Source organism: Psychrobacter sp. M17(2026), from assembly GCF_055699815.1.
In genome coordinates, this window is sequence record NZ_CM146741.1 from 692058 (window position 1) to 922743 (window position 230686).

The following is a 230686-nucleotide window of genomic DNA, read 5'->3' on the forward strand; positions in this document are numbered from 1 at the left end:
TCCGCTTGATATAATGCTCGGTTAAATCTGCGCTACTGAATTTTTTTTCTGCTAAGCCCGCTACAAGCTGCTCAGTGGTTAATAGATGCATCTCAGACATAAGAGGTCGTCCGTTAGTAAAGGGAACTAAAAAAGGGGTGAGATAAATATCAGGTGGTGTTCTAAAAAGTATGCTAGCGATAAAAGTCAATAAGAAGTCTATTCTAAGTTCTTTTATTCTATAGGGCTTTCAAGGCTTCACAAATTGTTCAAATTTTAATCAGCATACTTTTTGACACACCACCAAATATCACTATTTAAAGACTTATTGGTTTTATTCGATAACTTGAGGCACTAAATATAAACCATCCTCGACTGCAGGCGCCATAGACTGATTGAGCTTGCGATCGATATCGTGATTGGCAATATCTTTACGCAGATCTTGACAGACCTCGTGAATGTTAGATAAAGCCGTAACGCCTGTAGTATCCACGCTACCCAAGGTTTTCATCAGGCCCAAGACTTTACTAATATCTTCGGCATAACTACTAGCGGTGTCTTTATCCACACCTAAACGGGCCAAAGTGGCGATATCTAAAATCTCTTCACGACTCACATGGTCATGATCAATAGAGGTTTTATCAGGGGTTTGAGAGGACATGATTTCTCCAATTCTTATCTAAGGCGTGTTATCAATTAAAATATTAATATTTTTATGAGTTAAAAATGGCTATATTTGCGCCACTCTTCGTATATTTATAGACAATATGTTCATAGTCTCTGCAAAATTTATCTTGATTAGCAAAAATCTATCTCACTTTTACCCTCATAACCTAATTGATGACACGCCCTAGTAAAATATATTAAAAACGTCAGTAAGTTTAGACGCTAAAACCAAATAGGTGTTTCTAGACTAAGTAATAAAGCTTATCACTCATAACGGTTATTATTTGCTTATAAATTCCAAGCGTGAGCTGTTAGATATACTACAGTAGTTATAAGGCTAGTCTTGTCTATTGTTTTTGCGCTGACTTATTATAAAGCATCTTAGCGAAGTTTACAGAATATAAGATGTCAACTATTGCTGGTTTATATAATAAAACAATGAAAATTTGAGGGTTTTTGATTGCTTATCAAGCGCTTAGCTGTTATTTACAAGTCAAATAAGATAAAGTAAGCCACGATATGTTTTGGAAGACTCATTTATACGTCGCTATTTATGCTAGCTTATGAATATTATGTATAATGATGTTAATATATACATCTAGTAGTCTGTAACAAATTCTAGCATTTTAAACAGCATTCATTGCAGTAGTCGTGCAAATAGCTGTGTTTTTTCCAAGCTAAATCGGTATAATTTGTCCCACCTTAATAGTGTTGTTTCGGCTTTACTTGTTGTGTTGGTAAGCTTTCGTTACCATAGGCGGCTAATGCTAGCCTATTTATTGCCAATAAGTACGTCTTAGCTCTCTCATTCGCCTCATTTGCCTTATTTTGTAAAGCGCTGGATATACTAGTCATGAACCCTTTTGGATTTTTATCAAATAACATTGCCATCGATCTTGGTACTGCAAATACTTTAATTTTTATTCCTGGTAAAGGGGTGGTGCTCGATGAGCCTACCGTTGTTGCTCTGCGTAGTAACCGTACCCAAAACCCAACCGTAGCCGCAGTCGGCATTGATGCCAAGCAGATGCTAGGTCGTACGCCCTCCAATATCACCGCTATTCGTCCTTTAAAGGATGGCGTTATTGCTGACTTTGAAGTCACCCAAAAAATGCTTAAGCATTTTATTGCTAAAGTAAAAGCCAAGCGTTTTATGGCACAACCAAACGTCGTGGTTTGCGTGCCTTGCAAATCAACCTTGGTTGAGCGCAAAGCCATTCGTGAGGCGGTATCGTCAGCAGGTGCGAGCAAAGTCATGTTGCTAGAAGAGCCTATGGCAGCGGCAATAGGGGCTGGCATGCCAGTACATGAAGCGAGCGGCTCTATGGTCGTCGATATCGGTGGCGGCACCACTGAAATTGCAGTTATCGCCTTGTCAGGCTGTGTTTATGCTGAGTCGATTCGCATCGGTGGTGATATGTTTGATGAAGCCATCATCACTCACGTACGCCGTACTCATGGTTGTGTCATTGGCGAGACTACCGCTGAGCGGATCAAAACAGAGGTTGGCACAGCGCTTAACGAAAGTGAACAACTAGAAGTAGAGGTTCGTGGTCGTAGTATGGCAGAGGGCGTCCCTAAGACTTTTACTGTCAATTCAGAAGAAGTGCAAAAAGCGCTGAGCGATCCATTGAGCGGTATTGTCAGCGCAGTAAAAGCGGCACTTGAGCAGACGCCACCAGAGCTATCATCAGATATCGCTGAGCGTGGTATCGTGCTAACAGGTGGCGGAGCCTTGCTACGTGATTTAGATAAGTTGATTTCAAGAGAAACAGGCCTGCCTGTCTCTGTGGCAGAAGACCCATTAACGTGTGTCAGTCGTGGTGGTGGTATGGCGCTCGATTTTATTAATAATAAAAGTCTAAATATGATTTTTGTATAAGTTTTAGATATTTAAATCAAGATGATAAAATTTAAGGCAGTCGTCAAGACTGCTTTTTTTATATTAGAGTCTGTTTGATCATTCGATAATGGTGCTTACTTGTAAGTGTTCAACAGACTCTAGCATCGTCAAGCATAGGTAAAGTTAGATAATTTATGATCCCAAGTATTTTTGTACGCCAGCCTTTATCATTACGTATCACTGCTATTGTATTAATAGCAGCGCTCATACTTATGTGGTTTGATAGCAAAAATCCTGAATGGTTTAAGCCTATGCGCAATCTTAGTCATTCGGCAATGCAGCCTATCTACGAGTTGTCACTATTACCAAGTTATGCAGGGCACTGGGTAAGTGGTAGCGCTCAGTCAAAAGAGTCACTACGCCGCGAAAACGTCCAGCTCAAATCCCAATTAATTCATGCTCAAGCCAAACTGCAACAGCAGGACTATATCTTAGCGCAAAATGCGCGGCTGCAAGGCGTATTGTCAACGACTAGGCCTGAACAGTTCGATCTAAATTTAGCGCAAGTGATCGGCACCGATACCAATCCACTCAAACAAATCGTCGTGCTCAATAAGGGTAAGCAAGATGGAGTACAAGTCGGGCAGACCGTCATTGATGAAGATGGTGTATTGGGTCAGATTATCAATGTTTATCCGAATACCAGCCGGTTACTGTTAATCACCGATGAGCAGCAGTCAGTCGCCGTGACCGTTAAGCGTACTGGTCAGCGCGGTATTGTAACGGGTGAGGGTATTCCGTCCTCATTGCGACTAAACTATGTTTTTAAAACCTCAGATGTGCGCGTTGGTGATGAGCTAGTATCATCAGGCCTAGGTGGTCGGATTCCTGCAGGCTTTAGAGTAGGGCGCGTTGCACTCATTAAGGATACCCAAGCGGATAATTTTAGAAGTATTAACGTTACCCCAGCGGCTAATTTTGTTGACAATGCTTATGTACTTATTTTGCAAGATAAAGCGACTGTTGCTGCTGATGTCGACCAGCCAAAATTTGCTACTGCACCAAATGCGCCTACAGCAAATACTGCTATAGATAGTAGTACTTTAAATTCGATGACAACACAGCCAAATCATCAGTCAACATCTCAGCTAAGCGCTCAAAACCTTGTAGCAGCCACTCATGATTCACTGTTGAGGTAGGCTGTCATGATATACCCAGAATCTGAGCACCCCACAGGTTTTTTACTATTAGCCATTATACTAAGTTTCGTGGTTGCCTCATCGCTTAATGTTTATCCTTTGAGTCCAACTATGGCGACTTTGCGACCGATGGTTATGATCATGGTGTTGATTTTTTGGTTGATGTTTCAGCCGCGCTATGTCGGGTTTTTCATTGCTTTTACTATTGGCCTTATCGCTGATTTATTGCTGGATACACGTTTAGGACAGCAAGCCTTTGCGGCGGTAGTTGTAGCACTAGTAGTCAAGACCAGTAGTATTTATATCAAGCAGCTTAACACTGCCAGCGCTTGGTTTATAGCGACATTAGCGCTAATCGCTTTTCAGCTGAGTCTTTGGGTGTTGCAGCTCATTACGCAGAATGTCTTTGTTGTCCAGTCAGGTTTATCTATAGTGATGAGTATCTTAAGCTGGCCATTAATTTTATTAACGCTACGCAAATTTACTCGCTAAATCAACAGAGCCCAATAGACTTACGAGAGCCATCATGGATATTATCTTAGCTTCAGGCTCACCGCGTCGCCGTGAGCTACTGACGAGTGCACAGCTTGACTTTCAAGTAATTATTGTGGATATCGACGAGAGGGTCTTAACGAATGAGTCGCCGCAAGACTATATCCAACGTATGGTTGCAACCAAAGCTGATGCCGCGATTAAGCAGTTAGAGCTTAACGATCCACAGCATCAGTCTGAATTATATATGTCATCCGATAGCTTTGTTATGTTGACCGCTGATACTATAGGCGTCTTACCAGATGGTATAACCGTATTGGTCAAGCCTGAAGATCGGGCGCATGCGTATGATATGTGGCAGCAAATGTCTGATGATACCCATCAGGTATGGACAGCGGTACAAGCGACGTTAGTCATGAGGAATAATGAGTCGTTAGTAGCGACATGGCAACAACAAATTATAGAGCGTACGGCGGTTAGTTTTATTCCACTAACGCCTGCAATGATGAGTGATTACTGGGACAGTGGCGAGCCTGCGGATAAGGCAGGTGCTTACGCTATTCAGGGCTTAGCCGCCGCTTGGGTCACTCATATCAATGGCAGCTATACCAATGTCGTCGGCCTGCCATTAGCACAAACTTTGGCGCTTATAGATAAAGCATCTACAGAGTATAATCATTTAGGTGTCAGTCATTTAAATGCTATTGACATGAGTGTCAGTCACTAGCTTCCGCTGTTTCCTTTTTATTTTATAACCTTCGCCGCTCTTAAAACCGTATTGAGACACATAATGATACGGCTATACGGTGGGCGAGCCTGAGCGCGTTTGTTACACTATCAGCTACAAAATCATCTATGAGCATAATAAAAGAAGAGGCCCTATGTCTGAAGAGCTACTAATTAATGTCAGTCCTATGGAATCCCGAGTAGCTGTGCTGGATAACGGAGTCTTAGGTGAGATCTATATCGAGCGCCATCATAAGCTTGGCTTAGTAGGCAATATTTATCTAGGGACAGTGGTACGAGTGCTACCAGGTATGCAAGCTGCGTTTGTCGATATTGGACAATCACGCACGGCTTTTTTACATGTGAATGATATGCAGCGAGAGCCACGCCCGCAAGCTAGTATCGGGCCCTCAGTAGTTCAGATGGATGATAAGACTGCTGATAAAAACGACACTATCGATAACCTTAATAGTATCGGCAAAATAAACAATAATACTAATGGTGCGCCAAGCACTAGTGAGAAAAGTGCCGCTGTCATATCCGCTGATAATATCAATGCAACACCACCTGTTGTACTGCCAAAAAGTACAGTTACCATAGCTAGCAAAAGCCTTATTCAAAATCGCTTGCATGAGTCTCAGCGCGTGTTAGTACAAGTCACCAAAGATCAGCTAGGGAGTAAAGGCGCGCGTTTAACCACTAACATCTCTTTGCCCTCGCGGTATCTTGTTTACTTGCCATCGAGTGATCATATTGGTATCTCACAGCGTATCGATAGTATTGATGAGCGCACTCGTCTCAAGACTGAGCTGACTAGTTTGATGCAAACCGTCAACCTAAAAGGCGGATTGATTGCGCGTACGGCAGCTGAGCGCGTCCCTGTTGATAAGCTTGAAGAAGATATCTACTATCTTTTGCAACTATGGCGCACTATCTGTGCGCGTCGCCAAGAGATTACTCATCATCAAAGCTCTGAGCTTATTTATCAAGAGCTATCGCTACCACTGCGCTCTATTCGTGATTTAGTGCATAGTGACACCGAAAAAGTTATTATCGACAATGCACAAATCTATGAGCAAGTACTCCGTTTTGCCAAAGAGTTTGTGCCTTTTATCGAAGAGCGTATTGTCCATTATACCGCTGAACCTGCACTCTTTGATGTGCACCGCGTTGAGGAAGATCTGCGTGATGCTCTCAAACGCCGTGTTGATCTAAAGTCTGGCGGTTATCTGATTATTGATCAAACTGAGGCAATGACCACTATTGATGTCAATACAGGCTCTTATGTTGGTGGTCGCTCGTTAGAAGACACCGTATATAAGACCAATCTTGAGGCCACCCATGCGATAGCCAGTCAGCTGCGCCTGCGCAATTTAGGTGGTATTATCATTCTTGATTTTATTGATATGCTTGAGCAAGAGCATAAAGATGATGTACTTACTAGCTTGCGAGAGCAACTGGTTCGTGATTATGCTAAGACCAATATCACCCAAGTCAGTGAGCTAGGTCTAGTTGAAATGACTCGTAAGCGTACGCGTGAGTCACTAGGCCAACAGTTATGTGAGCCATGCGTGACTTGTCAAGGTCGCGGTTTTATAAAAACCGCTGAAACGGTCTGCTTTGAAATATTTCGTGAGATGATGCGCTGCGCTCGTACTTATAACTCACCGAAGAAGTTTACCGTTGTCGCTCACGCTGCAGTTATTGATTTATTACTGACCTCAGAGGCGGACACGGTTGCTGACTTAGAGTATCTACTTGGGCGAGTGATCACTTTTGAAGTGGAGAATCTATATACTCAGGAACAATATGATATTGTTTTGGATTAGAGATTGTCCTTGCAATGAGCTACAAGGTGTGTATAATATACACCACTGAATTATATAAGCGCCGCCAAGTAAACCGCTGGCGCTATAACAGCTAGAGCATCGTTTCTAGCACTATTTCATTATGCCTTTGCTGATTTCCATATTAATAGGAGATTCGGCGGGGCTTTAAACTATTTTACTTTTGATGGCAGCGGGTTTTGATAAAAGACAAGCGATCATTGCAAGTGAATATTTAATTAAACGGCTTTTTATCATTACCTTGTATTGCGTCGCATTGCAAGAATGACAAAAACACATATTAGGAGCTTGCTGGCATGGCTAACCAGAGAATCCGTATCCGTCTTAAGTCTTTTGATCATCGTTTGATTGATCAATCAGCACAAGAGATTGTTGATACTGCAAAACGTACCGGTGCGCAAGTTTGTGGTCCTGTACCGTTGCCGACTCGTATTGAGCGCTTCGACGTTCTAACCTCGCCACACGTCAACAAAGATGCTCGTGATCAGTACGAAATCCGTACTCACAAGCGTATGGTTGATATCGTTCAGCCTACTGACAAAACTGTGGACGCGCTAATGAAGTTAGATTTAGCAGCAGGCGTTGACGTTCAAATTGCTTTGGGTTAATGCAACATATCCAAACCATTAATAGAAGATATAAAGAGGTTTAAAATGGCGATTGGTTTAGTCGGTAAAAAATGCGGCATGACCCGTGTCTTCACTGAGGCAGGCGCATCTATCCCTGTTACAGTAGTAGAAGTTGACGCAAACCGCATTACTCAAGTAAAAAACACGGATACAGATGGTTATCAAGCCATCCAGATCACTACTGGTACTCGTCGTGATAGCCGCGTAACTGCTGCTCAAAAAGGTCACTTTGCCAAAGCTGGCGTAAAAGCTGGTCGTGGTGTTTGGGAGTTTCGTGCTAATGAGAGTGATCTTGAAGGCCGCGAGATTGGTGGCGAGATACTAGCTGACTTGTTCGAACAAGGTCAGATGGTTGATGTCACAGGAACGAGTAAAGGTAAAGGTTTTCAAGGTCCTGTAAAACGTCACAACTTTAGTATGCAAGATGCGACTCATGGTAACTCAGTATCTCATCGTGCACATGGTTCAACTGGTCAAAACCAGTCACCAGGTAAAGTATTCAAAGGCAAAAAGATGGCGGGTCAGATGGGTAACAAGCGTGTTACTGTTCAAGGCCTAGAAGTGATTTCAGTTGATGCTGAAAAAGGGTTACTTGTCATCAAAGGTGCTATCCCAGGTGCCACCGGTGGCGATGTTATCGTACGTCCGTCAGTCAAAGCCTAAGCAAGGGGATTAACGTGGATTTAAAAACAGTTACAGGTGCGGCGGTTGAGCTTTCTGATACGGCTTTTGGTCGTGAATTCAACGAAGCATTAGTGCATCAAGTCGTCACCGCTTATTTAGCTGGTGCTCGTCAAGGTACACGCGCACAAAAAACCCGTGCCGAAGTTTCTGGCGGTGGCATTAAGCCATGGCGTCAAAAAGGTACTGGTCGTGCTCGTGCAGGCTCTATTCGTAGTCCAATCTGGCGTGGCGGTGGTCGTACATTCGCGGCAAAACCACAAGATTGGTCACAAAAAGTTAACCGTAAAATGTACCGTGGTGCTATGCAGTGCATCTTAGCCGAATTGATTCGCCAAGAGCGTTTGATTCTGGTTGAAGATATGACTATGTCTGCACCTAAGACCAAAGATCTTATCGCTAAATTGAATGATTTAAATGCACCACGTGCTTTGATCATTACTAAAGAAGTCGATGAGAACTTGTACTTAGCGGCTCGCAACATTCCAAATGTCAATGTACTCGGTACAAGTGAAGTGGATCCAGTGAGTTTGATTGCTTTTGACAAAGTAATCATGTCAGTTGAAGCGGCGAAACAATTTGAGGAAGCACTAGCATGAATAACGCAAGACTTTATCAGATCCTAAGAGGACCTGTCTTCTCAGAGAAATCTCAAATGCTTGGCGATTCACTTGGTGTACAAGTATTCAAAATTGATTCTAAAGCGACTAAGCTTGAAGTCAAAAAAGCAGTTGAGTTGATGTTTGAAGGTGTTGAAGTTACTAAAGTAAACACTTTGAATGTTAAAGGTAAGACAAAGCGTTTTGGTAAAACTATCGGCCGTCGTAATGACTATAAAAAAGCCTATGTTACCTTAAAAGCTGGTCAAGATGTACAAATGGCTGATGCTGGTGAGGAAGTAGCTAATACTGCTCCTGCTAGTGAAACAGCGAACAACGAATAAGGATTACACTCATGCCTATCGTAAAAGCAAAGCCAACATCACCAGGCCGTCGTTTTGTTGAAAAAGTTGTGCATCCACACCTTTACAAAGGTCGTCCGTTTGCAGCACTTCTAGAATCAAAAAGTAAGTCAGGTGGTCGTAACAATAATGGCCGCATCACGTCGCGTCATATTGGTGGCGGTCATAAACAGCATTATCGTATTATTGACTTTAAACGTACTAAAGATAATATTCCAGCGATTGTAGAACGTATCGAATATGATCCTAACCGTACCGCTCATATTGCATTACTTAAATATGCTGATGGCGAACGTCGTTATATCATTGCTGCTAAAAAGCAAGCCGTTGGTGATACTGTACTATCAGGTGAAATGTCACCTATTCGTCCAGGTAACTGTTTACCGCTCAAAAACATCCCTTTGGGTACTGTGATCCATAATATCGAACTTAAAATCGGTAAAGGCGCACAGATGGCTCGAGCAGCGGGTGCAAGCGTACAGTTACTAGGTCGTGATGGTATCTATGCAATCCTACGTATGCGTTCAGGCGAAACTCGCCGTGTGCATATCAATTGCCGCGCCGTTATTGGTGAAGTCTCTAATACTGAAAACAACTTGAAATCACTTGGTAAAGCTGGTGCGTCACGTTGGAGAGGTATTCGTCCTTCCGTTCGTGGTGTCGCAATGAACCCAGTTGATCACCCACATGGTGGTGGTGAAGGTCGTAACAAAGGTCGCCATCCTACTAGCCCTTGGGGTCAGAAGTCTAAAGGACTGAAAACGCGTCACAATAAGCGTACTGACAATATGATCATCCGTCGCGCCAAGAAGAAGAAATAAGGAAGAATTTCATGCCTCGTTCATTGAAAAAAGGTCCATTCATTGATGCGCATTTGTTTGCTAAAGTTGAGACTGCTATTGAAGCCAACTCACGCAAACCGATCAAAACTTGGTCGCGCCGCTCGATGATTCTGCCACAAATGGTTGGCCTAACTTTATCTGTTCATAATGGCCGTACTCACGTACCGGTTATCATTAGTGAGCAGATGGTTGGTCATAAACTAGGTGAATTTGCTCCGACCCGTACCTATCGCGGTCACGGCATTGACAAGAAAGCTAAGAGATAAGGTGCTTACCATGGAAGTAACTGCAAAATTACGCGGTGCCGCCATCTCGGCACAAAAAGTTAGACTCGTTGCTGATGAAGTTCGTGGCAAATCTATTGAGCGTGCTTTGGATATCTTAACGTATAGCAATAAAAAAGGCGCTGTGTTTGTTAAGAAATGCCTTAACTCAGCTATCGCCAATGCCGAACATAACAACGGTTTAGATATTGATACGTTAAAAGTATCGACTATCTACGTTGATGAAGGCATTACGCTAAAACGTATCCTACCACGTGCTAAAGGTCGCGCTGATCGTATCAGCAAACGTACCTGTCACATCACTATAAAGGTAGGAGAATAAGTTATGGGTCAAAAAGTACATCCAATCGGAATTCGTCTTGGTGTTGTAAAAAAGCATAACGCAAACTGGTATGCTAGCCCTAAACAATACTCAGAATACCTCATTAACGACATCCAAGTTCGTGAGTATCTCCGCAAAAAACTAGACAACGCTATGGTCAGCGGTATTATGATCGAGCGTCCTACTGGTGCTGCTAAGATTACCATTTCCACTGCGCGTCCTGGTATTGTTATCGGTAAAAAAGGCGAAGATATTGAAAGACTTCAAAAAGAATTGACCAAAATTATGGGCGTACCTGCTCAGGTCAACATTGAAGAAATCACCTCACCTGATCTTGATGCTCGTTTAGTAGCAGAAGGTATCGCAAGCCAGCTTGAGCGTCGTGTTATGTTTCGCCGTGCTATGAAGCGCGCCGTGCAGAACAGTATGCGTTCTGGTGCTAAAGGTATTAAAGTTGAGCTGTCTGGCCGTCTTGGCGGTGCTGAAATTGCTCGTACTGAATGGTATCGTGAAGGTCGTGTACCTTTACATACGCTCCGCGCTGATATTGACTATGCGTCAATTCGTGCAGAGACTACTTACGGCACTATCGGTGTAAAAGTTTGGATCTTCCGTGGCGAAATCCTTGACGGTATGAACAGTGTTTATAATCCCGTTAAAGAAGAGCCTCGCGCGCCAAAACGCCGTGGTCGTGGTGGAAACGGAAATCGTCGAAACTCAGACAGAGGGTAAACTATGTTACAGCCAAAACGTACCAAGTTTCGTAAAATGCATAAAGGTCGTAACACTGGGCTTGCTCATCGTGGAAGCACCGTTGCATTCGGACAAATTGGTCTAAAATCTTTGACTCGTGGTCGTATGACTGCCCGTCAAATTGAAGCAGCACGTCGTACCATTACTCGTAAGATCAAACGTGGTGGTAAAATTTGGATTCGTGTATTCCCAGACAAACCTATTACCAATAAACCATTAGAAGTACGTATGGGTAAAGGTAAAGGTCCTGTAGAATATTGGGTATGCGAAGTCAAACCTGGTAAAGTGCTATATGAAATCGAAGGGGTTTCAGAAGAACTTGCTCGCGAAGCGTTAACGCTTGCTGCAGCAAAACTGCCCTTTAAAACTACCATTGTTAAGCGGACGATAATGTAATGAAGATCAGTGAATTACGTGATAAATCATTAGAAGAACTGACTCAGTTACTTGATGAAAAGCAACTTGATGCTTTCCGTATTCGTATGGCTAAAGCAACGGGTCAGTTGGGGAATACCCATGAAGTTCGTGGTAATCGTCGTACGATCGCCCAGCTTCAGACTTTGATTAACGAGAAACAACGAGGCGACTCATGAGCGATAACAATCAAGCAACTAACGCAAGCTTATTGACCGGTCGAGTTGTGAGCGACAAGATGGATAAGTCCATCACAGTTTTGATTGAGCGTCTGGTTCGTCATCCTTTGTATGGCAAGCAGCTTCGTCGTTCAACCAAAATCAAAGCTCATGATGAGAACAACGTTTGCCAACAAGGCGACCTTGTCCGTATCAAAGAGACGCGTCCAATTTCGAAAACTAAAGCTTGGACTTTAGTGGAAGTGATTGAGAAAGTAGAAAAAATCTAAGTAAATTGCAATAAAGACTAGAAGCTGTTAAAATAGCCGCCTTTTTAGGGATGCCGTATGTGCTTTGTGCACATCATTAGCACTAGAGAAGTTGGTTATTGATATTAAAATGCCGACGACTCATACTGAGCTTGCGGCAGCAACTGGTTTTTATTGCTCATACCTGTGGAGTAACGCTATGATTCAGGTTGAATCTATGCTGGAAGTTGCAGATAATAGCGGTGCAAGACGAGTTCAGTGCATTAAAGTACTGGGTGGTTCTCATCGTCGTTATGCATCAGTCGGCGATATCATCAAAGTAACGGTAAAAGAAGCCATTCCTCGCGGTCGTGTCAAAAAAGGCGATGTGATGAATGCGGTAGTTGTACGTACCAAAAAAGGCGTTCGTCGCCCTGATGGTTCGGTTATTCGTTTTGACGACAATGCTGCGGTATTGTTGAACCAAAACAAAGCACCGATTGCAACTCGTATTTTTGGACCGGTAACTCGTGAACTACGTGGTGATCAGTTTATGAAAATTGTATCCCTAGCACCAGAAGTATTGTGAGGTAACCCATGGCTAAATTACGTAAAGGCGATACAGTTATCGTGATTGCTGGTAAAGACAAAGGCAAGCAAGGTACTGTTCAAGCTGTTAAAAATGACCGTATTAAAGTTGAAGGCATTAACATTGTCACTAAACATCAGAAGCCAAATCAGGCGACTGGCGTTGAAGGCGGCATCTTAAAGCAAGAAGCTTTTTTACATATCTCAAATGTCGCAATTTTAAATGCGCAAACCCAAAAAGCAGACCGTATTACTTACCAAAAGAATGATGATGGCGTTAAACAACGCGTTTATCGTTCGAATGGTGAAGTTGTGGCGACTGCGTAAGACACTAAGGGTGTAATGGTAATGGCAAGATTAAAAGCTTTATATAACGATGAACTAAAGCAAAAGATTAAAGAAGAACTTGCTTTAGATAATGTGATGCAAGTGCCGAAAATCACTAAAATCACTTTAAACATGGGTGTAGGCGGCGCGTCTCAAGACAAGAAATTGCTTGAAGGTGCAGTAGCTGATATGACCGCGATTGCTGGTCAAAAACCTGTAGTCACCAAAGCGCGTAAATCAATTGCAGGCTTTAAGATTCGTGAAGAATGGCCAATCGGTTGTAAAGTAACGCTACGCGGTGAGCAAATGTACGAATTTTTAGATCGTCTCATTGCCGTTGCTATTCCTCGTGTTCGTGACTTTCGTGGTTTTTCACCTAAAGCCTTTGATGGACGTGGTAACTATTCACTGGGTATCAAAGAGCAAATCGTATTCCCGGAAGTAGACTTTGACAAGATTGATCGTATCCGTGGTATGGATGTGACTATCACAACGTCAGCTACTACTGATGACGAAGGTCGTGCGCTACTTAAAGCATTCGGCTTCCCATTTAAATAAGGTAAAGACGTTATGGCAAAGAAGAGCATGATTAACCGCGAATTAAAGCGCGAAAAAATGGTTGCTAAGTACGCTGATAAGCGCCTTAAGCTAAAAGCGACTATCAACGATATCAATGCAACTGACGAAGAGCGTATGGATGCGATGCTAGAGCTACAAGCCCTACCACGTAACTCATCGCCTGTACGTCTGCGCAATCGTTGTGCTATCACAGGTCGTCCTCATGGTTATTTCCGCAAGTTTGGCTTATCACGCAATATGTTGCGTGAGCGTGTCATGCAAGGTGATGTACCTGGTGTTCGTAAAGCAAGCTGGTAAGGAGTAATTACATGAGTATGCAAGATACTGTTGGGGATATGCTAACCCGTATTCGTAACGCCCAAATGGCTAATAAAGTTTCAGTAGCTATGCCAAGCTCTAAGCTACGTAAATCTATCGCTGACCTATTGGTTAGTGAAGGTTATGTTGCTAGTGCTGAAGTTAAAGCTGAAGATAACAACAAAGCAACGCTAACTATCGAATTAAAATACTTCGAAGGCAAAGCCGTTATCGAAACTATCCAACGTTACAGCCGTCCTGGTTTACGCCAGCATCGCGGTAAAGACGCTATCCCTACTGTAAAACAAGGTATGGGTGTTGCTATCGTATCAACTAGCCAAGGTATCATGAGCGATCGTGCTGCACGCGCTGCTGGTATCGGTGGTGAAATCGTCGCATTTGTAGCGTAAGCTGCAATTCATTATTAATAATTAGTAATGGCACGATGAAGTCTATTTGATTTCTATAGATCAGGCTTATAAGCTTTAAGTTAATTTTTTTAAATTAAACGTTATGAGCCTGATACCTATCAATATTATAAAAATTTCATCTAATGGATAGTTTTATAATATTGACAGGTGCTTAATAGAGTCGTTTATGATAAACTAGCACGCTTTTTAGCCTGTTAGTTTTTTCGCTATTATCATAGTTTTAGTTTTGATGATGGTTTGCTAACAGAAGATTTTAATTTTTTAAGGAATACTCCTATGTCTCGTGTGGCTAAAGCCCCGGTAACACTGCCTAGCGGCGTAAGTGTTACTTTGAACGATCGGCAGGTCGAAGTGAAAGGCAAGAACGGTACTTTGTCTTTACGCCTGCACGAATTGGTCGAGCTGAAACAGGAAGATGATGCTATCATTCTCTCACCTACAGTCGATTCAAAAGAAGCTATGATGCATACTGGCACCGTCCGCGCTTTGCTTAACAACCATGTTAAGGGCGTAACTGAAGGCTTTGAGAAACGTCTTCAATTGATTGGTGTTGGTTATCGTGCACAAGCTACTGGCGATAAAGTAACCTTGAACGTCGGTTACTCACATCCAGTAGAATACACGTTACCTGAAAGTGTGTCAGCTGAAACCCCAACGCAAACTGAAATCGTTTTGAAATCAAACGATAAACAGCAGCTTGGACAAGCTGCGGCTAATATCCGTGGTTTCCGCCCACCAGAGCCTTATAAAGGCAAAGGTATTCGTTATAGTGACGAGCATGTGATTCGCAAAGAAGCCAAGAAAAAATAAGGTGAGTTGAAATGTTTGATAAAAAAGCAGCTCGTCTACGTCGAGCAAAGAAAACCCGCGCGCATATCCGTGTTTTAGGTGCACATCGCCTTACGGTTAATCGTACGCCAAAGCATATCTATGCCCAGATTATCTCTCCGAACGGTGGTGAAGTGATTGCACAGGCATCTACCTTAGACGGCAGTCTGCGTTCAGGCGCAACTGGTAACACTGATGCAGCGACGTCTGTAGGCCAATTAATCGCAGAGCGCGCAAAGGCAGCTGGCATTACTAAAGTTGCTTTTGACCGTAGTGGTTTTAAATATCATGGTCGAGTAAAAGCTTTAGCTGAAGCTGCTCGCGAAAACGGATTGGAGTTTTAATCATGGCTAGAAATGACAATAGAAATGATAAAAATGAACAAAGTGATGGTCTGGTAGAGCGTTTGGTTACTGTTGATCGCGTTGCTAAAGTCGTTAAAGGTGGTCGTATTTTCTCGTTCACTGCATTGACTGTCGTTGGCGATGGTAATGGCCGTGTTGGTTTCGGTCGCGGTAAAGCCCGTGAAGTGCCAGCTGCTATTCAAAAAGCACTAGAAGCTGCTAAGCGCAATATGATTACTGTTGAGCTAAATGATGCAACTTTATATCATCCGATCAAATCACGTCACGGCGCAAGTAAAGTCTATATGCAGCCTGCATCTGAAGGTACTGGCGTAATTGCCGGTGGCGCAATGCGTGCCGTATTAGAAGTTGCTGGTGTTAAAGACGTTTTGACTAAATGTTATGGTTCTACCAACACTGCTAACGTGGTTCGCGCTACGTTCAATGGTTTACGTGATATGTCAACTCCAGAAAAGATGGCAGCAAAACGTGGTAAATCTGTAGACGAAATTTTGGGCTAACCTTTTATAGATAGGAATAGGTGAGTTACTATGAAAACAATGAAAGTTACTCAGTTTAAATCGGGTGCCCATCGCCTCAAGAGCCACAAAGCTAGCTTGAAAGGATTGGGTTTACGTCGTATTAATCACACTGTAGAAGTTGAAGATACTCCTTCAACTCGTGGTATGGTCAATCGCGTTAACTACATGGTAAGAGTGGAGGAAGCGTAATGGGACTTAGATTAAATGAATTATCACCAGGTGTTGGCGCCAAGAAAACTGCCCAACGTCGTGGTCGTGGTATCGGTTCAGGCCTTGGTAAAACAGGCGGCCGTGGTGTAAAAGGTCAGAAGTCACGTTCAGGTTCTAGCATACGCTCAGGATTTGAAGGTGGTCAAATGCCATTATACCGTCGTCTACCAAAATTTGGTTTTACCAGTAAGATGGCAATGACGACTGCTGAAGTACGTCTGTCTGAACTTAATAAAGTTGAAGGCGATGTAATCAGTGTTGCTACCCTAAAAACAGCTAACATTATCCGTCATGATATGAAGCGTGCGCGCATCATCTTGTCAGGTGAAGTCACTAAAGCTTATACCTTCCAAGGCGTAAAAGTGACTAAAGGCGCCAAGCAGGCAATCGAAGCTGCTGGTGGTAGCATCGAGGAGTAGTAACGTGTCGAAGCAATCAGTGACTTCAAGTGGCATTCCGCTCAACCCATTCGCTTTTATACGTAAGTATGATGAGCTATGGTCGCGTCTGCTATTTTTGATCGGCGCATTGATTGTTTATCGTTTAGGGTCACATATTCCTGTACCTGGCATTAATCCTGTCAATTTAGCCGATCTGTTCTCACGTAATGAGAATACCATCTTGAGCATGTTTAACATGTTCTCAGGTGGGGCATTAGAGCGGATGTCTATTATGGCACTCGGTATTATGCCGTATATTTCGGCGTCTATTATTGTACAGATGATGTCAGCAGTACTACCTTCGCTTGAAGCGCTTAAAAAAGAAGGCGAGGCGGGACGACGTAAGCTAAATAAGTATACTCGTCAGGGGACACTTGGATTGGCTTTGGTACAATCTTTGGGGATGTGTGCAGGTCTTATCAGTCAGAATTTGACGTTATCAAGTGGTCTTACCTTCTATATACCTGCAGTGACCTCACTGGTCGCAGGTGCTATGTTCTTAATGTGGCTTGGTGAGCAGATTACAGAGCGTGGGGTAGGTAACGGCATTTCAATGCTTATTTTTGCCAGCATTGTGGCGGGTACGCCAGGTATGATTTCGCAATCTATCGAACAGGTCAATCAAGGTCAAATGAACTTGATTGTACTCTTTATCTTTGTGGTATTAGGTGTCGCGGTAACTGCGGGTATCGTTTATATAGAACGTGCTCAGCGCCAAGTGCCTGTTAACTACGCACAAAAGCAGCAGCAAGGTCGCAAAATTTATGCTCAGCAGCAGTCACATTTGCCGCTGAAAATTAACATGGCTGGGGTTATTCCTGCTATTTTTGCTAGCTCTTTGTTATTGTTTCCAGCGAGTTTAGGACAGTGGGTTGGTCATTCAACAGATCCTACCTTTGTACAAAAGATATTGCAGAATATGGCGTTAGTATTGTCACCAGGACAGCCGCTATATTTAGTCTTGTTTGGTGCGATGATTATTTTCTTTTGCTATTTTTATACGGCATTGGTCTTTAGTCCGCGTGAAGTTGCTGAGAACCTTAAACGTAGCGGGGCTTATATCCCTGGTATTCGCCCTGGACAACAAACTCAACGTTATCTCGATCATGTATTGAACCGCTTGACCTTTATTGGCGCGATGTACATGACGGTGATATGTTTAATGCCTATGCTCATCCAGTCAGGTTTTGGTGTGCCGTTTAACCTCGGTGGTACGTCGTTACTGATTATGGTGGTTGTGGTAATGGACTTCATCTCGCAAATCCAAGCGCATTTGATGACCCATCAATATCATGATCAGACGTTAATTCAGTCGCCCAATCAGCCTTAATGGTTCTTAATATTTAAGAGTAAATGAACAAGGCGATACTTCAAGGAAAATACGATGAAAGTTCAAGCATCAGTAAAAAAGATTTGTGGTAGCTGTAAGATTGTCCGCCGCAAAGGTCGTGTACATGTTATCTGTACAGCAGAGCCACGCCATAAGCAACGTCAAGGTTAATAGATCAATCAGCTTTGCGACTCGCTGAGCTGATTAATTCAATTAATGCTTGAAAAATACTGGCGGATGAGATATCATCCGCCACTTGCCGTAGTTGCTACCTATAACTTTTATACTTTATCTCCTTTAGCTTAAATGTTTTGGAGCGATTTATAAAGTTTAAGGTATTAACCGCAATAACTCTGAAAAACAATACTTATCATTTTTATAATAGATAATTTTGTTTTTCTTTAATGGAGAGAAATCAATGGCTCGTATTGCCGGTGTTAACATTCCGGATAATAAGCATGCTGTTATTTCACTAACTTACATCTTTGGTGTAGGCCGTACCACTGCTCAGAAAATCTTAGAAGCTGTTGGCATTGCCCCTACTACTAAAGTTAGTCAGTTAGATGATACGCAGTTAGATGCTATCCGTGCACAAGTTGCAAACTATATGACTGAAGGTGATCTTCGTCGTGAAGTTTCAATGAACATTAAGCGTTTAGTTGATCTTGGTTGTTACCGTGGCATCCGTCATCGCCGTAACCTGCCAGTTCGTGGTCAGAATACTAAGAACAACGCTCGTACGCGTAAGGGTCCTACACGCCCTCTCAAAAGATAATTAACTTAGGAAGCTAAAAGATGGCAAAAGACACTCGCAGTCGCAAAAAGGTGGCTCGTCGTTCAGTATCGGAGGGCATTGCCCATATCCATGCGTCTTTTAATAACACCATTGTTACGATTACCGATCGTCAAGGTAATGCATTGGCTTGGGCCACTTCAGGTGGACAAGGCTTCCGTGGTTCACGTAAATCTACACCATTTGCAGCGCAGGTTGCAGCTGAGGTCGCTGGTAAAGCGGCTCAAGAGTATGGTGTTAAGAATGTCGATGTTTTGGTCAAAGGACCAGGACCGGGTCGTGAGTCTGCGGTAAGAGCACTAGGTGCATTGGGTTATAAAATTAACAGCATCTCTGATGTAACCCCAATCCCACACAATGGTTGCCGTGCGCCGAAAAAGCGCCGCGTCTAATATTAAAGACGAAGCTTTTTATTATAAAAGCTTATAGGAGACATAACAATGGCCCGTTATATTGGACCAAAACTGAAATTATCACGTCGCGAAGGTACGGACTTAGGTCTAAAATCTGGCGTGAAGCCGTATGATGTAAAAACCAAAAAAGCTGGTCGTCCACCAGGTCAACACGGTGTAAGCCGTAATAAGACTTCGGAATATGCACTACAGTTACGTGAAAAACAGAAAGTTAAGCGTATCTACGGTGTACTTGAGCGTCAGTTTGCTAACTACTATAAAGAAGCTGCTCGTAAGCGCGGCGCTACTGGTGAGAACTTGCTAGCTATGCTAGAGAGTCGCTTAGATAATGTGGTCTATCGCATGGGCTTTGGCTCAACTCGCGCAGAAGCCCGTCAGCTCGTTAGCCATCGTTCTATTATGGTAAAAAAAGCTGGCCGTGATGAGTTTGTTCGTGTGAACATTCCATCAATCCAGTTGCAAGATGGTGATGTCATCGCCGTTCAAGAGAAGTCTCGCGAACAACTACGTATTCAAAACGCATTAGAGCTTGCGTCACAACGTGGTATTCCAGAATGGCTAGATGTTGATAACAGCAAATTACAAGGCACATTTAAGCATGCGCCTGATCGTATCGATCTACCTGCTGAAATCAACGAAAGCTTGATCGTTGAGCTATACTCTAAGTAAGTAACGTCTGCTCAATGTTATGAGAATAGCATTGAGCGATCAACGTTAATTAAACCAGTTAAATAAATCGAGGTGACATCATGATGCTAAATGCAACTGAGTTTCTAACGCCGAATGCCATTAATGTGGATACGGTCAATGAAACGATTGCCAAAGTCACACTCGAACCGTTAGAGCGCGGCTTTGGGCATACCTTAGGGAATGCTTTACGTCGTATCTTGTTATCTTCATTACCTGGTGCTGCAGTCATCGAAGCTGAGATTGATGGTGTTGACCATGAATACTCTACTTTAGAAGGTCTGCAAGAAGACGTGCTTGATCTGCTTTTAAACCTTAAAGGCTTAGCAATCACCCTTCATGATCAAAATGAAGTATTTTTGACCTTAGACAAACAAGGTCCAGGCATTATCACTGCTGCAGACATCACTTTGCCGCATAACGTCGATATTATCAATCCAGAATTGGTACTAGGAACGCTAAGCGAGCGCGGTCATCTTAAGATGCGTCTGCGTGTAGTTATGGGTCGTGGATATGAGCCAGCAAACCAGCGCCGTGAAGATGGTGATACCAAAGCGATTGGCCGCTTAAAGCTTGATGCAAGCTTTAGCCCAGTGCTACGTGTTGCTTATCAAGTTGAGAACGCTCGTGTTGAACAGCGTACTGATCTTGATCGTCTTATCATTGAGCTTGAAACCAATGGCACTATCGATCCAGAAGAAGCAATTCGTAAAGCTGCTACTATTTTACAACAACAGATTTCTATCTTTGTTGACCTAGAAGCTGAAGAAGCGCCTGAGCCTGTGAAAGAAAAAGAAGAGGTTGACCCAGTGCTACTACGCCCTGTGGATGATCTTGAACTAACGGTTCGCTCAGCCAACTGCTTAAAAGCTGAAAACATTTACTATATCGGTGATTTGGTACAGCGTTCAGAGACTGAACTACTAAAAACCCCAAATCTTGGTAAGAAATCATTAACCGAAATCAAGGACGTACTAGCGTCTAAAGATTTAGAGCTCGGTATGCGCCTAGATAACTGGCCACCCGCTGACTTACGTGTTGATGATCGCTTCTCTTATCGTAGCCGTTAAACTTTAAGGATTTTTGACTATGCGCCATCGTAAGAGTGGAGTGAAGCTGGGTCGTACCGGCAGTCATCGTAAAGCTATGTTCCAGAACATGACCAACTCATTATTTGAGCATGAACTGATCAAAACGACTTTACCAAAAGCTAAAGAATTGCGCCGTGTTGCTGAGCCATTGATCACTATGGCTAAAGAAGACAGCGTTGCTAATCGTCGTTTGGCATTTAGCCGTATGCGCGATAAAGCTATGGTAGGTAAACTATTTGGTACTTTGGGTCCACGTTATCAAACGCGTCCAGGTGGCTATTTACGTATTATCAAATGTGGCAATCGCGATGGCGATAACGCACCTATGGCCTATGTAGAATTAGTTGATCGCGACTAATTTTATAGACTTTATTGTCTAGTACGTTCTACTGTATAAATAGCAAAAAGCGCCAATCAATTGGCGCTTTTTTTTGTCTAAAATAATTTGTAGAAGGCTTAAGTCAAGGTAACTCTAAATCAAGCTACTAACGTCAGCAGCCCCTTGTCTAATGATTTCTACCTGAGAGCTTGTCATATCGACAATGGTGGTCAGCTTAGTAGTCTGAACACCTGCATTAATAAGACCATCTATCTGGTTACCTAACGCTTCTTCGATATCGAAAGGATCATCCATCACTTCATCACTATTTGGTAATATCAATGAGCTGGTCAAAATAGGCTCATCCATCGCTGCTAATAATGCCTGTGCAATAGGGTTGCTTGGCACTCGAATACCAATGGTTTTTTTCTTGGCATGGGCAAGCTTTTTCGGCACATCTTTAGTGGCGTTTAGAATAAAAGTTATGGGTGCAGGAGTGTGCGCTTTTAGTTGTTTGAACTGAATATTATCTACTGCTGCATAGTTGGCAATTTCACTTAAGTCGCGGCACAGTAGAGTAAACTGGTGCTTATCGCTAAGCTCACGAATTTGCTTCAGCTTCTCCAGCGCATCTTTTGATCCTAGACGGCAGCCAAAGGCGTAGCTGGTATCTGTTGGGTATACTATTAACTTATCTTGGCGTAAAAGTTCGACGGCCTGTTCAATAAGGCGAGGTTGTGGGTTCTCAGGATGTATGTACAAGGTTTCCATAATAGCTCCAAATTATTTTTTCTTACTGCAATAAGTATATCTTCAAACTAAAGTCAGATAATAGTGCTTAGCCGTTATTATTAGTAGGAAAACGTTAAAGAGATAAGCGAAGGCTAAGTTTCTCTATTGAATATATTTGATATGCAAAAATAGTAGTGCCCACAACAAAGTTTTAGCATCGCTAGGTAAGCTTTGTGGATAATCAATGTAATATTGTGCTTGGTTGTAAACATCAGTAGCAAAGGTGCTATCGGTAGTATCAAAAGAGGCAAATAGATTGTCTTGTGATACTCGAAAGTTTCTCTGACAGGCGAAGGTAAATAAACACTCTAACGCTTGCGGTTTAATTTCTACGCGCTCAAAGGCTTGTTGTTGTGCTTTATTGCGACCATCAGCAGCATACCAGTAGCCGAAGTCGCTAAGCTTGCGCCGCTGCTGACCTGCGACACACCAATGGCTGATCTCATGCAAGGCGCTAGAAAAGAAACCATGAGCAAACTCGATACGAGCGGGACTAGAGCTTGTAGCAGGGAAATACTCAGGCTCGCCCGCACCACGTACCAGTACTACCTTTTGCTCAGCAAATAGAGTGTCAAATAGTTTAATAAGCCAGTCGGTTGCAAGCTGCTCAATATCCTTTATAGAAGATAGTTTTGTATTCAAAGAATCTGCGTTGTTAGCTATCGCTTGCTTGATTATAGTCTGCTGCCAGTTTTTATTTTCATCACTAATGTGCCTATCAAGCCGGCTTAATAGATCTATAGCCGTTTTATAGGGCAATAAAGTAGTAAAATCTAGGGCGGTAGAGTCAGATATCATAAAGGATTATAACGATTTTATAGAGCTGATAAAGATCAAAGGGATATCAGAAATAGGTCAGTATTGGTAACATACTAGCGCTAGCGTCATAACGGACTTTGGGTTAGTATGGCAGGCAATATTATACACCTTTTTGATCGTTGAGAGCGCTTATGTCAAACTCTAATAGTAACCAAGCTGATGCTCAATCTAGCAGTAATTTAGCAGCCAACCCAGCAACCATGCCTCAAACTATCTCCTTAGACAAATGGGCAGATACAGGTTTTGAGTGGGCAGGAGGCGTTGCTCCAGCATCATTTGAGCGTTTGGCTAGTACCTTGACGGATGAGCATGAGCAAACCAACTTACAGCTCAGTACGACTTTATACCGCCGTAGCAATGTGCTGCATTTGGCCTTTACCTTAACGGGTGATGTTTGGTTGACTTGTCAGCGTTGTCTACAACCGATAGCTATAGACTTAAGCGATGACTATGATATTGCCCTGCTAGAGGATGAGAGTCAGGTCAACTTGATTAATGAAGAGCAAGATTATCTGATACTAGATGAAATCATTACCGAGCCTGCTCCTGAGCGCCTGCTGCCTGTCAAAAAGTTAGTAGAAGATGAGATACTGCTAAAAACCCCGCTTGCGCCAAAGCATGAAGACTGTGAAATGACTGTCGACCAAGTTGGTGATATTCCTGAGGAAGAAGTTGAAAATCCTTTCGCAGCACTGTCTTCTTTGAAAGGTAAACTATAAGCGTTTTAGCTAAATAACGACTTTTATAAAAGTCTCAGCTATAGGGCTTTATTAATTGGCTAAATATGCGTATAATGTCCCGTTTATTGCATTCTGACAATACACTGTTTACTAGGCACTACTGATCAAACCGATTTATCCATAGAATTTTGGTTCGATCAACTGCTTGAGCAAATAGTCACCTTTTAATTCGATGATAAGTCAACTTATGGCAGTGGTTAACTCAACTATCTTGTAAGCCTAAGTCCTTATTCATCCAAGCTGAATTTAAGCTTATCCATTTTAAGTATAGGAGCTATATCATGGCTGTTCAAAAAAGTCGTAAAAGCCGTTCGCGTCGTGACATGCGCCGCTCGCACCATCGTATGGAAGTGGCTGAGCTAAGTGTAGATGCCACAACTGGTGAAAAACATCGTCGTCATCACATGACTAAAGATGGTTTTTATCGTGGTCGTCAGTTATTTAAAGTCAGTCAAGACGCTTAAATTATTAGCTAGTGATGGTTGATCGATAGTGGGCTAGTTACGATTATAGTTATGAGTATTTAGCTTAATATCTGTCAGCTATCATTTAGGTATGATAATTAAGTCAAAAAAGCCAAGTTACTTTGTTGTCCTAAATTAGGTCAATGGATAGCTTGGTTTTTTGTTGTCTAGAGTATTGCTAATTGTTATTTCACAATAATCTTATACAACGCTACGTTTTCTACTTTTAATATATCTGCTTTTAAGATAATAATGCTCTAACGGCTTATTTTGATGTTGTATCCTTTCATCCTTGACTAGGATAATAGTGCCTAGCAGTGTATAGTTTGCTATCAAGCCTAGTATTATCTAAACCTAGCATCAATTAAACGTAGTATTCATTAGATATAGTATTAACCACTTATAATAAAGAATTCTTATCCATTAAAGAGATCTCTGCAATTTACTTAAGGAATATTGGCTATGGCATCAGCATCTGATACCGCATCACCTACCGCACGCATTGCAATAATTTTCCCAGGACAGGGCTCACAAGTATTAGGCATGACAACTGAGCTTGCCGAGCTATATCCGCAAATAAAAGAAACTTTTGCTGAGGCAAGTACAGCGCTTGGCGAAGATCTATGGGAGATCTGCCAAGATGAAGAGCGACTCAATCAAACTCAGTATACTCAGCCCGCCCTGCTAGCAGCCAGTATCGCTATTTGGCGAGTACTACAAGGTAAAATCACTACAAAGCCTTGTTATTTAGCAGGTCACTCATTAGGTGAGTATAGCGCTCTTTGTGCTGCTGGCGTATTGTCTTTGGCAGATGCTATTCAATTGGTACATAAGCGTGGCCAATTGATGCAACAGGCAGTAGAAGGCATTGATACCGCGATGGCTGCGGTATTAGGTCTAGAGGATCAGAGAGTTGAGACTTTATGTGAGCAAGCGACTGAACATGTCGACGGCGCTATCGTTGGTGCAGCGAACTTTAATAGCCCAGGGCAAGTAGTAGTCTCTGGTAATGCTGTGGGAGTAAATGCGGTCATCGACAAAGTACAAAATACGGGTAAGAAGGCTATCTTACTTAAGGTGAGCGTGCCCTCACATTGTGCTTTGATGCAACCTGCCAGCCAAGCACTTGCTGAGGCACTGACCGAGATTCAATTTGATCAAGCCACTATTCCAGTGATTCAAAACCGTCATGCTCGTGTCGAAACTAACTCTCTAGGTATCAAGCAAGCCTTGATCGAACAATTAAGCGAGCCAGTATTGTGGTCGAAAACCATGCAAGAATTGGTAGATAAACAAATTAATGTTTTAATTGAATGCGGTAGCGGTAATGTGCTGAGCAATCTTGCCAAGCGTCAGGCTCATCCTATAGCCAGCTATCCTACTGACAAGCCAGCTCGCTTAGATAAATTAATGGAGGTATTATCATGAGCCGTACGATTACATTAGTCACGGGTGCCAGCCGCGGCATCGGTAAAGCCGTCGCCAAACGCTTTGCAAAAGAGGGTCACTTTGTTATTGGTACTGCTACCACTGAAAAAGGTGCAGCACTGATAAATGACTATTTGCATGATTCTGGTGGTATTGGTCGAGTATTAGATGTACGCGATGGTGCTCAAATTGATAAGCTATTTGAAGAAATTGAAAGCGTTTATGGCGCAGTACAAGTACTCGTGAATAATGCTGGTATTACCCAAGATGGGCTACTGATGCGTATGAAAGATGAAGATTGGAGTAACGTTATTGATACCAATTTGTCATCTGTATATCGCATGAGTAAACGGGCTATACGTGGCATGATGAAAGCGCGTCGCGGCCGTATTATTAATGTCAGCTCTGTTGTGGCGCAGATGGGTAATGCTGGACAGTCTAACTATGCTGCGACTAAAGCGGGCGTCGAAGGTTTTAGCCGTACGTTAGCTCGTGAGATTGGCTCGCGTCAAATTACAGTTAATAGCGTAGCACCAGGTCTTATCGAGACTGACATGACCGATGAGATGGACGAGCGTCTGCTTAACTCTATGCTGGATGCTGTGCCTATTGGGCGTTTGGGTCAGCCAGAAGATATCGCTGCAGCAGTGTTATTCTTAGCCAGTGATGAAGCCAGTTATATTACAGGCGCTGTCATTCCCGTCAATGGTGGCATGTATATGTAACCTTAATAAATGACCTTTGATAAATAAATAACATTTGCCACATAAAATTCTTTGTGAACGAGTGTAAACTATTATTAATGATGATATAATAACGGCTACTTTTATGGCAAAGCCTTTTATTACAATCTAGTCTCAGCTAATATTGAATTATAATGATATTAGCTGTAGGATGTTTAGAGTATAGGTTTTGACATAACGTACCTTATTTTATATAAGTTCTATATAAGCCATTAGCTGTATAATAAAGCTAAATGGTCATTTTTTTAAATTCTAATCTATAATGGAGTATATTTTATGAGTAACGATACTGAGCTAAGAGTAAAATCAGCAGTAGCAGAGCAGCTAGGTATGAATGTTGAAGATATCAGCAACGAAGCTTCTTTTATGGAAGATCTTGGTGCTGATTCTTTAGATTTAGTTGAATTAGTAATGTCATTTGAAAGTGATTTTGGTATTACTATTCCTGATGAAGATTCAGCTGAGCTTACTACTGTGCAAAAAGCAATTGATTATGTAAACGCTCAATTGTAATACGCTGTTTTATAGTAGATTTTGCTAGACCGTTTATCTTCGCAGATAAGCGGTTTTTTTTGTGGCTAAATATTTTATGGATTATTAGTCACTATTGAACATTGCTGATTACCCTTAACATAAGCTGATTTTTCTTAACATTATTCAACATACTCAACCTATGCAAAGTAACAAGGTTTGTTATACTAATTTTCAGTGATAATAATTGAAAGTGATACTCTGAGCTTATTTAATAGTTCTAAGACCGTTTTAATAATTTTGTTAGGTCACATTTTTTATTATCATTAGAACAATTTATACCCCTCAATAACAACAATTTAAGGAATAATTAAATGGGAATGTTCAGTTTTGCAAAAGATATTGGTGATAAAATTTTTAATCGTGACGATGCTAAGCATGATGCGAAGGCAGAGACCAAAGCTGCTGCTAATACGCAAGTAAAAGCTGATGAGCCATCTGCGCAGTCTGTAGCTAGCTTATTATTACGTCGTATTCAGCAGCAGAATCTAAATATCAGCGACCTAAAAGTAAAATATAATGGCGCAACTGACACCGCCGAGATCAGTGGTACCGCAAAGACACAAGCAGACCGCGAAAAAGCCATTATCGCTATTGGTAACGTACAGAATGTCGCAAAAGTTATTGACAATATCGACATCGAAGAAGATGCTCCTGAATCGACTATGTACACAGTAAAATCTGGTGATAGCTTATCTAAAATCGCCAAAGAGGTTTATGGTTCAGCAGGTGATTATATGAAAATATTTGAAGCCAACAAGCCAATGTTATCTGATCCTGATAAAATTTATCCAGGTCAAGTACTACGTATTCCTAAGCCATAAGCTAATAGCTCTTAGCTAAGCACTTAAAGTTTTAATATATATTTAAAAACGCCTGTTAATAATTAATAGGCGTTTTTTATGTCTGTCTAGTTATGTGCTTGTCTATTTTAATCGCTATTTAACATGATTAAGTTTGCGTTTTTGCTCTTCAATTGCCCAATCAATATGCTCATCTAATATCTCGTTATGCAGATTCAATTTAGATTGTAAGTGTTCGATGTTCATCAAGCTAGCATTAGCATTGCCTAAACCAATTGAGATATTGCGCAAAAAATTAACATAGCCCGTACGCCTTAACGGACTGCCTTCAGTAAATCTTAAAAATTCGGTCTCAGTCCAACGCCATAGCTCAATCAAACTACTTTCATCGAGCTTATGCCTAGGGGCAAAGTCATCGACTGCGGTCAGCTGCGCGTAGCGATTCCACGGGCATATTAGTTGACAATCATCACAGCCAAACACGCGATTACCAATAGCACGTCGATACTTAAGATCAATGACGCCTTCATGCTCTATAGTTAAATAAGAGATGCAAGCGGCTGCATTAAGCTCGTGTGGCGCAACAATAGCCTGAGTTGGGCAAATATCAATACAAGCGCTACAGCTACCACAGTGCGCCTCGACAGGCTTATCATCAGGCAACTCAAGGCTGATAAATAGCTCACCTAATACAAAGAACGAGCCTGCTTGTTTATTAAGCAGCAAGGTATGTTTGCCCGTCCAGCCGAGTCCTGCTGCGTCCGCTATGGGCCGCTCAAAAATCGGCGCGGAGTCACTGAAGGGTCGAAAGACAAAATCAGTTTCAGCACCAATATTCAAGTTTTGCCACTCAGGTAGCTTAGATTCTATCAATAAAGCCAATTGTTTGAGCCGACCACGCATGGTTTTGTGATAGTCGCGACCACGGGCATAACGGGCGATAATGCCATGGTTGGGTCTACTGTCATCTTCAACCGTGCGCGGCTTTGGTGCTTGGGTTAAGTAATCCATGCGTACGCTAATGATAGTTTTGGCACCAGCTACTAATTTGTCAGGATTGGCCCGTAGCTCATGATTGTTATGCATAAACTGCAATTGACCTTCATAGCCTTTAGCAAGCCACTTTTGCAATTGGACTATTTGCTGCTGAAATAAAGGATGATGTACCGATAAAAATCCGCAGTCAGCGAAACCCAAAGCTTGTGCTTGCGCTTTGATCCACAGCTTGACGTCTTGAGCGCTTGCAAAAGAGCTTGGATTTAGTACGGTTATGTTGCCGGCCGTAGTCGCTGTTGATAATATTTTAGTCATAAAGGTCGGTTAGCTAATAACGTGATTGTTAGAATAGTTGTATAAATAGGACGATACCAGTCATTATAACAGCTAATAAATAGCTATTGACCCTCTATGGTAATCCGTCTATCTATAGCAAGCCGTCTAAGCTTTTGTTAGGATGATGACAAGAATGATAAAAATATAAAGGACGAGTTATGCGCAGTAAAAAATATTTATCGGCGGCTATGTCGAGCATGCTACCTGTTGAGTTATACACCAGTGAGCAAGTCTACTCGATAGAACAAGCATGGTTTGCACAGGGCTATCATAGTTTTGCTCTTATGCAACAAGCCGCTTGGCAGATGACTCAGCACATTGTGCAATTAGCAGCACAAAACCATAATCATCTAAAAGCGACGTTAGCGCAAAGTAGTACTTTATTGAAGCGCAACGATAAGCAACCGACTGCTAGTATTTGGGTCGGTTGCGGTAATAATGGCGGTGATGGCTGGTTGATTGCTTATTACCTACAGCAGGCAGGCTGGCGAGTGGAAGTTATAACTGTCGGTATTAATAATAATATTGGGTTTGATAAAGATAAAGACTTAACCGATGCAGCAAAAGCTAAACAAATAGCCATAGATGCTAACGTACCTCATCAAAGCTTCGAAGACCAATACGATGAGAGCTCTAAGAGTATGGATCACTTGCAAGCGGATATTTATATCGACGCGCTATTCGGTATTGGTCTTGATCGCGCGCCCACGGGTATTTATCAACAAGCTATTGAGACTTTTAATAAAGCTGCTAGTACTAATGAGAGTTATAGCCAAAAGTTAATAGTTGCAGTCGATATTCCCAGCGGCCTAGTAGCTTCAACGGGACAAGTATTCAAGCAATCAGCCGTCCAAGCGGACATAACACTGTGTTTGATCGCTCGCAAATTTGGCTTACATACCAAAGATGGTAGCGACTATGCAGGTATGGTCATTGATATCCCTTTGATACCTTTTGAACCAGTTGAGCCCGCTGCTACATTACTTAGCACTGCCCAAAGTTTGGCAGCGCGGCATAATAACAGCTATAAAGGCAGCTATGGTCATGTGTTAATTATTGGTGGTAATCAAATAAATGGCTCACAAGGGATGGGCGGTGCGGCAATACTCGCCTCTGCTAGTGCGATGGCGACTGGTGCGGGCAAAATAACAGTAGCTTGTCACAAGGCTTTTCACGGGGCAGTGCTAAGCTCGCAACCAGACGCTATGACTATTGATTTGCATGATCAAGATGGGGTCAACCGTTTAATTAAAGAGGCTAGCGTTGTCGCCATTGGCATGGGGCTGGGTCGTGATGATCAAGCCAAAGCACTGTTTGTTAGCTATGTACAAGCTGTGATACAACAAGGTTGCGCCCTAATTATCGATGCCGATGGTCTGTATCATCTAGCGTCCCTGCAAGCTGATGGTCATCAACTAGTCAGAGATCTAAAAACATATAGCTCAACTCAGCGAGTCTGTTTGACCCCACACAGTGGTGAGGCAGCTAGATTATTAGATAAACAGATTTCAGCGATAGAGAATGATCGACTGACTGCTATCAAGCAATGCGCCACAACTTATGGCGGTGATTGGGTGTTGAAAGGAGCAGGGTCGCTGGTACTGGAGCAGTTGCCAAATAAACCAACTCAAATCTACGTTTGCGCTGTTGGTAATGCAGGTATGGCAACGGCTGGGATGGGTGATGTACTATCTGGGGTAACCGCTGGACTATTAGCACAGCAAGATCTGACAGAGGCAATGCGTAGCTTGTCGCAAGCAGTGCTTATTCATGGGCTGGCAGGCGACTTATTAACAAACCAATTGACTTATCCTATTAGCACCTTTTTATATTGTGATGCGAATACTATTACAAGTAACAAGCCAAAAACGCTGATAGGACAGCGCGGCTTGCAGGCACAAGATATGCCTGCGGCTATCCGTCAGGTGATAGATTTGGTTACAGAATGATTAGCACTGAGCATAACAGGAGCTAAATATAGCTATAAGATTATCTGAGCTGTCAATTAGCTACAATATTGGCTGATTGCTTTTTGCACGCGCTCACTTTTTAGCTCAATTTCACGACTATCAAGATATTGGCGTTTGCCACTAGCATCCATCTCATAGATACGACCACCGACATTGAGGTTGGTCAAGTTATTACGTAGAGATTGACAGCGCTGAGCATTAGCCTGTGCTTCTTGATCTTTAATACGAGCCTCTAGCTGGGCTACCCGCTGATCTTCAGCGCTTTGGGTTGGCTCGTTTTGATTGGCTTGCGTTCTACCTGCCATTTGACCTGCATTATTTTGGCGACCATCACTACGAAACTCAATGAGATCAAAGTTATTATTATCTCTTGGCTGATGCTGGCTGTATTTTACTTCGCCGTGAGCCCCAATAGATTTATAGACTTGCACCGCATAACTATCGCTGATTGATAGCGCCCATAGACTCACTGCTACTAGACATAGCGCTATTAAGCCTACTGGTTTTGCCGTGTTATTCGTCATAGATACTTGTGCCATAATAGCTATCCTGTCAATTAAAAGTAAAAGTGCTATAGGTTAATATCATAGCCATTTATTGGTCAAAAAAATATAGGGTCTGTTGAACATTCATAAGAAGGCACTGCTGATAGCAATACTATAGCGCTTAATTTTAGCAAATAACAGTTAGCAATGCTTATTAAATAACTTTTAGTTGGCAGACCCTATTATAAGTTTTTCTTGACAATAGTGGCTAAAACCTTGAAAATATTGGCAGTTGGTTGGTCAGTGAGCGGCATTTATATTTTGCCGTAACACTTGAAGACAATAATTATTAGATGACTTATCGGTGATTTAATAGATTTCGTTTTCTTTGTGACAGTACTCTAATACAACAGCAGTCATCACGATGGCTGACTATTAGTGCTATTTGTCAGCGGACTTATCGGTCTACAATGACTAAGATAAACTTATTATTGACATGTTTTATACCTTATTTTGAGATGTTTGCTGATGTCTATATAGCGCAAGCACAAAAACATAATAGGGCTAACGATATATAATTTTGCATATACTTGTTTTAAGACTATAACCTTTTGGTTAAAGTTTTAAATTGGATCGCAAATTTTATACTATTATTAGGTCATTAGTTTTTAGGGTATTAAAAGATATTAAGCTGATAATAAGACTCTATTATAGGTGCACTCGCATCTAGTCGCTGTATCCGAAATCTTCCATTACAAAGCTGACCGTAAATTCGCTGTGGTTTATTAGCAGATAATGAGCTATTCATTTTTAATAGCCTTCTACTGGTGCCTAGCGAGAACCTATTCTTATATGGACAACGACGAGTAAGCTTTCTAGGTATTCATCTAGCAATTAATAATGACGGACTAGTGAAAGTACTGAAAAACCATGCCTGTCTATCTATGTCAACTATGCCGAAAAAAAAGGTGATGATAATGACACAAGCGACGCAAACGACCCAAAGTCCAAACATGACTGGACATAGACAAGCAGCTCATGCCGCCAAGCACTTTCCTGAAAAGCAAGAGCAACTTGCCGAGGAAGGTCATGCTCCTGTAATGATGTCTGGTGCTGAGATGCTAGTACAGTCGCTAACCGATGAAGGTGTCAAATACATCTTTGGTTATCCCGGCGGCGCGGTCCTTCATATCTATGATGCGCTATTTCAGCAAGACAACATCGAGCATATCTTAGTGCGCCATGAGCAAGCTGCAGGCCATATGGCTGATGCTTACTCGCGTGTCACTGGTAATACGGGTGTGGTACTTGCAACTTCTGGTCCTGGGGCAACTAATACGGTTACGGCTATCGCAACTGCCTTTATGGACTCGGTGCCTATGGTTGTCCTAGCTGGGCAGGTACCTAGTAGTTTAATTGGCGAAGATGCGTTTCAAGAGACTGACATGATCGGTGTCTCACGTCCTATCGTCAAGCATAGCTTTCAGGTGCGTCATGCCAGCGAAATTCCAATGATCGTCAAAAAAGCTTTTCATATTGCCAAGTCTGGTCGTCCAGGTCCTGTTGTTATCGATATCCCTAAAGACATGACCGCGCCTAGCGAAAAGTACGTTTATGAGTATCCAAGCGAAGTGTTTGTCCGCTCGTATCAGCCTTCTATAAAAGGTCATAGTGGCCAGATCAAAAAGGCCGTCGAGACCTTATTAGCTGCTAAGCGGCCAGTAGTCTACTCAGGTGGCGGTGTTATCTGGAGTAATGCTCATGAGGAGCTGCGAGATATCGCCCATCGTTTAAACTTGCCAGTGACTAATACTTTGATGGGTCTAGGCGCTTTTGATGGTTTTGATGAGCAGTTCTTGGGTATGCTAGGTATGCATGGCACTTATGAGGCCAACATGAGTATGCATCACGCAGATGTTATTTTGGCTGTAGGGGCGCGTTTTGATGATCGCGTCACTAACAATGTCAAAAAATTCTGTCCCAATGCAACTATTATTCATATCGATATCGACCCCACTTCAATCTCAAAAACGATCTTTGCTCACGTGCCTATCGTTGGCGATGTCAAATCAGTATTGACTGATATGTTAGAGATCATTGGCACTGATAAAGAGCTTGATCAGCCCGCATTAACGGATTGGTGGTCGCAGATTAATGAATGGCGCAAACGTCATGGCTTGCGTTATGACACTAGCACTGAGAACGGGATTAAACCGCAAAGCGTTGTAGAAGCGCTTTGTAGAGTGACCAATGGTAACGCTATTATTACTAGTGATGTCGGTCAGCATCAGATGTTTGCTGCACTTTATTATACCTACAGAGAGCCACGCCAGTGGCTAAACTCAGGTGGTCTTGGTACGATGGGCGTCGGTTTGCCCTATGCTATGGCGGCCAAACTAGCTTGTCCTGATCGTGATGTGGTCTGTATCACAGGCGAGGGCTCTATTCAGATGAATATTCAAGAGCTATCGACTTGTCTGCAATATAATCTGCCTGTTAAGATATTGAATATCAATAACGCGCAGCTCGGCATGGTAAAGCAGTGGCAGGATATGCTCTATGAGGCGCGTCATGCGCAGTCTTATATGAATTCACTACCAGATTTTGTCAAATTAGCTGAAAGCTACGGTCATGTCGGTATCAAAATTACTGATCCTCAGACTATGGAAGCTCAGATCGCCGAAGCTATGGCAATAAAGGACAAACTAGTATTTATTGATGTTTATGTCGATCGTAATGAGCATGTTTATCCGATGCAAATTGCGGGACAAACTATGCGTGATATGTGGTTAACCAAAGGAGAGCGCACCTAATGCAACAACATCTGATTTCGGTATTGATGGAAAACGAAGCAGGCTCGTTGTCGCGAGTGGTAGGACTGTTCTCTCAACGCGGCTACAATATTGAGACTCTAAACGTCGCACCGACAGACGATCCCAGTATTTCTCGTTTGACTTTGACGACTATTACTTCGCCTGAAAAGATTGAGCAAATTACCAAACAGCTGCATAAGTTGATAGAAGTGGTCAAAGTGCTTAATCTATCAGATACCGTACATGTTGAGCGCGAGCTGATGCTCATAAAAGTACGCGCCACTGGTAATGTTCGTGAAGAGATCAAGCGTAATGCCGATATTTTCCGGGCGCAAATCGTCGATGTTAATGCTAATATCTATACGATTCAAATCGCTGGTGATGCTGCTAAGCTTGACGGCTTTATTGATGTTCTAGGTCGTGAGCGTATTCTAGAAGTGGTACGCTCAGGCGTCATTGGTATCGCTCGCGGTGAAAAAACACTCAGCATTTGATACTGAGCGTCTAACATATGCTAGACATTCATATTTATAAACTAACTTAACGCTTATAACGCACCTTTTTTATAGAAACTGTCTATAAAAAAGGTGCGTTATAAATATTTTACTATCCATGGCTCTCCATGATTGAGGAAAAGGACTCTACCTATGAACGTTTTTTATGACAAAGATTGTGATTTATCTATTATCCAAGGTAAAAAAGTAGCTATCATTGGTTACGGCTCACAGGGTCATGCCCATGCGCTAAACCTGCAAGAGTCTGGTGTCGACGTAACTGTTGGTCTACGCGCTAATTCAGGCTCATGGAAAAAAGCTGAAAACGCAGGCCTAAAAGTTGCTGAAGTTGCTGATGCGGTAAAAGCGGCTGACGTCGTAATGATCTTGACGCCTGATGAGTTCCAAAAAGAGCTATACCAAAACGAGATCGAGCCGAATATTAAAGATGGCGCGACTCTTGCTTTTGCTCATGGTTTTGCGATTCACTATAATCAAGTTGTACCACGCAGTGACTTAGACGTGATTATGGTTGCACCAAAAGCGCCAGGTCATACCGTACGTAACGAGTTCACTAAAGGTGGCGGTATTCCTGATCTTATCGCGATTTATCAAGATGCGTCGGGTCAAGCCAAGCAGTTAGCATTATCTTACGCAGCAGGCGTAGGTGGTGGTCGTTCAGGTATTATTGAGACTACTTTTAAAGATGAGACTGAAACTGATCTATTTGGTGAGCAAGCAGTCCTTTGTGGTGGCGCTGTAGAGCTTGTCAAAATGGGTTTTGAGACGTTAACTGAAGCAGGCTATGCACCAGAGATGGCTTACTTTGAGTGCTTGCATGAGCTAAAACTCATTGTTGATTTGATGTATGAAGGCGGTATCGCTGACATGAACTATTCAATCAGTAACAATGCTGAATATGGCGAATACGTGACGGGTTGTGAGGTTATCAATGAGCAATCACGCGAAGCTATGCGTAATGCCTTGAAGCGTATCCAGTCTGGTGAATACGCTAAAATGTTCATCTCTGAAGGAGCTACTAACTATCCTTCAATGACCGCTCGTCGCCGTAACAACGCTGAGCATCCAATCGAAATCACTGGTGCTAAATTACGCGCCATGATGCCTTGGATCGGTGGCAATAAAATCATCGATAAAGACAAAAACTAAGACAAAAACGCTTTAGTTTAGCAGTAGATTTTTTGATTTAGTAAAGATTAAACCCATGTTGTCAACTTGATAGCATGGGTTTTTTAGTGGGCTCTATTATTAGAGCTAAGAGCATTATACAAGCTGTCATTACGATAACGCTTGAAATTTGCTAAGAGCTACCTAATATAAACAGCCTTGCTGCGTTTATTAGTAAGTAGCTGAATAATGGCTATTTACAAGTTCACCATTCTTGTTACTCTTTATTTCTCATTTTAGACTATAGGTTGTACTGTGCAAATATCTTTTCCAGACTGGCTGACCCCGCAATTTGCTTATATTACTTTTAGTGCGCTAGTTGCCGTGCTGATTTGGATAGAAGGGGAGATGCTCAGGCGTAATGATGGCAAGCTACCCAAGTCTAAGCTATTTCAAATCGCATCATTATTAGATACCTCTTGGTTTTTTGTATCAGTGGTGATGTTATATATTATTGACTTAACCCCACTTGCCGCTGCCGTTCCTGCCGCTTATGGTATTTATACTGTGTTTGGTTGGATTTATGGCACACGCTTGCTCAAACTCAAAGGCATACCTGATTCAGCAGCAGATTTAGTCGTACCTTCTAAGTACATCGCTTATAGCCAATCGTTTGCTTTAATATTTTTTGCCTTGTGCTCATTGGTGCTGGCATCGCCTTGGTTGCCTTTGCCAAACTAAGGCTAGATTGCTATATAGAAGCGATCTATTGAGAAAATTATAGGCCTAAAAACAGGCAGAATTATCTAAGAATATGATGCTAATACTGGTCTTAAATTTTTTACAAAACGGTTTAATTTAGCCTATCTTTGATTATAAAAACTGCTATACTACAAGGGTACTTAAGCGATTTAAGGCTGGAATAGTACTGTATCATTGGGATAGAGTGTTATTTAGTTTTAGCATTCTGCTAATAGATCGAATAAGTATTTGTCAATTAATCGGTAATGACACACGTCTTGCCAACCGTTAAAGAGTTAGGAAAATTTATGTCAGATAAAGTTGAAGGTACTGTAAAGTGGTTTAACGAAGCTAAAGGTTTTGGTTTTATCGCACAAGATAATGGCGGCCAAGATGTATTCGCTCATTATAGCGCTATCCAAGGTGGTGGTTTCAAAACTCTAGCCGAAGGCCAAAAAGTATCTTTCGTTTTAGGTGAAGGCAAAAAAGGCCCACAAGCTGAGCAAATCGAAGCCCTTTAACTCTTATAGCTATTGAATATGATCCGCTCTATTTATTAGCATTAATTTTAAAACGTTAGATTACTTTGTTTGTTAAAACAAAAATATTGTCTAGACTGTATCGCGAAAGCAACCTAATAAGAGGTTGCTTTTTTTGTGCTAAATTTTTGTACAACACGCCCTATTTGTAAGTCTTGTTAAATTATTACCAAAAGAAAGCAACACGCCCGACTAACAAACTCCTCTATAATTAATAATTAATAAAAATGTTTAAACGCACTAAATCAAGGGTAGGGTATAGGAAGGTTTTATGGAGTGGCAAGCTTGGTTCTTGATTGATTGGCAGCAAGTCATTGGCATAGCGCTGTCAGTGATAGGGTTTTATTTCTGTTTAATATTGTTCACACGCATCGTTGGGTTGCGAAGTTTCTCAAAACTGTCCAGCTATGATTTGGCCATGACCGTCGGTATTGGTAGTATTCTGGCGTCTACTGTATTGTCAAAATCTACATCGCTATTACAAGGCGTATTTGCGATCGGCATGCTATTTATGCTGCAAGCGCTACTCTCTATTATGAGACGCAAGTTTAAGCCTTTTAAAGCCTTGATAGACAATCAGCCTATCATTTTGATGTCTAATGGCGAGTACCTCTGGGATAACCTAAAAGAAGCTAAGCTCAGCACCAATGATATCAAACAAATATTGCGTCAAAATGGGATTAAATCTAAATCAGAGGTATTTGCAGTCATTATGGAAACGACAGCGAATATAAGCGTGATAAAAACTAGCGATATTAGCCCTGATTGGTCGTTGTTTGATGATATTCGTGACAACGAGATCTTAGTGACGGCTTATAACAATGGCGTCAAACAAAAAAGCAATGTTGAAGTGTTTTCTAAAACATAACAAAACGTTAAGCAAATTAAAGCACAGTGATGCTATAAAGGGTTACCATTGTTATTAACAAGGTTATAACTTATAAAACAAGGCTATAACTTCTAAGATATAATCGAAATTTTCAAGAATATTTGTAGCTCACAAAGCTTGTGTTTGAAAACAGTGATAAATTTATGACCGATTATTCACCGCCTCGTCTTGACCTTGTAGATGCTCTCACGCAAGATAGTCAGGTCTAGTAAACACAGTCAGAAAAATCATTAGCCACTAGTTATTACAAAATGAGCTAAATAGCTTAATTATAAATTTACGTCTATAACATAAGACTTTTTATTTATTTTTTAATTCAAAATTTACATTTATATATAACAAAAGAGGAACGTATGAAAGCATTAGTAGCGGTCAAGCGCGTTATCGATTATAACGTAAAGGTAAGAGTAAAAGCCGATCATTCAGCGGTCGATTTATCCAACACTAAGATGTCTATCAACCCGTTTGATGAGATTGCCGTAGAAGAAGCGGTTCGTCTAAAAGAAGCCGGTGTCATTGATGAAATTATCGTCGCATCTATTGGTCCAAAAGAGTCGCAAGAGCAGATTCGTGCAGCATTAGCGCTTGGTGCAGATCGTGGCGTATTGGTTCAAACAGATGATAAGCCTTATCCATTACAAGTGGCTAAAATCTTAAAGAGCATCGCTGAGTCTGAAGCGACTGATATCATTCTTTTAGGTAAGCAAGCTATCGATGATGATAATAACCAAACGGGTCAAATGCTGGCGGCGTTGATGGGTATTGGTCAAGGTACTTTTGCCTCAGAGGTCAAAGTTGACGGCGATAAAGTAAACGTTACCCGTGAAGTCGATGGCGGCTTGCAAACCGTAGCTTTATCGCTACCTGCGCTAATCACTACCGACTTACGCTTGAATGAGCCACGTTATGCCAAATTGCCTAACATTATGAAAGCTAAGAAAAAGCCGCTTGATGAGAAAACTCCTGCTGACTTTGGCGTAGATATGAGCTCTAAGCAACAAATCATCAAAGTTGAGCCACCTGCTGAGCGTAAAGCTGGTATTACAGTAAAATCAGTAGATGAGCTAGTAGATAAGCTTAAAAATGAAGCAAAAGTCATTTAATTGAGCCGCTAGTTGAATAGGCTAATCTTATAAGATAATACGAATAAATAAAGGATAATAATCATGGCAGTTTTAGTATATGCAGAACATGACAATGCCAGTCTAAAAAAGGCAACGCTTAATACGATCGCTGCTGCCAAAGAAATTGGTGGCGATATTCATGTATTAGTTGCAGGTAGTGGTAACCAAGCTGTGGCTGATGAAGCGGCAAAAGTTGAAGGCGTAACCAAAGTGCTAGTCGCAGATAATGCCGTGTATGAGCATCAGTTGGCTGAGAATATCGCGCTATTGGTTGCTGATATCGCAGGCGACTATAGCCATATTCTTGCGCCTGCTACTACTACTGGTAAAGGCTTTATGCCACGTGCAGCTGCCTTGCTGGATGTAAGTATGTTGTCAGAGATTACCAAAGTAGTCGATGCACAAACCTTTGAGCGTCCTATCTATGCAGGTAATGCTACAGCTACGGTCAAGACTTCAGAAGATAAAGTAGTGCTCACGGTGCGTGCGACTGCTTTTGATCCTGCTGCAAGCGAGGGTGGCTCAGCGACTGTTGAGGCTATCGATAATGTACAACAGTCTGATAAAGCTACTTTTGTGTCTGAAGAGATGGCCAAATCTGATCGTCCTGAGCTGACTTCAGCATCTATTGTGGTATCTGGTGGTCGAGCGCTGGCGAATGGTGAGAACTTTACCAAATACATTGAGCCACTCGCTGACAAATTAGGTGCCGCTATCGGTGCTTCACGCGCAGCAGTCGATGCCGGTTACGTCGCTAACGATATGCAGGTCGGTCAAACAGGCAAAATCATCGCCCCAGATCTTTACATTGCCGCTGGTATCTCAGGTGCTATTCAGCATCTAGCTGGTATGAAAGATTCTAAGGTTATCGTTGCTATCAATAATGATCCAGATTCACCTATTGCAAGCGTTGCGGATTACTTCTTAGAAGCCGATCTATTTGAAGCGCTACCTGAGCTGACTAGTAAAGTTTAATTATTCATTATGATCGCTCAATTTAATTACTGAGCTTTATACCGTCTTATAAATAAAAATCCCGCTATTACTAATAGCGGGATTTTTTTAGAATTAGTTTTTTGGCCAATACTTTATGAATATTGCCGTTGTCGTAGCGTCTCATAAAGACAAAGCGCGCCAGCAATCGCCACATTAAGACTCTCTTGTCCATTAGGCTGGGGTAGGGCAATAGGAGTGGCGCATTGCATTAGCTCGTCACAAACGCCTTGACCTTCATGTCCCATGATCCACGCTACAGGCGCATGTAAATCATGCTGATAAATGAGCGTATCCGTATGTGAGCTAGTGGCTAGTAGCGGCACTCGTACTTTATCTAAGATATCTTGGCTGCTTAAGCCCTCATAAATAGTCAAAGCAAACTGCGCACCCATGCCCGCCCGTAAGGTCTTTGGTGACCATGCCTGTGCAGTGGCATTAGTACAGAGCACCGTACTGATACCTACCGCTGCAGCAGTGCGCAATAACGTACCAACATTACCACTGTCCTGTACATCATTTAGCACTAAGCAGTCGGTCGTAATAACAGGCAAGACGGGCGCTGGTATATCAATGATCGCCATAATATCAATACCTGAGCCTAAGCTACGAATGCTCTTGTATAACGAGTCTGATAGAGTCAATATACTGATATCTGTGGTTAGGCGATTAAGTACTTGCTGCACTTCAGGATGCGATTTTGCTGATTCTGAAACCAATATTTGTGCAAAGCGACAGCCATGACCCAGCGCCGCATCCAATAAGTGCACCCCTTCAAGCACCGTTTGCGCCAGCTTATTACGCTGGCGAGATTGTGATAGTAAAGCCTTGACTAGCTTTACGGTTTGATTTTTATCAGAGGTGATCAAATCGTCAGGTCGATGTAGGTCTGCTGTCATAGTGAACCATATAATGATAAAAACAAGTTTAAGGGATTAGGGTCTGTTGAACATTCGATCATGGCACTGACAGAGACTATTTTTTAGGCGATTCTAGATTAAAAATATCTAGTTTAGCATCCTAAGCGGATCTTTTTAATGACGAATCGGCAAAAAAGAGTCCTGTCCTTGCAGGCTGATGCTAAAATTGTTCTATTCGTTATAAAAATCTAGCCAATACAATAAGCATTACCTGCGATCTTTACTTAGACTAGAACCATTTTAGCTATCAGCAGTGCTCATTTATGAATGTTCAACAGACCCCGAGACTAATAGCAAAAAGGCTATTTAGCCGCATGTTGCAAATGTAAGTCTTTGACATAAGCCACTTCGTTTTTGCTGCCAAGTACAACAGGCACACGCTGATGGATATCGTTAGGCTCGATATCTAAGATACGATTAACAGCATCCGTTGCACCGCCACCTGCGCGTTCAATCAGTAAGCTCATCGGATTGGCTTCATACATCAGACGCAGCTTGCCTGCCTTGTGCGCGTATTTAGTATCAAAGGGATAAGTAAATAATCCACCGCGACAAAGGATACGATGCACGTCACCGACCATAGCCGCGACCCAGCGAGTATTAAAGTCGCGTCCGCGAACCCCTGCCTCGCCATCGATTAACTCATCGATATATTGCTGCATAGGGGCACGCCAATAGCGATAGTTTGAGCTGTTGATAGAATACTCACTGGTATCAGCATCGATTTGTATTTTTTCTTCAATAAGGACATAGTCGCCACTATCAGGATCTAAGCTAAACATAGCCACATCGTCTGCTATGGTCAGCGCAAGCATAGTGGAGGTGCCATACAGCAAATAACCTGCTGCCAGTTGTTGATTACCCGCTTGCAAAAAGTCTTTGTCTACGCTGATTTGACCTTGGCGCTGGTAGGGTAAGATTGAGAAGATAGTGCCAACTGCCATGTTAATATCGATATTTGATGAGCCATCTAAAGGATCAAATAACACGAGCAAGCTACCATCAGTATGAGCAGGCGTTGAGTTGTCCAACTCCTCCGAGGCTACCCCAGCACAATGCGCGTTACTCGCTAAAGCGTCTAATAGTAAGTCATTGGCTAGGACATCGAGCTTTTTTTGCTCCTCGCCTTGCACGTTCTGATTACCAGCCTCGCCTAAGATGTCAGCTAATGCACCGCGTCGCAGGAGTTGGGCAATCGTTTTACCGACCTCAGTAATAGTAGCAATCGTCTCGTTCACAGCAGTATTAGTCGAGTGATTATTTAGATATTGAGTCAAAGTGGTCATAAACTTTCCTAGTCAGTAGGATTATAATAAAATTTTGATGAGCGCTATGGTTTTGGTAGGTGCTGTCAGCTGAATAAGGTTATTGAGTGATCATTAATGACTGATCGCTGGCAATATATCTAATACACCTAACGGGTGCAAATGAGATGCTACGCTACGGTCAAGGAGTTTTAAAATTGCTACAAGACGACCGATCGCAGATAGTACAATAAGTACATCTAGGGTGGGCAACACCGTAGCGGTTTAAAAGTACTCCGACTATATCTTTGTCAGTACGGTAAAATCAGCTACACTATAGCTAATATTGATAAGCTTATAAAGTCCATTAGCAATTATTAGCAAAACAGGTTCGATACAATTCGAGCGTAGTTTTGCTGTTTATTGCCGATAGTATGAGCCATCAATTGCCCTAAACTAAACCAACAATAAAGACTTGCCATTATGCCAAATTCTAACAGTAGTCGTGTAAATAATACGGTATTACCTTCTGAACATGCCAAGTTTGATCCAGAAACTATTCATCAGCGGCTCAATACTTCGCTGAGCCTACCACAGCTCAATAGCGATGGTAGTATAAGGCATTTTTTGGGAGTAGAAGGCTTAAATAAGGCGCAATTGCAAGCGATCATTGCTAAGGCTGAAACCTTTATTGATGAAAATGGTCAATTGATCAACCGTCCTGAGCTAGAGGGCTGTACGGTGATGAATCTGTTTTTTGAGCCTTCAACGCGTACACGTACTACGTTTGAGGTGGCAGAAAAGCGGCTCGGCGCGAATGTGCTAAATCTCGATATTGCCAGCTCTAGTGCCAAAAAAGGTGAGAGCTTGCGTGATACGCTATGGAACTTGCAGGCGATGACTGCTGATATCTTTGTCGTGCGTCATTCGGCCTCTGGTGCGGCGCACTTTATGGCGACTGAGGTGACGCCAAATATTGCTATTATCAATGGCGGTGATGGCTGGCATGCGCATCCTACCCAAGGCATGCTCGATATGCTAACTATTCACCGTGAAGCCCCGCGCCCATTCGAAGAGCTATCAGTAGCTATCATTGGTGATGTGAAGCATTCGCGTGTTGCTCGCTCCGATATCAGTGCGCTGCAAACGCTTGGGGTCAAAGATATTCGGGTGATTGCACCGCGTACCTTGTTACCTAAAGGTATTGAACGTTTTGGTGTCACTGTTTATGAGGATATGAATGATTGTGTGCGAGACTGTGATGTCATTATGGGGCTTAGAATACAAAATGAGCGTATTGGCTCGCCGCTACTGGCTTCATCAAACGAGTATTATAAGCAATATGGTATTACTCCTGAGCGCGTAGCACTGGCTAAGCCTGATGCCTTGATTATGCATCCAGGACCGATGAATCGCGGGGTTGAGATCGCCTCTAGTGTGGCAGACGGGCCGCAGTCAGTGATTCTTAGACAAGTCAGTAATGGCGTTGCCATTCGTATGGCGGTATTGTCCATGGCTATGGAGGGACAGCGTTTTCATCAGGCGCTTTCATCAAGTGCTAAATAGCTAATATTTGGATAGCTAGTATGTAGATACGCTGTTTTATTCTTATTTACACCCTTTATTGATACGGTAATAACGCTCATGACTAACGTTACAAATTCAGATACTAAGATGCACGATTTACTTCCAGAAGCCTTTAAAAAAGCATTGTCAAAAACGACTAGCGCTCAATTAGCAAAACTGACCGACGAGCGTGAGACTTGGCTATTACCACCACTAGTCGATCTGTGCGCGCGTTTGCGTGAGCCTGGGTTACAGCAGCATGGTACGCTGGCGTCTGAAGGTCGTGCGGCGCGTGCTAATGGGTTTTTGCATGTGGTAACGCCACCTGATACCAATCCTATATTAGAAAATGGCTCATTATTAAAAGGTCTGCGTGAGCGTGCACTAGACGATGGCGGGATTTATCTGCATATTTTAGGCGCATTGACCGAAGGTTTAAAAGGGGAAAACCCTTCCAATATTGCTGGACTCAAAAAAGGCGGCTGTATTGCTGTCTCTAATGCCCGTCGACCTTTTGCTAATGATTTGGTATTACTACGTACCCTAGAGTACGCAGCAACTTTTGGCATGAAAGTATTTTTCTATCCTAATGAGCCAAGCTTGTCGGGTGATGGCGTCGCTCATGAAGGTTATATTGCCTCTTATCATGGTTTGCAGGGCATCCCGTGGATTGCAGAAACGGTCGCCTTATCTACTCAGTTGTTGATGGTCGAAGAAACGGGCATCGCTGCGCACTTTAGCCAACTGTCCTGTAAGTCTTCAGTAGAGCTGATGCGCTGGGCAAAAAATAAAGGATTGCCAGTCACTTGTGATGTGGCGATGCACCAGCTGTATTTAACAGATGATAACCTAGAAGGCTTCAACTCTATGGCGTACGTATTGCCGCCGCTTCGTAGTAACACCGATCAAAAAGCACTACGTCGAGGCCTCAAAGACGGTACGATTGATGCTATCTGTAGCCATCACGAGCCGCTAAATGCCACAGCCAAAAAAGCGCCATTCGCTGAGAGTACCCCAGGCATTTCCAACTTTGACACCTTTATGGCGTTAGCCTGTCAATTAGTACGTGATGAGGTGCTAAGTAGAGAGCAGCTGGTGGACAAGATTTGTCTAAACCCAGCACGTATCGCTGGTATTGATGAGCAGTATGCTACTACAGGCGGTGCGGTGGTGGTAAATCCTAACCTGGAGTGGCAAGTCACCTCCGATACTATGCATTCTAATGGTAAAAACACGCCATTCTATAATCAGTGTCTGCAAGGGCGCGTTGTGGAGACTTTCTTTGGCTAAAGCGCCACAGTACCAATCCAAGTCACCGCCTGTTACCGCTAAAGCGTCTTCTGAGTCTATAAAAGCTGTCGCTATTTATGAGATCGTCAAAGGTGCTGGTGCGTTGATAGCCGCTGGTGCATTAGGTCTATGGCATAAGGATTTAGATCAATGGCTGGCAACGGCTACTGAGACTTGGCAGCAGTATTTTGGTCAGCTGCTCGCGCCGCAAGTAGAGAGCACAGTAACGCTTGCGCAAAAAGCGAGTGAAAACTGGACGCTGTTCTTGATATTCATCTGTGTTTATATCAGTTTGCGTTTTATTGAAGCTTATGGCTTGTGGCAAGATAAGACATGGGCTTATTGGTTCAGCGTCATCGGTTATGGGATATTTATTCCTATTGAGCTTTATTATTTAATAGTAAGTCCATTTGACTGGTTCAAGTTGGGTATCTTACTATTAAATATTACCATTGTCATTGTGGTTTATCTCAATATGAAACGTAAAGGTTTGATTTAAAGTATCCTATTGTCAATGCTATAACTGCTCATCCTTAATAGGGCTGATGGTTTTGGCCACTCGGCCCACACTGAGTCCTTGCACCAGTATAGAGAATACAACGACCCCATAAGTCAATGCCAATAGGATGTCACGCTCGCGACCTGCTGGCAGCTGTAATACTAGCGCTACTGAAATACCACCACGCAATCCGCCCCAAGTCAAAACTTTCCAAGCGCCAACAGGTAGCTCAAGCTGATGTCTAAAGGTACGTGTGGTAGTACCGACGACGATAAATCGCGCCAACAGTGCGATAATAATCGTCAAGCCTGCTGCTATAAATAGATTGCCAGAGTAGGCAATCATCACCACCTCTAAACCGATTAATACAAATAAAATCGCATTTAATATCTCATCAATCAATTCCCAAAACAGATCGATATAATGGCGAGTTTTGTCACTCATCGCTAAGGCGCGACCGCGATTACCTACCATTAGTCCCATCATCACCATAGCCAATGGCCCTGATAGATGCCAATGGCTGGCAAGCGCGTAACCGCCGATTACGCCAGCTAAGGTCAACAGCACCTCTTCTTGATAACTATCAATACTCTGGAGCATATAATACAAAATAGCGCCGAGCACTAGACCAAAAACGATACCGCCGCCAGCTTCAACGGCTAGCGTATGCGCCACATAGTTGACTGTGGGAATATCGCCACTCGATAAAATACTTAGTAATAATACAAAGATAACAACGCCAATACCGTCGTTAAATAAAGACTCGCCAGCGATAACGGTCTCGATGCTCTTAGGAGCACCTGCTGAGGCCAAAATACCCATAACCGCGATTGGGTCAGTCGGTGAGATTAAAGCGCCAAATAGTAAACACCAAATAAAGGATAGCTCAAAGCCAAACAGGGGCAGCATATAATAGATAGCCGCTGCAATAAGTACCGCTGACACTATAGTGCCGATGCAAGCTAAAATACCAATAGGCAGCTTATAGCGTCTCAAATCGCTAACATTGACGTGTAATGCGGCTGCAAATAATAGCATAGAGAGCATACCATCGAGCAAAACCTCAGTAAAATCAAGCTGATCTAGTAAGCTCATCTCATAATCAATCAACTGATCAAATCCTAAAAACCCCAAAAATATCGCTACAATAGATAATAAGATAGAGATTACCATCACACCAATGGTGGTTGGCAGTCCAATAAAGCGATGATTAACATAAGTCAAAAGCGCTGTGATTGACAAAAATATAGCGCTGATTTCAAGTACAGTTAGGCTGGTTGCGGATGTCATAAAAAGCTCTTTGATAGGTCTTGATTGATTCAAAAGTAATAAAGCGAAAGCTAGCTTGATTGAGTCTCTAATGCTTTACGAATATGCTCATTAAAGGCGCTAGTGTATTCAAAATATTGATGCTTGGCGTTATCATCATGGATAAACTGCCGAGCCTGAGCACACATGGCTTTCAAGTCTAACATCAACTCATTATAGGCAAGGTTTTCTCGTCCTGCACGCTCAATGAGAGTCAGCTCATGCAGTAAAGCTTGACGCTGTGCGCTATTGACCCGCGCATAGTTCAAGTCTGTAATAGCTTGGCATAGCGCTTTTAACACCATTAAGTCTGCCGTAGCGTAGCGACGTATTTCACCGAGAGAGCTATCGATAAAGTCCGAAATCTTAGGATTTTTGGTAACCACTGCTAAGGTTGCTATTCGCAACTTATCAGCAGCAACATCGACTACATCCTTGTCATGAGGCAATACATAAAAATGATAAGGACTGGGCGGTTGGCGCCGCATCATTACACTGATACAAGTCGTTAGTGACTGTACACAGTTCACTGCCGTTTTTGGATCGTTAATACCAGGGGATAGGGCACGGACGGCAATCTCAGTCATTTGCCCTAAACTGTAGGCAATATCATCAGAATGAGAGAGTCTAGGCTCGATCTCGATACCCGCCGCAAAGCGTTGCCAGAATAAGCCATCGGGTGCTCTTGGCATGACAGCCAGATGTGAGGTTTTGGTTTTTTGTAAGAAGCTTATGTGATCGGCAGGACGCTGATAAAAGTATCCTATAATATTATGATCAGTGACAAAGTCGCCAAGATTAGTATGCAGCTTTATGACGCCGCCATAGTCAGTGGCTAGGGCGGTTAGTGTCTCTATATATATCTGATGTAAATATCCTGCGGTAGGGGCATAGATCGACGTTGCCGACCAATCAAGATATTGCACGACATCTTTATCTTTTGTATCGCGCTGATGCTGAATATCACAATGATCACTATACCAATAATGAATATTCTTAATAGCTTCATTGCTCGCACCCTCAATGACGTGAGATGCCTGAATAGCATGCACCATATGCTGTACGAAATATACCAATAGTAAGGCACACATGATGGCTAAGATAATAGCAAAAGTAACGGCTAATTGTGGCACGCCAAAATCAACGTCAAACTTATGGATGGACTTGAGTACCAATAGGCTATAGCTAAAAGTGCCTAAGAATATACCTAAGACAAACTGATTGGGTGTATCTGTCAAAAAGTTACGCAGTAGCCTGGGGCCAAATTGCGAAGATGCCATAGATAGTACAGCAATAGTAATCGAAAAAGTAGTACCTGCTACTCCTAATACCGCCCCTGCAATCGAGGTCATAATCGCGCGTGCCGCATCAGCATCACCAGTAAAGGCAAAGCCAATATCTCGTACCATTTCCCTATCAAAGCGCTCATCAATAGAGAGTATTAGAGGTGCTAAGAGGATACCTAACACAATCAAAGCAGTAGGGATAAACCAGTAAGAGCCGAGCAGCTTTTGCCAGATGTTTCTTAAACGATCGGGCAAATTGGTCAAAGTCTCGAGCGATAGCAGATGAAGAAAATCTTTTGGCCATGTCGTAAGACTATCCAAGATGCGTTTAGAAAGCTTGTTTTTAGAGTTCTCTTGCACTGTCGTAAGCTCCTAGTTAGAGGTAGCAGTAATATAAACGAGCATCAAGCTTAAGATTCAACCAAACGCTTATAATGGATCTATTTAAACCCTGTAAATATCAATAAAAGCTACTTAAACATTTCGGGGTTATCAGCTTCGGTGATGATATTGTCTTTGGATAAAATAGGCTGTGCCTCGCTGCGAGTAGCCTTTTTGTTATTGGTTCTATTAGATTTGCTAGGTTCAAGGTCATCTGGAATGATGGCTTCGTGATGGTTGTTGTCATGTACAACAATACTGTCTTTGTCATAAGCTTCAGGGACAAAATGCGGGGTTGAGTTATCGCTATGCACTTTATCACGACCTTTTTGCTCATAGTCATGATCTTTATTGTCCGCTGGCGTTTTTTCGCGCGGCGCGCTATGGACGAAGATAGTCGCTAATGGCAAATTAAGTTGCTCTTTGGCATAGCTCTCGGTGTTCTCAAGGCGATCCACTAACAGGCTAAGCCATGGCTTTTGCTGATTATGCTTCATCTCATCCAGCTCATCTTTGATGGGCAACGGATAGGGTAGTGTCCGATAAAAGTCCCATAGCGTCATATTACTCAGATCTTTTTTGAGTACATACTCATCATCTGCGGTCATCGTAATTAGATTGCTATCTTGTAAGTAGTTAATATAGGTATACCATTTTGGCAGCTCTTTACGGCCTAATACTTTACGCAACTCCTGCTCACTGACCGCATCGCCTTCTAGATGACGACTATAAACCAAATTGAGCATATCCAATAAGCTAAGCAAAGGGTGACGCGGGTAGACCTCTTCGGTATCAAAAATCGTCAGGGTATAACTGATCTCCACACCTAATAGAATCAAATTCCAAGACAGGTATATCCATAATAAGAATATTGGTAGCGCGGCAAACGCACCATAAATGGCCTCATAACTGGTAAAGTTAGTCATCACAGTGCCAAAAACGTGCTTGAGCATCTCGAACACAATAGCGACAATAACTCCAGCAAGCGCCGCACTTTTAAAAGGCACCTTTGCCTTAGGTATAAACCAATACATAGCGATAAAGCCAGTCACCGTTATACCGATAGTGACCAGTTGAATCCAAAATGCCCAGTCGATACCATAGCCACCAATTTGACGATTAAGAAAACTCAAACTTTGCACTGCGCTTGAGGCTATAAACGCTGTACCCAACACTAAAGGTCCCAAAGTCACTATGGTCCAATAGCGCAATATACTCTTAAGACCACCTGAGCGATCTTCCACCCGCCAGATTTGGTTAAAGGCGCGCTCAATAGTGGTCAAAGTCACAATAGTGGTGACAAATAAAATCATCGCGCCAATAATAGTTAAGTTAGAGGATTTTTCAGCAAAGCTATTGATGTATTTACTCACCTGCATGCTCGACTGTGGCAGCAAATTGCTATAAATGACTTCATAGATCTGTGCTCGAACTGAAGCGAGTGCAGGTACAGAAGACAAAATCATCAACAGCACTGTCAACATAGGTACGATTGACAGCATCGTTGTATATGTCAATGAAGCGGCCTTCTGCTGACAGTTATCTTCAAAAAAATGCCGTATCAAAAACTTGGTAAACTGAAACCAGCGCTGCTGCAAAAAGGGTAGTTTTTTTAAGGTATTATTCATAGCGGTCATTTAGCAGCAGTAGAGGTACGATAGTGTAACAAAATTATAGCGTTAAATTCTGCTCATAATTTGTGTCAAAATGCATAGTTATCGCTTGCTGTCACTATGATACTTAGATGCTCGTTAGATGACTATTAAGCAGTTAGGAATAAACAGTTAGGAAGTCAATCAGTCACAGCTTTATGTATTAGCTGACAACCCACGCATGGTATAATTAGTGTCTAAGCCTGATAGCTATTTTAAGCTTAACAGCTCCCTCAAAAAGGATTTTATTAATGAGTCAGAATACCCCTTATGTCTTAGTGCTTTATTATTCTAATCATGGTACGACCAAAACGTTAGCTTATGCCATAGCACAAGGTATAGAAGATGCTGGCATGACGGCGCGGATTCGCACAGTGCCGCCCGTAGCTCCTGAAACGACTGCCAGCTCGCCTGCTATTCCAGATGACGGTGATCTGTATTGTACGATGGACGATCTAAAAGACTGTATGGGTCTAGCGCTGGGTAGTCCGACTCATTTTGGCAATATGGCCGCGCCACTGAAGTACTTTTGGGATAATACGGTTACTATTTGGCTGGCGGGTAACCTGCAAAATAAGCCTGCTTCAGTATTTACTGCTACAGGCTCCATGCATGGAGGGCAAGAGACCACGTTACTTACGATGATGCTGCCACTGATCCATCATGGGATGATGATTGTCGGTTTGCCTTATGGTGAGCCTGCGCTCAATCGCACTCAGCGCGGTGGTACGCCTTATGGCGCAAGCCATGTCAGTGGTGCAGGTCATGACCAAAAAGTGACCAATGATGAGCGCGAGTTAGCAGTTGCTCAAGGGTATCGTCTGGCTACTGCAGCGGTCGCTTTGGCCAAAGCTGATTGGCAGCGTTAAGCTACAATAATAAGCTATGTTCGTTGCTGTGAGTAGCAGCGCTTAATTAGGAAGTAGATATCTTTAATGACTAATAAACTCTCTGATAATAAAGCTGACTTAGACATATCAGCGCTGCCCGATACTGATCAAGCTGCCGCAGCCAAGCGGTCTGCTACGATTGGTAAACCACCAGCACGCTCTACTAAGACCAGCAAGCCTATCGCGCCTATGCATAAGCGTTTAGTGATAACTTGGCTGCTATGGTTGGCTTATCGATTGTTAGCTATGCCCTTATTTATTAGCATGGTTAATCCTAATAGCCCTGATATTCTCGGTGGTATTGTTTGGTATGGCTTATGGCTATTACCTGCCTTTATCTTTACGCCTGCGATCTTTAAGGGTAGATCTCCTTATGTACTGCTAGTGGGTAGCATGTTGACTTTGGTTTACCTAGGCGCTAGTGGGGTTACGCTATTTGTTAGACTATATGGTAGCGGTTGGCTTGAGATTTTACTTTATAGTATCGATTTTGCTCTACTGATGCTGATTAATACGTGGTTGTTTTTATTATTAAAGCGTCTACCTTCTATGAATAATGTGATCAAAAAACCTCGCTCTCATTAATTTAAATTTTGTTGTAGTAAAATAAAAAGCGGCGCTCTATATTTAGAGCGCCGCTTTTTTTGTAAAATCCATATTATCTAAGCAAAACTTAATTTACTTTGGTTAATTCTAAATCCATTTTCTTACCATCATTGAATTGGCTTACCTTTACCGGTAGATAATCTAAGCTAGGCGCTAACCAAAAGCTGGTTGAGCGGCTATTATCATCATGGATACGATCAACGCGTACGGTGTCAAAAGTACCAGCAGGAACCGTGATTTTGGCTTTGCCTGAGTTTTTAAACGGGGTTTTTTCAATTTTATCTTTTTTGGCCATATAGTAGTTGCCAGAGAATTTACCATTTAACAAGTCTTGGCGAATTTGTACTTCTAAGCTTAAATCATCAAAGGCTTGCTGCGCCATATTTAGATTAACCGTTTTGCCTTTATAAGTACTAGCCACTTTTTTATTGCCTGAATTAAAGCTGAGGCTGTGAGTACGACCAATTCCAAACAATTTGTAAGTTGTGCTGGCCTGAGTTGGGGCTACATTGTTGCCATTAATGACAAAAGTACTTTTTTGCGAAGCGCTGGCAACTTTAGCGACTAGAGCATTGACATCGTATTTCCAAACGTTGCCTGACTTGCTTAGTGTGCGAGTAGCCACTCCTTTATATTTGTCTTCAACGGTAAAGCTATAATCAGCACTTGAGGGTGCGATAGTTTTTGCGTTAGCGAGAGTCGGGGTAGTCATGCTTAAGGCTCCAATAGCAGCGACACTTGCACCCATTGTTAATGTGGATAAGAGCTTGCTGCGTGTTGTTTGAATAGTAGCGTTCATAAAGCTTCCTTAATGTATTTTTTAATTTATTAGCTATTGTTATAAAGGTATAGGTATAGCTCTTTGCTCAACTCCTATAATGGTCATATCCTGTTACATTTTCAAGAGTGAGCCGCGCTATAGATGTTTAGATGCTGTATGCAATCTTGCCAAAAAGTCTTGAGTCTTGACTATGGGTAACGCCGTGTAAGTAAAGCTACGGGCTAAACTCTAATTATGATAAACAGACACTGTTATTTTGGGGCTGCAGCTTCCTGCTATTGTTCTAGAAATATCACACTTTTAGAGAGTGTTAGACGACGATGGCCAATAATATTGTTGTAATGTTTTTAGCTTTACACTTGAAGATATCTATTATTGCCCCCACTTTTGGGGACAAGCTTAATAGTTATCTTCGCTACGGTGAGTGTCTAAAAACAGTACTAAAAGATAATGATATTAAGACCGCTACATTAAATAATTTTAACCTCAAATAACTAACCTTTTGGAGTCATATTAATGAATATCCGTCCTTTACATGATCGTATCGTAGTCCGCCGCATAGAAGAAGAAACAAAAACAGCGGGTGGCATTTTACTACCTGGTTCAGCCCAAGAAAAGCCGTCACAAGGCGAAGTGTTAGCAACTGGTAATGGTCAAATTCGTGACAATGGCGAGACTCGTGCTTTAGATGTCAAAGCTGGCGATAAAGTATTATTCGGTCAGTATGCTGGTCAAACGGTAAAAGTTGACGGCGAAGAGTTACTTATCATGAAAGAATCTGATGTATTAGGCGTGCTAGAAGCTTAATAGCAGTAATCTTTATCATATTTTAAAAACTATAAATAATTGGAGCAAATCAAAATGGCAAAAGACGTAAAATTCGGTATAGATGCCCGTAAACAAATGATGGACGGCGTAAACGTCCTTGCAAATGCAGTACGAGTAACGCTAGGCCCTAAAGGTCGCAACGTGGTCATCGATAAGTCATTTGGCGCCCCAACCATCACTAAAGATGGTGTTTCAGTTGCCAAAGAAATCGAGCTTGAAAACAAATTTGAAAACATGGGCGCTCAATTGGTTCGTGAAGTCGCTAGCCGTACTAATGATGTTGCTGGTGATGGTACAACCACAGCTACTGTATTGGCTCAGTCAATCTTGCAAGAAGGCATGAAGTCTGTTGCTGCTGGCATGAACCCAATGGATCTGAAACGCGGTATCGATAAAGCGGTTCGCGCGGCTGTTGAGCAAATTCATTTGCTATCAACCCCAGCTGACGATTCAAAAGCGATTGCCCAAGTTGGTTCTATCTCTGCCAACTCAGACACCAAAATTGGTGAACTAATTGCTGAAGCGATGGAAAAAGTCGGTAAGCAAGGTGTTATCACTGTTGAAGAAGGTTCAAGCTTTGAAGATACCTTAGAAGTTGTCGAAGGTATGCAGTTTGACCGTGGTTATATCAGCCCGTATTTTGCTAATAAGCAAGATAGCTTGACCGCTGAATTTGAAAACCCATATATCTTACTAGTTGATAAAAAAATCAGCAATATCCGCGAAATCGTGCCATTACTTGAGCAAGTCATGCAGCAGAGCAAGCCATTGCTGATCATCGCTGAAGACGTAGAAAACGAAGCATTGGCGACATTGGTTGTCAACAACATGCGTGGCGGCTTGAAAACTTGTGCCGTTAAAGCACCAGGTTTTGGCGATCGTCGTAAAGCCATGCTAGAAGATATCGCAACGTTAACTGGCGGTACGGTTATCTCTGAAGAGATTGGTTTGAGCCTTGAGACTGCGACTCTTGAGCAATTGGGTACGGCTAAAAAAGTTACTATCGGTAAAGAAAACACCGTAATCGTTGACGGTGCTGGTAACTCTGCTGATATCGAAAACCGTGTTGAATCTATCAAACGTCAAGTTGAAGAATCAACGTCTGATTACGACAAAGAAAAGCTTCAAGAGCGTATGGCAAAACTAGCTGGCGGCGTTGCCGTTATCAAAGTTGGCGCTGCGACTGAAACTGAAATGAAAGAGAAAAAAGATCGTGTTGACGATGCGCTACATGCGACTCGCGCTGCGGTTGAAGAAGGCGTAGTTCCTGGCGGCGGCGTTGCCTTAGTTCGTGCAATGAATGCATTGTCTGAGCTACGTGGCGACAACGATGACCAAAACGCGGGTATCAATATCCTACGTCGCGCCATGGAAGCACCATTACGTCAAATCGTGACCAACTCAGGCGAAGAAGCCTCAGTAGTGGTTAACGAAGTCAAAAGCGGTAGCGGTAACTACGGTTACAATGCTGCGTCTGGTGAATACGGCGATATGCTTGAGATGGGTATCCTAGATCCAGCTAAAGTTGCTCGTTCAGCACTAGAAAACGCAGCTTCTGTCGCAGGTCTCATGTTGACTACTGAAGTTATGATCACTGATTTACCAGAAAGCGCTGATCCTATGGCTGGCATGGGCGGTGGTGGAATGGGCGGTATGGGCGGTATGGGCGGCATGATGTAATTTATGCTTCATTAATCTGTAAAGCTTAGTAAAGTAAAACCCTGATAGGCGAGAGCTTATTGGGGTTTTTACTTGGAATGTACTACTTATTATTTACTGTAAGGTCAGGAAAAATATCCTGAGTGTTTAGCTCGCTTTTATATTGCTTATTGATCCGAGTCGGTATGAAAGCGTTTATTTACTGAAGCTGATTTACACACTAAATTATTACAGTATTGTGTGCTATTGTAATTTTTTTGAAAAAATGGCATTATACTTTTGTTTATTGAATACTTAGAAATTCAACTAAAAATAAAAGGGATATTCATTGAGAAATAAATTATCTATTACTGTTTTTGCTTTAACTATTAGTTTTGTCATGAGCGGATGTGCAACAAAATCTACTAATATTTCTGCAACTTACGTGTCTCCAAATGAATACGCTAGTTATAGCTGTTCTGCTTTGGAAAATGAAATGAGAGATATATCTCAAAGAGTAGGTACAATTACTGGCCAAGTAGATAAAAAAGCATCAGCTGACGCATGGCAAATGGGTGTTGGTTTAGTACTATTCTGGCCAGTACTTTTCTTTTTAGAAGGAGGTGACGGTACACTTCAATCTGACTACGCCCTTTTAAAAGGTAAGTATGAAGCGGTTTCAACACAGTACAATAGAAAAGGATGTCCTGATATAAATAAAGAAGCCTCTAAAATATAACAAAACCCCGATAGGCTGAGCTTATCGGGGTTTTATTGTGCAAGTTAGATATCTTTTTCAAAAACTACTGACTTGCAGCGTCCCGTCTAAATACCCAAGTCTGATCATCAGACACATCTGCACAATAATAATACCCAGCTAAATCAAATCCCTTAAGCTGCTCAGCATCAGTCAATTTATTATCAGCTGCATATTTCACCATAAGGCCACGGGCTTTTTTAGCATAAAAGCTAATGACTTTATACGTGCCATTTTTCTCATCCTCAAATCTAGGCGTGATAACTTGCGCATCTAATGCCTTTTTCTTGACTGCTTTAAAGTATTCATTTGATGCAAGATTGATCAGCACTTTGTCTTCACTATTTGCCATTTGGGTATTGATAGCATCAGTGATTTTCTCACCCCAAAACTCATAGAGGTTATCACCTTGCTCATTTTTAAGCTTAGTGCCCATCTCTAATCGATACGGTAGCATCAAATCCAAAGGTTTTAGTAGACCATATAGCCCTGACAGAATACCTAAGTGCTCGTTTAGATATAATATGGTCTCTTTATCCATCTCATAGCTGGCAAGCCCGGTATAGACATCGCCATCGAATAGATAAGTCGCAGGCTTAGCATTATCAGAGGTAAAGGGTAGCTGCCACGCTTGATTGCGCTGTGCATTCAATTGTGCTAGATCGTCAGAAATACTCATCAATTCTTGCAAGTCTATCGGATCTTTAGCTTTGAGGTTTTTTATGAGCGCAGCTGAGTCTTCAATAAGGGCGGGCTGACTATAATAATTGCCAAGATTTAATGGCACAGCATCGGTCTCATTTAAGGATTTTGCAGGAGAGAGTACAAAATACATATTTATTCCTTGTTCTGATTATTGTCTTGGTGATTTATTAATATGATATCGCTACCATAGCATAAAGGAGTGAGTCGCTACATTTTCCCCTGCCAAAACCTAAGTTGACTTAAGTATACCTAAGTTTATATGGGTTCTGATTCGGTGATATTGATAGCAATAAAAGGTTTGGATGCAGCAATAAAAGTTATAGTAAAAAGTTTTAACTTAACTTTTTATTTACTTGTGAGTCATCAATAGTCAATGAATAGTACGTCAAGGTATCTCTATAATAAATAAAAATGATGAAACAGCCAAAAGTATTTATTAAATATATGAGATTATGCAGATAGCGGCTATTCTTAGGCGTGAACAAGCTCTGTACTACTAATAATGCCTTTAGTAGGATGTTTCAACAATAAACGGCTATCAATAAGCGACTAATAATAGACGCTAATCAAAATTATTTGTTATAAGGAGACGGTATGAAAATCGGTGTAATCAGTGCAGATCAGACAGACAGTGCTCATGAGAATCGAGTCGCTATCACCCCAGACGCCGTAAAAAAGCTAAGCAAGCTTGGCTTTGAGGTCATTGTACAGGCTGGTGCTGGTCGCGGCGCTTATTATGATGATGCCAGCTATCAAGCCGCTGGCGCTAGCATCGCTGCTACTGCTGCCCAGACGATTGCCGATGTTCGTATCATTACTACTGTTCATGACTTGCCAGCCTCTTTGGTCGAGCAGCTAAGCTTGGGTCAGATTGTTATCGGTATGCTTGATCCTTATCGTAATACCAACCTTGATAGCTATGCGACTAAAGGCGTGACGGCCTATGCTATGGAGCTGCTGCCACGCACTTTGTCACGGGCGCAGAATATGGATGTGCTGTCTTCACAGGCCAATTTGGCAGGTTATAAGGCGGTATTGTTAGCGGCCAACGAATATACCCGACCGTTTCCGATGTTTATGACCTCAGCAGGAACAGTCAAGCCTGCTAAAGTGGTGATATTAGGTGTAGGCGTTGCAGGCCTGCAAGCGATTGCAACCGCTAAACGTTTGGGCGCGGTAGTCGAAGCTAGTGATTTACGCCCGACGGCTCGTGAGCAAGTCGAGTCGCTTGGTGGTAAATGGCTAGATGTACCGATGAGTGAAGCCGAAGCGCAAACCGCTAAGTCTACAGGCGGCTATGCTTGGACACCTTCAGAGCAATATATCAAAGACCAAGCAGCGGTCGTAGACAAAGCCGTGAGTGCAGCCGATATCGTTATTACTACGGCGCAGATACCTGGTCGCCAAGCACCACGACTGATACATCAAGCCACCCTTGCCAAAATGAAAGCAGGCTCAGTCTTGATCGATATGGCTGCAGGTACTGGCGGTAATGTTGAAGGCAGCGTCGCCGATGAAACCATCACTACTGATAATGGGGTGCGTATCGTAGGCGCTGATAATATTCCATCATTGCTAGCCGCCCAGTCATCCGATCTATACGCCAATAATTTGGTGAACTTTATTACTACGCTGATCGCTGAAGTAGAAGGTGAAAGCGCAGCCAATGATTTAACCTTGAATCTAGATATGGATGATGAAATTCAGGGCGCATTAGCCGTGACTTATGACGGTCAAGTACGACTTACTAAACGCTAATTTTTGCTCAAGTTAATGGCTATGATTATTGAATCAAGAGTTATTGAATCAAAAGCATCAAATTAATAGTATTGAATAAATTAAGGAGGATAAAATGATTGCGACCGTTCTAGCAGCATCAACAGCTGGTGACGCCATGGGTAGCACGCCCTTTGTAGCGATTTTTACCATATTTGTACTGGCTATTTTTGTCGGGTACTACGTGGTTTGGGGGGTGACGCCAGCACTGCATACCCCACTGATGGCAGTGACCAATGCGCTCTCTAGTATTGTCATAGTAGGGGCTATGCTACAGACCGTCACCATTGACGGCAGTGCCTTTACCGCAACTAGCTTACTCGGCGCTTTCGCGGTGTTTTTGGCGAGCGTTAATATTTTTGGTGGTTTTGCGGTGACAGAACGGATGCTCTCGATGTTTAGACCCAAACCCAAAAAAGTAATTGTCGCTTCTGATGTTAGTGAGAACGGGAGCGAAGTATGAGTGATTTAACAACATTGATTGCTACTAATGCAGACTGGTTTTACTTAGTAGGCGCTATTTTATTCGTCTTAACCCTGCGTGGTCTATCTAGTCCAAAGACGGCTATCAGAGGTAATCGCTTCGGAATGGCGGCGATGGCTATTGCCATTGTTACGACCTTTTTCTTAGCCGAAGGACCTATACTTTGGATGATTGTCGGCGCTATGGTGCTAGGTGCTATTGTTGGTTTGTGGAAAGCGCGTACGGTGGCGATGACGCAAATGCCAGAGACAGTCGCTTTAATGCATTCCTTCGTAGGTCTAGCTGCAGTCGCTATTGCCTTAGCTACGGTACTGCATACCGAAGTAGCCTATAGCACTGTCACCCGCTTAGAGCTATTTATCGGTTGCTTTATTGGAGCGATTACCTTTTCAGCCTCCTTTTTTGCCTTTGGCAAGCTTGCCGCTAAGAGCTGGGCAAAGACTTTAGTCGGTGCTTGGGTCAAGCCCGTACAGGCGTTGTTATTTATCGCTATGATTGGCTTTGGTGCGGTCTACTTCATGACCGATTCCCTACCTGCCTTTTATGCGATGACAGTACTAGCGATTGTCTTTGGGTGGATGTGGATTGCACCAATCGGTGGCGGTGATATGCCTGTAGTGGTTTCATTACTCAACTCCTTCTCTGGTTGGGCAGCGGCTGGTATTGGCTTTACCCTTGGCAATTCAATGCTCATTATCGCAGGTTCGCTCGTTGGCTCATCAGGTGCGATTCTATCTTATATCATGTGTAAAGCGATGAACCGTTCGTTACTGAACGTCTTGTTTGGCGGTATGGGTACATCAGCGGTAGCGGGCGGCGCGGATGATGGCGCACCAAAGAATTACAAATCAGGCTCAGCTGAAGACGCTGGTTTCTTAATGGCGAATTCGAGTGATGTCATTATCGTACCGGGTTATGGCATGGCGCAAGGTCGCGCACAAAACGCGGTCAAAGAATTATATGAGCTACTAAAAGATGAAGGCGTCAGAGTACGCTTTGCGATCCATCCTGTCGCAGGTCGTATGCCTGGGCATATGAATGTCTTGCTCGCTGAGGCGGATGTGCCTTATGACGATATCATCGAGATGGATGAGATCAACTCTGACTTTGCGGGCACGGATGTGGTGTTAGTGATTGGCGCTAACGATGTCGTCAACCCATCTGCGAAAGAAGATCCAGCGTCACCTATCTTTGGGATGCCAATATTAGAAGTTACCAAAGCGCAAACGGTAATGGTCATCAAACGCTCAATGAATACAGGCTATGCAGGTCTTGATAACAGTCTGTTCTATATGGATAAAACCATGATGATATTTGGTGATGCCAAGAAGATGGTTGAAGAGATGGTACGCAGTATTAACGGCGCTCATTGATTATATTGTCAGTAAGCTTGAGCTAGACCCTAGCGTCTAAGCTCTATACTACTGATAATCGATAGTAATGTTAAGATAGTCGAATAGGCGTTTAGAGTAACGTACAGTAAAAAAGTCACTACGGTGGCTTTTTTGCGTTGAAGGGTTTTGATTTATTTTTTATAACTTTTATCCATACCTAAAAATAATTAGAGAATTATCTATGAATATGTTACTGCGTTTTTTTATTATGACTCATTTACTTAAGCAAGTGCTAAAACAACAGTCGTCAACTAAGAAGTTAACAATAGAAACTCTAAGTGCTCCGATTATAAGTAGCTATCGGGTGTTACCGCATGACATGGGTTTTCGTGATCATCTGCCTAATTATCGCTATTTATCTTTTATAGAGCTGAATATTACTCGTTGGGCTATAACTTGCTGCCATAAAAAGGGTATCAGAAATTTACAGTGGGTCATCGCTATGCAAGAGATGATTTATCTCAAAGAAATCAAATTTTTGAATAAGATGACAGTGAGTAGTGTGCTGGCTGGTTGGGATAAAAAGTACGTTTATTTTGAAACTCGCTTCTTTGTCAAAAACCAATTAATGGGCGTGGGTATGACTAAGTTTGTACTCAAAGACAAGCGCGGCAAAATACATACGCCAACGATTCTAGAGATGGCAGGCGAGCAGTTAACTGAGGTTATTACTACATGGAATGCTCATCAAGTGGCGGTAAAATCTGTAGAGCCGAAACGATAAGCCGATATTGAATGAATTAAAAATGCTAATGAAATAAATGTAGGGTACTTTTTAAGCACCATTATTAAGATCTTATATAGTAAAAGGTGCTTGTAAAGCACCCTACAAAAGCTACAATCGACGCATGAATTTTGTTAGGATAGACATATTATTTTTATCGAACTAAATAGCTTTATTAAGGAGCGATTATGATCCCGCAAAAATTAAAATGGACGGACAGTTTAGATATTGCTATCGAGCTGTATGAGAAATTCCCCGAGACCGATCCGCAATATATACGCTTTACGGACTTGCATCGTTGGGTCACTGAGCTTGAAGGCTTTGATGATGATCCGCAGCGCTCAAATGAAGGTATTTTAGAAGCCATTCAAATGAATTGGATTGATGAGGCGGATTAAATTTATTTAATCATGTTATAGAACCTAAACATCTATTTTAATAATTATAAGTTTAAAATCATAAATTAAAAAACAGGCGCTATTATGAGTTCAGACGTTCAACAGCTAGCAGAAGCAATAAACTGCAAAGGTATTAGCATTCGCACTACCAATAATGCTGAAATCAGCCATGACACAGCAAAGTTAGGTCGGCTCTGGCAAAAGTTTCATCAGAATCATGTTAGCCATTTGGCGCAAGGTGCTGATATTTATGGTATCTATCATAACTATGAGAGCGATGATTTAGTCAGTGCATTCGATGTAGTTGCTAGTTGGAAAGCAGAAGATGAGCAGACGGAGGGCGAGAATGTTCTAAGTGCTGAGAGTGTGCTTAGCGCTGCTCATTCTAGCGATGTTGTATCAGTGACTATCCCTGCTGGTAAGTATTTGGTATTTAGCGAGGAAGGGTATATGCCCAATACGGTAATGAACGCATGGGAGAAGGCGTGGGAATATTTCCATGATCGTGATTGCGAACACACTAGAACTTTCGGTGTCGATTTTGAGCGTTATGTTGAAGGTAATCTAGAGTATGGTCAGGTTGAGCTGTATATTGGGATTGAGTGAGACTGTTAATAAAAGGTAGTTGCTGTAGGGTGGGTTAGCTTAAACGTAACCCACCGATTCGATTGATTTTCCAAAGTCATTGAAATAATATATAAAAGTTTTAGTCAAGAATGATCCCCGCTTGTTTATGATGCTCAACCAATTCTTCCCAGTCAAATGGTGATGAATAGTTTTTAATTTTTTGTTCTAAAGTTTGTTTGCGCCTTTCATGATCCTGTCTTAAATTATCGAAGTCATAGTTATCAGGATAAAGTTTTTGAAGCTCTGTAGAATTTAGAATAGTATTAATCCTAATTCCCATTTCAGTTACCATTCGATGATTAAAGTTATTAAACTCTCGCATGAATTCATCAAATGGTAAGTGATATGTTCCTTTTGTAGCCGTCCACACGTTAACTCGTTGTTGAGTATCTTTATCTATTTCAAAATGACCAGTGAAGTCCCAAGTAAACCACATATCGTCTTTGTAGCGCCAAAAGTGTAAGCTGGGCGAATCTGCAATGTACCAAGTATTCAACATATGATTATCAAAAAAGAAAGGTTTGTTAAAAGGCAAACCGTGTTTTTTATATTTAATTTTTTGCTCTTGCAGTTGACTATATTCTTCCCATTTTTCTGGATAACTAGCAATCACATCTAAAGGCAGCATAAAGAGCTTATGAAATTCAATCGGAACAGGCTCCATTATAGTAGGCAAAATTTTTATCATGTCTTCCCATAACCTAACTAAAGGATAACTCATACATTTTTCATAAGAGTAATCGGGTGTAGGACGACCATTCTTCGCCCAAGTTTCAATAACCTCATCAGTGAATTCAAAGAGTGTATCATCACCGACATTGAGCCAAAAAAAGCTATCAGTTAAGAAATACCAAATCAATCCACTTCCAGTAATACTAGTTTCAAGGTCTTTAAATTCAAAATCTAAAAGTGGCTTAGTCATCTAAAAGTAACCCCTCCAAAATTCCCTCATAAATCTGCGCTAACTTACCCAAATCATCAACCTCAACTTTTTCATCGACTTGATGAATCGTCGCGTTACGCACACCCAGCTCAACCACTTGCGCGCCAGTCGGGGCGATAAAGCGTCCGTCGGATGTGCCACCAGAAGTGGATAGGGTGGTATCTGTACCTGTTACTGATTTAATAGCTTGCTGGCAAGCTGAGACTAACTTACCTTCAGGCGTTAAAAAAGGCTGACCTGATAATTTCCAATTGATTTTATAATCAGCTTTGCTATAGGTAAAATGCTTATCAAATATCGCATGAGTTTTCGTCTTTAGCTCATCCTCTGTAGTTTCAGTGGAGAAACGAAAGTTGAAGACTGCATTCAGCGTTTCAGGAATGACATTGGTGGCGCCCGTGCCACTATTGATATTGGAGATTTGCAGTGAGGTGGCCGGGAAATAGTCATTACCATTATCCCAAGTCGCAGCCGTTAGCTCGCTAAGCGCTGCCATCGCCGCATGAATAGGATTGGATGCCAAATGCGGATAGGCGACATGACCTTGCTTGCCAGTTACCGTTAACCATGCACCCAGTGAGCCACGACGACCGTTTTTTATAACATCACCGAGAGTATCGGTACTTGATGGCTCACCGACTAAGCAGTAAGTTATTTTTTCTTGACGAGCTTCTAAGGTTTCTATGACTTTTACTGTGCCATTGATGGATGGCCCTTCTTCATCAGAAGTAATCAAAAAGGCAATTGAGCCTTTGTGCTCAGGATAGTTAGCGACAAAGCGCTCGGCAGCGACAGTAAAAGCAGCAATACCTGTTTTCATATCAGCAGCGCCACGCGCCCATAGATAACCGTCTTCAATAGTCGGGGTAAATGGCGGATAAGTCCAATTATTGACATCGCCTGTTGGCACGACATCAGTATGACCGGCAAAGCAAATCACAGGGTCACTTGTCCCGCGCCTTGCCCATAAGTTTTTGACTTCAGCATGTTCACCTGTTTGGTCTCTATCACCGAAATACATAAACTCGCAATCAAATCCTGCCTGTGTCAAACGCTCAGATAAAATATCTTGGCAGCCATCATCATCAGGGGTGACTGAGGGACGTTCCAGTAAAGCGATGCTAAGATCTAAAGTGGCTTGTTGATGAGTTTGAGCTAAGGTATTTTTATTACTAGGAGACATGATGAGCCTTTTTATCAAAATAGTTTTTATTAATGCAGATATTAATATAAATAACTGTGACTTAGTGTTTTAACTTTCTTCAACGAACGGTACTAAACCATCGCGGCGCATCCATGTCGCGATAGAGTAGCGCTGGCGATGGGCGATTTGTACTTGATGTTGTAAATCACTATCGAAGATAATCAAGCGATTGGCAACGGGCATTACCTCATGATGCACGCCATAATTGTCCACGACTTCTAATGCGCCGCCATCCATACTCTCCCAATTATCATTGAGATAGAACACTGCTGAGATAACGCGCTCATCGCGCCCAGCAGGATTATCACTATGCCACTGATAGCCAAAGCCGATAGGGTAGCAAGCATAATGCGCTTCACTATGGCGAATACCTGTGTATAGGTGACGATTAAGAGTTTTCGCCAGCTCATTAATACTTTGTAGATAAAAATAACCAGCAAAGAAGTTCTCAGTGATCCAGCGAATTCTATCACCGCGAATATCGCTGATGCGGATGCCAGCGGTCAGCTGCGCCTCTCGATAGTTGATAAAGCCACTTTCCGCTTGCAAAGCTAATAACGCTTTATGAGTAAATACCTGATCAATAATGAGCCAGCCGTCATTGACTAAGGTATCAAGCTGAGCGTCAGTCAGCTTAGCTTGCCAATTCACCTCAAAGTCAGCACTCTCTAGCACTTGTTGCGTGGGGATACTGGTATTATCGGTAGCATCGATGACAGAGGTAAGCTTATTACTAGGTATAAGCAGGGGTGGATTGTCTGCGCCTATAGGATTACTGACCGCTATAGGGGTTAGATTCAAGTCTGTCAGCTCAAGGTTACTGATAATTGCTGTCATTTTGTCCTGCCCTTTGTTTAGTAACGGCTGTATTAACGGCTAAGAGAGCGCTGAATGTCAAAACCATTACCAAAAGCATCGTTATCTTTTAGCTATCCTATGCTACCATAGATGCAATTTTTCTCACTTAAACTTTTCACATTGTGACCAACTATGAACTATAAACATGCCTATCACGCTGGTAATTTTGCCGATGTGGTCAAACACATTTTACTCATACAACTACTCAATCAATTGGGCCAAAAAAACAAGCCCTTTTATGTGCTCGACGCTTATGGCGGACGCGGATTGTATTCGCTCAGTAGTGAAGAGGCACGCAAAACAGGTGAAGCAAAAGGCGGCATTCAAGCCGTTATGAATGCTGATACGGACAAAGCTCCTGCGGCTGTTAAACAGTATGTAGAAGGTGTCAAGCACGCCCGTTTTGTCTATGATAGTAAAGTCTGCCCAGGTTCGCCGTGGTGGATTGCTCATCATATCGAAACCAATGCAGATGCTGGCGTGCGTGGTGAGGCATTTGAAGCCAAAGCTTCTGAGTATGATGCGCTAAATTATCAACTACATAAGTTGCCAATTGGTATTCAGCACCGTGATGCTTTTGAAGGTATCACTGCGGTCATTCCTCCAAAAGAAAAACGTGGTTTAATTGTGTTAGATCCACCGTATGAGCAAGAGCATAAAGACTTCACTCGTCTCATTGATTTGCTGGTCGCCGCTTATACAAAATGGCCACAGGGCACTTATGCGCTATGGTTTCCGATTAAGAATATTGATGCCGTTGAGCTGTTTTATAAAAAGCTAAAGCGCACTGAGATGCGACGCCAGCTTATTTGTGAGCTTAATATTTATCCCAATGATGTCGCTGTTGGGCTTAATGGTACTGGCATGCTTATTATCAATCCGCCTTGGCAGTTTGATAATCATGCCCGTGAGATTTTACGCTTTTTACAGCCTATCTTAAAAGTAGCTGATGCACCTAATCTATCTCCTGATAGCGCGACCAATGTACGCTGGTTAGTTGGCGAATAAATGAGTAAGGATGCATTATGAGCACTGACACGAGCACTGATAAACAAGTCACTGATAAAAAATTGATTGATAAACAAGGTGCTGAGCTATCACCCAACGATAAGCTAAATAATATTAGTGATAACGCGGCAACTCAGCCACCCTTTATAGATGAGCACGATTTCAATATACGCTTAGCGGATAATGATAACTATGATGGGCTAACTTTTGAAGTTATTGAAGCAGAAGTTGCTGAGGGTGAGCAAGTCGTCAGCCGTGGGGTCTATTTAGCGCCTAATTTGATTACCACTTTATCGTTACTATCAGGGTTTTATTCGATCTTAGCTAGCACCAGTGGCGAGTTTTATAAGGCGGCATTGGCTATATTTTTATCGGCTATCTTGGATGGTGCAGATGGACGTGTCGCACGCATGCTAAATGCGCAGAGCCCATTTGGCGAGCAGTATGACTCATTAGCTGATATGCTCGCTTTTGGGATTGCACCTGCGATTTTGATTTATAGCTTTGCGTTACAACCTTTAGGTCGTATTGGCCTCGGCTGTGCTTTTGTATTTACCGCTTGTGGCGCTTTTCGTTTAGCTCGCTTTAATGTGCAGGTTGGTATCGTTGATAAGAAGTACTTTGTCGGTTTAGCCAGTCCATTAGCAGCTATTTTGGTTACTTCTGCGGTAATGGTCGCAATCGATCACCGTCAATGGGTTGGTCAATATGATGGTTTGATAATGGGTTTGTTTGCTGCTTGGGTGGTAATATGTGGTTTGCTCATGGTCAGCAATGTCAAATACTATAGCTTTAAAGAGTTTGATAAAAAGAAAGTACCTTTTGTAGCGTTAATTATTGCGGTATTGGTGTTGAGTATTGCTATTTACGACATACCTGTTGGTATTCTCGCTATTGGTATTATCTATGCGTTATCAGGTATCGTAACTACTATGAAAGCAAAAGCAGGTAGCTAATAAAAGCATAGTAAAACAGTCGCTTTTAGCGATAACTTCAATGAACTTCCAAAATTTGATTTCAAAAGAACTATTAAGCCTACTATTACAGTAGGCTTAATAGCTTTAATTATAGCTTTCATGCTAATTAATTATAGCTTCTATGCTAAATTGAATGAGTGGCAAAGCAGCCACAGCTAAAAGCACATGTAATAGGAAATAAAACTTAAAGCTAAGCCCTTGATAAGAGTAGAAGTATCTCATTAACTGAAAATAACTTAAACAATCTCACCAAAACCGCTTGACCCTCATTCAGAACTGCGTATAATGCCACCCAGTCGAGAGGGAAGGCGGATTGGGAAAGTGGTTTACCACTTACTATTAATAGCGAAGCTATTAACCAATCAGCCGATAGATTGAATGTTAAAACCAACTACCTAGGTAGCATGATAAAAACATTCAAACTAAATAAAATAAACCCTTGACAACATAATTAAAGCGTCTATAATACGCACCTCATCAAGACGAGCTAGAAGTTAAACACTAAGAGATATTAGTGATAATGACAGCAAATCGGATGAAACAAATTTTAAAGAATTAAAATAAAAGCTTGACAGACTAGCGCATTGTGTTATGATAGTCAGCTCGCTAAACAGCATAAGCCATATGGTTTAGAGCCGAATAGCTAGATAAGAATACTGATACAAACTACTTACTGGACGACAGAAGTGGTTACTATTTAAAAGCTTAACTAAAGAACAACTTGTGTGGATTTTTGCTGAGTCAGGATGCATAAATAAAGTTGGTTGAGACTTCTTTTCGAAGTTGATTCTAACTATAAAAATTTATCATCTAAGACAGCAGAAAAACTCAAAGTTAATTCATTACGAACATAATTTTTAGCGATTTTGCCAGAATAGATGAGCCAAGTTTAGTGACCTCTTTAAAGGGTTACATAGCAAGATTAAACTGAAGAGTTTGATCATGGCTCAGATTGAACGCTGGCGGCAGGCTTAACACATGCAAGTCGAGCGGAAACGATACTAGCTTGCTAGTAGGCGTCGAGCGGCGGACGGGTGAGTAATACTTAGGAATCTACCTAGTAGTGGGGGATAGCACGGGGAAACTCGTATTAATACCGCATACGACCTACGGGAGAAAGGGGGCAGTTTACTGCTCTCGCTATTAGATGAGCCTAAGTCGGATTAGCTAGATGGTGGGGTAAAGGCCTACCATGGCGACGATCTGTAGCTGGTCTGAGAGGATGATCAGCCACACCGGGACTGAGACACGGCCCGGACTCCTACGGGAGGCAGCAGTGGGGAATATTGGACAATGGGGGCAACCCTGATCCAGCCATGCCGCGTGTGTGAAGAAGGCCTTTTGGTTGTAAAGCACTTTAAGCAGTGAAGAAGACCATATGGTTAATACCCATATGCGATGACATTAGCTGCAGAATAAGCACCGGCTAACTCTGTGCCAGCAGCCGCGGTAATACAGAGGGTGCAAGCGTTAATCGGAATTACTGGGCGTAAAGGGAGCGTAGGTGGCTCGATAAGTCAGATGTGAAATCCCCGGGCTCAACCTGGGAACTGCATCTGAAACTGTCGTGCTAGAGTATGTGAGAGGAAGGTAGAATTCCAGGTGTAGCGGTGAAATGCGTAGAGATCTGGAGGAATACCGATGGCGAAGGCAGCCTTCTGGCATAATACTGACACTGAGGCTCGAAAGCGTGGGTAGCAAACAGGATTAGATACCCTGGTAGTCCACGCCGTAAACGATGTCTACTAGTCGTTGGGTCCCTTGAGGACTTAGTGACGCAGCTAACGCAATAAGTAGACCGCCTGGGGAGTACGGCCGCAAGGTTAAAACTCAAATGAATTGACGGGGGCCCGCACAAGCGGTGGAGCATGTGGTTTAATTCGATGCAACGCGAAGAACCTTACCTGGTCTTGACATATCTAGAATCCTGCAGAGATGCGGGAGTGCCTTCGGGAATTAGAATACAGGTGCTGCATGGCTGTCGTCAGCTCGTGTCGTGAGATGTTGGGTTAAGTCCCGCAACGAGCGCAACCCTTGTCCTTAGTTACCAGCGGGTTAAGCCGGGAACTCTAAGGATACTGCCAGTGACAAACTGGAGGAAGGCGGGGACGACGTCAAGTCATCATGGCCCTTACGACCAGGGCTACACACGTGCTACAATGGTAGGTACAGAGGGCAGCTACACAGCGATGTGATGCGAATCTCAAAAAGCCTATCGTAGTCCAGATTGGAGTCTGCAACTCGACTCCATGAAGTAGGAATCGCTAGTAATCGCGGATCAGAATGCCGCGGTGAATACGTTCCCGGGCCTTGTACACACCGCCCGTCACACCATGGGAGTTGATTGCACCAGAAGTGGGTAGCCTAACCTTAGGGGAGGCGCTCACCACGGTGTGGTTGATGACTGGGGTGAAGTCGTAACAAGGTAGCCGTAGGGGAACCTGCGGCTGGATCACCTCCTTATAGACGCATCCACTTGGCAAGAATTCACAACAAGTTGTTCTTTAGTTAGCTTAAATATTAGCATGAGGTATATGCCTCTTACAGGCCTGTAGCTCAGCTGGTTAGAGCACCGTGTTGATAACGCGGGGGTCGGCAGTTCAAGTCTGCCCAGGCCTACCATTTTATTACGGGGCCATAGCTCAGTTGGTAGAGCGCCTGCCTTGCACGCAGGAGGTCAACGGTTCGACTCCGTTTGGCTCCACCATACATTAATAAATGCTAATATAGACAATGAGTATAAATAGAAACAAATGATTCACTTTACCTGAGGGTAAGATTGATTATTTCTTTCTGTTTTATACAGAGCTTACGACTCGACGAGAGCGTAGGAACTATTTAAAAACATAGATATGAGTCTGGGTTAGAAAGAGCGTGTTCACACGTTTCTTTCTAACCTTAATAACTCACCTCTTAACGACATCAGTTGTTATCCCAGGGGTGGGTTATTAAAAAAGTAAAGAGAACTGAATCAAGCGTATAAATTAGGTGATATCGTTATAATTGCTGACAAAGACCCTTTGGGGTTGTATGGTCAAGTAATTAAGCGCACATGGTGGATGCCTTGGCAGTCAGAGGCGATGAAAGACGTGACAGCCTGCGATAAGCTTCGGGGAGGCGGCAATATCCTGTGATCCGGAGATTTCTGAATGGGGAAACCCACCTATCATAAGATAGGTATTCCATACTTGTATGGGAAGCGAACGAGGGGAAGTGAAACATCTCAGTACCCTTAGGAAAAGACATCAAATGAGATTCCCCAAGTAGCGGCGAGCGAACGGGGAGAAGCCGATTGTTTCTAGAATAGAAGAACAGCGTGGGAAAGCTGACCGTAGTAGGTGATAGTCCTGTATTTTAAATTCTAGAGATGACATATTAAGTAGAGCGGGACACGAGAAATCCTGTTTGAAGATGGGGGGACCATCCTCCAAGGCTAAATACTCCTGACTGACCGATAGTGAACCAGTACCGTGAGGGAAAGGCGAAAAGAACCCCTGTGAGGGGAGTGAAATAGAACCTGAAACCGTGTGCGTACAAGCAGTAGGAGCTTCAATTTATTGGAGTGACTGCGTACCTTTTGTATAATGGGTCAGCGACTTATGTTCTGTAGCGAGGTTAACCATTTAGGGGAGCCGTAGGGAAACCGAGTCTTAATAGGGCGAATTAGTTGCAGGGCATAGACCCGAAACCGAGTGATCTATCCATGAGCAGGTTGAAAGTGTCGTAACAGACACCGGAGGACCGAACCCACTGTCGTTGAAAAGCCAGGGGATGACTTGTGGATAGGGGTGAAAGGCTAATCAAACTCGGTGATAGCTGGTTCTCCCCGAAAGCTATTTAGGTAGCGCCTCGGACGAACACCATTGGGGGTAGAGCACTGTTTCGGCTAGGGGGTCATACCGACTTACCAAACCGATGCAAACTCCGAATACCGATGAGTGATATCCGGGAGACACACAGTGGGTGCTAACGTCCATTGTGGAGAGGGAAACAACCCAGACCGCCAGCTAAGGCCCCAAATTCCTAGTTAAGTGGGAAACGAGGTGGGAAGGCATAGACAGCTAGGAGGTTGGCTTAGAAGCAGCCATCCTTTAAAGAAAGCGTAATAGCTCACTAGTCGAGTCGGCCCGCGCGGAAGATGTAACGGGGCTCAAACTAGGAGCCGAAGCTGCGGATTTGAATTTGTTTTCAAGTGGTAGGGGAGCGTTGTGTAAGCCTGTGAAGGTGTGTCGTAAGGCATGCTGGAGGTATCACAAGAGCGAATGCTGACGTGAGTAACGATAATGCGAGTGAAAAGCTCGCACGCCGGAAGATCAAGGGTTCCAGTCCAACGTTAATCGGGGCTGGGTGAGTCGACCCCTAAGGCGAGGCCGAAAGGCGTAGTCGATGGGAAATCGGTTAATATTCCGATACTTGTTTATAATGCGATGGAGGGACGGAGAAGGTTATGTCAGCCTGGCGTTGGTTGTCCAGGTGAAAGGATGTAGGCTTGTGGCTTAGGTAAATCCGGGCTACAACAAGGCTGAGATCTGATAGCAAGCTGTACTTGTACAGTGAAGTGGCAAATACCATGCTTCCAGGAAAAGCTTCTAAGCAATAGTTATAAACGAATCGTACCCTAAACCGACACAGGTGATCAGGTAGAGAATACCAAGGCGCTTGAGAGAACTCTGCTGAAGGAACTAGGCAAAATGGTACCGTAACTTCGGGAGAAGGTACGCTGCTGATGGTGATAGGACACGCTCCTTGAGCTGTTGGCAGTCGCAGATACCAGGCTGCTGCAACTGTTTATTAAAAACACAGCACTCTGCAAACACGAAAGTGGACGTATAGGGTGTGATGCCTGCCCGGTGCTGGAAGGTTAATTGATGGGGTTAGCGTAAGCGAAGCTCTTGATCGAAGCCCCAGTAAACGGCGGCCGTAACTATAACGGTCCTAAGGTAGCGAAATTCCTTGTCGGGTAAGTTCCGACCTGCACGAATGGCATAATGATGGCAGCGCTGTCTCCAGCAGAGACTCAGTGAAATCGAAATCGCAGTGAAGATGCTGTGTACCCGCGGCTAGACGGAAAGACCCCGTGAACCTTTACTACAGCTTTACATTGAACTTTGACCTGACTTGTGCAGGATAGGTGGGAGGCTTTGAAGCCAGCACGCTAGTGTTGGTGGAGCCAATCTTGAAATACCACCCTGGTCATGTTGGGGTTCTAACTCAGGTATAACAGTACCGAGGACAATGTATGGTGGGTAGTTTGACTGGGGCGGTCTCCTCCTAAAGAGTAACGGAGGAGTACGAAGGTGCGCTCAGACCGGTCGGAAATCGGTCGTAGAGTATAAAGGCAAAAGCGCGCTTAACTGCGAGACCCACAAGTCGAGCAGGTACGAAAGTAGGTCTTAGTGATCCGGTGGTTCTGTATGGAAGGGCCATCGCTCAACGGATAAAAGGTACTCTGGGGATAACAGGCTGATACCGCCCAAGAGTTCATATCGACGGCGGTGTTTGGCACCTCGATGTCGGCTCATCTCATCCTAGGGCTGAAGCAGGTCCTAAGGGTATGGCTGTTCGCCATTTAAAGAGGTACGCGAGCTGGGTTTAGAACGTCGTGAGACAGTTCGGTCCCTATCTACCGTGGGCGTTGGAAATTTGAGAGGAGCTGCTCCTAGTACGAGAGGACCAGAGTGGACGAACCACTGGTGTTCGGGTTGTCATGCCAATGGCATTGCCCGGTAGCTACGTTCGGATGGGATAACCGCTGAAAGCATCTAAGCGGGAAGCCCACCTCAAGATAAGATTTCCCTAAAGAGCCGTTGAAGACTACGACGTTGATAGGCAGGGTGTGGAAGCACAGCGATGTGTGTAGCTAACCTGTACTAATTGCTCGTTTGGCTTGACCATACAACACCCAAGTGGTTTTGTATATAAAGCATTATATCGATATCACCTTATCCTTGATTCAGTTAGGATAGTGATACTTAGTCAATAAGTAAAACAAACAGACTCATATCTAACCCCCTTTGCTGACGACAATAGCAAGACGGAACCACCTGATCCCTTCTCGAACTCAGAAGTGAAACGTCTTAGCGCCAATGGTAGTGTGGCTCCGGCCATGTGAGAGTAGGTCATCGTCAGCTCTCTATTCCTAGACTTGCCCCCAACGTTAATTCGTTGGGGGCTTTTCTTTGGCTGTAGTTTTGTTAGCTCGAATTTTTATGCTACCTATCTTTATTTATTAAATCTATCTAAGTTCTATAGTTATTGATCAGATTAATATTGGCTGCAGTTAACTTTTAGTTATAAGTATATTAAAATTAATTTATATTCTTTAATCCATATATATTTACTAACAGGTCTCTATTTGTTATATTATAAAAACAACATTACTAATTAGTTTAATTAATAGTCATGTTTAGTAATTTATTATATTCATATATTATAAAGAGGAACTAAAGATGAAGACTAATACTAAATTAAAGCTGTTATGCAGCTGCATTATGGCAGTTGCTTTATTAGGTTGTGATGATGATAATGATAATGACTCGTCACCTGTCGATGATGGTATAACGATTCCCACTGAAACAAAAGCTGCATATGTGGGTGGGAATATAGCTGTCTACGGTGATATTGCTAAAGATAAATTTGGTAAGACCTCTCTTACTGATAATACTGGTGTAGTGTTGTTAGATGATGGCACTATAGCAGCTAGTTATGCAGCTTTAGGCTTAAAGCTACCTTTTCTTGCACCTAAAGTATCTACAGCTATTTATGCGACCGAAGTTAGTAGCAAGGTTGCCTCCTCCACACTGCGCTCTCAAGCGGATGCTTATCTTGCACTCATCGAGCAGATACTTAAGGATGAAGGTGCAGATGTTAATATATTAGTGAATCAATCGTCACTAAATGCGCAGTCTTCGGTAGTTCAAGCTACTTTAAGTGTCAATTTTACCAATACTACTCAGAGTGCTAGTAATATCAGAAATCTGGTGCTAAAAGCGATTAATGATGGTGTATTACCAGCCAATATGATGTCAAGTGGCACAGACTTTGGCGATAAAATCCGCTTGAATTTAGCTTTTTGGGAAGATCAGGGTAATGTTTTCTTATGGGCTGGTGCAAACTTAGCTGAAGATGCAAAAGCGGTAGCAGCTAAGTATAACGATCTTAGTAACGCTGCTGCATTAACTTCAAGCCGTGTGTTAACTACTGTTGCCTCTAAAGAGACGTTTAAGCAGACTGAGGCTAGTGCAGGTGGAGTAGATATCCTTTGGTCGATCGACGCATCTGGCTCTATGAGTCAAGAGCAGCAGAATCTTGCAAATGGGGCAGAGCAGTTTTTTACTACGTTGAATACTGCAGGATTGGATTATCGCTTAGCAGTGAATACTCAAGGTAATGATAACACCCGCTATAGCTGTACGTCTTTGCGTCAGACAACGGCAGGTGAAAGCTTCATCGATAGTAATACGCCTGATGCGCTTGCAAAGTGGCGTGTTCTAGCATCACCAGGCACTAGTGATTCTGGTAATGAAACTGGATTCTATTGTACTAGAGAAGTTAGTCTAACAGGCTTTGATCGACCCAATGCGAAAAACTTGGTTGTGTTTGTCTCTGATGAGCCTGAAAATGAAACGGTTAATTCTTCTCGTCCGAGTGCTAGTGGTAGCTCTAGTTATGTTTCCCGTGACTTTGAAGATTATAAACAGTACTTTACCAATACAGGTGCTACTTATTTTGCCATTGCAGGTACTGGCTCGATTTTAAAGCCAACGTTTAGTAGTAACGTTAACTTGAATGCAAATGGGGATTATAGCTGTAATGGTCAAGGTGGCAGTGCTGCAGGTGGTGCACACTTTAGCGAAATTGCTAAATTGACAGGCGGTAGCTCAGCATCTATCTGTGCAGATTCTACAGATTGGACCGTTATGTTTGATAAGATTTTGGAAACTGCAACAGGACTGGCCAGTAACTTTAAATTGCAGTATGCTCCGATACCTTCTTCAGTGAAGGTAATGGTAGCAGGTAAGGCACTCACCCGAGATATTAGCCATCAAAATGGGTTTGATATTATATATGGCAAAAACGATATTTCACTTGTATTTTATGGTAATAGCTTACCTAAACAAGGTGATGCAATTGAAATAGAGTATGACTACTTAGCTGGTAAAGTTGTTAAGTAGATATGTACTTTAACTATAATTTTTATCACTTCTGAAATGAGCTTAAAGCTCATTTCAGAAGTTAATAATCGATAGTCAGTGATTGATTATTGTACTGATTAATACCTATTTCAGGTTTTATTTTTGCTCAAGTTTTGGCACGCCGTTTTCCCAAACGTTCCAGTTATTAACGATATGATCGACAGTTTCTGATCCTACCAATACTATATTCTCCACTGTTTCTGAAAAGCCACCAGCTGTTTCTCCTGGAGCTGGGTCTAGATGTTGAAGAGTAGTCTCGTTTGGATGACCTTGGTCAAAGTTCACCGCACCACGTAAGCTCATTATGCGTTCAGTTCCTACAGTTCTATCTAGTACTTGCGCTATTGCAGCGGCTTCCATTTCAGTGATCACGTAATCATCTGTTTCATACAGCTCAGTGATGTATTGAGCTTGTTTTGACAAGCCGGGACCATGAAAAAACGTATCTCCTGTCATATGAGTTCCTACCGTTACGGCTGGACTACGTCTTGCTTCAGCATTTGGATATCTCATTCGATAAGCATTAGCTTCTTTTGAGTCTTTCAAAGAAACGGACTCACTCAAATGTAGATTCCACTTAAGTAATTCAGGGTTGAGTTGATAGCGACGAATGTCTTCATAACCTTTACGAGGCGTAAAAGTAGGCGCACCTTTTTCACCTTCTTCTGCTTTCCAGCGATGACCTAAATCATAATCCACCAGCCAAGATGCCCAGCTTACATCTCCTATAGTGCCTTTATTAGGTGGGGTGCCTGCGACGCCGCTTAGAATGAAATAACTCTTTGCAAAGTCAAATTTAGGAGAGAGTGTTATTGCTTGCACAGATGCTGAAGATCCTACTTTACCCATGCCTAATACTGATCCACAAACGCCTTCAGAGTTGCAGTAGACTGGGCTGTGAGCACCTTCTACTTTTATGGGTTTACTGTCTGCAAAATATCGATTATACCAATGCTGAAATTCGCCGGCTTTATCTCCACTGTTTTCACCAATTTCAAACATCGCGGCGATAAATACTTTCACTTCGATCTTATCTTCATAAGTTTCAGCTTGCGCATTACTACAGAACATAAGCATTACAGTAAAAAAGGATAAATAGAAAAAACGTTCTTTTATAAACATGTTTGATGTCTATTTGAAATATATGGTTCTGGGTTAACTGCTTAATTAGAAGTAGCTAAAATTTTTGCTAAAACTAGGATAGTTTACTTCGTGTAGAATAACATAATCTGTAAATAGGCTGTACAGCTTAGCTAGCTCAAAGTGTCGTTCAATAAAATGTAATATAAATAACCCCACTCTCAACTTGAAATAAGCAAATCAAACTGAAGTGGCGGATTACCCAGTTTTTGATTGAGTACAAAGCACAGATTGTGCGACAGAATCTTACGAATCAATCGATGAGACAAATGCCATAAATCTCTTGCTCGTACCCTTTGTATATTAAATCGTTCTGATAGCTGACCAATGACTGTTTCAACGATACGGCGTGCTTTCATTAGCCGTCTTACCACAGGTTTGGGTCTATTCTCTTTCATGTTAGCTCTGAGTGGCGTTTGTAAATCTACTCCTTGAGCGTCGTAGTACGATCTCAGACTAGGACTGATATACCCTTTATCAGCGCCAAGCAGCCCATGAATATGAGTGGTGATTTCTGGGGCAACCGCTCTTTCATCAACATTAGCAGGGGCAAAAGTAAAACCTTTAATCATGCCCGATAAATTAACAAGCAAATGTCCTTCAAAGCCATAGTACCTCTCTTGCTTAGCTGCACAGTAGCTAAAAGCCGCTAAGTCTTGATAGTTTTTATGCCGATAAGCGCGTCCATAATGACAGACAGGTATCGGAAAGCCGTCCATAAAATGGATGTTGTCACAGCCCTCAAGCTGACTGACTTTATCTTGTATCCGCTGTTTGACTTGCCACAGATTCGCGCAATGCTTTGCGAAGTTAGGATATGATCCTATGGCTGGAAACCAAGATTGCCAATGCTGGGTAAAGTATTGCCAAATCTGTTTGTCTTGGTCTAGGTTTAAAAATTCACCGACCAGTTCCATGCAAATAATCTCAGGATCACTCAGCTTTGGCGCGTAACCTGCACTTCGCAAGGGTTTGGTGACGACTATTTTGTAATATTGCTCTACCATTAAATAGATATTGATGATAAATTCGTCTATGGGCATCTCATGACTCCGTTGTATTCTTGGTCGAAAACAATAGATTAGTGAGATGCTCTTCTTTTTTCAATCACTTTTAAAGTTGAGAGTGGGGTATAAATAGCTTCAACCTTATTGACAATCAGCAATGCTATCTCACTATAGAAGTATTGTTTTAAGCAAACTATAATCAAACATTCTGAAACTATTACTAGCTAGTATTATGTTAACCTGAAGTTTATTAAAGATAAATTTTAGACAACTGTAATCATTAAAGAGAGTCCTATGACCACTTCAAAAGTAACTTATCAAGGCGAACTGCGTACCACAGCGGTACACTTGCAATCAGCTAACGAGATTATAACGGATGCACCTGTCGATAATCATGGTAAAGGTGAGGTGTTTTCGCCAACTGATCTATTAGCGACTAGCTTAGCCAGTTGTATGCTGACTATCATCGGTATCAAAGCGGCTGACATGGAGATTGATGTCACAGGCACTACCGCTGAAGTGACTAAAGTAATGTCAGCTGATCCTAGACGCGTGAGTGAAGTGCATGTCGCTATCACCTTTAATCAAGCGCTTGATGATAAGACGCAAAAAATATTCTATAACACGGCGCTCACTTGCCCAGTAGCTAAGAGCATCCATCCTGATATCATTCAAAATATCACTATAAAATGTGCTGATGAGTCTTAGTATGACGATTAAAAGTATGACCACCAAAACCTTGCTTATCGTTGCTCATGCACCATCGCCAAATACTAAAAAGCTAGCACAGACCGCTTTTAATGGTGCTAATCATCCTGACCTCGATATTAATGTGATAATGAAGTCGCCACAGGATACGTATCCAGAAGATGTGCTAACAGCGGATGCTTTATTACTGGGGACGACTGAAAATTTGTCCTATATGGCAGGATTGACCAAGGACTTTTTTGATCGCTGTTATTATCCAGTGTTAGAGCACAAACAAGGCATGCCGTTTGCGCTTTATATACGAGCAGGATTCGATGGTACAGGTACCAAACTGGCTATGAAAACGATTATCACAGGATTGCGTTGGAACCAAGTTCAAGAAACTTTAATCTTAAAAGGGGATTGGCAAGAAGTATTCACTGAGCAAGTCGAAGAGTTAGCCATGACTCTTGCTGCTGGTGTAGAAGCGGGAATTTATTAATAATTTTACTTCAAAGCCAAATATTTTATGTTTGCATAAGTGACAAAGGTCTATTCTATGAGAAGCCATGATAATAACTTTAAGAGCTTGAACACTCATCTACCTTGTTCGCAAGCCTGTGAAAATAATAAGCAAGCTATTCTTGAAGTGTTAGAAAAAGAGCTCGCAGGACGTTCGCATGTGTTAGAAGTAGGCTCGGGAACGGGTCAGCATAGCGTATATTTTGCGCCAAGATTATCGCATTTGCAGTGGCAAACGAGTGATGTTATTAATAACCATCAGGTCATTCAAGCTTGGCATAATAGCTATCCTGCACCGAATTTACACGCGCCATTAGCGTTTGATTTGATAACAGATACTATGCCTGCCTATAAAAGCAGTAAACCATTCGACGCAGTCTTTAGCGCTAATACCTTGCACATTATTGCTTGGTCTTTGGTTGAACGCTTGTTTAAATTGGTTGGGGAGGCGCTACCCATAGACGGTAAGTTGATTATATACGGGCCTTTTAATGAAAACGGTTTATATACTAGCGCCAGTAATCAAAGTTTTGATTTTTCATTAAGACAGCGCGAACCTAGCAGTGGCATTCGTAATAAAGAAGACATTACTGCCTTAGCAAAGCAGCATCATTTAACCTTAGAAAATGAATATCAGATGCCAGCAAACAATCAAATATTGGTCTTTAAAAAATAACCGCTACCTTTTATAGTAAGCGGTTATTTGAATTTAGAACCCTAGCCCGTATTACGTAAGCCCGCTGCTAAAGCATTAATACTGCGAATTAAGGGGTCTTCTACCGCGAGTCTATCATTATTATCAGTGTCAGAAGTATCTTGCTCACGCATCCGCTTCAGTAGCTCGATTTGAATATAGTTTATCGGATCCAAATAAGCATTACGCCATTTTAATGAGGCGGCTAGCTCTTGTTGATTAGAAAGTAGCGTTTGTTGATTGAGTAGTGAATTCAAACCAGTAGAAGTTAGCTCGTGCTCGTCGATGACTTTTTGCATCACTTGCCCACGCAGCTGCTCATCCTCACATAACAGACTATAAGCCTGCGCAATATCTATCTCACATTTAGTAAAAGCCATCTCGATATTACTCATAAAGACAGTAAAGAATGGCCAGTTCTCATTCATCTCCTGCATTAGAGCTTCATCCTGTTTGACGCTATCCAAAGCACTGCCGACGCCATACCAAGCGGGTAGCGTAAAACGTGCCAATGACCACCCAAAGACCCAAGGTATCGCACGAATAGTGGATTTGCTTGGCAGGCCTTTTTTGCGATGGGCAGGACGGGAGCCAATATTTAATAAAGAAATCTCTTGAACGGGTGTTGCTTGAGAATAAAATTTATAAAACCCTTCGGTATTATCGGTAAGCTCTCGATACTGAGCTTCGCCTGCGTCAGCTAAACGCGTAAAAAGCGCCTCGTAATCTTCTAATTGGCTAGGCTGATCAATAAACCTTGAAGAGCTGGCTTTGAGAGCGCCAGTAATTCCCATCGTTAGCTCAAATACTGCTGTATCTGGATTGGCATATTTGGCATAAAGTACTTCACCTTGTTCAGTGAATTTGATTTGTCCCATTAAAGTGCCAGCAGGCTGCGCAGCGATAGCTTTATGGGTGGAGCCACCACCACGACTGACGGAACCACCTCGACCATGGAAAAGGCGAGTCGTGATGCCATATTGATGGGCAATGCTAGTGATGGTCTGCTGAGCGCTATAGAGCTGCCAAGCTGAGGTGATAATACCACCATCTTTAGAAGAGTCTGAGTAGCCAAGCATAATTTCTTGCAAGTTTCCTGAGTGCTCAAGCAACTGACGATAGAGCGGATTATCTAAAATCGTCGGCATGATCTTATCGATATTTTTTAGATCATCAATAGTCTCAAATAGCGGCGCAACAGGTAAAGCGGCAAACATATGACCTTCGTCTGTGATGCCAGATAATCCTGCAAACCGCATGAGTAATAGCACTTCTAACAGCTGACTAGCATTATTAGTCATGGAGATCACGTAGCTGCCAAAGGTATCCTCACCCACTAATTTTCGTAATTTTGCTACCGACTGCATCAAGGCTAGCTGCTCGCGAGTCTGATCCGTTAAATTATCGCTATAAATAAGTGGCGTGCCAGGGTTACTAAGTAAGCGCGTTAGCCATTCCTGACGTTCTGTTTCGCTCAGCTGATTATAATCAGGTAGGTTTGAGGCATTGGCAAAAATATCAGCAATGACCTCACCGTGATAGCCTGAATCTTGACGAATATCAAGCGCCGCTAGATGGAAGCCGCAAGTTTTAACTAGACGTATCAAATCTAATAAGGCACCATCGGCATGAGCTTTGTCATGATTAGCAACGCTTTCGCGAATAAGACGTAAATCTTCTAAAAAGTCTTGCGGCGTTGAATAGGCGCGCTTTTGGGCTTCAGGATCAGCACCTTGACTCTGAATATGTAGAGTAGTGGCTTTGATTTTGGCAATAATTATTGAGAGTAAACGGCGATAAGGTTCATTATCATAATCATCAATATTGTAAGAGAATACTTCTTTATCAAGCTCGCTATAGTCTGCTATGCGAGCATAAACATCTGCTGCAATATCGACAATGGTGTCACTATGCACAAGTTTACGGCGTAGTTTTTTTAGCAAAACTTGATAGTGACGTAAGACCGCATTAGCATGCATTAATACGGCCATTTCTGTCGTCTCGTGAGTGACAAAAGGGTTGCCATCCCGATCACCACCTATCCAAGAGCCGAAACTCACAAAAGCGGGTAGAGGATAATCGCTCAATTCAGGATAGATATCGACAATGGCATTTTTAATATTACGATAAACTTTGGGAATCGCGGTAAATAAACTGACATCAAAGTAATGTAAACCATTATTGATCTCGTCATAAACTAAAGGCTTGCGGGTACGAACTTCATCTGATGACCATAGTAGATCAATAGTCTCTGCCGTTTTTTGCTTGGCTTGCTCGAACGCCTGGCTTCCTTCAGGCAGATCATTTAGCGCATCGCTGTGTTGATAAAGCGTCTGTAAGATATTCATAGTGGTGCGTCTACGCGCTTCGGTAGGATGCGCGGTAAACACTGGCATGAACTTCAATCGATCGATAAGCTCTTTGATCTGATTGGGCTCAATATTACGCTCACGGCACTCCAGCAAGGTATGGCGAAATGAGCCCTCCCAACTTTGATTAGACTCAGCACGTTGTGTACGACGTTGCTCGCGTAAGTAGTTTTCTTCCGTTAAGTTTGCTAAAAAGAAATAAATAGAAAAGGCACGAATAACATTTTTTAAAGTTTGATTATCTAAAGAGGCAATAAGTTCGATAAGCTGTTGTTTATTTTTGGGATTATGTTCACGGCGCTCCTGAATAAATCCGCTGCGTAAAGTTTCAATCGTGTTAACAGTATCTTCTCCAGACTGACGAGAAATCGCCTCTCCTAAAAATGATCCTAACAACCTGACACGGGTACGCAATACCTCATTATTCAACAGCATATCTGAACTCCTCATCTTTTATTGAAGTGTTTAACCTATAGTGAATTTACTTTATAGGTGTTATAGCATAACTGAAATAAAAATTGCGCCGCCTCTGGAGCACGAAGCAACCAGCAAGCGAGACAACATTTATTCCAGTCAAAGGTATTACGGGCTTTACTACTTTTATGATATATAGACGACATAAAGGATAAAATTTCTGCTTAGTCTAGGCTATATTTATTTATATTCGCTAGATAAAAAGTCCATATAGCGCTTCCATGAGCGCGTATCTGCACGCTCGTCATATCTATCACTGCCGAATACTGTATAGGCATGTCTTGCGCCACTATAAGTGACCATTTCATGAGGGACTTTTGCCGCCTCGAGCGTCTTACCTAGGGTCATAAAGCTTTCCATAGAGACGGCCTCGTCAGCAGTACCATGGAATACTAAGATCTCGCCTTTAGTATTCTCATAGTTCTGACCCTTGGGGATATCGAATGCGCCATGAAAAGGCACAAAGGCTTTTTGAGGAAAGCCTGCACGCGCCAGCTCTAACGCGACCGTACCACCGAAGCAGTAGCCCATTGTCACACCTTCTTGAACGTTATTGCCTTGATCCTGTCCGACATTCAATGCGGCTTCAAGCAATCGACGCATTTTGGCACGATCATCATATAAAGCACCCGTTAAGCGTTTTTTATCTTCCATTGCAGTCGGACGGACACCTGTGCCAAACATATCAGCCGCTAGTACATTGTATCCCTCTTCAGCTAGCATATCAGCACGCTTACGTTCATAGTCAGTGACGCCATCCCAATCATGAATGAGTAATATAAAAGGCGCATTAGGCACATCAGCTCGCGCGTAGTAACCTTCATAAGCTTGATTGTCTACAGTATAAGTAAGGTTCTGTGTGGTAATGGCGCTCGCAGTTTGACTAACAAGTAACACCATTGCACTAATAGAGGCGCTGGCTAGCATCGATTGAGAAGGGGTTTTGGATAAACGTTGAATGAATGAAAACATAACTGACCTCACTATTTATATTAAGATAATTGGATCAAGCCGTTCTATTTAATAATGCTTCTAATATCTAAATCTACTCTAAATAATATCATAAGATAAAATACTATTGAGAATCTTTTTTATTTGTGCAAACTTTAACCAAATATCAACACGGATAGTCATGAATTTATTGAGTTTCTTGAGTAATATTATTTATCTCTTCTCTTATAGTAAACTTAAAGAATTAGAGTTAATTTAAAGTATTTCTAAAACTGACCTCATAAAATCTAGCAAGGATGGATAATGAAAAATAATATTGATCATACCGACCCAGCTCTAACCATGAATCCTGAGCGTGGCAACGGTGGTGAGACTCATCAACGTGCAGATGCTGATGGCAAAGTTCTCACTACTCAACAAGGGGTAGCTATCGCAGACAATCAAAACTCTTTGAAAGCGGGCCCGCGTGGTCCTACGCTATTAGAGGACTTTGTGTTGCGTGAAAAGATTAATCATTTCGATCATGAGCGTATTCCTGAGCGAGTGGTTCATGCTCGCGGTAGTGCAGCGCATGGCTATTTTGAGCTGACTGAATCATTGGAAGAATATACCACAGCCAAAATCTTAACTGAGACAGGCAAGCAGACGCCTCTATTTACTCGCTTTTCTACGGTCGCTGGTAATAAGGGTTCAAAAGATACCCCACGTGATGTGCGCGGTTTTGCGGTAAAAATTTATACTGAAGAGGGCAACTGGGATATCGTAGGCAATAACATGCCGATTTTCTTTATTCAAGATGCGATGAAGTTTCCAGATCTAATTCATGCGGTAAAGCCTGAGCCGGATCGCGGTTTCCCGCAAGCGGCCTCCGCTCATGATACTTTTTGGGACTTTGTCTCATTGAGTCCTGAGACTATGCATAATTTGATTTGGCTGATGAGTGATCGCGGTCTACCGCGTAGCCTGCGCATGATGGAAGGCTTTGGTATTCATAGTTATCGTCTGCTTAATAGCGATGGTAAAAGTACCTTTGTACGTTTTCATTGGAAGCCTGTATTAGGCGTACAATCTACGACTTGGGATGAAGCGGTCAAAATATCAGGCGCAGATCCTGATTATCATCGCCGTGACTTGTATGAAGCAATCGATAACCAAGATTATCCAGAGTGGGAATTTGGGGTTCAGCTCTTCACTGAAGAAGAGGCAAATGAATTTCCCTTTGATCATTTAGATGCAACTAAGCTCATTCCAGAAGAATTAGTGCCTGTAAAGACAGTTGGTAAAATGGTATTGAACCGCAATGTAGATAATTTCTTTGCAGAAACAGAACAAGTTGCGTACTGTCTATCGCATGTGCCGCCTGGTATCGATTTCAGTAATGATCCGCTCCTACAAGGTCGTCTGTTTAGCTACTTAGACACGCAACTAAAGCGCTTGGGTTCGCCAAACTTTGCCCAGATTCCAATTAACGCGCCAAAATGTCCGTTTGCTAATAATCAACAAGACGGTCATATGCAGATGCAAGTGCCAAAGACTCGCGTGTTGTATGAGCCACAAAGCTTAGATCTAGATCGTCCACGTGAAAGTGTCAAAAAGGGCTTTGAGTCGTTTGCCGAATCTATGGATGATGGCGTCAAAGGTCGTATTCGTGCTGAGAGCTTCGCCGATCACTACAGTCAGCCACGTATGTTCTATCGTAGCCAGACGTCAGTAGGACAGGCTCACATTGCTTCAGCTTACGCGTTTGAGCTGGGTAAGGTAGATACCGCACATGTCCGTACTCGTACGCTTAGTCATCTACTTAATATAGATGAAGATTTGGCCAATCGTGTAGCCACAGCATTGGGTATGGAGTTACCTGAAGCTGCTGAATCTGCCGCACCTATTGTAGACATGGCAACTTCTAAAGCGGTGCAAACGATTGGTATTAGTCCTAAATCTTTAAAAGGTAGATTAATAGGCATTTTGGTAGCTGAAGGATCTAACCATGGTGAAGTTGAGAAGTTCGAAAAGGCAGCTATTGCTGCTGGTGCCAGCGTCAAGATTGTCGCCCCTAATAAAGAAGTGACATTGGATGATGGTACACGAATTCAAGCTGATGAACGCCTAGCAGGTGGTCCTTCGGTACTGTTTGACGCTATTGTAAGCATCATTATGCATCCACCAGCTAAAAAACTCGCCAAAGACAGTGCTGCATTAGACTGGTTTACCGATGCTTATGCTCATTGCAAAGCTATCGCTTATTGTCCTGCAACTGAAGAGCATATCTTGAGCAAATTACCCATTGAAAAAGATGCGTTTGTTACCCCGCTTGATAATGTTGATGGCTTTATTGAAAATGCCAAAACTCGTCTATGGGAGCGTGAACCAAAGGTGCGTGATTTGGCTTAAGTTTGGCCTAAATGAGCTTAATGCATAGCTAACTAAATGTTTTAATTCAAAACCAGTCATATTAATATGGCTGGTTTTTTTATGTATTGATGCTGAAATTAATTAAGTTAAAAGTTGCTGTCACGTGCTAGCGCAAAAATACCACATAACCTTTAAAGTGAGGATTGTCTTCCAAAAACGCTGTGCCTTGCCACTGACCACCCTCAATAATACCTACCTTAAAATCAAACGGCAAACTCTCTAACTTTTTTAAATATCGAGCGTAATTGGGTAAAGTTGTTGTGCCTTGATAGGTTTGTATAACTAGCTCATCGATGGCGTCACTTAGTTGAATAAATTGAGCATCGTCTGCTTGGTTTGACCAATCTAGCAATCCCGTTACACTCAATTGATACTGCGCTGGTAGCTGCTGACGAATACTCTTGAGCAGTTGTGCGTATTTATCGAGTCGATAGGTCGGAGCGTCATAGTCTATTTGAATGCCCATGACTTGATTGCCGGCCCGCTGCCATTTCTCTAAGCGCTCAACAACCTGCACCATAACTTCGTCTGACCACTCTTGACTGGTCGCCCGATAAACGAGCCAAATCTTTTTATCACTCAAAGAGCGAACGCCTAAACCTTGAGGTATCAGTGTTGCAAGTGTAGCCTGGACTCTACTTTCATTTCGATTTTCAGTCACACCTTCATTCTCAGTGTCATCAGTATCAGTATTGAAACGATAATAAGGCACGTTATGCGAACTAATTTCACCTTGTAAGAGGTATAAGGTATGAGCTTGGCTGAGTTTTAAGTCATCTTTGGGCGGTGTCCATAGCCAAAATTGCTCATAATCCTTAGGATTTATAACTTCATCGTTATTGATAGCACTGTTATTAATAGTACCATCGTTAACAAGAGTGATATCAGGAGACTGAGCGCTACTAAGACTGTTGAGACTATTAAGATGACTATCCACTACTGTTGCTTGTGCAGAGTTTTTAGACTGATGAGCTGGTAGAGAGTCCATGATTTGATGATAAATAAAAGCCGCAGCTATCAGTATAACTAAGCCAGTAAAAGATAATCTCAACCCTCTATGTTTCTGCTGATTTTTGCTCAAATCAATAATCCTTTATATCTACCAGTAATATTTTTGATTTTGCGCCCAGCTGGTATTTTTAAAGTCTGACTTTAAACGTTTGAACCAGGCTTTACGCACTGACATATCTACGTCTTCATTGCTGCACTGATTATTGCCAGAACTGGCAAAACAGCCAATGGCACGATGCAGTGCATAAGCGGATAGATCGTCATCTCGATTGCTTGCAAATATAGACTTATAGATGTCCAATCGATTCAATGTTTGACCTTTAAAACGACTAGGTATATCACCCAAATAAGGATAGCGATAGTTTGAGCCGCTTTGAGCAACAGTATGGTAGTCTTGGTCGTAATCCTCAAAATAGTAGGAGATACTTGTATCGTACATAAATTCAGTTAAGCATATTTGTTGTAGTCTGTCTTTTGGATTTTTGCTTAGGCGAGTAACGGTCGTAGTTAAGTCTTGGCAGATTAGATTAGGACTTATCTTTTTACCTTGCCAATTAAACTCACTGAATGAAGGTAAATGCTGCAATGTCTCATCGACGCTATCATAACCTAAATATTCTTTAGAATTTTTTGGTAGATAGTCTTTTTTATAATTTAAGAAGTCGCTATAGCGTCCATGCAGTAGCGATTTGGTCAGTAGGGCGTAGCGAGCTTCTGCACCAACAGTATCAGTGTTTGAGGAGCTATCAGCGATTTGTTTTAATAGCGCTGGATCAGCTGAATACTTTATGATACGCATTTTTAGAGTTTGAGACTTTATAGTAGCGTTATTGCCAAACAGTTTACTATAATTATTGCTTTGATCCGCTTGCAGCGCTAAAGCAAGCTCAGTTATGGTGTTTTGAAACGGTTGTTTGGGCAATTGATGCAAGCGATGCCATAGGGCGTTCGCTTCGTTTATATCTCCCATCTCCTGCAAAGCTCTTGCCTTTAATACATACTGACTAAACCTTGAATACGACATTTTTCCCGTTGGCACATCGGTTGATACATCTTTTGGTAAATGGTCCAAAGCTTGTTTTGGATTGTTTTCCTGCACAAGGTAATAGGTCGCCAGTAGATACTGATACAGATCCATACGATCTTTAAACTTGGGCTTTAACTGCTTGAGGTCGGTGAGTGTCAAAGGTTTTATAGCATTAAAAGAGCCGGCAAGTCTTAGGCGATACAGGGCAAAACTGGTGAGTAAAATAGGATCGTTAAATTTATTTATATCTACGAGTTTATCGTAGTCAGCAAAGAAAACTCTTCGTTCGATCTCTTCTGGCAATAAGCGACTGTCAAGATTAAAAAGGGGGGAGTCTGGATGGTTAATTTGCCATTCGATCTCAGTAATTAACTTACTATCTTGTCCTGACAACCAATATAATCTGCGCTGTAAGCCGCGAGCTGAGGCAATATAGCGGCCATCTTTGAAGCGACTAAGGTAGGTGTCAATAGCCTCTTGAGTACTTAAAAACAGTCTTGGATTAACAGTCTCGCTTTTATAGCGGTAGTCTCCCATACCATCCTGATAACTACGGTTAATACCCGTACGAATTAGCATGTAGTTAGTAGTATCGACTAGCCAAGCTAGCCCTGCGTTGTTATCTGCTTCGAGATCAATTAAGGCACGGTATAAATTATCGGCACTATCAAAGTCTGATTTTTTACCTAAATAAAACAGTTGAGTTGCTAGGATATAGTCGGCGTATGGCTGAGCGTTGATAGACCATTTCAATGGAAAGGTAGGGGTGCTCTTTGTTGATGTTGTGTCTACTGATGGAGTGTCATAACCGAATGAGTCAATACATTCACTACGAATAGCCCCGCGAAATTGTATCAGTTGCAAGCGCTCTTTAGGTGTCAGTTTAGGATCAAGTTTTAGAGCTTCTTCTAGTGCCTTTTCACCCGTATAAAAGCTATTACAATACTCGGCATAGTTACTTTTTTCGGATTGCTCCAAAAAATCTTGATTCGGGTTTTTGACTTTATTCACCGCTATCTGCTTTAAACTCTGCAAACTTAATGGAAAGTCATGACCATAATAGAGCTCTGGACCAATCGATTCAGAGATGTCAAAGTCAACCAAGCCTTTGTCAGCGAGTAATAAATACAAATTGGTTTGTGTATCATTGCCTGTGTCCAGGGTCGGAAAATTGATTTGGCACTCAGCATAGCTACGATTATCCAATGAAAAATTAGAGCTACAGTAGTCACCACCACCCGCTTTTGCTTGTATAGAGATCCCCGTTAAAACAGTTGTACACACTGTTAAAAATAATCCCTTAGCAAAAATATCTAAGAAGGGTTCTTTGGGTAATCTGACAATCTCTGCAACGGTATTCATAGACAACTCGTTCATGATGATTTCATTAGATTCTATAAGCATAACAGGGTTCTTTATAAAAACTAAATTCTAGGGTCGTTTAATAGACCTTATAGTTTTGTAAGATAAAATAGACACAACCGTTCACTGAAAGTGAGGTACCAATTATTTTGGGGCGCTATAATGATTACCACTATCGGCTTGTAAGCCTGTAGTTCTTTTAAGATTAGAGTTTAAGTAGCAGTCAAAGGTCATTCTTGCGCCAGTATATAAATCATTATAAATCTTTAAAGGTGTCGTAGCAGACAAAGGAATGTCATGGATTTAATAGATATCGTTGCTATAGAAGGATATATTCAGACCACTTATATGGCTGTTTATGCTGATAAATTACTACTGCTAGATTCTGGATGCAGATGCGATGTCGATAAAATATTGACTTACATCACCGATGTTTTGCAGCGTCCCATCAGCCAGCTAAAAGTGGTTATGGTCACTCATATGCATCCTGACCATGCAGGCGGTGCAGAGCTATTAAAACAAAGAACAGGTTGCCAGATCGTCACTGCAAAATCTGTACAACCTTGGTATAAAGGTATTTTGGGTCGAGTTGAACATTTGAATGATTTGGGATTGACTTATTACGTTGCTAATAGGCAAGGTAAATCGGTCACTAACGTTTGGTATAACCCTATCTTAAAAGCTGATAGTGAGGTTCAAGATGGTGACTATGTACCCTATTTTGAAGATTGGATAATCCTAGAGACACCAGGACATACTGATCGTGATTTATCCTTATGGCACCCACAGACTAAGCAAGCCTATACAGCGGATTTGATATTGGTTATCAAAGATAGATTTGTGTCCCCTTATCTTATTACTTTACCTGATGCTTATCTGGCTTCTTTAAACAAGATTAGAGCATTGCAGCCAGAGAGCTTATTACTGGCACATGACAAGAGAGCTAAAATTTATGATGAGGATTTTGATCGATTGATAGAGAAAACGCCGAACGAGCCTCGTAAAACTTCGTTAAAGAATATTCTAGGCACTGCTATTCTAAAAATTAGATTCGCACGTAAGAGAGTTGATACGCCTTAATTAGAACAATAGATAGCGAATGTTTAGACAATAAGCGAGTAAAACAATAAAAACCCCGATAACCTATAAAGGCTATCGGGGTTTTGCTAAGCTTATTACTAAATATGGTGGGCCGACCGCGACTCGAACGCGGGACCAATTGATTAAAAGTCAACTGCTCTACCAACTGAGCTATCGGCCCTGAGCGGCGTATAAAAATTGTATACAATTTTAGCCGCGCAAGAGAATTTTTCTTAAAGGAAAAATTCTAAAAGCTTTTTTTACACCTAAATTTTGATATTTAATTTAGCAAGAGAATTCAGTCATAAATTCTAAAAGCTATCTATCCAAACTAGGTTTACAACTAAACTCATTAAGCTAATACCGAGTAGGGCAAAATACTTAACAAGCATACTACTAAAATGGTGGGCCGACCGCGACTCGAACGCGGGACCAATTGATTAAAAGTCAACTGCTCTACCAACTGAGCTATCGGCCCTGAGCGGCGTATAAAAATTGTATACAATTTTAGCCGCGCAAGAGAAAATCCTTTAAATAGGATTATCTAATCCACATCGAGATAATTTCTATCCCTAAACGTGAGAGCACATTATATATAGTCTTGTGATAAATACAACCCTATAGACCCAAAAAAACGTAAATTCTATGTAAAAATTACTAAATGCTTAGTATATGCTTTTTTATATTCTGAGTTGTTTGGTTTAATCTCTTGATAAAGCCTCAACAGGATCAAGTTTGGCAGCATTACGTGCTGGCAAGAATCCAAAGATAATACCAATTAACGTCGAACAGACAAAAGCGGCAACGATAGAAGTTGTTGAATAAATAACTTGAAAGCTATCACCGCCGACTCGGTTAATCAGCTCGCCAATCGCGAAAGCTAAACCAATACCTAACAATCCTCCTAAAATACAAACTAGCACCGCTTCTATCAAGAACTGTTGCATTATATCGTTTTGACGAGCGCCAACTGCCATACGGACGCCAATTTCATTGGTACGCTCAGTTACCGATACCAGCATAATGTTCATGACGCCAATACCGCCAACGATCAGGGCAATAATAGCGATCGAGGATATGAGTAGAGTTAACGCAGTCGTTGTTGACTCTATGGTCTCGCGAATAGAGTCTGAGTTACGAATACGAAAGTCATCGGTACCATGTCGGCTGATCATTAGGGTTGAGATGGCGGATTCAGCGGCAGCAGACGATATATTATTATCAATGAGCGCGACGAAGTTCTCAATATAAGTACCGCCTATCAGCCTTGACAGCATAGTAGTGTAGGGCATATAAAAGGTTGGTGTATCGGTATTTCTAAAGCCGCTATTGTTTTCTTCAAGCACACCAATAATACGTCCAGGCACACTACCGATAAGCACGACTTCACCAATAGGGTTAGGGTTGTCGGGAAAAAAAGTCTGTAGGGCATTACTATCGATAATAACGTCTTGAGTACGGCGCAAAATACTCTGCTCATCAAAGCCCTGACCTTGGGCTAGGCTCTCGCCACTGACATTAAGATAGTCTTTGCCGACACCGCTGACACTAGCCGCTTCTTGTACATTACGGTAGCGTACATTCATATTGCTATCGAGCTGCGGGCTGACACTAATGACATAAGGCTGATCAGCGACCGCTTGCGCATCATCGGGTGTCAAATTATCATCACCGAAGTTTCGCCTAGGATCACCGTATGGATAACCATCGGTAACGGTAATAGTATTGGTGCCAAGTGAGCTAATATTAGATAGGATTTGCTCTTGAGAGCCTTTACCAAGCCCGACCACGGAGACCACCGAAGCAATACCAATGATAATACCTAGCATGGTCAAAAGCGTACGCATCTTATGTGCGCGCATGGCGAGTAGTGACATCTTAAAAGCTTCAAATAGGCGATCAATAAAGCTGCCAAACGCACTTTTTCGATGCTGATCAAGAATCGGCTCGGGCTGAGCATTTATCGGATTGTAGTGCTCGGTCTTATAATCCGCAATCTTGTACCCATCTTTGAGCTCAATGACCCGTTCGGCTTGTTCAGCTAGGTTTGGATCATGAGTAACCATGATGATCGTATGACCTTGAGCCTTTAGGTCATGCAAAATTTGCATTACATCATCACCAGATTTACTATCCAAAGCACCCGTTGGCTCATCCGCTAAAATAATGTCGCCACCATTCATAAGGGCGCGAGCAATAGAGACCCGTTGCTGCTGACCACCTGAGAGCTGATTAGGGCGATTACGAATTTTGTCTGCTAGTCCCAAATCTGAAAGCAGTTTCTCGGCGCGATCATTGCGAGCTTGCCCATCCATTCCTGCATAAACGGCAGGCACAGAGACATTGTCTTGCGCGCTGATATCGCCTAGTAGATGATAGCGCTGAAAAATAAAGCCAAAGTGCTCGCGACGTAGTTTTGCAAGCTCATCGGCATCAAGCTTGCTCACTGATTTACCAAAAATTTTATACTCGCCTGCGCTTGCCTGATCCAAGCAGCCCAAAATATTCATTAAAGTAGACTTGCCAGAGCCTGATTGACCGATGATAGCGACCATTTCACCTTGATTAATGGTCAAATCGATGTCGTGTAGCACGCGAATAGTCTGTTCGCCCGCTTTAAACTCTTTGATCAGTCCCTTTACTTGCATCAAAGGAGTACCTGCTGCGGTATTTACAATAGAGGGTTTGGTATCCATCTGCGCGTTTGCCTATATCAGTCTATCGGTCAAAATTATAAAAATTTTGAATCTATGCATCTCTACGTCTACAAATTATCATTAAAGCCTTTGATTAAAAGGGACGCCCACCACCACCACCTCTACTACTACCTTCTGCGCTCGCTTCGCTTAGAATGACTTCATCACCCTCGCTTAAGCCACTTAAAATTTGTACATTGACGCGATTATTGATACCTGTTGTAACAGGTTGATTGACGATTTCACCATCAGCCTTTAATACTCTTACCGTAGCAGTGGCTGCATTGTTTTTGACATTTTTTGGAGTGCTTTTTGTATCAGTTTTTGAGTTGTCAGGGGTATCCGCTTTATCAATACTAGTATTAGTATTACGAGTTGAACCATTAGGTTTGCTGGCTTGCAGGGCGGCTGATGGAATCAATAAAGCATTTTTTGCCTCATTGATAATAATATAAACTTGCGCGGTCATATCGATACGGAAACGACGATCCGTATTAGGTACTTCGATATAGCCGACATAGTAGATAGCAGAATCAGTAGAGCTAGTATCGCTGATGGTTTCAGGGGCGGGCTCAATAGCTTTTAGGACTGAGTCGAACTTCTGATCAGGATTACCGATGATATTGAAATACACAGGCATATTGGCTTGCACATTAATGACATCCGCTTCAGAGATTTGTGCGTTGATGCGGACAGTCGATAAGTCCGCTAAGGTAACGATAGTTGGCGCAGTTTGATTAGCGTTGACTGTGGTGCCTTGTTCGGTCGTCACTGATACGACAGTACCTGACATTGGCGCGCGAATAGTGGTGTAGCTTAGGTCTTCTTTTGCTGTGCTGACGTTGGTCTCAGACTTTCGTAGTGCCGCTTGTTGACTATTGACGTTAGCATTCGCAGTGGCAATAGCGGCCCTAGCTGTATCAATAGCAGCGCGAGCACTAGCGACGGCTGCCTGTGCCGTTTCAACTTTTGTCGCTTGGGTGTCATACTCTTGCTTTGAGATAGCGTCGATTGCGACCAATCCTTGCAGACGATCGAAGTCTGTTCGAGCTTGTCTTAGCTCTGATTGACGGCTAATAAGATCAGCTTGTGCGCTCTTTAGACTAGCTTGACGGCTAAGCACTTCTGCTTGTGCGCTTTGAATAGCGGCAACACTTTGCTCTAAAGTGGCCTGCTCATTACTTAGAGTGTTATTTTGGGTGACTTGATCGATTTGCGCAATTAAGTCTCCTTGCTGCACCTCATCACCCACCTCAACATAAAGCCGAGTCACTTCACCTGAGACTTGAGCACCAACATCAACGGTGTTTAACGCTTTGACTTTACCTGATGCCATAACGTTGTTTTCGATATCACCGATTTCGACCATTGCGGTAATATAGTTGGGAGTAATCTCTTTGGGTTTAAAGGTTCTGTAGGCTAATATTGCTAAAGCTATTACCACTAAGGCGATAACGCCCCATTTGATAGCGGATTTTTTATTCATTTTGCGCATCACAACAATCCAGTCACAGTTAAATCAAGTCTAACTATGATAGAGCGTTCAAGTCAAAAAGGGAATGGCAATTAGTTTGCGAAAGGTTAAGAGGGAAAAAATAAATCTTTTGAGGTTTACTAAGAGGTCGCTCTGAATTAATATCTCAAAAAGCTATCAAACTGGAAATAAGCGCTTTCCCGACAGCTCAAGAGCAGCTTGCAATAACAACTCCCATGCAGGCTGGCGAATTAATCCTTTAATAGCTTGGTCGCAGCGGTAAAGCAGATTAGGCCATTGGGCCGTTTGAGCGGTAGATTGACGACGGCAAGCTTGGCTGTACTGGCCTTGCTTACTGCGCCAAATACCTAAGCCTTGCGCATCTTGCCCATCCATTAACGCCATAACTAGCCGCATATCTTTGGCTATTGCCCATAGCACTAAAGTGGTTGGTTCATCGGTGGCTTTTAATTGAAATATAATCTTGGCAACTTGCTGACTGTTACCTGCGAGCATCGCATCGGATAAATCAAAAACACTAAACTGCGCATCACTGACTAAAGCCGCTTGCAGGTCAGCAATATCTAAAGCGACTTCTTTGACAGTAGCGTTTTCATTTTTATCATTTGGCTGCTCACAGTTAGAGGCCGCGAGCTGCGGCGCAAATAGATAGGAGAGCCGCCATAGAGTTTGATAAGCGCTAAGCAGGTGGTGCTCAGTATGTGACATTAGTAGCTGCCAAGCATCCAGCGATAGACGCAGACCAAATTGCTGCGCCTGTACTTGTAGCAATTGCTGGCGCTGACGCTCATCGTATAAGTTACAATCAATGATATGCCCATACTGAGTAAAGAGCGCAAACCATTTGCTGGATTGGCTACGTTTATCTTGCTTTGGCGTGAGCCACAATAGACTGTGACTATGTGCCCCTGTTTGTGCGTCTACAGCAAAACGTTCAAGCTCAGCAATGATGGCTTTGTCAGGCTTATGATTGCCCGTCACAATCAAAGCGCTGGCATCATCGAACAAGGACTGACTACTAAGCTCAGATAGGACCTCTTGCCAAGTTTTTACTGATATTAGCTCAATACGTTTGATGGCGTAGTTCTGCGCGCGCCAATGCGGTCGTAAGCTATCAATCAGCCACTGCTGTAGTAGCGGCTCATCCCCATGCGCCAGCCACAAGCCCGCAACTGCGATGGAGGGTTGCAATAATTTTGGATAAGCTTGATTAAAGGACTCTTGCATATTAAATAGTATTAACTTTAAAGGATATTAATTTTCTAATAAAGGCGATGAGGTACTATTAGGGTTAACTTTTGGCAAGCCTATCGCGACATATTGATCAGTAATACGACGGGCTAAGCTGTCGTATAGCCAATCACGAACCTGATCACCTTGTTGATCATCAGTGTTCACTGAGGCTTCGTTATACTGATAGCTACGCTCAACTTGAATAGGATTGGTCAAAGTGACAGGCTGACCATTTTGCACCGTTGTATAGGTCACATCAGCGGACAACACCAGACGAATCTCTGTCAATACCCCAACCAGCTCATAATTTCTAAAACGCACGTTGCTAATATTAATAGTAGCAATCGGCTCAGCGGTAGTATTATTAACACTGCTGTTGGCCGCGCTTTCAATCATGCTAATACCGTCAACTACATCGACGCCTAGAGCTTGCAAGCGCCGAGTCAAAGGCAATTTGAGCGGGAATGAGATACGATTGTCCTCAATAAGAATAGCAGTCTTAGCCACATCAAACTGCATCGGAGCATCATATCCGCGTAGATGGAATCCGCAACCTGTGAGCAAAAAACCAGCTGAGCCTAACACGGTGAGCAATGGCAAACTTGCAACTATTGCCGTAGCTAACTTATTGACCACTGGTGAGCGTTGATGCTTTGGGTAAGATGTCATAACCGCTATCCTTATTTTATAAAAGCGTTAATACTAAAAGGGCTTAGCCCACTACTACGATATTAACGAGCTTATTGGGTACGACGATCTCTTTTTTAATCTCGCCTGTAAGAAACTTAGCCACGCTATCTAAGCTGCGTGCTTGTGCTTTGAGCTGCTCAGGATCACTGTTAGGCGCGACCTCCATTTTGCCGCGCATCTTACCGTTCACTTGTACGATCATAGTGATGCTATCTTGAACTAAAGCGCTGGTATCAACACTTGGATAACTGAGTGCTTGAGTATCAAGCCCTAATGCTTCAAGCAAATGCTCGCCGACGTGTGGCGCGTATACTGACAGCATAATTAATAGATCAACGAGCGCTTCGTGCTGTACTTGTAGGTCTTGATTGCTAGCAGCACTAAAGCTGGCCAGCTCATTAGCTAATTCCATTAAGCTTGAGACAGGCGTGTTTAACGCCAAACGCTCGCCTAAGTCATTATCAATCTTGGCGATAGTCTCATGAGTCTTACGACGCAAATCTTTACCCGCTTTGCTCAAGTCAGTAGTATCAAGTGGCGTACTGTTAATAGCAGTAAGAGAAAAACTAGCATCGCTCAAAGCCTGCATATGCTCAGTTGCAATTCGCCAAACTTTTTTGACAAAGTTATAAGGCCCTTTTAGTGCATCATCTGACCATTCAAGCGTTTGATCAGCAGGAGCTGTAAATAAAGTATAAAGACGAACGGTATCGGCACCATATTGATCGATCGTGGTTTGTGGATCGACACCGTTGTTCTTCGACTTTGACATTTTCTCAATTTTGCCGATAGTGACAGGTTGCCCATCCGCTTTTAGCAAGGCTTTAATTGGCTGCCCACGCTCGTTATAGTCGATATCAACATCATCTGCAAAGTAATAAGTGGTACTACCATCGCTATTGACACGATAAAAAGTGCCCGCTAAGACCATGCCCTGAGTCATCAAGTTCTTAAACGGTTCATCGCCTGATACTAAGTCTTCATCGCGCATCAGCTTATGGAAGAAACGCGCATAGAGCAGATGCATAACCGCGTGCTCAACACCACCAACATACTGATCGACAGGTAGCCATTTATTGGCAGCCGCTTTATTGACCATATTTTGGCTGTCTTGCGGGCTGGCAAAGCGGGCGTAATACCAGCTCGATTCTACAAAAGTATCAAAGGTATCAGTCTCGCGCTCAGCCGCGTTACCACACTTAGGACAGCTGGTATTGACAAATGCTGGCATGTTTTTGAGAGGATTACCACGACCATCAGGAACGACATCAGTCGGTAGCACTACAGGCAGATCTTGCTCTTCAACGGGTACTGTGCCGCAATGCTCACAGTTAACCATAGGAATAGGGCAGCCCCAATAGCGCTGGCGCGAGACGCCCCAATCACGCAGGCGATATTGAATCTTTTTATTACCCAGTTCTAATGGCTCAAGCTTTGCGAGCATTGCTGCAAACGATTGCTCAAAGTCCATCCCATCAAATTCACCTGAATTGATTAAGGTGTTGCGCTCGGTATAGGCGAGGTTTGGCTCAGATCCATCAGCGGCGGCTTGTGCAGTTACGGTTTCAACGTAATCTGCTGGCATATCGATGACTTGTTTAATAGGCAGATTATATTTAACCGCAAACTCATAATCACGCTCATCATGCGCAGGCACTGCCATTACCGCACCTGAACCATAGCTCATCAGCACGTAGTTGGCGACCCAAACGGCGACCTTTTCGCCCGTTAAAGGATGCGTCACTTTAAGACCTGTATCCATGCCAATTTTTTCAGCTTTAGCCAAGTCGGCTTCTGCAACTGAGCCTTTTTTGCACAAGGCACAAAATTGTGCGATGACGTCATCATGCTCAGCAGCATACTGCGCTAATGGATGCTCAGCAGCGACCGCCACATAAGTCACGCCCATCAAAGTATCAGGACGAGTCGTAAACACATCTAAGGTATTGTCTTGACCTTCGAGATCATAAGGGAAATGTACTTCCATCCCCGCGCTACGACCGATCCAATTGCGCTGCATGGTCAACACTTCTGAGGGCCAGTGACCCTCTAGCTGATCCAAATCGTCCAATAGCTCATCAGCATAGTCGGTAATGTTGAAGTAGTACATCGGAATATCGCGCTTCTCGACGGGCGCGCCACTACGCCAGCCTTTACCATCGATGACTTGTTCGTTAGCCAATACCGTATTGTCAACAGGATCCCAGTTGACAGTAGCGAGCTTTTTATAGACTAAGCCTTTTTTGTACAATTGTAGAAACAGCCACTGCTCCCACTGATAGTAATCAGGATTACAAGTCGTCAGCTCGCGTGACCAATCAACCGATAAGCCTAATAGCTTTAATTGTGCGCGCATGTTATCAATATTGGCATAAGTCCAAGCTGCAGGGGACATCTGATGGGCAATGGCTGCGTTTTCAGCAGGCAGGCCAAAGCCATCCCAACCCATGGGTTGCATGACTTCAAAGCCCTTAAGGCGGTAATAACGGCTCAGAACGTCAGAGATAGTATAGTTACGCACATGACCCATATGCAGCTTGCCACTTGGATAGGGGAACATCGATAGCATATAGCGGCTTGGCTTATCGCTTGGCTCATTGCCGACTTCGTAACGCTTATCGCTTGCCCATTTGGCTTGTTGCGCGGCTTCGATGAGTTGTGGCTGATATAGGCTGTTGTCCATAACATGATCAATAGCATGGTCATTATCAATAGCGTTGATAGGATTATTAGTAGAATGGTCAGATGTTACAGTGCGGTTCATAGTTGGCTCAAGAGTAAAGGTTTTAATAAGAAAAATGGAATAATTTAGATAGGGTAGAATAGCTTAAATTGGACAAAATTGCGATGGGGCAGCGTAATATTAGAGTAGTATTGAGCGAGTTAATTTTTGACTAACTTATCAGATTATTATTTAACTATCACTAAGGATAATAATGACAATCACTATCTACGGCATAAAATCATGCGATACCATGAAAAAGGCTTTTACTAAACTTGATGAGCTAAGCGTTAGCTACGAGTTTCACGACTATAAAAAACAAGGCATCGATAAAGACAGCGTTCAGCGCTGGGTCGATGAATTAGGGGTAGATAAAGTCTTAAACAAGCGTGGAACCACTTGGCGTAAATTAGACGATGAGCAAAAGCAAGCGGCTGATGCTGATGTCAATAAAGCTATTGATCTACTTATTACTAATACTAGTATGATCAAGCGACCTATTATTGAGGGCATCTATAAAGATAAGCCAATATTGCTTTGTGGCTTTGACGAAACTGTTTTTAATAAAATATTTGATTAATCACACAATTTTTTCATCAATCTATATTTTATTCGGTGTATTCTAAGTTATATCATCTAATAAAATTTATTCAACTACAAACTTATCATTATTCAAAAGGATCTAGCTATGAAAAAAATACTGTTAATCGCGGCGTTAACTATGGCACCCTTACTGACTATGACTGCCCAAGCAGCAGACACCGCTACTAAAATTACCTTCGCCAAGGATAGCTACTGTGGTAGCTTTTCAGGTAATATCAAAAATGGTAAAGAATTTCGCTTATGGCTATTACCAGAGCAAAACTTAGTCATCCGTAACGTTGGTGATGATCAGATTAACGTCGCTTATGTGGCAGGGCCAAACGGTCGCTTGACAGGGGATCGCTACGACAATGAGACCTCGTATTTTACTGAGCGCAAAGGCAATCATAAGATGAAAGTCTATGGTAATAGTAGTCATAGCTCTGTCGAGTTCTGTGCGTATTAATAAGCCTGTATGTACTAGGATTATCTATAAAAAACAGAGTAGGCGTAGAGTGCATTTTATGCATCATTTAAGTGTGATAAATCACAATCGGTGCGTAAAACGTACCCTACAAAAGCTCAATCTATCAACTCATCGCTGAATCTATATCACGACTGATAAGTGTACCAACGCCTTCATTGGTAAAGATTTCAAGCAAAGTTGCATGCGGCACGCGACCATCAACGATAACTGCGCTTCTGACACCGCTACGTACGGCATCTAGCGCGCATTGTATCTTAGGTATCATTCCGCCTGATATCGTACCATCCTCGATAAGCGCGTCCACTTTTTGTGGGGTTAGACCTGTAACTACTTCGCCATCATGGCCTAGAACACCCTTGATATTGGTCAATAACATCAGCTTTTCAGCTTGCAAAAATTCGGCAACTTTACCCGCGACTAAATCTGCATTAATATTATAAGTATTACCCTCGCCATCGACACCAAGCGGTGCAATAACAGGGATAAAGTTTGAGGAAATTAGCATGTTAATGACATCTTTATTGACACTGACCACATCACCAACGTAGCCTAAATCGACAGATACCGCGATACCATCGTCACCGATCTTTTGCATAGCCATTTTTTTGGCTTGGATTAAGTTGGCATCTTTACCTGTTAGGCCGATAGCCTGTCCACCGTGCTTATTAATTAAGCTGACAATGGATTTATTGACGCCACCGCCAAGTACCATTTCGACGATATCCATCGTACTTTTATCAGTGACCCGCATGCCATCGATACGTTTGGAGGTACGCCCCAGCTCTTTTAATAAATTATCAACTTGTGGGCCACCGCCATGAACAACGACAGGATGTAGACCGACGGTTTTGAGTAGCACAATATCACGGGCAAACGAGCTTTCAAGCTCTGGATCAGTCATCGCATTACCGCCGTACTTGACGACGATTAATTTACCCACAAAGCGCTGAATGTAAGGTAAGGCGGTAGTGAGTACTTCAGCGGTGATCTTGGCATCGTCTAGATTAAGCGACATTATCTACTCCTAACATAGGGTTATCAGTTCAAAAGTTATTTTAAAAGGGTGAGGTTTAGCTATTTTGAAATAGTACAGAGATTTTAATAATATAAATTTTTTATGGTATAGGAGCTATCAGCTAAATTGTTCGGGTTGAATATTCGCCATTTGCTCAGCCACATTCCTATCGAATAGTCGGCATATTGCGACAAAACGCGCTTGTATCGCTCGCATCTCGTTGAGATTATCTCCAGCAAAACGTACGGTAAGACAGTTACTGGTATTAGAGCGTCGTACTACTCCAAAACCATGGGCAAAGTCTAAACGAACACCATCTATTGAAGACAAGTTTGTCTCTGGTAGAAATAATTGCTGTGCGACTTTTTTGGTCTTGAGCATAGGCGGCTTGGCGTCAAAACAACTACAGGATACTGACTCTATAAATACCGCCTTTTGTGTCGAGATATCATTGGCCGTACTATCGTTAACCAAGCGTTGTAAGTAGCGACAGTACTCAACCAAATGCTCAATAAAGGTACAGCTAGTGGCATCATTCTGAGCCAAAAAAGTTTCATTTAAAGGTAAGTAATAATCGGCACTGCTGACGGCGATAGGTAACTTTTGCGTAATATCAGTCAGCTGGTAGGGTGGTATAGCCTCTCTAGGTTCGCCCCATACATCTGTTTTGCGAGAACTTTTAAGAGTATTACTACTGGTGCTGTCGTCAATGCGTAATACAGATGCTTCAAGATTAGGGGCAGTATTAGCCAGCCAATATAATAGCCGCAATCCTGCATAGATCGCATCATCATAAGCTATAAAGTAACCGTCATTAAATATAAAATGACCCGATAACTCGCCTGCAAATATAGGTGGCTCAGAGGTGTGCAGCTGTTGGCGTAATAAACTACTACCTGTTCTGGTCATGATAGGCGTAGCACCAAGGGTGCTCAAAAGCTTCGGTAGATGGTGTGAGCACTTTATATCGAATAGCACGGTAGGCGCCGACGCTAGTTCAGCTTTACTAGCAGATCGTTCAGTAATCGCAACTTGTGCTAATAAATAGAGTAGATGATCTGCGACAATCACTTTACCGCTATTGTCAACGACCATGAGCCTGTCACCATCACCGTCAAAAGCCAGACCTATATCAGCGTTGCTAACGATGACCGCTTGTTGTAGTTCAGCTAAGCGATTAGGCTCAGTAGGATCAGGATTGCCCGTAGGGAAGCTACCATCAGGGACACTATTGAGCATAATAACCCGCTGACAAAACTGCTCAAATAATGACTGAGCGATAATACTAGTTGCGCCATTCATACAGTCTATAACTACCGTAAAATCAAGCTTAGAGTCATGAGCATATCTATTTTTACTGGCAAAATTGATATCGATAAAGCTTTGCGCGATAGCATCGCTATAGCTGCTAGCAATAAGCTTGGCTGGCAAGTTAATAACGTCTGTTTGCTCAATGCTATGTTGCTCAATACTATTTTGTGTAGAACTGCTGTGTTTAGTACAGCTTTGCTTAGTGCCGTGCAGCTCAGTGCTGTGACATACTTTATTTGTTTTAAAATAGTCGTTTAGGTCAGAGTTATAATTAAAGTTTTGCAATTGGCGGTTTAAGTCGTTACTTGGGCAAGTTTTATGCTTGGAGTTATAGTGACTTAGCTGATAATTATTTAGATGATAATGACTGAGCTGCTGATACAAGGTTTGAATCTCTAAACCACTCGGTGAGGTATTATCCAGTAACCACTTGATACCTAAAATATTTTTTTCTGAATGGCTGGCTGTGACCATGATGCCATGACCGTCGTACTGCTGCGCCCAAAATGCCATCATCGGCGTGGTCACCAATCCCAGACTGACAACGACAAGACCTCTTTTATGCAGAATATCGATCAGCGTTTTTGCAATAACATCGCTACCAAAGCGCACATCATAGCCAATGACGACGGTCTTAGCTGGTTGAATGATAGAGCGCTCTAATAGCTGGCGGCTTTGATTGTAATAGCTTTGAGAGTGATATAGATTTGCAAAGACCTCACCTAATACGGCTATAAAATCAATGGTAAAGTACTCACGCGCGCCGCGAATGTCGTAAGCACGAAACAAGGACTGCTGTGCAATAAAAGCAGGGGTTATTATCATTTTCTTACTCCCATATTCTTATTGCAATCTATAACATTTTTAAGTGCTTAACCTTATATACCAGACAAAAGTGATTATTGACGGCCTGAGTGACCAAAACCGCCAGCACCGCGCGAGCTGGTATCGCTAAACTCATCAACTACCTCAAAATCAGGACGGGCAACAGGTACGACAATATATTGTGCCATGCGATCGGCAGGGTTTAGCACAAAATCATCTGGACTACGATTCCATATACTGACCATCAGCTCGCCTTGATAATCAGCGTCAATCAGTCCAACGAGATTGCCTAATACGATACCATGTTTATGACCGAGTCCTGAGCGTGGCAAAATCATACCTGCATAACTAGGATCAGCAATATAAACCGCTAGGCCAGTACTGATGAGATGGGTCGTACCTGCTTTAATGGTCAAAGGCTCATCGATACAAGCCCGCAGATCAATACCCGCTGAGCCATCAGTAGCTCGAGTAGGCAAAGAGAACGCTGAATCTTTTAATAGTTTAGGATTTAATACTTTAACTTGTACTGCTTGCATAACATACTCACTTTATTAATTTAATTATATATTCTTTTATATAAATATAGCATAGCGATGCTGTATTTAAGAACCTATTAGTTGAATAACTATCTCTATTTATTGATCATCAAAGAATCAAAATACTGGCCAAGCCTAAGAACGACATAAAGCCGACGATATCCGTCACTGTGGTTAGAATAACCGAGGCCGATAGCGCAGGATCGATATTCATATTTTTGAGCATTAATGGAATGGCAATACCGGAGGCATTAGCTGCCGTCATGTTAATAGCGATAGCGCAGCCAATCACCGCGCTAATCTTGATATCTTGAAACCAAAGCTGGGCAATAACCGCCATAATAAATGCCCAAATGATACCGTTTATTGCGCCAACCCACAGCTCTTTATTGAATAGCCACCAGCGGTTGGAACCGCCAATCTGACCCATAGCCATACCTCGTATGACGATAGTTAAAGTCTGTGAGCCTGCGATACCACCCATACTGGCGACTACTGGCATCAATATTGCCAGTGCGACTACTTTAGCCAGTACTTCCTCAAACTGTCCAATAACCGCAGCGGCTAATAGCGCAGTACCAAGATTGATGCCTAGCCAAATACTACGAGATTTGGCACTGGTCAAGATAGGTGCAAATAGCTCTTCATCTTGGCTAACACCAGCCAAGTTACGCATTGTACTATCGACATCATCTTGGATAATCTCCATGATGTCCTCGCCATTAAGCTGACCGACCAGCTCACCATGACTGTTAATCACAGGCGCAAAACGGATATCCTCTGAGCGAAAGATCGCAGCGGCATCAGTAATATCCAAACGATCATTGATAGTTACTGCATTGTCGATAAGGCTGGATACCAAACTGCTCTGATCGTGTTTGATCAAATCTCCTAAGCTAAGTAGACCCAATAGTTGCTGACTTTTATCGACGACCAGTAATTCTTGGCTTTGATCATCCAGTAAGCTGTCATCGCTACGCAACCACTCTTGTACTTGCGCAAGGCTAATATCATCATGTACCTGAACGATATCCGGATCCATATAGCTACCAACTTCCCAGTCTTCATAAGTATCCAGCTTATTGACCTGAATTCGAACGTCTTCATCTAAGGTTGCCATGACTGAGGTACGAACGGTTTCCGTCACCGTCTCTAGAATCTCGGAGATATCTTGAGCATCTAAGTCTTGAGTAAAGACCGATATCTCTTGCGAGGAGACGTTCTCTAACAAGGGCTGGCGAGTATCGAGCTCTAATTCCGCTAGGACCTCACCCTTAATTTCCTCCGGAACTTGTGCCCAAATCTTTAGTCGAGCTTGGGCTGGAAACGATTCTAACAGGTTGGCAATTTCATACTCAGACTGCTTGGCCAAAAACTCTGTAATGGCTGTATAGGCGTCATTCGCTACTAAGTCTTGCAAATATAATAGCTTATATTCAGCACTATATTCTAATGGATTATAGTCTGCCGGTAGTGTGGAGGGACGATCAGGACTAGGCGTAGGGGCAGACATAAAATTTCCAAAATAATAAAAATAAAAGGAGTATAAAACTATTGCTAAGAGTATTCATGGCTAAAAATACAAATGCTAAAACTACTAACAACTAAGGTAATAGCAAAGCAAAAACTAAGGTCAAATTACTAATCAAACTCTAAGTTATTCAAAGAGTCAAAACTTAACGATTACCTAATAACGCGCGTATATTGGCTAAGTATTCATCAGCGACTTTTTCAGGATCTTTAGTCGCTTTTTTCTTTTTAGCTTTGGCAGGCCAATCGATATGATCTTCTGGTAATTCATCCAAAAATCGCGATTCAGAAGTCACGCGCATTTGACCACCAGCACGGCGCTGAGCGGCAAGGGTCAAGGTTAGCTCACGACGTGCGCGAGTGATACCGACATACATCAGACGGCGCTCTTCTTCTACTGTTTCACTCATAATAGAGTTACGATGCGGCAGCATCTCCTCTTCAAGCCCCATGATATAGACGTAGTTAAACTCAAGTCCTTTTGCCGCATGCAAAGTCATAAGATTAACTTTATTGGTGTTTTCTTCTTCTTGCTGCTGCTCAAGCATATCGAGTAGCACTAATTTACGAATAATGGTATCAATCGTGCGCTCATCATCACTCTCAGCGCGATTGATCAAGGATTGAATACTGGTATACAGAATGTCGATATTATCAATACGGTTTTTTTCTTGTTGCGGGGTTTTTGAGTCGCTACGGACAAAATCAATATAGCCGGTCTCATCGATCATTTGACGGACGATAGGTACAGGATCGGGATGCTGATCTAACTCACGCGTATAGTGCTCAATAAAGTCGCCAAACTCTTTAAGCGTGCTATAAGCCTTGCTTGGCAATACATGGCTCAGACCAGAGTGAGTACAAGAAGCGAGTAGGGAAATGCTATGCTCTTGCGCAAATAGGCCAAGCTTTTCTAAAGTCGCTGGCCCCATACCGCGTTTTGGGGTATTAATAATACGCAAAAATGCACTATCATCTTCAGGGTTCAAGATCATACGCAGATAGCCCATGACGTCTTTAATCTCGCTACGCGCAAAGAACGACTGACCACCAGATAACTTATAAGGTATCTGCAACTGACGCAGGTTCGCCTCAAGCATGCGTGCCTGAAAGTTACTGCGATACAACACTGCATAATCTTCCCATTCATTGCCATAGCGCAATTTATGCGTGGCAATTTCTTTGGCAACGCGTTCCGCTTCATCATCGTCATTACGACAGTTAATGATACGGATTTTCTCGCCTTGACCTTTATCAGACCAGAGCTTTTTTTCAAATAAATGCTCGTTGTTGGTAATGACCGCATTAGCCGAGGTCAAGATACGACTGGTTGAGCGATAGTTTTGCTCTAGCATGACAATCTTGAGTTTAGGGAAATCTTCTTTTAGCAGCGCCATATTTTCAGGTTTTGCTCCGCGCCATGCATAAATAGATTGGTCATCATCACCAACCACGGTAAATCGCCCTTGTGGTCCGACGAGATATTTAATCATTTCATACTGGGCGGTATTGGTATCTTGGTACTCATCGACTAATAAATAACGAATACGATTCTGCCATTTATCACGCAGCTCGCGGTTTTCACGTAGTATCTTGGTTGGTAATACGATTAAATCATCAAAATCAACCGCATTATAAGCACGCAAGTTACGCTCATACAGCGCATATAAAGTCGCGAATATCATGTCTTCTGGATCATCAAGCGTTTCCATTGCTTGGTCAGGCTCAACCAGATCATTTTTCCAATCCGATATCATCTTGATAGCTTTGCCGACCAGCTCTCGACTCTCAGCGCCTGATAAATTATCACGCATCATCAGCTCCATCAACAGACGCTTACTATCATCGCTATCCATGATCGAGAAGTTGCCTTTAAGCGGCGTGTGAATCAACTCGTAACGCAAAAACTGTAAGCCAAACTGGTGAAAGGTCGAGACAGTAAGCCCGCGAGTCTTTTCGCTTGGTAGCAATTTGCTTACTCGTGCTTTCATCTCACGCGCGGCTTTATTGGTAAAAGTCACCGCTGTGATACGCTCAGCTGGCATGTTGCATTCTTCGATAAGATAAGCAATCTTACGAGTGATCACTGACGTTTTGCCTGAGCCTGCGCCTGCTAATACTAGCAAAGGCCCAGATACGTAGAGCATAGCTTCTTGTTGTCTGGGATTGAGTTGACTCATAGCATGACCTTTGAAATTTGGGGCAAATAGTGCGAATATGAAAAGAGCTCATTCAGGCTATGCTAAGATAAAATTGATCTAGCATATAGCAAAATAGATGCAGCAAAACTGAACGGATAGCGTAAATATAGGTTTGAAATTAGGTGGGTTATTATAAAGCAAAATCGTTACTTTTTGGGAGGAGATGGATAATGATGCGTTTATATCGTAGTAGCATGCCATTACTATTATTATCAATGATAGCGTGTACTAGCTTGCCAGAGCATACCATTCTGCAAACCGTTGAGTTAATGCAAACCAAGCATTTTGTAGAAGGGGCGAGTTTTGATTTAATCAAACAACGAGAGGGTTGTTTATTGCAGGGCACAGGTTATGGCGAATCTGGCAAACGCGATTATACTTTTTATTTTGATGATAAGGGGATTACGGCTGCTCATTATGAGGAGTCCCGCTATGCACAACCTATTTATGTCGATAGCAATGTCAAAATAGTCAAAACTACTAAGAGCGTATATAAAGAGAATTCAGAGGAAAACGAGGCTTTCGAAGCACTGTTTAATGATTTACAGGCACTAATTACGCAGAGCAATTTGGCACATTGTTTTTAGTAGAGCGCTCAAAGATATAGGTTATGCTGAGGGTAAAAAAACAGTATTCCTAATAAAGACGCACCAACTAAGATAGATTAGCTAGTGCGTATATCAAACTTTTAAAACTAGTTTTTAATGAACTATTTCAGTCTTATGCATTATTCAACTGACGCGCTGCCTCTAAGGCAAAGTAAGTTAAGATGCCATCAGCGCCTGCGCGGCGAAAGCCAATCAGCGACTCTAAAATCACCGCATCAGTTAGCCAACCGTTTTGAATAGCTGCCATGTGCATCGCGTATTCACCTGAGACTTGATAAGCAAAGGTCGGTACACCAAAAGTGTTTTTGACTTCACGAATCAGATCAAGATACGGCTGACCAGGTTTAATCATCACCATATCAGCACCTTCATTGATATCCATCGCTACCTCATGCAAGGCCTCAGCGCGATTACCAAAGTCCATCTGGTATTGTTTTTTATGACCGCCTTTGAGATTGCCCGCACTACCAACTGCATCGCGGAATGGGCCATAATAGGCTGAAGCATATTTGGCGGAGTAGGCCATAATAGCGGTATTGGCAAAACCCTCTGCTTCAAAGGCATCGCGCATGGCTTTGATGCGACCATCCATCATATCGCTCGGAGATATAATATCAGCGCCTGCACGCGCATGAACGAGTGCTTGCTGCACTAGGACTTCTACCGTCTCGTCATTGATCACATAGCCCGTCTCGTCAAGTAAACCATCTTGACCGTGTGAGGTATAAGGGTCTAAGGCGACATCAGTCATAACCACCATTTCAGGAACCGCATCTTTTACCGCTTTTACTGCTCGTGCGCTAAGGCCGTTTTCATCGTAGGCCGCGCGGCCGTCAGGGGTTTTTAAGCTATTATCAATGACAGGGAATATATCAATAGTGGTCACGCCTTCCGCTAATAAGTCTTTAGCGTGTTCGATGAGTAGATCAATCGATAGACGCTCAACGCCTGGCATACTAGCAATAGATTGGCGTTCATTTTTGCCTTCTAATACAAATACAGGCGCAATGAAATGCTTGGGATGCAGCTCAACTTCACGAATCATGGCGCGGACATTGTCGTTATAACGCAGACGGCGCAAGCGTGTAGCGGGGTATTGACGGTTGAAAGTATAAGTCATAATAAAACCTTATTATATTTTTAATTCAAAGCAGTTTATAAAACCACTACTATAACCAAAAGCTAACTGTAAAAGCAAAAACCCCGCCAAAGTGGCAGGGCTGTTTGGACAGTAATAAAAATCTATTCAACAATTTGAGTGACTGGTACGCTCTCAACAGGGGTCTCTTGAATAATAGTACCGACCGCAGCATCTGCATCGCCATCGTTATCGATATCGACGATAGCTTTTGGATCAAAAGTAGCTGCCGCAGGTGTTTTGGACTGTTTGATGTCGATGGCCTCAGCTACAGAGGTTACGCGCGCTGAGCTTGCCGCATCAATAGCATAAGCCGCTTGAGCTTCAGCATTGTTACTAGCCAAACCACCAATACGCGCTAAATTAGTGTATTGCGGTACTGGTATAGCGACGGGTACATCAAGGTTAGCACCGCCACCTAGTGCTTGATAAAGCTCTATTTGGCTAATGATTTTTTGTAGTTCTAAATCTAAGATACCTTGTTGAGTGGAGAACAAGGAGCGCTGCGCATCAAGAACATCCAAATAGTTGGCAATACCTGCTTTAAAGCGGGCATCAGCAATCTCAAAGGTTTGATCAAAGTTATCTTGCAGGCGATACTGCGCGGCTAGCTGCTCACCAAGGGTCGCTCGCGTCGCTAAGACGTCTGAAACTTCACGGAAAGCCGTTTGAATAGAGCGCTCATAGCTGGCTAGAGTCTGCTCGCGTTCTATTTTTGCAACATCATAATTGGCATCTAAAAGCCCAGCATCAAAAATAGGCACACTAATATTTGGGCCAAACGACCAGCCTACTGAGCCGCTTTTGAATAGATCATCTAAGCTACTACTACCAACGCCGACACTAGTTGCAAGACTAATAGAGGGATAGTAAGAAGCGCGTGCGACTTCGATATTAGCGCCAGCCGCTTTTAGATTGTATTCTGCTTGTAGCACATCAGGGCGGTAGCGTAGCAGCTCGCTCGGGAGACCAGTACTAAAGACATCTTGAGTCGTTATATTGCTGATAGCGGGTGCTGGAATGAGCTCGGTTGGAATTGGTGCACCCAATAAGAATTGCAAAGCATTACGTGACTGCAAAATGCTACTTTGAGCGCGTAGAACGGCCAAATTAGCATTCTCAAGCGCTGCTGATGATTGCAGTGAGGGTAGTTTAGGGTCAATACCGGCCTTGAAGCGAGCATCAGCAATAAACAAGGATCTCTTACGACTCTCAACGGTTGCTTCGGCTAGCCTTAACTGCGCTAAGCTAAAGCTCAAGTTGGCATAGCTTTGGGCAATATTACTAATCAAACTGATTTGAGTTGAATCTTTAGCAGCTGTGGTCGCCAAAAAGCTCTGTAGCGCTTGATCTTTCAGACTAGCGATCTTGCCCCAAAAATCAAGCTCATAATTAGCTAGACCTAAATTAACATTATAGTTATTGCCAGTGGTGCTGCCACCCAATATGCTTCCTTGACGCCGCCGCGTGACGCCTGCGGTGCCCTCAATCGTCGGTAGGTCACGAATATCCGTGATCTGATACTGGGCGCGCGCTTTTTCAATCGCTAAGCGTGCACTCTCAAAGTCTTTATTGTTCTGTAGGCCTAAAGCAATAAGGCTTTTTAGGCGCTCATCGCTATAGTAGTTCTGCCAACGTTGAGCGGCAATGCTGGGCTGCTCAGCGTTACTGACGGTCTCTCGATCAAACGCGCCATAAGCCTGTTGAATCGGTAGATTAGGCTCAGCAAGAACTGGCGTTAAATCTTTCTTTGGAATAGTATTGCAAGCGGTCATACTCAATATTAATGCGCTTAGACCTAAGAGCCGAGCAGCATTTGTACGCGTAGATAATGCTGCAAACCGCACACCTACTGCTGAACGGTGAGTAGTAGTATTGACTACTGGCGCAGCTGCTGCGTTGAGTGTAAAAATAGTTCTAGAACTCATTTGGTATTATCTCCAAAGCTTTCAGGTTTATAACTCTCATCAGAAGCTGGGTCTGGTGTATCGTCAGCTCGCGGCGTCGGTGGTTCAGGATCGTCATCATTATCAGTATTGCTATCGTAGCTACCATGACCGACAACTTCATGAGCTTCGTTATTCATATAAGGGAACGCACTACGTACCCAGACGTAAAACATCGGGATGAAGAAGATACCCAGTAGCGTCGCTGTGACTACGCCACCAACCACACTGGTACCAATAGCATTTTGACTGCCTGAACCTGGACCAGTCGCCAAGAATAATGGCACAACACCTAACCCAAAGGCAAGTGAGGTCATAATAATGGGACGTAAGCGCTGACGAGCCGCCGTCATTACCGCCTCTCTTAGACTGTACCCTTCTTCTTGATGCTCTTTTGCAAACTCAATAATTAAGATAGCGTTTTTGGCGGATAGACCTACGACCGTCAGTAGACCGACCTGTAAGTAAATATCATTGGCAAAACCACGTAGCCATGTAAATATCACCGCACCCAATACCCCAAGTGGAATTACCAGTAGAACCGATACAGGTATAGACCAGCTTTCATATAAGGCCGCTAAACACAAGAATACCACTAGTATTGAAAGGGCATAAAGCATGGGTGCTTGTGCCCCTGACTTTTGCTCCTCTAGTGACATACCCGTCCACTCATAACTGATGCCTTCAGGCAGATTTTCTATCATCGCTTCCATCGAGCTCATAGCTTCACCCGTACTTAATCCTGGTGCTGCGCTACCTTGAATATTCATAGACGGTAAGCTGTTGTAGCGAGTGAGACGAGGTGAGCCTGATTGCCATTCGCTACTAGAAAATGCATCAAATGGAATCATACTGTTCATGTCATTTCTTACATACCATTTTCCGATATCGTCAGGATTGGTACGGCTACTGGCGTCACCTTGTACGAAGACACGCTTGATACGGCCACGATCAATGAAATCATTGACATAGCTTGAGCCCCACGCAGTAGAGATGACACTGTTGATGCTACTTAGCGACAAGCCATAAGCCGCGGCTTGTTCTTGATTGATATTGATTTTTAATTGTGGCGAGTCTTCTTGACCATTAGGACGCACGCCTGCGACTTGGTCGTTTTGTCCAGCCATACCCAGCAGCATATTACGGGCTTCAAGCAGCCCATCGTGTCCGAGGTTGCCACTGTCTTGAAGCATCAAATCGAAACCACTGGCATTACCAAGCTCGGTAATAGCTGGTGGTACAATGGCAAATACTTGTGCTTCATTTAACTGAGTAAAGAAATAACCCATCGCTCGCCCAGCGACGGCTTGGGCGGTGTTTTCATCACCGGAGCGTTCCTCCCAATCTGACAGACGAACAAACGCCAGACCCATGTTTTGCCCTTGTCCTGCAAAACTAAAGCCTGCAATGGTAAAGACAGAAGCGATGTTATCGGTCTCTTGAGTATCGTAATAGTTTCTGACTTTATCCAGTACGTCTTGGGTTTCGTCTAACGTAGAACCAGAAGGTAGTTGCACCAAGGTAAACATAATACCTTGATCTTCCTCTGGTAAGAACGAGCCAGGAATACGTAAGAATACAACTGCCATGATGCCGATAATGACCGCATAGCCAATCATATATAGCCATTTGAAACGAATGCTTTTACCAACGAAGTTCTCGTAAGAGCGACTAACTTTAAAGAAAGAACGGTTGAACCAACCAAAGAAACCTTTTTGCTTTTCAGTACTGCCTTTTTCATGGCTTTTGCCACGTTTGAGCAATGTCACACATAGAGCAGGGGTGAACACTAGTGCGACCATGGCTGATAGCACCATAGCAGTAATCAGAGTAATGGAAAATTGACGATAAATAACACCCGTTGAGCCACCAAAGAACGCCATCGGTACGAATACCGCAGATAAAATAAGCGCAATACCAATAACGATTTTACTAATTTCACCCATCGATTGGGTAGTCGCGTCTTTGATAGAAATATGTGGATCTTCTTCTAATATTCGCTCGACGTTTTCTACGACGACGATCGCATCATCGACCAGTAGACCGATGGAGAGTACCATGGCAAACATAGTCAACACGTTGATACTAAAACCTGCAATGTACAGCACGGCAAACGTACCTAGCAGAACAACAGGTACGGCAAGTGTTGGGATAATAGTCGCGCGCCAGTTCTGTAAGAAAATAAACATGACGATAAATACTAATACGATCGCTTCAATGAGCGTCATAACCACTTGTTCGATAGACAGACGTACAAACGGAGTAGTGTCATAGGGAACAACTGACTTCAATCCAATTGGAAAGTTCTTTTCAAGCTCCGCCATACGTGCGCCAACGGCTTCACGAGTCTCAAGCGCATTAGCACCGCCAGCGAGTGATATACCCAAAGCCGCCGCTTCTTGTCCATTATATAAAGACAAAATACCGTAGTTTTCACTACCAATCTCGACATCTGCAACATCGCCTAAGCGCACTTGCGCACCAGCCGTGTCTGTTTTGAGTAGAATGTTTTTAAATTCTTCAGGAGTTTGTAGATAGCTTTGAACCGTGACAGTCGCGTTGATCACCTGTTGATCTAAATCAGCAGGGGCTTGGCCTAGCTGACCGGCAGATACCTGAGCGTTCTGTGCTCGTATTGCATTGACGACATCAGATGGCACCATGCTGTAGCTGCGCAAGCGCGAAGGGTCAAGCCAAACTCGCATGGCATAGGTAGAACCAAATACTTGTACTTCACCTACTCCTTCAACACGACTGATCGAATCAAGGACGTTGGAGTTGATGTAATCGGCAATGTCTGAGCGATCCATACTGCCATCTTCAGAAATAAATGCCTGTACCATCATAAAGCTGCTAGAGGATTTATTGACGTTGACACCCTGACGCTGAACAGACTCAGGTAAGGAGCTCATCGCTGCTTGCAGCTTGTTCTGTACTTGTACTTGTGCGGTATCCGAATCCGTACCATTTTCAAAAGTAAGCGTCACTGACGCACTACCGTTTGAAGAGCTTGATGATGACATATACATCAGGCCATCGAGGCCTTTCATACGTTGCTCAATGACCTGAATTACCGAATTTTCAACGGTTTGCGCATTAGCGCCTGGATAGCTTGCACTGACCGAAATCGTCGGTGGTGCGATACGTGGATACTGTTCAATCGGTAGACTGACAACCGATATTATCCCAATCAGCATGACCAAAATAGCCAGTACCCATGCAAAAATAGGGCGATTGATAAAAAAACGTGACATAGTATATCCCTAGGTCTTCCTAGCTTTAAATGGAATTAGTTAGTGGCGGCAGCTTTAGTATTGTTAGGGCTGTCACCCGTTGACTCATCCATCGATTTTGCAGCTTGCTGTGGTGTTTTGACAGCAGCTTGAGCATTACTTGATGCAGATGGGGCAGAATTCGGGTCTTCTAATGGTTTAGCGACGACTTCTTGTTCAGGTTTGACTTTGGCACCACCGATAATGACTACCTTATCGCCATTTTTTAGACCATCAGTGACCACCCAGTTGCCATTGTAAGTGCCATTAATAGTAACGGGACGCACTTGGATTTTATTGTCTTTATCGACAATATATACTTGGGTTTCGCTTTTGGTAGAGCGCATCACCGCACTTTGTGGTACTAAAGCGGCGTTATTGATAACACTCTGAGTCAGACGGGCGGAGACATACATACCTGGCAATAGCACATTATTGCTATTAGGGAATACGGCACGTAGCGTCACGGCACCTGTTGACTCATCAACTCTGGCCTCTGATAATGCTAGTTTGCCGGTTATCGGGTAAACGCTACCGTCTTCTAATACTAGCTCAACACTATTCATACCCGCTTGCGCTTTGCCTTCTGAGATTTGCTGACGCAACTTTAGTAGCTCAGAGGAGGATTGACTAATATCAACGTAGATAGGATCTAAGCGCGAAATAGTCACCATAGGATTTGCTTGACTGGCACTAACTAGTGAGCCTGCGGTCGCTGTTGAGCGGTCACTACGACCTGTGATAGGAGCACGTACTATAGTACGGTTTAACTCTAATGTGCTGGCATCCAAACCTGACTTAGCGCTTTGAATACCTGCTTTTGAGCTCTCTATACCAGCTTGAGTTTGACCAACAGCCGCTTTTGCACTCTCAACAGCCGCTTGTGCTGTGTAGACCGCTGTCTGTGCTTGGTCATATTGTTGCTTAGAGATAGCATCGATCTCAACTAACCCTCGCAGACGTTGAAAGTCATTGATCGCTTGCGCTAGTGAGGCTTGACGACTAATCAGTTCAGCCTTGGCATTAGCGTTATTGGCAAGTGCTGTTTGCAAGTTAGCTTGTGCCTGTTGAACGGCGGCTTCACCGCTCGCTATAGAGGTTGCATAATTGTCGGTATTGATACGATACAAAGGCTGACCTTTTTTGACATTGCTGCCTTCACGGAACAATATCTCGTCAATAATGCCGTTCACCTGTGGACGGACATCAGCAGTTTGAAAAGCTGTCGTACGACCAGAGAACGTCTGTACTTGCGGTACGACGCCTAAAGTTACCGTTTGGACGTTGACAACAGCAGGTGGCATTTGTTGCTGCGCGGCAGCAGGGTCAGCGTCCTCTTTTTTGTCACAGCCGACTAGAACCGCTGTCGATAATACAGATGCTATTACCAGCGCAAGATATGAGTGCTTCATCAATGTCCTCGGGAGTATTCAGTTTTAATAAAGGTTTAAATAGACTAATTTTGCTAATGAGCTTCTATGAACTAACTTTGCTAATTAGTTCTGAAAGTATTCGTTCTAAAAGTGACAATTTCTAAAAGTGATAATAAAACTTAGCTTTAACTATCTAAGCTATAAATTTAATCAGCTATTATAAACTATTGGGTCTACCCTACAGTCAAGCTATCAAAATCTTAATTTTATCTGTAAATGAAAGAGGACAGAGAGGTAGTTTTAACAGAGCGTTGCAAATAGTAGGTTTATAACAATTTTGACGCGATATTTTAGTAGCTAATGAACCGTGTAAAAGAATGTTAAGTTTTGTTATAAATATTCATTTTTAAATATCTGACACAAAGTACTTAGTAAATACTAATAAAAGCATAGGCTGCCACTAAAATAATTTATTTAGCAAATGATTACTGCGAACACCATGTTATAGACAGCTGGACTATTAGTAACGTCTGTTTATATAACAGTATCTATTTATAAGTCTCTAACAGATTATAGGTCTCTAACAGATAGTAGATATCCAATAAACAACTTAAGCAAAATGCAAGCTTACACTAAACGCGCACTAGCCATTTCAGTTAACTGATACAGCCCTTGGCGATAACGATTGTCAGGCAACTGATTCAATGCCTGCTGAGCCAAGCGTGTTTCTTCAAGCGCGCGCTGGGTACAATAAGCCAATGAGCCAGAATCCCGCACTAAAGCAATCAATTGCTCAGCGTTAGGGGTTTTGCCTGTTTGTACTGCTATGCGCAGCTGCTCGTAACCATCTTTATCACTATCCTTTAATAGCTCAAGGGCTTTGATAGTCGGTAAAGTCGGTTTGCCCTCACTCAAATCATCACCTAAGTTCTTACCCATTAATTCGCTGTCGCCACTATAATCAAGCACATCATCAATAATTTGAAAAGCGTTACCAAAATGCTGACCAAAGTCAGCTAATGCTGGCATGTACTGAGTCTGATCTTGCAAAATAGCTGCGCCTTGGGTGGCCATCATAAATAATCGTGAGGTTTTGCCATCGATGATGCGCAAGTAATCGGCCTCAAGCGCGCTAGGGTTGTGTTGGTGCTGTAGTTGTAATACTTCACCTTCAGCAATATCACAAGTGCCGTCAGAGAATAGCTTGAGCAATGGCAAGCTCTCAAAATCTACTAATAAATTGAACGAGCGGGCAATGAGATAATCGCCGACCAACACCGCAGTCGCATTATCCCAAGTTGCATTAGCGGTCGGCTTGCCACGGCGCTGACCCGACTCATCAATCACATCATCATGCACTAGAGTGGCCGTATGCAGCATCTCAGTAATGGCAGCTAAATGCATCGCCTGCTGCGAGGGCGCATCATTGAGCATGCGTGCACATAACAAAGTAATTAGCGGACGCATGCGTTTGCCGCCAGCATTGATCACATGCTGAGAGACACTCATTACCAGCTGAACTTTGGAGTTGAGACTGCCAAAAACTTGTTTGTCCATGATCTCAAAGTCGCTTGCTACGATGCTTTGAATATCGGCATAACTCGGTGCAGTGTTTGGTGCAGATAGCGAAACAGAAGATGTTGAATCGGTTAAAGAGGTGCTAGTCATAATAGGTAGTCATATTAATTAAGTAAAAAGTTATAGTATAAATTAAACAAAAAGCAAATCGGAATTACCAAATGCTTCCATAATAGCATAATCTGTCATTCTAGTTGTTGGCTAAAATGGGTTATTGATAACTTGAGCATTAAGGAATCAAGTAAAATAAATAGACGTTTTGCTGTTTAGGTTTGTACCAAAGAGTACTAGAAAACCTCTCATAAAATAGCACTGTAAGTTATTGATTGGATAAGCTATAATAACCATCGCTAAACGCTATCATCGTATTTTTTCCATACGATTTATGACTATATTCATTCGTTATTAAATGAATGATGAATTGACTGTAGTGTTAGCTAACAAAAGCGTGATAAGCCACTTGCTTTTCTGGTCAAAAAACCGTAAAATTGCGCCTTTAATTTTTCCCTGTCGTGTTCGTTGTCGAAGCGTTGGTATAATATCAGCCACGGCACACGGGTTAAACGGAGTTATACAATGTACGCAGTAATCAAAACTGGTGGTAAACAGCACCGTGTAGTCGTTGACGAGTTGCTTAGAGTTGAATTGCTTAAAGCTGAAACTGGCGAAACAATCAAATTTGAAGACGTATTGATGGTTGTTGATGGTGATACCGTCAAAATCGGTCAACCAGTCGTTGAAGGCGCTAGTGTAGAAGTGGAAGTGGTTGAACATGGTCGTGGGGATAAAATCCGCATCATCAAGCACAACCGTCGTAAGCATTATCACAAAGAGCAAGGTCACCGCCAATGGTACACCTTGTTAAAAATCAAAGCGATTAATGCTTAATTAGCTATCATTGCGCAGTGATTGATGCACAGTTAGTGATGATTAATAGTGCACTAAAAGCTTAAGAGTTATCGTATTAGCGATAACTTACATTAACAAGGAGAATTATCCATGGCACATAAGAAAGCTGCCGGTTCAAGCCGTAACGGTCGTGACTCAAACCCAAAAATGCTTGGCGTAAAAATCTTTGGTGGTCAGACCATCGTTGCTGGTAACATCATCGTTCGTCAACGTGGTACAGAATTCCACGCAGGCGAAGGCGTTGGTATGGGTCGTGACCATACTTTATTTGCACTAAATGACGGTGTGGTAAAGTTTGCGACCAAAGGTAAATTTAACCGTCGTTATGTGATGGTTGAAAGCGCTTAATTATCGCTTAGCTAATAAGTTATTGATTTGCTACAAAGCTATATCGATAATTTAACAGCAGAAAAATCCCTATTACCGAGTGGTGATGGGGATTTTTTGTATTTGTTTTTTATTTATAGATATTGCCAGTTTTAGCTAACACTAGCCGTTACAAGCGTGTATGGCAGGCGTAGTATTGATTGCAATTGCCCACTAGGCGCGTAATAAAAAAGCTGGCACACTGGCATCATCAATTGGTGACAAGGCCATAATCAGCAAGATATCCATTTAAGTAGGATATTTACTTAAAACAATAAGCAAGCCTTGTTATACCGATTGATCATTTTGATTGATGTTTTACTTTTACTGATTTTATGAGAGGAAGAATAATGAGTTTATCAACTAAGCAAACTACGACGATAAAGCAAAAACTAATGGGCGGCGCGTTAGCAGGCGTACTGCTAACCAGTTTTGGTGTGGCTGCCCCTATGATGGCATTAACTCAAACTGCCAATGCTGCCCCCGCTGATAATTTAACCGCTGCCAAGCGCTTAAATAAACTATTAACGAATACTAAAAGTATGACAGCGAGCTTTAGCCAGACAACTAAAGGCGCTAGTAGTGGCTCCTTTACAGGTACAATGAGCGTCCAGCGCCCTAACAATTTCCGCTGGGAGACTAAATCACCTTCACAGCAGCTGATCGTCGCTAATGGCAGCTCAATGTGGATTTATGATAAAGATTTAGAGCAGGCGACCAAACAGGCGGTAGATAGTCAAGTAGGCAATACGCCAGCACTACTCTTATCAGGTGATCCTAGCAAGATAGATAAAAACTTCAAAATCACTCAGCCTTATGATAACAAAAACTACTATGTGCTTTATCCAAAGTCAGATAATGCCAGCTTCAAAAACTTATCGATAAGCTTTAGTGGCGGCAAGCCTGTAATGATGGTATTGAATGACACCTTAGGTCAGACAACTTCTATCAAGTTCAGTGGTATTAAATTGAATCCTAGCATAAGTAGTAGTCAGTTCAAATTTACGCCACCAAAAGGTGTTGATGTCATCAATCAGTAGATATCAGATTAACAGTAGTAATAAATAAGTATTATAAAAAAACAGGTCGTTATTCGGCCTGTTTTTTGTTGTACTGCCAATGATAAAATCAGGTTGGCACATAAGAGCCAATCGAGTTAAATATTATTCATTATAATTTTTAAATGTTCAACAGACCCTAGCCAAAGCTCATTTTATTATACTAATCGATATCTTTAGAGCTTGTAAAAATTAAAATAAAGCGTAACCTATAGCAGGATTTAAAGTATTAAATACATGTTTTGTAGCATATAAAATGACTGCTCGATGCAGTGAAAAACTGGCTTTTAAGCACTAATATGCGTATAGTGTATGAACAATTTATACCAGTTATCACGCCAATATTGACTATTTGTAATGAGTTATTAAATCAATTAAATTGTTCGGCATTTCGCGATTATGATATTGATTTAATAAGTTTATTTAAAGTGGTTGCCAGCCGATGACCAGCCTTTATCCGCGAGTGGGCGTGATAATATCAATGCTAGTTGCCGCTGACACAATTCTCAATAAGCATGGTAGTTGGCTATTACCACCATAGATGACATGCCTATTTGTAAAATGTTATCTATGTTTTCGTCTGAGTTATAAATGCCGATTAGGGCAGGTGTAACACTCGATTGGGTGAGGAGCACGCAATATCATGACTGCCTTTAACTGGTCAGCCGTAGCTTTTATTTTGGCCGCCATCGGTCTCGTTATATTTATGTTAGTCGTACCGCGTCTACTTGGTGGACGCTCTCATGGTATGCAAAAAGAACAAGTATTTGAAGCGGGCGTTGTCGGATCTGGCAACGCCCGTATTCGCTTGTCTGCAAAATTCTATTTGGTTGCGATTTTCTTTGTCATTTTCGACTTAGAAGCGTTATATCTATACGCTTATGCTGTCTCTGTGCGTGAGACAAGCTGGCTTGGATTCGCTGGAGCCTCAGTATTTATTGGTGTATTAATTGTGGGCTTGATATATGAGCTCAGATTAGGGGCAATAAACTGGTCACCTGCTGATAAGCTACGCAAAAAGCCGCGTCTATATGCTGCGCCTGCAGGCTTCAATTTGGCCAGCATTACTAAGTTCGATGGCGTAGAGGAGCTGACGCGGGACCCTACAGGGAAGATTCCAGCGCAGTCATCAGGGCAAATTAATGTCTCAAACAATATAGAGGCTAATCGTCGTCACTTACAAACTATAGATCATATCAACACTACGGGTAATATTACTTCAGTAGACTTTGCTAGCTCGAATCAGCCCAGCTAAGTTGAGCGATAATCAGTAATCGCTTATTACTAAATAGCTAGCTGATAGCTTTCATTTGATTTGAATGTAGACAAAAAGTTGTCATTGTTATACTGACAGCCTTGCTCTATTAAAAGGTTAATGGTTATGAAATATACTCTCACTAAAGCGAATCCAGATGCCCAGACGTATCCCGCTGAGACTCGTGAAACGGTCAATGACCCTATCGAAGATGAGGTCAATAAAAACGTCTTTATGGGTCGCTTAGAGGATTTAATTCATTCGACAGCCAACTGGGGTCGCAAAAATTCCTTATGGCCGTTTAACTTTGGTACCTCTTGCTGCTACGTCGAATATGCGACTACTTTAACTGCTGTCCATGATTTATCACGCTTCGGTGCTGAGGTTATCCGCGCATCACCTCGTCAGGCTGATGTCATGATAGTAGCTGGTACTTGTTTTATTAAGATGGCACCTGTCATTCAACGGCTGTACGAACAAATGCTAGAGCCAAAATGGGTGATCTCAATGGGTGCTTGTGCCAACTCTGGTGGCATGTATGACATCTACTCAGTGGTGCAAGGGGTGGATAAAATTATTCCTGTGGATGTCTATGTGCCAGGCTGCCCACCGCGTCCAGAAGCTTTGATTCAGGGGCTCATGCTATTACAAGAGTCGATTACCAAAGAGCGTCGTCCATTAGGTATTCATATGGATGACCAAGGTATTTATCAGCCGCAAATGACTCCTGAGCGAGATCGTAAACAGGCGGATCGTATTGCGGTCAAAAACCTACGTAGCCCAGATAGTATATAAATCAGCGGTATAGCGTTAGGGTTTTGTGGGCGCTATTTTTAGCCAGCTATTTATGCAACTATTCGCAGCAAATTTATAGAGTAATGAAGGAAGACAGCATTCATGGTCACGGTAGTCGAAAACAAAGATCCTAAGATTAAGCCTGTACCAGCCGTTATTCAAGAGCTGGGGCATAAATATGCGGGTAAGTTTGTAGTACAGCAGACCATTGATGAGATCCCTACGGTTTGGGTGGCTCGCGCGGATTTACTAGATGTACTGCTATTTTTGCGTAAGCTGCCCAAGCCTTACGTGATGCTATTTGACTTATCGGCAATGGATGAGCGTCTGCGTCAGCATCGTCAAGGCCTTCCTGATAGCGACTTTACCGTGTTCTATCATTTGATGTCACTTGAGCGCAATAGTGATGTGCGTATCAAAGTCGCTCTTAGTGAAGATGATTTAAACGTTCCGAGTGCTACGAATATCTGGCCAAATGCCAACTGGTATGAGCGCGAAGTTTGGGATATGTTCGGTATTGTATTCAGTGGCCATCCGCATCTGACGCGTATTTTATTACCCAAATATTGGGAAGGTCATCCACTACGTAAAGAGTACCATGCACGTGCTACTGAATTTACACCTTATTTTTTGAATGCTGCCAAGCAGCAATACGAGCAGGAAAACCTGCGCTTTGTCCCTGAAGAGTGGGGCATGAAACGCTCAGGTCGTGATGAAGACTTTATGTTTTTGAACATCGGTCCCAATCATCCTTCTGCTCATGGTGCATTTCGTTTGGTGCTACAGCTCGATGGCGAAGAGGTCATTGACTGTATTCCAGATATTGGTTATCACCATCGCGGCGCTGAGAAAATGGCTGAGCGTCAGACTTGGCACTCCTACATTCCTTATACCGATCGGATTGATTATCTCGGCGGCGTCATGAATGAGCTGCCTTATATCATGTCGGTTGAAAAGCTGGCTGGTATTACTATTCCAGCGCGCGCTGAAACTATTCGCGTGATGATGAGCGAGTTTTTCCGCATTACCAATAACTTGCTATTCGTCGGTACCTTTATTCAAGATGCGGGTGGTATGACCCCTGTGTTTTATATGTTTACCGATCGTCAAAAAGCTTACGATGTGATCGAAGCGGTGACAGGCTACCGTATGCATCCTGCTTGGTTCCGTATCGGTGGCACAGCCGCTGATCTACCGCGTGGATGGCAGCGCCTTGTCCGTGAGTTCTTGGACTGGATGCCTAAGCGCTTGGATGAATATGTCAAGGCTGCGCTTAAAAACAGTGTATTGAAAGGTCGTACTCAAGGTGTGGCGCAATATAATGCCAAGCAAGCCTTAGCTTGGGGAGTCACTGGCGCAGGTCTGCGCGCGACAGGTGTGGATTTTGATTTGCGTAAAGCCCGTCCTTATATGGGTTATGAAAACTATGATTTTGAGGTGCCAGTAGGTTATAACGGTGATGCTTATGATCGCTGTATGATCAAAGTCGAAGAGATGCGCCAGTCACTACGTATTATTCGTCAATGTATGGATAATATGCCGCAAGGACCTTATAAAGCAGATCATCCATTAGCCGTGCCACCGCCTAAAGATCGGACTTTGAACGACATTGAGACTTTGATTAACCACTTTATATCCGTATCGTGGGGGCCTGTGATGCCAGCTGGGGAATGTGCCACTATTGTTGAGGCGACCAAGGGGCTAAATAGCTACTATATAACCTCTGATAAAGCCACGATGAGCTATCGTACGCGTATCCGTACGCCTACTTTTGCCCATATTCAGCAGATGCCGTCGGTAATAAATGGCTCGCTGGTGTCCGATGCTATTATGTATTTGGCTTCCATTGATATCGTGATGGCAGATTGCGATCGTTAAAGTTTTACTAAATCTATTCATTTGGTTATGACTATTTTTGTCGTTATTAATATTATTATACTGGTTGTGAATACTGCGAGTCGCATGAGGCGTCAAGGATATAAATAAGTTATGAAAATTGTTACTGATAAAGCGCCAAAGGTCGATGTAGCTAGTATTTTGACAGCGACTGAGATTACTGCTATTCATGAGTTTATGCATCATTATCCTCATGCTCGTGCCGCCTCCTTAGATGCGTTAAAGATCGTCCAAAAGCGTAATGGCTGGATCGATGATGCTCAAGTTAATGCTATCGCGAACCTGCTAGATATCCCCGTGACTGATATCGATGGTGTGGCAACATTTTTTAATCGTATTTATCGTCAACCTGTCGGTCGTCATGTGATCCTTATTTGTGATTCTGTAGCCTGTTATTTGACAGGTTATGAAGCGTTGTCGACTGCTTTTAGAACAGAATTAGGCATTGAATACGGTCAGACTACCACTGATGGTCGCTTTACTATTTTGCCGATTTGCTGCCTAGGTAACTGTGACAAAGGTCCAGCTGTTTTGATCGATGAAGATACTTATGGCCCTGTGCAGCCTGAAGAGGTCGCGCAACTATTGGAGCTATACGCATGAGTTTAACTGTTGCAGAGCAAATCGCTCAACGCCAACGAGGCTTGGCACCTAGCCAACTAAACGAGCAGCGCATCCCTGTCTATGGTGATAAAGCGACGGCTACTAGCGAGACTAAACCATTAACGTGGCGTTTAGCGCATCATGATGCCGTGCTTGATCTTGCGACCTATGAGTCATTACGCGGTTTTGAGGCGTTAAAAATAGCGCTTAATCAATCCGCTGATACTACTATGAAAACCATCAAAGATGCGGTGGTCAAAGGTCGTGGCGGGGCAGGTTTCCCTGCAGGTATCAAGTGGTCGTTGATGGCACCACCTGATGGTGGGCCGCGCTATCTAGTTTGTAATGCTGATGAGATGGAGCCTGGAACCTTTAAAGATCGCCTGCTTATGGAGCGCCTGCCATTTCAATTGATTGAAGGCATGTTGATATCCGCTTATGCCATTGAAGCAAACGTAGGATATATCTTTATTCGCGGTGAATATATACTGGCAGCCGAGCGCTTAAACGCGGCCCTCGATGAGATGCGTGCTAATAATTTAATCGGTGATAATATTTTAGGCTCAGACTTTAGCTTTGATTTGCATGTGCACACAGGGGCAGGTCGCTATATCTGCGGTGAAGAAACGGCATTACTCAATGCTTTAGAAGGTCGCCGCGCTAATCCACGTACTAAGCCGCCATTCCCGCAAGTCGCTGGGGCATGGGGTCGTCCAACGATCGTCAATAACGTTGAAACCTTACATAACGTCTCTGCGATTATCTTACATGGTAGCGAGTGGTATCAGGATTTGCCAAAAGCCAAAGGCGTAGTTGAAACGCCAGGCACTAAGCTATTTGGCTGTTCAGGACTGGTGAATGACCCAGGTCTATGGGAATTACCTTTTGGCTATACCGCGCGCGAGATTATAGAAGATTTCGCTGGTGGTATGCAGGAAGGTCGTACGCTTAAGGCTTGGTTACCAGGCGGTGCATCTACTGACTTTTTGACCGCTGATCATCTAGATACTGTTGTTGATTTTGATACGATTCAAGCCGCTGGTAGCCGTATGGGCACAGGGCTGATTATGGTAGTCGATGAACAGCAAGATATGGTGCCACTACTACGCAATTTAGAGATATTCTTTCAGCGTGAGTCTTGCGGATTTTGTACGCCATGCCGTGATGGACTGCCTTGGGGAGTCAAGTTGCTAACAGCTATCAATGATGGCGAAGGGCAGTTGGGTGATGTCGAAAAGCTAGAGGGCTTAACACGCGACTTATGGCTTGGTAAGACTTTTTGTGCTCACGCTCCGGGTGCTATGGAGCCACTAATGAGTGCGCTTAAATACTTCCGTCCTGAGTTTGATCGTAAGATTACGCAGTCGGTTGGTAGTGATGTCATCGAAGCTGCAGACCATCAACAGCTAGTCGCAAAATAAGGAGAGCGCCATGGCAGTCATACATATTGATGGAACGACCGTTGAGGTAGATGGTGGCGATAACTTGCTACAAGCCTGTCTATCGCTCGGCATTGACGTACCTTATTTTTGTTATCATCCAGCGCTTGGCTCAGTAGGCTCTTGCCGTCAATGCGCGGTGAAGCAATACCAATCTAAAGAAGATATGGAAGCAGGTCGCGGTCGCCTTGTAATGTCGTGTATGGTCGCGCCAAGCAATGATATGTACATCTCAGTCACTGATGACGAGGCAAAAGCGTTTCGTGCTTCAATGATTGAGCTACTGATGACCAACCATCCGCATGATTGTCCAACATGTGAAGAGGGTGGACACTGTCACTTGCAAGATATGACTTATATGTCCGGTCACAATCATCGTCGTTATCGCTTCACCAAGCGCACTCATCATAACCAAGAGCTTGGTCCTTTTATTGCCCATGAGATGAATCGCTGTATCGCTTGCTATCGTTGTGTACGCTTTTATAAAGACTATGCAGGCGGTGAGGATTTAGGCGTTTATGGCTCTAATAATCGAGTCTACTTCGGACGTGATGAAGACGGCCAATTTGAGAGCGAATTCTCAGGTAATTTAACCGAAGTGTGCCCAACGGGCGTATTTACGGATAAGACTCACTCAGAGCGTTACAACCGTAAATGGGATATGCAGTACGCGCCAAGTATCTGTCATGGCTGTTCAGCCGGTTGCAATATCTCACCAGGTGAGCGCTATGGCGAGTTGCGTCGTATTGAAAACCGCTATAATGGCGAGGTAAATCGCTACTTCTTATGTGATCGTGGTCGCTTTGGCTACGGTTATGTCAATCGTAGTGATCGTCCTACCCAAGCGCTTGAGCGTATTAATGACAAGCATGTCAAAATCAGTCTCAATTATGCGCTTGATGAAACTATCGATCGTTTGCAAGGTAAAAAGGTCATCGGTATTGGCTCACCACGCGCCAGTCTTGAGACTAACTTTGCCCTCAAAAGCCTAGTAGGTTTTGATAACTTCTCAACCGGTCTCAATCATCAGCAGCAGGCGCTAGTCAATAAATGCATTGAGGTATTGAGCACTGAGGGTATCTACAACCCTGGCATGACCGATATTGAGAGTCATGATGCGGTGCTGATTTTAGGCGAAGATATCACTCAGACATCCTCTAGAGTGGCATTATCTATTCGTCAAGCCGCCAAAAACGAAGCGATCAAAATGGCCGCTGCTGCCAAAACTCAAGCTTGGTTAGCTGAACCTGTCCAGCGTATCGGTCAAGGTGCATTAAGTCCAATTTATATCCTTGATGTGAGTCAGACTAAACTCGATGATGTCAGTAAAGTCAGTATCGTGGCAACCCCTGAAGACATTACAGCGCTAGGATTTAAGGTCGCTGATGAAATTGCTAATTTAGCAGATGATCTAACTCAAATTAAAGCTCCTCAAAAGCTGTCGAATGAGCAAAACGCGCAGCAAGCAGATCCTATGCAAGCTCTGGCGCAGCAAATTGCTTATGATTTAATTCAAGCAGATAAGCCGCTTATCGTCTCAGGTACTAGCCTGTCCTCTATCGCTATGATTGAAGCGGCAGCGCAAATTACTCAGGTACTCACCCAAAAACGTGCGGCGATCAAAGCGACTGAGCATGGTCAAGTAGAAGCGCATAATGCCCATATTCGTGGTGATAATGTTCGCGCGGCTGAAGATCAAGCAAAGACGGCTCAGCCTACTGAGGATAAAGAACTAGCAGCCAAACCTGCTAAGCCTGAAACTGGTACTAATAAAGATGCGCAAGATGATATTGAGCGTGCGCCTGCTGATAGCTTAGAGATTAAAGAAGAAAATGCTGACTACAGTGCGCAAGCGAGTATTTATTTAACGGTTACTGATGCTAATAGTATGGGTGTTTGTATGCTCGGCGGTCATTCGGTTGAAGAGCTATTGGCAACCGACTTTGAAGTAGTCGTAGTCGCTGAGAACCAACTTACTGACGCTATCGATGCGCAAAAATTAAGTCAGCTATTAAGTGATAAAACGGTAATCGCGCTTGATCATCAGCTATTAGACTGGCACAAAGATGTCGATATTGTACTGCCGGCGGCTAGCTTTGCTGAGGCTGATGGAACTTTGGTCTCAAGCGAGGGCCGTGCCCAGCGATTCTTTCAGGTCTATGATAATAACTACTATCATCCGACCAGTAATATAAAAGAAGGCTGGCGCTGGCTGCATGCAGTGCATAGCAGCCTGATGGATAGATCTATCGATTGGCTGCAACTCGATGATGTGATTAGCGCATTGATCGCGACTCATCCAAAACTTGCGGGTATAAAAGACGCCGCTCCTGATGCTGATTATCGGATTACAGGGCTTAAAATTGCCCGTGAACCGCGCCGCTATTCAGGCCGTACCGCTATGCGCTCACCGATATCAGTGCATGAGCCTATGCAGCCCAAAGATTGGGATACCGCTTTGACTTTCTCTATGGAAGGTTATAGTGGCACACAAACGCCAAGCTCGATGATTCCGTTCGCCAGTGCTGCTGGCTGGAACTCACCACAAGCTTGGAATAAGTATCAAGACAAAGTCGGTGGTAGCCTGAAGAACGGTGACCCAGGTATCCGTCTGTTTGATCAGTCAGAGCGTCTGGCGACTCGTCAATATGTAGCGCCAGAAGTGAGCACTATATCTACGACGGATATAGACCAAGGCCAAGCCAAGCTTGTACCTATCTATAATATTTATGCCAGCTCTATGATGGCATCAAGAAGTCCTATCGTCGCTGAGCAATTACCTGTGGCGACTTGGCGCATCGGTACTGATGATGCTAGCAACTGGAATATGGCTACAGGTGATTATCTAGAGATTACTGTTGATAATCATCAGATAGTACTCCCTATACAAGTAGTGCCTTATTTGGCAGAAGGCTGTATAGGTTATCCTGTCGGTCAAGTTGCTATTATTCATCCCTCAATGCCAGCTTCAGTGCGCCGAGTAGCTGCGCCTGTACCAGTGGCAGATATAATAGATGAAATGACGACAGATGCGATAGATTCTGCCGCTTCAACTAGCATACAGGAAGTGTAATATGTCGTTTACTCGTATTATCCCTGATGTGCCAAGCTTTTTGGCCGGCACAATGAGCTTTGATAGCTGGTCGATACTATTCCTAGTTGTGCAATCACTGGTTATCTTTCTAGTAGTCGTTATTGTCGCTGCAATGATGATTGTTTATGAGCGCCGTATGCTAGCGCTTTGGCAGGATCGTTATGGCCCCAATCGAGTAGGGCCTTTTGGCTCACTACAATTGGTTGCAGATATGCTCAAAATCTTCTTCAAAGAGGATTGGACGCCAAACTTTACTGATAAGTTTATGTTTACATTGGCACCTGCGGTCGCGATGTTTACCGCGCTGGCCTCATTTGCCATTATTCCGATTTCACCTACGCTTGGTGTTGCAGATTGGGATATTGGGATTCTGTTCTTCTTTGCTATGGCGGGACTGGCAGTCTATGCGGTGATGTTTGGCGGTTGGGCTTCTGCGAATAAGTTTTCTTTATTGGGTGGACTACGTTCAGCGGCGCAAACGATTAGCTATGAAGTATTTTTGGGCTTATCTTTGATGGGTGTGGTTGCTTTATCAGGCTCATTCAACTTGCGAGTCATTGTCGAATCGCAAATTGACGGCTGGTACATTATTCCGCAATTCTTTGGTTTTTTAACCTTTGTCGTTGCTGGGGTGGCAGTCACTCACAGACATCCCTTTGATCAGCCAGAAGCGGAGCAAGAGCTTGCCGAGGGCTATCATGTTGAATACTCTGGCATGAAGTTTGGCATGTTCTTTATCGGTGAATATGTCAACGTAGTACTGATATCAGCGTTGATGACTTGTCTGTTCTTTGGCGGCTGGCTGCCACCGTTCAATTTAGATATTCCGTTTGTGCCTCCTGTATTTTGGTTTATGATTAAAACGCTATTTTTTATGACGTTGTTTATTTTGGCGCGTGGCTCCTTGATGCGTCCGCGTTATGATCAAGTGATGAATTTTGGTTGGAAAGTTTGCTTGCCGATAACGTTAATTAATTTATTAATTACGGCCGCGGTTATATTAATCTTCTTTCCAACACCGATAGTGTAATAATTAGCAGGATTGCGCTAATAAGGATAATAAACTCATGTTCACTAGTATAAAAAAGATCGTTGTTGGGTTCTATACTATTATTCGTAGTATGTGGATGGTCAATAGCCATGCCATCAGACCGCGCGATACTATTCTTTATCCAGAAGTTCCTGTGCCTGTACCACCAAGATTTCGCGGGCGAATTATTTTGTCTCGTGATCCTGATGGTGATGAGCGCTGTGTGGCTTGTAATCTATGTGCCGTTGCCTGTCCTGTAGGCTGTATCTCCCTACAAAAAGCGGAGCGTGAAGATGGACGCTGGTATCCTGAGTTTTTTCGGATTAACTTCTCACGCTGTATATTTTGTGGCTTGTGCGAAGAGGCGTGTCCAACGACTGCTATTCAGATGACCCCAGACTTTGAGATGGGTGAGTACGTGCGTCAAGATCTGGTCTATGAAAAAGAGCATCTACTAATATCAGGCCCAGGTAAATATCCTGATTATAACTACTATCGAGTATCTGGTATGGCATTGGCAGACAAACCAAAAGGTGCCGCACAAAATGAGGCCGCACCTATTGATCTAAGGAGCTTGCTGCCATGATGAGTTTTATGAACAACCCTGAGCTAGTCGGGTTTTATGCTTTGAGTGCAGTGGCTATATTTGCCAGTTTACGCGTCATTATCCTTGCCAATCCCGTCCATGCTATTTTATCAATGATAGTTACTTTACTGGCTATCGCGGGTATCTTTTTCATCATCGGTGCCTCATTTGCAGGAGCGCTTGAGATTGTCGTTTATGCTGGGGCAATTCTAATTCTTTTTGTCTTTGTCATTATGATGCTCAATTTAGGTATGGCGAATGATGCTCGCGAAGAGCGTTGGCTAGATGCTAAAACTTGGGCAATACCGACAGGCTTGACGGTTATTATTGCGGTCATCATGTTTGCTATGGTCGGGTTTGACAGTGCAGATACCGTAAATACTCCGATGATTGGTGGGGTAAGTGTTCCTGCCAAGGTAGTCGGTACTGTACTGTTTAGCAAGTACGTTTTGCTAGTGGAGATTGCCGCATTATTACTACTAGCAGCTCTAGTTGCCGCTTATCATCTGGGCAAAGAGTCTATCGATGATGAGATCGTCGGTAATGATAGTTTGAGTTTTCAGCCAAGCGTTGGCAGTATTGAGATATATGATCACAATACTGCTGGTGATACGATTGACGGCGTTGAGATGGCTAAGCCTTATGAGTATAAAGACGTTGACCCATATGATTATGTAGGTAAGTCGGTGGACAAGTCAGTCGGCAGAGCGACAGATAATTTAGCAGATAGGTCACAAAACAAGCCTATCTCGCGTAAGGAGTCAGACTAATGCTGCAAGCAGCAAGCGTAGCCGCAGAGGTGGCAACTGTACCGTTTGCCCATGAGGTAGTAGGCTTAATAGAGCCTGCCGCTCAGGTACAAAACGTATTAGGCGTGATTCCTATGAGTCACGGACTAATATTAGCAGGTATCTTATTTGCTATTGGTCTTTGTGGGGTAATGGTCAGACGTAACTTCTTATTTATGCTAATGAGCCTTGAGATTATGATGAACGCGGCCGCTCTAGCTTTTGTGATAGCGGGTAGTCGCTGGGTTGATCCAGATGGACAAATTATGTTTATCTTCATCTTGACTTTAGCAGCGGCTGAGGTCTCTATTGGTCTGGCATTATTACTGCAATTTTACCATAGACGCGGGCATCTCGATGTCGATAGCGCCAATGAGATGAGGGGATAATCATGAGTTTATTACCCTTAACCTTTATCTTTCCGCTGATAGGCTTTTTAATTTTGGCCTTTATGCGTGACAAGTTAACAGAACAAGTGGCCGGCTTAGTAGGGGTTGGTAGCATGGCGCTATCCGCTCTTTGTACGCTAGTTGCCAGCTTTACTTTTTTGAGCACTTATCCTGCGGGTACCGTAGTAACTGTCCCTTTATGGACTTGGATGCAAGTCGGTGACTTTGCGCCGACGTTTGGACTTAGCTTCGATGGCTTAGCCTTAACTATGCTTGGCGTTATCACAGGTGTCGGCTTTTTGATTCATCTGTTTGCTGCTTGGTACATGAAAGGTGATACAGGCTTTGCACGCTTTTTTAGCTATATGAATCTATTTGTCGCCAGTATGTTGCTATTAGTATTGGCAGATGATTTGCTGCTGTTATATTTAGGCTGGGAAGGCGTTGGTATTTGCTCCTATTTGCTGATTGGCTTTTATTTTGAAGATCGCGCCAATGGTCGCGCAGCGATGAAAGCCTTTACGGTAACTCGTGTTGGTGATGTGTTTTTAGCTTTTGGTTTGTTCTTGTTGTACCGCGAATTTGGTACGCTTAATATTCAAGAGATTATCACGCGTGCGCCTGAGATGTTCAGCGTCAATGATCCAATTATGATTTTGACGACGATGATGCTGGTTGGTGGTGCTATGGGTAAATCAGCCCAGTTGCCACTACACACTTGGCTCGCTGATGCGATGGCAGGTCCGACGCCAGTATCGGCACTGATTCATGCTGCGACTATGGTCACTGCGGGCGTTTATTTGATCGCTCGTATGCATCCTCTATTTGAGCTGACGCCAGGTATCTTATTGTATTGGGTTGGTGGCGTTGGTGCGCTAACGCTAGTGGTTGCAGGATTTTGTGCGCTGGCACAAACCGATATCAAGCGTATCCTTGCTTACTCGACGATGAGTCAGATCGGTTATATGTTCTTAGCGCTTGGCGTTGGTGCTTGGCAAGGGGCTATCTTCCATCTGATGACCCACGCCTTTTTTAAAGCATTGTTATTCTTGTCATCAGGCGCAGTGATACTCGCAGTCCATCATGAGCAAAACATATTTAAAATGGGCGGTTTGCGTAAGAAAATACCTTTAGTGTTTTGGTGTTATATTATCGGTGGCGGTGCACTAGCCGCGATACCTTGGGTGACCGTTGGTTTTTATTCAAAAGAAGCAATCCTATGGGAAGCTTACGCCACGGGTCATCAAGTCCTATTCTATATGGGCGTATTCGGTGCTTTCTTAACGGCGATTTATACTTTCCGTATGATTTGGATTGTGTTCTTTGGCGAAGAGAAAACTCCAGCACATAAGCTATCTGGTGTCTCTTATTGGTTGCCGTTAAGTGTGTTATTAGTGCTATCCACTGCTGTAGGTGCGTTGATTGTACCACCGTTACAAGGTGTCTTACCCGAGAGCGTTGGGCACTTATTAGAAGTTGCAGGCAATGCGCATGGCAAACACACTGCTGAGTACATTGCGATGGGTGCACTAGCAGCAGGTTTGGTAGTAGCTGCCTTGCTATATGTGGTTAACAAAGGTCGCCTATTGGCTAGCTTCAAGCGCTCCAGTATTGGTGGAGCCTTATACTATTGGTGCTACCACGGTATGGGTTTTGATGCGTTGTATGATTTGGTGTTTGTAAAACCCTTTTTATTGATTGGTCGCTTGTTCAAAACTGATCCCGTTGATAAGACTTGGTTGATATTACCAGCGCTGGCATCAGCAGGTAATAAAATATTATCACAAACGCAAACAGGGTCACTTCGAGGCTATGCTACAAGCTTTGGCTTGGGAATGGCAGTACTCTTGGTACTGGTAATGATGACGGTGGTATAAGATGATAGAGTTACAACAAACGTGGATGCTACCTGCACTGATTGCCATTCCATTTATAGCAGGGTTATTATGCTGGTTGGTTGAGCGTCATAATAAGCGCTTGCCGCGCTGGATCGCTCTGATTGGTATGATACTGACCTTTGGGTTGTCTTTAGTGCTATGGCAGTATGGCAACTTCAATGGTATGAGTGATCGCGTTCTTGATCCACAAGCGAGTGCCCCTTGGTTTGCAGAATTTAGTGTGCCGTGGATACCGAGACTAGGTATCAGCTTTCATCTAGCGATGGACGGTATGTCGTTGCTAATGGTCGCATTGACTGGTCTTTTGGGTGTGGCAGCGGTTGCTTGTTCTTGGAATGAGATCCAACGCCGAGTCGGCTTTTTTCACTTAAACTTGTTATGGAGTTTAGGTGGGGTCATTGGCGTTTTCATGGCCATTGATATGTTCTTGTTCTTCTTCTTTTGGGAGATGATGCTGGTTCCTATCTACTTCTTGATTGCTATTTGGGGTCATGATGTGGTCGGTGGCAAAACCAAAGAGTACGCCGCGACTAAGTTCTTTATTTATACTCAGCTCTCAGGGCTGATCATGCTTATCGGTATTTTATTACTGGTGCTGTTCAGTCAAGCGCAAACAGGCCGCTATAGCTTTAATTATAATGATTTACTCGGCACCTCTATGGGTGGCTGGGAATATCCGATTATGCTGTGCTTCTTTATTGGCTTTGCGGTTAAGCTACCGATTATCCCGTTTCATGGATGGTTACCTGATGCGCATGCGCAAGCGCCAACAGCAGGTTCAGTTGACTTGGCAGGGGTACTGATTAAGACGGCGGCTTATGGTTTGATTCGTTTTGTACTGCCGTTATTCCCAGCAGCCTCGCAAGAGTTTGCCCCAATCGCTATGACTTTAGGTACTATCGGCATCTTTTATGGCGCGTGGCTGGCCTTTATGCAGACCGATATGAAGCGCCTGCTCGCTTATACTAGTATCTCGCACATGGGCTTTATCGTCTTAGCTATCTATGCAGGAACGCTGCTTAGCTTACAAGGCTTGATGGTACAGATGCTCGCACATGGTCTTAGCTCAGCGGCGCTATTTATTATGGCAGGTCAGCTCTACGAGCGCTTGCATACGCGCGATATCACTGTGATGGGTGGTATGTGGGGGCAGTTTCGCTACTATGCGCCGCTATTGATGTTCTTTTGTGCTGCGCTATTAGGTATCCCTGGTACAGGTAACTTTATTGGTGAGTTTATGATCTTATTTGGCTCATTTGCTCAGTATCCTGTGTTTGTAGTATTTGCGACATTCAGCTTAGTATTAGCAGGCTTGTATTCATTACTACTAGTGTATCGAGCGCTATTTGGGGCTAATACTACCAAAGAAGTTGCAAGACGTGAAACCAAAGATCATGGTCTACCTGAACGGCGCCTAAAAGATTTAGGACGGCGCGAGATATCATTATTGCTGGTGTTGGCAGTAGGTTTAGTATGGCTTGGGCTTTACCCACAGCCAATATTAGATACTTCAAGCCATGCGATGCAGTGGATCAATAATGCTTATATTTATAGTGAAATCACTCAAGTCGATGCGTCACAACTGCTTGATGCAATGGAGGCACGTTAAGTCATGAATGAGTCTATGATGAATGATTTGATGGGGCTGATGCCTTATGCACCAGTAATTGCCGTATCGATTACCGTGCTGATAGTAATGATTGCCATTGCTATTAAGCGCTCGCACTTTATCACGGGCACGATCACAGTAGTTGGTCTCAATATCGGTCTGTTTATCTTGATCGGTCAGATGACAGGCTATATAGAAAGTGCACCTGTATTGTTAGAGGCCGGTCAGCTATTTGCAGTCGATGGTTTTGCGCAGTTCAATATGCTCATTATCTTTATCTGTGCGCTGGCCTGTTGTACGCTCTCTTATGCTTATATGGTCAGTTATAGCGACAATAAAGATGAGCTATATTTGCTCATGCTATTATCAACAGTTGGTGCGCTCTTAATGGTTTGCGCGCAACACATGGCCTCCTTCTTCGTGAGCTTAGAGCTATTATCTGTACCCTTATACGGTATGTTGTCCTATACCTTTTTACGTAGCAAATCGCTTGAGTCAGGTCTGAAATATTTGGTGCTATCAGCTGCCGCCTCAGCGACTCTGCTTATGGGTATGGCCTTTATCTACGCGCAAGTGGGCTCACTGAGCTTTAAATCTATTAGCTTGCAGCTGGCGACTATGTATCAGTCACCGCTACTGGTATTGGGCACAGCCTTGATGATGTTCGGTATTGCCTTTAAGCTTTCAGCTGCGCCGTTTCATATTTGGACGCCTGATGTCTATGAGGGTGCACCTGCACCTGTTGCGACTTACTTAGCTTCGGTGACCAAAGTGGCCATGATGGCTTTGGCCATTCGATTTTTACTTGATACGCAGCTATTGGCGCTGCCCTCAGTACAAATACTAATCACAGTGATGGCAACCTTATCTATTTTAGTAGGTAACTTATTAGCCGTACGCCAGACCAATCTTAAGCGCTTACTAGGCTATTCATCTATCGCTCACATGGGTTATGTATTGATTATTATCGTCAGTATTGGCCCTGGTGCTGATAGCGTCTCGACAATGTATATGGCGATTTATGCCTTTACCTCTATTGGTGCTTTTGGTGTAGTAACCTTGATGTCTAGTCCGTTTAGGCTTTCGGGTGAGGCGGATGAGTTAGTTCATTATCAAGGTCTTTTTTGGCGTCGTCCTGTATTGACAGCCTCGATGACTATTATGATGTTATCTCTAGCAGGTATTCCACTGACCGCAGGCTTTATTACCAAATTATTTGCAATATTTGCAGCGGTACAAGGCGTACAGTGGTTCTTAGCCGCGATGATTATTATCGGTAGTGCTATCGGACTGTTCTATTACTTGCGAGTGATGCTAACACTCTTTAAGCGACCTAAACAGTTTATCGAGTTTGACGTAGTAGGGCATTGGGGTGTGCGCACTGGTGGTATTATGGTGATTGCGGTTACCTTGGTCATTGTGTACTTTGGCATCTTACCAAGTACGATGATCGAATGGTCTACATTGGCTCGTATTTGGTAAGTTAAAGTTTTTAAAGTTCAATCGATTTTAGGCTGTTATCAATAACAGTCGATCAATAACAAAGGTTAGCGCAGGCTGGCCTTTTTGATTTTTACTGTTTCATTTCAAAGTGAGTTGATTTAAGTTTTTATGACCACATGACTAATGATTAGCAATCAAGTACCCGAATATAATTATCAAAACTGACTACCGATTATGAGTGATAACTATTATGAGTGACAATATTCAAAGCGTGACTGTGCTTAGTAAGACCACTTGGACACCTAATTTATTTAGCTTCACCGTCACCCGTCCCGATAGCTTCAAATTTACCGCAGGGCAGTTTGTACGCTTAGGGGTCAACCCGAGCCAGCTGCAATATTACAAAAATAATGAACAGTCAGCCGTTGATGAAGCAATTAATGAGGACATCTTTCGCGCTTACTCTATTGTGTCATCACCTTTCGATGAGGTGCTAGAGTTTTTCTCTATTGTGATTCCTGATGGCGCGTTTACCTCGCAGTTGCAGCATTTGCAAGTTGGTGATGAGCTGTTACTAAATACAATGCCGTTTGGGTTTTTAACTTTAGCGCGTTATCAGAAGCCTGAACCCAAAGATTTATGGTTATTAGCCACAGGTACAGGGCTTGCGCCATTCTTATCTATGCTGCAAGACTTGCAAACGTGGCAAGATTACGAGCATATCGTGTTGGCTTATAGTGCACGTACCATAGAAGAGCTAGCTTATTTAGATAAAATTCAGCAACTGGAGGCAGATTTTGGTGCTTTAGTTGATGATCCTGCTAAGCTGATATTCGTACCGATAGTGACTCGCGAGCCGATGGAGGGCGCTTTGACCGAGCGCTTGCCTAAGCTTTTATTGGATAATAGCTTGCAGGAGCGGGCAGGTATAGCTTTGGACACGGACAGTGCTCATGTCATGCTCTGTGGCAATCCTGATATGGTAGAGGATACTAAGGAGACCCTGAAAACTTTAGGCTTTGTGATGAATCGTCGCGGAGAGGGAAATATTGCGGTTGAGAATTATTGGTAAGCTTGCTTGATGAGTTAATAGTCCAATATAGACCCAAAAAGCCGCAAGCTGTCTTTAATCTTAGAAAAATTGCGGCTTTTTATTGTTTACATACTGGTGGATTTTTTACCTAGTAATTAAGCTTAAGCTTCTTTACTAGGTTCAGTCGCATCACCAATTGGGTTGATCGGACCTTTCATCATCTCAGGCTCTGCCTCGCCGCCATAATAGTCCGCTTGTACTTGCTCCGCCTGTTTTTTATTATCAGCATCAATGACGTCAACTGTACTGTCACTATTGCTGTTATTGTCCTTTTCGCTAATGATGTTATCGCCATTACTGCCGCCTAATAAATCACGATAGTTGACTTGAGTTTTTAATACCAACTGCTCTTCTTCAACCTCACCGTAGTTCACTTGCACTTTATGCAAGGTGCTCATGATTTTTTCATTATTCTTCAGCCAGCGATGAATATCTAAATATATAATGTCTTCTTTAGCACGGGCGATATTGATATAAGTTAAGATCACGCCTAAGGGGTCTTTTTTGAGCACTTTGTGATAAAACCAAACTGCAAGCTTGATGCCTTGACGCTTTACAAAGGACTCACAGCGCAAGTTAAGCACATCGGTAAAGGTGAGCTGACCAAATACAAAGCGCTGTACGTTACGATCTATTTGCACATGCACTAGCCTAAAGTTACTAGCAACCTCGACATAAATACCCGCAACATTGATCGTACAAAACAGGCGAAACCACTTTTCATGTAGCTCAACTCGTATCTCCAAAATAGCATTAACATTATCGGTGACGAACTTTTGCAGCGCATCATTAACATACTTTTGCGGGACTGGCAGGGCAATTTCATCTTCGATTTTGTCAGTGGTTTTGCCATATAGGTTTTTGAGAGATTGGGTAAGGCTATCCCAGCCCTTGGTAAAAGATTCACTAAGGCGATAGCCTAGCGTTTCGATAAAATCATCAAATTCGTTTAGAGTATCAGTGCTACGTTTGCTACCACGCTTGCCACGGCTATAGCTTGCATTATCGGTGCTATTTAGGTTGTCACGGTTATCAGAGATCAAGCTGTTAATCCTTGTAGTCGATTGTTGGCAGATTTGCTGACAGTTGCAAAGCAGTAAGAAAAATTATTATATAACAAAACAGCTAGACACAAAACTGATGCAAGTTCATTGTAGCAAATCAGCTAAATATTCTAACAATAAAGACGACAAATCTTTAGGGCGTGTTGGATCCTTCACAAATGAGTGCTGCTGATAGCTAAAGAGTTAGCAACACTGAGTACAAAGTGAGTAGCAGCTGTAGCCGTCTAATTAGCCTGCATGTTATGATAGCACCGTTTAAAGATTTAGCTATTGAATTGCAGCGCGTCAATACGCCCAAACACGCCCCAACACATTTTAAACTAAGAGTAATAGTTATTATGGAATTTTTAGGATTTACGATAGATGTCGCTACTTTGACAGGCAGCGCTTTGAGCTTATTATTTAAGGTGCTAATTGCGCTTGCGATATTTATCGTCGGGCGCTGGCTGGCACAAAAAGCTACTACTTTCATTAACAAAATCATGGTGCGTGGTCATTTGGATGTGACCGCCGCTAACTTTTTAAGTCGCCTAATTTATGGCGTGATGATGGTCGTAGTGGCGTTGGCCGCACTCAATCAAGTGGGCGTGCATACTACCTCAGTAGTCGCAATCTTGGGTGGCGCAGCAGTGGCTATCGGTCTTGCGCTAAAAGATCAACTATCAAACTTTGCCGCGGGCATCATGATCGTCACTTTCAAGCCTTTCGTAAAAGGCGATTATGTGCAAATCAGTAATTATACAGGCACGGTTGGTGAGATTACCTTGGTCAATACTCATCTAACCACTATCAATAACCACGACGTTATCATTCCAAACAGCGATATCACCACTTCTGCTGTTGTCAACTATACAGCGCTCCCAAATCGACGTGTCGATATCACTATCGGTGTCGGCTATGATGCTAATATTAAAACAGCCAAAGATCTGATATTAAAATTAGCTATCGAGAATCCTGTTTCTTTTAACGACCCAGAGCCTATCGTACGAGTGACCAACTTGGGTGATAACTCGGTTGATTTGACTCTGAATGTTTGGACGACTAACGCTGATTGGTGGTCAATGCAATGTGATTTGCTCGAACAGTTCAAAGAAGTATTTGACAGTGAAAAAATTGATATTCCTTTCCCGCAGCGTAGCGTACATATCAAAGGTTTGGATCAGATGATAACGAATATGGACCAATCACAAAAAATACCTATGGATAAAGATTAGCTATTATTCTGCATTATAAATAGGGGTTAGCTATTTCTAATCCCTCTAAAATCCCAATCTCAAAGCGTTCCATCTCATCCTGTTCAGCTTGTCCAAGCTCATGATCAAAGCCTAGCAAATGCAATATGCCATGTACGAGTAGATGAGTAATGTGCTGCGCTAGGGTCTTGTTTTGTTCGGTGGCTTCGCGTACAAGCACTTCATGACAGATAATCAATTCCCCCAAAGGGATAGTCGACATCAGCTCAATAACACTTGCTGGCATCTCGCTTGGGTAAGACAAAATATTGGTCGCATAATCTTTGCCACGTGCTTCCATATTTATTTCACGACCTTCAATAGCATCGGTTATATAAACGTCTAATGCTTTAGGCTTAGATTGCCACAGCTCATTACTGACCTCTGCAAAGTAGGGTAGCTCAAGACCTAATTCAAATTTTCTATCAATATAGTTTAACGTAGCTATTAAAGCGGTTTGTATTACCTCTTCGCTATAAAATTCACTGAGTAATTTATTGTCTATATTTTCATTAGCGCTGATGGTTATTTGGTTACCGCTTACATTGTTATTCATAATCGTATTATTCGCTTTAAAATATAGATAGGTGTCTCATGATATTGTAACTTTGTTTTATGACCATACAATTTATGACCGTAAAATAAAAACCAGACTAGCAAAGGTCTGGTTTTTATTTTTAAAAAGCTATACTCGAACGTAAAACTACAATCTAGCCGCCGCATTAGCCATAATAGCACGGCGATCTTGCTCAGCGATACGCTCACGCTTTTGCTTCTCTTGTAGTATCAATTGCTCTTCATCGAACACATCGTAAGCTTCAACGATTTGCTGTACCAATTGATGGCGTACCACATCTTTTGAGTCAAACTTAGTAATGCGAATCTCTTCGATATCCTTTAGAATCTCCATCGCTTGCGCCAGACCTGACTTGGTACCGCGTGGCAAGTCAACTTGTGAGATATCGCCTGTAATGACGGCGCGCGAGCCAAAGCCCAACCGAGTCAAAAACATCTTCATCTGTTCAGGCGTCGTGTTCTGCGCTTCATCCAAAATCACGAACGAGTTATTTAAAGTACGCCCGCGCATATAAGCGAGTGGCGCGATCTCAATCTCTTGGCGCTCAATCATCTTGGCAACCTTTTCAAAGCCGATCATCTCGTAGAGTGCGTCATATAGTGGACGCAAATACGGATCGATCTTTTGGGTTAAATCACCTGGCAAAAAGCCTAATTTCTCGCCCGCTTCTACCGCAGGACGTACCAGTAAAATACGCTCAATCTCATTACGCTCAATCATATCGACCGCACAAGCGACCGCCAGATAAGTCTTACCTGTACCTGCAGGTCCGATACCGAAAGATACATCCGAGGTTAAGATATCTTTAACATAGCGTTGCTGATTACCACCGCGTGGGATGATTCTACCTTTACGAGTGCGCAAACTAATTGGTGTAAAGTCATCGACGCTCTCTCCGTCAGTACCATCTGAGTCCTCTTCATTGAAAGCCGCGCCTTTTTTCTTATTCTTATCCGCATTTTTAGCAGCACTGTTGGCGATTTTGTCATCGGCTATGTCTTGATCGCGTGAGATACTAGACTGAATAATAAGATGCAGCTCTTCAGCGCTAATGTCTTTAGAGTTTTGCGCCTCATCAGCCAGCTTGTATAAGATACGCTCTGCGCGCTCAATGTTCGTAATATCACCACTGACACAAAAGTCACTTTGACGTTGGCTTATTTTTACATCGAGGCGATCTTGGATATATTTCAGATGGTTATTATATTCGCCAAGCATGGTTTTAAGATGAGCTTGGGTGAGGTGTTCAAAGATTACATGGCGGCTCATAGAGTCAGTCAAGCGATTATCCTTATGGTGTTTGCCTAATAAAGCAGGCTAAATAGATAAAATGATTATTAAGTTATAAGGTTAAGGTGAATGAATATCTTACTTTCATTATGGTTGATAATATTTAAATTTCAAGCTATGAGCTGTGTTGAACAACGCCATTTTGTATATAGATTGCAACCACTCAGCTTGATGATAATATTACTTAAGAGCAGAGCACCTCACAAGCTATGCTAAAGGCTGTTCAGTAGCGTTAAGCGCACAGAAAAAAAGCCAATCTATGCTACTCTATTAACCAGTTTATAGTGGTTCAACAACCCTATTCAAAATCGTAATATAACGATGATAAGTGACATTTATTCATTTTATAATAGGACTTATGATGCAAAATTCTGATTTTATAACGGCTGACACCTCACCTAACCATCATGCTAATGAAGACAGTGCTAAATTAACGGATCAGCAGGTACTGATCGTCGGTGGCGGTCATGTCGGCTTATCGTTTGCCTTGCTATTGGCGCATCACGGTATCGCCAGTACGTTGCTGGAAAAAAACAGCTATCCTGAGATCGGTCCTGAGAATGATCGCAGCCGTAGCCATTATTTGGACAGTCGCAATACCGCTTTGTCACGGCGTACGGTACAGATTTATCAAGAGATAGGCTTATGGAGTGAGCTACAAAGTCATGCTTGTCGTATTGATGCGGTGCAGATTAGTGAGCAAGGTAGCTTTGGAAAGGCGCAATTAAATAAAAAAGATGAGCGTGTTGAATCCTTTGGGCAAGTTATGGAGAACGCTTGGTTAGGACGTAAGCTATTATTAGCCGCGCAAAACGAGCCTTTGATTACGATTATAGATAATGCTGAAGTGGTCACTATTGGTCAGCAGAGCGACAGCGTCACCCTGACGTTTAGTTACTATAATGGTAGTGAAGATGAGCAGCAGTTGCAGGGCAGTGTACTGGTTGCTTGTGATGGGCGCGACTCCAATATACGTCAGCTATTAGACATCGGCATTAGCACTTATGACTATCAGCAAACGGCTATCGTTGGGGTAGTCGAGACTTCTATGCCACATGAGCATATTGCGATTGAGCGCTTTAGCCCAGCAGGTCCACTAGCTGTATTACCATTGACGGATCCTGATGGTGATGGCAATGACGACTATCAAAAAGGTCATCGACGTTCAGTGGTCTGGGTCTGTCCTACTGGGGAGGAGCAGCAGTATTTAGAAGATGACGTGCACTTTTTGGCGACGTTGCAACAAGCTTTTGGCGAGCGTGCTGGCAAATTCACTGCGGCAGGTCGTCGCGGTGCTTATCCGTTGACTCGTGTGCTAGCCAAATCACAAGTCGATGGTCGCTGTGTGATTATGGGTAATGCGGCGCACACGCTACATCCAGTGGCAGGACAAGGCTTTAATTTATGTATGCGTGACGCGCACGTACTGGCGCAAATGATGAGTACGCAAGTAATGAAAGGCGCTGATATCGGTGATATTAGCTTATTAAAACGCTATGCAAAAAGTCGCCAAACCGATCAAAAACGCGTCATTCGCTTTTGTGATGCAGTAGTACACGGCTTTACTCATCCGAATCCTGCGATTAAGCTGGCGCGTAATGTAGCGCTAGTGGCCTTTGATAAATTACCTAATATCAAGCCATTAGTTGCCACTTATGCGATGGGGCTGAAATCGTAATGAAGTCTTAATACGTTAATAAAAACAGAAAAGCTTAAAGGATAACTTATGAAAACCCCACATACTCTTATTATCGGTGGCGGCATTGTCGGCGCGACACTCGCTCTAAAACTAGCACAAGCCAAAAGTCCAGTAACCCTAGTCGATGCTGCACCTAGTCGTGATGAAGCGACTTGGAATAAAGCATTAAGTCAGCGTGATGCTCGGGTTTATGCCTTGAGCCTAGCGAGTATTGGGCTACTAAAAGACGTGGGCGCATGGCAAAAGATAACCGCGTCAAAACGCAAAGCAGACTACTCGCAAATGCAGGTCTGGCAGTTGAATGGTATTGGCGAATTGCTATTTGGTGAGCCTAATGATGATAATAATCATGCGCCAATGCTCGGTAGTATGGTCGAGCCACTCGTCATTGAACATGCGCTAAGCCAACGCTTATGCGGTAGTGATGTCAGCGATTATCTAACAGTAATTGCAGGTCATAAGGTCGTGGCAATGGACTGGCTTGGCGCACAGCAAGGATATAGCGTCAGCTTAGATAATGACCAAGTTATCAAGACCGCGTTAGTCGTCGGTGCTGATGGTCGTGGCTCGTTTGTACGTAAGCAAGCAAGCATTGGTCTAGATACTCTGGACTATAAGCAAACGGCGATTTGCTGTGCGATTCAAACGACTAAGCCACATCAAGCCACTGCGCGTCAAGCGATGTTGCCTACAGGAACGCTTGCATTATTACCATTAGCAGATATAACCGATGAAGATAAAGCTAATCCGCAACATTGGCAGTCGGTGGTGTGGACCCTGCCACGTAATCAAGCCTTAGCACTCTTAGACGAATCGCCACGCTTTATCGCGGACAAACTCGCTGCCGCTAGCAATTATGAGCTAGGAGATATTAATCAAATTGAATCTATCGCTAGCTTTCCGTTAGCCGCTCAGCAAGCCAAGTCTTATGTCGCTGATAATTTAGTATTAATAGGTGACGCTGCGCATGGCGTACATCCGCTGGCAGGACAAGGGCTGAATCTAGGTATGTTAGACGTACAAGCTTTATATGAGCAGCTAGAGCATGACTTTGCTCGTAGTGGTAGCACGATGTGGGGCGCAAGTCAAACCTTACGCACTTATGAACGTGCGCGTCGTCCGCATAATAGTCTGATGATGCATAGCTTCTCAGCATTGAACTGGCTGTTCGCAGGCGAGCTGGCACAAACCCGTCCTATTCAGCAAATCCGCAATGAAGGCATGTCAGCGGTTAGCAAAATCAAGCCGTTAATGCGGTTGTTTGCCAAGCAGGCGAGTGGGGTTTGAGCGACTGTAACTAATAGCAAATAATAAGAATATTTTGATGAAGCATATTTTAGTTGACTATGAAAGCATTCAACCAAAAAACTTCGATACTATGAACACAAATGAGTGTCATGTATGGTTGTTTTTAGGCGTTAATCAGCAGAAAAGTCTACCGCTTGAGTTGGTGGAAACCTTGCTTGGATTCGATAATAAAAATGTGCATATCATTAAGATGCAGCATGTAGGTAAAAATGCATTAGATTTTTATTTATCGTTTTATTTGGGCAAAATATCTGAGATTGACCCTCAAGCCAGTATTTGTATTGTAGCCAGAGATAGTGGTTATGATATTTTAGTTGAGCATCTAAACACTGTTTATAATGGCTTGGATATTGTGCGTTTAGCAGATACCAATCAGCTTTATCCTAATGATGAGTTGGATAAAGTGGCTACTATCACTACTGCTACGCCAAAAGCAGAAAAGAACAAAAGTTCTGCTACGATATATCAACGCGCAATAGCATCAATAAGAGAAAAACCTATAAGCACTCGACCCTCAAAAAAATCAAGCTTGATAAATTATCTTAAAAGCTATTTACGCGATGAAGACCCCAAAGCAATTGATAATGTCGTTAAACAGATGGTTAATAATAAAGTGATAATAGTATCCAATACTAATAAGCTTAGCTACAAAATATAAAAATCTAACTAAAACGATTAGGCAAACCCCATGCTCATCCCTAAATACTGGGCGCAACATAAGCAGCGCTTTGATAAAAAAGATGCAACTGATAGCTCATCTAAACAAGCCACTATCAAGCGCTATGGCTGGTCAGATGTTAGTCAAGCCGATGCTTTTATTCATGCTAAGGAGCGCGTCACCGAGGCGCATAATCGCTGGCTGGCTGGCGAAGATATCGTCCGTCGTGAACGCGCGGAGCAGTATAACCAAAGCAATGCCATCCCGATACGTGAAGCGATCATTTCCAAGTCCGTTTTTTCTAACAACAAATCAACCACTCTAGTCATTGTCACGCGTAATAGCTATGGCGCACAAGTGGCGAACGTCAATAACGTTGCTATCATTGATATCGATAGTATTGATTTGCTTCTTTATCTATATCCTAACGACTATACCAACTACGATAGATTCATCAACGCAACGCCTACACTATCTACAAACATAAAACTTTCTGACAATAAATCACCAATTAATACATCGAAAAAATCAGCTTCCATGAAACTGCAAGTTTGGGGTTTTGTTATTATGGCAATTATTATTGCAAGCTTTATAGCTTGGCAGTCGCTATCGTGGGCTTGGTTGATTATACCGATGTTCATTGGTACGGCATTGTTATGGCGACAAGCCAGCAAGAATGAGCAAGCCCATTATCAGGCAAACCAGCAAAAGTATGAGACGCACTTAGCTGAGCTACAGCCGTTTCTAACGAGTCTAATTGAGAAGCGAGTTATCCGTCATCCAGACGAGCAGTTTCGACTGTATCAAACGCCTGCTGGATTTCGATTGATTGCAGTTCACGATTTAGTCGTGCCAAGCAATAAAATAGTGACAGAGTGGTTTGCATACTTCCATGCCGACGCTAATTATGTGCGTCTATGTCAAGTACAGCAATGCTTTCGCGCGCGTTTAACCGCAAAACCTTGGCGTATGACTGAGGTCAATAACAATAAATTAGATAAACAAATTCCTGCTAACAACTTTTGGTTTATTGATACCAGTTTTGATGATAAGAGGCTTGAAACAATGGACGAAGAGCAATATGACGACTTTGAAAAGCAGCAGTCCGAGCTAGTCGCACGTCAACAGTGGATAGAGAGCTATGATACCTTTGCTAAAAATTATAAAGCTTGTCGCTATGTTAAAAGCTTTGGTGATCAACAAGGCAACAATCGATCAGCTACAAAAGCTATTAATGAGTTTTTAGACTGGCATGATAGCGCTTGTCAGGTGGATAAAGATTTGCCGATGGGCTGATGAATTATTAATTAGTCACAAACTTAAGCAGCTCCAATTGTAGCTCTGGCAGCCACTCTTCATGGAACTCACTATACAAATCTAAACGATTATCGATAGGCTCGTAGTCAGCAAAGTCAAACTGCGCAAATATCGTTTTGATTTTGCTAAAGTAGTCGTCTTTCAATTTTGATACTGTTTTATCTGCGGGTAGAGCCGTTAGTAAATAAAAAACAATAAAGGCAGTCCAATCATAAACGATATCTTTATTTTTCTGCTTGCCAGCTTCTTCAATAATTTTTAAGCTAAAACCTAACGGCTCATACGTTATAAAGGTTTCTTTTGGATTTAGCGTGTAGTAAGGCGTGGCAAAATTGACATATATTTGCCGTGACTCTTTATCCCAATAACCGATCTCTAGATTATCCTCTGACCATGGTTGCTCAGGATGCTGATGAATCCAAACAAAATCGTGATTGGTTAACCCATCAAACCATTCAGTGTAGTCGTTATACAAAGGAAATTCTTTGATAGCATAGGGTTGAATGTATTCATTTTTTAGTAAAAAATCTTTCACCCTAAAATGGGTAAAGCTACAATCGAACTGCTCTTGAATATGATACGCATTGCCAATCAGATTTCTTCTTTCACTTGGCGTAGCATCGCTGCTACCAATTAACTTGACAACTTCTTCTACTAAATACTCGACTTCCCACATGGACATAGTGATATCTCCTTTTTATTTAACTTAACATAGCATCAACCCAAAGACGAAAACACCACCATCAACACGGGCGAGACAATATTAATAATAAAGCCAAAGCTAATCGCTAATGGCACAACCTTTAATCCGCCTGATTGTTGAATAATAGGCAAAGTAAAATCAAGGCTAGTTGCGCCGCCAAGCCCGACTGACGCAGAAGGATATTTACGCATAAATACAGGGATAAATATCAGCGCAAAGAACTCACGGATTAAGTCATTAAATAGTGCCACACTGCCCCAAATTGCGCCATAAGCATCAGTCATGACGATAGCCGATAGCGAGTACCAACCAAAGCCAGAGGCGAGTGCTAAGCCTTTTGTCCATGACACATCGGTAAATATCAGCGCAAATAAAAGCCCGCCAACCAATACCGCTACTGTGAAAATAATGCTCATCTCTACGCCACGCTTGTTAAGCAGCACTTCTTTTAGCGTAATCCCTGAGCCTTTGAGGCCAATCCCGACCAGTAGGATTAATATCATTAGCATAATCGTCATCGTGTTTTCAGGCGGCATATAACCTGCTGGCAAGAAATAACCGATCACCATACCAATCACCACACAAACCACTTGTACTAAGCTGCCGCGAATACTGACGCGATGTTCTTTTGACTTTGCGCTTGGTTTTTTGGCGTCCCAAGGGTTCAGATGGTCAAATAGCATTAGCCCAAATAGACCAGTGCCGATAGTGAGTATCGATAATACGGTGACATAGAGCGCTATTTCACCTATTTGACTGCCCAAGCCTTCAACTTGTGATAGCTCAATCCCAATTAATGTTAAGATAATAAATACTAAATAAGTCAGCCCTTTATCAGCAAAGGCGGTCATCTTATGATTGGAGGGAATGGCAAAGCCAATAAATAATGGCGTTAATACTAAAACTAGGGTGAGTAGACTTTCCATACGGGCGGCTCGAAATAGCGGGCTTATTGAAATAAGGACATAGTGTTTTTATAGGTTGAGAATTGTATCATAAGCTATCTCATACACTGCTATGCGTCAGTAAAATTGTTCAGGTTTCTATAGTAATCGATATCACTTTTGACAAAGTCAGTTAAGCATTTACCTCACCGATGTTTGCTGCTACATTAATAGCATTCTGCTTGTGAAGTGTTAGCCAAATCTATGTCTTTATACCAGCTTAAGTCTCAATTTCAAGACCAATTACGACCGCTCAGCGATGCGCTAGTCGAGCATGATTGCACAGCTAATCAAGTGACGGTATCAGCAGTGATTTTGAGCGTGGGTACAGCTTATGTGATCGCTCGTCCTGCGCAAAACCAGCCGCGACTATGGTTGCTACTGCCGATCTCATTGTTTGTGCGGATGGGTCTTAACGCCATTGATGGCATGATGGCGCGCGAGCATGGGCAGGCCTCGACGCTTGGTGCGTGGCTTAATGAGGCAGGTGATATAATTGCTGATACGGCTTTGATAGCCAGTCTGTCGCCGCATCTAAAAAATTATAAAGCGGATGCTCATAAATTAGGATTTGTTGAATCTAATTCGTATATTAATAAGCATTATATTGTCATTATTAATATGCTCAGTACTAGCACTGAACTGCTGGCTGTTATCAGTAATATAAGCTTTAAAGAGCGAGCCAATCAAGGGCCTCTAGGCAAAAGTGATCGGGCTTTAGTGCTAGGAGTTATGGGTACTTGGATAGGTACAAAGCTACCATTTGCGACGTTAACACTTAAACCGTTAATGTTATTGACTCAAGCGTTACTGCTCAAGACTTGTTCAAATCGTATGCGTTTTATAGCGGAGCTTTATCTACTGCGTAACCCGCCAATCGCTAGGCTTGAAAATAACGCGCTTTCTATCGCTAGTCACCCCTCGGAGTTTAACCTTATGCCAACCCCTTCTTTAGACGCAGATATGCACCAAGTCATCACAGGCGAGAGCTGTTATAACGCTTACGATGGCACAGCGATTTTTTATCGCTATTGGCTAACCTATCCTTTAAGTGAAATGCCAATTAATGAGATTAAAAATACAGACCAGCCATTACGACAAGTCATTCTTTTGCATAGAGGGCATGAGCACTCAGGACGCCTAAATGAGATTGGCGAGCAGTATGCACAAGCAGGCTATCAAGTTTTTGCTTGGGATGCGCGTGGTAATGGGCGCTCAGGCGGTATCAAAGATCATGCCGAGAGCGTGACTGAACTTGAGCGTGATTTAGAAGATTTTGTGCAGCTCGTTATCAGTCAGACGGGTATTGCTATCGAAGATACGCTAGTAGTCGCGAGCAGTATTGGTGCGGTATTAGCCGCCGCTTGGGTGCACGATTATGCGCCTAACATTCGCGGGATGATCTTAGGTACACCCGCGCTTAGTATTCGTTTGTATATACCGTTTGCGATTCCTTCACTAAAGGTTGCTCGTGCGCTGGGTCTAATGTCACGGGTGAGTAGCTACGTAAAAGCGCAAGTATTAACCCATGACAAGGAAGCTCAGCAGGCTTATAACGCGGATCCGCTGATATCGAATAGTATTTCAACCGACTTATTGATCGATACTCATGCGACAGGACAGCGCTTACTTGATGATGCGGCAGCGATTACTGTACCGACTTTTGTACTATGTGCGGGTAAAGACTACGTGGTCGATAAGCAAGCTGAGCGCCAGTTTTATGAAGCGATAAATACCGATAATAAGCGCTGGCAGCTCTATCCCGATAGCTATCATGCGATCTTTCATGAGACTAATAAAGCCGATGTTATTGCTGATTGTATTGAGTTTGCCGAGCACCTATTTAGTCGTGATATAGCAAACGCGGATTTACGTAGTGCGCATCTTAATAGCGCCAGCAAAGATAAAGTCGATCAGCTAGCGATTAAGCCGTTTAACCCAAGCTTTGCTATTACGCGCTTTGCTATGCAAAAATTCGGTCATATCAGCGATGCTATTGCTACAGGACTTGAGCATGGCTTTGACTCGGGCAACTCGCTCGATCATGTCTATTATAATCAACCCAGCGGTAAAGGCGCGATTGGACAAGCCGTCGATAAGTTCTATCTGAGTAATATTGGCTGGCAAGGCATTCGTATTCGCCGTGAGCATATATTAGAGTTAGCAGCTCAGGCGCTTGATAAAATTCAAGCAAACAATGACATAGCAAATCAGCCTCAGCAATTTAAGCTATTAGACATTGCCAGTGGTCATGGCTACTATGTTTTTGATCTATTGACCCAGTTCGATAATCTACAAGCTGAACTGCGTGATTATGATTCACATAACATCCAAGCGCTACAAGCTAAAGCCGAGAGCTTAGCGATGGCTGATCGAGTGCTAGCTTATAAAAAGGATGCTTTTGATTCTGCCAGCTATCAGTCTGAGCAGGGTGATAAAAAATTCGATATCGCTATTGCCTCTGGTGTATTTGAATTGTTCTCAGACAATACTTTACCTGCGACAGCTTTAGCAGGAATATATGCTAGCCTAAAAGCTGACGGCTATTTGTTATACACCAATCAGCCTTGGCATCCTGAGCAAGAGTTTATTAGTAAAACCTTAAATAATCATCGTGGTAGCGATTGGGTCATGCGTTGTCGCTCACAGTTAGAGATGGATCAGCTGGTTAATGATGCAGGCTTCGAAAAGGTAGCCATGCGCATTGATCGCTTTGGTATCTTTACGGTGTCATTAGCTAAAAAGCGTCAAGTAGTAGACAACAACGTTTCTAAGTTAGCTGAGCCAAATAAAAAAAGCCAGGCTGATAATCAATGAGTGACGCGGTAAATAAACTTTATAAGCGCGTGCAACTGTTCTCAGGCGGTGGCTCGCGCTTTGGTTATTATCTAGGTAGTTATGCGGCACTGGTCGAGCATGATCTGAGGCCAGATATTATTCTTGGTACTTGCGGTGGTAGTCTATCGGCATTGCTGGTGCAGATAGCGCCTGACCCGTATGACTTACAGCAACTAGCAGTCAGCCGTGAACTGTACAGCGTCATAAAAGCCATCAGGCATGTTGATGCTACTGAGGCTAATGTTAAATTAAAGCTACGCTATAGTTTCAATGCTATTAAGCGTTGGCGCTTATCTCGTAATAGTACTCGCCATAAGCACTATCAAAGTAAAGACAATCATGAGCGGCTAATAGACGAGCTACAACGACTAGCGATGTTTCGGATTGATAGCGAGGCACAATGGTTGGATGAGTTATTGAGATTTTTACCAAATAATGAATGTAGTGGTGGCTCTACCAGTACCGCGCCAGATATAGCGATTATCGCTAGTCGTCTAACAGCAGCTACGGCTAATGTTAATAAGGCGCCTCAACTACAAGAGCTATTATTTGCGTCAAAACGTTTATCACTAGCAGATAGCCATTTTTTTAAAAACCCTTTGTCATCGCCTGCCCATGCTTTTGCTAACGGACGTATCAATCAGTCAGTAAAGATAATTACTGAGTGGGATATGGCAACTGCGGTACGCGCATCGATGGCGGATATGTATTACCTGCCACCGATACATGATCAAGATTTAGGCTGGTGCTTAGGTGGGGTGATTAATCTGACGCCTATTGAGCTAGCTTGTACGCTTGCCGATACGGTATTTGCGGAAACTAAAGCAGGTTATGACTCGTGGCTGGCGGCTCCTGCGATTCAACGTATTTTTGGCTTTGATCCCAATCAGCGCTTAGCGCAAGTGCATGGTTTTTCACCAAAGCTTGCTAATCAGGACAGCAGACAGCTCCATTGGCTACCGTTCGCGGATAATGGTCAGCAATTGATCGGCTCAGTGCGCAAACGCTTTAGTATGAAGCAGATGACCGTGGCGCTGATTCATCATGATTACGATGGCTTTGTCCAGACGATGCAAGCGCAGTGGCAGTATGGCTATCAGCGCACCACTGACTATATCCAGCAGCAGCAATTATAAGCGATCACTATGACTAAGTTAATGCAATCTAGCGCCAGTCAACCACCGCATATCATTATAGTGGGTGGCACTAGCGGTATAGGATTAGCGCTGGCTTTGCAGCATCAAAAGCTTGGCTGGCAGGTTACCATAGTTGGAAGTAATGAAAATAAGATTACCAAGCTTAATCTTGAGCATCCTGATATTAGGACTTATCGCTGTGATTTAACGGACTTGATACAGCGTCAGAGATTAATGACAGAGTTATCTAAGGTACGTTTTGAGCGACTTATTTATAGTGCAGGTAGCTATACTAATGAGCGAGTGCATACCCTAAATCAAGTCGATAGCGAGCAGATTTTAGCGATTAATCTGCAAGCTTTTCAAGATATATTTAGCTGGGCCAGTCAGCAGTTAAAAAGCCAAGCTTTAGAGGGAGATAATCAGTTAGCTTATGTAGATAAGTTAAGTTTAATATGTATTGCATCAATCGCAGGTACTCTCGATTATCCTTACACCAGTCTTTATGCCAAGAGCAAGCGGGCAATGATAGCTACGAGTAGCGCTTATCGGACAGCACTCACGCCTTTTCAGATTCAAGTGACTTGCATTGCATCAGGTTATATCGATACTCAAGCGCTACGCGATTTGAATAACGGTGATGCCAGCCATAAACCGTTTATTATTAGTATTGATAAGGCAGTCAGTCATATCATGCAAGCTATCGATAACAATGTAGAGCTTGGCGTATTTCCACGGCCTATGCGCTATATTGTTCGCGCTTTAAACCATCTTCCTAAACCGCTGTTAAATCGATTATTACGCGCCAAAGTAGATAAAGATAATTAATAAGCTGTCGTCTAACCAAAAACCCAATAAGCTACTGTAAATAACGGCACCCCAATCAATAAACTATCGACGCGATCCAGCACGCCGCCATGTCCTGCCAGCATTGTTCCCGTATCTTTTACCCCGTGTTGACGCTTAAAGGCGGACTCTAATAAATCCCCTGCAATCCCACTGACCGCAAGACCGTAAGCGGCTATAAAGCATAACCACCAAGTAAAAGGCGTGAGCCAAATCCCTAAAAGAGTCGCAAGTAATGCTGATAATAGGCTGCCAAACACAGCGCCTTCGATACTTTTATTAGGACTGATTCTAGGAGCAAGTCCGCGTTTAAACCATTTACCTTTGAATAATTTGCCACATAAAAATTGCGCAATATCATTAAATTGACTGGCGAATAACACAAACAATAATACGCCGTATTCACCGCGCTGCCAGGTCAATATCTGCAAACAAACTAAGCTGATAATAAGCAACATAAACACCAAGCTAAAAGTAATATCTAAAGTATTTAGATAAGCGTAGGGCTGCACAGCAGTTGGTTGCTGAGGGCTTAAATAATTCTTATTAGCTGCACCCTGTGAGTCGTTGACAGTGAACTTACTAGGATAAGGGATAGCGATAGCCCGAGCTTGTAGGCCGCGAGCTTGCAATTTAACAATCAGCCGCTGTTTACTCTCTTGCCGCCATAGTCGACTGATCTCGTAGCTGCCGCGCAAGCCGATGAGCACAAAAAACCCCACCAGCAGGAACTGATAGGGCTGCTCGCTATGACGAGTGATTTTGGCAATGAGATAACAGCTACAAAGCGCCGCTAACATCCACCACCACGAGCGCGCAATCAGATAAATAGTTGGCAGACGCTTACGCAGTTTTGGCAAGGCAAGTGCGCCCCAAACGACACTAACCACTGTCATCAATCCAATAATAAATAGGGTATCAGTCGTCATGGTAGTAACGCTCTAATTAGATATTCAAGGACACATAAAAGCTTGCGAAGATAGCGACCGTTATAAACCAAAAGTGACTGTCTATCTAAACTATTTAAACAAAGCTCGCAGCTTGTAGATCGTCATTATTTGTACTTTTAGTCTTATAGTACCAGTTTTCACTATCTACTATATCCGCTGAGCTTGGCATAATGATACTAATTTTGGGCCGGCTTGCCATATTAGGATAGTCTTGACGATAATGACCGCCACGACTCTCACAGCGCTGATAAGCGGATTGCACAATCAAAGTTGCTAATTGTAGCTGGCGTGCCAGTTGAAAGCGGTCTAAGTCATTAAGTGTAGCAGAACTAGGGTTGGCCGTTAAGGTTTCCTTTGACAGCTCTAGATTCCATGGATCATATTTATCATGGTTCATAGCGGTGATATCTTGCTGCCACTGTTGTATTTGTCGTAATGCTCGCTCTAATTGCTTGGCATGACGAGTAATACCTAGATGACTGCTCATTAAGGCTTTTAGCTCAGCGCTGATAGTTGCTGTATCAGCAATATCAGTAGTAACGCTTTTAGTGTGAGAAAACGTGTTAAAAGGTGTGATTGCTGATTTCTTGATTGATAAAGTTATTCGCTCATAGTCCTCAACTATAGGGGATGACCATTGATAATCTGTTAAGTAAGCTGGCAAATGAGCGGCAATATTGCGTCCAACGGCTACGCATTCTAATAGCGAGTTACTGGCTAAGCGGTTGGCCCCGTGTAGACCAGTATACGCCACTTCACCAGCGGCATATAATCCTCGTACATCCGTTAGACCACTACTACAAGTCACGATACCGCCGCAGCTATAGTGGGCGGTTGGCGCAACGGGAATCGGGTCAGTGGTGATATCTAATCCTAACGCTAATAGCGTCTGATAAATCTGCGGAAAATGCTGCTTTATAAATGTCGCTGGCAAGTGACTGACATCCAAATGCACAAAGCCCAAATCATTACTTGCAATCTGTGTCGCTATCGCACGCGCGACAATGTCTCGTGGTGCTAATTCTGCACGCTCATCAATATCTAGCATAAAACGCTTGCCAGTCTTCGGGCAATATAGATGTCCGCCTTCGCCGCGCAGAGCTTCTGATATTAGAAAGCTACTATCAGCTAGCGCCAAACCTGTCGGATGAAACTGAACAAACTCTAAATTAGCAAGCCGACAGCCTGCCTGCCATGCCATCATGACGCCATCACCGACACAGACATTAGGCGCGCTGGCACGAGCGAACAATTGACCTAATCCGCCACTGGCCATAACCACGGCGCGACTATGAATAGCCAGCTGCTGCTGAGTACTATGATCAAAAACGATCGCCCCAAAACAGTGCTGCTGATGGCTCTGGTTAGCGGACTTGTTATTAGTGGATTTGTTATTAGCAAGTTTATTGTCAGCGTCTGTAGACTTGGTTAATAAAGTTAAAGCCTCATAAAAAGGTAAAATAGTGATATTAGTGGCCAATTGTGCTTTTGCGATGAGCGCCTGCATGATATGGCGACCCGTAGCATCCTCAGCATGTGCCACGCGCCGACAGCCGTGACCACCTTCTTTAGTCAAATGCAGATCACTAGTATTTGTAGTCGTATTAGTATTAGATAGACGATTAGTGTCATTCAGCGGAATCTGAGTAAAAGGCACACCTTGAGCACATAACCACTGCACTGCTTGCCGACCTTGACTTAGAATACTAGCAGTGTTGTCAGGCGCACATAACCCTGCACCAGCGATTAAGGTATCAGCAACATGGTCACTGACGCTATCGTCTTTGGCTAAGCTTGCCGCGATACCACCTTGGGCATAATGACTTGAGCACGCTTGCAAGTCAGCTTTGCTTAATACGATGATCTTAAGTGATTTGGGTAAAGCCAGCGCGGTACTGAGACCTGCCAGTCCTGCACCAATAATAAGAACGTCAGTATAAATCACCTTAGTATTAGCTAAAGAAATCATTTTAGGCTGCCCCAACATCAGCAAACAGCTCACGGTCTTTGACTATATCGCCACTAGCTGCTACGCGTTGATTGTTATTAGCAGCAAAATCGAGCATACGCTGTAGTGGCTTGCGTGCAGCTGTTGCCATCTCTTGCGTTAGTAAGACTTCACCGCTGTTATTAATTAAGCACTGCTCAACGCCTTGCAACGCATTCATCGCCATCCAAGGACAAAAAGCACAGCTTTTACAACTGGCGCTCTTGCCAGCCGTTGGCGCTGCTAAGAATGTTTTATCTGGCGAGCGTTTTTGCATCTCATGTAAGATACCCAAGTCAGTCGCTACAATAAAAGTATCGGCATCCAGCTCATAAGTCGATTGCAGCAATTTGCTAGTCGAGCCAACCACATCAGCGAGCGCAACGACGCTATCAGGCGATTCAGGATGAACGAGTACTTTGGCCTCTGGATGTTCAGATTTTAATTGCTCAAGCTCTATCGCCTTAAACTCATTATGCACCAGACAAGAGCCTTGCCATAGCAGCATATCCGCGCCTGTCTCTTGCGCGATATAGTGACCCAAATGGCGATCAGGACCCCAAATGATAGTCTCACCTTGCGCATGCAGATGACGGACAATATCGATGCCAACCGATGAGGTCACTACCCAATCGGCCTGTGCTTTGACTGCGGCACTAGTATTAGCATAGACCACTACCGTACGCTCTGGGTGAGCATCACAAAACGCTGAGAATTCATCAACTGGGCAGCCCAAGTCCAGCGAGCACTCCGCCTCTAGGTCTGGCATGAGGATAGTCTTATCCATACTCAAAATCTTTGCCGACTCGCCCATAAAACGTACGCCTGCGACGACTAAAGTCTGAGCGCTGTGCGCTTGCCCAAAGCGCGCCATCTCTAGCGAGTCTCCGACACAGCCACCTGTCGCCAGTGCCAAGTCTTGGATAAAAGGATCAACATAATAGTGAGCGACCAGCACGGCATTATTATCGATTAATAGTTGCTTGATGTTAGCTTCAACTTCTAAACGTTTGGCGCGTGGCAGATCTGCAGGCATCTTAGCCTTGGCATATTCGATATTAAGCTGAATGGCGTTGCGTTTATCAGTGCTAAGTAGTGGCGCGTCATAAGGATAAGTCGTCATAGTGAACCCTTTTTGAGATTAATATTTTAGATGAAGAAATAACAAGCGAAATAAGTAAGTTGATTTAATTATGCTCATTTTGAGCATTAATACAAGTTATTTTTATATTATTTTGCTTTAAAATAGCTTTGACGATGATAACTTTGTCTTTTAAAAGTATAAACAGCGCCTTAAAAAGGTTATTCAGGCTATACTGATTAGCATGTTTTTTTATGGCGATAGCGTTAATAATTAATAATTAATGAGAGTAATTGTAAAATATGACTATGTCTTATTCACATGCGCACCAACAGGGCAGTGGCACCACCGAAGTCGTTGCCGTGCTGGTTGCTATTACTGATCATACCGCGCGAGTATTGACAGTGGATCAAGGTAAATTGCTACCTAACGGACCGCTTATGCCGTTGCATCGCTCATTACAAGCGGGTGTGCGCCAATGGGTAGAAGAGCAAACTCAGCAACCGATGGGTTATCTTGAGCAGCTGTATACCTTTGTCGATACTAATAGACGCAACATCGACGGTCATGCCTTGGTCTATGTCAGCTATTTAGGACTGGTGCAAGAGACCCAAAATCAACAGCTACAGACCGCAGCGATTTGGCGCGATTGGTATGATTATTTCCCTTGGGAGAATCATTTGCTAGGTCGACCTATCGTGATTACCGAGCTGATTGTACCGGCTCTTGAGGCATGGGCTAAGAGTGCTGAGAGTGATCTTATTAAGAAGCGCCGCCAGCAACGTATTGGACTATGTTGGGGTATCGGCGCTCATGAGTGGGTGACTGAGCACGCTTTGCTACGTTACGAGATGCTCTATGAAGCGGAATTAATTCCAGAAGCGCCTAACTATCAGCCAGATAAGCTAGCGGCTGGTCAGGCGAAGCTACTAGGTATGCCGATGTACTACGATCATAGAAGAGTCATCGTGACCGCTATCTCCAGATTGCGTGCCAAGATAGAATACCGACCGTTAATCTTTGGGCTGATGAGCGAGGTGTTTACTTTGTCTCAATTGCAACAAAGTATTGAATCACTATCAGGAGTGAGCTTACATAAGCAAAATTTCCGCCGTCTACTTGACTCGCAAAATTTAGTGGTGCCTACAGGGGAGAGTAGTAGCGCCCAGCGCGGTCGCCCTGCCAAGCTGTATCGCTTCGCTCATGACATTGAGCTGCAAAGCTTACTTATGGACAGCAAACTGCCTAAACGCAAGTAGTTCTAGTGAGGTGAATGTAAGCTTTTCGTATTTTGATAAAACAAACAACAGGTATGGTTAGTCCGATATAAAAACCTTACAGCGTGACGGGTATCTATTTTTAGCAGCCTCTGTCAGCGTAGACACAGCAAGCAATAAAAATTGATACCAGTTGCGCGGCATAATAATACGTAAATGTATTATTTAGTATCGATTACATGCAAAGTTAAAATATAAAGTGATAGATAACAAAGCTTAAATTTAGATAAGAATGACATACTTTTTTATATAAATAATCAACAACTCTTGCAGGCATGCTTACTTTACGTTATATTTATGCTCATTTTGAGTTTAATTAACTTTGAATAGGTTAAAAGATAATTATGAGCAGACAAGTAGAGTCAGCTAAGCATTCAGAATCAGCCAAGTATGCAGAGCCAGCATTGAATCGAGTATTATTAGAGCCTTTAGTGACAGCTGCATTATCAGAGGACTTGGGTCGGCGTGGCGACGTGACCTCGCAAGCTACCATACCAGCTAACAGACAAGCGCAACTGCAAATTCGTGCACGACAAGCTGGCATCATTTGCGGTATGGACTTGGCATGCTTGGCCTTTGCGTTGGTTGATAGCCAAATTGAATTTACAGCATGCGTTAGCGATGGTGAGCGAGTAGCGGCTGATACCGTATTAGCGACTGTGCGTGGTAATGCTAGACACCTTTTAACTGCTGAGCGTACGGCGCTGAATTTTCTAACCCACCTAAGTGGTATTGCGACAGCGACTCAGCAAATCGTCGATAGTGTAGCCGATTATCCTGCGCAGATTACTTGTACGCGTAAGACCATTCCAGGTCTGCGTATTGTGCAAAAGTACGCCGTACGTTGCGGCGGTGGTCGTAATCATCGCTTAGGGTTAGATGATGCGATACTAATCAAAGACAATCATATAGCCATTGCAGGTGACATTACAACTGCTATCAAGCAAGCGCAAGAGTTTGCAGGGCATCTGATACCGATAGAGGTTGAGGTAGATACTTTGGAGCAGCTAAAGCTTGCATTAAATACAGGCGTCAGCTTAGTACTACTAGATAATATGCCTCCCGATATTTTGCAGCAGGCAGTAGCGCTATGTAAAGGACATGCGAAGACCGAAGCTTCAGGTGGCATTACGCCTGAGAGCGTACAAGCCGTCGCTGCAACAGGCGTTGATTTTATCGCTATGGGCTATTTGACCCATAGCACTACTGCGTTAGATATTGGGCTTGATTTCAGTGCTTAGGCTCACTATCCAAGTAGGGTTTTGAGATTCTTTATATTGAATGTCTAGTCATGAATTAGCTGAAGTTAATGATTTAATTAGCTTATCCGCCTATGATACAATGCGCGCCATAGTAATACGATAGCCTATCGTAACTAGTACCATACAGAAAATTGAATAAGGTCATCGTTGCCAGCGCACGATGGCCTTCTCTTTTGCCAAAACTTACTATTAATAACTGAGTGCTAATAATTGAGTATTAGCCACTAAGTATTAGTAACAAGTTATCAATAGACGAGTGAGCGTTCAGTGAATACTGAAATTATCAAAATTATCTTAGCTTTTATGGTCTTGATTAATCCGTTTGCAGCATTGACGCTGTTTTTGGACTTAACACGCGGCTACTCGATGATGGATCGACGCAAGGTTGCTCGCATTGCCTGTATGACCATCTTTATCACTATTAGCTTTTTCACCGTGGCAGGTGAGATTTTACTTAAAGCTTTGGGTATCTCTATCGGCTCATTTCAGTTAGCTGGGGGTATTCTAATATTTTTAATTGCCCTCAAAATGATGAATGGTGAGGGCAACCCTGCCAAGCCTGATCAAGATAGCTTCAACGTTGATCATGTACAAAATTCACCACCAACGACGGCCTCTGCCGTTGTTCCTTTAGCAATACCGATGATGATCGGCCCTGGTGGTATCTCAACGGTTATTATCTATTCATCACAGGTCTCAGGTATTTTACAGGTCTCCGCTATAATCATAGCAGGATTACTGATCAGTCTATTTTGTTATCTAGGGTTAATGGCAGCAGGTAGAATCGGCCGAGTATTAGGCGATACAGGGCTTAATATTATGAGTCGAATTATGGGCATGCTGCTAGCCGCTGTATCGATTGAAATTATAGTCAGCGGCTTACGTACGTTGTTTCCTGATCTCATGTAAGTTATTAACGCAGATGTTCACTGTCACCGTTATGAACCATAAAACGGGTGAGCAAGAAGTAGAAAAGTTCGATTATGTCGTTGTCGCGACAGATCATTTCTCAACGCCAAATATTCCTTACTTACTTTGAAGGCTTGGAAGAGTTCCCAGGTCGCGTCTTACATGCTCATGACTTCCGTGATGCGCTAGAGTTCAAAGGCGAAGACATCTTATTGGTATGCAGGATCAGTGCTTTACCTTTAATATGTTCGATGCGCAGGCTTGGTATGCGCGTGATGTGATGATGGGTGAGATTGAATTGCCAGATCTAGCGACTCGTACAGAAGATGAAAATCATTGGTTAGCGACTTACGATGATACGGTAACGGTTAATGATTCTATTGACTTTCAAGCCAGCTATATCCGTGATTTGACCAACTCTAAAGACTATCCAGAGTTTGCCGTAGAAAAACAGGCGGATATTTTAAAGCAGTGGCAGATTGATAAAGTCAGTAATATTATGGGCTTTGGAGAAAAAGCCTATCGATCAACTCTAACGGGTACACTTGCGCCTGAATTACCAGAGCGGTGGTTAGATATTACTGATGATTCGCTTGAGCACTTTTTAAACTTAACCCTTGTTAAGCCGACCAAGCGCAAAAAAGCTTCTTAAAAACTCAGTTATTAATAATTGAGTTTGTTATAAAAACCAAACATCCTTGTATAAGGTGTTTGGTTTTTTTATGGCGACTACTTGTTACTGGCAATGTTTAACTACTATAAAGATGCCATGCCAAATACAGCATCAATAGACCAACCAAGCCATCTAATATATTCCATGCTTTTGGTTTGACAAATAAAGGCTTGAGCAAGCGCGCCCCATAACCAAGCGCGAAGAAAAAACAGAATGAAGCACTAACAGCGCCCAACCCAAACAGTAATTTATTATCTGCGCCTGTTGAAACCATGCCAACTAGCACCAAAGTATCTAGATAGACATGCGGATTGAGCCAAGTAAAACCGATACAAAGCAATATCGCCTTTTTTAGACTAGTTACTGCCGCTCCCTCAGTATCGAGTGCATGTGATATGCGCACACTAGCATAGAGACTTTGCAGACCATAGCCCAACAAAAAGATAACTCCTGCAACTTTGGCTATAGTCACCACTTGCGGGAAGCGCGCAGTAACCGCGCCAAACCCTGCAACCCCAGCGGATATCAGCAAGGCATCACTGACCGCGCAAAACAAGCAGACTATAAAGACATGCTCGCGCTTGAGACCTTGTTTGAGGACAAAAGCGTTCTGTGAGCCGATAGCAATAATCAGTGATAAGCCGAGTAAAAATCCAGAAATATAGTCTATAAAATTCATAAGATAGAGTCATCTTTAAAGATAGCGTAGAGAAGGTTTTAAGAGGCAGTTTAGGTGATAGCGTTGACGTTTACTTACTGGCAGAGTCACAAAAAACTGGTAAGATACGCTGTTAGTTTAGCTTTTACAACCGTTATAAATGCTAGGCTAGTTTAGCTGGTTTTAGATATTAGCTTAGAGATGGAACCAAGATAAGAGCCTTGGCAAAGGTGTTGATATTAACAGTGTTAGCTCTCACAGTGAGGAGCAGGGTAGGCTATGGTGGTAAGTTTAGCAAGAATGCTACAGTCATTTGCACAAGGATATGATGATCTACCAACGCAAGCGGCTAAGAATGCGCAGCAGACGGTTGAGATAATTACTGACGGCAGAGATGAACAAGTTACGGATATTGCTCTGAGGGCGCCCAAACGCGTTGAGCGAATTTGTGACGCTCTAGCACAAGTCAATGATATTCGCTCGCCGACGCCTTTAACCGATCGATATTTGGCCAATCGCGCAGTATGGCGCTCGCCCAATCGCCCTCCGTTTGACCCTGATACCCTATGGACACTGAAACATGGACGCTGCCCGATTATGACTGAACTTATTGATGTGGTTGATGAGCCCACCCTGAACGCTATGCCTATCGAAGCGGTTGCGATATTAGATCGTATTAACGGCAAGCTCAAGCGCTATCGTGATTGGAGCGAAGAGCTAAATGATGAGCAACAGCAGCACAATGAGCGTCAGTTTGTGATAGATAAGCTAGTTAAAGAAAGCATTCCTGAAGCCTTGCGTCACTATGAGCAACTGCAACGCTTTAGTCCGCATCGTACTAGGAATAATTTTGCACAAGGCAGTATGACCGCAGGCGATATGCTGACGGATTTATTTTTAGAGATCGACTATGAGCTTGATGAGCTATTAGATGAGCTCCATCAGACCGTACTCAATCGGTTAGCCTCAACCCATCGTTATGTCAAAAGCCGTACGCAAAATTAAAAGGAAGCCTTAATGACCCAAGTTACTGCTATGTTAATCATGTTTGTCTTATACGGGGTACTCCCAGCAGCGGGTTTGTTTTTGGGCTATCGCGGTGTCAAAAAGCTTACCGCCCCTAAAATGCTAGAATATCAAGCTATGCCGCAATTGGGTTATATTCCCGAAAAAAGCCTGCCCGCTGATGTAAGAACCGCTCTTGCTCAGATTAATGAAAAAGGCGAAAAGCTAAGTCTTATCTATGGCGATACTAATAATGACGGGCAGATCGATGATAAAGATACGGTTAATGAAACTTATATCATGATCCAAAACTTAATGGATCGCCATATCCCACAAGCGGTCGCTGATTATCGCCGTTTGCATGATTTGGATGGCGGGCGCGCTGATACTACCAAAATTAAGCACTCTAATGTCACAGGTAAAGAGGCGCTCTTAGATGTACTAGGCACGATCAATGTGCAATTCGATGACTTGCTCAACGCCTCTTATCATCAAGATGGACAAAAACTACTAGCGACCAATCGCTACTTGCAACAGCGCTTTGATACGCCAGTCACTCCAAATCAAGCACGTCAATCGATTGATATGATTACTAACCCTGCCAATATAGACGCTACAGATAATAATCGCACTATCGTTATAGATAGCGTTAAGGATTAAATTTAAAAGATGCTAATGTTGCTAGGTATGGGCGTGCTCAGTACCGTAACTGTTTTTTATTTAACTAAAAAAGGCTGGCATGCGCTGCATAAGGCGGTTGGTATTACGCCAGGGGTACTAATTTATCAAAACCCGCAAGCGCCATTGTCTATCAAGACCTTAATTTGGCAAAATCTGAACTTAAATAATCATCATTTAACGCATCTTTCAGAGTTACAATTGCGTCAGCTGCAATACATCGATAAAAAGATAGACCTCTATCAAAGCTATCAGCAGTCTGTAAAGCAGCAGAGTATCACCCCTGCGCTAACAGAGCAGCAGTTTGTATTACATAAGCTGCTGCATACACGCTTGGCAGAAACGCTGGCGAGTTATCATCATTTAGTTAGCGTGAGCAGTGACACTGACAAACAGGCTGAGGCCAATCAGCTTTTGCAAAATCTGCTTAATAACATAGAGCAGCGCTTAGAAGATTTATTGACGCAAGTAGAGGACAGTAATTTGCAGGACTTACGAGTGATGAAGCAGTATATGGATAGCCAAGATTAGAATATACATAGTTGTGAATTCATAAATTATTATCTTTTGTAGGGTGCGCCCAGCCCACCGATTACTAGTCAAAATCTCGTCGCCTTTACCTATATTACATCTGATGTTTTACTCAGTTCGTAGGCTAACATTCATACTATCTCTTTTCATTATGAATAAAATTAAATCAATTATTAAAAAAAAGCGCTCAATGATAAATTATCACTGAGCGCCTTTTTATTATTGAAACAATCTAGCGTTTATTATTACGATCGCGAGTATTGCGCGAACCGCGACTAGCTGGGCTACCGCTAGTTTTGGGCTTACTATCAGCACCAGTATTACGATTGTTCTCACTGCGACGCGCTTTGAGCGGTTTGTTTTTGATACGCTCTTGCTTTTCTTTGGCCGCGCCATGTAGCCCTGTGCCATAACGAGGACGCATATTGACTAAGTCAGTCAAAGTGTTGATGTCTTTTTTGTCCAGCTCTAAGAAGCGACCGGTACGTAGCTCTTTTGGTAAAGCAATGCTGCCGTAGCTAGTACGTAATAGACGACTCACCTTGAGACCTTGTGACTCAAACAAACGGCGTACTTCGCGATTACGACCTTCTTTTAGTTTGACGTGATACCATTTATTGACGCCTTCACCGCCGCCGTCTTTGATATCTTCAAACTGCGCCATACCATCTTCTAACATTACCCCAGAAGTCAGGTTGCGAGCGATCTCAGAAGTGACTTCGCCTAATACGCGTACTGCATATTCGCGAGTAATCTCATTAGACGGATGCATCAAGCGATGCGCCATCTCGCCATCATTAGTAAACAATAGCAGCCCTGATGAGTTAATATCCAAACGACCGACCATGACCCAGCGATCGTGAGTCAGTTTTGGCAAACGCTCGAATACTGTGGGACGACCTTCTGGATCATTGGCTGAGCAAATCTCGCCTTCGGGCTTGTAGTAGGCAATAACGCGGCGGCGTTTTTCGCTCTCAGCGGTATACTTGATCTGACGACCATCGACGCGAATCTCATCACCAGGGCTGACCCGATCGCCAATAGTAGCAGGGCCATTATTGACACTGACACGACCCGCTTTTATCACCTCTTCCATCTGACGGCGTGAGCCAAGACCCATGCGAGCGAGGGCTTTTTGTAGTTTTTCATCTTGCATAACGATATCCTTGAATCGGTATAGTTTACATTTCTCAATGTAGTGAATAGGGTAGATAATACGCATTATGCGCAGGTCGCTATTCTACGCTATTTATAGCTATAATACAGCTTTTGATAGTTATAATTTTAGAGCACTATTGAAGTACTAAAGGATATTTGTTTATAAGAACTCATATATCTTTGGATCAAAAATGCGAATATTAAAGATAATAGATGTGTTTTTTAATTAATAAGAGTTTATTAATTCGTAACCAATTATGCTATTATGGCTTTTTTTGTAATACAGATAAGATATTGATATAAAGACAGCTTTGGTTGGTTGTTGGTAACTACTATCTATTCCTAGGGTTTATAAAGGTTTTTATTATGGGTCAATCCTCTAAGCTATTAGGTGCAACCAGCTTACTACTAATCAGTTTGTTATCTGGCTGTGCGACTGTCAACTCTGGTCTACAATCAGGTGATTTACCGCCAGTAGGGAGCTTTACTGCTGAGAATGGTTTACAGTTTACGGTTCAGCCTTTAAGCTTAGCCACCTTGCCAGCACCACAAGTCACCATACCTACTAATGATATCTATCAGCTTATTAATAGCTCTACTAAGAAAGAATATCGTATTGCCCAAGGTGATGTTTTGAGTATCAATTTGGTTGGTTACCCTGATATTAGATCACTACCTGTAACTGGTAATGATAGCAACCCTTCGGCATCTGGATATCCTGTTGATCAACAAGGCTATATTCAGTTTCCACTTATTGGGCGGATCAAGGCTAGTGGTATGAGTGTGCCTACCTTTACTGCTACTCTACAAAATAGATTACAACGTTATCTTAAATACTCAGACCCTCAAGTCAAGATTATCAATTACCGTGGTAATAAGTTCTTTATTGACGGTGAAGTTAAGCAGCCTGGCGAGTTTTCTATAGAAGATGCGCCCGTGTCGTTATACAGCGCGATCTCTATGGCAGGCGGTGCTACGGTCGATGGTGACTCTAATAATATTACATTAACTAGAAATGGTAGAAACTATGATTTGAGCTTGCAAGCCTTGCGACAAATAGGCTCATCAGGTAATCAGATCTATTTGCAAGATGGCGATTCTATCCATGTGAATAGTCAAAGTCGCAATAGAGTCTATGTGCTAGGGGAGTTTGGACAAGTTAAGCCCGTGCCGATATTAGAACAAGGGATCAGCTTAGCCCAAGTGCTAGGAGAATCGCAAGGTCTAAACTCCTTTACCGCCAATGCGGCTAAGGTGTATGTGGTACGTGATAATCCCGGGCTTAGAATGACGAATATCTATTACATCGACATGCAAACTATCACCAACTTCTCTTTAGCCAATCGCTTTGAGATGCAGGCTAATGATATTCTTTATGTCGATCCTACTGGCTTGACGCGTTGGAGCCGTGTGATCAACTCATTATTACCTTCTACCTCAGCGATCAGAAGCTTCGCCACATTATAGAAGGTAAACATTATGGCATTTGATAATATTTTAGTCGTGTGTGTAGGTAATATTTGTCGTAGCCCTATAGCTGAGGCATTACTCAAAGACAAGTATCCAGACAAACATATTGACTCTGCAGGGCTTGGTGCCTTAGTAGGTAATCCTGTTGACCCTAACTCGCAAGAGGTTATGAATCCCTACAACATAGATATGTCCAGTCATGTTGCCAAGCAAATCAATGAGCAACTGGTTATGACAGCAGACTTGATATTTACTATGTCAGATAGTCAAACCAAGTGGATTGAAGAGCGCTGGCCACATTGCCGTGGTAAGACCTTTCGAATTGGTCATTGGATCGACAAAGACATTGCAGATCCTCATCGGCACGAAAAAGCAGCATTTGAGACAGCTAGAGAAGATATTATGCACAGTTTAGTGCCTTGGACTGATAGAATCAGCTAAGCTATCATTTCTCGACTTTATTAGTACCAGGCTCTATCAGTATTGAGCTTTAGTAGTACCAAGCGATAGATATTGAGCGGTTAATAACCAATAATGACTTTTAAGTGGCGACAATATAGATATGACTACCGACTTGCAGCAAGCCCCTAGTAGTAAACCTAGCGATGATAACGATGAGATAGATCTATTAGCACTGCTGTGGACAATACTAAAGGGTTGGAAAACTATCCTATTATTAGCATTATTAGGCCTAGCGATAGGGGTGCTCTATAGCCGTTATGTCAATCCAACTTTTAAGTCAGATGCGCTTATTCAAATCGATGAAAAGTCATCAGGGATATCTGCTCTTGGGAGTGATATATCAGACTTGATTGGGTCAGAGGCCAGTCCTGCACAGACAGAGGCGGAGCTGATCAAATCACGCATGGTTTTAGAGCCTGTCGTCGACCTACTACATCTACGTACACGTCTTAGTAATCCTGAGATCGGTTTTGTTGATCGCATAGCAGCCAGTCGTATTCCTTCGCAAATAAATACGCCTGAGGGCGTTGCGCTCAAAACTGGAGATGGCCAAGCAAAGATTAGTCATTTTGATGTATCACAAGGCTACCTAAATAAGTCATTTACCTTAACGAGAGCTGAGTCGGGATATACTTTGAGCAATGATCTAGATGAATTTCAAGGTCAGTTCAATCAGCCGCAGCGATTTAAGGGAGTAGATGGTTATATTCATATTACTATCAATGATCTACCCGCTATTGGCGATACTGTCAACATTACTAAGCAGTCTTTAAAAGTCACCACCGATGCCATTAATAGTAAACTATCGGTAGTAGAGAAGGGTAAGCAAACGGGAATCATCCAGTTATCCATGACTGGACCAGATCAGCAGCAAGTGAGCTTGATACTTAAAGAAATTATCTTATCTTATACTGCGCAAAACCAATCTCGTGGTACCGAAGAGACAACAAAAACCCTTGCCTTTATGGAAACCCAAATTCCACTATTAAGGCAAAGACTAGAAGAATCAGAAGCAGTCTTCAATGACTTTCGGGAAAAGAACGGCACTATTGATGTCGCGCAAGAAGCACAGCTACTGTTGACAGAAAACGCAAATATTGACGCTCAACTCAATGAGCTGCGACTCAAAAAAGCAGATCTAACTACTTATTATACCGAAGAGCATCCTTTGGTTATTCAGATCAACGAGCAGATTGCAGTACTTAACGCTAGACGCCAACAGATAGATAATACTATCGGTGGTTTGCCTGAGATTCAAAGAGAGTTTTTGAAGTTATCGCAAGATACCGAAATCAATAGAGAGATCTATCTGACCTTACTCAAAAACTATCAACAGCTGCAAGTCGCTAAAGCAGGTCAAACAGGTTTTGCACGTATTGTTGATTTGCCGATTAGCACCTTTGAGGCAATAGCGCCTAAAAAGCTACAGATCTGGATATTAGCTTTGCTATTAGGGGGTATGCTTGGGACAATAATAGTATTAATTAAAAACCTATTAAGAAACGTCGTACAAGATCCTGATCGTCTTGAAGCTAAGACAGGCATACCTGTGATCGCTACTATTCCACGCTCGCCCTTATTATCTCGTTTGGGCAAAGGTAAACAGTCATCCAGTCGTTTATTGGCTTATACCGATAGTCATGGCATCACTTATGAAGCTATAAAAAGCCTAAGAACGAACCTTATGTTTGCGATGCCATCACAGGGTAAGATCGGTGATCGGGCAAAAGTTATTTTAATTACAGGGGAGAGCCCAGGAGTGGGTAAATCCTTTATCTCCTCGAACTTATCTGAGGTTTTTGCACAGCTTAATAAAAAGGTATTAATTATCGATGCCGATATGCGCTTAGGTAAGTTGCATGAGATGTTTAATACTACCCAAGACAATGGCTTAGGCGATTATTTGGCAAAAGGTGCCAGCTTAGTAGATGTTATTCACCCTACTGAAATGGCGAATATTGATTTTATGCCTAGAGGGCAACACCCCTCTAACCCAGCATCATTATTATCAGGCAATAAATTTGCAGATATGATGGCTGAGCTCAATCAGCATTACGACTTTATTGTTATCGATACCCCGCCTATCTTGGCAGCGTCAGATCCTATTATCCTCTCACAGTATGCTGACAAAGTCCTAATGGTCATCCGTAATAATAAGTCGATTGAAGGGCAAGTGACTTATGCTGTCAAGCAACTGAACAAAGCAAATGTTCATGTCGATGGCATTATTCTCAACGATGTACAGCAAGGACTCATGAGTAAATATAGTTATCACTATACTTATAGCTACGGAAACAATAATTGATAGTCAAAACATTGATAACTTGTCATGTAACGGCTATATAGCTATTATGTAATAAATATTATATTTCATTAGTTAAGTAGTGATTTGTTGTATCAGGGGAATATGCTCTATGCCAGAAGCACATGAATCGGCTAATTCTAATATAGAAACTAGAGATAGTTGGTCACAGCGTGGTGCTAAATATCTATTAGCATTACCGCGTAGCAGTAAGCGGGCTATTTTGATATCAGCTGATTTTGTTATGGCTGTAGTGTCTCTGTACTTTGCTATTGCCGTTCGCTACGGCTATATGGGTAATCATATTAGCTTGTTTACCTTATCTATGTATGCCTTTATCCCAGTAGTAGGGTTATATTTCATTGGTTTTTATAAAGGTGTTGCTCGTAGCTTCTTTGATGCAATGATGGGTAGTGTTTTACAATTATTTTTTGTATTGATTGTTGCAGCACAGGTCGTTTTTTATTTTCAACTAGTACCTGTAGTTCCACGCGCTGTACCAATTTTATTCTTATTTCTATTTTTCATTTGGTTATGGAATAGCCGTCTAACTATACGAGAGTTATTAGCACGCCTGCAAGGTCAGCGCCAGGACTCTCAGGATAAAGACAAATGTGATAGTGTGCTGATTTATGGCGCTGGCGAAGCAGGTAAAGAATTATTAGAGGGATTAAAAAACTCGCATAAGTATAGCGTAGCCGCCTTTATCGATGATGATATTCAGCTTAAAGGCGCTTATATACTGGGTAAACGTATTTATGATGCTGATGAACTGGTAGAGTTGGTTGCTAAGCTTGATATCTCTCAAATATTCTTAGCTATGCCCTCTATTAGCCGCGCTCGTAAGAGACAAATTATCGACAAATTAGCTGGCATCTCTATTAAGATAAAAGAGCTGCCAAGCCTAGAAGAGATCGCAGATGGCAAAGTCACGGTCAGCAGTATGCGCAAGGTCGATATATTAGATGTATTAGACCGTCAAACGGTTCAACCAGTCGCCAGTCTGTTACAGCTTAATATCACTGATAAATGTGTGCTAGTGACAGGTGCGGGCGGCTCTATTGGCAGTGAGCTATGCCGACAGATTGTAAAAAATCAGCCTAAGCTTGTGGTACTCTATGAGCTATCTGAATTTGCGCTCTATAGTATCCATCAAGAGCTGATTGCGAAAGTTGCTAGCAAAGAGATTTACAAGGGCATTGAAGTTATCGCTGTCATCGGTAATGTAACCAACCAAGACCATTTAACACGAATACTTAAACGCTATCAGATTCAAACCGTATATCATGCTGCCGCCTATAAGCATGTACCTATCGTTGAAGCCAATCCATTTGAAGGGGTTATCAATAATAGCAAAGGCACTTATCATTGTGCGCGTGCTGCTATCGAAGCTAAGGTTGCGACCTTTGTGCTAATCTCAACCGATAAGGCAGTCAGACCGACTAATGTGATGGGAGCCTCCAAACGTCTAGCGGAGCTGGTCTGTCAAGCGCTTAGTCAAAAAAATAATCCAAATAACAATCATACGCTTATCAGTATGGTACGCTTCGGCAATGTGCTCGGCTCTTCAGGCTCAGTAGTGCCTGTATTTACTAAGCAGATCGAAAAAGGTCAGCCTATCACGGTGACGCATCCTGAGGTTACGCGCTACTTCATGACTATTCCAGAGGCCGCGAATCTTGTTATTCAAGCTGGGGCGATGGCCAAAGGTGGTGAGGTATTTGTATTAGATATGGGTGATCCTGTCAAAATAGTAGATCTTGCACGGCGTATGATCCAGCTTAGCGGTCATGAGGTAAAAAATTATAAGCATCCTGACGGTGATATTGAGATCATATTTACAGGTCTCAGACCTGGTGAAAAGCTCTATGAAGAGCTGATCATCGGTGAAGACAATGTAGAAGACACCGATCATCCACTGATTATGCAAGCGATGGAGTCAAGCTTTCCATTAGCTGATCTTGAAGAGGTTTTATTTGATCTAAATGATAAAGCAAAATTATATGATGTAGAATGGCTAAAAAATCAATTTAGGCATTTCGTGGTAGGATATAAATCGGACACATAATAAATCATCTTTCTTATAAATATTCTTAGTTTTAAGTTATAGATGTAGTTCAAATGATGTTAGTCTTTTAAAAATTTCTCCCAATCCTAAATTACAAGGTGATTCTTATGATTCTATTGACAGGTGGGGCGGGATATATTGGTTCACATATGCTAATGAAACTATTGGAATCGAATCATAAAGTAGTTGTTTTAGATAATCTATCAAATAGTAGTAATGAGTCTATTAAGAGAGTCGAAGCCCTGAGCAACCATAAGTGTAATTTTATTGAAGGTGATATTAGAGATAGTAAGTGTTTAAATGATATTTTTGATAACTATAATATCGACTCTGTTTTGCACTTTGCAGGTCTAAAAGCCGTAGGTGAAAGTGTCAATAATCCAGTGTTGTATTTTGATAATAACATTAATGGGACTTTACAGTTATTGCAGTCTATGCAGCAATTTAATGTAAAGAAAATAGTGTTTAGTTCTTCGGCCACTGTATATGGTGATCCAAATAACTTGCCTATTTCCGAAGACTGCCCTATGTCTATGCCTACAAACCCTTATGGCTATACAAAAATGGCAGTAGAGCAGATGCTCATGCAGGTGGTCAAGTCTGACCCTATTTGGTCAGTAGCTGCATTAAGGTATTTCAATCCAGTAGGTGCTCACGAAAGTGGTATGATTGGTGAAGATCCAAACGGCATTCCTAATAATCTTTTGCCCTATATAGCTCAAGTTGCTATAGGTAAGAGAGATAAACTTTCTGTCTATGGCAATGATTATGATACGCATGATGGGACAGGCGTACGTGATTATATACACGTTATGGATTTGGTTGAAGGCCACTTAAGTGCGTTAGATTATGTAGGCAAAAATCAAGGATATAATGTGTGGAATTTGGGAACAGGTAGCGGTTATTCTGTTTTAGATATGGTAAAAGCATTTGAGAAAGTAAGCAATACTAAAGTCCCCTATCAAATTGTAGATAAAAGAGATGGCGATATTGCCAGCTGTTATGCTGATGCAACTAAGGCTCATCAACAATTAAATTGGTCTACTCAAAGGTCTATTAAAGATATGATGCAAGACACTTGGCGATGGCAAACCCAAAATCCAAATGGGTATAACTGCTAATATTATTTCATAATAACGATTCTTGAGGAAGATCATGGTGACAAAATTAAAATTGCGATTTTAGATATTGGCTGTGTGGATATATAATTGTCAGTCGAGTTTGATAAACATTGCATGTTAATAGGGTTGAATATTAATACGAGTTGTCTCTCTTTGACTAAATTATGCACGATATAAGAGGGTGGCGAGATATTTGTACTGGATAAGGGTGACCTCGTCAAAATCGTGGATTTAGCTCATCGAATGATCCAGCTTAGTGGATGTAAAGTAAAAGACGACAAAAACCCTCAAAGTGATATCGCAGTCATATTTATGGGCCTACGTCTTAGTGAAAAGCTGTATGAAGAGTTGATTATCGATGAAGATAGCGTTCAAGACATCGATCATGCAAGTGATGGAGCATAGATATCCATTAAGCAATCTTGAAGACATTTTATTTAAGCTGTCTGATAAAGCCAACCAGCAGGATCTAATGTAGCTTAAAGAGCTGTTCAAAAGCTATGCGGTAGGTTATCAGGAAGGAACACCCGCAGCAGAAAAGATCACAGCTACCACAAATAGGATACTAATCAGTATCTAATAACAACAGTAAATTAAATTAAATGACAAAATTAGGCTGATAATAAATTATGATAAATATTAGTGACATTAAGATAGCAGTAATAGGTCTAGGCTATGTAGGGTTGCCTTTAGCCGTGGAATTTGGTAAACATCGCCCTGTTGTCGGTTTTGATATCAATACCAAACGAGTTGCACAGCTACTCGAAGGTCATGATATCACTCTTGAAGTAGATGATAATGAATTGAAATCAGCTAGAAATTTGACATTCACTACTCAATTAGATGATATTATTGATTATAATTTTTATATTATTACGGTGCCCACCCCTATAGATGATAATAATGCCCCTGATCTGACGCCTTTAGAGAGCGCGTCTACTGCTGTTGGCAAAGTAATTAAAAAGGGTGACATCGTTGTATATGAATCTACTGTTTATCCTGGTGCTACAGAAGAAGTCTGTATTCCTATTATAGAGCGCGTATCAGGCTTAAAGTTTAACGAGGACTTCTATGTTGGTTATAGCCCTGAGCGTATCAATCCAGGCGATAAAGTCAATACCTTAACTAAGATTACCAAAATAACCTCAGGATCAACGCCACAGGCGGCTGATCTGATCGATAGCCTTTATGCCTCAATTATTACAGCTGGAACGTATCGTGCTAAATCAATAAAAGTGGCTGAGGCGGCAAAGGTGATTGAGAACACTCAGCGCGATTTAAATATTGCTATCGTTAATGAGTTTGCAAAAATATTTAATATTATTGGTGTTGATACTCAGGCTGTACTTGATGCAGCGGGTAGTAAATGGAACTTTTTAAAATTTAAGCCAGGTCTGGTCGGTGGTCATTGCATTAGTGTTGACCCTTATTACTTGACTCACAAAGCACAAGAAGTGGGTTATCGACCCGAAGTGATATTAGCGGGTAGACGTATCAATGACGGTATGGGCCAGTATGTCGCTACGCAAATGGTCAAAAAACTAGCCCGTAATAAGATACATATTGATGAAGCAAAGGTATTAGTGCTTGGTTTTACTTTTAAAGGCGACTGTCCTGATACTCGAAATACCAAAGTTATCGATATCATAAAAGAATTAAAAAGCTTTAATATTAACGTCGATGTCTATGATAATTGGGCGGATAAGCAAGAGGTTGTAGATCATTATGGTCTCGAATTAATCGATACTCTACATAAAGGGTACTACGATGGGATAGTTGTAGCTGTTGATCATAGCGATTATAAAAAGATGGGTATAGAGGCAATAAGAGCATTAGCTAAGCCAAATCATGTTGTCTATGACGTCAAGCATGTCTTTGAAGAAGAAGAAACAGATATTCGTCTCTAACAAAACCAAGGATAAAATAATGAAAAATTTTGCATTAATCGGTGCTGCTGGCTATATTGCTCCTCGTCATATGAAAGCCATTAAAGAAACCAATAATAAACTTGCTGTTGCTTATGACATTAATGATTCGGTAGGAATAATCGATAGTATTTCACCTAGCAGTGAGTTTTTTACAGAGTTTGAGCAATTTAGTAATTATTGCTATAGCCTTAAGCGGCAACCAGATCAAAAAATAGACATTGTTTCGATTTGCTCACCCAATTATCTGCATTATTCGCATATTGCGGCAGGTCTGAGAATGGGTGCAAATGTCATTTGTGAAAAGCCTTTAGTGCCTACTGAGGCCATTCTCGATGAATTGATTGAAGTAGAAAAAGAAACGGGTCAAAAAGCTTATAATATATTACAGCTGCGCCATCATGACGCTATACTCAAACTAAAAGAGCAGATCGCTACTGCTAATCGAGAAGAAAAATACGATGTAGAGCTTACGTATATTACCTCTCGTGGTAAGTGGTACCTTGAGAGCTGGAAAGGTGATTTAAACAAATCTTTTGGTATCGCAACTAACATTGGTGTGCACTTCTTCGATATGTTGCACTTCATATTTGGCGATTTGGTAGCCAATGAAGTTTATTATACAGGCGATACTAAAGCAGGTGGCTATCTGGAATATGATAAAGCACGTGTGCGTTGGTTCCTATCTATCGATGCTGATGACTTACCTGAGAGTGTACAAGGTAAACAACCTACTTACCGTTCAATCAACATCGAAGGTGATGAGATTGAGTTTTCTGGTGGATTTACAGATTTGCATACGATCTCTTATCAAGAGATACTTGCAGGACGTGGTTATGGTCTAGAAGACGCAAGATTTGGGGTCAAAACCGTGGAGCACATTCGTCATGCGAAAGACTTGGTCACAGATGAGTCTAAGCTGCATCCTTATTTGAATAAGCTTTTATTAGGATAGTAAGATGAATAATAATGTGCAAATACATCCTTCAGCAGTCATTCATGAAGGTGTTGTCATTGAAGATGATGTTTATATAGGCCCTAACTGTATTATCGGCTATCCACCCGAAGATAAATCTGTGTTTCCTGAAACGCCTCATACCGTCCATATAGGTTCAGGTACAAAGATTACTGGAGGTGTGACTATTGATGCTGGGACTGTTAGAAATACCTACATTGGCAATGACTGTTTTTTGATGAAAGGTGCTTATATAGCACATGATGTCGTCATCGGGAATAAAGTCACTCTATCTAGCCACGTTATGCTTGGCGGTCATGTAGAAGTTATGGAGGGTTCTAACTTAGGTATGGGCTGTATTGTTCACCAGCGTCAAAAGATTTGGCCTTATTGTATGATCGGAATGGGGGCAATTGTCACTAAAAGACTAGTTATTGAGCCTTTCTCTATATATGCTGGCAACCCAGCAAAGAAAATAGGGACGAATGATAGAGGTATGGAGAAAAGTGAACTTGATGAAAAAGCAATAGCTTCCATACAAGAAGAGTTTAACGCAAGCAGGTGATTATTATGCAATTTATAGATTTAGTGGCTCAACAAGCACGTATTAAAGACAAAATAGATGCTGGTATTCAAGTGGTATTGAGCCATGGTAAGTACATCCTTGGCCCTGAGGTAAGCGAGCTTGAAAATCAGCTAGCTACCTTTACAGGCGCTAAGCATTGCATCACTTGCGCCAATGGTACGGACGCATTACAAATTGCCCAAATGGCTTTTGGTATTGGTTCTGGTGATGAGGTTATCACCCCAGGCTTTACTTATATTGCTACAGCAGAGACGGTCGCGTTACTGGGTGCTAAGCCAGTGTATGTCGATATCTGCCCTAAGACTTATAACCTTGACCCTTCGAAACTGGAAGCAGCTATTACATCGAAGACTAAGGCCATCATTCCTGTATCACTCTATGGGCAATGTGCAGACTTTGATGCGATTAATGCTATCGCAGCTAAATATAATCTACCTGTGATTGAAGATGCAGCACAAAGCTTTGGTGCGACGTACAAGGGTAAGAAGTCTTGCAATTTGAGTACAGTCGCGACCACGAGCTTTTTCCCTAGTAAGCCATTAGGCTGCTATGGCGACGGTGGTGCGATGTTTACCAATGATGATGAGCTCGCCGTAGTACTGCGTCAGATCGCACGCCATGGTCAAGACCGTCGCTATCATCACATCAGAGTTGGGGTCAATAGTCGCCTAGATACCCTACAAGCCGCTATATTATTGCCTAAGCTTGAGATATTCGCAGAAGAAATCGCTTTGCGTCAGCAGGTAGCAGAGGTGTATAACACAATGCTAAGCGAAGCGGGTATAACGACAACGCCGTTTATTGAGGCGCATAATACGAGCGCTTATGCGCAATATACCATCCAAGTCGATAAGCGTGATGAGGTGCAAGCGAAGCTCAATGAGGCAGGTATTCCGACAGCAGTGCATTATCCTATTCCACTGAATAAACAGCCTGCGGTTGCGGATACTAATGCAGTATTGCCAGTGGGAGATGCGGTTGCTGAGCGAGTAATGAGTTTGCCGATGCACCCTTATATGAATATTCAAAATCAATCGAAAATTATTGAAGTATTAAAAGGATACCTATTTGAAGTTAATGAAAACTGTTAAACAAAAAGTCAAAACTCTATTTCAAGGAAACTTCGTTAAAAATGTTAGTGTTTTGGCTGGAGCAACAGCTTTTGCTCAATTAATAACGATAATTACTATTCCTGTTTTGACTAGACTTTACTCACCAGAAGATTTTAATGTACTGGCTGTATATAGCTCTGTGATAGCTTTGATCTCAGTAGTTTCGTGTTTGCGTTTAGAAATTGCAATACCTATTCCTAAAGAGGATGAAGATGCTGTAGCGTTGCTTTTTTTATCTTTATTCAGTGTAATATGTATAACAATTTTGACGGTTGCTATAGTGGCTTTATTATCAAATCAGATAAATAAGGCAACTGATGGACAGCTTATAGGGTTTATGTGGTTAATACCTTTGAGCGTATTCTTTGCTGGCATCTATAAAGCTTTGCAATATTGGGCTACAAGAAATAAAGCTTTTTCTTTAGTGGCGAAAACTCGCTTGAGTCAAGCCGTGAGTGGAAGTGGTACTCAATTAGGTTTTGGATACGCTGGAATAGCTCCTCTTGGTTTGTTAATAGGCCAATTAATAAATATTGGTGGTGGGATTGTAGGCTTAAGCCGTTACTTTTTAAATAATCATTTGCATTTAGTTCGAGTAATAAACGTTAAAAAGTTAAAATCTACATTTAAGCAATATGATCGATTTCCTAAGTATTCAGTTTTAGAATCATTTGCAAATACAGGAGCTACCCAAATCCCTGTTATCTTGATTGCATATTATGCAATTGGTTCAGAAGCAGGATTTCTTATGCTAGCTACGCGATTACTATCAATGCCTATCAGTCTCATTGGTGGTGCAGTTGCTCAAGTATATATATCTGAAGCAGCACAGAAATATGAGCAAGGACTTTTAAAAGAATTTACTCATAATATTATTATAACCTTATTGAAGATAGGTACTATTCCCATAGTCTTTGCTGGAGTTAGCGCTCCTTTCATTATCCCATTAATACTAGGAGAAAATTGGGAACGCACTGGAATAATAATATCTTGGATGGTTCCTTGGTTCCTAGTACAATTCATAACATCCCCTGTGTCAATGACATTACACATAACTAATCATCAAAAGTTAGCAATGGTATTGCAGTTCACAGGTTTCTTATTAAGAATTGGCAGTGTTATGATTGGAGGGTTATACTTCCAAGGATATATAACTGAAATATACTCCATTTCTGGGTTTGTCTTCTATTCTTTATATCTATTAATAGTCTTGATAGTTTTAAAAAAGTGTTAAATTTTTAATTTATATATGAAATGATACTATTCGAAAATATTTTATTATTAATATCATTTGTGCATTTTACAATTTTCTGATGCTAATCAGTTGCTTTCTAAGATAAAAAATTATGAAATTTAGTAAAATATTAGAATCGTATAAAAAATACTTATTTTATATGTATATACCCGTAAATATTATATTGTGGATTTACTTAGTAACTGGAAAGTCATTTATAGTAGGGGCTCAAAGCTTAATTCTAATCTCTATAGTTACTTATATAGTTTTGTTTAGTAAAAAAATAAAAATTGATACAAATTACTCATTAGTATTATTATTTATTATTTATTGTTTTGCTCTAACGACATTGCATTTTATTACTGGAGATCTAATAGATAGCTATGGCCGTAGTTTAGCCGAATATCATTATTACCTTTATCCATTATATTTTATTGCATACATGTATGGTAGAAATTCAAAGTTTGAAATAAATTGGTTTTCCTATATTACCTTGGGTTTTACTTTTTTGGCAATCACCACTATTGCGAATTTAAAAACATTTACAATTAATTATGACGTAATAGATAGTAATAAATCCGGAGTTTACCTAGCTTTATCCGATTTATTTATTATATACCTTATTTTCTTTATATCGTATACGAAAAATAATTATTATAAATTTTTACTGTTCTTAGCTGGTACTCTAGGTCTAATTATATTAAATTCTAGATCATCATTATATGCATTTATTGTTATCTTTGTCGTTTATCAAGCATTCTATAACAGCTTTAAAGTTCGCATCTTTAGTTTTTTTATCTTGATATTGATTTTCTTTGGATTACTAGGTAGTAGCTACTTTGAATTCATATTAGAATCCAACTCAAGAATGTTTGCTATTTTTACAGGCATAAATGATGATAGTTCTAAAGTAGCTAGAGATTCCCTTTTTGAGACTGGACTAAAAAGAACTTTGGAGTCACCTATTCTTGGTGACTATGGAGGGGTCATTAAAGAGAATAATAATATTGGAACTTATATACATAATATATTTTCTTACTGGCAAACCTTTGGATTATTACCTTTTATAGTCTCACTAATTTTCTTTATTATCGTTCCTTTAGTCACAGCTTATAAGTCTTATAAAAATAGACATATATTCAACTCGGCTATATATTTCAATTTATCATTATATATAGTAATAGCCATGCTATTAACCAAACCTTACGGGTGGTACAACGCATGGTTTTTACTTGGTTTTTTACATACTTACAATGAACAACTAACTAAAAACCACTTGTTAGTTTTATAGTGTAAATAAAAAAATTCTTTATTCCAGTATTTGTAGCCGAGTAGTAAAAAAATCAGGTAAAAGTAAAATATTACGCTTCATTTTTATATCAACTATATGAAAATATTAGATGCATATGCTTACAAAATTTGCATATTAATTAGGAATAAACAGAATGAAAAATATTCACATCTGTATGAATGATTTTAGAAATGCAAGTCGTGTAATAAAACAGACTAGCTCATTAATGAATCATAATGTATTTGATGAAATTATAGTTTTAGCTTTAACTTCAGATGAACCATACAGAAAGAGCAACACTGCGAATGACATTGTCATCCATAGAATACCCTTAGTAGCTAGCTCATTACCTACTAACTTAACATCTTATAGTCTCAAGTTGTTTTTCCATGGCATAAAGTACATGGAATTTTTTATTAAAGCATCTTTTTTTATTTATAGGACTAAACCTGAGGTTGTTAACGCTCACTCAATTGAAGTTCTTCCGATTGCATTACTTGCTAAGAAGCTCACTAAATGTAAGGTTGTTTACGATACACATGAGCTTGAAACTGAGAAAAACGGAGTATTTGGTAAGGTTAAAGTATTGCTAAAAGTTTTTGAAAAAAGAGCTATAAAACAAGTGGATCTAGTGTTTGTAGTAAGTGAGAGTATTTCTGATTGGTATCAGAGTGCTTATAAAATAGAACGTCCTCCCGTCATAATGAATGTACCAAAAGCTTACTCTGTTGATAGCAAGGATAAATTTAGAGAGCAACTTGATATAAGAAAAGATCAAATCATTCTATTATATCAAGGTGGCCTTATGAAAGGTCGTGGTATCGGTTTAGTTCTTGAAGCATTTAAGAGTCGTACTGATGATAAAGTTGTTGTCGTGTTTATGGGCAGTGGTTTATATGAGCAAGAAATAAAATTGGCTTCTAAGAATTATAATAACATTCATTTTTTACCTGCTGTTGCTCCTGAAGTTGTTTTAGAATACACATCATCTGCTGATGTGGGAATCTCACTAATTGAAAATATTTGTTTATCATACTATTATTGCATGCCAAACAAGATTTTTGAATATGCGATGGCAGGTCTTCCTGTTTTAGTATCTAATATGAAGGATATGTCGAAATTAGTGAAAAGTAATCAAATGGGATTGGTGATTAGCGAATACTCAATCCAAAGCATTAATGACACGATAGATCTTTTAATTAAAGGTGATTTAATCCAAATGAAAAAGAATTCACATAAAGCTGCAATGACCTTATCTTGGGAATTACAGGAGAAAAAAATGCTATCTGCATACAATAAATTACTGGATTAATTTTGCTATAAAATTATATGAAATGTATGGGTTATTGACTATTTAACTAATCATAATTTAACATACTTCAAATATATAAATTCCTCACTATTTTTCGATATTTTATTGTTGTTAGATAAGTTGAAAATTATGCTTGATCTATACTTGTAGTATTCAAAAAAGAGATGTACTTTTTATTTATACTAGATATAGTTGCAATTAACTTCATTACATATCTTTAGACTATCTTACTTATTGGATGCATAAATATGAAAATGTTACATGCTGCTGTTATGCAATCATATTCTCCAGGTATTCTTAATCAAATGATGGCTGAGCACAAGACTGCGAGAGATGCGAGCATAAATATTGATGTTAAGATATTTTGTCCGAAACATATTTATTCTTCAAATGAAGTAGTAAAATATGCCAGCTTTGGAATAAACAAACATCCATTCAGGAAACTTGAAAATTGGTTGAAATTACGTAAAGAATATTATAGTTGGTTGAAAAAGAATGAGAGTCAATATGACATCATAATATTAAGGAATAGCGTACATGATCCTTTTTTACTTAATTTTATAAAAAATTCTAACACCAAAGTTCTTTTAATGCATCATACTCTGGAGTTACCAGAGTTAAAAAGTTTAGGCTGTTTGGGGTATATAAGATATATTGGTGATAAGTACTTAGGTTCTGCTTGCATTAATAGATCTGATGGCATAATAGGTGTTACTAATGAAATTATCAAATTTGAAAAATCTAGAGTAGAAAATAAAGAGATTAGTAGTTTTTTGTATCCTAATGGTATTGAAATTAATTATAGTGAGTCGTTACCAGATTATAAAAATAAAGAAATAGAATTGATATTTGTTGCTAGTTATTTTTTTGATTGGCACGGCTTAGATCTATTGATTAAAGATATAAAAAAATCGAATGAGAAATTTATTTTACATATAGTTGGTGAAGTGAGTGAGAATGACAAGAATGCTGGAATTAACGATAAAAGAATAATTTATCACGGTAGGCTTAATAGAGATGAAATTATTAATATTGCTCAGCATTGCAACGTTGGGCTTTCATCATTTGCATTATATAGAAAAGGTATGAGTCAGGCGTGTACACTTAAAGTACGAGAGTATTTATCTTTAGGTCTTCCTGTCTATTCAGGACATTATGATATTTTCCCAAATGATTTCCCATATTATAAGTATGGCTCCCCTTTAATTAATGATATTATAAAATTTAGTAAAGAAACAAGTTTAATTAGCTGTAATGAAATTAGGCAAGAATCAGACAGATATATAAATAAAAAATTACTACTATCTAAATTATTTGAAGAAATTAAAGAATTTTATGAAAAATAATTTATCTATTGTATCAGGAAAATTATTTTTAATATATTCATTGATTAAATATTGATGATACTGTAATTTTTTAATTAACTATTTTTAGTTTAGTAGTGTTGAGAATGAATTAATTTTATATCTGAGCCTTCTGATATTTAGAAAATAATAAGCTGGTATAACTTATATATATGTATATCCTATAGTCAATCCACAATAAAAGAGATACAACCCATATTATGAAATAGTTTAGGCAGATTATTCTCCATCCACCCTTGGCGTAGAAACTTAGCTTGTGCCCACTTCTTTTCAATAGGGTTTAGATCAGGACTGTAGGGTGGTAGCCATAAAATACGGTGGCCATGTCTGTTTAGTAGTTTTTGAATACGCTTATTTTTATGGAAGCGAGCATTATCCATCACAATCACGCATTTGGTTTTGAGACTTGGGATTAATGTCTGTTTGCACCAGTTATAGAATATATTGCTGTTAATGTTCTGCTCGAAGTAGTCTAGTGCAAATAGCACCTTTTCATAAAGAGCACCAATAACGTTAGTTCGCTTCTTAGCTTGCCAGTTGTAGCTGTCAACACAAGGGCTACCGATTGGCGCATAGCCGTGAGGTCTCATTGTTTGAGCCTCAAAGCCGCTCTCGTCCATATAGACGATAGGATAGTCTTGTTGTATAAAGCTATCAAGCTTACTTAGATACGCCGCTCTTTTGATCGGACACGCTTTTGGATGCTCCAAGGTCTTTTTTTTGACTGATACCTAAACGTTTTAAGGCAATCTCAATGCCTGACTTACTACAATTTAAACGCTGTGCGCGCTCGTACATGTAATCGTCTGGATGCTGTGCAACATCATTAAGAAGTGCGTCGTTCGGTATTTTGCTAGGTGGCTTATTCCGATTTTGTTTGATAGTTGGGTTCTTCAACCAGCGTTGTAATGCCGTTTTGCTAACACTATAGAAAGTACAAGCTTCACGAATAGTCATGTCTTTGTTCTTGACGCTTTTGATCACCTGCGCTCGAAAGTCTGCGGAATAAGTCATCGTTATTAATATCTTTATCTGTGTTTTAAAAGTATTGTATCTTATTTATAAAAGATTGACTATATATTGAAAATTAAAATTTTAAAAAACTATAGGTAAATTAATGAAAATTATAATAATAGGTACAGTCGCATCAAGCTTCTTAGGCTTTCGTGCTGATTTTATTAAAGCCCTACTAGAGCAACAATATAAGGTTTACGCATTTACTTCTGAATATTCTCAAGAAGAATTGAATAAAATAGAAGCATTAGGCGCTATACCTGTTACCTATCAGCTAAATCGTGGGGGTCTGAACCCTTTAGCAGATATAACAGCGACCTATGCCTTATCCAAAAAAATTAAAAGCATAGCACCGGATTTGGTGTTCTCCTATTTTGCTAAGCCAGTGATCTTTGGTACATTAGCAGCAAAAATTGCCAAAGTTCCAAGGATTATTGGCATGTTAGAAGGGCTAGGGTACACCTTTACTGATCAGCCTGAAGGTCTCAATAAAAAGACGAAACTCATAAAGAGTGCTCAAGTACTATTATATAAACTAGCTTTACCTCAATTGGATAAACTCATTTTTTTGAATCCTGACGACCCAAAAGATCTGTTAGAGCGTTACTCAATCAAAGTAAAGCAAGTTAAGGTTTTAGGAGGCATCGGCCTTAATCTAAACGAGTACCCTTATCAGCCTATGGATAATATTAAACGACCGATTGAATTTCTGTTCATAGGCCGCTTGTTGAAAGAAAAAGGTATTCATGAATTTATAGCCGCAGTAAGACAAGTCAAACAACAATACTCTGACGCACAGTTTACGGTCTTAGGAGAGGTAGACTCTGCTAACTTAGGTGCATTACAGCAATCAGAATTAGACGAACTAACCTCCTCAAACATTATCAACTATCCCGGTCAAGTCAATAATGTGCAAGAGTGGATCGCCGATAGTCATGTATTTGTCCTACCTTCATACCGTGAAGGCGTACCACGTAGTACGCAAGAAGCGATGGCTATAGGGCGTGCTGTTATTACCACTGATGTCCCCGGTTGTCGTGAGACAGTGATTGATGGTGTGAATGGGTTCTTAGTAGAGAAATGGAATCCAAAAGCGCTAGCTGACAAGATGATTTACTTTATAGAGCATCCTGAGCAAACAAAAATCATGGGTGATGAAAGCTACAGGATAGCGCAAGAGAAGTTCGATGCTGATAAAGTAAATACACGACTACTAGAGATACTAGGACTATAAGGAATAGCAATGATAAAACGCCTCTTCGACATAACCGCTGCTACCACAGCTTTAGTTGTGCTATCACCTGTCTATGCTATTACTGCTTACAAGGTTAGTAAAAACCTAGGCACGCCCGTATTGTTCCGTCAGACGCGCCCTGGTCTCAACGGCAAACCTTTTGAGATGGTAAAGTTCCGTAGTATGCGTGATGCTATAGATAGCGATGGCAATACCTTGCCCGATGGTGAACGTCTAACTGACTTTGGTAAAGCACTACGCAATACAAGCTTAGATGAATTACCTGGGCTATGGAATGTGATAAAAGGCGATATGAGCTTAGTTGGGCCACGACCATTATTAATGGAATATTTACCTTTGTATAGCGATGAACAGAAACGTCGTCATCTAGTGCGCCCAGGTATCACAGGTTATGCGCAAGTCAATGGTCGTAATGCTATCGGTTGGGATAAAAAGTTCGAGCTAGATACGTGGTATGTGGATAATCAATCACTTTGGCTTGATTTCAAAATACTAGTCAAAACTGTCAGAAAAGTGCTAGTTAAAGATGACATTAGCGCTGATGGTGAAGCGACTATGAGTAAGTTTACGGGTTCACCAGTCACAGAAAATAACTAAGAAACTAAGCTAAAAAGTAATTATTAATTGGGAGATAGCCATGAGTGATATGTTTGCAGTTTATGGCGCTGCTGGCTGTGGTCGTAGCTTGATGCCAGTAGCTATCGAACAATTTCAGCAATTGTATGGTAAAAGCAGGCAGATTGATCATAACCAAATCGTATTTATCGACGATGCTTTGGATCAAGACTCTATAGTGAATGGTTATATCGCTATGAATTATAATAAATTCAAAAGCTTAGAAGGTGACAAGCATATACTAATTGCTATTGCAAATAGTGCTATTCGCCAACAGCTTGCTACTAAGCTTATCAATGATGGTATTGCACTTTGGAATGTGCAATCAACTTCTACTTTAATTATGGATAGTGCTATTATTGATGAAGGTGCTGCACTTAGCCCATTCGTGACGATAGCTGCCAACGTCACTATCGGTAAATGCTTTCATGCTAATCTCTATAGCTACGTCGAGCATGACTGTATCATCGGTGACTATGTTACTTTCGCTCCTAGAGTCAGCTGCAATGGTAACATTCATATCCATGACCATGCTTATATTGGAGCAGGTGCAGTGATTAAACAAGGCACTCCTGATAAGCCGTTGATTATCGGTAAAGGTGCTATTGTAGGCATGGGTGCAGTAGTCACTAAGGATGTGCCAGCAGGAGCAATCGTGGTTGGCAATCCAGCACGTCCATTGATTAAGTAATTATTTATTTATATACGTTATAAACAAACCCCATTGAGAAACCTATGCTAAACACTCCCTTTTCACCATGGCCGAGCTTTACTCAAGCTGAGGCTGATGCCGTTAGCCAAGTCATATTATCTAATAAAGTCAATTATTGGACAGGTACTGAATGCCGCGAATTTGAAAAAGAGTTCGCTACTTGGGCAGACAGCGACTACGCTATCGCTATGGGCAACGGTACACTCGCTTTAGACGTAGCTTTGCAGGCTTTAGACATAGGCGCAGATGATGAAGTCATCGTTACCCCACGTACCTTTATTGCTAGTATCTCTTCAGTCGTGAACGCTGGTGCCATACCTATCTTTGCTGATGTTGAAGAAGCGACAGGCAATATTACTGCTGAGACTATCGCTGCGGTCATTACAGATAACACCAAGGCTATCGTCTGTGTTCATCTAGCCGGTTGGCCTTGTGATATGGATGCGATCATGGCGCTGGCAGAGCAGCATAATCTGTATGTGATAGAAGACTGTGCACAGGCTCATGGTACGCGTTATAAAGGCCGTAGCGTTGGTAGTATCGGTCATGTCGGTGCTTGGAGCTTTTGTCAGGATAAGATAATGACGACGGGCGGTGAGGGCGGTATGGTCACCACCAATGACGAGACACTATGGCGTAAGATGTGGGCGTATAAAGATCATGGCAAGAGCTACGCTGCGGTGTATGAGACTGAGCATCCACCAGGCTATCGCTGGCTGCATGAGAGCTTTGGTACTAACTGGCGTATGACTGAGATGCAAGCGGTCATCGGCCGTATTCAGCTGGCGCGTATGCAGGACTGGACCGCTAAGCGTACAGTCAATGCACAGGCTATATTGGACGAGTGTGATAACTGGCAAGCGCAAGGCTATCTATCTGTTCCTAGGCTTGAGAACACGCCAGCGTTTGCAGACTCTATCCATGGTTATTATAAGTTATATGTCTATGTGCAGCCAGATAATCTGCCCGAAGGCTGGTCGCGTGATCGCATTATCGCTGAGATTAATGAGTTGTCAGTACCTTGCTTTTCTGGTTCGGCATCTGAGGTGTATCTAGAAAAAGCCTTTGATAATACAGGTCTGCGTCCTGAAACGCGTTTGCCAGTCGCTAAGCAATTGGGTGATACTAGCTTGATGTTTTTGGTGCATCCGACACTGACACAAAATGAAATCGAACAAACGGTATCCGCTATCCATACTGTGTTTACCAAAATGGCTGACTCTAACTAAAGATAAATAATATATACTGGTTTACTCTATCAGATTATTACCACACACAGTTACGGATGCAGATTCTCATGAACAACAAGTTACTCCCTTTACTGAGCGCCAGTACGATACTGTTAGCCTTAATCATGCCGACTACTGCATCCGCACAAAATCTATACATGAATGATTTGCGCTTAAAGGCTGATATTGACTGGCTTAATAGTCAAGGCGTGACCCAGATCAGTACTAGCACTTGGCCATTGACGGCTAATGAGATCAAGCGCGGTCTTAGCACCGCTAATGCCGTAACGCCCGCGCAGCAGCAGATGCTCCAGTCGGTCTATACGACCCTCAAGCAAAACCCTAACTCTCTAGTCCATGCTGATATTGAGGCTAATCTGCAAACCAATCGACAGCAATTGCCACAGACTTTTGGTGAAGATAAGCTGGCAGGACAGCAGATCAGCGGCTCTATAGGCCTGAGCGAAGAGAACTTAGAATTTAATCTACAAGTCAATCTGAAGAACGACAAGCTGATTGAAGACGGCTCTGATGTGAGCTTTGAGGGCTCTTATGTCGCAGGTGGCTTTGCCAATCAGTGGTTAATTGCAGGTCAGATACCAGCATGGTGGGGGCCTGGGCATGATGGTAGTCTGATACGCGGTGATGCTAGTATTCCTGTGGCTGGATTTACTATGCAGCGTGATCAGCAAGCAGCGCCTACTTCACAGTATTTATCATGGGTCGGCCCTTGGCAGTATCAGCTATTTGCAGGGCAACTTGATGATTATGAAGCTGTACCAGAAGCTAAGCTATTTGGCGCACGTTTGACTGCCCAGCCTTTGCCTTGGCTTGAGGTAGGAGCATCACGCAGCTTTATGTGGGGCGGTGAAGGGCGACCTGAGAGCTTAAGCTCTTTTGCTGATGCGGTTCTAGGAACTAAAGATAACGCTGATAATGGTGCGGTTATTGGTGAAGATCCTGCCAATCAGTTAGGTGGCTTTGATGCTCGTGTGAGTCTAGCGCCCTTGATCAATGTGCCAGCTGGCGTCTATGCACAGTATATAGGCGAAGATGAAGCAGGTGGTCTGCCCTCTAAAAACATGTATCTAGCGGGTGCAGACTATGCCTCTGCCGCTTATGGTAAGCCTTATCAGCTCTATGCAGAATATACTGATACCCGTACCAGTGGCGAGGTGCGCGGCATCTCTTATGATCATAGTACTTATACCGACGGCTACTATCAGAATGGTTATCCATTAGGATATGCGCTGGGCGGTGATGCCGAGAGTATCGCTATTGGTGGTAGACTGTGGCTTGATGAGCGTAACTTTATCAATGCAAAATTGCAGCATGCCAAGGTTAACCAGTCGGATGAAAATGATAATCAAGCTTTTGCAACGACGGATAAGCTGACCGCTATCGATGTTGCATGGGAGCATCAGCTACAGCCATTGGTAACAGTCAATTCTAGAATTTGGGCGGTCGATTCTGATACTCAGTCAACCGATATCGGTGTCGGCGTCGGGCTTGAGCTGAAAGCTTATTAAACTATCTAGAAATGTAAATTTGTATAAATATAGGCTGGGTTTTTAACCCAGCTTTTTGCTTTTTAAAATAAGTTTTTAGTTTTTGTAGGGTGCATTTCATGCACCGATAATGACGCTACTATCAACCATTGGTGCGTGGAACGCACCCTACGCCTACTTTGTTTTTTGTGAATGAGCTTAAGACATTGACCCTATCGCCGCCAAATCTGGCATTGGTGGTAACTCATCTAAATGAGTCAGTCCAAACGCATCTAAGAACTGCGGTGTCGTGTGCAGTAGAGCAGGGCGACCTAGAGTGTCTTTAAACCCGTCCTCGACTATCCAACCTTTATCAAATAGCTGGCGTAGCATATTGCTCGACAAGCTAACGCCGCGCACATATTCGATATCACTACGAGTCACGGGTTGCTTATAGGCTATGACGCTTAAGGTTTCTAGTAACGCTTGGCTTAAGCGCTGCTGGCGCTGCGGGAATGCTTGTTGAATGAGTCTACTGTAGCTATCGGCGATTTGCAGGCGATAGCCGCTAGCGGTTTGATTCAGTCGTAATACGCCCATCGCCAAGCGTTGTTGCAGAATCGTTAAGGCTTGCTCTAGTTGTTTGTTGGATAAGCTAAGATGCTTTTGTAGATCAGCAGCAGTAAGTGGTGTTTCAGAGGCGTGTAGTAGTACCTCGATGTGTAGGCTGATGGTTTCAATATCTTTCATAATGGAGCTACTTTGTAGGGTGCATTTTATGCACCGCTATAGGTTAAATGTTATAAAACTGATGCGATGCAGCACTACCTACACCAACTCATTTATTTGCTGATTTATCTATCATCTACTATTGCAACTTTGCATATCTGTTTGCTGGGCTAAAGCCGCAGCCTACGCGATATTGCTTTTCTGCTTTATGTCATTCAAATACTTTCTAAGGTTTTAAAACTTACGCCAACTTTAAATTTATATCGTAAAATAATAAATTGCGTTTTTAATTCCGAGGGTTACCTAAACGGTGCTTGGAAAGCACCCTACGAAAAAAGAATTTTACAATTCATACCAACCACTGTAATTTCAATTTATTGACTGGTTGCTTGATTTCATTAATATCATTGTTACTCTCTTTAACCACACCAACTAATTGACGTTTTATCAGCTCTAATACCGCAACGAAGCTAACCACCACCCCAATTTTACCTTGCGTCTTATCTAATAGTTGATAAAAAGAGCGTGCGCCCATGCCTTCTGTACTTAACTGGCGACTGATATTAGCAATACGATCAGCGAGCGTGACGCTATCGGCTTTGATGGTATGGGCATGCAGTTGATAGTCAGGTTGCAATTGCATTTTAAATAAGCTCTCGATCAAGAGGTTAGGCGAGTAGCTAGGGAGCTCAGCTTGCATAATATCGTGGTCAGGCATACTGACTAGCGCTAAGAATACATCGCGCTCAAGGCGCACGAGTGCATCTAAGCGCTGGCTTGCGCCTTTTATTTGCGCATAAGCTTCCAAGCGCTCAATTAGCTCTGCTTTGGGATCACGCTCATCGGTTGGCGTTTGTGATTTGGGTAATAACAGCTCAGACTTAATAGCGATTAGGGTTGAGGCCATCAATAGATAGTCACCTGCCAGCTCAAAGTGCTCATGATCTAACTGACTGATATAAGCCAAATACTGCTCGGTAATCGGCAGTATCGGCATTTGGGTCAGATCGACGTTGTTCTTTTTGACCAAATACAATAAAAAATCTAACGGCCCTGCAAACTGCTCAAGCCAAATCGCAAAGGCTTGTGGCGGTACATACAGATCGTCAGGTAGCTGCTGCACAGGCGTCTGATAGATACGTAAGCTTATATCGCGCTCATGATGATGGCTAGAGCCAGTGCTAGACTCTATATTGATATTTTTAGATGACAGTTCAGTGTTGGTTAGCATGCGCTTGGCTACCTAAGTTATTCAATTGACTTAAGTTACTTAAGTTTAGCAAGCGGTCGAATACCGATAGCGCGGCGAGTTTTATCTAGCTGCTTACGGCTATGACGACGGGCTTTGTCTGCTCCCATTTGCAAGATTTCTTCAAGCTCTTTAGGGTTATTCATCAGCTGCTCATAGCGCTCGCGAAACGGTGCAATCTCCGTATTTATTTTATCAAATAGTGCTTGCTTAGCATCACCCCAGCCGATACCTGCGGCGAATTGCGCGCGCATATCTGCAATCTCGCTAGGTGTGGCAAAGGCTTTATAAATCTCAAAAATAGCTGAATCATCAGGGTCTTTTGGCTCATCAGGTAGCTGAGAGTTGGTGACTATCTTCATAATCGCTTTGTGCATCTGCTTCTCTGAGCTGACCTGCGGATTCATCTCACCAAATAGCGGGATAGTATTACCGTAGCTTTTGCTCATTTTACGCCCATCAAGGCCCGTTAATAACGGCGTATCATCATCGACTACGGCATTAGGCAGAGTAAATAGCGGCTTATAGCGATGATTAAAAGTACCTGCGATATCACGCGCCATCTCGATATGCTGAACTTGATCACGGCCTACTGGAACGTGGGTCGCATTAAACATTAAGATATCAGCCGCCATCAATACTGGGTAGCCAAACAGACCCATATTAATCCCTTGATCAGGATCGACATCGCTCTTTTCCATATTGACATCGACAGCGGCTTTATAGGCGTGGGCACGGTTCATCAGCCCTTTGGCACATGAGCAATTCAACACCCAAGCCAGCTCTGGTATTTCAGGCACATCAGACTGACGATAAAAGGTCACGCGCTCAGGATCAAGGCCACAGGCCAACCAAGTCGCAGCAATTGATTTGGTCGACTCATGAATCACCGCAGGATCATAACAACCAATAATGCCATGATAATCCGCTAAAAAGAAAAACGCCTCATCATCGCTGTTTTGAATAGACTCAATAGCAGGACGAATCGCGCCAACATAATTGCCTAAATGTAGCGTACCTGTTGGTTTAATCCCTGTTAAGATGCGTTTGCTAGCTTTGGTATTATCAGTAGCAGTGTCGGTAGTAGTAGGTTTAGAAATGTTGTCGCTCATAAAAGATCCGTTATTGTATTTATAATAATATTGAAAGGTAGCTAAAAAAATTTGACGCTAATAAATAGCGGTAGAGTATAACAAATTTACGCATTAGCTAATATCGCGTGTAGCGACTATTTATAAATATCAGTACGCCCATTAGGCCCATTTTTAAAGCGCCTGTGAAACCACATCCACTGCGTCGGATCAATCCGTATCAAACCCTCTAATATCTCATTGACGCGCGTAGCATCTTTGATTTCATCATTGCTAGGATAATGATCCAAAGCTGGTGTAATGGTTAGATGATAATGCGGTCGTTTGCCTTTAGGAAGATTATCTGGTGTTTGCCGATAGGTATGCAGCGCCATAACCGCAGGTGGGTTGTTTTTGTTACCCATTTTGGCAAGGCGTCTTGAGGCCGTAATCGTGGCGGCTGGCACCCCAAAGAAGGGCGCCATAACGCCTTGTTTTAGACCATAATCTTGATCGGGGGAGTACCAAATCACATGACCGTCTTTGATAGAGGTAGCTAAACTACGTATATCACGGCTGGCAATTTGCTTACCAAAGATACTGGTACGCGCATTATAAATAAACCAATCAAGCAAAGGATTGTTTTGTGAGCGATACATACAGTCAGCGGCAAAAAACTGTGTACAAAGCAGCCCACCCAGATCGAGCATCGTATAGTGAGCGCCTAATAGGATAACCGCACGACCCTCATTTTGCGCATTAACCAAATGCTGTAAGCCTGAAATAGACACTGTACGGGTAAAGACGTTCGGGCGGAACCAAGCGCATAAGGTTTCAAATACCCCAATACCTTGATTGACAAAGACTTGCTTCGCCATCAGCTCACGTTCAACTGCTGGCTTTTCAGGAAAGGCTAATTTAAGATTGATCAACGTATCACGTCTTCGCGAGCCTGCCAGCTTATATATCAAGATACCCAGTTTACGCCCAAGCCAAAACTGTAAACGCAGCGGTAAATAGATCATAGGAAACACAATAGCCAATAGCAGCCAGATAGCCCAGTATTTGGGCAGCAAAAATTGCCACTCAAAAGCTTTTTTGTGAGCCTCAGCGGTACGCTTATGGGTTTGGGTAATCGTCGGCGTACCAGCGGGAATAGCTGGTGATGGACGATCTGGCGATTTGTGACCTCCAGCTGGCGGAACATCTTGTGAGTTGGCTTTGCTAGGGTCGTATTGTTCAGGCGCTTTCATAAAAGAGATACTAGTAATAAAAGTTGCTCTTATGATGGGGTAGCACTGCTGACTTTGCAAGCGGGTTTTTAAAATGGTGGTTAAGGTTGTTTGGGTTTTATAAGTTTGCTAATGAATTGGTTTTCTTTATTTATCCGTGGGTTGCCATCCACGCTACTTAAAGTTGAATTAAGAATCGATTTATATCTTATAGGTCATTGCAATATTAAATCATTTTAATGATTTAGATTATGCCGTAGGCTGGCGCTTTTAGTTGTAGGGTGCGTTCCACGCACCAATGTCGAAATTATAATAAATAAGCAAAGTATAGTTTTGAGAATTTTCCAAAATTTTATCAAATAAGGTGATGTTTTTATATTGTTTTGGTGCTCAAGGGTAAAGTCGCAATTTACGCCAACAAGGTTTCAACAAATACTACTTTTTATAATAGAGCTATAGCGCTTAATCGGTGCGTGGAACGCACCCTACGGCTATCGATATATCTAATTAACCATCGCCCACAAAAAAACCTTATAAGCGGTAAACCACTTATAAGGTTTTGCAAATCTATTATTTTATCGTATATAGCTAACTGGCTCTTATAAAAAATATAGAAAAGACAGTAGCCATATTGCAATAAATAATAGCTTTGATTAACGTTTCGAGAATTGTGGACGTTTACGTGCTTTACGTAGACCAACTTTCTTACGTTCAACTTGACGTGAGTCACGAGTGACAAAACCAGCAGCTTTAAGCGCAGGCTTATTGGTTTCGTCAAGCTCAACTAATGCACGAGTGATACCGTGGCGAATAGCGCCTGCTTGACCACTGATACCACCACCTTTTACAGTGATATAGATATCATAAGCGCTAGCAGAGTCAAGTAACTCTAATGGCTGACGAACAACCATGCGTGAAGTCTCACGGCTGAAGTACTCATCAAGTGGCTTGCCGTTAACTTTGATGTCACCAGTACCTTTAGATAAAAAGACACGAGCAGTAGAAGTCTTACGACGACCAGTTCCGTAATTGCGTTCCATAGTATATCCTTAGATGTCTAATTCTTTAGGTTGCTGAGCGGCGTGTGGATGCTCTGTGCCCGCATACAATTTCAGCTTCTTAATCATTGCATAGCCAAGAGGACCCTTTGGAAGCATACCTTTAACAGCCTTATGCAAAACATCTTCAGGCTTCTTTGCAAGCAGCTTAGAGAAGTTAGTTTCTCTGATACCACCTGGATAACCAGTATGACGATAGTACTTTTTATCTTGCGCTTTTTTGCCCGTTACCGTGATCTTGTCAGCATTGATGACGACAATAAAGTCACCAGTGTCAACGTGCGGGGTAAACGAGGGCTTATGCTTGCCACGTAAGCGAGTAGCAATTTGAGTAGCTAGGCGACCAAGAGTTTTGCCGTCAGCATCTACGACAAACCAGTCATGGGTCACATCAGCTGGTTTTGCACTAAGTGTTTTCATGATAAAACCTTAAATTTAGAATTCGTTGAGAGTTTAGCTGGGAACGGGGCTCTCAAAAAACAGACTGCACATTATAAGCAGTAGAGCAGATGGTTGCAAGCTGCATTGGGGTTTATTTTTGCCTACCGCTTATTAATGAGTCATATTCAGCAGGTTTTTGCCTTTATTATCGTTTTAAATGATAAAGAGGTTCGATTATGACGATCTGAGCTGATAAAGTCCAGCGACAACTTGGCCAATTTGGGTTTGTTTAAGGCAGTCAAAACCTTGAAAGTCTGCTGTGGCTACTTTTTGTTGCAGTATCGATGTCAAGTCTGTTAATTGCTCAGTCAAGTCTTTATCCGCTTCTAAGTAGATAAGGCTAGTAGTATCGATTAATTGCTGTTCGATCAAAGCGCTTAAAATCGGGTGCCATAGATCCTGCGCGTAAGGCGGATCAATAAAGACGATATCGAATGGACGATCAAAACTAAGGTTTTGAAGCAGTACTTGTTCAGCGGCTCCCGCTATTATTTTATAATAATCAGTATCGAGTTTGAGTTGCTGGGCGCTGTGCTCAAGACGTTTAGCTTGTGTTTGGTTAAATTCAATAAAAGTGCAGTGCGTCGCGCCCCTTGATAAAGACTCAAAGCCTAGCACTCCGCTACCCGCGCAGCTATCGAGCACCCGTGAACCATGAATATCAGCTAATAGCCAATTAAATAAGGTCTCACGCAATCGATCAGGCGTCGGGCGCAGGCCATCGGCATCAATAAAAGTGACCAGACGACGTTTAAACTGACCACCAATAATGCGAACGTCACCAGCAGCTTTATCTTGGTTTTTAGTTTTAGATTTATGACTACGGGATGATGTTGGCTTTTTCATAATGATTTTATCTTTATGCGTAATGGCGTGATTTTAAAAATTGTAAGCGGTTTTTGAATGAATATGAGCGTTTGTAGGCTGTGGCTTTAGCCCAGCATGGTAACTTTGTAATATCAAAATCTAGCGTCGCAAAATCTAAGTACCTAACTTCTTAAATAACTATATAGTGATACTTTTGGCATTGATAGGCGGGTTACGCTTGAGCTAACCCACCCTACAGCGGCGGTTCATTTTTAATAAATTTACCCGCTAGTTGTTGCTGAAACAGTGGTAGCTATGGCAGCAGCCTCTGCTTCTTTTTTGGCTTCGGCTTCTGCCTTGGCTTCTTCCTCTAATGCTAGTCTTTGGTCGCGTATCACATCACGCGCGGCTTTATCGACGGCCTTTTGGCGTTTAATAATAGCCAGCTGATCGGCGCTGGGCGGTAGAATAGGTTTGGTCTTGCGTTGCATAATCCAGTAATCGAATAGTGCGCGTCCTATAGGAGCGGCTACTTTACTACCGCCACCACCATTTTCAACCAGTACCGCCAGTGCAATCTCTGGGTTCTCAACAGGGGCAAAGCCATTGAACCAAGCGTGATCCCAGTGTCGCTTATCAAGAGTGGCTTTATTGTAGCTTTTGCCCTGCGCAATGGATTTTACCTGTGCGGTACCTGTCTTGCCTGCGATACGATAGTTCGGGGTATAGATACCGCGACCTGTGCCTGCCTTGATGACACTTTCCATAGCATCGTGCATACGTAGCCAGTCAGAGGGCTTACCATTGAAGTCAATTTTGCCATCAGGTTTGGTGATGACTTTTACCTCTGCGGCACCATCGCTGCTCTTTAATAGATGCGGCGTAATGTGCTGACCTTTATTGGCAGTCATGGCGGTGGCATTGGCAATCTGTAGTGGCGTGGCTAAAAAGTACCCTTGACCAATACTGACTGAAATGGTCTCACCTGGTAGCCAGTTTTTGTCATAGGTTTCTTTTTTCCATTTAGGGGAGGGCATAATTCCTGAACGCTCACTAGGCAAGTCGATACCCGTTTGCTCACCAAAACCAAAGCGCACCATCCAGTCATGAAAGCGCTGAATACCCATCTCATAAGCTAATTTATAGTAATAAGTATCCACTGACATCACTACAGATTTTTTGAGATCGACTGAACCATGACCACCGCGCTTCCAGTCACGAAAGCGATGACTGTCACCTGGTAAGCTAAAGTAACCAGGATCATAAATCGTCGTCTCCCAATTACGTAGACCATAATGAATACCCCCTAATCCCTCAAAAGGTTTGATAGTGGAAGCAGGAGGATACATACCTTGCAATGCACGGTTATATAATGGCTGATCGAGATCATCTCGTAGTTCACCATAATCTTTAAACGATATTCCTGATATAAAGGGATTTGGATTATAGCTTGGGTTACTGACAAAGGCTAAAACATCGCCGTTTTTGGGGTCGATGGCGACAATCGCACCACGCCTGCCATCTAACTGCTGCTGGGCTACAGTTTGCAAGCCATAATCTAAGCTCAAAGTAATGTCATTACCTGCCGTTGGTGCTTTAGACTCAAGCTGGCGCAAAATATTACCATGCGCATCGGTTTCTACTGACTGATAACCGGGCTGACCGAGCAAGATATCTTCATAAAAATCTTCAATACCAATCTTGCCAATCAGATCCGTACCTGCGTAACGGTCTTTATCGATCCGTTTGCTTTCTTTATCATTAATACGGCCGACATAACCGATCACATGCGCGAATAGCTCATCATAAGGATAAGAGCGAGTCAGCTTACTTTGTATATCTACACCCCGAAAAAACGGCTTGCGCTCACTAAACTGCGCCAATTGCTGCTCAGTGACGTCGATCTTGATAGTCACAGGGTCATTTTTACTGCGGCTAATACGAGCCAAAATATCAGTAATATCCGTATCGCTTAGTTCAAAAATAGGCGCGAGTAGTGCCAAGGTTCGCTCTGGGTTTACTACTTCATCAGGGCTGAGCATCGCGGTAAATACAGGCTGATTATCAGCGAGCAATATACCATTACGATCATAAATATAACCGCGACTAGGCGGTGCTGAGACGAGCTTGATACGGTTGTTATCTGCTTGGGTCAGATACTGCTCATGAGCATAAACTTGCAAATAACCATAACGCAGCAGCAAGCCACTGAGGCCTGCAAATATAAGCACACCAAGAATAATAATACGGTGCATAAAGATGCGATTGACCTGTTCAGTGTCTGGCGCAAGCGGTTTATTCATGTAAAAATAACATCCTGTTTATTAGCTGAGCCAATACTTTTACCAAAAATAAAAGTAATCAAAAATAGAAGCATCAAAATCTGAAATAAATGATAAGCAATCGGTATAGCTAGCGAATTATAACAGAACAACCTACGTTCTGTGCTACTTGGCACAGCGATTAGCGTCTGTTAAATAGAAAGCAGCTAACATCCAATCCATTAAGGTACTAAACCTATATTAATGTAATTAAAACAATAACCTATGCCTGAAATAGAAGTAATGGGTCAGCTGACAGCGTTATTCAAGGTTCAGCAGAAAATTACGTTAGCAATCATCACTTGTGCAGTCATTTATGAGCGTCAGTAAGCCGTGCTAATAAATGCTAAGTATGTTAAAATCAGGCGTTTTATTTTACCGCAGTTATCCTGTTTATTAACAGCTATGTTTCATTCAACAGCGGTTTTAATAACTGGTTCAATAACGACAAATTCAATAACGACAACGCTAATAACCATAAAACAATAAAACCATAGAGTAACGATAATCGTTGGGGGCATAAACAGTCATGGTTGCAACTTCAATATGGCAGACGCTCGCTGAGCATCCAGAATTCCTTGCCATGCTGACTATTCCGCCTGTGACCGCGTTTGTCACTTGGGTACACGTATGGATGGCACTAAAAATGCTGTTTTACCCTATTAAATTTTGGGGTATTCGTATTCCTAACTTTCCCTTTTTTGGCTTGCCTGGTATCGGCTGGCAAGGTATCGTGCCGCGTAAGGCGGGCAAGATATCAGGGGTGATTGTCGATCAAACCTTATCCAAATTAGGCTCGCTTGATGAATTTTTTCAAGCAATGGAGCCTGAGCAAATGGCGGTATTTATTACAGATACCGTCGATCAAAATCTTGAGTCACTCATTGATGAGATTATGCTTGAGCGCTCAGAGACCCTATGGAATAATATCCCTTATGCGCTCAAACGCCGTCTTTATGCGCAGGCGCACCAAGAGCTGCCAGCCATCATGCAGTCGCTAGTGACGGACTTGACCTATCATGTCGAGGATTTAGTCGATATGCGTCAGATGATCGTTAATAAGATGGAGAGCGATCGGCGTTTAATGGTTAATATGTTCCTTAAAGTCGGTCAGCATGAGATCAATTTTATTTGGCATATCAGTGCGCTCATCGGCTTGATCTTTGGCATTATTCAGATGTTTATCTTTTTGATGGTGCCTGTGCATTGGACCGTGCCCTTTTTCGCAGCAGTTTGGGGGTTGTTGACCAATTGGATTGCGATTTGGATGGTGTTTAATCCGATTGAACCTAAATTTATCCCTTGTTTTAAGTTCTTTAGCTGGCGTAAAGGCTTTCCTTTTATTACCTTACAGCGCCCTCATGTCGCACAGTTTCGCTGGCAGGGCGGCTTTATGAAGCGTCAAGAGGAGGTCTCTGAAGTATTTGCTGAGATTGTGGTCAAAGATTTAGTCACTTTAGAGAACATCATGAATGAGATGATGTATGGTGATCGTGCCGCTCAAACGCGTGAGCTGATGAAGTCGCACCTTTATGAAGTATTGGATTCGCCATTAGTCAACACCACTTTACGTATGGGACTGGGTCGCCGTGAATTTGGTCAATTAAAGAACACTATCATTGATAAATCTATCAATGCCACTATGATACCGATGCGTGATCCTGAGCTTAATGAGAGCCGCGCTAGTAAGATATTTGGTCTATTTCGAGATCGTATTCGTGCCTTGTCGCCGCATGAGTTCCAAAATCTATTGCGACCAGCCTTTCAAGAAGATGAGCTGACCTTGATTGTGTTGGGAGGGCTTACAGGATTCTTGGCAGGCTGGCTACACTTGATACTGGTATTCTTCCCAGCGGTAAGCTAATTGTAGCTTCTTTTTTTTAAGTTTTTTAAAACTTGCTTTTTTAGGACTTAAAGTTTTCTTTAAGTCCGAATTTTTATGATAGAAGGGTTATGACTCACTTTTTAACCGTTTTTATAGCAAAGTGTTGAAGGCATCGATCGTAATCACCATCAAATACTAGAACAAATCAGTTAGCTGTCATAAAGTCTTGCTCAATATCTAATAATGTTTATTCATTTAAAAAGTGACTTAAAAAGTCATTTAAAACCAGCAGTTAAAACAGCATTTAAAATAAACCAGTCGCACTAAAATAATATTCGCAATAGGCTAGTGCAGTTACAGTCTTGATTCGATTCATCAAGCGGCTGCACAGACTGTAAGCGTATAACAAGGTTAGACCGTATGTTAATCACAGAATTAGGTTATTTGGCCTTGCTGGCCGCTTTTATGTTGGCGATTTTGCAAGTGGTATTGCCAACGATCGGGGTTATGCAAGGGCGAGTGGCTTGGCAGCGTTTGGCACCAAGTTTAGCTTGGGCGCAGTTTGTGGCAATGGCTATCTCTTTTGGCTCATTGATGGCAGGCTTTTATTATAATGACTTCAGTCTGGTCTATGTCGGTCAGCATTCTAATACGCTATTGCCTTGGTATTATAAGCTTTCAGCGACTTGGGGTGGTCATGAAGGGTCGCTATTGCTATGGATGACTATTATGGCTACTTGGTGTGCCTTGGTATCCTATTTTAGCCGTGGCCTACCATTATCTATGCGCGCGCGAGTATTGGTGATATTAGCTGGCGTCCAGACCATGATGCTGGCGATGCTGATTTTTACCTCATCGCCTTTTGATCGTACTCTACCCAATCTAATCGTTGATGGCGGTGATCTTAACCCTGTATTGCAGGATTTTGGGCTGATTATTCATCCGCCTATGCTGTATATGGGCTATGTCGGTATGGTCGTGCCTTTTGCTTTTTGTATGGCGGCACTGTGGGAGGGGCGTTTAGACGCGGTTTGGACACGCTGGTCACGACCTTGGGCATTAGCAGCTTGGGGCTTTTTGACTATTGGTATCGCTTTGGGCTCATGGTGGGCTTATTATGAGCTGGGCTGGGGCGGGTGGTGGTTCTGGGATCCTGTAGAGAACGCCTCGCTGATGCCTTGGCTAGCGGGTCTAGCATTGATCCATTCGCTGGCAGTCACTGAAAAGCGTGGGGTCTTTAAAGCATGGACGATCATGCTGGCTATTTTTGCCTTTGCGCTCAGTCTGCTCGGTACTTTTTTGGTGCGCTCAGGGGTGATTACCTCAGTGCATTCATTCGCCGCTGATCCAACCCGTGGCTTAGTGATTTTGGCTATCCTAGGCGTCATTATCGGTGGTGGCTTATTAATGTTCGCCGTGCGTGGCTGGCGCTTGACCGTTGAGAGTCAGTATCAGCTGATCTCACGCGAGTCGTTTTTGGTAATTAATAACGCGATTATTCTAATTTCAACCTTAGTCGTCCTACTAGGAACGCTATATCCAATTATCGCTGATGCCTTTAATTTAGGTCAAGTGTCGGTTGGCTCTCCCTATTTTAATGCGCTGTTTGTACCGCTAACGTGGCTGCTATTAATTGCGATGGGTATGGGCTCTAACATTCGCTGGAAAAAAGACACGCGTCCTTTATTAGGCGTAGGTCTGGTGATAGCGGTCAGTAGCTTGGTGTTAGCGGCTATCATTGCCTATTTTGTTCATCCATCTTCTATGCTTAATATTGGTGTTACCTTAGCCGTAAGCTTTTGGGTGCTGTTCTGGATGGGGGTTGATTTTAGAGATAAAACCAAAAACGCGCCTAGTTTGGTCAAAGGCTTGCGTCAATTGCGTCTGAGCTATTGGGGTCAACAAACCGCCCATATCGGGGTGTTAGTCGCCGTCATTGGTGTGGCTTTTACCAGCAGTTTGAGTATCGAGCGCGATGTGGCGATGGCACCAGGGGAGACCGTGAATGTACAAGGTTATGATTTTACGCTCTCTGAATTTAAAGAAATTAAAGCCAGTAACTTTGATGCCACTCAAGCAAAGGTTGATGTCAGTAAAAATGGTCGCGATGTCGCTACCCTTTATCCTGAAAAGCGTACTTATATCATTAGTACCATGCCAACCACTGAGGCGGCTATCAATGCCAGCCTGATGCGCGATCTATATGTCGCACTAGGTGAGCCTATTGCTGATGGCAGCAATCAGTGGGCGATACGTATTTATGTCAAGCCGTTGATTCGTTGGATATGGCTGGGGGCGATCATTATGGCCTTAGGTGGCCTGATCAGTATGCTGGATAAGCGCTACCGTATCAAAAAGGTTAAAGCGCCATTGTTAACCGCTGCGCCAAATGCTATGACAGCAGATAGTACAGCAACTCCAGTAACTGCGCCAGCAGCGACATCGACTACGGAGGAGCGCTAGATGACCTCTAACAATAGCTCTAATAATGAACAGCCTGCTAAACCAGTAAAAACCATGAAAAAAAAGCAGATGAAGCTATGGTTTCTCATTCCGCTTATCGTGTTCTTGGGACTAATCGTGATGTTGTATGCGCGCTTGGGTAAGCCTACTGAGATTGTGACCAATACGGCTCTTGAGCGCTCAGTGCCCGCTTTTGAGTTGCCGCTGCTATCGGATACTACACGGATAATGACCAATGATAATTTGCCTGAGCAGCCGTTCTTGATCAACGTTTGGGGCTCTTGGTGTCCGACTTGTATTGTCGAGCATCCGTTCTTAATGACGCTTGAGGAGCGCGGTGTCAATATTGTTGGTATCAACTATAAAGATGAGATCGGTAATGCGCTGGGCTATCTAAACCAGCGCGGCGATCCGTTCTCAATGTCGATTCAAGACTCGTCTGGACAGTTTGCGCTAGATTTAGGCTTGACGGGTGCCCCTGAGACTTTTGTGGTCGATGGCGATAGAGTCATTCGTCAGCATATCATTGGCGAAATCAATGAAGCCAATTGGCAAGCACGCGTCATTCCCTGTCTGACGGTGCTGAATGAGGCAAGCAATAATTCGACGGCTCCTGATGCCACTCAAGTCGCGGAGGTCTGTCAATAATGTCAAATTCAATATCATTCAATTCTATTCAACGCAATTCACTATTTAGGCTGGCAAGTGTATTCACAGCCGCTCTAGCTACGGTTATATTAGCGTTTGTATTTAGTGTCACAGCTTATGCCGCAATCGATGTCTATGAGTTTGACTCAGTACAGCAAGAAGCGCAGTATCGCGGTCTAATCGAAGAGCTACGTTGCCCTAAATGTCAAAACCAAAACCTTGCAGGCTCTGATGCGCCTATCGCCCAAGATCTTAAGCAAAAAACTTATGACTTAGTTCGAGACAATCGTAGCGATGGTGAGATTCGTGACTATATGCAAGAGCGTTATGGGGACTTTATTAGTTATAAGCCGCCAGTACGCCCGTCAACATGGATACTATGGTTTTTTCCGCCCTTATTATTAGTAGTACTTATCGGAGGCTGGTTTTGGCAAAGCCGACGTCGCCAGCTCACCGCTCGTGGTCAAAGCGGCCCTTCAGTTGAACACACGACTACACCGCTAACGGCTAGTGAAAAGGCCGAACTCGATCGGCTATTATCCCGTAACCTTGATTCAAGTGCTACTGATTCAAACACTACTGATTTCAATAGTAGCTCAACGGATACTATTCAAGACATCGCAAGCACGGAGGACAGATAATGACCCTATTTTCTACTATGGGCTTATTTATTGCTCTAGGCTTATTGATTACTATAGTTTTAGCCATTGTCGTGGCTATGCCTTGGCTGCGCTCAAAGCGATTGCAGCATAATGCAGTTGATAATCAGCTCCTCGACATCAATGTCACCGTCTTTCGTGAGCGCTTAGCTGAGCTCAAGGTCGATAAAGATACTGGTACTATCGATGATGATCATTATCAAAACCAAAAGCTTGAGCTTGAGAGGCAACTACTAGACGCCCAGCGTCAAGTTGCACCTATGATCGTTCCAGGGTTTAAGAGCCGTTTACTATTGATCGTTTGGGTACCGATACTGACACTGATGGCTTATCTTCTCATTGGCGACCGTACTCCCGTATTCAACTTTTGGTCCGCTCAGGATAGAGTCGGTCAAGTCGCTGACGATCTATTAACAGGTAAGATCGATCAGCCACCTGCTTGGGCGATCAGCGATGATGGGCGAGAGCTGATCACGACCATGCAGAGCAATGTACACCAGCATGCCGATGACCCTAATCGTTGGATGCGCTTATCAGAGCTGTTCTTATCCCTTGAGGCAACAGATTCTGCTATTGAGTCATTATCACGCGCGTATCGTCTGTCACCTGATAACGAAGAGATTGCCACAACTTACGCGCAGATTAGCTTTTTTGCTAATAAAGGTCAGCTCGATGCTAATAGCCGCCGTGTAATACAAGATGTGTTAGCTAATAATCCGCAGCATGAAGGCGCACAAATGCTGATGGCGATGGGTGAAGCGCGTAGTAGTAACTATGAACAAGCGCAAGGTTGGATCAAGCGCTTGCGTGCCAATATCGCTGCTAAGCCTGGAGATCATACTAGGGCTTTAGCTAGCCTTGATGAGCTCAGCGCTAACGTAGATACGCAAGAACAGCAAGCAGCAGCAGGTATTGAGGTGACGGTCACTATTAATGCCAATCTATTGCCTTTGGTAAAAGCGGATGATGTGCTGTTCGTGGCTATTCGTGATGTCAATGGTGGGCCACCGTTTGCTGCCAAGCGCTTGCCTATTAGTGTGATTAAGCAAGGCGAGGCTAGTATCAGCCTAAGCGATCTTGATGCGATGATGCCTGAGCGTACGATAGCCTCTGCGCGCGCTGACAAAATTCAGTTAGCCGTGGTCGCTCGTATTAGCCATAGCGGTAATGCTATTGCTGAGTCTGGTGATCTATCAGGTAATCCAGTCGTGATTGGTAATGAGCAAAATCAAGTCAATGTCGAGATTAATCAGCAAGTGCCCTAAGCCGGTCAATAAGCTGGTCAATGCTTGAGAATAGCTTATAAGATTTTTTTGATGAAAATTGCGTACTGAGTTTGCTTTTAGAACGCAACTGATTGTTATAAATATTTATATATGAATCATGAGTCATAGCTATCCATTACCTTTTTACTAAAAAGTCTTGAGCTTTACTAAACGGCAAGGTAAGGTAAGCGTGACTTTTTTGGATTGAACTACTTTATTTATTCGTTTTATTCTTTATTTTAAATTTACTCGTTAAGGAGAGTCGTATAATGATGCGTATTATTTTGCTAGGACCACCAGGTGCAGGTAAAGGTACTCAAGCTCAGTTTATCTCAAAAGAGTATGATATCCCGCAGATCTCAACAGGTGATATGCTACGCGCAGCGATAAAAGAGGGCAGCGAGCTCGGTCAGCAAGCGCAAGGCATCATGAACGCTGGTGGCTTAGTCTCTGATGATTTGATTATCAATCTAGTCAAAGAGCGTATCGCCAAACCTGACTGCGTCAATGGTTGTATTTTTGATGGTTTTCCGCGTACTATTCCACAAGCGCAAGCTTTGGCTGATGCTGAGGTTAAGATCAATCATGTGGTTGAGATTAGTGTGCCTGATGATGAGATCGTCAAGCGCTTATCGGGTCGTCGCCAGCATGCAGGCTCAGGCCGAGTTTATCATATCGATCATAATCCACCGACGGTAGAAGGCATCGATGATGTCTCAGGTGAGCCTCTAATCCAGCGCGAAGATGACAAAGAGTCAACTATTCGTGAGCGTCTAGCCACTTATCATAAGCAAACCTCAACGCTAGTCGGCTTTTATCAAGATAAAGCCAAAGAGGGTGCTGATGCGCCTGATTATGACAAGTTTGACGGTACCCAAGCTATTGATACTGTTAAAGCGCAGATTTTGAGCGCTTTAAAAGGCTAGTTTTTCTGATTTTATAGTGTCTGCAAATTAAAAACCTCGATTAAATATCGAGGTTTTTTTGTTTTAACTTACCATCCATAAAAAAGCCGCCACCTCAAATAAAGTGACAGCTTTTATAATCTATTCAATTTTGCTTAAAACTTAAGCTTTACCTTCGGCGTCGATCTTTGCGTTGTCTAAGCCGCCTGCTTGCTCTTGGCTTTGCGCGTAGGCTTGGTCAAAGTTGACGGGCGCTAATAACAACTGCGGGAAGCTACCACGAGTGACGATGTCGCTGATCACTTCACGAGCATAAGGGAACAAGACATTAGGGCAATAAGCACCTAATATCTGACCGATTTGGTCTTCTGGAATACTCTTTAACAAGAAGATACCTGCTTGATGCACCTCAGCGATAAAAGCCGGCTCATCAGAATTATTAGCAGTAACGCTGACGGTCAAAATCACTTGATAATGATCATCGTCGAGCTTTTCGGCATTGCTTGATAAGTTAATATCTAACTCAGGATTCCACTCTTTAGTAAAAACTTCTGCGCCTGGCACTTCTAATGACATATCTTTTACGTAGATGCGCTCTAGTGCTAATTGTGGTTGCGCTTGTTCGTCAGCCATGATAATTCCTCTGGTAGTTGGTCAAATAGTTGGACAAAAATTAAGGTTAAGGGTTAGGGCGTGTTTGATCTTTCACAACAAAACACTACCATAATAAAAAGCTATATATTAATAATGGTAGTGTTATAGCAAATTAACCTGCTAATAATTCGTCAAGCTTGCCTTGTTGATTGAACTGATTTAGTTCATCAAAACCACCGACAAAAGTATCACCGACGAATATTTGCGGTACTGTACGATAGTTATTGGTCTTTTTCATCAGCTCGCGACGCTCGTCACTGCTTATATCATGCATGCCAATCTCTTCATATTCAACGCCTTTATTCTTTAATAATTGTTTAGCGTTTGAGCAGTAAGGGCAAATAGGGGTCGTATAAACTTTTACAGAAACAGCCATAATAATTCCTCGATAGATTAATAATTATTAGTTTGTAGCACAATACTTTTTATAGTATAAAAAATATAATAGTTATAGCCAGTTTTTGGTCAATGCTTGAATAACTATTGAGCTAGTATTTGTCTATTGTCCTGTATAAAGTGGGGCTAAGCCATATTAATTCAAGCATAAAACAGGCAAAATTAACAACTATCTTGCGCAGAGAGTAAAACTAACCATAACGCTATCACTGAAAAGTCACACCTCTGTGTAAAAGTCAGCGATAAAAAAAGACATCTAGCGATAAGATGTCTTTTATAGCTCTAGTTATAACGACCCGCTATTTGTGCAGGCTAGGTTTGCCTTTACCCTTGGCCTTAGAGGTATCTTTCAGACCAACTAGCGGCATACCACCTGCTTGCCAACCGCCGATACCGCCCTCTAGACGATAAACGTTTTCTTTGGCGATCATCTGTACCGCAGCACCAGCCGTTGCTCCCATATCACAGATAATAATAACAGGATGCTCAATGGCGCGTACTTCATCCAAACGCTCTTTTAATTCCGTAAAAGGAATGTTACGACTGCCTTGAATATAGCCTGTGGTATATTTCTTTTTAGCGCGTATATCTATAAGCTGTGCGTTTTGCGAGTTGACCATCATGCCAAGCGTATTGGCCGAAATCTTTTTGCCACTACGTTTGCTTTCAATAGTAAAAAACAGTATGGCAAGCACTGCTAAAATACCAAATAAAAACGGGTGGTTGCCCACGAATTCTAATGCACGATCCAAAACGTCTCTCCAAAAATAGGTGCTCTATTAACCGTAAGCTACAGCTAACCTGAGTGAACAAGGCGCTATTATACCGACTAGTGGCTTTATAGTAAACGGGCACAAAAACGCAAAGCTTAGAGCTGCTATATAACCTTAATAAACAGCTCTAGAATAATCTAATACGGTTTAGTGTCAGCCTCTTGAGTCAAAGTGACTAAATTCTCAACACGACGCTGTAATACTTGGCCCTCCGCCACTGCGGCCCATAGCGCGCAGCCCTTGCTATTGTGGGTGTGGCGACAGTCGCGAAACTGACAATGACCAGACAAAGGGGCCAGCTCAATAAAGCCTGAAATGATATCATCAGGAGTCAGATGCCAGATACCATACTCGCGAATACCAGGCGTATCGACAATGCCGCCTTGAGTCAAATCATCAGGATTAAAAGGTAGCAGACGGCTTGTGGTCGTTGTGTGTTGACCTAGTTTTGAATTGTCCGAGATGATATTGACGCTTTGCGCAGACTCAGGCAATAACGCATTGATTAAGCTGCTCTTACCAACACCAGATTGACCCGCAAAAATAACCAGCTTTTTATCAATGTAATGCTTTAATTCGCTTAAACCTTGCTGATCTTGACTGGCTGCGACGTTTTCTGGACAGTCCACTGAGGTTAATACACTCTCATAACCAAGGGCAGCATATTGAGTCAGCAATTCACGAGTATCGGCATCGTCCTCTGGTAATAAATCCGCTTTGTTTAGCACGAGTAAAGGCTGCACGTCTGCGTGATGACAAACGACCAAATAACGATCTATCAAAGTCGGCGCAGCGGCTGGCAGCGGGGCAAATACTATCGCTAAAATATCGACATTAGCCGCGACAGGCTTGAGCTTATGGTAGCGATCAGGCCTTGACACCATCGACGTCCGCGGTTTGACTGACTCAATACGCCCAAAGCCTGTATTGGAGTCTGCACCCCAGCGTACTTGATCACCTGCTGCTAGCATCGGCAAATTAGTGCGCACATGACAACGCCAAATGTCGCCAAGTGCCAGCGCCTGCCAAAACGGCTCAGGATCATCAGGGCCAATCTCTGGTTGCACAGGAATCACAGCAGGTAGACTCGTCACTTGTACCTCGAGCTGCTTGCCATAATGCGCCATAACCACGCCATCCATCAGGCTATCGTCAATACTATCTTGACTCTGTAGCTGCTGTTTATCGATGCGACGGATTTGTTGTTTGGTCAGTTTGCGTTGTCGAATTAAAGCCATAGAGACTGCCTATTTAAAGTGATGCTAAATCAAAATAGCTTCAATTGTAACGTGAAAATTTGCTAACATACAGCTTTAACTAATCGCGTCAGGCAGTGGTTTTGTAACCCCTTGAGCACAATACTTACGCATAATAAATATTGGACACCTTATGAGCACAGACCATCCCAACAAGATAAAGATCAAAAATGAAGGCAAAAAAGGGCTGGTATGGATAGATTTAGAAATGACTGGCCTTGATACCTTAAATGACGAAATCATTGAGATTGCCACAGTCGTGACCGATCAAGACCTAAACGTATTAGCCGAAGGGCCTGTGTTTGCTATAAAAGTGTCCGATCGTATCTTAAACGGTATGGATGACTGGAATACTAAGCAACACGGTCAATCAGGACTCGTTGATCGTATTCGCCGTAGCACAGTGACTTTGGCTGAGGCCGAAGCGGAAACTATCAAGTTTTTGAATAAATGGGTCGATCAAGGTAAGTCGCCGATGTGTGGCAATTCTATTTGTCAGGACAGACGCTTTATGGCGCGGCAAATGCCAGAGCTTGAAAGATTCTTTCATTATCGTAATTTGGATGTATCGTCTATCAAAGAGCTCTGCTTTCGCTGGCGTCCTGATATTCTAAAGGATTTTGTAAAAGGCGGCAGTCATTTGGCCTTAGATGATATCCGCGACTCTATCCGCGAGCTAAAGCACTATCGTCAGCACTTTTTTAAATTGATTGCTGAAGATTAGAATCAGTTATTTGTGTTTTTTGTAGGGTGCGTTTTACGCACCAATTCTTGATTATAGCTGTTCAAACGGTGTGTAAAATGAACCCTACAATCACCTTACTAAATATCGAAACTCAACCAAGTCAAACTCAGCACTGTCGTTATTCATATGCCCGTCTAATTCACCTTTAGCAGTAATAGCGCCAATGACGGCGCTTACTTTTGGCTTACGTGTGTCTGCATCAAGCAAGCGCCAGTCACCTAGCACATAACGACTCTTGCCCTCATCGCTTTGATGAATCTCAGGGCGATGCGTATGGCCGTGTAGCAGCGCATTAGAGTGATAAATAGCTCTATTCACAGCACCTTCATTCACATCCATAATATAGTCTGCTTTTTTGGTATTATTCTGCTTACTCTTAGTGCGGATGTTATCGGCGATAGTTAAGCGCTTCTCTAAAGACTTGTTGAGCAAATACCATTTAGTAAAGCGATGCTGTATGATTTTACGGAAAAACTGATACTTTTTATCGTCCGTACACAGCGCGTCGCCATGCTCTAAACGAAAAGACTGCTGGCCAACTTTTATAAAATAAGGCTCATAAATGAGCTGACCGCCGAATAAATCGCAAAATAACTGATCCAATAAAAAGTCTCGATTGCCATGCATCACTAAGATATGACAGCCCTTTATACGCAGCTGTTTTAGCTTAGCAATCATCGGGGTTAGCCAATGACTCTGTCGTGCGTCATCTGACAAGCTTAAATAAGCATCATCACCGAGCCACACCTCGAACCAATCGCCTAAGATAAATAGACGCTTAAGCGCAGGCAGTGCTAAACAGTCATCTAGCAGCGCTAAAAAAGCCTGCACAAGGGCAGGCTCCTCTAGTGATAAATGCAAATCACTAACCAATACTTGCCGCACCTGATGAGGACGGCTCGTCATTAGATGCTCAAAACTTTGCATTTATCTCTATCCTAATATAGTCGTTTACCAATCAGCAATTTCGCAATGATTTCAAAATTACTCAGAGACAATTTTAGCTGAGTTAATAGTTATCGGTGTTTTTGGTACATCAGCATGCATACCGAAACGACCTGTTGGTACGCCGCGCATTTTTTCGATGACGTCCATACCGCTCGTGACTTTACCAAATACGGTATAGCCCCAACCTTGCGCATTCTTGCCGCTATGATTTAAGAAATCATTGTCTTTTATGTTAACAAAGAACTGACTGGTTGCTGAATGAGGGTCTTGGGTACGCGCCATAGCGATAGTACCTTTATCATTCTTAAGGCCATTGTCCGCTTCGTTTTCAACAGGCTTGTTAGTTGGCTTCTCATTCATTTCAGCATCCATACCGCCGCCTTGAATCATAAAGCCGTCGATGATGCGATGAAAAATAGTACCTTCGTATTGGCCTGATTTTACGTAGCTTAAGAAGTTTTCTACTGTTTTTGGTGCTTTTTCTTCATTGAGTTCAATAGTGATGTTACCCATTGAAGTCTCTAACTCTACTACTGGCATATTGCTCATAGTTGTTTCCTGGTTGTTGGTGTTGGATGTTAAATTGGGCTGAGCTTGTGAAGCGATCGTACTATTAGTACTAGTACAACCTAGAATAAATAAAGGGGCAAATAAGCTGGCAAACCCGAATGTTTTGATAGCATGCATAGATCTTCCTTTTAGCTCATAAGAGTCAATCTTAATTTAGGTGCTAGTCTAACGGCTTTTTTAGCACATGTCATGTATCTGGCTGTTAATGAGTTTGCAAAAGCTGATAGAATAACGCAACTTTCTATTATCCATCACTTTTAAGCAGCCTTTTTTAAAGTAGCCCTTTTTTAATTTTATTTTTTACAAAACACTTTATAAATTGATGAACTGTCAAATTGCCTAGGAGCAATGAGCAATGAATAAACCTGTCAATAATGCAGATTTGAAGAACGAGCCAAAAAACGATTTTATTCGTAATATTATTCGTGAAGATGTCAAAGCAGATAAATATAAGCAGATAGTCACGCGCTTTCCACCTGAGCCAAACGGCTATCTGCATCTCGGTCATGTGAAGTCGATTTGCCTTAACTTTGGCGTGGCCGAGGAGTTCGGTGGTATTTGTCATTTGCGCTATGACGATACCAATCCGACTGCCGAAAAGCAGGACTACATCGATAATATCAAGACGGATGTGCAGTGGCTAGGCTTTGAGTGGGCAGGAGAGGCGCTACATGCTTCTAGCTACTTCGACCAGCTCCATGCGTGGGCGGTGCAATTGATTGAGCAAGGTGATGCCTATGTCGATCTGCAAACCCCTGAGCAAATAAAAGACAATCGTGGCTCATTCAATGAGGCAGGCAAGCCCTCACCGCAGCGCGAGGCAAGCATTGAAGATAATCTAAAATTATTCGATGACATGAAAAACGGCAAATATGCGGATGGAAAAGCCGTACTGCGTGCCAAAATCAATATGTCTGACGCTAATATGAATCTGCGTGATCCCATTATCTATCGCGTGATGCATCAAGAGCATCATCAGACGGGCGATAAATGGTGCATCTACCCGATGTATGATTTTGCTCATCCGCTATCGGACGCCCATGAGGGTATTACCCATTCGATCTGTACGCTAGAGTTTGAAGATCATCGTCCATTCTATGATTGGATCGTAGCCAAGATTGGCTTTGATATACCGCCACATCAGTATGAGTTTTCGCGCTTAAATGTCGATCATACTCTAACCAGTAAGCGTAAACTCAAACAATTAGTCGATGAAAATATCGTCAATGGCTGGGATGATCCACGCATGCCAACTATCGCCGGTATGCGTCGCCGTGGTTATACGCCTGAAGGGTTACGTGACTTCTGTGATCGAGTTGGCGTTACTAAAGCGGATAGTGTGGTTGATATGCGTTTGCTTGAATTCAGTATTCGTCAGTCACTAGACGATACGACCGCGCGTGGTATGGCAGTATTAAAGCCATTAAAGGTGACGATTACTAACTTTGATGAAGCGGTTGAAGAGTGGGAGACCCTCAAAGCGGATAGCGTCAACGCTCGCTTTGATGAGGACAGCCAAACGTTATGGCTTACTCAACCTAAGCATCCTAATGTCGAGGATATGGGTGAGCGCGAGATTCCGTTTACCAAAGACTTGTATATCGATCAAGGTGATTACGAGCTTGAGCCGCCAGCAGGCTATAAGCGCCTGTCACCAGAGAAGAGCGAGATTCGTCTGCGTAATACTTATGTGTTAGCGGTGACTGAGCATGTACTAAATGACGCAGGGAATGTTACTGAGCTAAAAGCCACTATTGATCCGACAACGCTAGGTCAAAATCCTGAAGGTCGTAAAGTGAAAGGCGTCATTCATTGGGTGTCAGCTAGCCAAGGCATTCCAGCGACGGTTCGTTTGTACGAGCAGTTATTTAGTGTTGAAGATCCGAGCAGTGTTAGCGACGTTCATGAAGCGTTAAATCCTAACTCATTAACTGAGCTTAGTGCGGTAGTTGAGCCGTCATTGGTAGCCGCTGATGCAGGCACGCGCTTTCAGTTTGAGCGTGAAGGCTACTTTATCTCAGATGCCGTTGAGCATAGCAATGAGACACCCGTATTTAACCAAATCGTCAGCTTACGCGATAGTTATAAGCCTGCTTAATCGACAACGATAATATAGTGTAAATTTACTAGACAATAGTAGTTTAAAGATTAGCCCATTTCAAGTAAGCTTGAGGTGGGCTTTTTTGTAAGCATGGAATTTCTGATTTATAGTCGTAATGATAAATAAAAAATATTGAGGGTTCGATATGGCAAAATTTTTAAATAGCAGTGGCACCACTTATCACTTAGAAGAATTGATAAAAAACGCCTCTGACAGGTTAATCATTATCAGTCCTTACCTAAAGCTGAATGAGCGTATTAAAGAGTTATTAGAAGATCGCAATCGTCTTAAGATTGATATCCGTATTGTTTATGGAAAAAACGACTTACATCCGGAAGAGATCAATTGGCTCAAAAATTTAACCTTTATTCGCACTAGCTTCTGCAAAAATCTCCATGCTAAATGCTATTTAAATGAAAACGAATGTATTATCACTAGCCTCAATTTATACGAATTTAGCCAAGTGAATAACAATGAGATGGGCGTGCTGATTTACCGTAATGATGACGCTAAGTTATACGCGGATACTTACGAAGAAGCGCAACGTATTATCCGTATCAGTGATGAGGTGCGGATGTCGCTTGAAAAAGTAGGCGACTCCGATAATAAAGCGACGTCAAACGCAAATGCTGATGGCGAGACTGCGGTAACCGCCACTACGAAACCTGTGGAAGTGGCCGCACCTAATTACTCGAAATTGACCACAGCAAAATTAGCTAAAGAGTTAGGGCTTAAAACTCAGGAACTAAATAGTAAACTATTAGAAGCGGGTTACTTAGAAGACAAAGAGGGCGAGCTAGTACTCACAGATGCTGGCAAGTTAGCAGGTGGTAGTAGTAAACGCGGTAAATTTGGGGAGTTTTGTCTTTGGGACTCAGGAATAGTAATTTAGAATATTAGGTTCACAAAAATATATTTTTGCTTAGCCTGAAATGGAATAACGGCATTACAATCTGTCACAAGACATTCATAACCAATTTGTTAAGATTGAATAGATTTCCAAACGCATCGCTAGACAATAGCTGAGTGCGTCAACGATAATAATTTAAGCGCTACATCAGATCAGCGCTCACTACTAAGGATTAAGATATGGCACATTTACGTCTTGGCGATAGCGCCCCAAATTTTGACGCAAACACCACAGATGGTGAGATTAATTTTTATGATTGGGCAGGGGACAACTGGGTAGTGTTTTTCTCTCATCCAGCAGATTTCACGCCAGTATGTACTACCGAGCTTGGTCGCGCAGCAGCCCTCAATGGTGAATTTCAAAAGCGCGGTGTTAAGCCAATCTGTATTTCTGTTGATGGCATCGACGATCATCACGCTTGGGCAAAAGATATTGGCGAGACCCAAGGAACGGAACTAAACTTCCCAATCATCGCTGATCCAAATAAAGAAGTGGCTGAGCTGTATGACATGATGCATCCAAATGCAGACAGCACTCATACTGTACGTAGTGTCTTTATTATTGATCCTAATAAAAAGATCCGTCTGACCTTAACTTATCCTGCCAGTTGTGGTCGTAACTTTGATGAGATCATTCGAGTGATTGATGCGATTCAGTTGTCTGACGAATATAATATTGCTACCCCAGTAGACTGGCAAGATGGTGATGATGTTATCATTCCACCAAGCGTCAAAAACGAAGATATCGCTGCAAACTATCCAAAGGGTCATACTGAAATTAATCCGTATTTGCGTACGACGCCTGCACCCAATAAATAAGTATAAAAACTTAATAGTTAGCAAAATATTTATCTTTACAATCAATAAGATGACTATTTAATAAAAGCCCCATAGCCTCAGGTTGTGGGGCTTTTGTGATTTTTTAACAAGTAGTGAAAAGCTTTTGCTATGATGTAAAGCGTAGGTTCAAATATCAAGGCTACTAATTTTTGACTGGGTCTCGATTTTGTCAGAAAAACTATAACGATAAACGCTCATCAGCCACATTTTATGACTAACTCCTAGGACCATACTATGAAAACATTATACGTTACGCGTACCGCGCCAAATCCACGTAAAGCTCTCATTTTACTGGCTTCAAAAGGTATTGATATCGATGATATGGACGATCTTGACGTCGTAGATATTGATATTATACAAAACGAGCATACGACTGATGACTTTAGCAAAATGAACCCTATGCAGACTGTGCCGACGATGACCTTGGATGATGGTACGGTGCTAAATGATTCACAAGCGATCTGTGAGTATCTAGATCGGGTCTATGGTGAGCGCTCAGTGATGGGTAACGATGTGGTACAACGAGCACAAATCTGTGCCATGCGCCGTGTCGCTGAGTTTGAAGTGCTTTATAACTTTATGCTGGCCTTTCAGCACAGTCACCCCTCCAAAGCCCAGCGTGTTGATCAAGTGCCTGAGTTTGTTGAGAAGTCTATTGCTCGCGCCATCAAGGCTCTACCATACTTTGAAACAGCCTTAACAGATCGTGATTATTTAGTCACAGACCAGCTTACCTTTGCTGATATTGTGCTGTATTTAGGACTTGATTTTGGCAAAGTCGTTAAGGTAAACCCTGCTGATCATGGCGCGAACATTGCCCGTTTTTATCAGATGATGAATGAGCGCTTCAGTATCAAGAATATGGCCAAAGCCAAAGCTAGCAACGACTAGAATGTGTCATATGCTCTAACAGCATCCTATTAACATCGTAGTATCTTATTACTGAAAGAGGAGTGATTATGAAACCAATAATGAGCTCGGCAAGAGTATTAATACCAAGTCTATTGGTAGCAAGTTTAGCCTTAAGCGCCTGTAACGATACTGCAAAAGTTCAAGAAGCTGAACTGGGAACGACAGCGGACACTAGTGAGGTGGTAGCTGAAGATAATAGCCAGACGACAACGAATATGACTGACGATGATAGCGCAACTCCTGAGCAAGCGATGATAGATACCCTTGACAGCTACCGCTGGTCGCTGGCTTCTGCTGTGGATAGTAATAATCAGCCTATCACTGCATTGACGACGATCAAAGAGCAGGTCATGCTAAACTTTGATAGTCAAAGTCAAAATAATATCAGCTATAACGTTGGTTGTAATACCATCAGCGCCGTCTATAAGCTACAAGAGCAAATGCTTAGCGTTAAAGACGGTATGAGTACCAAGATGTCTTGTGGCAAACTAGACGCCGTAGAAAACCAGCTGAACGAGTTAATGCAAGGCGATAGCACAGTCAGTCTAACAACCAGTGAAACGCCAAGCCTGACCCAAGTGACTAGCAATTCAGTAACGCTGGTTTGGAGCGGTAGAATGACGGCACAAGCCAAATATAATAGTAAAAGCGATACGGTATTTTGGGCAGTAGATGCGCAGAGCAAACCTTGCTCAGACAATAACGCGCAGCTGTGTCTGCAAGTTAGACCTGTTACTTACGATGAGCAAGGCATAAAAACGACCGAGGGAGAGGTAGTCGAGTTTGCAGGTGTCATTGATGGCTATGAGCACGATGATACTCATAATGAAGTACTGCGCCTAAAACGTTTTAAAACAGAGGTGGATAGCGTATTAGTAGATAACATAGATTCGCAATACGCGTATGTATTGGATACCATTATAGAGCGAACGGCCGTTAAATAGTATTTATGAACGTCATAAAATTCAGGTTATAAGTAGTATGCGTAGGGTGCGTTCCACGCACCGATGAATAATTATAACTTTATGGTTAGTGCGCATGGCAGATACTACAAAAGCTAAACGATTCAAATATTTTTAATTATGGCGCGCTAATGCATTATCGCAAATTACCTAAGTCCTCTTCTGTTAGCCGCCAGCGACCTTTCTTTTTAGAGGCACCGCGACCGCGCATAGCGCTATTGAGGATCAGTTTATTCATAGAATGGCTTGAATGAGCATGACAAATGGCACAAGCTAGTCCATCAGCCGCATCTTGCTGTGGTACAAAATCTAGGGCTAAGATCCGACAAACCATCTCTTGGACTTGCTCTTTGGCCGCTGCACCATAACCGCAAACGGCTTGCTTGATCTGTCGAGCAGTATATTCAGAGACTTCTAAATCTAGAGCCACCATAGCGGCAATAGCAGCGCCGCGCGCTTGACCCAGCTTTAGCGCGGAATCTGGGTTTTCTGCCATAAATACTTGTTCAATAGCAGTATAGATAGGCTCATCAGCATACTTAATATGATGCTGAGTAATACGCGTTAAGCCATTAAAAATACGTTTGAGACGCTCAGGCATCTCTTTGGTATCAGTACGAATAGTCCCTGCATCGATATAGGTCAGCTTATCGCCTGTTTGTTGCACGATACCATAGCCTGTCATACGCGAGCCGGGATCTATTCCGATGATAATTGCCATAATCTTCCAATTGACGATTGTAATTAGTTTTATTTAGCATTTAAATATTTGCTACAAGTTTGATAGTATAGCAAGCCATCCCCATATAGAGGATAAGTTAAGCCGTTTAATTTGCTTAACGCTTTATTTAACGCTTAATCTCAGTTTAATTTTATAGGACGACAATTTATGGGTCAGATAGTAGGTATTGCCATCGTTTGGTTTATTATTGAGATGCTGGTCTGGTACTTGTTGGCTCAGTCTATTAGTGGCTGGCTAGTATTTGCTTGGTTTATTGTGGCAGCAGTCATCGGTATCTCTTTTATTCGCAAAGGCATGGCATCACTGAATCCTATGGCGCAGCAAATGAAAGCAGGTGGGATGATGAATCCATCAATGCGCCCGCAAGAGTCCACTATGCTCAAAAGCGTAGCGATGGCCGTTGCTGGTATTTTACTATTGATACCTGGGATCATTAGTGACTTATTAGCGCTACTAGTCGTATTACCGCCTGTGCAGAAAAAGCTCAAAGATATGGCCAATACTTATGTCATGAACAATCAGCAAAAAATGATGGAGATGATGGCTAAGCAAATGGGCGGTGCCAGTAGCATGGGCGGACAGAACCCGTTTGGTGGTATGGGCGGACAGAACCCGTTTGGTGGTATGGGCGGACAGAACCCGTTTGGTGACGTTAATGATAGAGCGGGACAAAACCCTTTTGGTGATGTCAGTGGTAATCAGCAGCAAAACCAATTTGGCAATGTCTTTAAGCAGCATACTACCATCGATGGTACTGCCAAAAACATTCCTCAAGATGTCAAAAAGATCACTAAGTCGGCTAATGATGAATAATTATTTATCTAGTAGCGCATAAAAAAAGCCCCTTTCAATAATATGAAAGGGGCTTTTTAGTGACTATTAAGTGTCGCTCCTATAAAGGGTTCTACTCAACAATCGAATATAACAACCGAAGTGCCGCCGTGGGATGGTGACCCATGAACCGTGAAGTTCAGGGCGGATGTGTCATCGTCTCGGCAGGTTTCCTGATACACTGCAAGCAGTGCAGGCATACACAATGAAACGATAGGTAGCACATCCAGGTAAAGCATTATCGGCTCAGGGAAATAGCATCCACTCGCTAACACTTCAGAATAGTTCAATATTACCCAATGAAATACATAATTGCAAGTCCATTTTTATAGCTGGATTTGTTCACTAAATATAACTGAGCTTTATTGATATCTAAATGTATGACCAGTATAACGAGAGCTTGATACTTATAAGCCATAAGCTTCGGCCAAAATTTGATTGATAGTTTTCAACTTTGTTAGCGATTAACGGAGCTAATTTCGTAGGTTGCTACTATGTCTCACTACAAGAAATTAACGATATTTTTTATAAATGTCGTAACTGCAAACAATTTGTATTTGATAATAAAAAAGGTTGAATTTTAGGCAATTTTGATATTTGTGTTAAGATACATAGTCTCTGTCAGTGCCACGGTCGAATGTTCAACAGACCCTAGCTTTATACTTTGATTCCTTTAACTTATCAGTGACGTTCATCCCCTTGAGGAGCGCAAATTTATGACCAGTAAGCAACCATCAGAATCTAATGACTCTAATCAAAGCCAAATTAAAAACCCACCTAAGACCCCACACGTATTAATGATATTAGATGGATTTGGACATCGTGAAGATGACAATGACAATGCGATTGCTGCTGCAAATACACCGAATCTAGATAGGATATATCAGCAGTATCCGCACGGACTAATCTCAGCTTCAGGTGAGGATGTAGGCTTGCCGCCAAGTCAGTTTGGTAATTCTGAGGTCGGTCATATGAACCTCGGCGCTGGACGTATTCTGTACCAAGACTCAACGCGTATCTCAAGCGAGGTGGCTAACCGTGACTTTTACAAAAACGAGGCACTAGTAGGCGCTGTCAATGCTGCTAATGAGCTTGGTGGTAACGTACATATTATGGGTTTGTTATCAGATGGTGGCGTCCATGCGCATCAGGATCATATCGAGGGCATGTGTCATTCAGCTTTAGTACACGGTGCCAAAAATGTCTTTGTGCATTGCTTTTTAGATGGTCGTGATACCCCGCCTAAGTCCGCTGACAAATATATCAATCGCTTGCGCGATCATCTTAATAAGCTCAATGCTCATTACGAGGGGCGCGTACAGATTGCTAGCATTATTGGCCGCTACTATGCTATGGATCGTGACAATCGCTGGGATCGGGTACAAAAAGCTTATGAGCTAATGACCGAAGGTAAGGCTGATCGAATCTCAACGCGGGCAGATGGTGCTGTGCAAGCGGCTTATAAAGCTCGCGAGACTGATGAGTTTATCAGTCCAACGACAGTGATTGAGCATGGTGAGACGCCATTTACTGTCGATGATAATGATGCGCTTATCTTTATGAATTTTCGTGCGGATCGTGCGCGTGAGTTGGCACAAGCCTTTGTATTGCCAGATCATGAGTTTTCAGGGTTTGCCCGTCATAAACAGCCAAAACTTGCCGCCTTTGTTATGCTCACTAAATACTCAGATATACTAGAGAATAATAGTAAGACCAGCATTGCTTATTATCCAACGTCATTGAGCAATACGCTTGGCGAGTATCTACAACAGCAGGATAAAACTCAGCTACGTATCGCTGAAACCGAAAAGTATGCTCATGTGACTTTTTTCTTTAGCGGTGGTCGTGAAGAGGAGTTTGAAGGCGAGGTGCGTATTTTAGTACCTTCACCCGATGTGGCAACTTATGACTTGCAGCCTGAGATGAACGCACCTGAAGTTACTGATAAGTTAATAGCCGCTATTGAATCAGGCAAATATGATGTATTGATCGTCAATTATGCCAATGGTGATATGGTCGGACATACGGGTATCTTTGACGCTGCTGTAAAAGCAGTTGAGGCATTAGATGTCTGTGTGGGCCGAGTTGAGCAGGCGGTTCGCGCAGCAAACGGCGATATGCTAATCACAGCGGATCACGGTAATTGCGAGCAGATGCAAGATTATGATAGCGGGCAAGTACATACTCAGCATACTACAGAGCATGTGCCGCTGATTTATATTGGCGAGCAAAAGCTACAAGTCCGTAAAGGCGGTAGACTAAGCGATGTAGCGCCAACTATCTTGTCGTTGATGAGTTTGGATGCCCCAGCTGAGATGACAGGTGAGAACTTGTTGATTCAAGCATTGTAAGCGTCAATGCCTATTTGATCTGATGACGACCACTCAAAAAGAGATGTCATTTAAAAAAGCTAAATAAGTAGGTCTAAAAGCGAAGATAAGCATTATCTTCGCTTTTTTTAATTGATGACACGCCCTAGTCTGTCCTTTCATTAAAGCCATATTTAGGGTATATATGCCTTATAATGGTCATAAGTATTATCTTATAAGTGTCTTTTCTATTATAAATGAGTTCTATTATAAATGAGTATAGCCATGCCTTTATCTGATTTTAAAGCGTCAAAAACTCCGACTAGCTTAAGTTCTGATATTTTAAGTTTTGACACCTTGAGTTCTGACACCTTGAGTCCTAAGACCTTCCAGTTAGCTTTTGTAAAATATGCTATAGCTGCGGTGATCTTGAGTAGTGCAAGCTTAACTACGCAAGCTGTGATTGCAGCGCCGAGCGCAGTAATAGGCAAAAAGGCTGACAACCCTACAGCGAATTTGCAGCTCATTAACCTGCAAAGCGATGAGGTTCCGGTAGACAATGGTGCTGATGATTTGTCAGATATCGATGATATGGTGGATGCTGCTGATCAGACTGATGACTGGATGAACGATGACGATACAGGCGATATAGGTAGCAATCCACTAGTAGATAGCAGTGATTACGAGGATACCTTAGATACTGATATTCCCGAGGATGTGGCGCAAGTCTCATTAAAGGCTATTTCCCCTGAAACATTAAAAACATTTGTGGCCGTAGTGGATTTGGTGCGTCGTGACTATATAGATGCGGTAAATGATGAGGAGCTCTTCAGCAATGCTATGAGTGGTATGCTGACTAAGCTTGATAGTCATGCCGAGTTTTTGGACGCTGAAGCTTACGAGAATCTACGCGCGTTCACCGAAGGTGATGTAGGGGATATCGGAATCAAAGTAGTCTATCGCGCTGATGAGGGCTATTGGGTGGTGACTGAGGTGACAGATGACTCGCCTGCGGATAAAAAGGGCATCACTATCGGTGACTATGTCCATCAAATAGACGAGTTCAAATTAGATGAAGATAAGCAAACCAATGATATCGTACAGCTATTATCAGGTATTGCTGGCACGCAAGTGGATGTGGTGATCTCAAAAGCGGGTCGCCGTAAACGCACTATTAGCTTGCAGCGCAATAATAATCACCCACAAGAGATTGAGACGCGTCTGGTCGATGGCATAGCTATTATCAAGCTACCAACTTTCCAGAATAATAGTCGTGAAAAAGTATTACAAAGCCTAACTAATCTGAATGCACCTGTAAAAGGGGTGCTATTAGATCTGCGTGATAATCCAGGTGGTGTACTGACAGCCGCGGTACAAGTTGCTAGCTTGTTTATGTCTGATAGCGATGTGGTGCAGATAAAAAGTCGTCAAAGCGCACTGCGCACTTTATCTACTCGAGGTACCGCGCTTCTTGAACCTTTACCTGTGATAGTACTGCAAAACCGTTATTCGGCCTCTGCCGCTGAGGTTTTGGCCAGTAGCCTGCAAACTCAAAAGCGCGCTATTATCTTGGGTGAGGTCAGCTATGGCAAAGGATCGGTACAGTCGGTGATACCGCTCAATAATGAGCAAGCCGTCAAGCTAACCGTTGCTCATTATTTAACGGCAAATGGTGAAAAAATAGATGGTATTGGGGTACAACCTGATATAGATTTATCGACAACTGAAATTGATTGGGAGCAGCTCGGTCTTGAGTTACTGCGTCAACAAATAACTATGCCAGGTATTCGTTTTGTACAACCAACTTAGCAACACGCCCCAATTACAATAACTAATTTACTAATCAGCATATATCTTCATCGATCTCAAGCTTTTTCATACGGTAGCGTAGAGAGCGAAAGCTAGTGCCTAATAGTTCCGCTGCTTGAGTTTTATTACCCTCAGTTTGTTTGAGAGCGGCAACAATAATGCGTCGCTCTTGATCTTGTAGGTAGATCTCTAAGCTGCTCGCTGGTAGTTGAATGTCGTCATCTATAGAGGAATCTAAAAGAGAGATAGGGTTATTTGCTACATCTCTAGCTGGTTGCTCGGGCGCGTTCTGTCCACTACTAGGCTTTTGAGCATTATCATTAGGTTTTTGAGCACCACTCACAGTACTAGAGGCTTTGATCGAGTTGGAGTAAGCGTTAGTTGCGAAACGATAAGGATGTAGGTTACCCGTAGCTGAATTATCATTACGGCTCTTGACGTTGCTTTCAATGCGATGAGTAGCAGTATTAACGTTAGTCACGGCCTTGACATCAGCTTTTGCGTTATCAGTATCGTTGCTATGATCAGGCTCTACTACTGGCAAGTCTATTACTTGTGCTGATCCGCTAGAGGGCATTAGACCTAAATGACTGACATCAATAATTTCAGTTTCACAAAGGGTGATTGCTCGCTCAAGTATGTTGCGTAACTCACGGACGTTGCCAGCAAAAGTATAATCTTGTAAGCGTTGATAAGCTTGCGCTGACAGCTGCGGGGCTGACTCTAATTGCCACTCCTCAGCAATAAGCCCTAGAAAATGCTCTGCTAAAGCTGGAATATCGTCACGCCTATCGTTCAGTGCTGGCAGTTTGAGCTCAATCACATTGATACGATAATATAAATCTTGACGAAACTCGCCCGCTGCTACTAACTGGCTCAAATTTTTGTGAGTCGCTGAGAGTATACGGATATCGACAGGAAGCTCTTTGGTATCACCGATAGCGCGTACGGTCTTTTCTTGAATAGCACGCAGCAACTTGACTTGCATAGGCAGCGGTAAATCAGCGACCTCATCCAAAAATAGAGTCCCGCCGTTGGCTTGTTGGAATAGCCCTTGCTTGTCAGCAACTGCTCCTGTAAAGCTGCCTTTTTTATGACCAAAAAACTCAGACTCCATCAGCTCTGAGGGAATCGCACCGCAGTTCACGGGTACAAAACTGCCTTCACAACGCGGACTCAAGTCGTGAATCAATCTAGCTACGACCTCCTTACCTGTCCCTGAGGCTCCCGATAAAAACACAGGCGCCTGTGAGCGCGCGAGCTTTAGTATCGTCTTTTTAAGCGTTTGCATGACCTCAGCGTTACCAATTAAACGACTATCTAATAACTGCTGCTCAGGACTCTGAGTGCTCTGGCTTTGGATATCATTGTCTTGACGAGAAACCTTTAAAGCATTTTCTACCAACTGACGTAGCCGTGGCAGCTCAAGGGGCTTATTAACAAAATCAAAAGCGCCTAGTTTCAACGCTTCAATAGCCAAATCCATACTGCCAAAAGCAGTGATAACAGCGACTGGGGTAGTGGAGCTATTGCTGATCTGCTTAACCAAATCTAGCCCTGAGCCATCAGGAAGCTTGAGATCTGTTAAGCAAAAGTCATAGCTATTATCTTTCCAATAATCTTGAGCTTGGGTCAGCGTATAGGCGACATCACACTGTATGCCCATCTTGGTGAGCGTAATTTGCATCAATCGGCATAGATCCACTTCATCATCAACAATTAAGGCAGTTGCTGTCATGTATAACCTCATATAGATATAAACAATTAGGATGATTAAAACGCACGACTTTCAACACAGTTTTAGCAGTTAGGCAATTTCAACAATAGAAACAGCGGCAGGCACTATCAAGCGAAAACAAGTTTTTGCATGCTCTGGAACGTGGATAAGCTGAGCATAATTGGCCTCACTAAAAGCTTGAGATAAATACAAACCCAAGCCCGTTCCTGCTTTATCCGTAGTAAAAAATGGCTCAAATAGATGTTCTACACTAGTATTATCGATACCTATTCCTGTATCTAAAACATCGATTATAACATCGTTCTGCCTATCGTAGATCTCAACCGTAACATCAGCTTGCGTATGAGCTCGACTGCTATAGCGCAATCCATTATTAATTAAATTAATCAAAATCTGCTCTAACTGATGCGTATCAAACTGGATAACAATAGTGGTGCGAACACTCAGTGTAATATCATGATTGCGAAAGTGATTATCCAAAAACTGCGGCATCCATTCGATAAGTTCTATGGTTTGACGTTGTGGCTGCTGCTGGCGCGATAACTTCAACACATCCTCGATGATACGATCGACGCGTTTGGTTTGGGCAAATATCATCTTATAGAGCTCATGATTGCCTGTATTATCCGTTGTCATTGACGATTCAGTATCATCTGAACCATAGTTTTCATCGATGTCTTCTATTAACAGCTGGCTGGCCTGTGAGATAGCCGCTAAAGGATTGCGTATTTCGTGAGCAATACTAGCCGTAAGCTGTCCTAGGGAGGCCAGTTTTAATTGTTGAGCACTGGTTTGCTCACGGCGCAAGTCCTCTAATAGCATCAACTGACTGTTATCTTTTAAAGGGATGATTTGAATACGTAATTTGTTAGCATTAGTAGCACTAACGCTTTTTGGTAGATCATAGATAAAGGTACGCAACTGATTGTTTGCTAAATTTATATAATTCTCAACTAAAGATTTATGCTCATGAGTTAGTTTTTTTTGAAAGTCTACTAAAGGGTCATAAGCTTTTACAATACGCTTTTTTTTATTATTAAATGGCTTAGTTGTCGTGCTTATATCTTGATTAAGACGGAAACTAAAGGTAGGTTTGGCGGCTGGATCAGATTCTATACCTAAGAGCTGATAAGCGGCCAAGTTTGCCAGCACGATACGTTTTTTATCAATAACTATTATGCCATTAATCATCTGGCTGACGACTTCTTGGTTAATAGCATTGAGATGAGCCACTTCTTGCGCCTGCTGCAAGGCCATACCCTCTACATGAACTAAGCGCTGAGAGACCGACCAACTCAAAAACCCTACTGCCAAAAAGCTGGCTGATATCAGTAGAGCCTCTCCTAGATTGGCTAAGTTCAAGCTATTGGCAATCGCATAAAAAAACTGCTGATAAATAATAAAAATGATAGCCAGTAAGGTAATGATCAGCGCCTGAGTACCTGTCAATAACATAAAGCTTGCTGCTACCACTACCATGTACAGCATAGTCAGTTGCAAATCAGGCGCGCCATTGGTATAGAGTAGTAAGCTTAGAACGACTACGTCCATAAACAGCCCTAGCAATAGCTGACGCCGTGGCTGCTGAGGGACTACTGAGAATAAGCCAAATAATATAAGGCTAAACAAGACATAAAAAATAAGTATCGTTAACTGTAAGAGGCTGGGCAGCATGATGCTGTTATCGGCTTGCGTCGTCACATAAATCATCAACAGTAAAAATAGGCTAACGATGAGTCGATAACTATTATATACCATGCCTAGTCGGCGCAGTTGTGCTGAGGGTAGCGTCTCGCCTTGCTGCAAATAAGTGATGACAAAAGCTATGACTGTAGAAGCAGGTTTCATAAAATAGCCAAAATAAAAAATAAGTCAGTAAAGAGGTCACATCACGATAATAATTCTAAGCTTGAGCAACCTTTTTAAGAGCTTGATTAAGGCTGAATAAGTCCATGGCGAATTGCCATATGGGTAAGCTTAACATCACTATCAACACCTACTTTTTCATAAATACGATAACGATAAGTATTAATAGTCTTTACACTGACAAATAACTGATCAGCGATTTGCTGAGGGCTTTGACAGTTAACGACCATCATAGCTACTTGCTTTTCACGGTCGCTTAATAAGTCAAAAGGTGAAGCGGCTTTATCGGATAACAACACTTCAGCCAGCTGATCTGCTACATCATGACTAAAATAACGACCGCCTTGATTGAGTTTTTTGATCGCGCGTATCATCTCATCAAGTGGTGTGCCTTTAGTGATATAGCCATGAGCGCCTGCCTTGAGTAGCATCGATGGATAAGGCTGAGTAGCCATACTACTAACTGCCAATATTCTGATGCCTATGTTCAATTGTACTAAGCGTTTGGTAGCCTCAAGCCCACCAATATTAGGCATATTAACGTCCAAAAGAATGACGTTAGGGATAAGCTGTTTAGCAAGCTTTATAGCCATATCACCGCTATCTGCTTCACCAACGACTTCGATATCTGGACTATCAGCTAACATACGGCTGATACCCATACGAACTAAATCATGATCATCTACTACTAACACTCGAATCATATTGTTACTCGTATTATGTTATTACTATAATTTATTACTAATTATAAGTTATCAAACTTTAATCCTAAACAATAGATACTAATCAATCAAATTTTGCAGCTTAAGATAGCCTACTCCTAATTATTGACTATAACTCTTTAAAATAGAATTTATTACCGAAATGTTAATCAATATTGCTAATAGCTAAAGAAACTGTAATAAAATTTAACAACAACCATAAAAAATTCATCAAGTTAGCTCATAATAGTAAACTTAAATATAAACCATGATACACTAAAAATACAAAAGCATCGTATTAAGGCTTTTACTATCATTGTGAGTCATTATAGCTACGTTGTAATATTTTGATAGCGATTACCATTTTTGTAAGGCTTAAGGGTAATTATCGAAACATTTTCGTTTTTATAATAGCTACGTATATCATCTACGCTATGGTCTATATTACTAGAGCGCTATTCCTATTTGGAGGAAGAATGACAAATTTACCATTAACCAAACAGCAAATACTAGTTGCTATGATTTCATTGAGTTTGGGAGGCGCTGCGCAAGCGGCATTAACCATTAATGGTAATGAGTCTAGTGCGCGTGTTAGCTGGGGCGGGGCTGATAGCTTATCTGAAGCACGCAATATCATGTACAGCTCAAACAACAGCTCCGCTATCAAAAAAGTCAATAATGGCTATGGTACAACTAATATCACTAATGCGAATAGTTATGGTAGCCGTAATAACAGTTACAATACAACCTACCGTGGCAGCTTTGGCAGCAGCGATATGTTGCCTATCAGTACGGACTCGCGCAGTGTAGCAGTCATCGATGCTGAGACTGGTGAGTCGATCTACGAGAAAAACGCGGATATCGCGCGTCCTATGGCTAGTATCACTAAGGTTATGACTGCGATGGTCGTACTAGATGCTGGGCTCGATATGCGTGAAGAGCTTATTCTCGATCCAGAGGACTTTATAGGACCCAAACGTGCCAGCTCACGGCTCAAATCAGGCGATCGTATGAATCGCGCTGAGATGTTGCTGATGTCACTAATGAAGTCAGAAAACCCAGCGGCTAAGAGCTTAGCGCGTAACTATCCTGGTGGTTACAATGCCTTTATACGAGCGATGAACCGCAAAGCGCAAGATTTAGGTATGACGACCGCTTATTTTGGTGATCCAACGGGTCTTGATAAGCGAAATGTCGCCTCATCGAATGATCTCGTTAAGTTAGTGCGCGCGGCTGGCAACTACGATGTGATTCGTCGTTTTTCTACCACTAAGAGCTATGACTTCTATGTCTCTAATTATTCAAGCGGTAATCGTACTTATTCAGCGAATAATACCAGTAGTTTAGTACGTTCAGGCGACTATCCAATAGGTATATCCAAAACAGGCTTTATTAATGAAGCAGGTCGCTGCGTAGTGATGGAGACCCGAGTCAATAACCGTCCTGCTATTATCGTCATTTTGGGTGCCAATAGCTCAGCAACACGATGGGGTGATGCTAAGAATATCTTAAACAGTTTGGCGTCACGTCGTACAGTATAAGGTAGTCGCTTTTATAAAAAAGGCAGTTATCATTATAACCGCCTTTTTTTTGCTTAAATTTTTTGTTGAAAATGTACTCTTATAAAAAAGTGTTAAAGAACGTACTAAAGCTCGCTTAATGGCTAGGAAAACATCACCAATGATAATCCCTAAACTATACCTGCTGACTAACGATGACGACATCAGCTTACTGTTAACCAAACTTAAAGCCGCATTTGCAACTAATCTTATTGCTGTAGTGCAAATAAGACGCAAGCAAGTACTAGCACAGCCTAATGGCTCGCAGCAGCTCTACGATGAAGCGCTAGAAATTATTGCTTTAGCCCAGCAATACAAGGTTGCCGTCGTTATTAATGACGATACCGCTCTAGCCGCTAAGCTGGGTGTAGGGGTACATTTAGGTCAAGGCGATGGTGACATAAGCACAGCGAAACAGTTAATAGCAGCCGATCAAATCATTGGTCGTACTTGCCATGGTGATAGTCAGCTCGTAAAGCAAGCACTAGAGGATGGCGCAGATTATGCGGCGATGGGTGCCATATTTGCCTCAATGACTAAACCTCAAGCGAGTATTATTAGTCGCGAGCAGCTCAATGCTGGCTGTCAGCTAAGCTTAGATAAACCGCTAAATATATGTGTGATTGGTGGACTTAGCGCAGAAAATATTGGTCAGCTGGCAGGCTTGCCATTGACTTATATTGCGGTAGTCGGGGATATTATGGACTTAGCAGTAGAGCAGATAGCGCAGCGTTGTCAGCAGTGGCAGCAAGCGCTTAGTATCTGGCAAACGCTTGCTTAACTTCTTACTCAGCTTTATAGGCTTAGTTCTATGGGACACTCATTTTTATTCAGCGTGATCCATACATAACGTAGCATAAGGCACAGCTTTTAAGCGTTGTTCCTGTATCTCCTCACCGCATACTTCACATTCTCCGTAAGTACCGTTTTCGATACGGCTCAAAGCATTTTCAATATAGATGAGGTTTTGGTGTGCTTCTGCCGCTAGGAGCTGACGCGTATCATTCTGACGGATAGAGATTGCTTGATCTCCCCAATCTTTATTAAGCTCATCTTGCGGATTTTGGATATGATCCTTTATGGTATCGATACGAGTCTGGTACTCTTCTTTAAGCTGTAGTAGTTTTTGTTTGGCCTGATCAAAATCTGTACTCATATGATTCTCCTAAAAATGGCGCTCGTAGTTGTTATTGTTTACAGCACTATCATAAAGGCGCCTTTAAGAGACTACCACCACGAAATGTTACTGCGATCAATTTCTCTACTTTATCACTATGCCTCAAAAACAGCTTTGAGCAAAAACATCTACAGTGAATTCACTATAAAAGAGATAAATTGTCGTTAAGATAATTTTTTTCGCATCAGTTGACGCTATAGCCGACTCAAGCTTACACTACACGCCATTAAGATACTCCCCGTATATCTATTATTATGAAACTGAATCAATAGGAGCTGTAATGAATTTTTTACGTATGAGTGAGCTGAACTTAACCGATAAAGTCGTTTTGATCCGTGAGGATTTAAATGTCCCTATTAAAGCTGGTAAAGTGGCGAGCGACGCCCGATTGCAAGCGAGCCTACCGACGATAAAAATGGCTTTAGACAAAGGCGCTGCGGTGATTGTTTGTTCGCACTTAGGTCGTCCAACCGAAGACAGGTTTGAAGCTGCTTACTCACTAGCACCTGTTGCCGACTATCTAACCGAAAAATTAGGCGATCAACTGAGTCAGCCAGTAGTACTCAACAGTGATTACCTCAATGAAGAAGTCGCTATTAAGGCAGGGGAAGTCATATTACTAGAAAACGTGCGCTTTAATGCAGGCGAGAAGAAAAACGATACTACATTAGCGAAGCGTTATGCTAGTCTTTGTGATGTTTTTGTTATGGACGCTTTTGGTACCGCGCACCGTGCTCAGGCCTCAACAGAAGGCGTAACGATGGCAATGCGCCAAGCTAACAAAACAGTGTGTGCAGGGCCATTACTAGCCGCTGAGCTTGATGCATTGAGCCAAGCGCTACAGACACCAGATCAGCCTATGCTCGCTATAGTAGGTGGCTCTAAGGTGTCAACTAAGCTTGAGGTACTGCATAGTTTGGCTACGTTATGTAGCCAGATTATCTTAGGTGGCGGTATTGCCAATACCTTTTTAGCCGCGCAAGGCCACAGCGTTGGCGCCTCTTTATATGAGCCAGATCTGCTCGATACCGCCCGCGTAATTATGACTAAGACTGAAATTTTATTGCCTGAATATGTGGTAGTGGCTGATAAAGATGACATTGATTTTGCCGACTTTACAGGATCATTAGCTAAAGCTACCGCGACCATAAAAGCGGTTGACGCTATCGATGCTAATGATATGATATTGGATATTGCACCGCAAAGTGCCAAGCAATTAGCAGTCGCTATTACCAAGGCTAAGACTATCTTGTGGAATGGCCCTGTTGGCGTATTTGAGGTCGATGCCTATGGTGCAGGGACACAAATACTAGCGCAAGCGGTACAAGACAGCGCAGGATTCTCAATCGCTGGTGGCGGCGATACCTTAGCCGCTATTGACAAGTATCAAGTTGCTGATGGCGTCAGCTATATGTCGACAGGTGGCGGTGCGTTCTTAGAGTTTGTCGAGGGTAAAACTCTGCCAGCAGTAGCAGCTTTAGAGCTCTAAAGCTAAAAATATCGATAGCACTTTGGTAGTTAAGATTAGCTACCATACCTGCCATATAGCAGTGCTGCTGGTGTAAGTGCCTAATATAATACAACTAATTGATAATGATTATTAAGTAGTATTTATTTGTTCTCATATTGTTACTACATTTAATATTGTTATTGCATGTCTTAT

Annotated in this window: 209 protein-coding genes, 4 tRNA genes, 3 rRNA genes, 1 other RNA gene and 1 pseudogene (1 of these 218 running past the window's edge); 147 read left to right on the forward strand and 71 right to left on the reverse strand. The window is 42.5% G+C overall.

Annotated elements, in window-relative coordinates; genetic code table 11:
- A protein-coding gene (gene gatA / locus ACR63T_RS02930; protein WP_472784734.1) for an Asp-tRNA(Asn)/Glu-tRNA(Gln) amidotransferase subunit GatA crosses the window boundary here: on the reverse strand, positions 1–100 show its beginning. 1397 nt of this gene lie to the left of the window's left edge; the window shows 100 of its 1497 coding nt (coding positions 1–100); it begins with the start codon at positions 98–100; its stop codon lies beyond the left edge, outside the window.
- 213 nt (positions 101–313) lie between these two features.
- On the reverse strand, positions 314–640 hold the full coding sequence (gene gatC, locus ACR63T_RS02935; RefSeq protein ID WP_472784735.1) for an Asp-tRNA(Asn)/Glu-tRNA(Gln) amidotransferase subunit GatC: 327 nt from the start codon (positions 638–640) through the stop codon (positions 314–316).
- Between the two features lie 849 nt (positions 641–1489).
- On the opposite strand from gatC, the gene ACR63T_RS02940 reads away from it, so the two are divergent.
- The 33 genes and pseudogenes from ACR63T_RS02940 (at position 1490) to rplQ (ending at position 21302) form a co-directional block, all read left to right on the forward strand.
- Positions 1490–2527 carry a rod shape-determining protein gene (locus tag ACR63T_RS02940; RefSeq protein WP_472785220.1) on the forward strand — a complete coding sequence of 346 codons (1038 nt, stop codon included), beginning with the start codon at positions 1490–1492 and terminating at the stop codon, positions 2525–2527.
- Positions 2528–2682: 155 nt separating this feature from the next.
- Positions 2683–3504, forward strand: a pseudogene (gene mreC / locus ACR63T_RS02945) (rod shape-determining protein MreC); the annotation flags it as partial.
- 189 nt (positions 3505–3693) lie between these two features.
- The gene (mreD, locus tag ACR63T_RS02950; protein WP_472784736.1) at positions 3694–4179 is read left to right on the forward strand and encodes a rod shape-determining protein MreD; all 486 of its coding nucleotides are present in this window, start codon (positions 3694–3696) and stop codon (positions 4177–4179) included.
- A 34-nt stretch (positions 4180–4213) separates the two neighbouring features.
- Positions 4214–4906, forward strand: coding sequence for a Maf family protein (locus ACR63T_RS02955; protein ID WP_472784737.1), 693 nt, complete (start codon positions 4214–4216; stop codon positions 4904–4906).
- 154 nt (positions 4907–5060) lie between these two features.
- Positions 5061–6734 (forward strand): Rne/Rng family ribonuclease, encoded by a 1674-nt coding sequence (locus ACR63T_RS02960; RefSeq protein WP_472784738.1) that lies wholly within the window; start codon positions 5061–5063, stop codon positions 6732–6734.
- 314 nt (positions 6735–7048) lie between these two features.
- Positions 7049–7360 carry a 30S ribosomal protein S10 gene (gene rpsJ / locus ACR63T_RS02965; protein ID WP_025644420.1) on the forward strand — a complete coding sequence of 104 codons (312 nt, stop codon included), beginning with the start codon at positions 7049–7051 and terminating at the stop codon, positions 7358–7360.
- Positions 7361–7405: 45 nt separating this feature from the next.
- Entirely contained in the window at positions 7406–8044 is a 639-nt protein-coding gene (gene rplC, locus ACR63T_RS02970; protein ID WP_201572020.1) for a 50S ribosomal protein L3, read from the forward strand.
- A 14-nt stretch (positions 8045–8058) separates the two neighbouring features.
- On the forward strand, positions 8059–8661 hold the full coding sequence (gene rplD, locus ACR63T_RS02975; protein ID WP_305899659.1) for a 50S ribosomal protein L4: 603 nt from the start codon (positions 8059–8061) through the stop codon (positions 8659–8661).
- Positions 8658–9005 (forward strand): 50S ribosomal protein L23, encoded by a 348-nt coding sequence (rplW, locus tag ACR63T_RS02980; RefSeq protein WP_305899660.1) that lies wholly within the window; start codon positions 8658–8660, stop codon positions 9003–9005. The genes rplD and rplW overlap by 4 nt, the downstream gene beginning before the upstream one ends.
- Before the next feature lie 11 nt (positions 9006–9016).
- Positions 9017–9844 (forward strand): 50S ribosomal protein L2, encoded by an 828-nt coding sequence (rplB, locus tag ACR63T_RS02985; protein ID WP_201572026.1) that lies wholly within the window; start codon positions 9017–9019, stop codon positions 9842–9844.
- 11 nt (positions 9845–9855) lie between these two features.
- Positions 9856–10131, forward strand: coding sequence for a 30S ribosomal protein S19 (gene rpsS / locus ACR63T_RS02990; RefSeq protein ID WP_201572028.1), 276 nt, complete (start codon positions 9856–9858; stop codon positions 10129–10131).
- A 10-nt stretch (positions 10132–10141) separates the two neighbouring features.
- Positions 10142–10471: a 50S ribosomal protein L22 gene (gene rplV / locus ACR63T_RS02995; protein ID WP_045446615.1), complete on the forward strand. Its 330-nt coding sequence runs from the start codon at positions 10142–10144 to the stop codon at positions 10469–10471.
- Positions 10472–10474: 3 nt separating this feature from the next.
- Entirely contained in the window at positions 10475–11203 is a 729-nt protein-coding gene (gene rpsC / locus ACR63T_RS03000) for a 30S ribosomal protein S3 (RefSeq protein ID WP_201572030.1), read from the forward strand.
- A 3-nt stretch (positions 11204–11206) separates the two neighbouring features.
- Positions 11207–11620 (forward strand): 50S ribosomal protein L16, encoded by a 414-nt coding sequence (gene rplP / locus ACR63T_RS03005; RefSeq protein ID WP_192523468.1) that lies wholly within the window; start codon positions 11207–11209, stop codon positions 11618–11620.
- Positions 11620–11817, forward strand: coding sequence for a 50S ribosomal protein L29 (rpmC, locus tag ACR63T_RS03010; RefSeq protein WP_110923946.1), 198 nt, complete (start codon positions 11620–11622; stop codon positions 11815–11817). Before rplP ends, rpmC begins: the two co-directional genes overlap by 1 nt.
- The gene (gene rpsQ, locus ACR63T_RS03015) at positions 11814–12086 is read left to right on the forward strand and encodes a 30S ribosomal protein S17 (protein WP_305899661.1); all 273 of its coding nucleotides are present in this window, start codon (positions 11814–11816) and stop codon (positions 12084–12086) included. The genes rpmC and rpsQ overlap by 4 nt, the downstream gene beginning before the upstream one ends.
- Before the next feature lie 178 nt (positions 12087–12264).
- A complete protein-coding gene (gene rplN / locus ACR63T_RS03020) occupies positions 12265–12633 on the forward strand; it encodes a 50S ribosomal protein L14 (RefSeq protein WP_201572055.1) in 369 nt (122 codons plus the stop codon).
- Positions 12634–12641: 8 nt separating this feature from the next.
- Positions 12642–12959: a 50S ribosomal protein L24 gene (gene rplX / locus ACR63T_RS03025; RefSeq protein WP_305899662.1), complete on the forward strand. Its 318-nt coding sequence runs from the start codon at positions 12642–12644 to the stop codon at positions 12957–12959.
- Positions 12960–12980: 21 nt separating this feature from the next.
- Complete coding sequence (rplE, locus tag ACR63T_RS03030) at positions 12981–13517, forward strand: 50S ribosomal protein L5 (RefSeq protein WP_305899663.1); 537 nt, start codon at positions 12981–12983, stop codon at positions 13515–13517.
- A gap of 12 nt (positions 13518–13529) precedes the next feature.
- Positions 13530–13835, forward strand: coding sequence for a 30S ribosomal protein S14 (gene rpsN, locus ACR63T_RS03035; protein ID WP_305899664.1), 306 nt, complete (start codon positions 13530–13532; stop codon positions 13833–13835).
- 11 nt (positions 13836–13846) lie between these two features.
- Positions 13847–14245: a 30S ribosomal protein S8 gene (gene rpsH, locus ACR63T_RS03040; RefSeq protein ID WP_305899665.1), complete on the forward strand. Its 399-nt coding sequence runs from the start codon at positions 13847–13849 to the stop codon at positions 14243–14245.
- A 297-nt stretch (positions 14246–14542) separates the two neighbouring features.
- Positions 14543–15076, forward strand: a complete 534-nt coding sequence (gene rplF / locus ACR63T_RS03045; protein WP_305899666.1) for a 50S ribosomal protein L6 — start codon at positions 14543–14545, stop codon at positions 15074–15076.
- Positions 15077–15087: 11 nt separating this feature from the next.
- Positions 15088–15438, forward strand: a complete 351-nt coding sequence (gene rplR, locus ACR63T_RS03050; RefSeq protein ID WP_087040761.1) for a 50S ribosomal protein L18 — start codon at positions 15088–15090, stop codon at positions 15436–15438.
- 2 nt (positions 15439–15440) lie between these two features.
- Complete coding sequence (rpsE, locus tag ACR63T_RS03055) at positions 15441–15959, forward strand: 30S ribosomal protein S5 (RefSeq protein ID WP_201572087.1); 519 nt, start codon at positions 15441–15443, stop codon at positions 15957–15959.
- Positions 15960–15989: 30 nt separating this feature from the next.
- Positions 15990–16169 carry a 50S ribosomal protein L30 gene (gene rpmD / locus ACR63T_RS03060; protein ID WP_201572097.1) on the forward strand — a complete coding sequence of 60 codons (180 nt, stop codon included), beginning with the start codon at positions 15990–15992 and terminating at the stop codon, positions 16167–16169.
- On the forward strand, positions 16169–16609 hold the full coding sequence (rplO, locus tag ACR63T_RS03065) for a 50S ribosomal protein L15 (protein WP_201572099.1): 441 nt from the start codon (positions 16169–16171) through the stop codon (positions 16607–16609). The genes rpmD and rplO overlap by 1 nt, the downstream gene beginning before the upstream one ends.
- A 4-nt stretch (positions 16610–16613) precedes the next feature.
- Positions 16614–17960 (forward strand): preprotein translocase subunit SecY, encoded by a 1347-nt coding sequence (gene secY, locus ACR63T_RS03070; RefSeq protein ID WP_472784739.1) that lies wholly within the window; start codon positions 16614–16616, stop codon positions 17958–17960.
- Between the two features lie 54 nt (positions 17961–18014).
- Positions 18015–18131, forward strand: a complete 117-nt coding sequence (rpmJ, locus tag ACR63T_RS03075) for a 50S ribosomal protein L36 (protein WP_025644371.1) — start codon at positions 18015–18017, stop codon at positions 18129–18131.
- A 247-nt stretch (positions 18132–18378) separates the two neighbouring features.
- A complete protein-coding gene (gene rpsM / locus ACR63T_RS03080; protein ID WP_021813384.1) occupies positions 18379–18735 on the forward strand; it encodes a 30S ribosomal protein S13 in 357 nt (118 codons plus the stop codon).
- A 20-nt stretch (positions 18736–18755) separates the two neighbouring features.
- Positions 18756–19145 carry a 30S ribosomal protein S11 gene (gene rpsK, locus ACR63T_RS03085; RefSeq protein ID WP_201572109.1) on the forward strand — a complete coding sequence of 130 codons (390 nt, stop codon included), beginning with the start codon at positions 18756–18758 and terminating at the stop codon, positions 19143–19145.
- A gap of 48 nt (positions 19146–19193) precedes the next feature.
- Entirely contained in the window at positions 19194–19835 is a 642-nt protein-coding gene (rpsD, locus tag ACR63T_RS03090) for a 30S ribosomal protein S4 (protein ID WP_201572116.1), read from the forward strand.
- A gap of 80 nt (positions 19836–19915) precedes the next feature.
- Positions 19916–20923 (forward strand): DNA-directed RNA polymerase subunit alpha, encoded by a 1008-nt coding sequence (locus ACR63T_RS03095; protein WP_201572118.1) that lies wholly within the window; start codon positions 19916–19918, stop codon positions 20921–20923.
- A 19-nt stretch (positions 20924–20942) separates the two neighbouring features.
- Positions 20943–21302: a 50S ribosomal protein L17 gene (gene rplQ / locus ACR63T_RS03100; protein ID WP_201572120.1), complete on the forward strand. Its 360-nt coding sequence runs from the start codon at positions 20943–20945 to the stop codon at positions 21300–21302.
- 114 nt (positions 21303–21416) lie between these two features.
- Here rplQ and ACR63T_RS03105 read toward each other — a convergent pair whose 3' ends face one another.
- Together ACR63T_RS03105 and ACR63T_RS03110 are read right to left on the reverse strand one after the other, a co-directional pair.
- Positions 21417–22034, reverse strand: coding sequence for an L-threonylcarbamoyladenylate synthase (locus tag ACR63T_RS03105; protein WP_472784740.1), 618 nt, complete (start codon positions 22032–22034; stop codon positions 21417–21419).
- Positions 22035–22157: 123 nt separating this feature from the next.
- Complete coding sequence (locus ACR63T_RS03110; protein ID WP_472784741.1) at positions 22158–22853, reverse strand: elongation factor P hydroxylase; 696 nt, start codon at positions 22851–22853, stop codon at positions 22158–22160.
- 152 nt (positions 22854–23005) lie between these two features.
- On the opposite strand from ACR63T_RS03110, the gene ACR63T_RS03115 reads away from it, so the two are divergent.
- The 6 genes from ACR63T_RS03115 (at position 23006) to lysM (ending at position 27604) form a co-directional block, all read left to right on the forward strand.
- The gene (locus tag ACR63T_RS03115; RefSeq protein ID WP_201572144.1) at positions 23006–23593 is read left to right on the forward strand and encodes a YceD family protein; all 588 of its coding nucleotides are present in this window, start codon (positions 23006–23008) and stop codon (positions 23591–23593) included.
- Positions 23594–23895: 302 nt separating this feature from the next.
- The gene (gene rpmF / locus ACR63T_RS03120) at positions 23896–24078 is read left to right on the forward strand and encodes a 50S ribosomal protein L32 (protein WP_010196743.1); all 183 of its coding nucleotides are present in this window, start codon (positions 23896–23898) and stop codon (positions 24076–24078) included.
- Between the two features lie 462 nt (positions 24079–24540).
- Complete coding sequence (gene fabD / locus ACR63T_RS03125) at positions 24541–25506, forward strand: ACP S-malonyltransferase (RefSeq protein ID WP_472784742.1); 966 nt, start codon at positions 24541–24543, stop codon at positions 25504–25506.
- Positions 25497–26231, forward strand: a complete 735-nt coding sequence (fabG, locus tag ACR63T_RS03130; protein WP_305900254.1) for a 3-oxoacyl-ACP reductase FabG — start codon at positions 25497–25499, stop codon at positions 26229–26231. The genes fabD and fabG overlap by 10 nt, the downstream gene beginning before the upstream one ends.
- 294 nt (positions 26232–26525) lie before the next feature.
- Positions 26526–26762 carry an acyl carrier protein gene (gene acpP, locus ACR63T_RS03135; RefSeq protein WP_201572156.1) on the forward strand — a complete coding sequence of 79 codons (237 nt, stop codon included), beginning with the start codon at positions 26526–26528 and terminating at the stop codon, positions 26760–26762.
- 332 nt (positions 26763–27094) lie between these two features.
- Positions 27095–27604: a peptidoglycan-binding protein LysM gene (gene lysM / locus ACR63T_RS03140; protein WP_201572158.1), complete on the forward strand. Its 510-nt coding sequence runs from the start codon at positions 27095–27097 to the stop codon at positions 27602–27604.
- A 114-nt stretch (positions 27605–27718) separates the two neighbouring features.
- On the opposite strand, the gene queG is transcribed toward lysM, so the two are convergent.
- Complete coding sequence (gene queG, locus ACR63T_RS03145) at positions 27719–28894, reverse strand: tRNA epoxyqueuosine(34) reductase QueG (RefSeq protein ID WP_305899670.1); 1176 nt, start codon at positions 28892–28894, stop codon at positions 27719–27721.
- Between the two features lie 179 nt (positions 28895–29073).
- On the opposite strand from queG, the gene ACR63T_RS03150 reads away from it, so the two are divergent.
- Positions 29074–30864 (forward strand): NAD(P)H-hydrate dehydratase, encoded by a 1791-nt coding sequence (locus ACR63T_RS03150; RefSeq protein ID WP_472784743.1) that lies wholly within the window; start codon positions 29074–29076, stop codon positions 30862–30864.
- Between the two features lie 56 nt (positions 30865–30920).
- Here the strand turns inward: ACR63T_RS03150 and ACR63T_RS03155 are convergent, their stop codons facing one another.
- Positions 30921–31424 carry a DUF4124 domain-containing protein gene (locus tag ACR63T_RS03155; protein ID WP_472784744.1) on the reverse strand — a complete coding sequence of 168 codons (504 nt, stop codon included), beginning with the start codon at positions 31422–31424 and terminating at the stop codon, positions 30921–30923.
- 1046 nt (positions 31425–32470) lie between these two features.
- Between ACR63T_RS03155 and ACR63T_RS03160 the strand changes: the two genes are divergently transcribed.
- The 8 genes from ACR63T_RS03160 (at position 32471) to ACR63T_RS03195 (ending at position 40073) form a co-directional block, all read left to right on the forward strand.
- Positions 32471–34183: an acetolactate synthase 3 large subunit gene (locus ACR63T_RS03160; RefSeq protein WP_201573718.1), complete on the forward strand. Its 1713-nt coding sequence runs from the start codon at positions 32471–32473 to the stop codon at positions 34181–34183.
- On the forward strand, positions 34183–34677 hold the full coding sequence (ilvN, locus tag ACR63T_RS03165; RefSeq protein ID WP_201572172.1) for an acetolactate synthase small subunit: 495 nt from the start codon (positions 34183–34185) through the stop codon (positions 34675–34677). Before ACR63T_RS03160 ends, ilvN begins: the two co-directional genes overlap by 1 nt.
- A gap of 153 nt (positions 34678–34830) precedes the next feature.
- Positions 34831–35847, forward strand: coding sequence for a ketol-acid reductoisomerase (ilvC, locus tag ACR63T_RS03170; RefSeq protein WP_201572174.1), 1017 nt, complete (start codon positions 34831–34833; stop codon positions 35845–35847).
- Positions 35848–36120: 273 nt separating this feature from the next.
- On the forward strand, positions 36121–36546 hold the full coding sequence (locus ACR63T_RS03175) for a hypothetical protein (protein ID WP_305899674.1): 426 nt from the start codon (positions 36121–36123) through the stop codon (positions 36544–36546).
- Between the two features lie 308 nt (positions 36547–36854).
- On the forward strand, positions 36855–37067 hold the full coding sequence (locus ACR63T_RS03180; protein ID WP_201572179.1) for a cold-shock protein: 213 nt from the start codon (positions 36855–36857) through the stop codon (positions 37065–37067).
- Between the two features lie 289 nt (positions 37068–37356).
- Positions 37357–37953 carry a DUF421 domain-containing protein gene (locus ACR63T_RS03185; RefSeq protein WP_305899675.1) on the forward strand — a complete coding sequence of 199 codons (597 nt, stop codon included), beginning with the start codon at positions 37357–37359 and terminating at the stop codon, positions 37951–37953.
- Between the two features lie 374 nt (positions 37954–38327).
- Positions 38328–39077, forward strand: coding sequence for an electron transfer flavoprotein subunit beta/FixA family protein (locus tag ACR63T_RS03190; RefSeq protein WP_472784745.1), 750 nt, complete (start codon positions 38328–38330; stop codon positions 39075–39077).
- Between the two features lie 63 nt (positions 39078–39140).
- On the forward strand, positions 39141–40073 hold the full coding sequence (locus ACR63T_RS03195; protein WP_472784746.1) for an electron transfer flavoprotein subunit alpha/FixB family protein: 933 nt from the start codon (positions 39141–39143) through the stop codon (positions 40071–40073).
- Positions 40074–40186: 113 nt separating this feature from the next.
- On the opposite strand, the gene ACR63T_RS03200 is transcribed toward ACR63T_RS03195, so the two are convergent.
- Positions 40187–40990, reverse strand: coding sequence for a TrmH family RNA methyltransferase (locus ACR63T_RS03200; protein ID WP_472784747.1), 804 nt, complete (start codon positions 40988–40990; stop codon positions 40187–40189).
- A gap of 323 nt (positions 40991–41313) precedes the next feature.
- Positions 41314–42297, reverse strand: coding sequence for a class 1 fructose-bisphosphatase (locus ACR63T_RS03205; protein ID WP_201572189.1), 984 nt, complete (start codon positions 42295–42297; stop codon positions 41314–41316).
- 441 nt (positions 42298–42738) lie between these two features.
- Between ACR63T_RS03205 and ACR63T_RS03210 the strand changes: the two genes are divergently transcribed.
- The 3 genes from ACR63T_RS03210 (at position 42739) to ACR63T_RS03220 (ending at position 45610) form a co-directional block, all read left to right on the forward strand.
- The gene (locus tag ACR63T_RS03210; protein WP_201572191.1) at positions 42739–43821 is read left to right on the forward strand and encodes an aspartate carbamoyltransferase catalytic subunit; all 1083 of its coding nucleotides are present in this window, start codon (positions 42739–42741) and stop codon (positions 43819–43821) included.
- A 108-nt stretch (positions 43822–43929) separates the two neighbouring features.
- A complete protein-coding gene (locus ACR63T_RS03215) occupies positions 43930–45111 on the forward strand; it encodes a dihydroorotase (RefSeq protein ID WP_201573720.1) in 1182 nt (393 codons plus the stop codon).
- Complete coding sequence (locus tag ACR63T_RS03220) at positions 45104–45610, forward strand: DUF2127 domain-containing protein (protein ID WP_472784748.1); 507 nt, start codon at positions 45104–45106, stop codon at positions 45608–45610. The genes ACR63T_RS03215 and ACR63T_RS03220 overlap by 8 nt, the downstream gene beginning before the upstream one ends.
- A gap of 18 nt (positions 45611–45628) precedes the next feature.
- Here the strand turns inward: ACR63T_RS03220 and ACR63T_RS03225 are convergent, their stop codons facing one another.
- The 3 genes from ACR63T_RS03225 to ACR63T_RS03235 all read right to left on the reverse strand — a co-directional run bounded on the left by ACR63T_RS03225 (position 45629) and on the right by ACR63T_RS03235 (position 50213).
- The gene (locus tag ACR63T_RS03225; protein ID WP_472784749.1) at positions 45629–46900 is read right to left on the reverse strand and encodes a cation:proton antiporter; all 1272 of its coding nucleotides are present in this window, start codon (positions 46898–46900) and stop codon (positions 45629–45631) included.
- A 50-nt stretch (positions 46901–46950) separates the two neighbouring features.
- A complete protein-coding gene (locus tag ACR63T_RS03230) occupies positions 46951–48564 on the reverse strand; it encodes a DUF2254 domain-containing protein (protein ID WP_472784750.1) in 1614 nt (537 codons plus the stop codon).
- A 110-nt stretch (positions 48565–48674) separates the two neighbouring features.
- On the reverse strand, positions 48675–50213 hold the full coding sequence (locus ACR63T_RS03235) for a YihY/virulence factor BrkB family protein (RefSeq protein WP_305899681.1): 1539 nt from the start codon (positions 50211–50213) through the stop codon (positions 48675–48677).
- A gap of 275 nt (positions 50214–50488) precedes the next feature.
- Here ACR63T_RS03235 and wrbA point away from each other — a divergent pair, with 275 nt between their 5' ends.
- Together wrbA and ACR63T_RS03245 are read left to right on the forward strand one after the other, a co-directional pair.
- Positions 50489–51106 carry an NAD(P)H:quinone oxidoreductase gene (wrbA, locus tag ACR63T_RS03240; protein WP_201572208.1) on the forward strand — a complete coding sequence of 206 codons (618 nt, stop codon included), beginning with the start codon at positions 50489–50491 and terminating at the stop codon, positions 51104–51106.
- Between the two features lie 66 nt (positions 51107–51172).
- Complete coding sequence (locus ACR63T_RS03245) at positions 51173–51712, forward strand: hypothetical protein (protein ID WP_318281993.1); 540 nt, start codon at positions 51173–51175, stop codon at positions 51710–51712.
- Between the two features lie 88 nt (positions 51713–51800).
- Here ACR63T_RS03245 and ACR63T_RS03250 read toward each other — a convergent pair whose 3' ends face one another.
- Entirely contained in the window at positions 51801–52532 is a 732-nt protein-coding gene (locus ACR63T_RS03250; RefSeq protein WP_472784751.1) for a DUF3108 domain-containing protein, read from the reverse strand.
- A gap of 498 nt (positions 52533–53030) precedes the next feature.
- Between ACR63T_RS03250 and ACR63T_RS03255 the strand changes: the two genes are divergently transcribed.
- From ACR63T_RS03255 to ACR63T_RS03265, 3 genes are all read left to right on the forward strand, one after another.
- Positions 53031–53321, forward strand: a complete 291-nt coding sequence (locus ACR63T_RS03255; protein ID WP_201572212.1) for a co-chaperone GroES — start codon at positions 53031–53033, stop codon at positions 53319–53321.
- A gap of 54 nt (positions 53322–53375) precedes the next feature.
- A complete protein-coding gene (gene groL, locus ACR63T_RS03260) occupies positions 53376–55022 on the forward strand; it encodes a chaperonin GroEL (RefSeq protein WP_305899682.1) in 1647 nt (548 codons plus the stop codon).
- A gap of 307 nt (positions 55023–55329) precedes the next feature.
- Positions 55330–55719 carry a hypothetical protein gene (locus ACR63T_RS03265; protein ID WP_472784752.1) on the forward strand — a complete coding sequence of 130 codons (390 nt, stop codon included), beginning with the start codon at positions 55330–55332 and terminating at the stop codon, positions 55717–55719.
- 64 nt (positions 55720–55783) lie between these two features.
- Here ACR63T_RS03265 and yaaA read toward each other — a convergent pair whose 3' ends face one another.
- Positions 55784–56572 (reverse strand): peroxide stress protein YaaA, encoded by a 789-nt coding sequence (yaaA, locus tag ACR63T_RS03270; protein WP_472784753.1) that lies wholly within the window; start codon positions 56570–56572, stop codon positions 55784–55786.
- A gap of 464 nt (positions 56573–57036) precedes the next feature.
- On the opposite strand from yaaA, the gene ACR63T_RS03275 reads away from it, so the two are divergent.
- The 6 genes from ACR63T_RS03275 to ACR63T_RS03300 all read left to right on the forward strand — a co-directional run bounded on the left by ACR63T_RS03275 (position 57037) and on the right by ACR63T_RS03300 (position 61824).
- Positions 57037–58200 (forward strand): NAD(P) transhydrogenase subunit alpha, encoded by a 1164-nt coding sequence (locus tag ACR63T_RS03275; RefSeq protein WP_472784754.1) that lies wholly within the window; start codon positions 57037–57039, stop codon positions 58198–58200.
- Between the two features lie 136 nt (positions 58201–58336).
- Positions 58337–58681 carry a proton-translocating transhydrogenase family protein gene (locus ACR63T_RS03280; protein WP_472785221.1) on the forward strand — a complete coding sequence of 115 codons (345 nt, stop codon included), beginning with the start codon at positions 58337–58339 and terminating at the stop codon, positions 58679–58681.
- Entirely contained in the window at positions 58678–60075 is a 1398-nt protein-coding gene (locus ACR63T_RS03285) for an NAD(P)(+) transhydrogenase (Re/Si-specific) subunit beta (protein WP_305899686.1), read from the forward strand. Before ACR63T_RS03280 ends, ACR63T_RS03285 begins: the two co-directional genes overlap by 4 nt.
- 202 nt (positions 60076–60277) lie before the next feature.
- The gene (locus ACR63T_RS03290; RefSeq protein WP_472784755.1) at positions 60278–60820 is read left to right on the forward strand and encodes an acyl-CoA thioesterase; all 543 of its coding nucleotides are present in this window, start codon (positions 60278–60280) and stop codon (positions 60818–60820) included.
- A gap of 188 nt (positions 60821–61008) precedes the next feature.
- Complete coding sequence (gene iscX, locus ACR63T_RS03295) at positions 61009–61218, forward strand: Fe-S cluster assembly protein IscX (RefSeq protein ID WP_201572234.1); 210 nt, start codon at positions 61009–61011, stop codon at positions 61216–61218.
- An 84-nt stretch (positions 61219–61302) separates the two neighbouring features.
- Entirely contained in the window at positions 61303–61824 is a 522-nt protein-coding gene (locus ACR63T_RS03300) for a GyrI-like domain-containing protein (protein WP_472784756.1), read from the forward strand.
- 100 nt (positions 61825–61924) lie between these two features.
- Here the strand turns inward: ACR63T_RS03300 and ACR63T_RS03305 are convergent, their stop codons facing one another.
- The 3 genes from ACR63T_RS03305 to ACR63T_RS03315 form a co-directional block, all read right to left on the reverse strand.
- Positions 61925–62767 carry a DUF5984 family protein gene (locus ACR63T_RS03305; protein WP_472784757.1) on the reverse strand — a complete coding sequence of 281 codons (843 nt, stop codon included), beginning with the start codon at positions 62765–62767 and terminating at the stop codon, positions 61925–61927.
- Entirely contained in the window at positions 62760–63971 is a 1212-nt protein-coding gene (gene dapE, locus ACR63T_RS03310; protein ID WP_472784758.1) for a succinyl-diaminopimelate desuccinylase, read from the reverse strand. The genes ACR63T_RS03305 and dapE overlap by 8 nt, the downstream gene beginning before the upstream one ends.
- Before the next feature lie 69 nt (positions 63972–64040).
- Positions 64041–64829, reverse strand: coding sequence for a 2OG-Fe(II) oxygenase (locus ACR63T_RS03315; RefSeq protein ID WP_472784759.1), 789 nt, complete (start codon positions 64827–64829; stop codon positions 64041–64043).
- 153 nt (positions 64830–64982) lie between these two features.
- Here ACR63T_RS03315 and ACR63T_RS03320 point away from each other — a divergent pair, with 153 nt between their 5' ends.
- The 8 genes from ACR63T_RS03320 (at position 64983) to ACR63T_RS03355 (ending at position 75009) form a co-directional block, all read left to right on the forward strand.
- A complete protein-coding gene (locus tag ACR63T_RS03320; protein WP_201572252.1) occupies positions 64983–65858 on the forward strand; it encodes a 23S rRNA (adenine(2030)-N(6))-methyltransferase RlmJ in 876 nt (291 codons plus the stop codon).
- 17 nt (positions 65859–65875) lie between these two features.
- Positions 65876–66814: a CDP-diacylglycerol--serine O-phosphatidyltransferase gene (pssA, locus tag ACR63T_RS03325; RefSeq protein ID WP_472784760.1), complete on the forward strand. Its 939-nt coding sequence runs from the start codon at positions 65876–65878 to the stop codon at positions 66812–66814.
- A gap of 945 nt (positions 66815–67759) precedes the next feature.
- Positions 67760–69298: ribosomal RNA gene (locus ACR63T_RS03330) — 16S ribosomal RNA — on the forward strand.
- Between the two features lie 82 nt (positions 69299–69380).
- Positions 69381–69457: transfer RNA gene (locus ACR63T_RS03335), tRNA-Ile, on the forward strand.
- A 9-nt stretch (positions 69458–69466) separates the two neighbouring features.
- Positions 69467–69542, forward strand: a tRNA-Ala gene (locus tag ACR63T_RS03340).
- Between the two features lie 325 nt (positions 69543–69867).
- Positions 69868–72730, forward strand: a 23S ribosomal RNA gene (locus ACR63T_RS03345).
- A 121-nt stretch (positions 72731–72851) separates the two neighbouring features.
- Positions 72852–72966, forward strand: a 5S ribosomal RNA gene (gene rrf / locus ACR63T_RS03350).
- The 16S, 23S and 5S rRNA genes sit together here with 2 tRNA genes alongside, the layout of an rRNA operon.
- Before the next feature lie 318 nt (positions 72967–73284).
- A complete protein-coding gene (locus tag ACR63T_RS03355) occupies positions 73285–75009 on the forward strand; it encodes a hypothetical protein (protein WP_305899693.1) in 1725 nt (574 codons plus the stop codon).
- A 117-nt stretch (positions 75010–75126) separates the two neighbouring features.
- On the opposite strand, the gene ACR63T_RS03360 is transcribed toward ACR63T_RS03355, so the two are convergent.
- Together ACR63T_RS03360 and ACR63T_RS03365 are read right to left on the reverse strand one after the other, a co-directional pair.
- On the reverse strand, positions 75127–76152 hold the full coding sequence (locus ACR63T_RS03360; RefSeq protein WP_305899694.1) for a purine-nucleoside phosphorylase: 1026 nt from the start codon (positions 76150–76152) through the stop codon (positions 75127–75129).
- A 179-nt stretch (positions 76153–76331) separates the two neighbouring features.
- The gene (locus ACR63T_RS03365) at positions 76332–77213 is read right to left on the reverse strand and encodes an IS982 family transposase (protein ID WP_472783504.1); all 882 of its coding nucleotides are present in this window, start codon (positions 77211–77213) and stop codon (positions 76332–76334) included.
- Between the two features lie 258 nt (positions 77214–77471).
- Here ACR63T_RS03365 and ACR63T_RS03370 point away from each other — a divergent pair, with 258 nt between their 5' ends.
- The 3 genes from ACR63T_RS03370 to ACR63T_RS03380 are packed head-to-tail and all read left to right on the forward strand — an operon-like array spanning position 77472 to position 79062.
- Positions 77472–77885, forward strand: coding sequence for an OsmC family protein (locus ACR63T_RS03370; RefSeq protein ID WP_472784761.1), 414 nt, complete (start codon positions 77472–77474; stop codon positions 77883–77885).
- 16 nt (positions 77886–77901) lie between these two features.
- Positions 77902–78366, forward strand: coding sequence for a flavodoxin family protein (locus ACR63T_RS03375; RefSeq protein ID WP_305899696.1), 465 nt, complete (start codon positions 77902–77904; stop codon positions 78364–78366).
- 57 nt (positions 78367–78423) lie between these two features.
- Positions 78424–79062, forward strand: a complete 639-nt coding sequence (locus tag ACR63T_RS03380) for a DUF938 domain-containing protein (RefSeq protein WP_305899697.1) — start codon at positions 78424–78426, stop codon at positions 79060–79062.
- A 41-nt stretch (positions 79063–79103) separates the two neighbouring features.
- On the opposite strand, the gene ppc is transcribed toward ACR63T_RS03380, so the two are convergent.
- Complete coding sequence (gene ppc / locus ACR63T_RS03385) at positions 79104–81884, reverse strand: phosphoenolpyruvate carboxylase (protein ID WP_472784762.1); 2781 nt, start codon at positions 81882–81884, stop codon at positions 79104–79106.
- Between the two features lie 219 nt (positions 81885–82103).
- Positions 82104–82895, reverse strand: a complete 792-nt coding sequence (locus tag ACR63T_RS03390; protein ID WP_201572269.1) for a dienelactone hydrolase family protein — start codon at positions 82893–82895, stop codon at positions 82104–82106.
- Positions 82896–83177: 282 nt separating this feature from the next.
- Here ACR63T_RS03390 and ACR63T_RS03395 point away from each other — a divergent pair, with 282 nt between their 5' ends.
- The gene (locus ACR63T_RS03395) at positions 83178–85265 is read left to right on the forward strand and encodes a catalase (protein ID WP_472784763.1); all 2088 of its coding nucleotides are present in this window, start codon (positions 83178–83180) and stop codon (positions 85263–85265) included.
- A 127-nt stretch (positions 85266–85392) separates the two neighbouring features.
- Here the strand turns inward: ACR63T_RS03395 and ACR63T_RS03400 are convergent, their stop codons facing one another.
- Positions 85393–86274 (reverse strand): DUF3142 domain-containing protein, encoded by an 882-nt coding sequence (locus ACR63T_RS03400; protein ID WP_472784764.1) that lies wholly within the window; start codon positions 86272–86274, stop codon positions 85393–85395.
- Between the two features lie 111 nt (positions 86275–86385).
- The gene (locus tag ACR63T_RS03405) at positions 86386–88701 is read right to left on the reverse strand and encodes a PA5441 family protein (RefSeq protein ID WP_472784765.1); all 2316 of its coding nucleotides are present in this window, start codon (positions 88699–88701) and stop codon (positions 86386–86388) included.
- Between the two features lie 282 nt (positions 88702–88983).
- Between ACR63T_RS03405 and ACR63T_RS03410 the strand changes: the two genes are divergently transcribed.
- Positions 88984–89766 carry an MBL fold metallo-hydrolase gene (locus ACR63T_RS03410; protein WP_201572277.1) on the forward strand — a complete coding sequence of 261 codons (783 nt, stop codon included), beginning with the start codon at positions 88984–88986 and terminating at the stop codon, positions 89764–89766.
- A 105-nt stretch (positions 89767–89871) separates the two neighbouring features.
- On the opposite strand, the gene ACR63T_RS03415 is transcribed toward ACR63T_RS03410, so the two are convergent.
- The 7 genes from ACR63T_RS03415 to leuS all read right to left on the reverse strand — a co-directional run bounded on the left by ACR63T_RS03415 (position 89872) and on the right by leuS (position 98563).
- Positions 89872–89947: transfer RNA gene (locus ACR63T_RS03415), tRNA-Lys, on the reverse strand.
- Positions 89948–90168: 221 nt separating this feature from the next.
- Positions 90169–90244, reverse strand: a tRNA-Lys gene (locus ACR63T_RS03420).
- A 223-nt stretch (positions 90245–90467) separates the two neighbouring features.
- Positions 90468–92462, reverse strand: a complete 1995-nt coding sequence (locus ACR63T_RS03425; protein WP_472784766.1) for a MacB family efflux pump subunit — start codon at positions 92460–92462, stop codon at positions 90468–90470.
- A gap of 94 nt (positions 92463–92556) precedes the next feature.
- Positions 92557–93957: a permuted SH3 domain-containing protein gene (locus ACR63T_RS03430; RefSeq protein WP_472784767.1), complete on the reverse strand. Its 1401-nt coding sequence runs from the start codon at positions 93955–93957 to the stop codon at positions 92557–92559.
- Positions 93958–94113: 156 nt separating this feature from the next.
- Entirely contained in the window at positions 94114–95184 is a 1071-nt protein-coding gene (holA, locus tag ACR63T_RS03435) for a DNA polymerase III subunit delta (protein ID WP_472784768.1), read from the reverse strand.
- A 27-nt stretch (positions 95185–95211) separates the two neighbouring features.
- Positions 95212–95859, reverse strand: a complete 648-nt coding sequence (locus tag ACR63T_RS03440) for an LPS-assembly lipoprotein LptE (RefSeq protein WP_472784769.1) — start codon at positions 95857–95859, stop codon at positions 95212–95214.
- Positions 95860–95902: 43 nt separating this feature from the next.
- Complete coding sequence (gene leuS / locus ACR63T_RS03445; RefSeq protein ID WP_472785222.1) at positions 95903–98563, reverse strand: leucine--tRNA ligase; 2661 nt, start codon at positions 98561–98563, stop codon at positions 95903–95905.
- A gap of 253 nt (positions 98564–98816) precedes the next feature.
- Here leuS and ACR63T_RS03450 point away from each other — a divergent pair, with 253 nt between their 5' ends.
- Positions 98817–99182, forward strand: a complete 366-nt coding sequence (locus ACR63T_RS03450) for a Spx/MgsR family RNA polymerase-binding regulatory protein (RefSeq protein ID WP_472784770.1) — start codon at positions 98817–98819, stop codon at positions 99180–99182.
- A gap of 108 nt (positions 99183–99290) precedes the next feature.
- Entirely contained in the window at positions 99291–99650 is a 360-nt protein-coding gene (locus ACR63T_RS03455) for a hypothetical protein (RefSeq protein ID WP_290188847.1), read from the forward strand.
- Between the two features lie 124 nt (positions 99651–99774).
- On the opposite strand, the gene argB is transcribed toward ACR63T_RS03455, so the two are convergent.
- The 5 genes from argB to ACR63T_RS03480 form a co-directional block, all read right to left on the reverse strand.
- The gene (gene argB / locus ACR63T_RS03460) at positions 99775–100686 is read right to left on the reverse strand and encodes an acetylglutamate kinase (protein WP_201572299.1); all 912 of its coding nucleotides are present in this window, start codon (positions 100684–100686) and stop codon (positions 99775–99777) included.
- A gap of 117 nt (positions 100687–100803) precedes the next feature.
- The gene (locus tag ACR63T_RS03465) at positions 100804–102822 is read right to left on the reverse strand and encodes a phosphohexomutase domain-containing protein (protein ID WP_472784771.1); all 2019 of its coding nucleotides are present in this window, start codon (positions 102820–102822) and stop codon (positions 100804–100806) included.
- A gap of 74 nt (positions 102823–102896) precedes the next feature.
- Positions 102897–103361, reverse strand: a complete 465-nt coding sequence (gene dut / locus ACR63T_RS03470) for a dUTP diphosphatase (RefSeq protein ID WP_472784772.1) — start codon at positions 103359–103361, stop codon at positions 102897–102899.
- A gap of 109 nt (positions 103362–103470) precedes the next feature.
- Positions 103471–104874 carry a magnesium transporter gene (mgtE, locus tag ACR63T_RS03475; RefSeq protein ID WP_201572305.1) on the reverse strand — a complete coding sequence of 468 codons (1404 nt, stop codon included), beginning with the start codon at positions 104872–104874 and terminating at the stop codon, positions 103471–103473.
- A gap of 163 nt (positions 104875–105037) precedes the next feature.
- A complete protein-coding gene (locus ACR63T_RS03480; RefSeq protein ID WP_201572307.1) occupies positions 105038–107071 on the reverse strand; it encodes a UvrD-helicase domain-containing protein in 2034 nt (677 codons plus the stop codon).
- A 191-nt stretch (positions 107072–107262) separates the two neighbouring features.
- Here ACR63T_RS03480 and ACR63T_RS03485 point away from each other — a divergent pair, with 191 nt between their 5' ends.
- Complete coding sequence (locus tag ACR63T_RS03485; RefSeq protein WP_201572309.1) at positions 107263–107679, forward strand: hypothetical protein; 417 nt, start codon at positions 107263–107265, stop codon at positions 107677–107679.
- A gap of 133 nt (positions 107680–107812) precedes the next feature.
- On the opposite strand, the gene hemB is transcribed toward ACR63T_RS03485, so the two are convergent.
- The 5 genes from hemB to ACR63T_RS03510 all read right to left on the reverse strand — a co-directional run bounded on the left by hemB (position 107813) and on the right by ACR63T_RS03510 (position 117097).
- Entirely contained in the window at positions 107813–108820 is a 1008-nt protein-coding gene (hemB, locus tag ACR63T_RS03490) for a porphobilinogen synthase (protein WP_472784773.1), read from the reverse strand.
- Positions 108821–108942: 122 nt separating this feature from the next.
- Positions 108943–110766 carry an efflux transporter outer membrane subunit gene (locus ACR63T_RS03495; protein ID WP_472784774.1) on the reverse strand — a complete coding sequence of 608 codons (1824 nt, stop codon included), beginning with the start codon at positions 110764–110766 and terminating at the stop codon, positions 108943–108945.
- A complete protein-coding gene (locus tag ACR63T_RS03500; protein ID WP_305899714.1) occupies positions 110763–114038 on the reverse strand; it encodes an efflux RND transporter permease subunit in 3276 nt (1091 codons plus the stop codon). Before ACR63T_RS03500 ends, ACR63T_RS03495 begins: the two co-directional genes overlap by 4 nt.
- Positions 114039–114073: 35 nt before the next feature.
- On the reverse strand, positions 114074–115468 hold the full coding sequence (locus ACR63T_RS03505; RefSeq protein WP_472784775.1) for an efflux RND transporter periplasmic adaptor subunit: 1395 nt from the start codon (positions 115466–115468) through the stop codon (positions 114074–114076).
- A gap of 588 nt (positions 115469–116056) precedes the next feature.
- Complete coding sequence (locus ACR63T_RS03510) at positions 116057–117097, reverse strand: polyprenyl synthetase family protein (RefSeq protein ID WP_472784776.1); 1041 nt, start codon at positions 117095–117097, stop codon at positions 116057–116059.
- Positions 117098–117583: 486 nt separating this feature from the next.
- On the opposite strand from ACR63T_RS03510, the gene rplU reads away from it, so the two are divergent.
- From rplU to ACR63T_RS03595, 17 genes are all read left to right on the forward strand, one after another.
- Complete coding sequence (gene rplU / locus ACR63T_RS03515; protein WP_472784777.1) at positions 117584–117895, forward strand: 50S ribosomal protein L21; 312 nt, start codon at positions 117584–117586, stop codon at positions 117893–117895.
- 111 nt (positions 117896–118006) lie between these two features.
- Complete coding sequence (rpmA, locus tag ACR63T_RS03520) at positions 118007–118264, forward strand: 50S ribosomal protein L27 (protein ID WP_193011160.1); 258 nt, start codon at positions 118007–118009, stop codon at positions 118262–118264.
- Between the two features lie 368 nt (positions 118265–118632).
- The gene (gene lolA / locus ACR63T_RS03525) at positions 118633–119322 is read left to right on the forward strand and encodes an outer membrane lipoprotein periplasmic chaperone LolA (RefSeq protein ID WP_201572329.1); all 690 of its coding nucleotides are present in this window, start codon (positions 118633–118635) and stop codon (positions 119320–119322) included.
- 661 nt (positions 119323–119983) lie between these two features.
- Positions 119984–120595: an NADH-quinone oxidoreductase subunit A gene (gene ndhC, locus ACR63T_RS03530; protein ID WP_201572338.1), complete on the forward strand. Its 612-nt coding sequence runs from the start codon at positions 119984–119986 to the stop codon at positions 120593–120595.
- A 126-nt stretch (positions 120596–120721) separates the two neighbouring features.
- The gene (locus ACR63T_RS03535) at positions 120722–121390 is read left to right on the forward strand and encodes a NuoB/complex I 20 kDa subunit family protein (RefSeq protein WP_201572351.1); all 669 of its coding nucleotides are present in this window, start codon (positions 120722–120724) and stop codon (positions 121388–121390) included.
- Between the two features lie 102 nt (positions 121391–121492).
- The gene (gene nuoC / locus ACR63T_RS03540) at positions 121493–123268 is read left to right on the forward strand and encodes an NADH-quinone oxidoreductase subunit C/D (protein ID WP_201572353.1); all 1776 of its coding nucleotides are present in this window, start codon (positions 121493–121495) and stop codon (positions 123266–123268) included.
- Between the two features lie 111 nt (positions 123269–123379).
- The gene (nuoE, locus tag ACR63T_RS03545; protein ID WP_201572355.1) at positions 123380–123889 is read left to right on the forward strand and encodes an NADH-quinone oxidoreductase subunit NuoE; all 510 of its coding nucleotides are present in this window, start codon (positions 123380–123382) and stop codon (positions 123887–123889) included.
- Complete coding sequence (nuoF, locus tag ACR63T_RS03550) at positions 123886–125310, forward strand: NADH-quinone oxidoreductase subunit NuoF (protein ID WP_472784778.1); 1425 nt, start codon at positions 123886–123888, stop codon at positions 125308–125310. The genes nuoE and nuoF overlap by 4 nt, the downstream gene beginning before the upstream one ends.
- Before the next feature lie 10 nt (positions 125311–125320).
- Positions 125321–128401, forward strand: coding sequence for an NADH-quinone oxidoreductase subunit NuoG (nuoG, locus tag ACR63T_RS03555; protein WP_472784779.1), 3081 nt, complete (start codon positions 125321–125323; stop codon positions 128399–128401).
- Positions 128402–128453: 52 nt separating this feature from the next.
- Positions 128454–129452, forward strand: coding sequence for an NADH-quinone oxidoreductase subunit NuoH (gene nuoH / locus ACR63T_RS03560; RefSeq protein WP_371747923.1), 999 nt, complete (start codon positions 128454–128456; stop codon positions 129450–129452).
- Between the two features lie 37 nt (positions 129453–129489).
- A complete protein-coding gene (nuoI, locus tag ACR63T_RS03565) occupies positions 129490–130038 on the forward strand; it encodes an NADH-quinone oxidoreductase subunit NuoI (RefSeq protein WP_305899720.1) in 549 nt (182 codons plus the stop codon).
- Positions 130035–130808, forward strand: a complete 774-nt coding sequence (gene nuoJ / locus ACR63T_RS03570; RefSeq protein WP_472784780.1) for an NADH-quinone oxidoreductase subunit J — start codon at positions 130035–130037, stop codon at positions 130806–130808. The genes nuoI and nuoJ overlap by 4 nt, the downstream gene beginning before the upstream one ends.
- A 113-nt stretch (positions 130809–130921) precedes the next feature.
- Positions 130922–131215 (forward strand): NADH-quinone oxidoreductase subunit NuoK, encoded by a 294-nt coding sequence (gene nuoK, locus ACR63T_RS03575; protein WP_201573727.1) that lies wholly within the window; start codon positions 130922–130924, stop codon positions 131213–131215.
- Between the two features lie 2 nt (positions 131216–131217).
- Complete coding sequence (nuoL, locus tag ACR63T_RS03580) at positions 131218–133092, forward strand: NADH-quinone oxidoreductase subunit L (protein WP_472784781.1); 1875 nt, start codon at positions 131218–131220, stop codon at positions 133090–133092.
- Between the two features lies 1 nt (position 133093).
- Complete coding sequence (nuoM, locus tag ACR63T_RS03585; RefSeq protein WP_305899723.1) at positions 133094–134722, forward strand: NADH-quinone oxidoreductase subunit M; 1629 nt, start codon at positions 133094–133096, stop codon at positions 134720–134722.
- A 3-nt stretch (positions 134723–134725) separates the two neighbouring features.
- Positions 134726–136204, forward strand: coding sequence for an NADH-quinone oxidoreductase subunit N (locus ACR63T_RS03590; protein WP_201572386.1), 1479 nt, complete (start codon positions 134726–134728; stop codon positions 136202–136204).
- A 211-nt stretch (positions 136205–136415) separates the two neighbouring features.
- Positions 136416–137237, forward strand: coding sequence for a ferredoxin--NADP reductase (locus ACR63T_RS03595; protein WP_472784782.1), 822 nt, complete (start codon positions 136416–136418; stop codon positions 137235–137237).
- Between the two features lie 122 nt (positions 137238–137359).
- On the opposite strand, the gene ACR63T_RS03600 is transcribed toward ACR63T_RS03595, so the two are convergent.
- Positions 137360–138301, reverse strand: coding sequence for a hypothetical protein (locus ACR63T_RS03600; protein WP_472784783.1), 942 nt, complete (start codon positions 138299–138301; stop codon positions 137360–137362).
- Between the two features lie 263 nt (positions 138302–138564).
- Here ACR63T_RS03600 and ACR63T_RS03605 point away from each other — a divergent pair, with 263 nt between their 5' ends.
- Positions 138565–139536 carry a mechanosensitive ion channel family protein gene (locus tag ACR63T_RS03605; protein WP_472784784.1) on the forward strand — a complete coding sequence of 324 codons (972 nt, stop codon included), beginning with the start codon at positions 138565–138567 and terminating at the stop codon, positions 139534–139536.
- A gap of 13 nt (positions 139537–139549) precedes the next feature.
- Here ACR63T_RS03605 and ybeY read toward each other — a convergent pair whose 3' ends face one another.
- Together ybeY and ACR63T_RS03615 are read right to left on the reverse strand one after the other, a co-directional pair.
- On the reverse strand, positions 139550–140110 hold the full coding sequence (gene ybeY / locus ACR63T_RS03610; protein WP_472784785.1) for an rRNA maturation RNase YbeY: 561 nt from the start codon (positions 140108–140110) through the stop codon (positions 139550–139552).
- Between the two features lie 147 nt (positions 140111–140257).
- A complete protein-coding gene (locus ACR63T_RS03615; protein ID WP_472785223.1) occupies positions 140258–141400 on the reverse strand; it encodes a PhoH family protein in 1143 nt (380 codons plus the stop codon).
- A 379-nt stretch (positions 141401–141779) separates the two neighbouring features.
- On the opposite strand from ACR63T_RS03615, the gene ACR63T_RS03620 reads away from it, so the two are divergent.
- Genes ACR63T_RS03620 through ACR63T_RS03635 form a run of 4 tightly spaced genes read left to right on the forward strand, consistent with a single transcriptional unit; the run spans position 141780 to position 146382 of the window.
- Complete coding sequence (locus ACR63T_RS03620) at positions 141780–143099, forward strand: FAD-dependent monooxygenase (protein ID WP_472784786.1); 1320 nt, start codon at positions 141780–141782, stop codon at positions 143097–143099.
- A 48-nt stretch (positions 143100–143147) separates the two neighbouring features.
- Positions 143148–144407 (forward strand): FAD-dependent monooxygenase, encoded by a 1260-nt coding sequence (locus tag ACR63T_RS03625; protein ID WP_472784787.1) that lies wholly within the window; start codon positions 143148–143150, stop codon positions 144405–144407.
- 37 nt (positions 144408–144444) lie between these two features.
- Positions 144445–145086 carry a PIN domain-containing protein gene (locus tag ACR63T_RS03630; protein ID WP_201572398.1) on the forward strand — a complete coding sequence of 214 codons (642 nt, stop codon included), beginning with the start codon at positions 144445–144447 and terminating at the stop codon, positions 145084–145086.
- Positions 145087–145116: 30 nt separating this feature from the next.
- Positions 145117–146382 (forward strand): hypothetical protein, encoded by a 1266-nt coding sequence (locus ACR63T_RS03635; protein WP_472784788.1) that lies wholly within the window; start codon positions 145117–145119, stop codon positions 146380–146382.
- Between the two features lie 7 nt (positions 146383–146389).
- On the opposite strand, the gene ACR63T_RS03640 is transcribed toward ACR63T_RS03635, so the two are convergent.
- Positions 146390–147085 (reverse strand): hypothetical protein, encoded by a 696-nt coding sequence (locus ACR63T_RS03640; RefSeq protein WP_472784789.1) that lies wholly within the window; start codon positions 147083–147085, stop codon positions 146390–146392.
- Positions 147086–147120: 35 nt separating this feature from the next.
- The gene (locus ACR63T_RS03645; RefSeq protein WP_472784790.1) at positions 147121–148032 is read right to left on the reverse strand and encodes a LysO family transporter; all 912 of its coding nucleotides are present in this window, start codon (positions 148030–148032) and stop codon (positions 147121–147123) included.
- Positions 148033–148254: 222 nt separating this feature from the next.
- On the opposite strand from ACR63T_RS03645, the gene ACR63T_RS03650 reads away from it, so the two are divergent.
- The 3 genes from ACR63T_RS03650 to ACR63T_RS03660 are packed head-to-tail and all read left to right on the forward strand — an operon-like array spanning position 148255 to position 152852.
- The gene (locus ACR63T_RS03650; RefSeq protein WP_472784791.1) at positions 148255–150867 is read left to right on the forward strand and encodes an alpha/beta fold hydrolase; all 2613 of its coding nucleotides are present in this window, start codon (positions 148255–148257) and stop codon (positions 150865–150867) included.
- Positions 150864–152024, forward strand: a complete 1161-nt coding sequence (locus ACR63T_RS03655; RefSeq protein WP_472784792.1) for a patatin-like phospholipase family protein — start codon at positions 150864–150866, stop codon at positions 152022–152024. The genes ACR63T_RS03650 and ACR63T_RS03655 overlap by 4 nt, the downstream gene beginning before the upstream one ends.
- Positions 152025–152033: 9 nt before the next feature.
- Entirely contained in the window at positions 152034–152852 is an 819-nt protein-coding gene (locus ACR63T_RS03660; protein ID WP_472784793.1) for an SDR family NAD(P)-dependent oxidoreductase, read from the forward strand.
- 11 nt (positions 152853–152863) lie between these two features.
- Here ACR63T_RS03660 and ACR63T_RS03665 read toward each other — a convergent pair whose 3' ends face one another.
- From ACR63T_RS03665 to nadA, 3 genes are all read right to left on the reverse strand, one after another.
- Positions 152864–153799 carry a phosphatidate cytidylyltransferase gene (locus tag ACR63T_RS03665; RefSeq protein ID WP_472784794.1) on the reverse strand — a complete coding sequence of 312 codons (936 nt, stop codon included), beginning with the start codon at positions 153797–153799 and terminating at the stop codon, positions 152864–152866.
- Between the two features lie 94 nt (positions 153800–153893).
- Positions 153894–155789: an L-aspartate oxidase gene (gene nadB / locus ACR63T_RS03670; protein WP_472784795.1), complete on the reverse strand. Its 1896-nt coding sequence runs from the start codon at positions 155787–155789 to the stop codon at positions 153894–153896.
- A 1-nt stretch (position 155790) separates the two neighbouring features.
- Positions 155791–156930, reverse strand: a complete 1140-nt coding sequence (gene nadA, locus ACR63T_RS03675; protein ID WP_472784796.1) for a quinolinate synthase NadA — start codon at positions 156928–156930, stop codon at positions 155791–155793.
- A 260-nt stretch (positions 156931–157190) separates the two neighbouring features.
- On the opposite strand from nadA, the gene ACR63T_RS03680 reads away from it, so the two are divergent.
- From ACR63T_RS03680 to ACR63T_RS03695, 4 genes are all read left to right on the forward strand, one after another.
- Entirely contained in the window at positions 157191–158147 is a 957-nt protein-coding gene (locus ACR63T_RS03680) for an NUDIX hydrolase (RefSeq protein WP_472784797.1), read from the forward strand.
- A 362-nt stretch (positions 158148–158509) separates the two neighbouring features.
- Complete coding sequence (nadC, locus tag ACR63T_RS03685; protein WP_472784798.1) at positions 158510–159406, forward strand: carboxylating nicotinate-nucleotide diphosphorylase; 897 nt, start codon at positions 158510–158512, stop codon at positions 159404–159406.
- 288 nt (positions 159407–159694) lie between these two features.
- Positions 159695–160336 carry a MarC family protein gene (locus tag ACR63T_RS03690; RefSeq protein ID WP_472784799.1) on the forward strand — a complete coding sequence of 214 codons (642 nt, stop codon included), beginning with the start codon at positions 159695–159697 and terminating at the stop codon, positions 160334–160336.
- 217 nt (positions 160337–160553) lie between these two features.
- Positions 160554–160988, forward strand: a complete 435-nt coding sequence (locus ACR63T_RS03695; RefSeq protein WP_472784800.1) for a hypothetical protein — start codon at positions 160554–160556, stop codon at positions 160986–160988.
- Between the two features lie 97 nt (positions 160989–161085).
- Here ACR63T_RS03695 and ACR63T_RS03700 read toward each other — a convergent pair whose 3' ends face one another.
- On the reverse strand, positions 161086–161688 hold the full coding sequence (locus ACR63T_RS03700) for a LysE/ArgO family amino acid transporter (RefSeq protein ID WP_472784801.1): 603 nt from the start codon (positions 161686–161688) through the stop codon (positions 161086–161088).
- A 258-nt stretch (positions 161689–161946) separates the two neighbouring features.
- On the opposite strand from ACR63T_RS03700, the gene ACR63T_RS03705 reads away from it, so the two are divergent.
- The 3 genes from ACR63T_RS03705 to ACR63T_RS03715 are packed head-to-tail and all read left to right on the forward strand — an operon-like array spanning position 161947 to position 163881.
- On the forward strand, positions 161947–162672 hold the full coding sequence (locus ACR63T_RS03705; RefSeq protein ID WP_472784802.1) for a hypothetical protein: 726 nt from the start codon (positions 161947–161949) through the stop codon (positions 162670–162672).
- A 12-nt stretch (positions 162673–162684) separates the two neighbouring features.
- Complete coding sequence (locus ACR63T_RS03710; protein WP_227680351.1) at positions 162685–163332, forward strand: hypothetical protein; 648 nt, start codon at positions 162685–162687, stop codon at positions 163330–163332.
- A 9-nt stretch (positions 163333–163341) separates the two neighbouring features.
- Positions 163342–163881 carry a hypothetical protein gene (locus ACR63T_RS03715; protein WP_472784803.1) on the forward strand — a complete coding sequence of 180 codons (540 nt, stop codon included), beginning with the start codon at positions 163342–163344 and terminating at the stop codon, positions 163879–163881.
- A 232-nt stretch (positions 163882–164113) separates the two neighbouring features.
- Here ACR63T_RS03715 and rluB read toward each other — a convergent pair whose 3' ends face one another.
- Positions 164114–165037, reverse strand: a complete 924-nt coding sequence (gene rluB / locus ACR63T_RS03720; protein ID WP_472784804.1) for a 23S rRNA pseudouridine(2605) synthase RluB — start codon at positions 165035–165037, stop codon at positions 164114–164116.
- Positions 165038–165405: 368 nt separating this feature from the next.
- On the opposite strand from rluB, the gene ACR63T_RS03725 reads away from it, so the two are divergent.
- From ACR63T_RS03725 to ACR63T_RS03790, 14 genes are all read left to right on the forward strand, one after another.
- On the forward strand, positions 165406–166506 hold the full coding sequence (locus ACR63T_RS03725) for a polysaccharide biosynthesis/export family protein (protein ID WP_472784805.1): 1101 nt from the start codon (positions 165406–165408) through the stop codon (positions 166504–166506).
- 12 nt (positions 166507–166518) lie between these two features.
- Positions 166519–166950 carry a low molecular weight protein-tyrosine-phosphatase gene (locus ACR63T_RS03730; protein WP_472784806.1) on the forward strand — a complete coding sequence of 144 codons (432 nt, stop codon included), beginning with the start codon at positions 166519–166521 and terminating at the stop codon, positions 166948–166950.
- 121 nt (positions 166951–167071) lie between these two features.
- Positions 167072–169276: a polysaccharide biosynthesis tyrosine autokinase gene (locus ACR63T_RS03735; RefSeq protein WP_472784807.1), complete on the forward strand. Its 2205-nt coding sequence runs from the start codon at positions 167072–167074 to the stop codon at positions 169274–169276.
- A gap of 109 nt (positions 169277–169385) precedes the next feature.
- Positions 169386–171341: a polysaccharide biosynthesis protein gene (locus tag ACR63T_RS03740; protein ID WP_472784808.1), complete on the forward strand. Its 1956-nt coding sequence runs from the start codon at positions 169386–169388 to the stop codon at positions 171339–171341.
- A 101-nt stretch (positions 171342–171442) separates the two neighbouring features.
- On the forward strand, positions 171443–172462 hold the full coding sequence (galE, locus tag ACR63T_RS03745) for a UDP-glucose 4-epimerase GalE (protein ID WP_472785224.1): 1020 nt from the start codon (positions 171443–171445) through the stop codon (positions 172460–172462).
- A 225-nt stretch (positions 172463–172687) separates the two neighbouring features.
- Positions 172688–172867 (forward strand): polysaccharide biosynthesis protein, encoded by a 180-nt coding sequence (locus ACR63T_RS03750; RefSeq protein ID WP_472784809.1) that lies wholly within the window; start codon positions 172688–172690, stop codon positions 172865–172867.
- Positions 172868–173091: 224 nt separating this feature from the next.
- Positions 173092–174369, forward strand: coding sequence for a Vi polysaccharide biosynthesis UDP-N-acetylglucosamine C-6 dehydrogenase TviB (gene tviB, locus ACR63T_RS03755; protein WP_472784810.1), 1278 nt, complete (start codon positions 173092–173094; stop codon positions 174367–174369).
- Between the two features lie 19 nt (positions 174370–174388).
- Positions 174389–175342, forward strand: a complete 954-nt coding sequence (locus tag ACR63T_RS03760) for a Gfo/Idh/MocA family protein (protein ID WP_472784811.1) — start codon at positions 174389–174391, stop codon at positions 175340–175342.
- A gap of 4 nt (positions 175343–175346) precedes the next feature.
- On the forward strand, positions 175347–175907 hold the full coding sequence (locus tag ACR63T_RS03765; protein ID WP_472784812.1) for a hypothetical protein: 561 nt from the start codon (positions 175347–175349) through the stop codon (positions 175905–175907).
- A gap of 2 nt (positions 175908–175909) precedes the next feature.
- Positions 175910–177019 (forward strand): DegT/DnrJ/EryC1/StrS family aminotransferase, encoded by a 1110-nt coding sequence (locus ACR63T_RS03770; RefSeq protein ID WP_472785225.1) that lies wholly within the window; start codon positions 175910–175912, stop codon positions 177017–177019.
- Positions 177006–178274: a lipopolysaccharide biosynthesis protein gene (locus ACR63T_RS03775; RefSeq protein ID WP_472785226.1), complete on the forward strand. Its 1269-nt coding sequence runs from the start codon at positions 177006–177008 to the stop codon at positions 178272–178274. The genes ACR63T_RS03770 and ACR63T_RS03775 overlap by 14 nt, the downstream gene beginning before the upstream one ends.
- Before the next feature lie 112 nt (positions 178275–178386).
- Positions 178387–179565, forward strand: coding sequence for a hypothetical protein (locus tag ACR63T_RS03780; protein WP_472784813.1), 1179 nt, complete (start codon positions 178387–178389; stop codon positions 179563–179565).
- 154 nt (positions 179566–179719) lie between these two features.
- Positions 179720–180877 carry a glycosyltransferase gene (locus ACR63T_RS03785; RefSeq protein ID WP_472784814.1) on the forward strand — a complete coding sequence of 386 codons (1158 nt, stop codon included), beginning with the start codon at positions 179720–179722 and terminating at the stop codon, positions 180875–180877.
- Positions 180878–181125: 248 nt separating this feature from the next.
- Positions 181126–182223 carry a glycosyltransferase family protein gene (locus ACR63T_RS03790; protein WP_472784815.1) on the forward strand — a complete coding sequence of 366 codons (1098 nt, stop codon included), beginning with the start codon at positions 181126–181128 and terminating at the stop codon, positions 182221–182223.
- A 185-nt stretch (positions 182224–182408) separates the two neighbouring features.
- Here the strand turns inward: ACR63T_RS03790 and ACR63T_RS03795 are convergent, their stop codons facing one another.
- Together ACR63T_RS03795 and ACR63T_RS03800 are read right to left on the reverse strand one after the other, a co-directional pair.
- The gene (locus ACR63T_RS03795; RefSeq protein WP_472783520.1) at positions 182409–182951 is read right to left on the reverse strand and encodes an IS630 family transposase; all 543 of its coding nucleotides are present in this window, start codon (positions 182949–182951) and stop codon (positions 182409–182411) included.
- Entirely contained in the window at positions 182902–183255 is a 354-nt protein-coding gene (locus tag ACR63T_RS03800; protein ID WP_472783519.1) for an IS630 transposase-related protein, read from the reverse strand. Before ACR63T_RS03800 ends, ACR63T_RS03795 begins: the two co-directional genes overlap by 50 nt.
- Before the next feature lie 103 nt (positions 183256–183358).
- Between ACR63T_RS03800 and ACR63T_RS03805 the strand changes: the two genes are divergently transcribed.
- The 5 genes from ACR63T_RS03805 (at position 183359) to ACR63T_RS03825 (ending at position 188595) form a co-directional block, all read left to right on the forward strand.
- On the forward strand, positions 183359–184489 hold the full coding sequence (locus ACR63T_RS03805; protein ID WP_472784816.1) for a glycosyltransferase family 4 protein: 1131 nt from the start codon (positions 183359–183361) through the stop codon (positions 184487–184489).
- Positions 184490–184498: 9 nt separating this feature from the next.
- On the forward strand, positions 184499–185107 hold the full coding sequence (locus ACR63T_RS03810; protein ID WP_472784817.1) for a sugar transferase: 609 nt from the start codon (positions 184499–184501) through the stop codon (positions 185105–185107).
- Positions 185108–185147: 40 nt separating this feature from the next.
- Entirely contained in the window at positions 185148–185816 is a 669-nt protein-coding gene (locus ACR63T_RS03815; protein WP_472784818.1) for a PglD-related sugar-binding protein, read from the forward strand.
- A 44-nt stretch (positions 185817–185860) separates the two neighbouring features.
- Positions 185861–187066, forward strand: a complete 1206-nt coding sequence (locus tag ACR63T_RS03820) for a DegT/DnrJ/EryC1/StrS family aminotransferase (protein ID WP_472784819.1) — start codon at positions 185861–185863, stop codon at positions 187064–187066.
- 68 nt (positions 187067–187134) lie between these two features.
- Positions 187135–188595 carry a capsule assembly Wzi family protein gene (locus ACR63T_RS03825; RefSeq protein WP_472784820.1) on the forward strand — a complete coding sequence of 487 codons (1461 nt, stop codon included), beginning with the start codon at positions 187135–187137 and terminating at the stop codon, positions 188593–188595.
- Positions 188596–188772: 177 nt separating this feature from the next.
- On the opposite strand, the gene scpB is transcribed toward ACR63T_RS03825, so the two are convergent.
- The 8 genes from scpB to mrdA form a co-directional block, all read right to left on the reverse strand.
- The gene (scpB, locus tag ACR63T_RS03830) at positions 188773–189303 is read right to left on the reverse strand and encodes an SMC-Scp complex subunit ScpB (protein ID WP_472784821.1); all 531 of its coding nucleotides are present in this window, start codon (positions 189301–189303) and stop codon (positions 188773–188775) included.
- Positions 189304–189631: 328 nt separating this feature from the next.
- Positions 189632–190513: a segregation and condensation protein A gene (locus tag ACR63T_RS03835; RefSeq protein ID WP_472784822.1), complete on the reverse strand. Its 882-nt coding sequence runs from the start codon at positions 190511–190513 to the stop codon at positions 189632–189634.
- A 35-nt stretch (positions 190514–190548) separates the two neighbouring features.
- Positions 190549–191643 carry a tryptophan--tRNA ligase gene (locus ACR63T_RS03840; protein WP_472784823.1) on the reverse strand — a complete coding sequence of 365 codons (1095 nt, stop codon included), beginning with the start codon at positions 191641–191643 and terminating at the stop codon, positions 190549–190551.
- A gap of 116 nt (positions 191644–191759) precedes the next feature.
- Entirely contained in the window at positions 191760–192854 is a 1095-nt protein-coding gene (locus tag ACR63T_RS03845; protein ID WP_472784824.1) for an LpxL/LpxP family acyltransferase, read from the reverse strand.
- 632 nt (positions 192855–193486) lie between these two features.
- Positions 193487–193873: a 30S ribosomal protein S9 gene (rpsI, locus tag ACR63T_RS03850; protein ID WP_201572473.1), complete on the reverse strand. Its 387-nt coding sequence runs from the start codon at positions 193871–193873 to the stop codon at positions 193487–193489.
- A 9-nt stretch (positions 193874–193882) separates the two neighbouring features.
- A complete protein-coding gene (rplM, locus tag ACR63T_RS03855) occupies positions 193883–194311 on the reverse strand; it encodes a 50S ribosomal protein L13 (RefSeq protein WP_201572475.1) in 429 nt (142 codons plus the stop codon).
- 195 nt (positions 194312–194506) lie between these two features.
- On the reverse strand, positions 194507–195178 hold the full coding sequence (gene rsmD, locus ACR63T_RS03860) for a 16S rRNA (guanine(966)-N(2))-methyltransferase RsmD (RefSeq protein ID WP_472784825.1): 672 nt from the start codon (positions 195176–195178) through the stop codon (positions 194507–194509).
- Positions 195179–195420: 242 nt separating this feature from the next.
- Positions 195421–197442 (reverse strand): penicillin-binding protein 2, encoded by a 2022-nt coding sequence (gene mrdA, locus ACR63T_RS03865; protein WP_472784826.1) that lies wholly within the window; start codon positions 197440–197442, stop codon positions 195421–195423.
- Between the two features lie 547 nt (positions 197443–197989).
- Here mrdA and ACR63T_RS03870 point away from each other — a divergent pair.
- The 6 genes from ACR63T_RS03870 (at position 197990) to adk (ending at position 205246) form a co-directional block, all read left to right on the forward strand.
- Complete coding sequence (locus ACR63T_RS03870) at positions 197990–199324, forward strand: DUF445 domain-containing protein (RefSeq protein ID WP_201572481.1); 1335 nt, start codon at positions 197990–197992, stop codon at positions 199322–199324.
- Between the two features lie 381 nt (positions 199325–199705).
- Complete coding sequence (locus ACR63T_RS03875; protein WP_472784827.1) at positions 199706–201748, forward strand: heme lyase CcmF/NrfE family subunit; 2043 nt, start codon at positions 199706–199708, stop codon at positions 201746–201748.
- Positions 201749–202396 (forward strand): DsbE family thiol:disulfide interchange protein, encoded by a 648-nt coding sequence (locus ACR63T_RS03880; protein ID WP_472784828.1) that lies wholly within the window; start codon positions 201749–201751, stop codon positions 202394–202396.
- On the forward strand, positions 202396–203037 hold the full coding sequence (locus ACR63T_RS03885; RefSeq protein ID WP_472784829.1) for a cytochrome c-type biogenesis protein: 642 nt from the start codon (positions 202396–202398) through the stop codon (positions 203035–203037). Before ACR63T_RS03880 ends, ACR63T_RS03885 begins: the two co-directional genes overlap by 1 nt.
- Complete coding sequence (ccmI, locus tag ACR63T_RS03890) at positions 203037–204320, forward strand: c-type cytochrome biogenesis protein CcmI (protein WP_472784830.1); 1284 nt, start codon at positions 203037–203039, stop codon at positions 204318–204320. Before ACR63T_RS03885 ends, ccmI begins: the two co-directional genes overlap by 1 nt.
- A gap of 272 nt (positions 204321–204592) precedes the next feature.
- A complete protein-coding gene (gene adk, locus ACR63T_RS03895; protein WP_305900260.1) occupies positions 204593–205246 on the forward strand; it encodes an adenylate kinase in 654 nt (217 codons plus the stop codon).
- A gap of 141 nt (positions 205247–205387) precedes the next feature.
- On the opposite strand, the gene secB is transcribed toward adk, so the two are convergent.
- From secB to rsgA, 4 genes are all read right to left on the reverse strand, one after another.
- Positions 205388–205858, reverse strand: coding sequence for a protein-export chaperone SecB (gene secB, locus ACR63T_RS03900; protein ID WP_305899777.1), 471 nt, complete (start codon positions 205856–205858; stop codon positions 205388–205390).
- 133 nt (positions 205859–205991) lie between these two features.
- On the reverse strand, positions 205992–206255 hold the full coding sequence (gene grxC, locus ACR63T_RS03905) for a glutaredoxin 3 (RefSeq protein ID WP_305899778.1): 264 nt from the start codon (positions 206253–206255) through the stop codon (positions 205992–205994).
- Positions 206256–206574: 319 nt separating this feature from the next.
- The gene (locus ACR63T_RS03910) at positions 206575–207027 is read right to left on the reverse strand and encodes a rhodanese-like domain-containing protein (protein ID WP_201572493.1); all 453 of its coding nucleotides are present in this window, start codon (positions 207025–207027) and stop codon (positions 206575–206577) included.
- Positions 207028–207185: 158 nt separating this feature from the next.
- Entirely contained in the window at positions 207186–208286 is a 1101-nt protein-coding gene (gene rsgA, locus ACR63T_RS03915) for a ribosome small subunit-dependent GTPase A (protein ID WP_472784831.1), read from the reverse strand.
- A gap of 151 nt (positions 208287–208437) precedes the next feature.
- Here rsgA and orn point away from each other — a divergent pair, with 151 nt between their 5' ends.
- Positions 208438–209028, forward strand: a complete 591-nt coding sequence (gene orn / locus ACR63T_RS03920; RefSeq protein ID WP_305899780.1) for an oligoribonuclease — start codon at positions 208438–208440, stop codon at positions 209026–209028.
- Between the two features lie 90 nt (positions 209029–209118).
- Here orn and ACR63T_RS03925 read toward each other — a convergent pair whose 3' ends face one another.
- Both ACR63T_RS03925 and ACR63T_RS03930 read right to left on the reverse strand, forming a co-directional pair.
- Positions 209119–209976 carry a UDP-2,3-diacylglucosamine diphosphatase gene (locus tag ACR63T_RS03925; RefSeq protein ID WP_472784832.1) on the reverse strand — a complete coding sequence of 286 codons (858 nt, stop codon included), beginning with the start codon at positions 209974–209976 and terminating at the stop codon, positions 209119–209121.
- A gap of 57 nt (positions 209977–210033) precedes the next feature.
- Positions 210034–210546, reverse strand: a complete 513-nt coding sequence (locus tag ACR63T_RS03930; protein WP_472785227.1) for a peptidylprolyl isomerase — start codon at positions 210544–210546, stop codon at positions 210034–210036.
- Positions 210547–210922: 376 nt separating this feature from the next.
- Here ACR63T_RS03930 and ACR63T_RS03935 point away from each other — a divergent pair, with 376 nt between their 5' ends.
- The 5 genes from ACR63T_RS03935 (at position 210923) to ACR63T_RS03955 (ending at position 216273) form a co-directional block, all read left to right on the forward strand.
- Complete coding sequence (locus tag ACR63T_RS03935; protein ID WP_472784833.1) at positions 210923–212665, forward strand: glutamine--tRNA ligase/YqeY domain fusion protein; 1743 nt, start codon at positions 210923–210925, stop codon at positions 212663–212665.
- A gap of 148 nt (positions 212666–212813) precedes the next feature.
- The gene (locus ACR63T_RS03940; RefSeq protein WP_305899783.1) at positions 212814–213560 is read left to right on the forward strand and encodes a phospholipase D family protein; all 747 of its coding nucleotides are present in this window, start codon (positions 212814–212816) and stop codon (positions 213558–213560) included.
- Between the two features lie 197 nt (positions 213561–213757).
- Complete coding sequence (locus ACR63T_RS03945; protein ID WP_472784834.1) at positions 213758–214396, forward strand: peroxiredoxin; 639 nt, start codon at positions 213758–213760, stop codon at positions 214394–214396.
- Between the two features lie 255 nt (positions 214397–214651).
- On the forward strand, positions 214652–215308 hold the full coding sequence (locus ACR63T_RS03950; protein ID WP_305899784.1) for a glutathione S-transferase family protein: 657 nt from the start codon (positions 214652–214654) through the stop codon (positions 215306–215308).
- 68 nt (positions 215309–215376) lie between these two features.
- Entirely contained in the window at positions 215377–216273 is an 897-nt protein-coding gene (locus tag ACR63T_RS03955) for an META domain-containing protein (RefSeq protein ID WP_472784835.1), read from the forward strand.
- Positions 216274–216427: 154 nt separating this feature from the next.
- Here ACR63T_RS03955 and ruvC read toward each other — a convergent pair whose 3' ends face one another.
- Positions 216428–217012: a crossover junction endodeoxyribonuclease RuvC gene (ruvC, locus tag ACR63T_RS03960; RefSeq protein WP_305899786.1), complete on the reverse strand. Its 585-nt coding sequence runs from the start codon at positions 217010–217012 to the stop codon at positions 216428–216430.
- Between the two features lie 168 nt (positions 217013–217180).
- Between ruvC and ACR63T_RS03965 the strand changes: the two genes are divergently transcribed.
- Complete coding sequence (locus ACR63T_RS03965) at positions 217181–217846, forward strand: FxsA family protein (protein WP_472784836.1); 666 nt, start codon at positions 217181–217183, stop codon at positions 217844–217846.
- A gap of 108 nt (positions 217847–217954) precedes the next feature.
- On the opposite strand, the gene ssrS is transcribed toward ACR63T_RS03965, so the two are convergent.
- A non-coding RNA gene (gene ssrS / locus ACR63T_RS03970) (6S RNA) lies at positions 217955–218150 on the reverse strand.
- A 430-nt stretch (positions 218151–218580) separates the two neighbouring features.
- Here ssrS and gpmI point away from each other — a divergent pair.
- Together gpmI and ACR63T_RS03980 are read left to right on the forward strand one after the other, a co-directional pair.
- Positions 218581–220215, forward strand: a complete 1635-nt coding sequence (gene gpmI / locus ACR63T_RS03975; protein WP_472784837.1) for a 2,3-bisphosphoglycerate-independent phosphoglycerate mutase — start codon at positions 218581–218583, stop codon at positions 220213–220215.
- Between the two features lie 243 nt (positions 220216–220458).
- The gene (locus tag ACR63T_RS03980) at positions 220459–221982 is read left to right on the forward strand and encodes a S41 family peptidase (protein ID WP_472784838.1); all 1524 of its coding nucleotides are present in this window, start codon (positions 220459–220461) and stop codon (positions 221980–221982) included.
- Between the two features lie 34 nt (positions 221983–222016).
- On the opposite strand, the gene ACR63T_RS03985 is transcribed toward ACR63T_RS03980, so the two are convergent.
- The 3 genes from ACR63T_RS03985 to ACR63T_RS03995 form a co-directional block, all read right to left on the reverse strand.
- Positions 222017–223720: a sigma-54-dependent transcriptional regulator gene (locus tag ACR63T_RS03985; protein ID WP_472784839.1), complete on the reverse strand. Its 1704-nt coding sequence runs from the start codon at positions 223718–223720 to the stop codon at positions 222017–222019.
- Positions 223721–223789: 69 nt separating this feature from the next.
- Positions 223790–225568 (reverse strand): sensor histidine kinase, encoded by a 1779-nt coding sequence (locus tag ACR63T_RS03990; RefSeq protein WP_472784840.1) that lies wholly within the window; start codon positions 225566–225568, stop codon positions 223790–223792.
- Between the two features lie 86 nt (positions 225569–225654).
- A complete protein-coding gene (locus ACR63T_RS03995) occupies positions 225655–226290 on the reverse strand; it encodes a response regulator (protein WP_305899792.1) in 636 nt (211 codons plus the stop codon).
- Between the two features lie 473 nt (positions 226291–226763).
- Here ACR63T_RS03995 and ACR63T_RS04000 point away from each other — a divergent pair, with 473 nt between their 5' ends.
- Both ACR63T_RS04000 and ACR63T_RS04005 read left to right on the forward strand, forming a co-directional pair.
- Complete coding sequence (locus ACR63T_RS04000) at positions 226764–227828, forward strand: serine hydrolase (protein ID WP_305899793.1); 1065 nt, start codon at positions 226764–226766, stop codon at positions 227826–227828.
- A gap of 139 nt (positions 227829–227967) precedes the next feature.
- Positions 227968–228627: a thiamine phosphate synthase gene (locus tag ACR63T_RS04005; RefSeq protein ID WP_472784841.1), complete on the forward strand. Its 660-nt coding sequence runs from the start codon at positions 227968–227970 to the stop codon at positions 228625–228627.
- A 45-nt stretch (positions 228628–228672) separates the two neighbouring features.
- On the opposite strand, the gene ACR63T_RS04010 is transcribed toward ACR63T_RS04005, so the two are convergent.
- The gene (locus tag ACR63T_RS04010; RefSeq protein WP_305899795.1) at positions 228673–229002 is read right to left on the reverse strand and encodes a TraR/DksA family transcriptional regulator; all 330 of its coding nucleotides are present in this window, start codon (positions 229000–229002) and stop codon (positions 228673–228675) included.
- Positions 229003–229303: 301 nt separating this feature from the next.
- Here ACR63T_RS04010 and ACR63T_RS04015 point away from each other — a divergent pair, with 301 nt between their 5' ends.
- Positions 229304–230512 (forward strand): phosphoglycerate kinase, encoded by a 1209-nt coding sequence (locus ACR63T_RS04015; protein ID WP_472784842.1) that lies wholly within the window; start codon positions 229304–229306, stop codon positions 230510–230512.
- The last annotated feature ends 174 nt before the right edge of the window (positions 230513–230686 follow it).

Coding starts and splice junctions, on each gene's coding strand:
- gatC (WP_472784735.1), bottom strand. CDS start 640: ATGTCCTCTCAAACCCCTGATAAAACCTCTATTGATCATGACCATGTG.
- mreD (WP_472784736.1), top strand. CDS start 3,694: ATGATATACCCAGAATCTGAGCACCCCACAGGTTTTTTACTATTAGCC.
- ACR63T_RS02955 (WP_472784737.1), top strand. CDS start 4,214: ATGGATATTATCTTAGCTTCAGGCTCACCGCGTCGCCGTGAGCTACTG.
- ACR63T_RS02960 (WP_472784738.1), top strand. CDS start 5,061: ATGTCTGAAGAGCTACTAATTAATGTCAGTCCTATGGAATCCCGAGTA.
- rpsJ (WP_025644420.1), top strand. CDS start 7,049: ATGGCTAACCAGAGAATCCGTATCCGTCTTAAGTCTTTTGATCATCGT.
- rplC (WP_201572020.1), top strand. CDS start 7,406: ATGGCGATTGGTTTAGTCGGTAAAAAATGCGGCATGACCCGTGTCTTC.
- rplW (WP_305899660.1), top strand. CDS start 8,658: ATGAATAACGCAAGACTTTATCAGATCCTAAGAGGACCTGTCTTCTCA.
- rplB (WP_201572026.1), top strand. CDS start 9,017: ATGCCTATCGTAAAAGCAAAGCCAACATCACCAGGCCGTCGTTTTGTT.
- rpsS (WP_201572028.1), top strand. CDS start 9,856: ATGCCTCGTTCATTGAAAAAAGGTCCATTCATTGATGCGCATTTGTTT.
- rplV (WP_045446615.1), top strand. CDS start 10,142: ATGGAAGTAACTGCAAAATTACGCGGTGCCGCCATCTCGGCACAAAAA.
- rpsC (WP_201572030.1), top strand. CDS start 10,475: ATGGGTCAAAAAGTACATCCAATCGGAATTCGTCTTGGTGTTGTAAAA.
- rplP (WP_192523468.1), top strand. CDS start 11,207: ATGTTACAGCCAAAACGTACCAAGTTTCGTAAAATGCATAAAGGTCGT.
- rpmC (WP_110923946.1), top strand. CDS start 11,620: ATGAAGATCAGTGAATTACGTGATAAATCATTAGAAGAACTGACTCAG.
- rpsQ (WP_305899661.1), top strand. CDS start 11,814: ATGAGCGATAACAATCAAGCAACTAACGCAAGCTTATTGACCGGTCGA.
- rplN (WP_201572055.1), top strand. CDS start 12,265: ATGATTCAGGTTGAATCTATGCTGGAAGTTGCAGATAATAGCGGTGCA.
- rplX (WP_305899662.1), top strand. CDS start 12,642: ATGGCTAAATTACGTAAAGGCGATACAGTTATCGTGATTGCTGGTAAA.
- rplE (WP_305899663.1), top strand. CDS start 12,981: ATGGCAAGATTAAAAGCTTTATATAACGATGAACTAAAGCAAAAGATT.
- rpsN (WP_305899664.1), top strand. CDS start 13,530: ATGGCAAAGAAGAGCATGATTAACCGCGAATTAAAGCGCGAAAAAATG.
- rpsH (WP_305899665.1), top strand. CDS start 13,847: ATGAGTATGCAAGATACTGTTGGGGATATGCTAACCCGTATTCGTAAC.
- rplF (WP_305899666.1), top strand. CDS start 14,543: ATGTCTCGTGTGGCTAAAGCCCCGGTAACACTGCCTAGCGGCGTAAGT.
- rplR (WP_087040761.1), top strand. CDS start 15,088: ATGTTTGATAAAAAAGCAGCTCGTCTACGTCGAGCAAAGAAAACCCGC.
- rpsE (WP_201572087.1), top strand. CDS start 15,441: ATGGCTAGAAATGACAATAGAAATGATAAAAATGAACAAAGTGATGGT.
- rpmD (WP_201572097.1), top strand. CDS start 15,990: ATGAAAACAATGAAAGTTACTCAGTTTAAATCGGGTGCCCATCGCCTC.
- rplO (WP_201572099.1), top strand. CDS start 16,169: ATGGGACTTAGATTAAATGAATTATCACCAGGTGTTGGCGCCAAGAAA.
- rpmJ (WP_025644371.1), top strand. CDS start 18,015: ATGAAAGTTCAAGCATCAGTAAAAAAGATTTGTGGTAGCTGTAAGATT.
- rpsM (WP_021813384.1), top strand. CDS start 18,379: ATGGCTCGTATTGCCGGTGTTAACATTCCGGATAATAAGCATGCTGTT.
- rpsK (WP_201572109.1), top strand. CDS start 18,756: ATGGCAAAAGACACTCGCAGTCGCAAAAAGGTGGCTCGTCGTTCAGTA.
- rpsD (WP_201572116.1), top strand. CDS start 19,194: ATGGCCCGTTATATTGGACCAAAACTGAAATTATCACGTCGCGAAGGT.
- ACR63T_RS03095 (WP_201572118.1), top strand. CDS start 19,916: ATGATGCTAAATGCAACTGAGTTTCTAACGCCGAATGCCATTAATGTG.
- rplQ (WP_201572120.1), top strand. CDS start 20,943: ATGCGCCATCGTAAGAGTGGAGTGAAGCTGGGTCGTACCGGCAGTCAT.
- ACR63T_RS03105 (WP_472784740.1), bottom strand. CDS start 22,034: ATGGAAACCTTGTACATACATCCTGAGAACCCACAACCTCGCCTTATT.
- ACR63T_RS03110 (WP_472784741.1), bottom strand. CDS start 22,853: ATGATATCTGACTCTACCGCCCTAGATTTTACTACTTTATTGCCCTAT.
- ACR63T_RS03115 (WP_201572144.1), top strand. CDS start 23,006: ATGTCAAACTCTAATAGTAACCAAGCTGATGCTCAATCTAGCAGTAAT.
- rpmF (WP_010196743.1), top strand. CDS start 23,896: ATGGCTGTTCAAAAAAGTCGTAAAAGCCGTTCGCGTCGTGACATGCGC.
- fabD (WP_472784742.1), top strand. CDS start 24,541: ATGGCATCAGCATCTGATACCGCATCACCTACCGCACGCATTGCAATA.
- acpP (WP_201572156.1), top strand. CDS start 26,526: ATGAGTAACGATACTGAGCTAAGAGTAAAATCAGCAGTAGCAGAGCAG.
- lysM (WP_201572158.1), top strand. CDS start 27,095: ATGGGAATGTTCAGTTTTGCAAAAGATATTGGTGATAAAATTTTTAAT.
- queG (WP_305899670.1), bottom strand. CDS start 28,894: ATGACTAAAATATTATCAACAGCGACTACGGCCGGCAACATAACCGTA.
- ACR63T_RS03150 (WP_472784743.1), top strand. CDS start 29,074: ATGCGCAGTAAAAAATATTTATCGGCGGCTATGTCGAGCATGCTACCT.
- ACR63T_RS03155 (WP_472784744.1), bottom strand. CDS start 31,424: ATGGCACAAGTATCTATGACGAATAACACGGCAAAACCAGTAGGCTTA.
- ACR63T_RS03160 (WP_201573718.1), top strand. CDS start 32,471: ATGATGTCTGGTGCTGAGATGCTAGTACAGTCGCTAACCGATGAAGGT.
- ilvN (WP_201572172.1), top strand. CDS start 34,183: ATGCAACAACATCTGATTTCGGTATTGATGGAAAACGAAGCAGGCTCG.
- ilvC (WP_201572174.1), top strand. CDS start 34,831: ATGAACGTTTTTTATGACAAAGATTGTGATTTATCTATTATCCAAGGT.
- ACR63T_RS03180 (WP_201572179.1), top strand. CDS start 36,855: ATGTCAGATAAAGTTGAAGGTACTGTAAAGTGGTTTAACGAAGCTAAA.
- ACR63T_RS03185 (WP_305899675.1), top strand. CDS start 37,357: ATGGAGTGGCAAGCTTGGTTCTTGATTGATTGGCAGCAAGTCATTGGC.
- ACR63T_RS03190 (WP_472784745.1), top strand. CDS start 38,328: ATGAAAGCATTAGTAGCGGTCAAGCGCGTTATCGATTATAACGTAAAG.
- ACR63T_RS03195 (WP_472784746.1), top strand. CDS start 39,141: ATGGCAGTTTTAGTATATGCAGAACATGACAATGCCAGTCTAAAAAAG.
- ACR63T_RS03200 (WP_472784747.1), bottom strand. CDS start 40,990: ATGACAGCAGACCTACATCGACCTGACGATTTGATCACCTCTGATAAA.
- ACR63T_RS03205 (WP_201572189.1), bottom strand. CDS start 42,297: ATGACCACTTTGACTCAATATCTAAATAATCACTCGACTAATACTGCT.
- ACR63T_RS03210 (WP_201572191.1), top strand. CDS start 42,739: ATGCCAAATTCTAACAGTAGTCGTGTAAATAATACGGTATTACCTTCT.
- ACR63T_RS03215 (WP_201573720.1), top strand. CDS start 43,930: ATGCACGATTTACTTCCAGAAGCCTTTAAAAAAGCATTGTCAAAAACG.
- ACR63T_RS03225 (WP_472784749.1), bottom strand. CDS start 46,900: ATGACATCCGCAACCAGCCTAACTGTACTTGAAATCAGCGCTATATTT.
- ACR63T_RS03235 (WP_305899681.1), bottom strand. CDS start 50,213: ATGAATAATACCTTAAAAAAACTACCCTTTTTGCAGCAGCGCTGGTTT.
- wrbA (WP_201572208.1), top strand. CDS start 50,489: ATGAGTCAGAATACCCCTTATGTCTTAGTGCTTTATTATTCTAATCAT.
- ACR63T_RS03245 (WP_318281993.1), top strand. CDS start 51,173: ATGACTAATAAACTCTCTGATAATAAAGCTGACTTAGACATATCAGCG.
- ACR63T_RS03250 (WP_472784751.1), bottom strand. CDS start 52,532: ATGAACGCTACTATTCAAACAACACGCAGCAAGCTCTTATCCACATTA.
- ACR63T_RS03255 (WP_201572212.1), top strand. CDS start 53,031: ATGAATATCCGTCCTTTACATGATCGTATCGTAGTCCGCCGCATAGAA.
- groL (WP_305899682.1), top strand. CDS start 53,376: ATGGCAAAAGACGTAAAATTCGGTATAGATGCCCGTAAACAAATGATG.
- yaaA (WP_472784753.1), bottom strand. CDS start 56,572: ATGTATTTTGTACTCTCTCCTGCAAAATCCTTAAATGAGACCGATGCT.
- ACR63T_RS03275 (WP_472784754.1), top strand. CDS start 57,037: ATGAAAATCGGTGTAATCAGTGCAGATCAGACAGACAGTGCTCATGAG.
- ACR63T_RS03280 (WP_472785221.1), top strand. CDS start 58,337: ATGGGTAGCACGCCCTTTGTAGCGATTTTTACCATATTTGTACTGGCT.
- ACR63T_RS03285 (WP_305899686.1), top strand. CDS start 58,678: ATGAGTGATTTAACAACATTGATTGCTACTAATGCAGACTGGTTTTAC.
- ACR63T_RS03290 (WP_472784755.1), top strand. CDS start 60,278: ATGAATATGTTACTGCGTTTTTTTATTATGACTCATTTACTTAAGCAA.
- iscX (WP_201572234.1), top strand. CDS start 61,009: ATGATCCCGCAAAAATTAAAATGGACGGACAGTTTAGATATTGCTATC.
- ACR63T_RS03300 (WP_472784756.1), top strand. CDS start 61,303: ATGAGTTCAGACGTTCAACAGCTAGCAGAAGCAATAAACTGCAAAGGT.
- ACR63T_RS03305 (WP_472784757.1), bottom strand. CDS start 62,767: ATGACTAAGCCACTTTTAGATTTTGAATTTAAAGACCTTGAAACTAGT.
- dapE (WP_472784758.1), bottom strand. CDS start 63,971: ATGTCTCCTAGTAATAAAAATACCTTAGCTCAAACTCATCAACAAGCC.
- ACR63T_RS03315 (WP_472784759.1), bottom strand. CDS start 64,829: ATGACAGCAATTATCAGTAACCTTGAGCTGACAGACTTGAATCTAACC.
- ACR63T_RS03320 (WP_201572252.1), top strand. CDS start 64,983: ATGAACTATAAACATGCCTATCACGCTGGTAATTTTGCCGATGTGGTC.
- pssA (WP_472784760.1), top strand. CDS start 65,876: ATGAGCACTGACACGAGCACTGATAAACAAGTCACTGATAAAAAATTG.
- ACR63T_RS03355 (WP_305899693.1), top strand. CDS start 73,285: ATGAAGACTAATACTAAATTAAAGCTGTTATGCAGCTGCATTATGGCA.
- ACR63T_RS03360 (WP_305899694.1), bottom strand. CDS start 76,152: ATGTTTATAAAAGAACGTTTTTTCTATTTATCCTTTTTTACTGTAATG.
- ACR63T_RS03365 (WP_472783504.1), bottom strand. CDS start 77,213: ATGCCCATAGACGAATTTATCATCAATATCTATTTAATGGTAGAGCAA.
- ACR63T_RS03370 (WP_472784761.1), top strand. CDS start 77,472: ATGACCACTTCAAAAGTAACTTATCAAGGCGAACTGCGTACCACAGCG.
- ACR63T_RS03375 (WP_305899696.1), top strand. CDS start 77,902: ATGACCACCAAAACCTTGCTTATCGTTGCTCATGCACCATCGCCAAAT.
- ACR63T_RS03380 (WP_305899697.1), top strand. CDS start 78,424: ATGAGAAGCCATGATAATAACTTTAAGAGCTTGAACACTCATCTACCT.
- ppc (WP_472784762.1), bottom strand. CDS start 81,884: ATGCTGTTGAATAATGAGGTATTGCGTACCCGTGTCAGGTTGTTAGGA.
- ACR63T_RS03390 (WP_201572269.1), bottom strand. CDS start 82,895: ATGTTTTCATTCATTCAACGTTTATCCAAAACCCCTTCTCAATCGATG.
- ACR63T_RS03395 (WP_472784763.1), top strand. CDS start 83,178: ATGAAAAATAATATTGATCATACCGACCCAGCTCTAACCATGAATCCT.
- ACR63T_RS03400 (WP_472784764.1), bottom strand. CDS start 86,274: ATGGACTCTCTACCAGCTCATCAGTCTAAAAACTCTGCACAAGCAACA.
- ACR63T_RS03405 (WP_472784765.1), bottom strand. CDS start 88,701: ATGAACGAGTTGTCTATGAATACCGTTGCAGAGATTGTCAGATTACCC.
- ACR63T_RS03410 (WP_201572277.1), top strand. CDS start 88,984: ATGGATTTAATAGATATCGTTGCTATAGAAGGATATATTCAGACCACT.
- ACR63T_RS03425 (WP_472784766.1), bottom strand. CDS start 92,462: ATGGATACCAAACCCTCTATTGTAAATACCGCAGCAGGTACTCCTTTG.
- ACR63T_RS03430 (WP_472784767.1), bottom strand. CDS start 93,957: ATGCGCAAAATGAATAAAAAATCCGCTATCAAATGGGGCGTTATCGCC.
- holA (WP_472784768.1), bottom strand. CDS start 95,184: ATGCAAGAGTCCTTTAATCAAGCTTATCCAAAATTATTGCAACCCTCC.
- ACR63T_RS03440 (WP_472784769.1), bottom strand. CDS start 95,859: ATGACATCTTACCCAAAGCATCAACGCTCACCAGTGGTCAATAAGTTA.
- leuS (WP_472785222.1), bottom strand. CDS start 98,563: ATGGACAACAGCCTATATCAGCCACAACTCATCGAAGCCGCGCAACAA.
- ACR63T_RS03450 (WP_472784770.1), top strand. CDS start 98,817: ATGACAATCACTATCTACGGCATAAAATCATGCGATACCATGAAAAAG.
- ACR63T_RS03455 (WP_290188847.1), top strand. CDS start 99,291: ATGAAAAAAATACTGTTAATCGCGGCGTTAACTATGGCACCCTTACTG.
- argB (WP_201572299.1), bottom strand. CDS start 100,686: ATGTCGCTTAATCTAGACGATGCCAAGATCACCGCTGAAGTACTCACT.
- ACR63T_RS03465 (WP_472784771.1), bottom strand. CDS start 102,822: ATGATAATAACCCCTGCTTTTATTGCACAGCAGTCCTTGTTTCGTGCT.
- dut (WP_472784772.1), bottom strand. CDS start 103,361: ATGCAAGCAGTACAAGTTAAAGTATTAAATCCTAAACTATTAAAAGAT.
- mgtE (WP_201572305.1), bottom strand. CDS start 104,874: ATGTCTGCCCCTACGCCTAGTCCTGATCGTCCCTCCACACTACCGGCA.
- ACR63T_RS03480 (WP_201572307.1), bottom strand. CDS start 107,071: ATGAGTCAACTCAATCCCAGACAACAAGAAGCTATGCTCTACGTATCT.
- ACR63T_RS03485 (WP_201572309.1), top strand. CDS start 107,263: ATGATGCGTTTATATCGTAGTAGCATGCCATTACTATTATTATCAATG.
- hemB (WP_472784773.1), bottom strand. CDS start 108,820: ATGACTTATACTTTCAACCGTCAATACCCCGCTACACGCTTGCGCCGT.
- ACR63T_RS03495 (WP_472784774.1), bottom strand. CDS start 110,766: ATGAGTTCTAGAACTATTTTTACACTCAACGCAGCAGCTGCGCCAGTA.
- ACR63T_RS03500 (WP_305899714.1), bottom strand. CDS start 114,038: ATGTCACGTTTTTTTATCAATCGCCCTATTTTTGCATGGGTACTGGCT.
- ACR63T_RS03505 (WP_472784775.1), bottom strand. CDS start 115,468: ATGAAGCACTCATATCTTGCGCTGGTAATAGCATCTGTATTATCGACA.
- ACR63T_RS03510 (WP_472784776.1), bottom strand. CDS start 117,097: ATGACTAGCACCTCTTTAACCGATTCAACATCTTCTGTTTCGCTATCT.
- rplU (WP_472784777.1), top strand. CDS start 117,584: ATGTACGCAGTAATCAAAACTGGTGGTAAACAGCACCGTGTAGTCGTT.
- rpmA (WP_193011160.1), top strand. CDS start 118,007: ATGGCACATAAGAAAGCTGCCGGTTCAAGCCGTAACGGTCGTGACTCA.
- lolA (WP_201572329.1), top strand. CDS start 118,633: ATGAGTTTATCAACTAAGCAAACTACGACGATAAAGCAAAAACTAATG.
- ndhC (WP_201572338.1), top strand. CDS start 119,984: ATGACTGCCTTTAACTGGTCAGCCGTAGCTTTTATTTTGGCCGCCATC.
- ACR63T_RS03535 (WP_201572351.1), top strand. CDS start 120,722: ATGAAATATACTCTCACTAAAGCGAATCCAGATGCCCAGACGTATCCC.
- nuoC (WP_201572353.1), top strand. CDS start 121,493: ATGGTCACGGTAGTCGAAAACAAAGATCCTAAGATTAAGCCTGTACCA.
- nuoE (WP_201572355.1), top strand. CDS start 123,380: ATGAAAATTGTTACTGATAAAGCGCCAAAGGTCGATGTAGCTAGTATT.
- nuoF (WP_472784778.1), top strand. CDS start 123,886: ATGAGTTTAACTGTTGCAGAGCAAATCGCTCAACGCCAACGAGGCTTG.
- nuoG (WP_472784779.1), top strand. CDS start 125,321: ATGGCAGTCATACATATTGATGGAACGACCGTTGAGGTAGATGGTGGC.
- nuoH (WP_371747923.1), top strand. CDS start 128,454: ATGAGCTTTGATAGCTGGTCGATACTATTCCTAGTTGTGCAATCACTG.
- nuoI (WP_305899720.1), top strand. CDS start 129,490: ATGTTCACTAGTATAAAAAAGATCGTTGTTGGGTTCTATACTATTATT.
- nuoJ (WP_472784780.1), top strand. CDS start 130,035: ATGATGAGTTTTATGAACAACCCTGAGCTAGTCGGGTTTTATGCTTTG.
- nuoK (WP_201573727.1), top strand. CDS start 130,922: ATGAGTCACGGACTAATATTAGCAGGTATCTTATTTGCTATTGGTCTT.
- nuoL (WP_472784781.1), top strand. CDS start 131,218: ATGAGTTTATTACCCTTAACCTTTATCTTTCCGCTGATAGGCTTTTTA.
- nuoM (WP_305899723.1), top strand. CDS start 133,094: ATGATAGAGTTACAACAAACGTGGATGCTACCTGCACTGATTGCCATT.
- ACR63T_RS03590 (WP_201572386.1), top strand. CDS start 134,726: ATGAATGAGTCTATGATGAATGATTTGATGGGGCTGATGCCTTATGCA.
- ACR63T_RS03595 (WP_472784782.1), top strand. CDS start 136,416: ATGAGTGACAATATTCAAAGCGTGACTGTGCTTAGTAAGACCACTTGG.
- ACR63T_RS03605 (WP_472784784.1), top strand. CDS start 138,565: ATGATAGCACCGTTTAAAGATTTAGCTATTGAATTGCAGCGCGTCAAT.
- ybeY (WP_472784785.1), bottom strand. CDS start 140,110: ATGAATAACAATGTAAGCGGTAACCAAATAACCATCAGCGCTAATGAA.
- ACR63T_RS03615 (WP_472785223.1), bottom strand. CDS start 141,400: ATGAGCCGCCATGTAATCTTTGAACACCTCACCCAAGCTCATCTTAAA.
- ACR63T_RS03620 (WP_472784786.1), top strand. CDS start 141,780: ATGATGCAAAATTCTGATTTTATAACGGCTGACACCTCACCTAACCAT.
- ACR63T_RS03625 (WP_472784787.1), top strand. CDS start 143,148: ATGAAAACCCCACATACTCTTATTATCGGTGGCGGCATTGTCGGCGCG.
- ACR63T_RS03630 (WP_201572398.1), top strand. CDS start 144,445: ATGAAGCATATTTTAGTTGACTATGAAAGCATTCAACCAAAAAACTTC.
- ACR63T_RS03635 (WP_472784788.1), top strand. CDS start 145,117: ATGCTCATCCCTAAATACTGGGCGCAACATAAGCAGCGCTTTGATAAA.
- ACR63T_RS03640 (WP_472784789.1), bottom strand. CDS start 147,085: ATGTCCATGTGGGAAGTCGAGTATTTAGTAGAAGAAGTTGTCAAGTTA.
- ACR63T_RS03645 (WP_472784790.1), bottom strand. CDS start 148,032: ATGGAAAGTCTACTCACCCTAGTTTTAGTATTAACGCCATTATTTATT.
- ACR63T_RS03650 (WP_472784791.1), top strand. CDS start 148,255: ATGTCTTTATACCAGCTTAAGTCTCAATTTCAAGACCAATTACGACCG.
- ACR63T_RS03655 (WP_472784792.1), top strand. CDS start 150,864: ATGAGTGACGCGGTAAATAAACTTTATAAGCGCGTGCAACTGTTCTCA.
- ACR63T_RS03660 (WP_472784793.1), top strand. CDS start 152,034: ATGACTAAGTTAATGCAATCTAGCGCCAGTCAACCACCGCATATCATT.
- ACR63T_RS03665 (WP_472784794.1), bottom strand. CDS start 153,799: ATGACGACTGATACCCTATTTATTATTGGATTGATGACAGTGGTTAGT.
- nadB (WP_472784795.1), bottom strand. CDS start 155,789: ATGATTTCTTTAGCTAATACTAAGGTGATTTATACTGACGTTCTTATT.
- nadA (WP_472784796.1), bottom strand. CDS start 156,930: ATGACGACTTATCCTTATGACGCGCCACTACTTAGCACTGATAAACGC.
- ACR63T_RS03680 (WP_472784797.1), top strand. CDS start 157,191: ATGACTATGTCTTATTCACATGCGCACCAACAGGGCAGTGGCACCACC.
- nadC (WP_472784798.1), top strand. CDS start 158,510: ATGAGCAGACAAGTAGAGTCAGCTAAGCATTCAGAATCAGCCAAGTAT.
- ACR63T_RS03695 (WP_472784800.1), top strand. CDS start 160,554: ATGCAGGATCAGTGCTTTACCTTTAATATGTTCGATGCGCAGGCTTGG.
- ACR63T_RS03700 (WP_472784801.1), bottom strand. CDS start 161,688: ATGAATTTTATAGACTATATTTCTGGATTTTTACTCGGCTTATCACTG.
- ACR63T_RS03705 (WP_472784802.1), top strand. CDS start 161,947: ATGGTGGTAAGTTTAGCAAGAATGCTACAGTCATTTGCACAAGGATAT.
- ACR63T_RS03710 (WP_227680351.1), top strand. CDS start 162,685: ATGACCCAAGTTACTGCTATGTTAATCATGTTTGTCTTATACGGGGTA.
- ACR63T_RS03715 (WP_472784803.1), top strand. CDS start 163,342: ATGCTAATGTTGCTAGGTATGGGCGTGCTCAGTACCGTAACTGTTTTT.
- rluB (WP_472784804.1), bottom strand. CDS start 165,037: ATGCAAGATGAAAAACTACAAAAAGCCCTCGCTCGCATGGGTCTTGGC.
- ACR63T_RS03725 (WP_472784805.1), top strand. CDS start 165,406: ATGGGTCAATCCTCTAAGCTATTAGGTGCAACCAGCTTACTACTAATC.
- ACR63T_RS03730 (WP_472784806.1), top strand. CDS start 166,519: ATGGCATTTGATAATATTTTAGTCGTGTGTGTAGGTAATATTTGTCGT.
- ACR63T_RS03735 (WP_472784807.1), top strand. CDS start 167,072: ATGACTACCGACTTGCAGCAAGCCCCTAGTAGTAAACCTAGCGATGAT.
- ACR63T_RS03740 (WP_472784808.1), top strand. CDS start 169,386: ATGCCAGAAGCACATGAATCGGCTAATTCTAATATAGAAACTAGAGAT.
- tviB (WP_472784810.1), top strand. CDS start 173,092: ATGATAAATATTAGTGACATTAAGATAGCAGTAATAGGTCTAGGCTAT.
- ACR63T_RS03760 (WP_472784811.1), top strand. CDS start 174,389: ATGAAAAATTTTGCATTAATCGGTGCTGCTGGCTATATTGCTCCTCGT.
- ACR63T_RS03765 (WP_472784812.1), top strand. CDS start 175,347: ATGAATAATAATGTGCAAATACATCCTTCAGCAGTCATTCATGAAGGT.
- ACR63T_RS03775 (WP_472785226.1), top strand. CDS start 177,006: ATGAAAACTGTTAAACAAAAAGTCAAAACTCTATTTCAAGGAAACTTC.
- ACR63T_RS03780 (WP_472784813.1), top strand. CDS start 178,387: ATGAAATTTAGTAAAATATTAGAATCGTATAAAAAATACTTATTTTAT.
- ACR63T_RS03785 (WP_472784814.1), top strand. CDS start 179,720: ATGAAAAATATTCACATCTGTATGAATGATTTTAGAAATGCAAGTCGT.
- ACR63T_RS03790 (WP_472784815.1), top strand. CDS start 181,126: ATGAAAATGTTACATGCTGCTGTTATGCAATCATATTCTCCAGGTATT.
- ACR63T_RS03800 (WP_472783519.1), bottom strand. CDS start 183,255: ATGACTTATTCCGCAGACTTTCGAGCGCAGGTGATCAAAAGCGTCAAG.
- ACR63T_RS03805 (WP_472784816.1), top strand. CDS start 183,359: ATGAAAATTATAATAATAGGTACAGTCGCATCAAGCTTCTTAGGCTTT.
- ACR63T_RS03810 (WP_472784817.1), top strand. CDS start 184,499: ATGATAAAACGCCTCTTCGACATAACCGCTGCTACCACAGCTTTAGTT.
- ACR63T_RS03815 (WP_472784818.1), top strand. CDS start 185,148: ATGAGTGATATGTTTGCAGTTTATGGCGCTGCTGGCTGTGGTCGTAGC.
- ACR63T_RS03820 (WP_472784819.1), top strand. CDS start 185,861: ATGCTAAACACTCCCTTTTCACCATGGCCGAGCTTTACTCAAGCTGAG.
- ACR63T_RS03825 (WP_472784820.1), top strand. CDS start 187,135: ATGAACAACAAGTTACTCCCTTTACTGAGCGCCAGTACGATACTGTTA.
- scpB (WP_472784821.1), bottom strand. CDS start 189,303: ATGAAAGATATTGAAACCATCAGCCTACACATCGAGGTACTACTACAC.
- ACR63T_RS03835 (WP_472784822.1), bottom strand. CDS start 190,513: ATGCTAACCAACACTGAACTGTCATCTAAAAATATCAATATAGAGTCT.
- ACR63T_RS03840 (WP_472784823.1), bottom strand. CDS start 191,643: ATGAGCGACAACATTTCTAAACCTACTACTACCGACACTGCTACTGAT.
- ACR63T_RS03845 (WP_472784824.1), bottom strand. CDS start 192,854: ATGAAAGCGCCTGAACAATACGACCCTAGCAAAGCCAACTCACAAGAT.
- rpsI (WP_201572473.1), bottom strand. CDS start 193,873: ATGGAACGCAATTACGGAACTGGTCGTCGTAAGACTTCTACTGCTCGT.
- rplM (WP_201572475.1), bottom strand. CDS start 194,311: ATGAAAACACTTAGTGCAAAACCAGCTGATGTGACCCATGACTGGTTT.
- rsmD (WP_472784825.1), bottom strand. CDS start 195,178: ATGAAAAAGCCAACATCATCCCGTAGTCATAAATCTAAAACTAAAAAC.
- mrdA (WP_472784826.1), bottom strand. CDS start 197,442: ATGAATAAACCGCTTGCGCCAGACACTGAACAGGTCAATCGCATCTTT.
- ACR63T_RS03870 (WP_201572481.1), top strand. CDS start 197,990: ATGGTTGCAACTTCAATATGGCAGACGCTCGCTGAGCATCCAGAATTC.
- ACR63T_RS03875 (WP_472784827.1), top strand. CDS start 199,706: ATGTTAATCACAGAATTAGGTTATTTGGCCTTGCTGGCCGCTTTTATG.
- ACR63T_RS03880 (WP_472784828.1), top strand. CDS start 201,749: ATGACCTCTAACAATAGCTCTAATAATGAACAGCCTGCTAAACCAGTA.
- ACR63T_RS03885 (WP_472784829.1), top strand. CDS start 202,396: ATGTCAAATTCAATATCATTCAATTCTATTCAACGCAATTCACTATTT.
- ccmI (WP_472784830.1), top strand. CDS start 203,037: ATGACCCTATTTTCTACTATGGGCTTATTTATTGCTCTAGGCTTATTG.
- adk (WP_305900260.1), top strand. CDS start 204,593: ATGCGTATTATTTTGCTAGGACCACCAGGTGCAGGTAAAGGTACTCAA.
- secB (WP_305899777.1), bottom strand. CDS start 205,858: ATGGCTGACGAACAAGCGCAACCACAATTAGCACTAGAGCGCATCTAC.
- grxC (WP_305899778.1), bottom strand. CDS start 206,255: ATGGCTGTTTCTGTAAAAGTTTATACGACCCCTATTTGCCCTTACTGC.
- rsgA (WP_472784831.1), bottom strand. CDS start 208,286: ATGGCTTTAATTCGACAACGCAAACTGACCAAACAACAAATCCGTCGC.
- orn (WP_305899780.1), top strand. CDS start 208,438: ATGAGCACAGACCATCCCAACAAGATAAAGATCAAAAATGAAGGCAAA.
- ACR63T_RS03925 (WP_472784832.1), bottom strand. CDS start 209,976: ATGCAAAGTTTTGAGCATCTAATGACGAGCCGTCCTCATCAGGTGCGG.
- ACR63T_RS03930 (WP_472785227.1), bottom strand. CDS start 210,546: ATGAGCAATATGCCAGTAGTAGAGTTAGAGACTTCAATGGGTAACATC.
- ACR63T_RS03935 (WP_472784833.1), top strand. CDS start 210,923: ATGAATAAACCTGTCAATAATGCAGATTTGAAGAACGAGCCAAAAAAC.
- ACR63T_RS03940 (WP_305899783.1), top strand. CDS start 212,814: ATGGCAAAATTTTTAAATAGCAGTGGCACCACTTATCACTTAGAAGAA.
- ACR63T_RS03945 (WP_472784834.1), top strand. CDS start 213,758: ATGGCACATTTACGTCTTGGCGATAGCGCCCCAAATTTTGACGCAAAC.
- ACR63T_RS03950 (WP_305899784.1), top strand. CDS start 214,652: ATGAAAACATTATACGTTACGCGTACCGCGCCAAATCCACGTAAAGCT.
- ACR63T_RS03955 (WP_472784835.1), top strand. CDS start 215,377: ATGAAACCAATAATGAGCTCGGCAAGAGTATTAATACCAAGTCTATTG.
- ruvC (WP_305899786.1), bottom strand. CDS start 217,012: ATGGCAATTATCATCGGAATAGATCCCGGCTCGCGTATGACAGGCTAT.
- ACR63T_RS03965 (WP_472784836.1), top strand. CDS start 217,181: ATGGGTCAGATAGTAGGTATTGCCATCGTTTGGTTTATTATTGAGATG.
- gpmI (WP_472784837.1), top strand. CDS start 218,581: ATGACCAGTAAGCAACCATCAGAATCTAATGACTCTAATCAAAGCCAA.
- ACR63T_RS03980 (WP_472784838.1), top strand. CDS start 220,459: ATGCCTTTATCTGATTTTAAAGCGTCAAAAACTCCGACTAGCTTAAGT.
- ACR63T_RS03985 (WP_472784839.1), bottom strand. CDS start 223,720: ATGACAGCAACTGCCTTAATTGTTGATGATGAAGTGGATCTATGCCGA.
- ACR63T_RS03990 (WP_472784840.1), bottom strand. CDS start 225,568: ATGAAACCTGCTTCTACAGTCATAGCTTTTGTCATCACTTATTTGCAG.
- ACR63T_RS03995 (WP_305899792.1), bottom strand. CDS start 226,290: ATGATTCGAGTGTTAGTAGTAGATGATCATGATTTAGTTCGTATGGGT.
- ACR63T_RS04000 (WP_305899793.1), top strand. CDS start 226,764: ATGACAAATTTACCATTAACCAAACAGCAAATACTAGTTGCTATGATT.
- ACR63T_RS04005 (WP_472784841.1), top strand. CDS start 227,968: ATGATAATCCCTAAACTATACCTGCTGACTAACGATGACGACATCAGC.
- ACR63T_RS04010 (WP_305899795.1), bottom strand. CDS start 229,002: ATGAGTACAGATTTTGATCAGGCCAAACAAAAACTACTACAGCTTAAA.
- ACR63T_RS04015 (WP_472784842.1), top strand. CDS start 229,304: ATGAATTTTTTACGTATGAGTGAGCTGAACTTAACCGATAAAGTCGTT.